The 223376-nt window shown below is 72.2% G+C and carries 213 protein-coding genes and 6 pseudogenes (2 of these 219 cut by a window edge); 122 read left to right on the top strand and 97 right to left on the bottom strand.

Translation table 11 applies throughout. From position 1 onward, the window contains the following. Positions 1-364 carry the 5' portion of a hypothetical protein gene (locus F8R89_RS35605; RefSeq protein WP_192806317.1) on the bottom strand. It extends 149 nt beyond the left edge of the window, so 364 of the gene's 513 nt are visible here — the first part of the coding sequence; its start codon is at positions 362-364; its stop codon lies off the left edge, out of view. Positions 365-495: 131 nt separating this feature from the next. Between F8R89_RS35605 and F8R89_RS35600 the strand changes: the two genes are divergently transcribed. From F8R89_RS35600 to F8R89_RS35580, 4 genes and pseudogenes are all read left to right on the top strand, one after another. After that, positions 496-1107, top strand: a complete 612-nt coding sequence (locus F8R89_RS35600; protein WP_151787884.1) for a hypothetical protein — start codon at positions 496-498, stop codon at positions 1105-1107. A 26-nt stretch (positions 1108-1133) separates the two neighbouring features. Beyond that, positions 1134-1944: pseudogene (locus F8R89_RS35595) on the top strand (IS5 family transposase). Between the two features lie 73 nt (positions 1945-2017). Beyond that, positions 2018-2617, top strand: coding sequence for an SMI1/KNR4 family protein (locus F8R89_RS35590; RefSeq protein WP_151787883.1), 600 nt, complete (start codon positions 2018-2020; stop codon positions 2615-2617). Positions 2618-2933: 316 nt separating this feature from the next. Continuing rightward, the gene (locus F8R89_RS35580) at positions 2934-3740 is read left to right on the top strand and encodes an IS5 family transposase (RefSeq protein WP_151786115.1); all 807 of its coding nucleotides are present in this window, start codon (positions 2934-2936) and stop codon (positions 3738-3740) included. On the opposite strand, the gene F8R89_RS35575 is transcribed toward F8R89_RS35580, so the two are convergent. The 4 genes from F8R89_RS35575 to F8R89_RS35560 form a co-directional block, all read right to left on the bottom strand. Further along, the gene (locus F8R89_RS35575) at positions 3682-4188 is read right to left on the bottom strand and encodes a hypothetical protein (RefSeq protein ID WP_151788280.1); all 507 of its coding nucleotides are present in this window, start codon (positions 4186-4188) and stop codon (positions 3682-3684) included. The two genes, F8R89_RS35580 and F8R89_RS35575, sit on opposite strands and share 59 nt — an antisense overlap. A gap of 170 nt (positions 4189-4358) precedes the next feature. Beyond that, positions 4359-4607 carry a hypothetical protein gene (locus F8R89_RS35570; protein ID WP_318841312.1) on the bottom strand — a complete coding sequence of 83 codons (249 nt, stop codon included), beginning with the start codon at positions 4605-4607 and terminating at the stop codon, positions 4359-4361. A gap of 701 nt (positions 4608-5308) precedes the next feature. Next, on the bottom strand, positions 5309-5626 hold the full coding sequence (locus F8R89_RS35565) for an alpha-amylase (RefSeq protein WP_225994592.1): 318 nt from the start codon (positions 5624-5626) through the stop codon (positions 5309-5311). Positions 5627-6068: 442 nt separating this feature from the next. Next, complete coding sequence (locus F8R89_RS35560; RefSeq protein WP_151787881.1) at positions 6069-6710, bottom strand: MBL fold metallo-hydrolase; 642 nt, start codon at positions 6708-6710, stop codon at positions 6069-6071. 90 nt (positions 6711-6800) lie between these two features. On the opposite strand from F8R89_RS35560, the gene F8R89_RS35555 reads away from it, so the two are divergent. Then, positions 6801-7226, top strand: a complete 426-nt coding sequence (locus tag F8R89_RS35555; protein ID WP_151787880.1) for a MarR family winged helix-turn-helix transcriptional regulator — start codon at positions 6801-6803, stop codon at positions 7224-7226. Positions 7227-7323: 97 nt separating this feature from the next. Then, positions 7324-8121, top strand: a complete 798-nt coding sequence (locus tag F8R89_RS35550) for a class I SAM-dependent methyltransferase (protein WP_151788419.1) — start codon at positions 7324-7326, stop codon at positions 8119-8121. 20 nt (positions 8122-8141) lie between these two features. Here F8R89_RS35550 and F8R89_RS35545 read toward each other — a convergent pair whose 3' ends face one another. After that, positions 8142-8738 (bottom strand): histidine phosphatase family protein, encoded by a 597-nt coding sequence (locus F8R89_RS35545; protein WP_151787879.1) that lies wholly within the window; start codon positions 8736-8738, stop codon positions 8142-8144. 242 nt (positions 8739-8980) lie between these two features. On the opposite strand from F8R89_RS35545, the gene F8R89_RS35540 reads away from it, so the two are divergent. From F8R89_RS35540 to F8R89_RS35530, 3 genes are all read left to right on the top strand, one after another. Next, positions 8981-9199: a CbtB domain-containing protein gene (locus F8R89_RS35540; RefSeq protein WP_055620396.1), complete on the top strand. Its 219-nt coding sequence runs from the start codon at positions 8981-8983 to the stop codon at positions 9197-9199. A 14-nt stretch (positions 9200-9213) separates the two neighbouring features. After that, positions 9214-9966 carry a CbtA family protein gene (locus tag F8R89_RS35535; RefSeq protein WP_151787878.1) on the top strand — a complete coding sequence of 251 codons (753 nt, stop codon included), beginning with the start codon at positions 9214-9216 and terminating at the stop codon, positions 9964-9966. A gap of 262 nt (positions 9967-10228) precedes the next feature. Then, positions 10229-10624 carry a hypothetical protein gene (locus F8R89_RS35530; RefSeq protein ID WP_192806316.1) on the top strand — a complete coding sequence of 132 codons (396 nt, stop codon included), beginning with the start codon at positions 10229-10231 and terminating at the stop codon, positions 10622-10624. Here F8R89_RS35530 and F8R89_RS35525 read toward each other — a convergent pair. From F8R89_RS35525 to F8R89_RS35505, 5 genes are all read right to left on the bottom strand, one after another. Further along, positions 10621-12768: a HEAT repeat domain-containing protein gene (locus tag F8R89_RS35525; RefSeq protein ID WP_151787877.1), complete on the bottom strand. Its 2148-nt coding sequence runs from the start codon at positions 12766-12768 to the stop codon at positions 10621-10623. The genes F8R89_RS35530 and F8R89_RS35525 overlap by 4 nt on opposite strands. A gap of 20 nt (positions 12769-12788) precedes the next feature. Further along, a complete protein-coding gene (locus tag F8R89_RS35520) occupies positions 12789-13397 on the bottom strand; it encodes an NUDIX hydrolase (protein WP_151787876.1) in 609 nt (202 codons plus the stop codon). Between the two features lie 69 nt (positions 13398-13466). Further along, the gene (locus F8R89_RS35515; RefSeq protein WP_151787875.1) at positions 13467-14285 is read right to left on the bottom strand and encodes a hypothetical protein; all 819 of its coding nucleotides are present in this window, start codon (positions 14283-14285) and stop codon (positions 13467-13469) included. Positions 14286-14394: 109 nt separating this feature from the next. Then, complete coding sequence (locus tag F8R89_RS36410; RefSeq protein WP_192806421.1) at positions 14395-14544, bottom strand: hypothetical protein; 150 nt, start codon at positions 14542-14544, stop codon at positions 14395-14397. A 25-nt stretch (positions 14545-14569) separates the two neighbouring features. Next, the gene (locus tag F8R89_RS35505) at positions 14570-15538 is read right to left on the bottom strand and encodes a LysR family transcriptional regulator (RefSeq protein WP_151787873.1); all 969 of its coding nucleotides are present in this window, start codon (positions 15536-15538) and stop codon (positions 14570-14572) included. A 70-nt stretch (positions 15539-15608) separates the two neighbouring features. On the opposite strand from F8R89_RS35505, the gene F8R89_RS35500 reads away from it, so the two are divergent. The 4 genes from F8R89_RS35500 (at position 15609) to F8R89_RS35485 (ending at position 18427) form a co-directional block, all read left to right on the top strand. Beyond that, positions 15609-16517, top strand: a complete 909-nt coding sequence (locus tag F8R89_RS35500; RefSeq protein ID WP_151787872.1) for an NAD-dependent epimerase/dehydratase family protein — start codon at positions 15609-15611, stop codon at positions 16515-16517. 56 nt (positions 16518-16573) lie between these two features. Further along, a complete protein-coding gene (locus tag F8R89_RS35495) occupies positions 16574-17449 on the top strand; it encodes an aldo/keto reductase (protein ID WP_151787871.1) in 876 nt (291 codons plus the stop codon). 7 nt (positions 17450-17456) lie between these two features. Next, the gene (locus tag F8R89_RS35490; RefSeq protein ID WP_225994591.1) at positions 17457-17834 is read left to right on the top strand and encodes a LysR substrate-binding domain-containing protein; all 378 of its coding nucleotides are present in this window, start codon (positions 17457-17459) and stop codon (positions 17832-17834) included. A gap of 266 nt (positions 17835-18100) precedes the next feature. Beyond that, on the top strand, positions 18101-18427 hold the full coding sequence (locus F8R89_RS35485; protein ID WP_151787870.1) for an ArsR/SmtB family transcription factor: 327 nt from the start codon (positions 18101-18103) through the stop codon (positions 18425-18427). A 10-nt stretch (positions 18428-18437) separates the two neighbouring features. Here F8R89_RS35485 and F8R89_RS35480 read toward each other — a convergent pair whose 3' ends face one another. Next, positions 18438-19043, bottom strand: a complete 606-nt coding sequence (locus F8R89_RS35480; RefSeq protein ID WP_151787869.1) for a dihydrofolate reductase family protein — start codon at positions 19041-19043, stop codon at positions 18438-18440. A gap of 177 nt (positions 19044-19220) precedes the next feature. On the opposite strand from F8R89_RS35480, the pseudogene F8R89_RS35475 reads away from it, so the two are divergent. Then, positions 19221-19508 (top strand): annotated as a pseudogene (locus tag F8R89_RS35475) (VOC family protein); the annotation flags it as partial. A gap of 38 nt (positions 19509-19546) precedes the next feature. Here F8R89_RS35475 and F8R89_RS35470 read toward each other — a convergent pair. Continuing rightward, positions 19547-20458, bottom strand: coding sequence for an RNA polymerase sigma-70 factor (locus F8R89_RS35470; protein WP_413251284.1), 912 nt, complete (start codon positions 20456-20458; stop codon positions 19547-19549). Positions 20459-20463: 5 nt separating this feature from the next. After that, a complete protein-coding gene (locus tag F8R89_RS35465) occupies positions 20464-21669 on the bottom strand; it encodes an NAD(P)/FAD-dependent oxidoreductase (RefSeq protein WP_151787866.1) in 1206 nt (401 codons plus the stop codon). Positions 21670-22118: 449 nt separating this feature from the next. Between F8R89_RS35465 and F8R89_RS35460 the strand changes: the two genes are divergently transcribed. From F8R89_RS35460 to F8R89_RS35445, 4 genes and pseudogenes are all read left to right on the top strand, one after another. After that, positions 22119-22994, top strand: a complete 876-nt coding sequence (locus tag F8R89_RS35460) for an NAD(P)-dependent oxidoreductase (RefSeq protein WP_151787865.1) — start codon at positions 22119-22121, stop codon at positions 22992-22994. Positions 22995-23105: 111 nt separating this feature from the next. Next, positions 23106-23708: a LysE family translocator gene (locus F8R89_RS35455; protein ID WP_264158902.1), complete on the top strand. Its 603-nt coding sequence runs from the start codon at positions 23106-23108 to the stop codon at positions 23706-23708. Positions 23709-24126: 418 nt separating this feature from the next. After that, the gene (locus F8R89_RS35450) at positions 24127-24927 is read left to right on the top strand and encodes a non-ribosomal peptide synthetase (RefSeq protein WP_318841311.1); all 801 of its coding nucleotides are present in this window, start codon (positions 24127-24129) and stop codon (positions 24925-24927) included. A gap of 59 nt (positions 24928-24986) precedes the next feature. Then, positions 24987-26416 (top strand): annotated as a pseudogene (locus tag F8R89_RS35445) (serine hydrolase domain-containing protein). Between the two features lie 15 nt (positions 26417-26431). Here the strand turns inward: F8R89_RS35445 and F8R89_RS35440 are convergent. From F8R89_RS35440 to F8R89_RS35425, 4 genes are all read right to left on the bottom strand, one after another. After that, on the bottom strand, positions 26432-27355 hold the full coding sequence (locus tag F8R89_RS35440; RefSeq protein WP_151787862.1) for an RNA polymerase sigma-70 factor: 924 nt from the start codon (positions 27353-27355) through the stop codon (positions 26432-26434). A 103-nt stretch (positions 27356-27458) separates the two neighbouring features. Next, complete coding sequence (locus F8R89_RS35435; protein ID WP_151787861.1) at positions 27459-27932, bottom strand: carboxymuconolactone decarboxylase family protein; 474 nt, start codon at positions 27930-27932, stop codon at positions 27459-27461. Positions 27933-28050: 118 nt separating this feature from the next. Continuing rightward, complete coding sequence (locus F8R89_RS35430) at positions 28051-29037, bottom strand: NADPH:quinone reductase (protein WP_151787860.1); 987 nt, start codon at positions 29035-29037, stop codon at positions 28051-28053. A 72-nt stretch (positions 29038-29109) separates the two neighbouring features. Beyond that, positions 29110-29946 carry an enoyl-CoA hydratase/isomerase family protein gene (locus F8R89_RS35425; protein ID WP_151787859.1) on the bottom strand — a complete coding sequence of 279 codons (837 nt, stop codon included), beginning with the start codon at positions 29944-29946 and terminating at the stop codon, positions 29110-29112. 107 nt (positions 29947-30053) lie between these two features. On the opposite strand from F8R89_RS35425, the gene F8R89_RS35420 reads away from it, so the two are divergent. The 5 genes from F8R89_RS35420 (at position 30054) to F8R89_RS35395 (ending at position 35796) form a co-directional block, all read left to right on the top strand. Continuing rightward, a complete protein-coding gene (locus tag F8R89_RS35420) occupies positions 30054-30446 on the top strand; it encodes a winged helix-turn-helix transcriptional regulator (RefSeq protein ID WP_225994589.1) in 393 nt (130 codons plus the stop codon). Positions 30447-30695: 249 nt separating this feature from the next. Continuing rightward, entirely contained in the window at positions 30696-31898 is a 1203-nt protein-coding gene (locus F8R89_RS35410) for an AAA family ATPase (protein WP_151787857.1), read from the top strand. Between the two features lie 56 nt (positions 31899-31954). Further along, entirely contained in the window at positions 31955-33541 is a 1587-nt protein-coding gene (locus F8R89_RS35405; protein WP_225994588.1) for a VWA domain-containing protein, read from the top strand. Positions 33542-33645: 104 nt separating this feature from the next. Further along, complete coding sequence (locus F8R89_RS35400; protein ID WP_151787856.1) at positions 33646-34806, top strand: pentapeptide repeat-containing protein; 1161 nt, start codon at positions 33646-33648, stop codon at positions 34804-34806. Between the two features lie 144 nt (positions 34807-34950). Next, positions 34951-35796, top strand: a complete 846-nt coding sequence (locus F8R89_RS35395) for a hypothetical protein (RefSeq protein WP_151787855.1) — start codon at positions 34951-34953, stop codon at positions 35794-35796. Between the two features lie 12 nt (positions 35797-35808). Here the strand turns inward: F8R89_RS35395 and F8R89_RS35390 are convergent, their stop codons facing one another. After that, entirely contained in the window at positions 35809-36126 is a 318-nt protein-coding gene (locus tag F8R89_RS35390) for a hypothetical protein (protein ID WP_151787854.1), read from the bottom strand. Further along, positions 36047-36448 (bottom strand): annotated as a pseudogene (locus F8R89_RS37400) (nitronate monooxygenase); the annotation flags it as partial. The gene F8R89_RS35390 and the pseudogene F8R89_RS37400, both read right to left, overlap by 80 nt. Before the next feature lie 205 nt (positions 36449-36653). Here F8R89_RS37400 and F8R89_RS35380 point away from each other — a divergent pair. Next, positions 36654-36824 (top strand): annotated as a pseudogene (locus F8R89_RS35380) (oligopeptide/dipeptide ABC transporter ATP-binding protein); the annotation flags it as partial. Positions 36825-36935: 111 nt separating this feature from the next. Further along, complete coding sequence (locus tag F8R89_RS35375) at positions 36936-37937, top strand: DUF389 domain-containing protein (protein ID WP_151787853.1); 1002 nt, start codon at positions 36936-36938, stop codon at positions 37935-37937. Between the two features lie 105 nt (positions 37938-38042). Here F8R89_RS35375 and F8R89_RS35370 read toward each other — a convergent pair whose 3' ends face one another. Continuing rightward, positions 38043-38786 (bottom strand): metallophosphoesterase, encoded by a 744-nt coding sequence (locus F8R89_RS35370; RefSeq protein WP_151787852.1) that lies wholly within the window; start codon positions 38784-38786, stop codon positions 38043-38045. Positions 38787-38914: 128 nt separating this feature from the next. On the opposite strand from F8R89_RS35370, the gene F8R89_RS35365 reads away from it, so the two are divergent. Beyond that, positions 38915-39529: a CGNR zinc finger domain-containing protein gene (locus tag F8R89_RS35365; protein ID WP_151787851.1), complete on the top strand. Its 615-nt coding sequence runs from the start codon at positions 38915-38917 to the stop codon at positions 39527-39529. A gap of 95 nt (positions 39530-39624) precedes the next feature. Beyond that, positions 39625-39996: a hypothetical protein gene (locus F8R89_RS35360; protein ID WP_151787850.1), complete on the top strand. Its 372-nt coding sequence runs from the start codon at positions 39625-39627 to the stop codon at positions 39994-39996. 94 nt (positions 39997-40090) lie between these two features. Here the strand turns inward: F8R89_RS35360 and F8R89_RS35355 are convergent, their stop codons facing one another. After that, positions 40091-41008 (bottom strand): DUF6891 domain-containing protein, encoded by a 918-nt coding sequence (locus F8R89_RS35355; RefSeq protein ID WP_151787849.1) that lies wholly within the window; start codon positions 41006-41008, stop codon positions 40091-40093. Positions 41009-41165: 157 nt separating this feature from the next. Here F8R89_RS35355 and F8R89_RS35350 point away from each other — a divergent pair, with 157 nt between their 5' ends. From F8R89_RS35350 to F8R89_RS35335, 4 genes are all read left to right on the top strand, one after another. Continuing rightward, positions 41166-41636, top strand: coding sequence for a hypothetical protein (locus F8R89_RS35350; RefSeq protein WP_151787848.1), 471 nt, complete (start codon positions 41166-41168; stop codon positions 41634-41636). Between the two features lie 37 nt (positions 41637-41673). Beyond that, complete coding sequence (locus F8R89_RS35345; RefSeq protein ID WP_151787847.1) at positions 41674-42804, top strand: hypothetical protein; 1131 nt, start codon at positions 41674-41676, stop codon at positions 42802-42804. Continuing rightward, the gene (locus F8R89_RS35340) at positions 42801-43088 is read left to right on the top strand and encodes a hypothetical protein (RefSeq protein ID WP_151787846.1); all 288 of its coding nucleotides are present in this window, start codon (positions 42801-42803) and stop codon (positions 43086-43088) included. The genes F8R89_RS35345 and F8R89_RS35340 overlap by 4 nt, the downstream gene beginning before the upstream one ends. 71 nt (positions 43089-43159) lie before the next feature. Continuing rightward, the gene (locus F8R89_RS35335; protein WP_151787845.1) at positions 43160-43873 is read left to right on the top strand and encodes an SDR family NAD(P)-dependent oxidoreductase; all 714 of its coding nucleotides are present in this window, start codon (positions 43160-43162) and stop codon (positions 43871-43873) included. 26 nt (positions 43874-43899) lie between these two features. On the opposite strand, the gene F8R89_RS35330 is transcribed toward F8R89_RS35335, so the two are convergent. Together F8R89_RS35330 and F8R89_RS35325 are read right to left on the bottom strand one after the other, a co-directional pair. Then, on the bottom strand, positions 43900-44565 hold the full coding sequence (locus F8R89_RS35330; protein WP_151787844.1) for an HAD family hydrolase: 666 nt from the start codon (positions 44563-44565) through the stop codon (positions 43900-43902). A gap of 134 nt (positions 44566-44699) precedes the next feature. Next, positions 44700-44882: a hypothetical protein gene (locus tag F8R89_RS35325; protein ID WP_151787843.1), complete on the bottom strand. Its 183-nt coding sequence runs from the start codon at positions 44880-44882 to the stop codon at positions 44700-44702. 87 nt (positions 44883-44969) lie between these two features. Here F8R89_RS35325 and F8R89_RS35320 point away from each other — a divergent pair, with 87 nt between their 5' ends. Further along, positions 44970-45782 (top strand): alpha/beta fold hydrolase, encoded by an 813-nt coding sequence (locus F8R89_RS35320; RefSeq protein ID WP_192806314.1) that lies wholly within the window; start codon positions 44970-44972, stop codon positions 45780-45782. Positions 45783-45808: 26 nt separating this feature from the next. Here the strand turns inward: F8R89_RS35320 and F8R89_RS35315 are convergent, their stop codons facing one another. Beyond that, on the bottom strand, positions 45809-46699 hold the full coding sequence (locus tag F8R89_RS35315) for a winged helix-turn-helix domain-containing protein (protein ID WP_225994587.1): 891 nt from the start codon (positions 46697-46699) through the stop codon (positions 45809-45811). A gap of 347 nt (positions 46700-47046) precedes the next feature. Between F8R89_RS35315 and F8R89_RS35310 the strand changes: the two genes are divergently transcribed. From F8R89_RS35310 to F8R89_RS35300, 3 genes are all read left to right on the top strand, one after another. Next, the gene (locus F8R89_RS35310; RefSeq protein WP_151787841.1) at positions 47047-47421 is read left to right on the top strand and encodes a peptidase inhibitor family I36 protein; all 375 of its coding nucleotides are present in this window, start codon (positions 47047-47049) and stop codon (positions 47419-47421) included. 17 nt (positions 47422-47438) lie between these two features. Beyond that, entirely contained in the window at positions 47439-47825 is a 387-nt protein-coding gene (locus F8R89_RS35305) for a hypothetical protein (RefSeq protein ID WP_225994586.1), read from the top strand. A gap of 95 nt (positions 47826-47920) precedes the next feature. Continuing rightward, complete coding sequence (locus tag F8R89_RS35300) at positions 47921-48433, top strand: hypothetical protein (RefSeq protein WP_151787840.1); 513 nt, start codon at positions 47921-47923, stop codon at positions 48431-48433. 33 nt (positions 48434-48466) lie between these two features. Here F8R89_RS35300 and F8R89_RS35295 read toward each other — a convergent pair whose 3' ends face one another. Next, positions 48467-50245, bottom strand: a complete 1779-nt coding sequence (locus F8R89_RS35295; RefSeq protein WP_151787839.1) for a helix-turn-helix domain-containing protein — start codon at positions 50243-50245, stop codon at positions 48467-48469. A gap of 311 nt (positions 50246-50556) precedes the next feature. Here F8R89_RS35295 and dnaK point away from each other — a divergent pair, with 311 nt between their 5' ends. The 9 genes from dnaK to F8R89_RS35250 are packed head-to-tail and all read left to right on the top strand — an operon-like array spanning position 50557 to position 60142. Further along, positions 50557-52467 carry a molecular chaperone DnaK gene (gene dnaK / locus F8R89_RS35290; RefSeq protein WP_151787838.1) on the top strand — a complete coding sequence of 637 codons (1911 nt, stop codon included), beginning with the start codon at positions 50557-50559 and terminating at the stop codon, positions 52465-52467. A gap of 9 nt (positions 52468-52476) precedes the next feature. Continuing rightward, on the top strand, positions 52477-53094 hold the full coding sequence (locus F8R89_RS35285; protein WP_151787837.1) for a nucleotide exchange factor GrpE: 618 nt from the start codon (positions 52477-52479) through the stop codon (positions 53092-53094). Positions 53095-53101: 7 nt separating this feature from the next. Then, positions 53102-54055 (top strand): DnaJ C-terminal domain-containing protein, encoded by a 954-nt coding sequence (locus F8R89_RS35280; RefSeq protein ID WP_151787836.1) that lies wholly within the window; start codon positions 53102-53104, stop codon positions 54053-54055. Then, positions 54055-54462 carry a chaperone modulator CbpM gene (locus F8R89_RS35275; protein WP_151787835.1) on the top strand — a complete coding sequence of 136 codons (408 nt, stop codon included), beginning with the start codon at positions 54055-54057 and terminating at the stop codon, positions 54460-54462. Before F8R89_RS35280 ends, F8R89_RS35275 begins: the two co-directional genes overlap by 1 nt. After that, a complete protein-coding gene (gene clpB, locus F8R89_RS35270) occupies positions 54453-57092 on the top strand; it encodes an ATP-dependent chaperone ClpB (RefSeq protein WP_151787834.1) in 2640 nt (879 codons plus the stop codon). Before F8R89_RS35275 ends, clpB begins: the two co-directional genes overlap by 10 nt. Continuing rightward, the gene (gene trxA / locus F8R89_RS35265) at positions 57089-57547 is read left to right on the top strand and encodes a thioredoxin (protein ID WP_151787833.1); all 459 of its coding nucleotides are present in this window, start codon (positions 57089-57091) and stop codon (positions 57545-57547) included. The genes clpB and trxA overlap by 4 nt, the downstream gene beginning before the upstream one ends. Positions 57548-57553: 6 nt before the next feature. Then, positions 57554-57814: a UBP-type zinc finger domain-containing protein gene (locus F8R89_RS35260; RefSeq protein WP_151787832.1), complete on the top strand. Its 261-nt coding sequence runs from the start codon at positions 57554-57556 to the stop codon at positions 57812-57814. Beyond that, positions 57814-59595, top strand: coding sequence for an FAD-dependent oxidoreductase (locus F8R89_RS35255; protein WP_151787831.1), 1782 nt, complete (start codon positions 57814-57816; stop codon positions 59593-59595). The genes F8R89_RS35260 and F8R89_RS35255 overlap by 1 nt, the downstream gene beginning before the upstream one ends. A 46-nt stretch (positions 59596-59641) precedes the next feature. After that, positions 59642-60142: an Hsp20/alpha crystallin family protein gene (locus F8R89_RS35250; protein WP_192806414.1), complete on the top strand. Its 501-nt coding sequence runs from the start codon at positions 59642-59644 to the stop codon at positions 60140-60142. Between the two features lie 355 nt (positions 60143-60497). Here the strand turns inward: F8R89_RS35250 and F8R89_RS35240 are convergent, their stop codons facing one another. Further along, a complete protein-coding gene (locus F8R89_RS35240; protein WP_151787606.1) occupies positions 60498-61382 on the bottom strand; it encodes an IS982 family transposase in 885 nt (294 codons plus the stop codon). A gap of 139 nt (positions 61383-61521) precedes the next feature. Between F8R89_RS35240 and F8R89_RS35235 the strand changes: the two genes are divergently transcribed. Together F8R89_RS35235 and F8R89_RS35230 are read left to right on the top strand one after the other, a co-directional pair. After that, a complete protein-coding gene (locus F8R89_RS35235) occupies positions 61522-63450 on the top strand; it encodes an MFS transporter (protein ID WP_151787828.1) in 1929 nt (642 codons plus the stop codon). A 20-nt stretch (positions 63451-63470) separates the two neighbouring features. After that, positions 63471-63863 (top strand): DUF2267 domain-containing protein, encoded by a 393-nt coding sequence (locus F8R89_RS35230; RefSeq protein ID WP_151787827.1) that lies wholly within the window; start codon positions 63471-63473, stop codon positions 63861-63863. 52 nt (positions 63864-63915) lie between these two features. Here F8R89_RS35230 and F8R89_RS35225 read toward each other — a convergent pair whose 3' ends face one another. After that, positions 63916-65109, bottom strand: a complete 1194-nt coding sequence (locus F8R89_RS35225) for a PP2C family protein-serine/threonine phosphatase (RefSeq protein WP_151787826.1) — start codon at positions 65107-65109, stop codon at positions 63916-63918. A gap of 101 nt (positions 65110-65210) precedes the next feature. Next, positions 65211-65660 carry a DUF1931 family protein gene (locus F8R89_RS35220; protein WP_151787825.1) on the bottom strand — a complete coding sequence of 150 codons (450 nt, stop codon included), beginning with the start codon at positions 65658-65660 and terminating at the stop codon, positions 65211-65213. A gap of 265 nt (positions 65661-65925) precedes the next feature. Between F8R89_RS35220 and F8R89_RS35215 the strand changes: the two genes are divergently transcribed. After that, positions 65926-67050 (top strand): hypothetical protein, encoded by a 1125-nt coding sequence (locus F8R89_RS35215; RefSeq protein ID WP_192806313.1) that lies wholly within the window; start codon positions 65926-65928, stop codon positions 67048-67050. 10 nt (positions 67051-67060) lie between these two features. Here the strand turns inward: F8R89_RS35215 and F8R89_RS35210 are convergent, their stop codons facing one another. Further along, on the bottom strand, positions 67061-67798 hold the full coding sequence (locus F8R89_RS35210) for a GNAT family N-acetyltransferase (protein WP_151787824.1): 738 nt from the start codon (positions 67796-67798) through the stop codon (positions 67061-67063). A 393-nt stretch (positions 67799-68191) separates the two neighbouring features. Here F8R89_RS35210 and F8R89_RS35205 point away from each other — a divergent pair, with 393 nt between their 5' ends. Continuing rightward, a complete protein-coding gene (locus F8R89_RS35205) occupies positions 68192-68485 on the top strand; it encodes a hypothetical protein (RefSeq protein WP_151787823.1) in 294 nt (97 codons plus the stop codon). Positions 68486-68548: 63 nt separating this feature from the next. Next, positions 68549-69142, top strand: coding sequence for a YdeI/OmpD-associated family protein (locus tag F8R89_RS35200; RefSeq protein WP_151787822.1), 594 nt, complete (start codon positions 68549-68551; stop codon positions 69140-69142). Positions 69143-69169: 27 nt separating this feature from the next. Here the strand turns inward: F8R89_RS35200 and F8R89_RS35195 are convergent, their stop codons facing one another. Beyond that, positions 69170-69946: a maleylpyruvate isomerase family mycothiol-dependent enzyme gene (locus tag F8R89_RS35195; protein ID WP_151788412.1), complete on the bottom strand. Its 777-nt coding sequence runs from the start codon at positions 69944-69946 to the stop codon at positions 69170-69172. Positions 69947-70072: 126 nt separating this feature from the next. Here F8R89_RS35195 and F8R89_RS35190 point away from each other — a divergent pair, with 126 nt between their 5' ends. Then, entirely contained in the window at positions 70073-70600 is a 528-nt protein-coding gene (locus F8R89_RS35190; RefSeq protein ID WP_151787821.1) for a DUF488 family protein, read from the top strand. A 107-nt stretch (positions 70601-70707) separates the two neighbouring features. Then, positions 70708-72225 carry an MFS transporter gene (locus F8R89_RS35185; protein ID WP_151787820.1) on the top strand — a complete coding sequence of 506 codons (1518 nt, stop codon included), beginning with the start codon at positions 70708-70710 and terminating at the stop codon, positions 72223-72225. A gap of 161 nt (positions 72226-72386) precedes the next feature. Here the strand turns inward: F8R89_RS35185 and F8R89_RS35180 are convergent, their stop codons facing one another. Further along, positions 72387-72965 carry a TetR/AcrR family transcriptional regulator gene (locus tag F8R89_RS35180; protein ID WP_151787819.1) on the bottom strand — a complete coding sequence of 193 codons (579 nt, stop codon included), beginning with the start codon at positions 72963-72965 and terminating at the stop codon, positions 72387-72389. A gap of 92 nt (positions 72966-73057) precedes the next feature. Here F8R89_RS35180 and F8R89_RS35175 point away from each other — a divergent pair, with 92 nt between their 5' ends. From F8R89_RS35175 to F8R89_RS35135, 9 genes are all read left to right on the top strand, one after another. Next, a complete protein-coding gene (locus F8R89_RS35175; RefSeq protein WP_151787818.1) occupies positions 73058-73504 on the top strand; it encodes a DUF1772 domain-containing protein in 447 nt (148 codons plus the stop codon). Between the two features lie 147 nt (positions 73505-73651). Then, positions 73652-74713, top strand: coding sequence for a fatty acid desaturase family protein (locus tag F8R89_RS35170; protein WP_151787817.1), 1062 nt, complete (start codon positions 73652-73654; stop codon positions 74711-74713). Between the two features lie 207 nt (positions 74714-74920). Beyond that, the gene (locus F8R89_RS35165; RefSeq protein ID WP_151787816.1) at positions 74921-76051 is read left to right on the top strand and encodes an FAD-dependent oxidoreductase; all 1131 of its coding nucleotides are present in this window, start codon (positions 74921-74923) and stop codon (positions 76049-76051) included. Between the two features lie 82 nt (positions 76052-76133). After that, positions 76134-76994 carry a PhzF family phenazine biosynthesis protein gene (locus F8R89_RS35160; RefSeq protein WP_151787815.1) on the top strand — a complete coding sequence of 287 codons (861 nt, stop codon included), beginning with the start codon at positions 76134-76136 and terminating at the stop codon, positions 76992-76994. Beyond that, on the top strand, positions 76994-77995 hold the full coding sequence (locus F8R89_RS35155) for an ornithine cyclodeaminase family protein (protein ID WP_151787814.1): 1002 nt from the start codon (positions 76994-76996) through the stop codon (positions 77993-77995). Before F8R89_RS35160 ends, F8R89_RS35155 begins: the two co-directional genes overlap by 1 nt. 5 nt (positions 77996-78000) lie before the next feature. Next, positions 78001-78471 carry an ATP-binding protein gene (locus tag F8R89_RS35150; RefSeq protein ID WP_151787813.1) on the top strand — a complete coding sequence of 157 codons (471 nt, stop codon included), beginning with the start codon at positions 78001-78003 and terminating at the stop codon, positions 78469-78471. A gap of 257 nt (positions 78472-78728) precedes the next feature. Continuing rightward, the gene (locus F8R89_RS35145; RefSeq protein WP_151787812.1) at positions 78729-80282 is read left to right on the top strand and encodes an MFS transporter; all 1554 of its coding nucleotides are present in this window, start codon (positions 78729-78731) and stop codon (positions 80280-80282) included. Positions 80283-80426: 144 nt separating this feature from the next. Next, positions 80427-81860 carry a S28 family serine protease gene (locus F8R89_RS35140; protein WP_151787811.1) on the top strand — a complete coding sequence of 478 codons (1434 nt, stop codon included), beginning with the start codon at positions 80427-80429 and terminating at the stop codon, positions 81858-81860. A 182-nt stretch (positions 81861-82042) separates the two neighbouring features. Next, positions 82043-82801, top strand: coding sequence for an NADPH-dependent F420 reductase (locus F8R89_RS35135; protein WP_151787810.1), 759 nt, complete (start codon positions 82043-82045; stop codon positions 82799-82801). Between the two features lie 4 nt (positions 82802-82805). On the opposite strand, the pseudogene F8R89_RS37395 reads toward F8R89_RS35135, so the two are convergent. Further along, positions 82806-82907: pseudogene (locus tag F8R89_RS37395) on the bottom strand (cold shock domain-containing protein); the annotation flags it as partial. Between the two features lie 188 nt (positions 82908-83095). Between F8R89_RS37395 and F8R89_RS35125 the strand changes: the two are divergent. Then, positions 83096-83797, top strand: a complete 702-nt coding sequence (locus tag F8R89_RS35125; protein ID WP_151787808.1) for a CBS domain-containing protein — start codon at positions 83096-83098, stop codon at positions 83795-83797. A gap of 35 nt (positions 83798-83832) precedes the next feature. Then, positions 83833-84519: a CBS domain-containing protein gene (locus F8R89_RS35120; RefSeq protein ID WP_151787807.1), complete on the top strand. Its 687-nt coding sequence runs from the start codon at positions 83833-83835 to the stop codon at positions 84517-84519. Positions 84520-84523: 4 nt separating this feature from the next. Here F8R89_RS35120 and ssuE read toward each other — a convergent pair whose 3' ends face one another. The 11 genes from ssuE to F8R89_RS35065 form a co-directional block, all read right to left on the bottom strand. After that, the gene (gene ssuE / locus F8R89_RS35115; RefSeq protein WP_151787806.1) at positions 84524-85081 is read right to left on the bottom strand and encodes an NADPH-dependent FMN reductase; all 558 of its coding nucleotides are present in this window, start codon (positions 85079-85081) and stop codon (positions 84524-84526) included. A 55-nt stretch (positions 85082-85136) separates the two neighbouring features. Continuing rightward, the gene (locus F8R89_RS35110) at positions 85137-85898 is read right to left on the bottom strand and encodes an alpha/beta hydrolase (protein ID WP_151787805.1); all 762 of its coding nucleotides are present in this window, start codon (positions 85896-85898) and stop codon (positions 85137-85139) included. A 456-nt stretch (positions 85899-86354) separates the two neighbouring features. Continuing rightward, positions 86355-86924 carry an LLM class flavin-dependent oxidoreductase gene (locus tag F8R89_RS37010; RefSeq protein WP_225994584.1) on the bottom strand — a complete coding sequence of 190 codons (570 nt, stop codon included), beginning with the start codon at positions 86922-86924 and terminating at the stop codon, positions 86355-86357. A gap of 41 nt (positions 86925-86965) precedes the next feature. Then, positions 86966-88285, bottom strand: a complete 1320-nt coding sequence (locus F8R89_RS35100) for an LLM class flavin-dependent oxidoreductase (RefSeq protein WP_151787804.1) — start codon at positions 88283-88285, stop codon at positions 86966-86968. Between the two features lie 38 nt (positions 88286-88323). Next, positions 88324-89178, bottom strand: coding sequence for an ABC transporter ATP-binding protein (locus F8R89_RS35095; RefSeq protein WP_151787803.1), 855 nt, complete (start codon positions 89176-89178; stop codon positions 88324-88326). Then, positions 89175-90056: an ABC transporter ATP-binding protein gene (locus tag F8R89_RS35090; RefSeq protein WP_151787802.1), complete on the bottom strand. Its 882-nt coding sequence runs from the start codon at positions 90054-90056 to the stop codon at positions 89175-89177. Before F8R89_RS35090 ends, F8R89_RS35095 begins: the two co-directional genes overlap by 4 nt. Continuing rightward, positions 90053-90943: an ABC transporter permease gene (locus F8R89_RS35085; RefSeq protein ID WP_151787801.1), complete on the bottom strand. Its 891-nt coding sequence runs from the start codon at positions 90941-90943 to the stop codon at positions 90053-90055. The genes F8R89_RS35090 and F8R89_RS35085 overlap by 4 nt, the downstream gene beginning before the upstream one ends. A gap of 3 nt (positions 90944-90946) precedes the next feature. Then, positions 90947-91978: an ABC transporter permease gene (locus F8R89_RS35080; RefSeq protein ID WP_151787800.1), complete on the bottom strand. Its 1032-nt coding sequence runs from the start codon at positions 91976-91978 to the stop codon at positions 90947-90949. Positions 91979-92014: 36 nt separating this feature from the next. Beyond that, entirely contained in the window at positions 92015-93574 is a 1560-nt protein-coding gene (locus tag F8R89_RS35075; protein ID WP_151787799.1) for an ABC transporter substrate-binding protein, read from the bottom strand. A 489-nt stretch (positions 93575-94063) separates the two neighbouring features. After that, the gene (locus F8R89_RS35070; protein ID WP_151787798.1) at positions 94064-94981 is read right to left on the bottom strand and encodes a DsbA family protein; all 918 of its coding nucleotides are present in this window, start codon (positions 94979-94981) and stop codon (positions 94064-94066) included. Continuing rightward, positions 94978-95412, bottom strand: coding sequence for an RrF2 family transcriptional regulator (locus F8R89_RS35065; RefSeq protein WP_151787797.1), 435 nt, complete (start codon positions 95410-95412; stop codon positions 94978-94980). Before F8R89_RS35065 ends, F8R89_RS35070 begins: the two co-directional genes overlap by 4 nt. 138 nt (positions 95413-95550) lie before the next feature. Between F8R89_RS35065 and F8R89_RS35060 the strand changes: the two genes are divergently transcribed. Continuing rightward, positions 95551-96057 carry a cupin domain-containing protein gene (locus F8R89_RS35060; RefSeq protein WP_151787796.1) on the top strand — a complete coding sequence of 169 codons (507 nt, stop codon included), beginning with the start codon at positions 95551-95553 and terminating at the stop codon, positions 96055-96057. A 34-nt stretch (positions 96058-96091) separates the two neighbouring features. On the opposite strand, the gene F8R89_RS35055 is transcribed toward F8R89_RS35060, so the two are convergent. Continuing rightward, positions 96092-96871: an NAD(P)H-dependent oxidoreductase gene (locus F8R89_RS35055; protein WP_151787795.1), complete on the bottom strand. Its 780-nt coding sequence runs from the start codon at positions 96869-96871 to the stop codon at positions 96092-96094. A 151-nt stretch (positions 96872-97022) separates the two neighbouring features. Here F8R89_RS35055 and F8R89_RS35050 point away from each other — a divergent pair, with 151 nt between their 5' ends. Further along, positions 97023-97916 carry a helix-turn-helix transcriptional regulator gene (locus F8R89_RS35050; protein ID WP_151787794.1) on the top strand — a complete coding sequence of 298 codons (894 nt, stop codon included), beginning with the start codon at positions 97023-97025 and terminating at the stop codon, positions 97914-97916. Here F8R89_RS35050 and F8R89_RS35045 read toward each other — a convergent pair. Beyond that, on the bottom strand, positions 97861-98547 hold the full coding sequence (locus F8R89_RS35045; protein ID WP_151787793.1) for an alpha/beta fold hydrolase: 687 nt from the start codon (positions 98545-98547) through the stop codon (positions 97861-97863). The two genes, F8R89_RS35050 and F8R89_RS35045, sit on opposite strands and share 56 nt — an antisense overlap. Before the next feature lie 120 nt (positions 98548-98667). Between F8R89_RS35045 and F8R89_RS35040 the strand changes: the two genes are divergently transcribed. Further along, positions 98668-99642 (top strand): helix-turn-helix transcriptional regulator, encoded by a 975-nt coding sequence (locus tag F8R89_RS35040; RefSeq protein WP_151787792.1) that lies wholly within the window; start codon positions 98668-98670, stop codon positions 99640-99642. Positions 99643-99675: 33 nt separating this feature from the next. Further along, entirely contained in the window at positions 99676-100053 is a 378-nt protein-coding gene (locus tag F8R89_RS35035; protein ID WP_151787791.1) for a nuclear transport factor 2 family protein, read from the top strand. Between the two features lie 34 nt (positions 100054-100087). Here the strand turns inward: F8R89_RS35035 and F8R89_RS35030 are convergent, their stop codons facing one another. Beyond that, on the bottom strand, positions 100088-101341 hold the full coding sequence (locus F8R89_RS35030) for an acyl-CoA thioesterase/bile acid-CoA:amino acid N-acyltransferase family protein (RefSeq protein WP_151787790.1): 1254 nt from the start codon (positions 101339-101341) through the stop codon (positions 100088-100090). Between the two features lie 176 nt (positions 101342-101517). Here F8R89_RS35030 and F8R89_RS35025 point away from each other — a divergent pair, with 176 nt between their 5' ends. Then, complete coding sequence (locus F8R89_RS35025; RefSeq protein WP_151787789.1) at positions 101518-101979, top strand: hypothetical protein; 462 nt, start codon at positions 101518-101520, stop codon at positions 101977-101979. Between the two features lie 83 nt (positions 101980-102062). Here the strand turns inward: F8R89_RS35025 and F8R89_RS35020 are convergent, their stop codons facing one another. Together F8R89_RS35020 and F8R89_RS35015 are read right to left on the bottom strand one after the other, a co-directional pair. Then, the gene (locus F8R89_RS35020; protein WP_151787788.1) at positions 102063-103787 is read right to left on the bottom strand and encodes an acyl-CoA dehydrogenase family protein; all 1725 of its coding nucleotides are present in this window, start codon (positions 103785-103787) and stop codon (positions 102063-102065) included. A gap of 72 nt (positions 103788-103859) precedes the next feature. Next, positions 103860-104417 carry a PadR family transcriptional regulator gene (locus F8R89_RS35015; RefSeq protein ID WP_151787787.1) on the bottom strand — a complete coding sequence of 186 codons (558 nt, stop codon included), beginning with the start codon at positions 104415-104417 and terminating at the stop codon, positions 103860-103862. 162 nt (positions 104418-104579) lie between these two features. On the opposite strand from F8R89_RS35015, the gene F8R89_RS35010 reads away from it, so the two are divergent. After that, positions 104580-105956, top strand: coding sequence for a pyridoxal phosphate-dependent decarboxylase family protein (locus F8R89_RS35010; RefSeq protein WP_151787786.1), 1377 nt, complete (start codon positions 104580-104582; stop codon positions 105954-105956). A 7-nt stretch (positions 105957-105963) separates the two neighbouring features. Here F8R89_RS35010 and poxB read toward each other — a convergent pair whose 3' ends face one another. The 3 genes from poxB to F8R89_RS34995 all read right to left on the bottom strand — a co-directional run bounded on the left by poxB (position 105964) and on the right by F8R89_RS34995 (position 109922). Continuing rightward, the gene (gene poxB, locus F8R89_RS35005) at positions 105964-107706 is read right to left on the bottom strand and encodes a ubiquinone-dependent pyruvate dehydrogenase (RefSeq protein ID WP_151787785.1); all 1743 of its coding nucleotides are present in this window, start codon (positions 107704-107706) and stop codon (positions 105964-105966) included. A 76-nt stretch (positions 107707-107782) separates the two neighbouring features. Continuing rightward, positions 107783-108571, bottom strand: coding sequence for an acetoacetate decarboxylase family protein (locus F8R89_RS35000; RefSeq protein WP_151787784.1), 789 nt, complete (start codon positions 108569-108571; stop codon positions 107783-107785). 262 nt (positions 108572-108833) lie between these two features. Beyond that, positions 108834-109922, bottom strand: coding sequence for an alcohol dehydrogenase catalytic domain-containing protein (locus F8R89_RS34995; RefSeq protein WP_151787783.1), 1089 nt, complete (start codon positions 109920-109922; stop codon positions 108834-108836). 117 nt (positions 109923-110039) lie between these two features. On the opposite strand from F8R89_RS34995, the gene F8R89_RS34990 reads away from it, so the two are divergent. Beyond that, positions 110040-110933, top strand: coding sequence for a LysR family transcriptional regulator (locus F8R89_RS34990; RefSeq protein WP_151787782.1), 894 nt, complete (start codon positions 110040-110042; stop codon positions 110931-110933). A 3-nt stretch (positions 110934-110936) separates the two neighbouring features. Here F8R89_RS34990 and F8R89_RS34985 read toward each other — a convergent pair whose 3' ends face one another. Then, positions 110937-111500 carry a GNAT family N-acetyltransferase gene (locus tag F8R89_RS34985; protein ID WP_151787781.1) on the bottom strand — a complete coding sequence of 188 codons (564 nt, stop codon included), beginning with the start codon at positions 111498-111500 and terminating at the stop codon, positions 110937-110939. Positions 111501-111596: 96 nt separating this feature from the next. On the opposite strand from F8R89_RS34985, the gene F8R89_RS34980 reads away from it, so the two are divergent. The 3 genes from F8R89_RS34980 to F8R89_RS34970 all read left to right on the top strand — a co-directional run bounded on the left by F8R89_RS34980 (position 111597) and on the right by F8R89_RS34970 (position 113046). Next, a complete protein-coding gene (locus F8R89_RS34980) occupies positions 111597-112034 on the top strand; it encodes an orotidine 5'-phosphate decarboxylase / HUMPS family protein (protein WP_151787780.1) in 438 nt (145 codons plus the stop codon). Positions 112035-112141: 107 nt separating this feature from the next. Then, positions 112142-112543, top strand: a complete 402-nt coding sequence (locus F8R89_RS34975) for a VOC family protein (protein WP_192806312.1) — start codon at positions 112142-112144, stop codon at positions 112541-112543. Next, a complete protein-coding gene (locus F8R89_RS34970) occupies positions 112540-113046 on the top strand; it encodes a DUF664 domain-containing protein (RefSeq protein ID WP_192806311.1) in 507 nt (168 codons plus the stop codon). The genes F8R89_RS34975 and F8R89_RS34970 overlap by 4 nt, the downstream gene beginning before the upstream one ends. A gap of 27 nt (positions 113047-113073) precedes the next feature. Here F8R89_RS34970 and F8R89_RS34965 read toward each other — a convergent pair whose 3' ends face one another. The 3 genes from F8R89_RS34965 to F8R89_RS34955 form a co-directional block, all read right to left on the bottom strand. Next, positions 113074-113481 carry a DUF3224 domain-containing protein gene (locus F8R89_RS34965; protein WP_151787779.1) on the bottom strand — a complete coding sequence of 136 codons (408 nt, stop codon included), beginning with the start codon at positions 113479-113481 and terminating at the stop codon, positions 113074-113076. A gap of 187 nt (positions 113482-113668) precedes the next feature. Further along, a complete protein-coding gene (locus F8R89_RS34960; RefSeq protein ID WP_151787778.1) occupies positions 113669-114046 on the bottom strand; it encodes a fic family toxin-antitoxin system, toxin component in 378 nt (125 codons plus the stop codon). After that, positions 114046-114291, bottom strand: coding sequence for a hypothetical protein (locus F8R89_RS34955; protein ID WP_151787777.1), 246 nt, complete (start codon positions 114289-114291; stop codon positions 114046-114048). Before F8R89_RS34955 ends, F8R89_RS34960 begins: the two co-directional genes overlap by 1 nt. A 350-nt stretch (positions 114292-114641) precedes the next feature. Here F8R89_RS34955 and F8R89_RS34950 point away from each other — a divergent pair, with 350 nt between their 5' ends. The 4 genes from F8R89_RS34950 (at position 114642) to infA (ending at position 120462) form a co-directional block, all read left to right on the top strand. After that, positions 114642-117425 (top strand): glycosyl hydrolase, encoded by a 2784-nt coding sequence (locus tag F8R89_RS34950; RefSeq protein WP_151787776.1) that lies wholly within the window; start codon positions 114642-114644, stop codon positions 117423-117425. Positions 117426-117668: 243 nt separating this feature from the next. Then, on the top strand, positions 117669-119063 hold the full coding sequence (locus F8R89_RS34945) for a M1 family metallopeptidase (RefSeq protein ID WP_413251302.1): 1395 nt from the start codon (positions 117669-117671) through the stop codon (positions 119061-119063). Between the two features lie 386 nt (positions 119064-119449). Continuing rightward, positions 119450-120241, top strand: coding sequence for a GNAT family N-acetyltransferase (locus tag F8R89_RS34940; RefSeq protein ID WP_151787774.1), 792 nt, complete (start codon positions 119450-119452; stop codon positions 120239-120241). After that, on the top strand, positions 120238-120462 hold the full coding sequence (infA, locus tag F8R89_RS34935) for a translation initiation factor IF-1 (RefSeq protein WP_151787773.1): 225 nt from the start codon (positions 120238-120240) through the stop codon (positions 120460-120462). The genes F8R89_RS34940 and infA overlap by 4 nt, the downstream gene beginning before the upstream one ends. A gap of 56 nt (positions 120463-120518) precedes the next feature. On the opposite strand, the gene F8R89_RS34930 is transcribed toward infA, so the two are convergent. From F8R89_RS34930 to F8R89_RS34915, 4 genes are all read right to left on the bottom strand, one after another. Beyond that, positions 120519-121820, bottom strand: a complete 1302-nt coding sequence (locus tag F8R89_RS34930) for a phosphatase PAP2 family protein (RefSeq protein WP_151787772.1) — start codon at positions 121818-121820, stop codon at positions 120519-120521. 307 nt (positions 121821-122127) lie between these two features. Continuing rightward, entirely contained in the window at positions 122128-124395 is a 2268-nt protein-coding gene (locus F8R89_RS34925) for a M4 family metallopeptidase (protein WP_151787771.1), read from the bottom strand. Positions 124396-125016: 621 nt separating this feature from the next. Then, positions 125017-125547, bottom strand: coding sequence for an ester cyclase (locus tag F8R89_RS34920; RefSeq protein ID WP_192806310.1), 531 nt, complete (start codon positions 125545-125547; stop codon positions 125017-125019). 252 nt (positions 125548-125799) lie between these two features. Further along, entirely contained in the window at positions 125800-126348 is a 549-nt protein-coding gene (locus F8R89_RS34915) for a DinB family protein (RefSeq protein ID WP_151787769.1), read from the bottom strand. 161 nt (positions 126349-126509) lie between these two features. On the opposite strand from F8R89_RS34915, the gene F8R89_RS34910 reads away from it, so the two are divergent. Both F8R89_RS34910 and F8R89_RS37265 read left to right on the top strand, forming a co-directional pair. Next, a complete protein-coding gene (locus F8R89_RS34910; RefSeq protein WP_225994583.1) occupies positions 126510-127832 on the top strand; it encodes an SGNH/GDSL hydrolase family protein in 1323 nt (440 codons plus the stop codon). A gap of 96 nt (positions 127833-127928) precedes the next feature. After that, complete coding sequence (locus F8R89_RS37265; protein WP_151787768.1) at positions 127929-128291, top strand: response regulator transcription factor; 363 nt, start codon at positions 127929-127931, stop codon at positions 128289-128291. 20 nt (positions 128292-128311) lie between these two features. Here F8R89_RS37265 and F8R89_RS34900 read toward each other — a convergent pair whose 3' ends face one another. Next, entirely contained in the window at positions 128312-128857 is a 546-nt protein-coding gene (locus F8R89_RS34900; protein ID WP_151787767.1) for a GNAT family N-acetyltransferase, read from the bottom strand. Positions 128858-129038: 181 nt separating this feature from the next. Between F8R89_RS34900 and F8R89_RS34895 the strand changes: the two genes are divergently transcribed. From F8R89_RS34895 to F8R89_RS34885, 3 genes are all read left to right on the top strand, one after another. Continuing rightward, positions 129039-129827, top strand: a complete 789-nt coding sequence (locus tag F8R89_RS34895) for an SAM-dependent methyltransferase (protein ID WP_151787766.1) — start codon at positions 129039-129041, stop codon at positions 129825-129827. A gap of 282 nt (positions 129828-130109) precedes the next feature. Continuing rightward, positions 130110-132962 carry a PQQ-dependent sugar dehydrogenase gene (locus tag F8R89_RS34890; protein ID WP_151787765.1) on the top strand — a complete coding sequence of 951 codons (2853 nt, stop codon included), beginning with the start codon at positions 130110-130112 and terminating at the stop codon, positions 132960-132962. A 17-nt stretch (positions 132963-132979) separates the two neighbouring features. Then, complete coding sequence (locus tag F8R89_RS34885; RefSeq protein ID WP_151787764.1) at positions 132980-134722, top strand: ThuA domain-containing protein; 1743 nt, start codon at positions 132980-132982, stop codon at positions 134720-134722. A 71-nt stretch (positions 134723-134793) separates the two neighbouring features. Here the strand turns inward: F8R89_RS34885 and F8R89_RS34880 are convergent, their stop codons facing one another. The 5 genes from F8R89_RS34880 to F8R89_RS34860 form a co-directional block, all read right to left on the bottom strand. Then, on the bottom strand, positions 134794-137328 hold the full coding sequence (locus F8R89_RS34880; RefSeq protein WP_151787763.1) for an FtsX-like permease family protein: 2535 nt from the start codon (positions 137326-137328) through the stop codon (positions 134794-134796). 3 nt (positions 137329-137331) lie between these two features. Continuing rightward, positions 137332-138099 (bottom strand): ABC transporter ATP-binding protein, encoded by a 768-nt coding sequence (locus tag F8R89_RS34875; RefSeq protein ID WP_151787762.1) that lies wholly within the window; start codon positions 138097-138099, stop codon positions 137332-137334. Positions 138100-138143: 44 nt separating this feature from the next. Further along, on the bottom strand, positions 138144-139076 hold the full coding sequence (locus tag F8R89_RS34870; RefSeq protein ID WP_225994582.1) for a CPBP family intramembrane glutamic endopeptidase: 933 nt from the start codon (positions 139074-139076) through the stop codon (positions 138144-138146). Positions 139077-139197: 121 nt separating this feature from the next. Then, positions 139198-139854: a response regulator transcription factor gene (locus F8R89_RS34865; RefSeq protein WP_151787761.1), complete on the bottom strand. Its 657-nt coding sequence runs from the start codon at positions 139852-139854 to the stop codon at positions 139198-139200. Further along, on the bottom strand, positions 139842-141056 hold the full coding sequence (locus tag F8R89_RS34860) for a sensor histidine kinase (RefSeq protein WP_225994678.1): 1215 nt from the start codon (positions 141054-141056) through the stop codon (positions 139842-139844). The genes F8R89_RS34865 and F8R89_RS34860 overlap by 13 nt, the downstream gene beginning before the upstream one ends. 267 nt (positions 141057-141323) lie before the next feature. Here F8R89_RS34860 and F8R89_RS34855 point away from each other — a divergent pair, with 267 nt between their 5' ends. Then, the gene (locus F8R89_RS34855; protein ID WP_151787759.1) at positions 141324-141518 is read left to right on the top strand and encodes a hypothetical protein; all 195 of its coding nucleotides are present in this window, start codon (positions 141324-141326) and stop codon (positions 141516-141518) included. 30 nt (positions 141519-141548) lie between these two features. On the opposite strand, the gene F8R89_RS34850 is transcribed toward F8R89_RS34855, so the two are convergent. Then, a complete protein-coding gene (locus tag F8R89_RS34850) occupies positions 141549-142049 on the bottom strand; it encodes a hypothetical protein (protein ID WP_225994581.1) in 501 nt (166 codons plus the stop codon). Beyond that, the gene (locus F8R89_RS34845) at positions 142046-143335 is read right to left on the bottom strand and encodes a molybdopterin-dependent oxidoreductase (protein ID WP_151787758.1); all 1290 of its coding nucleotides are present in this window, start codon (positions 143333-143335) and stop codon (positions 142046-142048) included. The genes F8R89_RS34850 and F8R89_RS34845 overlap by 4 nt, the downstream gene beginning before the upstream one ends. Positions 143336-143556: 221 nt before the next feature. Here F8R89_RS34845 and F8R89_RS34840 point away from each other — a divergent pair, with 221 nt between their 5' ends. The 3 genes from F8R89_RS34840 to F8R89_RS34830 are packed head-to-tail and all read left to right on the top strand — an operon-like array spanning position 143557 to position 145189. Next, entirely contained in the window at positions 143557-144162 is a 606-nt protein-coding gene (locus F8R89_RS34840; RefSeq protein WP_151787757.1) for a molybdopterin-dependent oxidoreductase, read from the top strand. Between the two features lie 2 nt (positions 144163-144164). After that, positions 144165-144875 (top strand): ferredoxin reductase, encoded by a 711-nt coding sequence (locus F8R89_RS34835; RefSeq protein WP_151787756.1) that lies wholly within the window; start codon positions 144165-144167, stop codon positions 144873-144875. Between the two features lie 38 nt (positions 144876-144913). Continuing rightward, on the top strand, positions 144914-145189 hold the full coding sequence (locus F8R89_RS34830; protein ID WP_151787755.1) for a DUF6510 family protein: 276 nt from the start codon (positions 144914-144916) through the stop codon (positions 145187-145189). A gap of 140 nt (positions 145190-145329) precedes the next feature. On the opposite strand, the gene F8R89_RS34825 is transcribed toward F8R89_RS34830, so the two are convergent. Further along, positions 145330-146193, bottom strand: coding sequence for an SDR family NAD(P)-dependent oxidoreductase (locus F8R89_RS34825; protein ID WP_151787754.1), 864 nt, complete (start codon positions 146191-146193; stop codon positions 145330-145332). A 181-nt stretch (positions 146194-146374) separates the two neighbouring features. Here F8R89_RS34825 and F8R89_RS34820 point away from each other — a divergent pair, with 181 nt between their 5' ends. The 3 genes from F8R89_RS34820 (at position 146375) to F8R89_RS34810 (ending at position 148714) form a co-directional block, all read left to right on the top strand. After that, the gene (locus tag F8R89_RS34820; protein WP_151787753.1) at positions 146375-147271 is read left to right on the top strand and encodes a helix-turn-helix transcriptional regulator; all 897 of its coding nucleotides are present in this window, start codon (positions 146375-146377) and stop codon (positions 147269-147271) included. 61 nt (positions 147272-147332) lie between these two features. Then, positions 147333-147803, top strand: a complete 471-nt coding sequence (locus tag F8R89_RS34815; RefSeq protein ID WP_151787752.1) for a hypothetical protein — start codon at positions 147333-147335, stop codon at positions 147801-147803. Between the two features lie 26 nt (positions 147804-147829). Next, complete coding sequence (locus tag F8R89_RS34810; RefSeq protein WP_151787751.1) at positions 147830-148714, top strand: NAD-dependent protein deacetylase; 885 nt, start codon at positions 147830-147832, stop codon at positions 148712-148714. Positions 148715-148730: 16 nt separating this feature from the next. Here F8R89_RS34810 and F8R89_RS34805 read toward each other — a convergent pair whose 3' ends face one another. Further along, positions 148731-148988 carry a hypothetical protein gene (locus F8R89_RS34805; RefSeq protein ID WP_151787750.1) on the bottom strand — a complete coding sequence of 86 codons (258 nt, stop codon included), beginning with the start codon at positions 148986-148988 and terminating at the stop codon, positions 148731-148733. 174 nt (positions 148989-149162) lie between these two features. Between F8R89_RS34805 and F8R89_RS34800 the strand changes: the two genes are divergently transcribed. After that, positions 149163-149732, top strand: a complete 570-nt coding sequence (locus tag F8R89_RS34800; protein ID WP_151787749.1) for a DUF6328 family protein — start codon at positions 149163-149165, stop codon at positions 149730-149732. A gap of 8 nt (positions 149733-149740) precedes the next feature. On the opposite strand, the gene F8R89_RS34795 is transcribed toward F8R89_RS34800, so the two are convergent. Beyond that, the gene (locus F8R89_RS34795) at positions 149741-150070 is read right to left on the bottom strand and encodes a hypothetical protein (RefSeq protein ID WP_151782048.1); all 330 of its coding nucleotides are present in this window, start codon (positions 150068-150070) and stop codon (positions 149741-149743) included. 71 nt (positions 150071-150141) lie between these two features. Then, positions 150142-151011, bottom strand: a complete 870-nt coding sequence (locus tag F8R89_RS34790) for an IS5 family transposase (protein ID WP_151782049.1) — start codon at positions 151009-151011, stop codon at positions 150142-150144. A 125-nt stretch (positions 151012-151136) separates the two neighbouring features. On the opposite strand from F8R89_RS34790, the gene F8R89_RS34785 reads away from it, so the two are divergent. After that, on the top strand, positions 151137-151844 hold the full coding sequence (locus tag F8R89_RS34785; protein ID WP_151787748.1) for a hypothetical protein: 708 nt from the start codon (positions 151137-151139) through the stop codon (positions 151842-151844). A gap of 74 nt (positions 151845-151918) precedes the next feature. On the opposite strand, the gene F8R89_RS34780 is transcribed toward F8R89_RS34785, so the two are convergent. Further along, entirely contained in the window at positions 151919-152974 is a 1056-nt protein-coding gene (locus tag F8R89_RS34780) for a LacI family DNA-binding transcriptional regulator (protein WP_151787747.1), read from the bottom strand. A gap of 301 nt (positions 152975-153275) precedes the next feature. Between F8R89_RS34780 and F8R89_RS34775 the strand changes: the two genes are divergently transcribed. The 4 genes from F8R89_RS34775 to F8R89_RS34760 all read left to right on the top strand — a co-directional run bounded on the left by F8R89_RS34775 (position 153276) and on the right by F8R89_RS34760 (position 158140). Next, the gene (locus F8R89_RS34775) at positions 153276-154586 is read left to right on the top strand and encodes an ABC transporter substrate-binding protein (protein ID WP_151787746.1); all 1311 of its coding nucleotides are present in this window, start codon (positions 153276-153278) and stop codon (positions 154584-154586) included. Between the two features lie 86 nt (positions 154587-154672). Beyond that, positions 154673-155668 carry a carbohydrate ABC transporter permease gene (locus F8R89_RS34770; protein WP_151787745.1) on the top strand — a complete coding sequence of 332 codons (996 nt, stop codon included), beginning with the start codon at positions 154673-154675 and terminating at the stop codon, positions 155666-155668. Positions 155669-155680: 12 nt separating this feature from the next. Beyond that, positions 155681-156604, top strand: a complete 924-nt coding sequence (locus tag F8R89_RS34765) for a carbohydrate ABC transporter permease (RefSeq protein ID WP_151787744.1) — start codon at positions 155681-155683, stop codon at positions 156602-156604. Positions 156605-156700: 96 nt separating this feature from the next. Continuing rightward, the gene (locus F8R89_RS34760; protein WP_151787743.1) at positions 156701-158140 is read left to right on the top strand and encodes a GH1 family beta-glucosidase; all 1440 of its coding nucleotides are present in this window, start codon (positions 156701-156703) and stop codon (positions 158138-158140) included. Between the two features lie 293 nt (positions 158141-158433). Here F8R89_RS34760 and F8R89_RS34755 read toward each other — a convergent pair whose 3' ends face one another. Next, the gene (locus F8R89_RS34755; RefSeq protein ID WP_151787742.1) at positions 158434-159456 is read right to left on the bottom strand and encodes a LacI family DNA-binding transcriptional regulator; all 1023 of its coding nucleotides are present in this window, start codon (positions 159454-159456) and stop codon (positions 158434-158436) included. A gap of 138 nt (positions 159457-159594) precedes the next feature. On the opposite strand from F8R89_RS34755, the gene F8R89_RS34750 reads away from it, so the two are divergent. From F8R89_RS34750 to F8R89_RS34735, 4 genes are read left to right on the top strand one after another with little or no spacing between them, the layout of a single operon-like run. Further along, positions 159595-160896, top strand: coding sequence for an ABC transporter substrate-binding protein (locus F8R89_RS34750; RefSeq protein ID WP_151787741.1), 1302 nt, complete (start codon positions 159595-159597; stop codon positions 160894-160896). Between the two features lie 10 nt (positions 160897-160906). Next, positions 160907-161863, top strand: coding sequence for a carbohydrate ABC transporter permease (locus F8R89_RS34745; RefSeq protein WP_151787740.1), 957 nt, complete (start codon positions 160907-160909; stop codon positions 161861-161863). After that, on the top strand, positions 161860-162678 hold the full coding sequence (locus tag F8R89_RS34740; RefSeq protein ID WP_151787739.1) for a carbohydrate ABC transporter permease: 819 nt from the start codon (positions 161860-161862) through the stop codon (positions 162676-162678). Before F8R89_RS34745 ends, F8R89_RS34740 begins: the two co-directional genes overlap by 4 nt. After that, on the top strand, positions 162675-165047 hold the full coding sequence (locus F8R89_RS34735) for a beta-glucosidase family protein (RefSeq protein WP_151787738.1): 2373 nt from the start codon (positions 162675-162677) through the stop codon (positions 165045-165047). The genes F8R89_RS34740 and F8R89_RS34735 overlap by 4 nt, the downstream gene beginning before the upstream one ends. 100 nt (positions 165048-165147) lie before the next feature. Here F8R89_RS34735 and F8R89_RS34730 read toward each other — a convergent pair whose 3' ends face one another. Then, complete coding sequence (locus F8R89_RS34730) at positions 165148-165318, bottom strand: hydrophobic protein (RefSeq protein WP_151787737.1); 171 nt, start codon at positions 165316-165318, stop codon at positions 165148-165150. 557 nt (positions 165319-165875) lie between these two features. On the opposite strand from F8R89_RS34730, the gene F8R89_RS34725 reads away from it, so the two are divergent. Then, positions 165876-167060, top strand: coding sequence for a type III polyketide synthase (locus tag F8R89_RS34725; RefSeq protein WP_151787736.1), 1185 nt, complete (start codon positions 165876-165878; stop codon positions 167058-167060). A gap of 27 nt (positions 167061-167087) precedes the next feature. On the opposite strand, the gene F8R89_RS34720 is transcribed toward F8R89_RS34725, so the two are convergent. After that, the gene (locus tag F8R89_RS34720; RefSeq protein ID WP_151787735.1) at positions 167088-169250 is read right to left on the bottom strand and encodes a SpoIIE family protein phosphatase; all 2163 of its coding nucleotides are present in this window, start codon (positions 169248-169250) and stop codon (positions 167088-167090) included. 218 nt (positions 169251-169468) lie between these two features. Here F8R89_RS34720 and F8R89_RS34715 point away from each other — a divergent pair, with 218 nt between their 5' ends. Beyond that, positions 169469-170425, top strand: a complete 957-nt coding sequence (locus tag F8R89_RS34715; RefSeq protein ID WP_151787734.1) for a GlxA family transcriptional regulator — start codon at positions 169469-169471, stop codon at positions 170423-170425. A gap of 109 nt (positions 170426-170534) precedes the next feature. After that, the gene (gene gap, locus F8R89_RS34710) at positions 170535-171533 is read left to right on the top strand and encodes a type I glyceraldehyde-3-phosphate dehydrogenase (protein ID WP_151787733.1); all 999 of its coding nucleotides are present in this window, start codon (positions 170535-170537) and stop codon (positions 171531-171533) included. Positions 171534-171579: 46 nt separating this feature from the next. Here gap and F8R89_RS34705 read toward each other — a convergent pair whose 3' ends face one another. Both F8R89_RS34705 and F8R89_RS34700 read right to left on the bottom strand, forming a co-directional pair. Then, positions 171580-171816 (bottom strand): hypothetical protein, encoded by a 237-nt coding sequence (locus F8R89_RS34705; RefSeq protein WP_151787732.1) that lies wholly within the window; start codon positions 171814-171816, stop codon positions 171580-171582. A gap of 83 nt (positions 171817-171899) precedes the next feature. Continuing rightward, complete coding sequence (locus F8R89_RS34700; RefSeq protein ID WP_225994580.1) at positions 171900-174023, bottom strand: SpoIIE family protein phosphatase; 2124 nt, start codon at positions 174021-174023, stop codon at positions 171900-171902. 437 nt (positions 174024-174460) lie between these two features. Between F8R89_RS34700 and F8R89_RS34695 the strand changes: the two genes are divergently transcribed. After that, positions 174461-175123 carry an NADPH-dependent F420 reductase gene (locus F8R89_RS34695; protein WP_151787731.1) on the top strand — a complete coding sequence of 221 codons (663 nt, stop codon included), beginning with the start codon at positions 174461-174463 and terminating at the stop codon, positions 175121-175123. 60 nt (positions 175124-175183) lie between these two features. Here F8R89_RS34695 and F8R89_RS34690 read toward each other — a convergent pair whose 3' ends face one another. After that, positions 175184-175606 carry an SRPBCC family protein gene (locus F8R89_RS34690; protein ID WP_151787730.1) on the bottom strand — a complete coding sequence of 141 codons (423 nt, stop codon included), beginning with the start codon at positions 175604-175606 and terminating at the stop codon, positions 175184-175186. A gap of 28 nt (positions 175607-175634) precedes the next feature. Then, a complete protein-coding gene (locus tag F8R89_RS34685; protein ID WP_151787729.1) occupies positions 175635-176645 on the bottom strand; it encodes an aldo/keto reductase in 1011 nt (336 codons plus the stop codon). A gap of 165 nt (positions 176646-176810) precedes the next feature. On the opposite strand from F8R89_RS34685, the gene F8R89_RS34680 reads away from it, so the two are divergent. After that, positions 176811-177722 (top strand): LysR family transcriptional regulator, encoded by a 912-nt coding sequence (locus F8R89_RS34680; protein ID WP_151788405.1) that lies wholly within the window; start codon positions 176811-176813, stop codon positions 177720-177722. Between the two features lie 11 nt (positions 177723-177733). On the opposite strand, the gene F8R89_RS34675 is transcribed toward F8R89_RS34680, so the two are convergent. Continuing rightward, positions 177734-178606 carry an aldo/keto reductase family oxidoreductase gene (locus F8R89_RS34675; protein ID WP_151787728.1) on the bottom strand — a complete coding sequence of 291 codons (873 nt, stop codon included), beginning with the start codon at positions 178604-178606 and terminating at the stop codon, positions 177734-177736. Between the two features lie 130 nt (positions 178607-178736). On the opposite strand from F8R89_RS34675, the gene F8R89_RS34670 reads away from it, so the two are divergent. Continuing rightward, entirely contained in the window at positions 178737-179177 is a 441-nt protein-coding gene (locus tag F8R89_RS34670; RefSeq protein WP_151787727.1) for a winged helix-turn-helix transcriptional regulator, read from the top strand. Between the two features lie 3 nt (positions 179178-179180). Here the strand turns inward: F8R89_RS34670 and F8R89_RS34665 are convergent, their stop codons facing one another. The 6 genes from F8R89_RS34665 to F8R89_RS34640 form a co-directional block, all read right to left on the bottom strand. Further along, complete coding sequence (locus F8R89_RS34665; protein WP_151787726.1) at positions 179181-179696, bottom strand: flavodoxin domain-containing protein; 516 nt, start codon at positions 179694-179696, stop codon at positions 179181-179183. A gap of 24 nt (positions 179697-179720) precedes the next feature. Continuing rightward, entirely contained in the window at positions 179721-180425 is a 705-nt protein-coding gene (locus F8R89_RS34660) for a CBS domain-containing protein (protein ID WP_151787725.1), read from the bottom strand. Positions 180426-180435: 10 nt separating this feature from the next. Then, on the bottom strand, positions 180436-183126 hold the full coding sequence (locus tag F8R89_RS34655; protein WP_151787724.1) for a bifunctional GNAT family N-acetyltransferase/acetate--CoA ligase family protein: 2691 nt from the start codon (positions 183124-183126) through the stop codon (positions 180436-180438). A 114-nt stretch (positions 183127-183240) separates the two neighbouring features. Further along, positions 183241-184146, bottom strand: a complete 906-nt coding sequence (locus F8R89_RS34650) for a universal stress protein (RefSeq protein WP_151787723.1) — start codon at positions 184144-184146, stop codon at positions 183241-183243. A gap of 128 nt (positions 184147-184274) precedes the next feature. Continuing rightward, positions 184275-184883 carry a DoxX family membrane protein gene (locus tag F8R89_RS34645; RefSeq protein WP_151787722.1) on the bottom strand — a complete coding sequence of 203 codons (609 nt, stop codon included), beginning with the start codon at positions 184881-184883 and terminating at the stop codon, positions 184275-184277. 176 nt (positions 184884-185059) lie between these two features. After that, positions 185060-185977: a DUF1918 domain-containing protein gene (locus tag F8R89_RS34640; protein ID WP_151787721.1), complete on the bottom strand. Its 918-nt coding sequence runs from the start codon at positions 185975-185977 to the stop codon at positions 185060-185062. Positions 185978-186249: 272 nt separating this feature from the next. On the opposite strand from F8R89_RS34640, the gene F8R89_RS34635 reads away from it, so the two are divergent. The 7 genes from F8R89_RS34635 to F8R89_RS34605 all read left to right on the top strand — a co-directional run bounded on the left by F8R89_RS34635 (position 186250) and on the right by F8R89_RS34605 (position 196350). Continuing rightward, positions 186250-187191 (top strand): C45 family autoproteolytic acyltransferase/hydolase, encoded by a 942-nt coding sequence (locus tag F8R89_RS34635; RefSeq protein ID WP_151787720.1) that lies wholly within the window; start codon positions 186250-186252, stop codon positions 187189-187191. Positions 187192-187225: 34 nt separating this feature from the next. Continuing rightward, positions 187226-188041, top strand: coding sequence for a VanZ family protein (locus tag F8R89_RS34630; protein WP_151787719.1), 816 nt, complete (start codon positions 187226-187228; stop codon positions 188039-188041). 78 nt (positions 188042-188119) lie between these two features. Continuing rightward, positions 188120-189667, top strand: coding sequence for a PH domain-containing protein (locus F8R89_RS34625; RefSeq protein WP_151787718.1), 1548 nt, complete (start codon positions 188120-188122; stop codon positions 189665-189667). Positions 189668-189990: 323 nt separating this feature from the next. Further along, complete coding sequence (locus F8R89_RS34620) at positions 189991-191376, top strand: chitinase (RefSeq protein ID WP_151787717.1); 1386 nt, start codon at positions 189991-189993, stop codon at positions 191374-191376. A 68-nt stretch (positions 191377-191444) separates the two neighbouring features. Further along, positions 191445-192770 carry a ThuA domain-containing protein gene (locus tag F8R89_RS34615; RefSeq protein ID WP_151787716.1) on the top strand — a complete coding sequence of 442 codons (1326 nt, stop codon included), beginning with the start codon at positions 191445-191447 and terminating at the stop codon, positions 192768-192770. A gap of 136 nt (positions 192771-192906) precedes the next feature. Beyond that, positions 192907-194772: a Na+/H+ antiporter NhaA gene (locus tag F8R89_RS34610; protein ID WP_151788404.1), complete on the top strand. Its 1866-nt coding sequence runs from the start codon at positions 192907-192909 to the stop codon at positions 194770-194772. An 87-nt stretch (positions 194773-194859) separates the two neighbouring features. Then, positions 194860-196350 carry an FG-GAP repeat protein gene (locus F8R89_RS34605; RefSeq protein ID WP_151787715.1) on the top strand — a complete coding sequence of 497 codons (1491 nt, stop codon included), beginning with the start codon at positions 194860-194862 and terminating at the stop codon, positions 196348-196350. A 12-nt stretch (positions 196351-196362) separates the two neighbouring features. Here the strand turns inward: F8R89_RS34605 and F8R89_RS34600 are convergent, their stop codons facing one another. Continuing rightward, positions 196363-198444 (bottom strand): SpoIIE family protein phosphatase, encoded by a 2082-nt coding sequence (locus F8R89_RS34600; RefSeq protein ID WP_151787714.1) that lies wholly within the window; start codon positions 198442-198444, stop codon positions 196363-196365. A 311-nt stretch (positions 198445-198755) separates the two neighbouring features. Here F8R89_RS34600 and F8R89_RS34595 point away from each other — a divergent pair, with 311 nt between their 5' ends. Then, complete coding sequence (locus F8R89_RS34595; RefSeq protein WP_192806309.1) at positions 198756-199688, top strand: Rieske 2Fe-2S domain-containing protein; 933 nt, start codon at positions 198756-198758, stop codon at positions 199686-199688. 82 nt (positions 199689-199770) lie between these two features. Here F8R89_RS34595 and F8R89_RS34590 read toward each other — a convergent pair whose 3' ends face one another. From F8R89_RS34590 to F8R89_RS34580, 3 genes are all read right to left on the bottom strand, one after another. Next, on the bottom strand, positions 199771-201633 hold the full coding sequence (locus tag F8R89_RS34590; protein ID WP_151787713.1) for a glycoside hydrolase family 76 protein: 1863 nt from the start codon (positions 201631-201633) through the stop codon (positions 199771-199773). Between the two features lie 84 nt (positions 201634-201717). Beyond that, positions 201718-202104 (bottom strand): ArsR/SmtB family transcription factor, encoded by a 387-nt coding sequence (locus F8R89_RS34585; protein WP_151787712.1) that lies wholly within the window; start codon positions 202102-202104, stop codon positions 201718-201720. Positions 202105-202297: 193 nt separating this feature from the next. After that, positions 202298-202672 carry a hypothetical protein gene (locus F8R89_RS34580; protein ID WP_151787711.1) on the bottom strand — a complete coding sequence of 125 codons (375 nt, stop codon included), beginning with the start codon at positions 202670-202672 and terminating at the stop codon, positions 202298-202300. Between the two features lie 390 nt (positions 202673-203062). Between F8R89_RS34580 and F8R89_RS34575 the strand changes: the two genes are divergently transcribed. Then, positions 203063-205339, top strand: coding sequence for a catalase (locus F8R89_RS34575; protein ID WP_151787710.1), 2277 nt, complete (start codon positions 203063-203065; stop codon positions 205337-205339). 256 nt (positions 205340-205595) lie between these two features. Next, positions 205596-208193 carry a rifamycin-inactivating phosphotransferase Rph gene (gene rph / locus F8R89_RS34570; protein WP_151787709.1) on the top strand — a complete coding sequence of 866 codons (2598 nt, stop codon included), beginning with the start codon at positions 205596-205598 and terminating at the stop codon, positions 208191-208193. On the opposite strand, the gene F8R89_RS34565 is transcribed toward rph, so the two are convergent. The 3 genes from F8R89_RS34565 to F8R89_RS34555 all read right to left on the bottom strand — a co-directional run bounded on the left by F8R89_RS34565 (position 208172) and on the right by F8R89_RS34555 (position 211611). Further along, positions 208172-208678, bottom strand: coding sequence for an ATP-binding protein (locus F8R89_RS34565; RefSeq protein WP_151787708.1), 507 nt, complete (start codon positions 208676-208678; stop codon positions 208172-208174). The genes rph and F8R89_RS34565 overlap by 22 nt on opposite strands. A gap of 216 nt (positions 208679-208894) precedes the next feature. Then, positions 208895-210505 (bottom strand): MFS transporter, encoded by a 1611-nt coding sequence (locus F8R89_RS34560; protein ID WP_151787707.1) that lies wholly within the window; start codon positions 210503-210505, stop codon positions 208895-208897. Positions 210506-210648: 143 nt separating this feature from the next. Further along, positions 210649-211611: an SMP-30/gluconolactonase/LRE family protein gene (locus F8R89_RS34555; RefSeq protein ID WP_151787706.1), complete on the bottom strand. Its 963-nt coding sequence runs from the start codon at positions 211609-211611 to the stop codon at positions 210649-210651. A 130-nt stretch (positions 211612-211741) separates the two neighbouring features. Here F8R89_RS34555 and F8R89_RS34550 point away from each other — a divergent pair, with 130 nt between their 5' ends. From F8R89_RS34550 to F8R89_RS34535, 4 genes are all read left to right on the top strand, one after another. Further along, on the top strand, positions 211742-212698 hold the full coding sequence (locus tag F8R89_RS34550) for an ArsR/SmtB family transcription factor (protein ID WP_151787705.1): 957 nt from the start codon (positions 211742-211744) through the stop codon (positions 212696-212698). A gap of 38 nt (positions 212699-212736) precedes the next feature. Then, a complete protein-coding gene (locus F8R89_RS34545; RefSeq protein ID WP_151787704.1) occupies positions 212737-212943 on the top strand; it encodes a hypothetical protein in 207 nt (68 codons plus the stop codon). A 66-nt stretch (positions 212944-213009) separates the two neighbouring features. Further along, positions 213010-213957 (top strand): PLP-dependent cysteine synthase family protein, encoded by a 948-nt coding sequence (locus F8R89_RS34540; RefSeq protein WP_151787703.1) that lies wholly within the window; start codon positions 213010-213012, stop codon positions 213955-213957. Positions 213958-214171: 214 nt separating this feature from the next. Beyond that, positions 214172-216571, top strand: a complete 2400-nt coding sequence (locus F8R89_RS34535; RefSeq protein WP_151787702.1) for a beta-L-arabinofuranosidase domain-containing protein — start codon at positions 214172-214174, stop codon at positions 216569-216571. A 25-nt stretch (positions 216572-216596) separates the two neighbouring features. Here the strand turns inward: F8R89_RS34535 and F8R89_RS34530 are convergent, their stop codons facing one another. Next, positions 216597-217424, bottom strand: coding sequence for a phosphotransferase enzyme family protein (locus F8R89_RS34530; protein ID WP_151787701.1), 828 nt, complete (start codon positions 217422-217424; stop codon positions 216597-216599). A 167-nt stretch (positions 217425-217591) separates the two neighbouring features. Between F8R89_RS34530 and F8R89_RS34525 the strand changes: the two genes are divergently transcribed. Next, on the top strand, positions 217592-218410 hold the full coding sequence (locus F8R89_RS34525) for an SAM-dependent methyltransferase (protein ID WP_151787700.1): 819 nt from the start codon (positions 217592-217594) through the stop codon (positions 218408-218410). A gap of 200 nt (positions 218411-218610) precedes the next feature. Here the strand turns inward: F8R89_RS34525 and F8R89_RS34520 are convergent, their stop codons facing one another. After that, entirely contained in the window at positions 218611-219834 is a 1224-nt protein-coding gene (locus tag F8R89_RS34520) for an MFS transporter (RefSeq protein ID WP_151787699.1), read from the bottom strand. 441 nt (positions 219835-220275) lie between these two features. Here F8R89_RS34520 and F8R89_RS34515 point away from each other — a divergent pair, with 441 nt between their 5' ends. Further along, positions 220276-220497, top strand: coding sequence for a hypothetical protein (locus F8R89_RS34515; protein ID WP_151787698.1), 222 nt, complete (start codon positions 220276-220278; stop codon positions 220495-220497). 99 nt (positions 220498-220596) lie between these two features. On the opposite strand, the gene F8R89_RS34510 is transcribed toward F8R89_RS34515, so the two are convergent. Continuing rightward, a complete protein-coding gene (locus tag F8R89_RS34510; protein WP_151787697.1) occupies positions 220597-220896 on the bottom strand; it encodes a hypothetical protein in 300 nt (99 codons plus the stop codon). Between the two features lie 119 nt (positions 220897-221015). On the opposite strand from F8R89_RS34510, the gene F8R89_RS34505 reads away from it, so the two are divergent. After that, positions 221016-223082 carry a DUF4139 domain-containing protein gene (locus tag F8R89_RS34505; protein WP_151787696.1) on the top strand — a complete coding sequence of 689 codons (2067 nt, stop codon included), beginning with the start codon at positions 221016-221018 and terminating at the stop codon, positions 223080-223082. 4 nt (positions 223083-223086) lie between these two features. Continuing rightward, positions 223087-223376 carry the 5' end (the start) of a mucoidy inhibitor MuiA family protein gene (locus F8R89_RS34500; protein ID WP_151787695.1) on the top strand. The gene runs 1270 nt beyond the window's last position, so the window shows 290 of its 1560 coding nt (coding positions 1-290); its start codon is at positions 223087-223089; its stop codon lies beyond the right edge, outside the window.

Genomic DNA, 223376 nt, shown 5'->3' with positions numbered 1-223376 from the left:
TGTCCCTGAGGAAGCCGCAGAGCACGTCCAGTCGGTCCTGGCCCTGCAACTCCCGCAGGCCGACGTCGAAGTCGACTTCGTCCTCGGCGTGGAAGCGGAAGATCGCCAACACATCGGCGGTCGGCCAGACCCGCAGCTCCGGGCACTCGGCATCGGCCGGACGGGACAACACGGCCTCGGCCCGAGGCACGGGCAGCACCACCCCTCCCTCGGAGTACCGGCGCCTCGAGCCCTTGTGCACGACAAGATCGAGAACCGCTTGCCAGTCCTCCATCGAGGCATGCGGGACGGGCACGTCCGGCAACGACCCCATCAGGTCCAGGTCGAACACGCGCCTCACGTCACCCCACAGCAGATCAGCCACCCCGCCATGGTGGCTGGCCGTCCAACGCGACGCGCTGCCGTTTCCCGTCGCCAAGGCATGGGGCCTCCGGGCCGCTGTGGCTGGTCGGCTCTGCGACGAGGCAGCCCGACGGCGTACTCGACAATGACCTCATGGACGTCACCGAGCTACTTGAATCGGCCTCCCTCCTCGTTCCGCAAGAGGTCACGACCGAGAACGACATCTCGGTGCAGGACGTCTGGGACTATCTCGTCCACGACGAATGGCAGATCGCGCTGAATCTGCTCGAGGAACTCGCGGACGGGCCACCGCTGCCCTTGGCCTTCTGGGAGCAGCTTGCCGAAGCTGCTGCGCAGCTTGGCCTTGACCGGAGCAGGGCCTGGTGTCACTGGCGGTGTTCCGAGATCAGGAACGGTGTGATCCGGGCAGACCTGACGTTGCGTCCCGCCACCGTGGCCCGACGGACAACGCCCATCCCGGGTCACGGTGTTCTGCGGCCCATGTGGGACATCGGCGATCTCTCACCCACCGGGAGCACCGCCGTCAGCATCGCCGGGCTCTGGGTCGAGGACATACCCTTCCTGCAGCCAGGCGGCCGAGCCAGCGTGCGCCTCGTTCCCCTCACCCCCGCCCACTGGACCCACGTCGTGACCGGCCAGCACATCACCATGCACGAGGATCGCACCGTGGCCGGCACGGCAGTCGTGCGCGAGGTTCACCTCCCGAGCCCCACCGCACATAACAGATCGTCCCAACTGGCTTGATCACTAAGCTGGCGGCCGTGATGGCGATGGTGGGACGTCTGGTGCCGGACGGGCTGTGGGAGCTGTTCCAGCGGGTGGTCCCGGCTGCACCGGTTCGTCCGCAGGGCGGCGGCCGTCGGCGCTACGGCGATCGCGAAGTGCTGGCGGCGATCCTGTTCGTAGCCACAACCGCTGTACCTGGCGACAGCTACCACCAGGCTTCGGCCCGTCCGGGCCGACCGCGCACCGCCCCTTCACCGAGTGGAGCCGGGCCCGGGTATGGGGCAAGCTTCACCGCCTGCTCCTGGACGAACTCGGCGCACGCGGGGAGTTGGACACGTCCAGGTGCGCGATCGACTCAGTGAACATGCGCGCAACGAAAGGGGGGATCTGACGGATCCGAATCCCGTAGATCGCGGCAAGAAGGGGTCAAAGATCCACTTGATCACCGAGCGATCCGGTCTGTCCCTCTCGATTGGGATCTCCGCCGCGAACACCCACGACAGTCAGGGTCTCGAACCCCTCGTACGCGGCATCCCGCCCGTCCGCTCACACCGTGGACCGCGTCGGCGACGCCCTGCCAAGCTCCACGGCGACAAGGGGTACGACTACGATCACCTGCGCCGGTGGCTGCGCTCACGGAGCATCACCCCGCGCATCGCGCGCAAGGGCATCGAGTCCTCCCAGCGCCTGGGCCGTCACCGCTGGACCGTGGAGCGGACGGTCGCCTGGCTTGCCGGGTGCCGCCGCCTGCACCGTCGGTACGAACGCAAAGCAGGACACTTTCTCGCCTTCGCCGGCATCGCTGCCGCTCTGATCTGCTACCGCAGACTTGCGAAGGTCATCACCTCGACGTGATCCGTAGAGTACGGCTCTAGAGGGTGCGGCCCAACGCGGTGGACCGCACCGCGGACACACCGTCGAGGAACTCATGACTGACTACCTGGCTGCCGTGTTGGAGATGCTCGGCCCGGCCCAGAACCGCTACGCGGACCCAGCTGCCTGGGACCGTCTCCACGCAGAGCTCGGCATAGAACTTCCGCCCGACTACAGGGCCCTCGTGGACGCGTTCGCCCCCATCCAGATCAACGGGCACCTGTACCTCTCCCACCCCGCGACCGAACGGTGGAACCTGGGCCAAAACATCCGCAGCACGGTCAAGGCATGGTCCGAGGTGCCGTGGGACGACCTCCATCTCGACCCGGACGAGGACCCCCGCCAGCTCTTCGGACTCGACGAGCTGAGCTTTGGCACCCGCAACGGGCTGTGGCCGATCGCGAGCACCGACCGAGGCGAGATCATCTTCCTGATCGCTGCCCCTGCGGCTCCGAGGCTCCTGGTGAGCTATGACGAAACCTGGGCGGAGCACCGCATGAGCTTCGCGGAATGGCTCTACCGCTATCTCATCGGCGAGGACATGAGCGGGCCCAACAGTGCAGCCTTTTACCCTGGCCCCGTGAAGTTGGAGCGCCTTCCGATGTCCGCTGACGAACGCACCGAACCTTGGTACGGCCCAGACCGCGGCATGTGAGAGGCCGCCGCTCCAGTCACAGCAGCCACCTAATGAGATCACTTCTAACTGGCTGTTCTCTATCCGTTCGCGTGCTCGGTCGGCCTCGAACAGGGGCCTGGATCGGGTGAGATTGCTGGTGGCGAGGCATGAGAGAAGGGCCTCTTGGTAGCTCGCGGATGTCGAGTCCAGCGAGGAGCAAGAGGCCCTGTTGTCGAAGTGTCGCGTGGTCACGGTCGCCGGGTCCAGTCCGGTCACTCCTGGGTGTGACTGTCTCGCCCACAGGTTCGGGAACGCGGCCGACAGGCCGGAGCGCCTGCCCCGGTACGGCTCGGACATGAGCGATGCCGAGTGGGCTCTGGTACGGGATCTGCTCCCGGTTCCTGGATGGCTGGCCGGTCGGGGCGGGCGGCCGGAGGGCTACTGCCACCGGCAGATGATCGACGCGGTGCGCTACCTCGTCGACAACGGCATCAAATGGCGAGCAATGCCCTCGGACTTCCCGCCCTGGCCGCGGGTGTATGCCTTCTTCGCCCGCTGGCGGGATGCGGGATTGATCGCCGAGCTGCACGACCGACTGCGCGGGTGTGTCCGCAGGGCTGAGGGCCGTGACCTGGAGCCGAGTGCGGCGGTCATCGACTCGCAGTCGGTGAAGGCGGACGCCACCGTCGCCCTCACCTCGCGGGGCTTCGACGCCGGGAAGAAGATCAATGGACGCAAGCGGCACCTGCTCACCGACACCCTTGGACTGTTGCTGTCCGTGCAGGTCACGCCGGCGTCCACGACCGACCGGGACGCCGCCCGGACCCTGCTGTCGGCGGCGACGGGCTGCTTCCGGCAGCTGTCACGGGTCTGGGCCGACGGCGGTTACACCGGCCACCTCGTCGACTGGGCTACCGCGCACCTCGCCCTCGTCCTGGACGTCGTCCGCCGCAGCGACGACGTCCAGGGCTTCCAGGTGCTGCCCCGCCGCTGGGTGGTGGAGCGATCTTTCGCCTGGTTCCTGCGCAGCCGACGCCTGGTCCGTGACTACGAACGGCGCACCGACACCAGCGAAGCCGTCATCCTGTGGTCGATGACCACCCTCATGAGCCGCCGCCTGGCCGCCCGGCAGCACAGCCCTGCTCCGCTGCGGGCAGCGTGAACCTGCCCGGTTTGACTTCGACCAGCCAGCCCCGTTCCACCAGCCTCTTCAGCCGTGCCCTCGCACCCTCGACGCGGGAGGCGGACGCACTGTCCCAGCCCAGCACCACCGCCGCCCGCCGGGCGCCGAGCCCGTCGCCTCCCGCCTCCACCGCGGCGGCCATCAACGCCTGGTAGTCCACCGACAACACCTCGCTTCCAGGGGCGTTGTCCCGGTGGGGCACCGCCCGGCGCGGCCCCACCGGCTTCTTCTGCGGTGCTCTGCCGCCCACCACGGCGGGCGCCTCCTCCTCGGCCAGCGCCTCCAGATACTGCTCCAGGCCGATCACCCGGCGCCTGAGCACCTCTTCGGCCTCCGCCAGAGCCGTCCGCACCCGCTCCAACTCGGCTTCGAGATCTTCCACCCGCACCGCCGCGGCCTTCTGCCGCGATTCCAGCACCGCCCGCATCGACGGCATCCGCCACCCCCACAACGTCTCGACCAGCAACGGACCGAGACTCCCTCGCCAGCCGCCATGCCATGCCGGACCAGCGGAAACCGCACACGAGGTTCGGAAAGAGAACGACCTCTAAGAGATAGGGGCACTCCCGCTGTCCTGGCCGTCTTCCCGCTAGGACGTCACGCGGGCCGCCGCCCGGCCGCGAGCAGCCACCGCCAGTGTCGTCGCTCCGTGAGGAGAGTGACTGCGGCGAGCGCGGACACCAGGACCGCAGCCCACGCCGGCCAGATGAGCCAAGCCGAGATCACGGCTGCGACGAGCTGGAGAAGCACCAACAGGATGGTGCCCCAGCCCGGCACGGGGATGATCACGTGCGCTTTGTCTCCCGGGGTGGAGAAGAGCGTCGGGAGGCCGATCAGGACCACCACGGACAGGACAGCGAGCAGCCACGAGTGCCGGGAGAGCGGGTGGCGACCCAGGCGACCAGTTCGGTCGCGAAGCGCAAGGCCGATGCCGTGCGGTCGTCCGGTCGTTCCACGACTGCCCCCCCCTCGGAAGTCATGAGTCCCGGGTGGATGATGCCACAGCCCGCACCGGCACCCGCAGTTGAGCACTCCGGGTCCCCGGCGGCGGTGAGCTCAGGCCGATGCTCGGACCGCGTCGCAGATCGCGTCGATGACCATGCGGGGCTGCACACGTGGATGTCATGGCCTGTGGCGACACCGAGTCCCCGCTGCGCTCCATGCCGGTGATCCGCGACCGCTGGTCGTCGCCCGGGGCGTCGTGCGCGGGGTCGTCCGGATCGAGGATCGACTGCATCGAGGAACGGATGCCAGTCATCGGCTGCTCTGGCGGCGTCCCCATTGCCTGCTGCCTGCTGCCTGCTGCCATGCGACGGGAAGGCCGGGGCCGCTTCGACCTCCCCAGGCTTGACAGCCCCCGCCCTCCCGCCGGACAGCTTGGCGATTACCCCGATGATCCCCACCTATTCTCAGCGTCTTTCCCGGCCTGCACGGAAGCCGGACCGCCGCGCAAGCATGGGCGTTGTGAAGTGCCTGCTGATCAGCTCAGCAGCGGGGCGCAGGGCGCGGCGAGTCATCGTGGTGATCTTCGTCTCGTGTGACTCGGATCAGGCTTCAGGGTCGCACGTCCGGAGCCCGGTGACGTAGTTGCCGTCCGTCCCGTAACCGGCGAACGTGGCCCGTCCTCCCGGCTCGATCACACGGCACGGGGCCCACTGGTTGTTCGTGTACTCGACAGTGACGGATACGGCGTCGACGCAGCCGTTCTGCACGTCGGTGTAGCGCCAGCTCTGGAAGTACTCGACGCACTGCGGGGCCGGCTCTCCGACGGTCGCCGCAGCCGACGGGGTGTCGGTCAGGCATATCAGGAGGCCCGCGGCGGCGAGGGCGGGGAGAGCGATGAAGGTGGGTCTGTGTCGCGTCATGTGGTTGGCCATGCGGCGCATCCTCAAGGCACCACGGACACTCTTGCAAGTTTCAGCAAGGAATTTCAGACAGACTTCGTTAGTGCATACAAAGAAGCAGGCCATCACATACATGAGGGCCTGTAATCGTTGCATTGCGGCCCCAACCCCGGGGCATCCACCGCCCCGACGTCCGCAACTCTTTACATCGCTGTCCTTGTGAGCCGACCTACGACGTGGCATGCATGCGGCGTGCAGACTCGCCCCCATCGCCCCCATCGCCCCCATCGCTCCCTCCCGCGGTCGGCCCGTCGACCCGGGCGAACGACGGCATGACGAAGGCGCCGACGATGAGGGCGAGCCCGGACAGATGCATGCGGCGTTGGCCGAATCTCGTGATGAGCCGGTCCCAAAGACCGGGCACGGTCGAGCAGCGGCCCGACCGCGCCGCCGGTCCCGGGTGTCAGTCGATCGTGACGCTCGCGCCTGCCGTGAGGTGCCGGTACCGGGCCGGGATTCCGGGGCCCCGCTCGCCCAGGAGACCGGAGACCACCGCGGTGCCCACGTTGTTGAGGGCGCCGTCGTGCACGGCGTAGGCGTCGCGGGGAGCGACCTCGCGCACGTAGTCGATCAGGTCCCCGATGGTGGACCAGGGAGCGTGCACCGGCAGCAGCAGCGTGTCGACCGGCGTGCTGGGGACCGTCAGCGCGTCTCCGGGGTGGAAGAGGGCGTCGTCCACCATGAAACCGATGTTGGGGATGCGCGGGATGTCCGGGTGGAGGACCGCGTGCCAGGTCCCGTGGACGCGGATGTCGAAACCGGCGGCGCTGAAGGCGTCACCCTCCCCCGTGGTGACGACCTGCGTGCCGATGCCGTCCAGTTGCTCGGCGACGGAGGAGTTGGTCCAGATCCGCAGCCCGGGGCGCTCCGCGGCGGCCCGGCGCAGCACCTCCTCCGAGAAGTGGTCGAAGTGCTCGTGCGTGACGAGTACGGCGTCGGCGCCCTCAAGGGCCTCCGGGTCGGTCAGGCCGCCCGGGTCGATGACCAGACGGCGCCCGTCCTTCTCCAGCCGCACGCACGCGTGGCCGAACTTCGTGAGTTCCATGATCGCCCGCACCTCTCAGTCTTTCGTGGAGCTTATTTGTACAACTAAACTGTACAACATGGTTTTGGGGTTGCGGCTACGATGAACGGCATGCACGAAGACGCCCTGGCCGAGGAACTGCGGCGGACGCTCGGGGAACTGGTCCGGGCGGCCCGGACCGTGGACACCATGCCGCCCGGCGAGGCCGCCATCCTCGGGTTCCTCGACCGGAATGGCCCTCTGACGACGGCCGACCTCGCCCGCCTGCGCGGGGTCACCCATCAGTCGGCCGCGAAGTCGGTCAAGGACCTCTCCGCCGAGGGCCTGGTCCGTGGCGAACCGCACCCCGATGACGGCCGCAAGCTCCTGCTGCACCTCACCGAGGCCGGACGGTCCCGTCTCGAGCGGGAACGCACGCTGCGCGCGGGCGCGCTGGGTGCCGCCATCCGCGAGACCTTCGACGCCGATGAGATTCAGCGGCTCGGTGAGGCGGTCGCTCTGCTGTCCCGCCTGACCGACCGCCTCACCGGGCGCTGATACCGCGATCCGTGCGCTCGAGGAGCCGGTTCCTTCATGCGGCGCTACCGTCGTGAAGGTGACTGGAGTCCATGCCGACCGGCACTGGTCCGCATCCATGCCGGCCGCGTACGAGCAGTACCTCGTCCCGGTCGTCTTCCGCCCCTTCGCCAAGGACCTGGCCGACCGGGCGGCGGCGCTGCGCCCTCGGCGCGTTCTCGAACTCGCCGCCGGTACCGGCGCGTTGACGGCCGGACTGCTGGCTTCCCTGCCGTCGGCCCACGTCACGGCCACCGACCTCAACGAAGCCATGGTCGCCTTCGGGTCGGCACGCGCCCCGGGCGCGATGTGGCGGCGGGCCGACGCGCAGCGGCTGCCGTTCCCGGACGGAGGCTTCGACCTGGTGGTCTGCCAGTTCGGCGTGATGTTCTTCCCCGACCGCGTCGCGGCCTTCGGCGAGGTCGGCCGGGTACTGGCCGCGGGCGGCCGGTTCCTGTTCAACACCTGGGGTCCGCTGGAGAAGCATGGCTTCGAGGTCGCGCTGCAGGCCGGGTTGGAGCGGGCGTTCACCGTCGATCCGCCCGAGTTCTTTCGGACGGTTCCGCACGGATACGCCGATCCTTCCCTCGTCACCGCCGACTTGGCCGCCGCCGGGTTCGCCGTCGAGGACGAGCGGGAGCTCACGCTCACGGGCCGGGCCGACTCGACCACCGACCTCGCCACCGGCTATCTCACCGGGACGCCCGTGCGCGCGGCCGTCGAGGCGCACGGCGACGGACCGGCCGTCCGGGCCGCGGTGATCGAGGAGATGACAGCCCGGCTGGGCCCGGGGCCGGTCGCCGCGGCCATGACCGCCTACGTCTTCCGTGCCGCCCCGCGAGCAGGCCTCTCAGGCTTCCGAGTGAGTCGTCCCTGACATCGGCGAGTTGTGGCTGCTTACTGCTCCTCCGGCTGGGGCTGCTGACCGCTCCCGACGGTGGGGATCCGCAGGTTCCAGCGGCCGGATCTGCCGGTGAGCTGGACGGCGGCGAGCGGCGGCACGTCGATGCGCCAGAACGACTGCTGCGGCGCACCTGTCGCATGCAGCAACGCCGCCCGGGCCACGGCCTGTTCGACGACGGCCAGGACTCGGCCGCCCGAGTCGTCGGGCAGCCCCTCCAGCCAGGCGGAGACCCGGCGGCACAGCCGCGCCACCGACTCGCCGCCGTGCGGTGCCGCTTCGGGATCGGACATCCACCGGGCGAGCCCGGTCCCATCGGCGGCCGCGACCTCGTCCGGGCTCCGGCCCTGCCAGTCGCCCATGTCCATGTCCCGCAGGACCGGTTCGACGGCGACGGCGTCCCCCGCAAGGGCCCACGCCGTCTGCCGGCACCGCTGGGAAGGCGCCGTGAGCCAGGTGCCGGGCGACGGCAACGATCCGGCCATTCCTCGGACTTGCTCCAGGGCCCTCTCGTCCAACGGCGTGTCCCCGCCGAACCGCACGTCGCGTTCCGTCGGGGCCGCGGCGCGCAGCAGCGTGAGCCGGATGGTCATGGGGGGCCTTTCCGCGAGGTCGGTTCATCGTAGGTGGCGTACGCCATGTTGGCCGAACTGCGCATTGCCCCTACCATCTGGGGCGACAAGGACGACAGCGCTACGGAAGTCCGGTGCAAGCCCGGCACGGTCGCGCCACTGTGTGCCACCCCGCCAGCCAGGTGGGGCGGTGAGTCAGACCCAACGCTGTCGTCGAGTGCTCCACACGACGCGGGACGCGTAGTTCCCGAGGAGGTCTCGCCATGGCGCAGTCCACTGCCGCCCCCACCCCCACCACCCAGACCCTCGCGCCGCTGCCGCTGCGGGCGGTCGCCCCCTGGGCCGTCTTCGTCGGCGTCCTGATGCTGGTCCTGCTGTACTTCGTCGGTGCCGAGCAGGGTGCCACCGCCCTGGTCTCCGGTGAGGGCGTGCACGAGTGGGTGCACGACGCCCGGCACCTCCTCGGCTTCCCCTGCCACTGACGGAGCCGTCCTCGATGAACTCCGTCACCGTACGCACCTTGCTGGTGCGCGGCATGCTCGCCGGCCTGGGCGCCGGCGTGCTCGCCTTCGTCTTCGCCTTCCTGGTCGGGGAAGGCCCCGTGGACGCGGCCATCGCGTTCGAGGAGGCCGGTTCCCATGAACACGGCCACGGCGGCGAGGCACTCGTCAGCCGCGGCGTGCAGTCGACCGCCGGTCTCGCCACGGGCGTGCTCGTCTTCGGTGTCGCCATCGGCGGCATCGCGGCGCTCGCGTTCTGCTTCGCGCTGGGCCGTATCGGCCGGTTCGGGGCGCGGTCCACGGCGGCGCTCACCGCGCTGGCCGGGTTCCTGCTCCTGTACCTGCTGCCGATTCTGAAGTACCCGGCGAACCCGCCCGCCGTCGGCAATCCCGACACCATCGGCAAGCGGACCATCCTGTTCGTGGGGATGATCGCCCTGAGTGTCCTGCTGGGCATCGCGGCGATCCTGCTGGGGCGCAAGCTCGCCCCGGCGTGGGGCAATTGGAACGCCTCCATCGCCGCCGGCGTCGCCTTCGTCGCGGTCGTGGCGGTCGTGATGGCCGTGCTGCCGCCGGGGGACAACACCCCCAAGGGCTTCCCGGCGACCGACCTGTGGGAGTTCCGGGTGGCCTCGATCGGCATCCAGGCCGTCCTGTGGGCCGCCTTCGGGTTGTTCTTCGGCTTCCTGGCCGAACGCGTCCTGGAGCCGAGGCAGGCCCGCGAGAAGGTCGCCCCGCTGGCCGTCTGAACGGGACCACGGGCGGTGGGGTCACTGGGGGCGCGCCCAGTGACCCCGCCGCTGCGGTGCGGCGCGGCTCGGTGCGGCTCGGGCGGTGCGGTGCGGTTCCGGCGGGCGTGGTTATGTTGGCCTTTCGGGGCCGCTGCCTCCAGCTCGTCTGGACGCCGTTCATAATGAACCGCAACCCTTCGCGATCGCGGCCTGTTCCGTCCAACCGCCGCCGGGAATCGCTCGCGCCCGCCTCTCGAAGGCACCCGACCAGGAGGAACCAGTGTCACGGCCGGTACCGCTCACTCCCGAGGGGAGACTCACGGAAGTTAAGGAGCAGTTGGGACTTCCGCCCGTCGTCGTCATCTGCGGTTCCACCCGGTTCATGTCCGAGATGGGCCAGGCCGATGTGCGGGAGACCGAAGCCGGGAGGATCGTCGTCAAGCCGGGGTGCGACCTGAAGTCGCCGAACCCGCTCTGGTCGGACCCTGATCAGGCCGAGGCTCTCAAGCTGCGGCTGGACGAGCTGCACCGGGCGAAGATCCGGCTCGCCGACGAGGTCCTCGTGGTCGGCGACTACATCGGGGACAGCACCCGGGCCGAGATCGCCTACGCCCGGTCACTCGGCAAGCCCGTGCGGTTCACGCATCCCGAGGTCGACCCCGACGCCGCTCACTAGCCGTGCCCCGCGAGGGCGTGCGGATCGAGGCGGCTGATGAGACGACGGCTGACGCGCTGGAGTTCCTCGTCGTGGGCGATGTCCTGGAATCTGCCGCCGCGCCGGGGTTCGGCCAGTTGCTCGCGGAGCAGGGGCAGGGCGGGTGCGGCCAGGGCGCCCATGCGGTCCAGGCAGGTCACGACGTGGTTGGCCGTCGCCGGATTCTGCGCCATGGCCTGTATCAGGACGTCGAGGACGGCCGGTGCCTCGGCTTCCCCTCCGACCGCCCAGAGCGCGGCCGCGGCGTGCACCCGGACCCATTCGTAGTCGTGGGTGAGGAGCTTGCGCAGTCGTGGCAGGGCGGCGGCCGCGGAGGGCCCCATCTCTCCGAGCAGGTCTGCCACGTCGTCGCTGATGGGGAAGCTGATGCGGTCGTCGAGGATGTCGAGCAGGTGGGGCATGACCTCGTCGGTCAGGTCTGTCAGGTCCCGTCCGACGGCCCAGAGCGCGGCGACGGCGGCGGGACGTACGTGCGCGTCGGTGGAGGTGGTCAGCGCACGGATCATGTCCGTCGCGCCGGCAGCCGTCGACCCGAACGTCCGCAGCGCCCCCAGCGCCGACCGCGTGACTCCGTGCTGCTCATGGCGTACGGCGGCGTCGAGCGTCTCCGTCAGCACGCTGACCGCAGCGGTGCCGCCGAGCGTGGTGAGGGCGGTCATGATCGCGTTGGCGCCCATGGCCGTCCACTGCTGGGACAGGTCGAGGCGGCGCAGGTGATCGCAGAGCCTGGGCACCAACTGGTCCGCCGCCCGCGGCAGATGACCTGCCACCTGGATGGCACGCCAGGCGTCGGCGTCGGCGTCGGCGTCGGCGTCCAACGCGACCAGCAGACTCGGGACGGCACGCGTGTCACCCTGGCGCGCCAAAGCCCGTACGGCCTCCTGGTGGCTTCGGCGCACCAGCGCGTCGGACGTCATCCACACGTCCGGGCCGTGGAGGGCGAGGTGGGCCTCGACGTGGGCGGCGAGTGCCTCCCGGGCCGGGGCGGCGATCAGGTGGCAGCACTCCAGGACGGTGGCGGCCTCGGCCGCGATTTCCTGGTCCGGCGTGGTGAGCTGATCGGCGACCAGCAGGAGGAGCTGGGTGTGGTCCCCACGCCAGCCCCGTATCAGCTCCCCGCTCATACGGACGGCGTCCAGGCGGGCACCGGGGGCGGGGCTGTTCACCTGCTCGGCCAGCACGGCGGTCCGCTCAGGCACGCGGTCGCCCAGGACCTCGTGGAACGAACGCAGCAAGGCCGTAGTCGGCGCGTGGACGCGTGCGTGCCGGTCGAGGTCGGCGAAGGCTGCGACGATCTGGGGCGGGACCCCGTCCGCCGGGGCCGCCAGGGCCTCCGGGCGGCTGTGGGCCGGTGCGATGTGCCGTGCGGGCAGATCGTGGACGGTTGCGCGCAACAGGTCGACGGCGTCCGCCACAAGGTCCTCGCCGATGTCGTCCGGAGTACAGCGGAACCGCTGGATAAGGGCCGCGAGCCGGATCGCCGGGTCCTGGGCCGTGTCCGCGGCGAGCCCGGTGAGCCAGTCCGTGATCGGTGGCGCGGCCTCCGGGAGGCGTAGCGCCAGGGCGGCCGCAGTGTCCACGATCCGCAGCCGTGCGGAGATGCCCTCCTCGACGGCGAGTCGCTCGTGCAGCACCTCGGCGGCCCGGTCGGCGTCGTCCAGGAAGAGCCCGACCGCGCCGATGGCGGCCAGGCGTACGTCCGGATCGGGATCACGGGCGAGTTCGGCGAACCGTTCGCCCCGCTCGCGGAGGAAGGCGACGGACTGCCCGCAGCCCATCGGCGGGTAGTAGCCGACCTCGGTGCCGTCCTCTTCGAAGCCCCGGTCCAGGGACTCCCGGCCGATGCTCACCAGCAGGGCGACGGCAGAGGCCCGGTCGGGCGTGGCGCTGTCGACGGCCAGCTCGAACAGGAAGGGCAGACTGGCCGCCGTCGCCGGGTACACGCTGCCCTGGTGGTGGACGGCGCTGTAGAAGCGGTCGAGGGCCGTACGGCGTTCCTCGGCGTCCGGGGAACGCAGCGCCCTCAGCAGCGCCGGCACCTCCTCGGCCGAACCGTATGCGTGCGTCAGGGATGCCCAGTCGATGTCGTGGATTCCGTCGAGCATGATCCGAACCATGCCAGGCGTCACTGACAACGCCGGGCGTGCCGCAACTTGTGGGTGAAGCGGTGCATGTGGGGGTCGAGCACCTCCACCGGCTCCTCGAGCACCTCTTCGGCGGTCAGCCATCGGATCGCGTCGAACTCCTCCTCGTCGTAGGAGGTGACGCTGTCGGCGTCGGTGGAGAGGAGGTACCAGAGCGAGACGTCGGTGTGGACGCCCGGCCCGCGTGTCTCCGTGACGGTGAGGAAGAAGGGGCGCTCACCGGTGATCGGCGATGCGGTGGCCGGGATGCCCAGTTCCTCACGGCATTCGCGGACCACCGCGGACCACGGGTCCTCGCCCGGTTCGACATGACCGCCGGTCGGCAGCCACAGGCCCGCCTTGCGGTGCGCCACGAGCAGCAGTCGGCCGCTCGTGGCGTCGAGGACGACGAAGTAGCTCACCAGGTGCATCGCGGGAACGTCGGGCTTGCGGACCCGGTGGAGCGGGGCTCCGCTTGTGATCCACCGCGCGGTGGTGGTCAGGTGGGTGTGCTCGATGCTGTCCCACGGTTCGATGGTGCCGACCAGTTCCAGCAGGCGGGCTCGCAGCGCTTCGTCATGTCCGGGGAGCGGGAGGGCCGTTGAGGTCATCCGCGCATCCTGTCAGAGGCGTCTGACAGGGGGCCTCCCGGCCGTTCAGCCCTTCAGCCGTTCAGCCGTTCAGCCGTTCAGGATGCCGGTGGTCTCGCTGATCGGGGTCGTGTCCGCGGAGCGGGGGACCGTCACCCGGACCGGCTCGCCGATGTCCTTCAGGACCGTCGTCACCGTCACCCGCGCGCCGGACATGTTGGAGCTCATGCGGGTCTGCACCAGGTTCCCCTTGCCGTCGACCCAGGCGTCCGCGAAGACAGGGAGGTCTCCGCCCAGCATGTCCCGGGCCTGGTCCATCTTGCCGCGGACGTCCGCGTCCATCCGCAGGGTGACGGTGCGGTGGTCGAGGATGCCGCGGTAGCGCACCGCACGCACGCCCTCGACGTCCTCCTCGCCCTCGCGGGAGACCTTGCGCATAGCGGCGGTCTGCTGCAGGGCGTGCTCGGGGTCGTTCAGCGGCGCGCGCAGCAGGTAGTGGGCCTGGGCTCTGTCCCGGTCGATGACGCCCCAGGTGTCCTCACCGGCCCCCACGATGTCTTTGACGTAGATCTTGCCCTCGGCGAAGACCTGTTCACTGTGGTCGATCGCGCCGCCGGGGAGGTCGACCGCCAGGTGGCCCCGGTCCGCGGCGAAGTCGAACCCGCCGGCGATGGTGAGGCGGTACACCTGACCGTCACCCTGCAGCTCGATCTTCTGATGGAACCCTGCGCTGTCCTCGCGGAGAGCCGCGACCGCGTCCTGAACGGCGGACCGCGCGTCCGACGCCGCCTGGGAGGACGGCGCCCCGCTCCCAGCCCCGTCATCGCTTCGCGTGTCTGTCGCGGAGCAGCCGGCGCACAGCAGCACGGCGGCTGCGGCGGTGAGCGCGAGAGGCGGCACAAGAGGCATGGACGAACGGCGCATGAAACTCCCCGGGATTCGTGGCGAGCGCTGCCCTCGCGGCACGCCCGCGCCGTGATCTTACGAAGCCGCGTACATCAGTGCGAGATTAATTAGTTCAGCGGTCAGGCGCTGCGGATCGGTCGAGATCGTCGGTCTTCGGGGGCGCGTCGATGGCGACCAGCTCGACCTCGAAGCCGTCGGCGTTCTCCAGGTAGGCCGCGTAGTGCTGCTGGCCGCCGGCATAGGGGTGGAGTTCCGGGAACATCAGGCTCCAGCGTGGGTGGGACGGCTCACGCGGTCGGCGCCTTTCCCGCTTCGTCGGCCGGCCGGGGGGTCGTCGCCACCCCATCGCTCGCCCTCGCGCCCGCTTCCGCGTACTGGCGCAGCGCCTCGATCAGGGTCGAGACCTCCGGGCGGCCGGGGCGGTGCAGGACGGCGACGCCGATGTGCCGGGACGGTGTCGGGGCTTCGAGGGGTACGGCCCGTACGCCCGGCAGTGGAGGCGTCAGCGCGACGGTCGGGATCAGGGAGAGGCCCACGCCCGCCGCCACGAGGGAGCGTGCGAAGAAGTGGTCCGTCGTGCTGCCCCGGACGTCCGGGCTGAAGCCGGCGTGCTCGGCGTAACGGCGCAGGTACGCCTCGGTCTTGAGGCAGCCGAGCACCCAGGGCTCGTCGGCGAGTTCGGCGAGGTTGAGGACCGGGCGGGCGGCCAGTGGGTGGGGCTCGGGGAGGACGACATGCAGCGGGTCCTCCATGAGGGGGATCCATTCCACGGCGGGGCCAGGGCCCCGCAGCCGGGGCAGCGGCCCGTCGAAGTGGTAGGCGAGCGCGACATCCACCGTGCCCTGGCGGAGTAGGGGCAGGCTGTCCTCGGGCTCGGCCTCTCTGACGTGGACCAGGGTGCCGGGATGCGCGGCCGTTACGTGGGTGAGGGCGCCCGGCAGGAGGTGCTGGCCGCCGCTGGTGAACGTGGCGATCGTGAGCCGGCCGCGAGCGGTCCCCAGCCGGTCGATCTCGCGTGCGGCGTGGGCGAGTTCGGCGGCGACCGACTCCGCCGCTCCCACCATGATCCGGCCTGCCTGGGTGAGCGTGACGCCGCGCGTGCTGCGGTCCACGACCGGGGCGCCGAGGCTGCGTTCCAGCGCGGCGATGTGCTGGGAGACGGCGGAGGGGGTCAGGTGCAGGGCGGTCGCCGCCCGGTTGAAGCTGCCGTGTTCCGCCACGCTTCGCAGCACACGGAGCCGCTGCACATCGATCAACAGTTTTCCTTCATAGGTGACCAGCAAGTGGGCACTTCTGCTGGCGACTTTAGGTCCGCAGCATGAGGACATGCAACGAGTCTGTGTGATCGGCGGTAGCCGGTATTTCGGAAAGCTCCTGGTGCGGCGGCTGAGGGCGGAAGGGCATCGGGTGACGGTGGTCAACCGTGGCTCGTCGTCCCCGCCCGACGGGGTCGAGCACCTGGTCGTGGACCGCGACGACGAGCAGGCCCTCACCGCCGCCCTCGCCTCCCGCTCCTTCGACGTCGTCGTCGACCAGGTCTGCTACACCCCGGTGCAGGCGGCGATCGCGGTGCGCGTCTTCCGTGGCCGTACGCAGCGGTACGTGATGACGTCGACCATCGAGGCGTACGACCCCAACACGGCGGCACTCGGCGCCCGTTCGCCCGGTGAGCTCGTGCCGGAGGACGCCGTGGACCCGGCTTCCTGGCCGGTGGACATGGACGCGCCCTGGCATGACGCGGCCTACCTGGAGGCGCACTACGCCGAGGGCAAGCGCCAGGCGGAGGCTGTCCTCACCCGGCACGGGACCTTCGCCTTCGCCTCCGTCCGCAGTGCCCACGTACTGGGCGGAGGCGCGCGGGACTTCACGGGCCGGCTGGCCCACTACGTCGAGCGAATCGCCGAGGGGAAGCCGGTGGCGGTGCATCCCACGGTGCTGCCCTCGGTGCTTGTCCATGCCGAGGAGCTGGCCGACCTGCTCCGGTGGGCGGCCACGGCCTCCGACTTCACCGGCCCGCTCAACGCCTGCTCGGAGGATCCGATCGACGTACGGGAACTGTGCGCCGTGATAGCCGCCCAGGTCGGCCGGGAGCCCGTCTATCGGGTGGCACGAGACGGCGAGGAGGCCTCTCCGTTCTCCTTCGACCGGCATTACGCCATGAGCAACTCCCGCGCGCGGCGGCTGGGGTTCACCTTCTCCCGTACCGCCGACTGGTTGCCCGGCGTCGTGGCGTAAGCACGTGCCACGACCCCCGCCCCCTGACAGCAGACACAGTGACGAAACGGAACACCATGAAGTACCGCCGTATCGGCGAACTCACCGTCAGTGCGATCGGCTTGGGCGCCATGCCCCTGTCCATCGAGCACCGCCCGGACGAGGACCGGGCCATCGCGACCGTCCATGCCGCCCTCGATGCCGGGATCACCCTCATCGACACGGCCGACAGCTATCACTGGCACGCCGCTGAGCGCGGCCACAACGAACTCCTGGTCGCCCGTGCGCTGACCCGCTACGGCGGCGACACCTCCGACGTCCTGGTGGCCACCAAGGGCGGCCGGGGCCGGCCCGGCGACGGCAGTTGGACCGTGGACGCCAGGCCGGCTCATCTCAAGCAGGCGGCCGAAGCCTCCCGGAAGCGTCTGGGGGTGGAGGCCATCGGGCTGTACCAGCTGCACAAGCCCGACCCGGCCGTGCCGTGGGCGGAGTCGGTCGGCGCGCTGCGCGAACTCCTGGACGCCGGGACCGTCCGGGCCGTAGGCATCTCGAACGTGACCTCGGAGCAGATCCGCGGGGCCCACGCCATCCTCGGGGACGCGCTGGTCTCCGTGCAGAACCGGTACTCCCCCGCCGTACGCGACGCCGAGGCGACGTTGGAGCTGGCCACCCGGCTCGGTCTCGCCTTCCTGCCCTGGAGTCCGCTGGGCGGCATCTCCCGCAGTTCCCTGGACGGCCCGTCGGGCCCGGCCTCGTCGGGCACCGCCTTCCACCGCGTCGCGGCCGACCGTGGTGTCAGTCCGCAACGGATCGTCCTGGCTTGGCTGTTGCACCGCTCCCCCGCTGTCATTCCCATCCCCGGCGCGAGCCGTCCCTCCTCGGTCGTCGACTCTGCCGGGGCCACCGACATCGAACTCGAAGCGGGGGAACTGAGGCAGCTCCAAGGCCCTTGAACGGGCGGTGAAGTCCGACGCCGGGGTTGGTGGTTGCAGACCGGGCGGTCAGACCGCCGCCGACCTCGAGGACGAACGGCTTCTGGTCAACGTCCCCGAGTGTCCCTTCTGGCTGGCCGGGCAGCACCTTTTCGGCCCCGGGCCCCGGCGGGTGCGCGCCGGCGGTGCGCCCGTGATGCGCGCGTGGGCCGAACACGCGCTGGGCGTCACCCTGTTGCCGCGCTTCGCCGTCGCCAGCAGCCTCGGCGCCGGCAGCCTCGGCGCCGGCACCCTCGTCGAACTCGCCCTCCCCGTGCCCGACCTCAGCCTGCGCCTGGTGTGGCGCGAGGACCGCGAGACGCTGCCCGGGTTGCGCGACATCCTCTACGCGGCCGCCCACCCGTGAACGGCGCTGAGGTCCTCCCCTTGCGGGACGGACCCGCCGCGACACCGACTCTCACAGGGAGATGAACGGCGAGTGCTCGGCCAGCAGGAGCCGCCGCAGCCAGCGGTGCAGACGGGACAGCTCTCGGCGGCGCGGAAGGGTGGATGCGGACATGACTCCTCCACGAGTAAGGTACGAGAGATGACGTACCTCCATGAAGGTACGACGATAGGCGTACCTTGTCGAGGGGTGGCGAGAGTTGACGAAATCCAGCGAGAGGTAAGGCGATGACCACGAACGAGCTGCTACCGCATCCGGACGTGAGCGAGCTGACGATCGGGCCGATCCTCAAGGCCCTCGCCGACGACAACCGCCGCCGCGTGATCGCCGAACTCGCCGCCGGCCCCCAGGAGGAGCGCCTCTGCGCCTCTTTCGACCTGCCCGTCAGCAAGTCCAGCCGCACCCACCACTGGCGCGTGCTCCGCGAGGCCGGCCTCGTGCACCAGCGCGACACCGGGAACGGCCTGTACATGCGCCTGCGCAAGGCGGACCTGGACCAGCGGTTTCCCGGACTGATCGACTCCATCGTGACCGCGGAGCCGTACTCCGGATGACGCGGCGGCCTCAGTAACTGTCGTAGACGGGCTGCCCGTTCGTGCGGTAGACGCCGACCACGGTGCCTCCCTTGGTCGTCGTCACGCTGACCGGCTCCAGCGCGGTGGGGATGGCCCCGTCGGCGAACAGGCGTTTGCCCGAGCCGATGATCACCGGGTGGATGGTCAGTCGGTACTCGTCCACGAGGCCGTGCCGCATGAGGGTCTGGGCGAGGTCGCCGCTGCCGACGACGCTGATGGCGCCGCCGTCGGACGCCTTCAGCTCACGCACGGCGTCGACGACGTCACCCTGCAGCAGGTGGGAGTTCTGCCAGTCGACGGACGTCAGGGTCCGGGATGCCACGTACTTGTCCATGTTGTTCATCCGGGCGGTGAACGGATTGCCGGGATCGGCGTTCGGCCAGTACGCCGCGAAGATCTCGTAGGTCTTGCGGCCCAGCAGCATCGCGTCGAAGTCGTCGTACCAGCCGCCGATGGCCGCGCCGACCTCGTCGTCGTCCACGGGCTTCTGCCAGCCGCCGTGCTCGAAGCCGCTCTCCTTGTCCTCGTCCGGACCGCCCGGCGCCTGCATGACGCCGTCCAGCGTCAGGAACGTGCAAACGATGATCTTGCGCATGGTGCGCTCCCTTCGTCGGGAAGGTAGACGACGCGGCGGCCGCAAACTCATCGGCGGCGGCCTCGTCGGCAGCAGCGCGGGTTTCGCGCCGTGGTCACACAGGGTGACCGGGTGCAGAACCTCAGGTACGAGGTGCGGCGCTGAAGATCGTGGGTGCGATGAGTTCGCCGACCGCCCAGGTTCCCCGACGAGCCCGCCGCCTCCCTCGAACTGGTCCACCGCCCCGGCGACGGGCCGGTCGACGTGGGCAGCGGTTTCGACCACCTCGCCGTCCAAGTGGAGGAACTGGCCGTCACTCTGAGGCGGCTCGTGGAGGCCGGGCTGAGGCCCGGGCCACTTGAGCACTCGGGTGGCCCCGACGGACCGAAGACCTCGTGGCTCACGGACCCGGACGGCTACCGGATCGAGCTGGTGGAGTGGCCCGCGGGACACGCGGACGGCATCACACCTGCGGACTTCGCCTGAGGTCCGCGTGGCACAGCCCCTACGCAGCGCGGCGGTACTCATCGCGACGACAGGTCGTACGCGGTGCCGTCGGCGACGGCACGGAGCTTGTCCGGGTTGGCCACGTTGTGGATGGCGGTGATACGGCCGTCCGCGTCGAAGTCGAAGGTGACCGTCGCGATCACATCCGCCGGCCCGCTGAACACGATCCCAGGCCCACCGTTGATCTCGACGAGGTCCGCCTTCATGTCGGCCGGCTCGACGCCCTGGTAGGTGACGGTGCCGATGGCCGCGAACCAGGACGCCACCGTGCCCGCCCCCACGACGGGGCGCAGGGCCTGGCGGACCTTGCCGCCGCCGTCGGTCCACAACGTGACGTCAGGGGCCAGCAGTTCCATCAGGGCGTTGACGTCACCGCCCGTCGCGGCGGCGAAGAACCGCTCGGTGGCCTCGCGCCGCCGCGCCCGGTCGGCGGCGAAGCGCGGGCGCCGGGCGCGCACGTGCTCCCGGGCCCGGTGCGCCGCCTGCCGCACCGCGGACTCGGAACGCTCCAGCGCCTCGCCGATCTCCGCGTGGCTGAAGCCGAACACCTCCTTCAGCACGAACACCGCGCGCTCCAACGGGCTGAGCGTCTCCAGCACCACCAGCATGGCCATCGACACCGACTCGGCGTCCAGGACGGCCTCCGAGGCATCCCCCGCGGTGAGGACGGGTTCCGGGAGCCACGGGCCCACGTAGGTCTCCCGCTTGTGCCGGGCCGAGCGCAACCGTTCCAGCGCCAGGTTCGAGACGATCCTCGTCAAGTACGCCTTCGGGTCGGCCACTTGTGAGCGGTCCGCACCGGACCATTTGAACCAGGCGTCCTGGACCGTGTCCTCGGCGTCGGCCGCGCTGCCGAGGACACGGTAGGCCACGGAGAACAGCAGCCGTCGGTACTGGAGGAAGGTGCGCTGGTCAGGAGTGTCGGTCACGTCGGTCACCTGGTCCCCCCAAGACGGGTGAAGCGGCCCCCGCGGGGCCAGTACGCGCCTGAGGCGGGCATCTTCTTCATACGGCCGTACGTCGGCCAGGGCGAGGCGGTCACCGTCTCCTTGTACCGGACGGCCGTACGCCCGGTCAGGCAGAACCGGCGCGGGCTGTCGTCGGGCCGCGTGAACTGCACCACGGCGTCATGCCGTCCCAGGCTCACCGGCGTGTGGTAGTAGCCGAACCGGAACGGCCTGGGTTCCCGGCCCCGGAGCACCCGGTCGATCGACAGCGCCGCGTGCACCCCGGTCGGCATGCCGCCCTGGCAGGTGCCGTGCATGACGCCGTAGCCCTGCCGGATCGCGGCCGCGTCGCCGATCGCGTACACGTCGGGGTGGGACACCGAGCGCAGTGCGGCGTCGGTGACGATGCGCCCGTGCTCGTCCACGGTCATTCCGGCGGTGGCCGCCGGCGGCGACGTCCGTGGGCCGCTCGTCCACAGCACCGCGTCGGCCGCGATGCATTGCCCGTCCGCCAACTCGACCGCGTCGGGAAGCACCTTCACCACGTCGACGCCTGCGCGTACCTCGACGCCCAACCGGGAGAGCGCGTCGCGCACATACGTCCTGGCCTTCCGGTTCAAGGTCTCTCCGGGCTCCTGCCTGCCCAGCAGGACGACGTTCAGTTCCGGGTGCTGCTCGGCGATCTCGGCAGCCGATTCGACGCCGGTCAGGCCGCTGCCCGCGACGACCACGGTGCCGCTGTCCAGCCGCGCCAGGCGGTCCGCGAGCAATTCGGCGTCCTGGGCGCCGCTCAGGGTGTAGGTGTGCTCGTCAGCCCCCGGTGTCGCCGAGGTGTCGGCGACACCGCCGAGGCCGTAAACCAGCGTGTCGTAGGTCAGGAGGCGGTCGTCGTCGATGCGGACGCTCTTCGCATCGGGGTCCACCGCCGTCACCCAGCCGCGCACGAAGCGCGCGCCGGTGCCCTCCAGCAGTTCCGGGATGCTCAGTTCGGCGAGCTGCTGCCCGGTCGCCGTCATGTGGAGCCGCATGCGCTCGGTGAACCGCTCCTGCGCGTTCACCAGGGTCACCTGCACGTCGTCGCGCCGCCTGGTCCGCGCCGCGAGCTGAACGGCCGCCGCCATGCCGGCGTATCCGGCCCCCAGGATCACCACGTGGTGCGTCCCCGCCGTGCCCGTCTCCTGACGTGTGCTCATCGTTCCGTCCTCCTCGGTCCGCGTGCTGACGACCACCAGATGGGAGCAGGGGGCCCGAACGTGACATGACCTGTCTGTGATGCGGGACACAGCGGGAAACGGCGTCACGAAGTCCGAGTCCGCGTGGTGCAGTGTGGGCCTCTGACAACGTCGGTAGGTGGCGCGGCGATCGACCGGAACGTGAACTTGGGGTGGGGGCACGGTGGTACGACTGCGACCGGACCGGCGTCATGCCGAGCCCCTTCGCGTCCTTGTCGTCGACCCTGCCCTCGGGGAGCTGGCGCTTCCTGAGCTCGTCGCCCTCGATGATCTCGGCCTGATGCCGACGGTCAACGTCCGGCGCGTGAAGGACGCCTCGCTTCGCGCCCGGATCGCGGCACGCTGGCAGACCGTGGAGTTCGACGGCTTCTGCGAGGGGGAACTGGCTCGTCAACTCGAGGACGGGGGCCGTGGTTTCCACGTTCTCAAGTGCCGGGCGGGCATTCCGCTCACCCGGAGCGTGCTCGAGCGGGCGACCTTCGGAGGGCCTGCGACGCCGTCTCGTGCTCGTGGGGAGGGCCGCTGCCGGCACCGACACCTTCGATCTCGCGGCGGCGCGGCGTCTCGGGGTCTCGGTTCGCACGGCACCGGGCGCCAACGCGGGGGCCGTCGCCGAACTGACCGTCTCTCTCATGCTCGACGCGCTGCGGGAGACCGCGCGACGCGACCGCGATCTGCGTGCGGGTGCCTGGGGTACCGCTGTCGAGGGCCTGCCGGCCGGCAGCCTCGGCGGCGCGCGGGTGGGGTTGGTGGGTTCCGGGGCCATCGCCCGGCGCACCGCCGAACTCGTACGCGCCTTCGGCGCCGAGGTATGGGTCCTGGGGTCGCCGCGGTTCACGCCTGCACGGGCGGCGGGCTGGCCGGGACGGCGGGTGGACACCCTGCCGGAACTGCTCACCGGCTGCGACGTGGTGTCGGTCCACGTGCCGGCGACGCCCGAGACCGAAGGACTGATCGGGGCCGCGGAGTTGCGCCTGATGCGGCCGGGATCGGTACTGATCAACACGGCGCGGGCGAGCGTCGTCCGGGAGGAAGCTCTCGACCGGGCGCTCCGGGATCCCTGCGGCGGGCCTGCTCGTGCCGCTGTCGACGTCTTCGAGAATGAGGGGGCCGGATTCTCCTCACCCCTCGCCGACAATCCGTACTGCACCCTGTCTCCGCACGTCGCGGGCATGACGCACAGTGCCATGCGGGCGGCATCTGACCGCCTTCTCGAGGAGTTCGAACGTTTCCTCGTGGCGGGCGACGGCCTCGCCGGAAGCGATCCCTCCGTGGGCGGTCGGTAGGAAAGGACCCGTGGGAGCCGGGGCTCGGGGTACTCGACCGGTCCGTCGAATGCAGGGGGGCTCAGGTCGGTCGATCTGCTCGGTTTCCTCGGCGTGGTGCTGGTGGCCTACGTGGTCCCAGGACCCGACTTCCTCGTGGTCGTCCGTTCAGCCACCGAGCACCCCGGCAAGGGGCGGGCGGCCGCGCTCGGTGCGCAGAGTGGGCTGTGTGCGCACATGCTGGCCGCAGGCATCGGGTTGTCCCTGATCGCCGCCCGTACACCGGTGGTCTATGCCGCGATCAAGCTCGCGGGGGCCGCGTATCTCGTCCATCTGGGAGTCCGCGCGGTGCTCGCCGCGCGACGACTGCGAGCCGGACGCGAGACAGCCCGTGCGATCCGCTCACCGACGGCCCGTGACGACGCGTCCCGCGGCCGGTGGCGGTCCGGGTTCGCGCAGGGCTTCCTCACCAACGTGCTCAACCCCAAGGCGGCTTTGTTCTTCCTCAGCGTCCTGCCCCAGTTCGTCGACGGCGGTGGCTCCACGACGCGGCAGATCTTCCTGCTCGGCACCCTGGACGTCCTCGTCGGCGTCGCGTACTGGTTCGCCCTGGTCGCCGTCGCCGCCCGGCTGCGGGCGCTCCTGGACCGCCCGAAGATCCGCCGTCGCTGGGAGCTGACCACCGGGTGGCTGTTCATCGCCATCGGTTTCGGCGTCGCCGCGGGGGCGGCCTGAGCCGGCCGCGCGCCCCGTGCCGCAGCCCCTCTCGTCACGTCGCCCCGGCCCGTTGTCAGTGGCAGTTGGCACGATCGGAGTCATGAGGAACCCTGCGACCCCTCCGACCACTCCGCCCACTCCGACCACTCCGCCGCGCCCCTTCGACGTCACCGAGGTCTTCCCTCGACTCGCGCCGCTGGCCCGCACGGCGACTCGGTTGCATCCGCGTCCTGGATCGCCCACGCCGCAGGACAGCTCCGTCGGTGGGCCCCTGTTGTGGCCCGCCGATGAGCCGTGGCCGTACTGCGAGGAGCCGCATGTCGTGGACGGTCTCAACCCCGCCCCCTCCCCGGCCTACGTACGGCTGAGGCGGCACCTCCAAGCCGTCGAGCGCGTGAGAGACCTGACCGAGGAGGAGCGGCAAACCCTTCTCCGCATGGCCCCCCGTCGCAGGGAGCCGGGGCAGCCGCCCGTCGGCCCGCCCGAGGAGCCGATAGCGATGCTGCCGGTGGCGCAGCTCCATGCGCGGGACGTGCCCGATCTGAACCCACCGCGGGGGACGGACCTGCTCCAGGTCCTGTGGTGTCCCTTCGATCACCCCATCATGCCCAGGACCGCGTTGTACTGGCGTGATGCGGCGGCCGTCACCGACATCCTCACGACGCCGCCCGAGCCGCCCCTGATGCAGTTCCACGACTACCTGCCCGAGCCCTGCCTGCTCCACCCCGAACAGGTCACCGACTACCCGGACCACCTCGAGCTGGGCGAGAAGCTCCGGGACCGGCTCACCGACTGGGCCGTGTGGCGGACCTCGGATGCGGTCGGCTCAGCCATGCCCCACCTGCGGGCATCCTTCGAGCGCAACTTCGACAGGGAGCTCTCGGAGGCCGACGCGAGCGACTTGGACTCGTTCCTGCCGCAGTATTACGACAACGAGCTTGCCGGTGCCCCCGGGTGGAAGGTCGGCGGCTGGCCCCGCTGGGGTGCCACCGACCCCTGCCCACGCACGTGTCCCGACTGCGGCCACCCCATGGACGCCCTGATGACCGTCGCGACGTTCGAGGACGACGACGACAGTAGCTGGCAGCCGTACGAGCCCTCCGGCGAGCGGTCCATCGGGCCCGACGCCTACGACCCGGATCAGCCCACCAAAGTCCAGATCGGCAGCGGATACGACCAGCAGCTCTACATCTGCCCGGCGTCACCGCTTCACCGCCATCTCGAGCTGATGCACTGACGACGGAGAGGCGGGATATTCGGTTGGGTGGCGCGACGACGTCTGGCTATGGTGCCCGAATGGCCTCTCAGCGTGCCCTGTTGCCGCGTTCGACACCGGCCGCGTCCGGGGTGTCGTCCCGTTCGATCGCCGCCCTCCTCGACCGGCTGGACGAAGCGCCGATCGAGTGCCACTCCCTCATGGTGGTGCGCCACGGGCACGTCGTCGCCGAGGGCTGGTGGGCGCCGTACTCCGCCGAACGGCCGCACCTGCTGTACTCGTTGACGAAGTCGTTCACGTCGGTGGCTGTGGGCCTGGCCATCGCCGACGGGCTGCTCTCCCTGGACGACCGGGTGGTGGACGTGCTGCCCGGCCATTCCCGGAAGGCATCACCGGGCAGGCGCGCCGGATCACCGTCCACCATCTGCTGTCCATGACGGCCGGCCATCCCACGGACAGCCTGGCCGACGCATGGGAGCGGGAACCGGACGACCTGGTGAAGGGCTTCCTGAGGCTGCCGTTCGCCGTTCCCGAGGGGACGCGGCACACCTACGACAACTCCACCACCTTCCTCCTGGCCCGGATCGTGGAGGCGGTCACAGGCCGCGGCCTCGACGGCTTCCTCGACGACCGCCTCTTCAAGCCGATGGGCGTCGATCACGCCGAATGGGACCGGGTGAGGAGCGGTGCGGTCTTCGGGTTCCACGGACTGCACCTCACGACGGAGGCCGTCGCCGCGTTCGGTGAGCTGCTTCTGCGCGGAGGCGCGTGGCGTGGTCAGCAGCTCGTCCCTCGCGCGTGGGTGGAGCTCGCGACGAGACGGCACATCGACTGCGAGCCGTTCGAGGACGGAACCGACCAGGCCGACTTCTCCTGCGGCTACGGCTACCAGTTCTGGATGTCACGGCACGGGTATCACGGGCACGGCGCTTTCGGACAGCAGTGTGTGGTGGTGCCGTCGCACGATCTCGTGGTCGCCGTGACCGCCGAAGGGGAGGCGCAGGCGCTGTTCGATGCCCTCTGGAACTGCCTGCTGCCCGGCCTGGATCAGCCGACGGACGACCAGGACGACGACGACATGCTCGCCGAGCGGCTGCGGCGGCTGTCCTTGTCCCCGGTGCCGGGTTCGGCCGGTGCTCTGGGTTCCGTCAGCGCCGTGCTCGACGCGTCCGCCGAGGCCTCGGCTCTGCCGGACGGGACGACGGTGACCGTCGACAGCACGGACGGCGGATGGCTCGTACGGTTCGAGTCGCTGTTCGACGTCGAGGTCGGCCACGGCGACTGGCGGGAGAGCTCCCCGCTCGGTCGCCCCGTGGTGGCGGCCGGCGCCTGGCAGGGCGGCACGTTCGTCGCCGACCTCTACGTCATCACCACTCCCCACCGTGTCTGGGTGGCCGTCGACGGGGAGTCGGGCAGGGCCTCCGCCACGTGGAGCACGGTGCCCCTGACCGGCCCCCGCCTGGAGCTGCATCTGCGGTCGCCGCTGATGACACGGCCCGATGTCGCGTAGGCGTGGAGCGACGGTTCATCGCGCCTGCCTGCGGGCCTCCCTCACTTCCCGGTCGACGGCCCAGGCGTCGGCGACCGGGCCGAGGTGGCCCAGCTTGTCGGGGTTGATGACCGAGCGGACCGTCCTGATCTCCCCGTCGAGGATGTCCAGGGCGAGGATGTGGAGGACCTTGCCGTCGCGGTCGCGGAACAGCGCGCCCGGCTGGCCGTTGACCTCGCGCGTCTCGAAGGTGATGTCGACCTCGGCCATGAACGGGTGGACGGCGGCGAGGAGCCGTGCCACGTTGTCGGCGCCGGCGACGGCCCTGGCCAGCTGCGGCGCCTTGCCGCCGCCGTCCCCGACGAGCTGGACGTCGGCGGACAGCAGCTCCCGCAGTCCGTCCACGTCACCGCGCTCCAGTGCCGCGAAGAATCGCCTGGCCAGCTCCTGCCGCTCCCGCCGGTCCGCTTCGAACCGGGGCCGTCCCTCGTTCATGTGCCGACGGGCCCGTACGAGCAGCTGCCGGCACGCCGCCTCCGAGCGCCCCACGGCCGCGGCGACGTCGTCGAACCCGAAGGCGAAGACCTCGCGCAGTACGAACACCGACCGCTCCAGCGGACTGAGCCGTTCCAGGAGCAGCAGGGCCGCCATCGACACCGAGTCTGCCAGCTCGGCCGCGCGGGCCGGGTCCTCGTAGGGATCGTCCAGCAGCGGCTCGGGCAGCCACGGTCCGACGTACTCCTCCCGGCGCACGCGGGCGGAGCGCAGCACGTCGATCGCGATCCGGGTCACCGTGGCCGACAGGAACGCCTTGGGCGACACGGGGCGGGTGGTGGAGGCGTCGTAGCGGAGCCAGGTCTCCTGCACGGCGTCCTCCGCCTCGCCCACGCTGCCCAGGATGCGGTAGGCGATCGAGAACAGCAGCGGCCGCAGCTCCTCGAACTCCTCGACCCTGCTCACGCCGTCTTCCCCCTGTGGTCCGTGCGCCTGGCCCGCCGGGCGAGGCCGGCCAGGCGTCCTTCGCGGATCATCCTCCGTGTCGGCGGTGTCGCCGGCGCCTTGCTCAGTGGAACTGGCCGACCTGGTAGTCGCCGGCCGGCTGCCGGGTGATGATGTTCAGCCGGTTCGCCGTGTTCATGAAGGAGACCAGCAGGACGAGGGCCGCGAGCTGGTCCTCGTCGTAGTGCCGGGCGGCGCGCTCCCAGACCTCGTCACTCACCCCGGTGGCCGCGTCGGCGAGGCGGGTCCCCTCCTCCGCGAGGGCGAGGGCGGCCCGCTCGGCCTCGGTGAACACCGTCGCCTCCCGCCAGGCCGCGACGAGGTGCAGACGTACCGGGCTCTCCCCGGCCGCGGCGGCCTCCTTGGTGTGCATGTCGATGCAGGCGGCGCACCCGTTGATCTGGCTGACGCGCAGTGCCACCAGTTCCTGTGTCGCGGCCGGCAGCGGCGATTCCTTCAGCCCTTGGCCGACCGCCATGAAGTGCTTGAGCGCCTTGCCGGCGGTCGGTCCGGCGAAGAGGTTCAGTCGCGCGTCCATCGTGTGTTCCTCCGGGTTGGTCGGTGTGCTTCACCTCCCGAGACGAGACAGCCCTCCCGCCTGTGACACGACAGGGTGCGCACGACGTCCGCAGGGCCCGCGGTCCCGCACGGCACCTTCAGCGCAGGTCGAGTACGGCCTTCCCGATGAGGCCGTTCTCGACGGCCTCGTGGGCGACCGCCACGTCGTCGAGGCTGAAGGAGTGCACCGGCAGGGGGGTGAGGGCGCCGTCCTCCAGGGCCGCGGTGATCTCGGTGGCGGCGCGCAGCAGCGCGTCCCTCGGTTCGGTGAGGAACAGCGCGAACCGCAGCACCAGGTTGGCCCACATGAGCCGGAAGACCGGCAGGGCCGGGTCGTCGGGCTGCGCCGCGTAGGTCACGATGACGGCTCCCGGACTCGCCACGGCCAGGTCGAGTTCCAGGTTGTCGTTGAGCGAGACCTCGATGATCCGGTCGACCGGTCCGGCCCCTTCGAGGATCTGCCGGGCGGCGTCCGCGTCACGGTAGTTCACGACGAGGTCCGCGCCCGCCGCCTTGACCATCGCGGCCTTCTCCGGGCCGCTGACCGTGGTCACGATCCGTGCTCCCGCGAGCCGGCCGAGTTCGATCGCGTAGTGTCCGACGGCGCCCGCGCCCGCCGCGACGAGTACGGTGCGGTCGCGCGGTGAGCCGTCTGCGTGCAGGCACCAGTGTGCGGTCATCGCCGGGATGCCGAGGCAGGCGCCGAGTTCGTCGGAGACGCCGTCCGGGAGCGCGACGGCCTGCTCGGACGGCAGCACGGTCCATTCCGCGGCGGTGCCCCACGGATGGCCGGCGCCGGCCATCCAGATCCACACGCGTTCACCGATCCGGCCGGGGTCGACGCCCGGGCCGACCGCGTCGATGGTCCCGGTGCCGTCCTGGTGCGGGATACGGCCGGTGTGTTCGCCGACGGGACGGAAGTCCTGCGGGGTCGCGTTCCGGCGCAGGAACATGTCGCCGGGGTTGATCGCGCTGAGTGCGACACGGACGCGGACCTGGCCGGGGCCGGGTTCGGGACGCTCGACGTCGAGCACTCTCAGTACGTCCCTGGCGGGTCCGGAACGGTCGTGGAAGGCCGCCTTCATCGGTTCTTCTCCTCAGGTGGTGTGTGGGGGTGGGGTGCTGTGGCGTAGTGGCGTACGGGCCGCGCGGCGCGCCTACAGGTCGGCGGCGACGCGCCTCATCAGCGATTCCAGGTCGCGCTCGCCCGCGGGGGTCTGCGCCCCGTGCTCCAGGGCTCCCGCCATGAGCCGGGCGGGCAGGTCGCCGCTGACCAGGTCGGCCCATGCGTCGTCCTCCGCTCTCAGGCCGTCGCTCAGGTCGGCGGGAGGGACCAACCGCTTGGCGGCGGCGATGACGTGCGGCGACAGCGCGGCGATCCTCTCCGCGACCTGGTCGACGAACGCGTCCAGCTCCGCTGCCGGAACCGCCCGGTTGATCCACCCGTAGGCGGCCGCGGTGTCCGCGTCCACCAGGTCGCCGGTGAGCAGCAGCTCCAGCGCCCGGTTGCGACCGACCCGCTCGCGCAGGTACTGCGTTCCCCCGCCGCCCGGCACGATGCCCATCAGCACCTCGCTCTGGCCGATGCCGGCCGTCTCCCGCGCGGCGAAGGTCAGGTCGGCGGCCGTGACGAACTCGGCGCCACCCGCCCGTGCCGTCCCCGCGAGCTTGACGATGGTCACCTGTGGCTGGTGGCGGAGCAGCTCGCCGACCCCCTGGAAGAGGTTGGCGTCCGGGTTGCGGTCCGCGATCGCCTGGAGGCCGTCCATCTCGTCGAGGATGTGGATGTCGACGTGGGCGAGGAAGAACTCGGGGTCGGCGCTGGAGAACACGACGACCCGGACCGAGTCGTCGTTCCTCAACGTCCCCAGCACGTCGTGCAGTTCGCGGATCATCGTTCCGCTGAGCACGTTGACCGGAGGGTTGTCCAAGGTGATCCGCGCGACTCCGGCGTCGACGGCGACACGCAGCGTCGTGTACAGGTCCAGGTTCATGAGAGTTCCAAGGTTTGCGATGAGCCAGTAGGTTTGCGATGGATACCTACCCTCGGCTCTGCGTCGAGGACGGTCAATAACGCACTTTTCGACAACCAAGGATCGTGATGGATACCGACGCCACGTCCCTGACGCCCCGCCCCATGCCGCGCTTCAGCGCCGAGTGCCCGAGCCGGCCCATCCTCGACCAGATCGCCGACAAGTGGTCGATGATGGTGCTGGCGGTCCTGGAGCAGCCGACGCGGTTCAACGACATCAAGCGGCAGCTGGAGGGCGTCACGCAGCGGGTGCTGACGCAGACGCTGCGCAGACTCGAGCGCAACGGCCTGATCCGGCGCCGCGTGCTGGAGACCTCGCCCGTCGGCGTGGAGTACTCCCTCACCCCGCTCGGCGAGTCCTTCCGGGAACCCTTCACGCGCCTGTACGACTGGACGGTCGAGCACAGCGACGAGGTCCTGTCCGCCCAGCAGGAGTACGACGGCAGGCCGTCGGGGCGGTAGTCCTCCGGCCGCGGTCCTCTCCGGCACCCGGCACCTGGCACCCGGCACCCGACACCCGGCACCGAACGCGCCCGCTGTCCGGAACCGGCCCGCGCTCATCGTCCCGCCGGATATGTTCGAGAACCGTGCGATCAGTCCCCACGACACCCACAGCACCCACGACCCCCACAGCGCCCAGAGCGCCCAGAGCGCCCAGAGCGCCCAGAGCGCCCAGAGCCACCCTCGACCATGGAGCCGTGAAGAACACACATGAGTGAAGCCGACGCGCAGGCCACCGCAGGGAAGCTGCGGACGATCATCGGCGAGCTGTCGGAGCGCTTCTACGAACGGGACGACGTGGTGCGCACCCTCGTGGTGACGTTGCTCGCCGGCCGGCACTCCCTGTTGCTCGGCCCGCCCGGCACGGCGAAGTCCGAGCTCGCCCGGGAACTCACCGGCCGGGTCGAGGGCGCCTCCTACTGGGAGATCCTGCTGTCCAAGTTCACGGCTCCCACCAGGATGTTCGGCCCCATCGACGTCGGCGCCCTGGCCCGGGGCGAGTACCGCCAGGTCTACGAGGGCCGCGCCACGACCGCCCATGTCGCGTTCATCGACGAGATATTCAAGTGCTCGACGGCGGCACTGAACGAGACGCTGGGCTACCTCAACGAGCGGATCTACCACCCGGAGAACGGCGGCGAGCCGATCCGGTGCCCTCTGATCGGAGCCATCACCGCGAGCAACGAGCTGCCGGACGAGGAGGACGCGGCCGCCATCTACGACCGCCTGCTGGTGCGGATCGAGGTCGGTTACCTGACCGACCCCTCGAACTTCGCCGCCCTGGTCCGCTCCGCCGTCCGCGCACCGGCGCCGGTCTCCGCCCCGACGACGATCCAGCTCGCCGAGTTGCAGGACGCCGTCACGAAGGCGGTCCCGGCGATCGAGGTCCCCGACGCCATGGTCGACGCCGTCTGCACCCTGCGGGCCGCGTTGCGGCGCAAGGAACTCATCGCCTCCGACCGACGCTGGCGGCAGGCGGTCGGTCTGCTCCAGGCATCGGCGTATGTAGACGGCCGCCCGGAGGTCACCGAGACCGACCTGCCGGTGCTGACCCACGTGTTGTGGAACTCCCCCGCCGAACGCCCCGTCGTCGAGCGGGAAGTGCTGCACCTGGTGAACCCGGACGCGAAGGAGGCGCTCGACCTGGCCGACACCCTCGACGAGTTGGAGACGCAACTCGACGCCATGGCCGGTCAGTCCCGTGAGGCGCTGAGCGACTGGGTCATCAAGAACGCCCACAACAAGCTCGCCACAGCCGGGAAGCGTCTGGAGCAGCTGCGTACGGAGGCAGCGGGCGCCGGTCGTTCCACGACCACGATCGACCGCGTGACACTCCGCCAGCGGGCGGTGCGGGCCCGCGTGCTCACGGAGGCCCTCGGTCTGGACACCAGCATGGTGGACGCCCAGCCCTGACACTCCCCCACCTCCGGCCCTTGACCTTCTTCCCCCCGGCTCCAGGACTGCGCACCGTGACCGACACACCGCCCGGCTCCGACCCGCCGACGACCCCGCCCGCCTCTCCCGTGCAGCGGCACACGCTGACCGTGGTCGCGGACCGCTTCGACATCGCCACATGGCAGGACACCCGCGCCCAGTCGACGGCCCTGCGCGATCTGGCCGCGGAGCTGCGCGCCCGCCACGAAGGCGCGGCCGACCTGCTGACCGACGTGTTCCTGGCCGCCTATCGAGCCCGGCCACGGCTGCGCGACCCCGCGACGCTGGCCCCCACCCGGCTGGTCAACCACTGCGTCCTCACCTCGCTGATGGAGCCGCCGGAGTTCGCCGAACTGCAGCGGACGACAGCCGGCGATCCGTACGCCGCCGCCGTGTCCGTACTCGCCCTGGCGCCCGCGCTGCGCCGCATCCTGGAAGGCGCCGACGAGGCCCAGAGCCGGGCCGAGGAGGCCGGGCGGGCCCAGCTGGCTGCCGAGAGGGCGGCAGCGGATGCGGCGGAGGCGCTGCGGCAGGCGGACCAGGGGCAGGTGGACCCGGGCCAGGTGGAGCCGGACAGCCACACCCTTCGGCAAGCCGCCGAGGCGGCCCGCGCGGCAGCTCAACAGGCCATGAACACCGCCACGCAGGCCCTGGCCGCTGCCGCCCCCGGCCTCCGCGCCGTCTCCCATGCGGCAGCGGCGCGGGCCGCCACGGCCGCACGCAAGGAAGCCGACCTGATGCGGGCGTGGGGTGTGGGCCCCGGCCAGACGGAGCGGATGCCCTTCGCCGAACGCCTGCGGCTCGCCGAGCGGCTGTCCTCCAGCCACCTCGCCCAGTGGGCCGACCTGATCGGCCGCTTCCGGCAGATGGCCCGCGGCGAACGCGCCCGCAAGGTGGAGCACACCAGCGGCGAACTGATCGGCGTCACCCTCGGCAACGACCTCTCCCGCATCGTCCCCTCCGAACTGGCCCACCTCGGCCTGCCGGAACTGCGTGCCGTCTTCGCCGCGCGCTACGCCGCCGGGGAACTCATGCTGTACGACAGCCGGGGCGACCAGACGTCGGGGCGCGGCGCGATCATCGCGTGCGTCGACACCTCGCACTCCATGTACGAGGCGGGCCCCGGCGGCGTCACCAGGGAGGCGTGGGCCAAGGGGTGTGCCCTGGCGCTCCTCGACCAGGCCCGCCACGCCCGGCGGGACTTCGTCGGCATCCTGTTCTCCGCCGCCGACAAGCTCCAGGTGTTCCGCTTCCCGGCCGACGGGCCGGCTCCTGTCGAGCGCGTCCTGGAGTTCGCGGAGACCTTCCTCGGCGGTGGCACGGACTATCAGAGACCGCTGAGTGCGGCGGCCGACCTGTTGCAGCAGGAGTTCGACGACGCGTCCCGGTCCCGCGGCGACATCGTGATGATCACCGACGACGACTGCGACGTCACCGAGACGTGGATGCGCCAGTGGAGGGAGACCAAGCGCCGGCTGGGCTTCCGGGTCTTCGGGGCCGCCGTCGGAGTGCCGCCCGCGGCCGCCGCGGTCTCGGTCCTGGACGCCTTGTGCGACAACCTGCGCTCCATCGAGGACCTCACGGACGTCCACGCGGCCGCCGATCTGTTCCGCGTCATCTGACCCGGCCGGAAGCAACTCGGCGAGCCCGCGCGGAGGTTCGCACGCGTCGGGCCGGCGCTCAGCGCCCTTGATCGTCTTCCGGGCGACGCCTAGGCTGCCTGCCCATGGACTGGGGGGAACCGGACGGCGGGCGGCGGCGGTGGCACGACGGGCCGGTCAGGCGCCGTGTGGCCGCGGGTCTGCTGGCCGGGGCGGGACTGGTCGCGCTGGGCACGCTGTTCGTCGTACTGCCGGGCGCGGTGGTGGACCACGATCTCGGTGGGGCGAGCGTCGCCGCGGAGGATCGTCTGACGGCGGTCAACGACGTCCGTACGACGCTGCTGCAGGTGGTCGGCGGTCTGGTCGTGCTCTTCGGCGCGTACGCCACCTGGCGGCAACTGCGGGTGAGTCAGGACGGCTTGCGCGCCGCCCAGGAGGGCTACGTCACCGATCGGTTCAGCCGGGCCGTCGACCAGCTCGGCAGCGACAAGCGGGACGTGCGCATCGGCGGGCTGCACGCGCTGTGGCGGATCGCGGAACAGTCCGCCCGCGACCGGGAGGCCATCATCTCCCTCCAGGCCGCGTACCTGCGGACCCACCTGCCGTGGCCACCCGCCGGGCCGGAGGCGCCGGTGGCGGACACGCCCATCAACGACATCGCGCCCCTGGAGACCCGCTCCGCCGACGCCCAGGTCGCCCTGACCGGGCTCGGCGTGCTGTGCCAGCGACGGGAGCAGTCCTGGGTCAACCTCAGCATCACCGACCTGCGCCGGGCCGACTGCGACGGACTGTGGTTCCCCGAGGTCAACTTCGACCGCTCCTGCATGGAGGCGGCGGGGTTCTACCGCGCCAATCTGACCCAGGCGTCCCTGGTCTCCGTCAACCTTCGGCACGCCGACCTCACGACCGCGGTTCTCCGCCGCGCTCGGTGCGTCCTGTCCGACCTGCGGGGCGCCAAGCTGGTGGAAACCGACCTGCGTGACGCGGACTTCACCGAGACCGACCTGCGCGAGGCCAACCTGCGGAAGGCCGACGCCCACAGCGCGGTCTTCCACCGCGCCGACCTCCGTATGGCCGACCTGCGCGGCACCGACCTGAGCACCGCGGACCTCGGCGGAGCACGCCTGACCGGCGCCCTGGCCAGTGCGCACACCCGCTGGCCCGACGGCTTCGACCACACCACCGCCGGAGTCGTCGACACCGAAGACCCCGGGCCCGAGCCCCCGCCCCTGCTCCAGCCGCCCACACTGACATGGCAGGCGCCGCCTTTGAGGTCCACTTCCTGACCGGTCGTCGCCCGCTCTCCTGGTCGGAGGGACGGTGGAGCCGGACGGCGGGCGTCATACGGATGGACGCCGGGCAATCCCTGTTCCGCGGCCCGTGTTCTGGCAGAGTCGACGCGTGTTCCGTGACGCCGCCACCCCACTCGCATGACACCCGTCGAGCAGCGCGCCGAGGGCGCGGGGCCGTTCACGACGCGGCTCACCTGGCAGCCGCCCGGGGGCGGTACCGCCGTCTGGGAGTCGCGGCCGGCCCGGCGCCGGGGTGTCCTCACGGCCGGTCCGTCCGGAGCACCGGCCGGGCGAAGCGTCAGCGGTGACGATCGTGCGTTGGGCCGTCTGCGCAGGCTCAACGCGATCGCGGCGATCGCCTTCGTCCTCGGCGGCGCGCTGTTCGCGGCCGGTGCCGGGGTCGCCCAGGTCGGCTCCGGGGACGCCACCACGTGCGCCTCGATCTACTTCGCCGGCGGCCTGTTCTTCAACACCGGCGGCTATGCCTCCCTGCTCCAGGTCGTCAACGCCCCGCGTCACGAACCCGGCGGTGAGGGCCGGCTGTTCACCCGTGCCTGGCGCTGGTGGAGCTACGAGCCCGGGCGGGTGGACTGGCTCAGTACGTTCATCCTCTTCGCCGGGACGCTGGTGTTCGCCGTCGACCTGCTCGACTCGTTCCTGCAGGGCCTGAGCGTGCAGCAGGTCAACCGGCTCATCTGGGCCCCGGACGTGGTCGGCTGCCTGCTGTTCCTGATCTCCGGCCACCTGGGCTTCGTCGAGATCTGCCACCGCGCCTGGCCCTGTCTGCGGCGCCGCGACCTCGGCTGGTGGATCGTCGCCGTGAACCAACTGGGCTCGGTCCTCTTCATGGTCTCGGCGCTGGCCGCCTACACCCGTCCCGCCACGGGCAGCCTGGTCAACGCCGACATCGCCAACTGGGGCACCTTCCTCGGCGCGGCATGCTTCTCCCTGGCCGGTGTCCTCCAGCTGTACGAACGCCCGTGACGGCGGACGGCGTCAGACCCGCGCCAGCACCAGCACGCTCAGCCCGAACATCAGGACCCCGAGGGGCAGATGGACCGACGGGACGTGCGCGATGCCCAGGACCACCTGGACCGAGGCGAGGGCGAGGAAGCCTGACGCGTGCAGGATGGGCCGGGGCGAGCCGCCGCCCGGCTTCCACGCCAATACGGCGGCGAGCACGTACAGCATCGCCGCCCCGTACATCACGCGGGCTCCGACGCTGTGCAGCGTCTCACCGTAGGACGCGGTCAGCAGCAGTCCGGCGGAGATCGCCTGGAGTGATGGCCGTTCCCACCACGACGCTGTGCGCACCGGCCGCCAGCGCCGCCGCGGCCTGCTCGGGCGTCGCGATGCGGCCCTCGGCGATCACCGGGACCGGGATCGTGACGGCCAGGTCGGTGATGAGGGCGGGGTCCGGGGCCGTCTGGATCGGGGAGCCGGGGACGTAGCCGGAGAGGGGCATGCCCATGAAGTCGGCGCCCTGTTCGGCCGCTTCGCGGCCCTCGTCGAGGGTGGAGACGTCGGCCATGACGAAGGCGCCGGCGGCGTGCACGGCGTCGACGAGGCAGGCGAACCTGATGCCGTCGGGGCGCGGGCGGGCGGTGGCGTCGGCGGCGACGACCGTGGCGCCCGCGTGACGAGGGCGAGGGCGTGGCGGACCGTGGGGGTGGTGAAGACGCCGTCGTCGCCGTCCTCCCACGGGCCGATCACGGGCAGGTCGACCGCGCCGACCGTCGCCGCCACGACCTCGGGGTCGTTGACGCGGACGGCCGCCGCTCCGCCGGCCTTGGCGGCCAGCGCCATCCGGACCAGGGTGTTGTGCTGTACCTGGGCCGGGTGGTGCGGTGCCGTCGGCCACCAACCCGCCCTCGGGGTGCCCCTTCCGCACCCGCTGCTGGAAGGCGGACGACGCCTGCGCCACCGCGTTCCCCGCCGCCTCGGACGGCCCCGACGGGCACCGGTGGCACTGTGTGCGTCCGCAGGGGGAGGGAGACGGGAGCGCCGGGTGACCTGACGGCGGGGTCGGGGGCCTCCCGGCGAGGCTCGGCGGGAGGTGCCGGTCGGTGGCGTCGCCGTGTCCTGCCCTGGTCACCCGGCCCCGTCATGGTTGGTTTGGGCTCATGCTCAGCAGCGTTCGTGCCCGTGTCCTGCCGGCCGCCCAGCGCCGGACGTTGGACGAACTGACCGAGGATCTGGTCCTCGGCTCCGGCGACACCACGTCCAAGCGGTCGGCCTTCTGGACGATGCTGACGCTGGCGGCGGTCATCGCGGGCGCCGGCGTGTTGACGGACTCGACGGCCACCGTGATCGGCGCCATGATCATCGCGCCGCTGTCGACGCCGATCATGGGCATCGCCCTCGGCTCGGTACTGCGCCGCCGTACCGGCTCGGTCATGGTCGTCCTCCTCGGGGGTCTGCTCGCCGTCGCCCTGGGGATGGTCATGTCGCTGGCGCTGCCCGACCACTACGACCTGCTGTCCAACAGCCAGATCGCGTCGCGGACCTCGCCGGACCTGATGGACCTGGTCGCCGCCCTCGCCACCGGTCTGGCGGGCGCGATCGCCCTGGCCCGCCGGGACGTCGCCTCCGTGCTCCCCGGTGTCGCCATCGCCATCTCGCTCGTCCCGCCGCTGGTGGTGACGGGGGTGTGCCTGGGGAAGCTGTCGGGATGGCTTGCGCTGGGATCACTGGCGCTGTTCGTGTCGAACCTCTTCGCCCTGGTCTTCGCCGGCATGGTGGTGTTCGCCTCGCTCGGGTACGCGGCGGAGGCGGACAGGGCGGCCGGACGCCCCGCCGGCCGGACGTCGGCCGCCATGGCGCTGCTGTTCGCCGTCGTCTTCGTCCCGCTGGCGGCCAACACCGCCGCCACACTGCTGCTCAACGTGTGGACCGGCCGCACCAAGGACGTGGCGAGGGAGTGGCTGGCCTCCCAGCCGGGTGCGTCCGTCACGAGTGTGGACGCGAACTCCCGCACCCTGTATGTGCACGTCCGTACGCCCGGGGAACTCCCCCCGGTGAAGTCCCTCATGGACCGCCTGAACGGGCGGATCCCCCAGGGCATCCCGATCGTGGTGGACGCGACGCGGGGGCAGCGCATCGATGCCGGGAAGGTGGGTGGGTGACGGTCCGTCCGCCTGCCGGGGCCCACGAGCCCCACCAGTACACGCCTTGTTCCCGCCTTCGGGGCTGAGCGGACCGGACCGGCGAGTCCGCTGAGGACGGCACGGTCAGAGCACCACGCGGTAGTGGGTGGTCAGGCGCCGGTCGTCGTCCAGGACGTGGAAGGCCAGCGCGGGCGGCTGGTCACGGTCGGCCGGGTGGTCGCCCTCCCAGGGCAGGCGCAGGGTCCAGGTGATGGCGGGGCCGACGATCAGGGGGCGGCTCGCGAAGGTGGAGGCGGCGGCCGTGTGGGCGTGGCCGGTCAGGACGGCGGCCACCCGCGGGTGTGCCTCGAGCAGCGCGGCCAGTTGCTCGGGCTGTTCGAGTCTGCCGGAGTCGGGCAGGGGGTGGTGGAGTTCGACGGGCGGTTGGTGGAAGGCGACGAGCGCTGGGGTGCCGGCGGGCAGTGCGGTGAGCTGGTCGTCGATCCAGCCCAGCGTCTCGGCGTCGAGTCGCCCCTCGTCCCGGCCGGGAATGGTCGAGTCGCACATCAGGATGGCGGTCCCGGCGATGTGGTGGACGCGGTTGATCGGGCCGTCGTCGGGGGCCTCTCCGAGCAGGGCCTTGCGGTAGGCCGGGCGGACGTCGTGGTTGCCGGGGCAGGTGAGCACCGGGAAGGGAGCCGTCAGAAGGCGGGCGGCTTCCTCGTACTCGGCCTCCGCACCGTGATCGGCGATGTCCCCGGTGACGAGGAGCGCGTCCACCGGGTGCGGCAGATTCCGCAAGTGGTCCATGACGCGGGCGGCCCGTTCGGTGGCCCTGTCCGTGCCGTCCAGGTGCAGGTCGCTGATCTGGGCAAGCAACACCGTCATTCCCCGTCCTGTCCGAGGTGGTCGCCCACCTCACTGCCTAACGGAAGCTCTCGCTTTTTCCGTTAGAGACCCTAGAGTGTGCCAGGGAGTGTGATCAAGTGGTCGGCGATCGAAGGAAGGAGACGCTCGTGGAGCGCTGGCTGGCGCTGGAACTGGCGAGCACGATCCGCCATGACGGGGACGGCGGTGTGGCCGACGACCTCGCCACGGTTCACGGTGTGGACCGGTGGCTTCAGGCGCAGGCCGACCTGTTGGGCGGTCATGTCGCGGTTGGCGATGCGGCGGCCGACGACGGCCTCAGGCAGGAGATCGTCGAGCTACGGCAGGCGGTCAGGGCGCTTTTCGCCCGTGCGGTCAGTCCGGGTCCGCCCAGTTCGGCGGACGTCGGCCGGTTGATGCCGGCCGACCGGGCACTGACGTACATCAACAGCGTCGCGGCTCGCGACGCGGTCGTCCCGCGGATGGAGTGGCCGCCAGAGGGTGATCCGGTGGTGCGCCTGGTGTCCGCCGAGGGTGATCCGGCGGTGTGGCTGCCGGCGGCACTGGCGCGCGCCGCCATCGACTTCCTGAGCGGGCCGCAGCGCACCCGTCTGCGAGCCTGTTCCGCACCCCGCTGCGTGCGCTACTTCGTCCAGGGCCACGGGCGGCAGGGGTGGTGCAAGCCGTCCTGTGGGAACCGCGCCCGCGCGGCACGCCACTACCAACGCCGACGCCTCGCCACCGACGGCGATCCCGCCTCATGATCCACTGCGCGTACCCCTCTCCGGCAAGGTCCACCGTCACACCAAACGGCCGCCGCGTCGGAACCGCGCACCACGCCGCCGCGTCCATCACGGGCATGGTCGAGAACACCGCCGAACGGTCCCCGGGTACGAGTCAGAAGATCGAGGGCGGCGCCGGATGCCTGCTCGCCGGCCTCGGTGCGGCAGCCGCTCCGCTCGTCTGGGCACCGCGCGCCGCGATCAGTGTCCGCGGAGGTTTCGAGAATCATGCCCGCGATCTGAGCGTGCTCTTCATCGACCTGCCGCTCATCGTGCTGGGCGGCGCACTGGTTCCGCTCCTCACCTGGGTGTTGGTCACCAGATCGGTGCACCGCCCCTGGGTCGCGGCACTCGTAGCCTTGGCCACGCTCGCGCTCGCGCTGTGGGGGCTCACCGAGTGGTGGACCCCCCGTCGGACCCCGAACCCCGGTTACGGAGACGGGGTCTGAACACGGCGCCCGCACATCGCAGCGCGGCCAGCAGCCCCAGGGTAGCGACGTCCCGGCGCCGTCCGCCGAAAGGCGATGGTTGCCTGACGCTGCCCTAGCCGACGAGACGGCGACGCCAGTCCAGCGGCGTGACGGTGATGGCGCGCCCGGGGTCGCCGTCCCACTCCGTGGGGAGGCCCACCGCTTCGAGGGCGGCCACGACCTCGGCGCCTATCGCCGCCGTCGTCTCGGACGAGCCGTCGAAGCCGCCGTAGTACAACGGCAGTCCATGACCTGACGCGGCAGAATCCGTGGACTGGGAGTGGAAGAACACGTAGCCGCGGGCGTCGGGGCCGCCCTCGGCTCCGATCTCGGACTCGCCGCAGTTGCGGCAGCAGGAGAAGTCCTCGCGGGCGGTGACGCCGGTCGCTTGCAGGGCCGTGAAGGCGCGGGTGAGCCGTTCGGGGTCGGTCTCGCCCTCCCACGTGGCCTGTTCCGCGACGCGCTCCAGCCACAGGCGGTTGGCCAGCGCAACCGCCTGCTCGTGCGAGACGGGCCGGCGGTCGGCGGTGACCAGGTAGTCCTCGGCGAGCTCGGCCAGTTCGGCCCGCGTGGCATAGCCGCCGGCCAGCACCTCGCGGACACGCTGCTCCAACTCCCCACGCTCGTCGTCGTCCAGATCGAGCGGCGGGACCTCCTTGACGGGTCCCATGTCGAGGCGCGACCACGTCAGGTCCTCGTCCCAGCGGGCCTTCCGGCGCGCCCAGCCGGTCAGTGCCGCGCTGACCGCCTCGGCCGTGTCCGCCGGCGCCTGGAAGTGCCGGTCGGCGGAGCCGTCGCGATGCTCGACCGTGTAGGCGCCGCCGACCTGATGCCAGACCTGGGCGAAGTCGTCGGGCAGATCGGGTATCCGCTGGACGATCAGGAACCGGTCACCCTCACCACCGATGCGCCGGACCAGCCCCTCCAGCTCATCCGCCGACACGCGCACGTGCCGCTCCCAGTTCTCCGTCTCCACCGTGATCTCGAGCATGCCCAGACTCTGACACACGCCACTGACAACACACGCCACAGACAACGGACTTCACCGCCGGGGCGACCCCAGGCACAGATAGTTGTCCTGTACATTTCTATTTGAGTCGTCGCAGTGCTCCACGGGGGAAGCACCCGCCGACGGCCGGGGAGGAATCATGAGCGAGCACGTCGACCCGAGGCTGGCGTACGCGGTGACGGCGGAACCCTCGCCCGGGGCCACTCCTGGCCCCTCCCCCAGTCCTTCGCCGTCCTCCCCCGGCGACGGCGGCGGGCCCAGCCCGGAGCCGTCGCCCTCGCCGAACCCCAGCCCGACACCACCCGCGCCCTGGGGCACCGAGCCGGACGTCGGGGTCACCTCCTCCTTCCTGCGCCGGCGGGCCTCCGACTGCGAGACGGCCTCCGAGATCATCCGGAAGACGAAGGGGGTGGCCGAGGACGCGAACGCCGACCTCGCCCGCGCCGCGGACGGCTGGCAGTTCACGTCGAGTCTCGACGAACTCCAGGGCCGCTGGGAGGCGTTGAACAACGTCGTCGTGCAGCGACTCGACCAGGCGGCGACGAACTTCCGTCTCAGCGCGGACGCCTACGACGACAACGAGACGCGCACCGCCTCGCAGTTCACCTGAGGACCACCGACCGCACCGGCACACACGGGGACAGGACATGCCCGGCTTCTACGCACTGCTGCAACTCGACGTCGCCGGACTGGAGACGTTCGCCGATGAATGGGTGACGGTCCACCGCAAGCTGACGGAGGCGCGGGCCGGCTTCCACGACGACGTGGTGAAACCGCTGCACGAGGACCACTGGCGCGGCGAGGGCGGCCGGGCCGCGCAGGAGTACTGCGACCGGATCCAGATGGACATCGACGCGCTGGACAAGGAAGTCAAGGCGCTGAGGAACTTCCTGGACAAGGAGGCCGACGGGGCCACCGGCCGCGGCGGCGTGAAGGGCCTCGCCGGTCTGAAGCTGCGCGCCGAGAACCTCCAGCGCGAGGCGCGGACCGAGGGCATGGACATCTCGGACTCCGGCTCGGTCGAGTGGCAGGTCATCTACGACCGGAACGACCCGGACGCCCCGAAGATGCTCGAGGAGCGCAGGCGGACGGCGGACTCCATCGAGAAGCGGGTGCGCAAACTCCTGGACGAGGCCACCGAGGACGACGAGTGGCTGGCGAAGAGCCTCAAGGTGATCTTCGGTACGGTCGGCAACTTCGAGTCCGAGAACCGGCGGTTCGGCATCGTGGAGCCCACCGCCAAGGACCGTCAGGTCTACAACCAGCTGAACAACGTCGCCGCCTATTTCGCCGTGATGAAGGGCTGGCCGACGGCTGCCGGCCTGGTGCAGCACTACCTCGACGGCAGCGGCAAGCCGGTCGAGGTGGAGCCGCAGCAGATGATGGACGAGATCCCCGCCTTCCGGAAGGACGTCGACGGCACGCTCGCCAACGACGTACGCAAGCGCGGCGACGGGCAGTTCACCACCGACTGGTCCTCCACGGCCCCGAACCCGGCGGACGGCGACCGCAGCATGGAGTGGTACTACGCGCTCAACCACTTCCAGTACCGTCTCGTCGGTGAGAAGCAGGGAGACGAGATCACGTACCACGTCGAGGTGCGCAAGCGGTACGACTGGGGCATCCCCAGCGAGCACCGCGCCACGGTGTCGGGTGGCGGGCCCGGCCCGGCGGGCATGGACCTGGAGCAGGCCGACATCGCGCACCTGCACACCTCCGGCATGGCCCGGGACTTCGACGTTTCCGGCTCGTCCGACGAGATGACGGCGCGCTCATGAGCGGCCGCCACTCCCCCGCCGGGGCGCCCCGGCCCGAGCGGGACGCCACTGACGCCACCGACGCCACGAAGTCCACGGACGGCACCGACCGGACCGACGGCACCGACCAGAGCGACGCGAGGGCCGGTCGTCTGAAGAAGACGGCGCTGTGGATCTTCCTCGCCCTGTGTGTCGTCTTCATCGCCTGGGTGGCCTGGGGCTTCGTCCAGTTCGACCAGGACATCGACCATCCCCGCGAGGGCGGTTTCTCCGGCTGGCAGTGCGACGCCGGTAAGGACTGCTGACGCCGGCCCGCGTCCACGCCCGGACGGCCGTCGGGAGCGCGCGCTCCGCGGACCGGCGTCACTATGGAAACGTGAATGGTCCTGACAGCAAGGTCGCCGTGATCACCGGTGCGTCGCAGGGCATCGGGGCGGGCCTGGTCGACGCCTATCGCGCGCTCGGTCGCCGGGTCGTCGCGACCTCCCGCTCCATCGGTCCCTCCGACGACCCGGACGTACTCGCCGTGCGGGGCGACATCGCGGACCCGGCCACGGCCGAGCGGGTGTGCGCCGCGGCGATCGATCGGTTCGGCCGCGTCGACACCCTGGTGAACAACGCGGGCCTGTTCATCGGCAAGCCGTTCACGGAGTACTCCCAGGAGGACTACGAGGCGATCATCGGCGTCAACCTGACCGGCTTCTTCCGGATCACCCAGCTCGCCGTCGAGCAGATGCTCCGGCAGGGCGGTGGGCACGTCGTCCAGATCACCACCAGCCTGGCCGACCACCCCAGCTCCACCGACCCCTCGGTCCTCGCCTCCCTGACCAAGGGCGGCCTCCAAGCCGCCACCAGGTCGCTCGCCGTCGAGTTCGCGGCGCACGGCATCCGCAGCAACGCGGTGGCCCTGGGCATCATCAGCACCCCCATGCACGCGGGCGACGACGACGCGGACCTCGCGCGGAAGCATCCGCTCGGCCGCACGGGCGAGGTGAGGGACGTCGTCGAGGCGGTCCTGTACCTCGAGCAGGCGTCCTTCGTGACCGGTGTGACGCTGCCCGTCGACGGCGGCCGGAGCGCCGGCCACTGACGGGCGCCGACGCCTTCGGGCGAGGTTCAGGCGAGGGGGGTGTCGTCCAGTGCCTTCGCGAGGTCGCCGGGGGTGTCGTACAGGGCGATGGCGCCCGCGTTGCGCAGTTCGTCGTCGCCGAAGCCGCCGGAGCGCACGACGATCGCCGGCATCCCGGCCCGCTTCGCGGCCTCTACGTCCCACACCGAGTCGCCGATCATCACACTCGCCGCGTCGGACGGCGCACCCAGCTTCCCGAGCGCCACGTGCAGCAGGTCCGGCGCGGGTTTGGAGGCCTCGGCGTCGGCGCTGCTGGTCCAGTCGTCGGCGATCTCGCGGGCGTCCAGCTTGTCGAGGAAGGCGTCCACGTGCCGCTCCTTGCCGGAGCTGGCGAGCACCAGCCGGTGCCCGCGTTCCTTGATGGCCAGGAGCAGGTCACGGGCGCCGGGCAACGGCGCCATCTCGTCGAGCAGTGCGTCGACCTCGCGCCCCTGCTGCTCCCGGACCCGGTCGCCCACCCGGCGCTCCAGGTCCTCGCCTCCGAGGGCGGTGACCAGCTGGTCCCCGCCCATGCCGATCAGGCGGTGCAGCTTCCACACCGGCCAGATCTCGCCCACCGAGCGCAGGGCGCGATACCACGCGAGGGCATGGTGGTAGTTGGAGTCGATCAGCGTGCCGTCGACATCGAGGACGGCGATGGGGGATTTCGTCACCCGCACCGGCTACCCATCGACGCCCTGCTCACACGGCCCCTCACGCCCGCCCCGACCCGCCCCGCCCGCGGGACGACGGGTGCCCGCTCTACGGGCGCGTCCCGTCGGTCTCCACAGGCGCGTCTCGTCGGCATCTACGGGCGCGTCTCGTCGGCGAGGTCCCGTCGGACCCCGGCACCCTGGTCCTCGACCAGTCCCGCCTTGTCGGGCAGGTCCAGGACGGCACCGCAGTGCGCGCACAGCTCACCCTCGCCGGCGGGCGTGCCGCACGCCTTGCAGAAGCGGTTCGGCTTGTCGTTCTCCGTCGTGCCTGTCATGACTCTCCGGTGTCGGTGGACAGTGGTGGTTGCGGGAGTACCCAGGGGTCCGACAGGGAATCCCGCGGGTCAGCGGATCGTCCGGGGATGGGGGCCGAGGTGGCGTGGTCGGAGCGGGTGGTGGAGCGGGACGGCGTCCGGCTCGTGTGCCGGGACTGGGGCGGGTCCGGACAGCCGGTGGTGCTGCTGCACGGCTTGGCGGGCCATGCGGGGGAATGGGACACGCTGGCGCAGCGGCTCAGTCCGCGGTATCGGGTCGTCGCCCTCGACCAGCGCGGGCACGGCGGCAGTGAGCGGCGCCCGAAGGACGTGTCCCGTGCCGCCTACGTCGCCGATGTCCTCGCCGTCGTCGAGCGGCTGGCGCTGGAGCGGCCCGTCCTGGTCGGCCAGTCGCTGGGCGGGCACACGGCCATGCTCACCGCCGCCGCGCACCCCGGGCGGGTGCGTGGGCTCGTGCTCGTGGAGGCCGGTGCCGGCGGTCCGAGCCCGGACACTCCCGCGGCCGTCGGCGCGTGGCTCGACTCCTGGCCGACGCCGTTCCCGTCGCGTGAGGCGGCTGCCGCGTTCCTCGGACGCGGGGCGGTCGGCGCGGGCTGGGCGGCCGGGCTCGAGGAACGCGAGGACGGCTGGTGGCCCCGCTTCGACCGGGACGTCATGGTCGGCTCACTGGCGGAGAACGCCCGGCGGTCCTTCTGGCCGGAGTGGGAGCGGGTCACGTGCCCGGCTCTGCTCGTGCTGGCGCGGTCCAGTTTCCTCCAGGAGCCGGAGGCCGACGAGATGCTGCGGAGGCGGCCCGCCACCCGGGCCCTGTGCGTCCCCGGCACCCATCACGACCTGCACCTCGAACAGCCCGGTGTCCTGCACTCCGTCCTGCTCGACTTCCTCGGCGGCCTCGGCTGACGTCCCCGGCCCGCACGGCACGGCGCTCACCGCCGGCCGCAGCCGTTCGCCGTCAGGAGGCTGGCGCCGAGCGGGGTGAGGACGTGCAGCACGGTGTTGCGGTCACGGACGGAGGCGGCCAGTCCGGCTTCCCGCAGGATCCCGACGTGTTCGCTGGCCGTCGCGGGCGTCACGCCCACCCGCCGGGCCACCTCGCTCGTCGTACATCCGTCCTCCAGTGCCCTCAGGACGACGGCCCTGCCGTGGCCGAGGAGCCTGGCGAGCGTGCGGGGCTCCGTGCCCGGCTGCTGAGGCGGCCACCAGCGGTACGAGCGGGCCACCGGATACACCAGTACGGGCGGCAGGGCCGGGTCGGTCAACGTGATCGGCGCCTGCCAGCAGAACACGGACGGCACCAGGAGCAGTCCCCTGCCGTCGAGGCGCAGGTCGCGGTCGAACGGGTAGGCCGTCTCCAGCACCGGTGGACGCCAGCGCATCGACGGCCCCAGACCGGACAGCAGTGCGTCGGCGCCGCCGCGCAGCAGGTCCCGTGCGCGCACCGCCCGGTCGGCCTCGACCTGTGCCCGGACGGCGGGCCAGTACGGGGCAAGGGCCGCGTGGAAGTAGCCGTGGAGTGCCTTCCCGAGGAAGTCCAGTGCCGCGGGCTCGCCGTCGGCCAGCGGGCGCAGCCACCTCGGTGGCCTGGTGAGCACGGACATCTCCTCGCCCAGCCGCCGGCGTGGCGTCGACAGCACGGCCTCGACGCCTTCCGCCAGCCCGTGCGAGGCCTCCGGGGGGTTGAGGAAGTCGGGGAAGCTGCCGCGGGGCGGAGCGAGTGCCCGGACGAGGTGGAGTTGGTGGCGGGGCAGCCCGCGCAGCGCGGTGCGGGCGTCCGTACGCCATGGGTCGAATACGGCCCGTCCCTGACGCGTTGCCAAAAGGTTTACGCTGAGTACGAGTTCCCATAAAGGATCGGGTGCGTCGGCGACTCGGGTTCGGAGCAGGTCTTCTCGCGTGAAATGGACTCGGAGCACGGAATTCCATCGCAGTCAGTCACGTGTTCAACTGAAGAAATCAGCGCGGGACGGAATCAATGGTCCCGTGGCACCGGTGACCGCGATATCACCTTTCACGCCAACCGGCCCGATGCGCACCCCTGTCCGGGCATACCAGCAGCCTTTTTCGGCGGGCGCCGAATCACCTGGCCGTGGCCGGCGCCGAACGGCAGCCTGAATGACGTACGCGACCAAGCTTGTCGCACTGTCGTTCAAGGGGGAAGAACCACATGCGCACACGTGCTGCCATCGGGGCGGCGGCTACGGCCGCTCTCGCCATCGTGCTGGTCGACGCGTCCGGCGCGGCGGCCGAGGCCGATCCACCGGGCTGCGGGAAGGAATACTTCTGCGCCTACAGCGGGGAGAACCAGACCGGTCAACTCGTGCTGAAAACCAAGGGAAACTGGAGCGGGAGCGTAGCCTTCCGCTCCGCGTTCAACAACGGGGTGCGTTTCCCGGGAGCGGACCATGTCAGCGTGACGTACACGGTCGACGGCGGAACCGAGACCGCGTGCCTGCACTACAACCCCGGTCCGGGCGCCTACAAGGCGAACGCGGTGCCGGGCACCCGTGTCGTCAAGGTCGTCTGGCGCGGCGAGTGCTGACGGAAAGGGGACGCGTCGTGCTGACCGGAAAGCGACTCACCGTACTGGGCGCCGGAGCCGTGGCGGCCGCCTTCGCCGGAGTTCTGGCCGTGGCTCCGCCGGCGTCGGCCGAGCCCGATCGCGCCGGGTGCGGGAAGGGCTACTTCTGCGCCTACAGCGGCGCCGGCCAGTCCGGCCGGCTCGTCCTCAGGGTCGCCGGCAACTGGTCCGGGAACCTGGCCGTCGGCTCCGTCTTCAACAACGGGGTCGCCTACCCGGGCGCCGACCACGTCGACGTGACGTCGTATGTCGGCGGTCAGCCGTCGACGGACTGCTTCCACTACAACCCGGGCCCGGGCAGGTACAAGGCGAACGCCGAGGCGGGGCTCACCATCACGCGGGTCGTGTGGAGGGGTGAGTGCTGAGACCCCCGGGGCCCCACTGACCCACGCCGCCGGCCGGTGCGAGGTCCCACCGGCCGGCGGCGTGCCGCGGGATGTTCCGCAGGTAGGGTGACGCCATGTACATGAAGGGGCGAGGGCCCGGATCCCTCGCGGTGTCGGCGACGATCCTCGTGAGCCTGTCGGTTCTGTCGGCGGGATGCGCCACGGGAAGCCCGACGGCACGCACCTCCACCAGCGTCACTCCGGCCACGGAGCCGAGCGCCGCCGGCAGCGCCGGCGCACCCGCCTCACAGCCGACCGCCTCCCCTTCCACCGAGGCTGCCGAACCCACCGGACCCACCGAGCCCGCCGAGCCGTTGAAGGACGGATCGGCGGTGCTCGTGAGCTGTCCGAGCCCGTCGGACCCGCGCGCCACCGTGAAAGTCACGAATCCCAATGGGCGCGACGGCACCTTCGCCTTGAAGATCAGCTTCCTGTACGCCCAGGGCTCCAGGATGACCAAGATCAGAAACCCGGTGTGGGTTCCCGCGAAGGAAACGACCACCTACCGGGTACGCGTCACGACCGCGGGTCTTGTGGACACCCTCGAGCGCTGCACGGTGGAACCGCGGGCCGCCGCCACTGGGTGACCGCCGGGCGCCCGCGCCGCCGGAAGGGGCTCCTCACCCGGATCCGCCCAGCATGATCTTCCAGACCCGGGTCGCGACCTGCAGGTTCAGGCGGTCCTCCACGTTCGTGAGGTCGTAGCCGCTGATCTCCCGGATGCGCTGGAGCCGGTAGCGGAGCGTGCTGCGGTGGATCGTGAGGGACTCCGCCGTCTCGACGTAGTTGCCGCCGTGGTCGAAGTACCGGGACAGGGTCTCCACGAGCGCCGCGCTGTGCCGGCCGTCGTAGTCGATGAGCTGTCCGAGCCACTCCCGGACGAACCCCTGCAGTTCCTGGTAGTCGTTGCCCGGCCCCAGGATGCGGTAGAGGCCGAGGTCGTCGAAGAACGTCGTGCCGTAGCGGCTTCGGGACCGTCGGCGTACCTCCAGGGCGCGCAGTGCCTCCTGGTAGCGGCCGGGGATGCCTTGCGGGGTGTCGCAGCGGGCGCTGATCCCGATCGTCCCGTGACGTGATCCGGTCTCGCGGGCGAGCGCCTCGTACAGGGCGTGGTCGTCGGGCCTGCCCTCGGCGACCAGGACCACGTGGTCGGACCGCCGGCTCACCAGGGAGCGCATGCCCACGGCGGAGGCCGCCCGGCCCACGGTCCGTGCGAAGGCGTCGTCGGAGAAGCGGCTCCTCCACTGCACGACGACCACGTACTGGGTGCGGTGCAGATCGTGTCCGAACGCCTCGGACCGTCCGTAGGCGCTCGCCTCGTCCGTGCCCGCGAGCAGATCGTCGACCAGTTCGCGGCGCAGTCGCAGCTCGACCTCCGCGAGTTGGCGCAGGTGCGACAGCTCCAGGGCGAGCGAGGTGGCGGCGTGCTCGAAGGCGAACACGGTGAAGTCGTCGGCCTCGTTCCTGGGATCGATCAGGGCCAGCACGCCGAGGACCTCGCCCCGGGGGCGGATCACGGCGAGGAGCCGATCCTTGATCCGCACGGGTCCGCCCAGGCGGGCGGCGTGCTGGATCATCTCCTCGTGCCGTACGGGGTCCGGTTCCGGAAGGGGGTCGGGCCGGTCCGGGCCGGTCCAGGAGCGCTGCCGGCCGAAGCGGTCCTCCACCAGTACCGGGAACCCGGTCAGCTCGTGCAGGGCGCCGACGATGGCTTCCTCGCCGCCGCCCGAGGCCGCGACGTCGGCGAACGCCTGGTGCACGGCCCGCTGCTGTCCCGTCTCGACCACGAGGGAGATCAGCCGCTGCTGGAGGGTCGCCCGTTCGTCTCGCAGCCGGTGCAGCTCGGCGGCGTCCTCCTGCTGGCGGCGGTGCGCGGCGGCGACCGACAGGGCCACGGCGGTGATGCGGACCAGCACGGAGAGCAGGAAGTGCTGGGCACGGGTGGGCCGCGAGTGCGAGGTCACCACGAGACAGCCGTGCAGCCCACCGGGTCCGTGCAGGGCCAGGGCCCGGCCCCGGGACCGGCCCGGTACCGCGACGGGGCCGTCCTGCCCCGCCAGCTCGCGTACCGTCCGGTCGACGGCCGGAGCGTGGCCCGGTCCGCCCGGCGGGCTGGGGACCAGTTCGCCGTGCACGCTCAGGTATCCGGCCTCCGCCCTGTACGGGCCGACGGCAGGCACCTGGTCCATGGCCAGGCGGAGGATCTCGCCTTCGTCCCGGGTGTCGAACAGGGCGCGGGAGACCGCCAGCAGCTCGGGGAAGGAGTCGGCCGGGCCGGGGAGGTGCGCGCGGGACCCGCTGTGCGGGGCCGTCGAGTGCCGCACGGACGGGCCCCGTGAAGGGCGGCCTCCCCGGACGGGACGGTCTCCGCGCATGTGCCGGGCCCAGCTACCGGCCATGGGATCACTCCCTTTCCCCAGCTCGCCCGCACAAGGGTGGGCGGACACTGCGTACCCCTTTTCGACCGGCTCACCCGAAGCTGCGGGATTTCGCCTCATGCTCGGGGGGCCACCGGTTTCCCGTTCTTTGACCTGCCGGGCGCAGGCGCCGGGCCGCCCGGTTCGCGAGTCTGGGTGGATGCCGGGGCGGCCGATGGGGCCGTACGGCCGCTGGGCGGGCTGCCGCCCACCGGAGCCGACGGACGGCCGGCCCCACATGAACGATCGGATCCGTAGGTGCGGCGCAGGCCGGCGCACCGGGAGGAGTCCTCATGGCCAAGGCAGTGGGCATCGACCTGGGCACCACGAACTCGGTGATCGCCGTGTGGGAGGGCGGCGAGCCCTCCGTCGTGCCCAACAGCGAGGGCAACCGCACGACACCGTCCGTGGTGGGGTTCACCGACACCGGGGAACGGCTGGTCGGCGAGCTGGCCCGGCGCCAGGCGATCCTCAATCCCAAGGGCACGATCTACTCGGCGAAGCGGTTCATCGGGCGGCACTACGACGAGATCTCGGACGAGGCCAAGGCGGTGGCGTACGACGTCGTCGAGGGGCCGGGCGGTGTCGCCCGGTTCAAGGTGCGCGACAAGCTCTACGCGCCGGAGGAGATCAGCGCCCAGGTGCTGCGCAAACTGGCCGACGACGCCTCCAAGCAGCTCGGGGAACGGGTCACGGAGGCGGTCATCACGGTGCCCGCCTACTTCAACGACGCCCAGCGCACCGCCACGAAGGACGCCGGGCGGATCGCGGGACTCGAGGTGCTGCGGATCATCAACGAGCCGACCGCGGCCGCCCTCGCGTACGGCATGGACAAGAAGCAGCACGAGACGGTGCTGGTCTTCGACCTCGGCGGCGGCACGTTCGACGTGAGCATCCTCGACGTGGGTGACGGTGTGGTGGAGGTGCGTTCCACGGCGGGCGACAGTCACCTGGGCGGTGACGACTTCGACCGGCGTCTGGTGGACCACCTCGCGGACGACTTCCAGAAGGAGAACGGGATCGATCTGCGGAAGGACCCGCAGGCCCTGCAGCGCCTGTTCGAGGCGGCGGAGAAGGCCAAGACCGAGCTGAGTTCGGTGACGCAGACGCAGGTCAGCCTGCCGTTCATCACGGCCGACGCGTCGGGCCCGAAGCATCTGACCGACTCGGTCATGCGGTCCACGTTCGAGCAGATCACGGGTGATCTGGTGGAGCGGTGCCTGGGTCCGGTGCAGCAGGCCATGGCCGACGCCAAGGTCGGCGAGAGCGACATCGACGAGGTGATCCTCGTCGGCGGTTCCACCCGCATCCCGGCCGTCCAGGCGCTGGTGCGCCGGCTGACCGGCGGCAAGGAACCCAACATGAGCGTCAACCCCGACGAGGTCGTGGCCCTGGGCGCCGCGATCCAGGCCGGGGTGCTCAAGGGCGAGGTCAAGGACGTCCTGCTGCTCGACGTCACACCCCTGTCGCTGGGTGTCGAGACGCGGGGCGGCGTGATGACGAAGATCATCGAGCGGAACACCACCATCCCCGTGCGCCGCACCGAGACCTTCTCCACCGCCGAGGACAACCAGCCCGCCGTCGACATCGTCGTCCTCCAGGGCGAACGGGAACGGGCCGCCGACAACCGGGTGCTCGGCCGCTTCCAGCTCACCGACATCCGCCCGGCGCCGCGCGGCGAGCCCCAGATCGAGGTGACGTTCGACGTCGACGCCAACGGCATCCTCAACGTCAAGGCCCGCGACCGGGACACCGGCAAGGAGCAGGGCATCACCATCACCGAGAGCTCCAATCTGGACCGCGGCGACGTGGAGCGCATGGTCCAGGAGGCCGAGCGCAACCGGAGCGAGGACCAGGCCCTGCGCGAGGCCGTCGACGCCCGCAACGAGCTCGACGCCGTCGCGTACCAGGTCGACAAGCGCCTCGCCGAGCTGGGCGACGCCGCGCCCGCGCACGAGAAGGCACGCGCCGAGATGCTCGTGTCGGACGCCCGGGCGGCCGTCAAGGAGGAGGCGGGCGTGGAGCGGGTGCGGCCCCTGACCTCCGAGCTCCAGCAGGTGCTGTCGGGCCTGGTGGCCCATCAGGCCGGCCCGGGCACCGGCACGGGCGGTGGCGACCAGGCCGCCACCGGCGGCGGTGCGGCCGACGGCGGCCCGGCCGGCGGTGACGACGACGTCATCGACGCCGAGTTCGACAAGGACTGAGGAACCGCCATGCCGATCCACCCCAGGGAATCCGACCCGGCCGTGCCGGATCCGGCGGACCCGCCTCCGGAGGGCGCCGTCCTCCCTCCGCGAGGGGATCTGCCCGGTTCCGGCTCGCCGGCCGGGGCGGGGCCCGGCACGGAGGAGGCGCCGGGGCCCGACGCGGCCGGCGGCCCCACCCCTCCCGAGGACGAGTACACGGCCGAGTTGAAGGAGCTCGAGGACCGCTGGCGGCGCGCGCTCGCCGACCTCGACAACCTCCGCAAGCGCCACGCCAGGGAACTGGAGCGGGAGCGGGCGTCCGAGCGGTCCCGCACGGCCGCCGCCTTCCTCCCCGTCGTGGACAACCTCGAACTCGCCCTGAGCCACGCCGGCTCCGACCCCGACGCGATCGTGGAGGGCGTCCGGGCGGTCCGCGACCAGGCGGTGAACGTCCTCGAACTGCTCGGCTACCGACGGCACGCGGAGACCGGCGTCGCCTTCGACCCGGCCCGGCACGAGGTGGTCGGCGTCGTCCAGGACTCCGACGCCTCACCGGGCACGGTCGTCGCCGTGCTCCGCCCGGGCTACGGGGACGGCGAACGCCAGCTCAGGCCCGCCGCCGTGACGGTCGCGAAGCGGGAGTGAGGCCGTCATGGCACAGGACTTCTACCAGGTGCTGGGCGTGCCGCGGACGGCGAGCCAGGACGAGATCCAGCAGGCGTACCGCAAGCTCGCCCGCAAGTACCACCCCGACGTCAACAAGGACCCGGGAGCGGAGGAACGCTTCAAGGACCTCAACGAGGCGTACAGCGTCCTGTCCGACCCGAAGACGCGGGCCCGGTACGACCGCTTCGGCGAGGACTTCCGGAAGGTCCCCGAGGACTGGGAGGAGCGGGTCGGTGCCGGAGCCGGAGCAGGTGGCGGCTTCCGCACCCGGCGGACCGCGGGTGGCGGCGGCCCCCGTGTCCGGTACACCGGGTTCGGCGACGACTTCGCGACGGAGGGCGTCGACATCGAGGACCTGCTCGGCTCGCTGTTCGGAGCGGGCACCGCCCGCGGCGGTGTGCCGGGAGCCGACCAGGAGGCCGAGCTGCCGCTCACCCTGGAGGAGGCGTACCGGGGCGGCCGGCGCACCGTCACGCTCGCCGGCCCCTCCGGGCAGCCACGCCGGTACGAGGTCGACGTGCCGCCCGGTGTCGTCGACGGGCAGCGCATCCGCCTGGCGGGCGAGGGCGGCCGGGGCACGGGTGACGCCGCTCCCGGGGACCTGTATCTGCGGGTGCGCATCCAGCCGCACCCCCGGTTCCGGCTGGACGGCCGGGACGTGTACACGCAGCTTCCGGTCACCCCCTGGGAGGCCGCGCTGGGCGCGACGGTCCCGGTGCCCACCCCGAGCGGCGGCACGGCCAAGGTCACGGTGCCCGCGGGCTCGTCCAGTGGCCGCAGACTCCGGCTGCGCGGCGAGGGCATGCCGAACCCGCGCGGCGCCGACGGCAACCTCTACGCCGAACTGCGCGTGATGGTGCCGCCCAAGCTCAGCGACCGGGAGCGCGAGCTGTTCGAGGAGCTCGCGGCCACCTCTTCGTACGACCCCAGGAGGACGTGATGAGCGACCGACCCTCATGGGGCGCGACCGGTGACCGGACCGCCCGGGCCGAACCGGCCACGCGTGACCGGCGGACGAGCGCCGCCTTCACGGCCGTACGGTATCCGCTGGTCCCCGTGCCCCGGCTCGCCCTGGACACCGTGGCCCGCCGCGCCGGTGTCCATCCCGACCTGATCCGGCGGTTCGTCGCCCTGGGCCTGGTCGACGCCGAGCGCGACGCCGCGGGGCGCCTGGTGTTCGACTCGGCGGCCCCGGCGACCATCGCCCGTGTGCAGCGGCTGCGCTCCGGTCTGTGCCTCAACTACGCATCCATCGGTCTGGTGCTCGATCTGCTGGACCGCATCAGCCTGCTCGAAGCCGCCCTGCGCCGCACCGGTACGAGGAGTGACATACCGCCATGGACATGAACCGACTCACCCAGAAGTCGCAGGAAGCCCTCCAGGAGGCGCAGACGGCGGCCGTCCGCATGGGACACACCGAGGTCGACGGCGAGCATCTGCTGCTCGCGCTCCTCGACCAGGAGGAGGGCCTGATCCCGCGGCTGCTGCGACAGGCGGGCGGGCAGCCCGAGGAGCTGCGCGCGGCCGTGGGCGAGGAGCTGTCCCGCCGGCCCAAGGTGACCGGCCCGGGAGCGGCGCCGGGCCAGGTGTTCGTCACCCAGCGCCTGTCCCGGCTGCTGGACGCGGCGGAGCGGGAGGCCAAACGCCTGAAGGACGAGTACGTGTCCGTGGAGCACATCCTGCTGGCCCTGGCCGAGGAGGGCTCGTCCACCGCCGCCGGACGGCTGCTCAAGCAGCACGGGATCACCCGTGACTCGTTCCTAAGCGCGCTCACCCAGATCCGCGGCAACCAGCGGGTCACGTCGGCCAACCCGGAGGTGGCGTACGAGGCTCTGGAGAAGTACGGCCGCGACCTGGTCGCCGAGGCCAGGGACGGCAAGCTCGACCCGGTGATCGGCCGGGACGCCGAGATCCGCCGTGTCACGCAGATCCTGAGCCGCAAGTCCAAGAACAACCCGGTCCTCATCGGCGACCCCGGCGTCGGCAAGACCGCCATCGTCGAGGGGCTGGCGCAGCGCATCGTCCGCGGTGACGTGCCCGAAGGGCTGCGCGACAAGACGGTGTTCGCCCTCGACATGGGCTCCCTGGTCGCCGGCGCCAAGTACCGGGGCGAGTTCGAGGAGCGCCTGAAGGCGGTGCTCGCGGAGGTGAAGGCGGCCCAGGGAGGCATCCTGCTCTTCGTCGACGAACTCCACACCGTCGTGGGCGCGGGCGCCGCCGAAGGGGCCATGGACGCGGGCAACATGCTCAAGCCGATGCTCGCCCGCGGTGAGCTCCACATGATCGGCGCGACCACCCTGGACGAGTACCGCAAGTACATCGAGAAGGACGCGGCCCTCGAACGCCGCTTCCAGCAGGTCCTGGTGGACGAGCCGAGCGTGGAGGACACCATCTCCATCCTGCGCGGGCTGCGCGAACGCCTGGAGATCTTCCACGGTGTGAAGATCCAGGACAACGCGCTGGTGTCCGCGGCCACCCTCAGCCACCGCTACATCACCGACCGGTTCCTGCCGGACAAGGCCATCGACCTCGTCGACGAGGCGTGCGCCCGGCTGCGGACCGAGATCGACTCGATGCCCGCCGAACTCGACGAGATCACCCGGCGCGTCACCCGGCTGGAGATCGAGGAGGCGGCCCTCTCCAAGGAGACCGACCCCGCGAGCAAGGCACGCCTGGAGGAACTGCGCAAGGAACTCGCCGACCTGCGCGGCGAGGCCGACGCCAAGCACGCCCAGTGGGAGGCGGAACGGCAGGCGATCCGCCGGGTGCAGGAGCTGCGGCAGGAACTGGAGCAGGTCCGGCACGAGGCGGAGGAGGCCGAACGCGCCTACGACCTCAACCGCGCCGCCGAACTGCGCTACGGCCGTCTCCAGGACCTGGAGCGCCGGCTGAAGGCCGAGGAGGAGCAACTGGCCGCCAAGCAGGGGCAGAAGCGGCTGCTGCGCGAGGTCGTCACCGAGGAGGAGATCTCCGAGATCGTCGCCGCCTGGACCGGCATCCCCGTCGCCCGTCTGAAGGAGGGCGAACGCGAGAAGCTGCTGCGCCTCGACGAGATCCTGCGCGAGCGGGTCATCGGTCAGGACGAGGCCGTCAAGCTCGTCGCCGACGCCATCATCCGCGCCCGCTCCGGCATCCGCGACCCCCGCCGTCCGATCGGCTCGTTCATCTTCCTCGGCCCCACGGGCGTCGGGAAGACGGAGCTGGCCAAGACCCTCGCCCGGGCCCTGTTCGACTCCGAGGAGAACATGGTGCGGCTCGACATGAGCGAGTACCAGGAGCGGCACACCGTCAGCCGGCTCATGGGCGCCCCGCCCGGATACGTCGGCTACGAGGAGGGCGGCCAGCTCACCGAGGCGGTGCGCCGCAAGCCGTACTCGGTGGTGCTGTTCGACGAGGTCGAGAAGGCGCACACCGACGTCTTCAACACCCTGCTGCAGATCCTCGACGACGGCCGCATCACCGACGCCCAGGGCCGCACCGTCGACTTCCGCAACACCGTGATCATCATGACGTCCAACATCGGCTCCGAGCATCTCCTCGACGGCGCCACCGCCGAGGGTGAGATCAAGCCGGACGCCCGCGCCCGGGTGATGGGCGAACTGCGCGGGCACTTCCGCCCGGAGTTCCTCAACCGCGTCGACGACATCGTGCTGTTCAGGCCGCTCGGCGAGCGGCAGATCGAGCGGATCGTGGAGTTGCAGTTCAACGAGCTGCGAAGCCGCCTCGCCGAACGCCGCATCACCGTCGAACTCACCGACGCGGCACGTGAGCTGATCGCCCATCAGGGCTATGACCCCGTGTACGGGGCCCGGCCGCTGCGGCGTTACATCTCGCACGAGGTCGAGACCCTCGTCGGGCGGGCGCTGCTGCGCGGCGACGTCCAGGACGGCGCGACGGTCCGCGTGGACGCGCAGCACGGCGAGCTGGTGGTCGGCTACGAGCAGCCCGACGACATGGAGGGGGCGAGTGCGGCGTGAGCACCGTGCGGACCAGCAACATCACCTGCCCGCACTGCGGGCGCACGAACCGGGTACCGGCGGCCGCCGAGGGCCGCCCCCGGTGCGGCAACTGCAAGCAGCCGCTGCCGTGGATGGCGGACGCGGGCGACGACGACTTCACCGAGGTCGTCGAGCAGGCCACCGTTCCGGTCGTCGTCGACCTGTGGGCCACCTGGTGCGGCCCCTGCCGCATGGTGAGCCCCGCGCTGGAGCAGGTCGCCACCGAACTCGCGGGACAGATCAAGCTGGTGAAGGTCGACATCGACCAGAACCCCCGTCTGGCGCGGCGGTTCGAGGTCCAGGCGGTACCGACGCTGCTGGTCCTCGACAAGGGAGAGACCATCGCCCGGCAGGCGGGTGCCGCACCGGCCCCGGCCCTGCGGCGATGGGTGGAGCAGTCGATCGCCGGCCGCGCACCGGCCGGGAAAGGATGATCGGCCATGACCGTACGGACCGATCCGCACCTCGCCCTCGTACGCCCTGTCACCCCCCGCGCCCCTGGGTGCGAGGAGTGCCTGGCCACCCACTCCCCCTGGGTGCACCTGAGGCTCTGTCTGACCTGCGGGCACGTCGGCTGCTGCGATTCCTCGCCGAACCGGCACGCCCGCCGTCACGCCGCCGCCGAGGGCCATCCGATCGTGTCGTCGCTGGAGCCCGGCGAGAACTGGCGGTGGTGCTTCGTCCACGAGGCGTTCGTGTGATGTCCGGCGACGAGACACGCCCGGGCCCGGCGCCCGAGTCCGGCGATCCGGAGGAGAACGTCCCCTTCGAGACGCCCGACATCTACGGCGCCTATCCGCGCCTGTCGGACGACCAGGTGGCCCGCCTGGCACTGCGCGGCCACAGGCGCGCGGTGGACGCCGGTGAGGTGCTGATCCGGGAAGGGGACCGATGCGAGTCGTTCTATGTCGTCCTCAGCGGGTCGCTCGCCATCGTCGAGGGCTACGGCACGCCCGCCGAACGGCTGCTGCGGGTCCACGGCCCCGGCCGCTTCATCGGCGAACTCGGCCTGCTCTACGGGCAGGTGGCCTTCTACACCGCCGTGGTCCGGGAACCCGGCGAGATCCTGGTCCTGTCCATGGACCAGCTGCGCGACCTGGTGAGCCGGGACTCCGCACTGGGCGATCTGGTGCTGCGCGCCTGTCTGGGCCGGCGTGCCCTGCTGGTCGGGGAGGGAGCCGGTTTCCGCATCATCGGCTCCCGCTACTCGCCCGACACCCGGCGCATGCGGGAGTTCGCCGCCCGCAACCGGCTGCCGCACCGCTGGATCGACCTGGAGACGGACCAGGAGGCCGAGGCGCTGCTGCGCCGCTTCGGGGTCGGCCCGGAGGAGACGCCGCTGGTGATCTGGCGGGACACGACCCTGCTGCGCAATCCGAGCAACGCCGAACTGGCCGCCCTGATCGGGCTGCCGACCCTGCCCTCGGGCAACGGCCACGGCGATCTCCTCATCGTCGGTTCCGGTCCGGCCGGTCTCGCCGCCGCGGTGAACGCGGCCTCGGAAGGTCTGGCGACGACGGTCGTCGAGGCGCTGGCCACCGGCGGCCAGGCGGGGACGTCCTCCCGCATCGAGAACCTGCTCGGCTTCCCGTCCGGCATCTCCGGCGCCGAGCTCACCGAGCGGGCCGTGCTCCAGGCCGACAAGTTCGGCGCCCGCATCAGCATTCCGGCGGAGGCGGCCCGGCTGGAGCGGCGGGACGACCACTACGCCGTGGGCTTCACGGACGGCAGCGAGATCACCGCCCGTACCGTCGTCCTGGCCACCGGCGCCCGGTACCGCCGCCTCGACGTGCCCGGCATCGAACCGCTGGAGTGCGCGAGCGTGCACTACTCGGCGACCCTCTACGAGGCCCAGCAGTGCCGTACCGACCCGGTGGCGGTGGTGGGCGGCGGCAACTCCGCGGGCCAGGCCGTGCTCTTCCTCGCCCAGTACGCCCCGCAGGTGTACCTGCTCGTGCGGGGACCGAGCCTCGAGAAGCACATGTCCCGGTACCTGATCGACCAGGTCGAGCGCCATCCGAGGGTACGCGTGCTGCTGCGGACCGAGATCACCGAGGCGATCGGCGACAAGGTCCTGGAGGCGGTCACCGTGGCCGACCACCGTACGGGCGCGCACCACCGCCTCCCGGTGCGGGCTCTGTTCGTCTTCACCGGGGCCGATCCCCACACCGAGTGGCTGTCCGGCGCGCTCGCCCTCGACGCGCGCGGCTTCGTGCTGACCGGCGCGGAGGCGCAGGCCTGCTCCGTGCCCGAACTGTGGCAGAGCCAGGGCCGTGACTGCCTGACGCTGGAGACCAGCCTGCCGGGCGTGTTCGCCGCCGGCGACGTCCGCAGCGGCTCGGTGAAACGCGTGGCCTCCGCGGTCGGCGAGGGCGCGATGAGCATCCACTTCGTGCACCGCTACCTGGGCCACACGGCCGAGCCCGGCCACACCGACAACTCCCCGCAGACCCGTCCGAAGGAGTCCGCTTGGCTGGCATGACACCAAGAGGGCGCCGAGATCACGAGAAGGAGAAGAGGCGATGACTATGGCCACGCCCGTCCGGCACCGCCGGGGTACCGCCCCGCAGGGCATGCCGCTCGGCTGGGCACGCAATCCGCTGACGGAGTTCGACCAGCTGCTCAGTGAGATGAGCGGGCTGATCGAGTCCACGATGGGAGGCACGGCGACCGCGGTCGCGTGGACACCCCTGGCGGATGTCACGGAGTCCGACGACGCCTTCCACGTCGAGATCGAACTCCCCGGCGTCAAGAGCAAGGACGTCGACGTCGAGGCGAGCGGCCAGGAGCTGGTGGTCACCGGCGAGATGAAGGAGAAGGAGCGCAAGGGCGTCCTGCGCCGCAGCACCCGCCGCACCGGGGCCTTCGAGTACCGGCTGCGGCTGCCCGGAGAGGTCGACACGGACAAGATCAACGCGAAGATGTCGGACGGGGTGCTCACCATCACCGTCCCCAAGGCCGAGGTGGCGAAGCCCCGGCACGTCGAGATCAGCGAGGCGAGTGAGAGCTCCGGGAGTGAAGGCGCCTAAAGCGGCGGCTGACGCGAAGGCCGCGGTTGCGGACACCTGTCCGCATCGCGACGGAGCCGGCGCGCGCCGCCATCGGGGCCTCTTATCGGCCCCTCTGACGCCAGGCGCGCAGCAGCCGCAGCGGGAGCAGACCGAGCGGTGCGCGCCTGCCCACGTCCGACAGATCCTCACGGTCGAATGCCTGTGCGTACCGCTGCGCGTCCTCGGGCGTCGGGTACCGCTTGCTCCCCTCCGCTCCGCACGCGCGCACGCAGTGCCAGCGCATCGTGTCACCCTCGTGGAGAAAGCGATATCGGTGTCCGAGGAGGCGGCAGCGCAGCACAGAAGCCACCCTAGATGAATGAGTCCGATGTTTTCAGTGGTCGTAGGGGATCAGTGATCGCTTGAGGGGGGCGCCGGTGGTCCAGTTGTGCCAGATGCCGGCGGCGAGGGCGAGGAGTCGTTGTCCGGTGCGGGCAAAGACTCCGGCCGGGGTTCTGCCGCCGTGCTGTTCGAGGCTGAGCTGGCCCTTGAGGGTGTCGATGACGGCTTCGATCCACTGCCGGAGCCGGGCGATCTTGCCGTGCCGGGCCGGCTCGTCCTTCCGGTCGGGCCGCACGAGGTGGGCTCCGAGGCGCTCGCTGACGAAGGTTTCGAACTCCTTCCCGGCGAAGCCCTTGTCGGCGAGGATCACCTGGCCCTGGCGGACGAGGTGGTGGTCGCGTTCCAGCAGCGCCGCCATCACCTCGCGTTCGCCGATCTTCGGGTTGGCCAGGCACCAGGTGACGGGCATGCCCTCGGCGGTGGTGACCAGGTAGAGGCGCAGGCCCCAGAAGAAACGGGAGTGGCTGCGGCAGTATCCGTAGCCGCAGTGCCCGGCCAGGGCGGAGCGTTTGACGGTCTCGCGGGAGGCCGCGCAGGGCAGCGGGGTGGAGTCGATCAGCCGCAGGTCGTCGTGCCAGGTCGGGACCTGCCGGGCCAGTGCCTCGATCACCTGACTGATCAGCGGACCTGCTGCGTTCAGGCGCTTGTTGTAGGCGGACTGCTGGGGCAGATAGCGGAACAGGTGCCCCAGCCGGGCGTGAGCGAAGCGGATCCAGTGCCGGGCCGAGGGGAAACCGAGCAGGACCTGGGCGACGGCCAGGCACAGCAGTTCGGCGTCCGTCAGTTTCGGAGGTCGCCCGATCCGGCGACAAGGCGCCACATGGTCGTCGATGAACACGTACAGTGCCGCCAGAAGGGCGTCCAGGTTTGTCTTCACACACTGACCAACGGGCGCCCTTCGCCATGGTCGCGACCAGCATGGACATCGGACTCATTCATCTAGGCGGACCCGCCCGTTCCGGCCCGTCTTGTCCCTCTCCTGGCAGCAGCCCGTGAGCTGAACGAGGAGGCATGGCATGACCAGCACCGCCGAGCTTGGTGTCGTCACCACCAAGGTCCCGGCCCGGCTCGACCGGCTGCCGTGGTCCCGATTCCACTGGCGGATCGTCATCGGTCTCGGAACCGTCTGGATCCTCGACGGACTCGAGGTGACGATCGTGGGGGCCGTCGCCGCCCGGATGACCGAACCGGGCAGCGGCATCAATCTGACCAGCGCCGACATCGGAACGGCCGCCGCCATCTACGTGGCAGGAGCCTGTGTGGGCGCTCTGCTGTTCGGGAGGCTCACCGACCGCTACGGGCGCAAGAAGCTGTTCATGCTCACGCTGGGCATCTACATCCTCGCCACGGTCGCGACCGCGTTCGCGCACGACGCCTGGTTCCTCTACCTCGCCCGTTTCGTCACCGGCATGGGCATCGGCGGAGAGTACGCGGCGATCAACTCGGCCATCGACGAGCTGATCCCGGCCCGCAACCGCGGGCAGGTGGACCTCGCCATCAACGGCAGCTACTGGGTCGGTGCGGCGCTCGGCAGCCTGGTCGCCGTGCTGCTCCTCAACGAGAGTCTGCTGGCGGGCGACCTCGGCTGGCGGCTCGCCTTCGGCCTGGGCGGCATCCTGGGCCTCGGCATCATGCTGGTACGCCGCCATGTGCCGGAGAGTCCACGCTGGCTGTTCATCCACGGGCGTGAGGAGGAAGCCGAACGCATCGTCGACCGGATCGAGGCCGAGGTGCGCCAGGAGACCGACCGCGAGCTGCCGGAGCCGGGCGAGGCGGTGACCGTACGGCAGCGCGACGTCATCCCGTTCAAGGAGATCGCCGGTGTGGCGGTGCGGCGGTACCCGCGTCGCGCCGTTCTCGGTCTGGCGCTCTTCGTCGGACAGGCGTTCCTCTACAACGCGATCGTCTTCGACCTGGGCACGATCCTGAACGGCTTCTTCGACATCGGTTCCGGCTCGATCCCCTACTTCATGGCCATCTTCGCCATCGCCAACTTCCTGGGCCCCCTCCTTCTCGGCCGGCTGTTCGACACCGTGGGCAGGAAGCCGATGATCGCGAGCACCTACTTCGGCTCGGCGGTCGTGGCGGTCGTCCTCGCCATTCTGCTGGTCAACGGCTCGCTGACGGCGTGGGGGTTCTTCCTGCTGGTCTCGCTGACCTTCTTCGTGGCGTCCGCGGGAGCGAGTTCCGCCTATCTGACGGTGAGCGAGGTCTTCCCGATGGAGACCCGGGCCCTGTCCATCTCGCTGTTCTTCGCGATCGGCACGGCCGTGGGCGGCATCACCGGCCCGCTGCTGTTCGGTCATCTGATCCACAGCGGCGACACCGACCTGGTGGCCATCGGCTTCATCGTCGGAGCGGCGGCCATGGCCCTGGGCGGTCTGGCCGAGGTCGTCAACGGTGTCCGGGCCGAGCAGCAGTCGCTGGAGAACATCGCCCGGCCGCTCACCGCCGAGGAGGCCGACGCGGCCTGGCGCGACGAGTCCGCGTCCCCGGAGGCACGGGAGCGCCGGCCCGAGCCTGCCCGGCAGGCCGTGGACGAGCGGGAGCAGCGGATCGCCGACCGTACCGCCCGCCGCCGGGAGCGGGAGCGCGCGGGAGCCCGCCGCTACCGTCCGGGCACCGGACAGGGCAGCAGGATGTACTCGCCGGGCATGGCCGGCACCGCGGGCACGGCGAGCCGTACGTCCGCCATGGCCGAACGGCGCCTCGACGAAGAGGTCGAACAGATCACCTACGCGCTCCGGGAGTCCGGTCCGACCAGCCGCGACCAGCTCGAACAGGCCGTGGACGGCCGCTCCTGGGGCCCCGGACGCTTCCGCCGCGCCCTGCGTGAGTCCGAGCGGGAGTCCCGGGCCAAGAGCCTCGGAGGCGGCGGCTACGCGCCGGCGGACGGCGCCGGCCGTCCCGACAGCACCCCGGAGGGACCCGAAGACCGGCGGTGACCGGGCAGGAGGAGACAGCGATGAAATACGACGGATTCCTCGCCCATGTGCGTGAGCGGGGCGAGTACAAGGACCAGGGCGAAGCGGCGGACGTCACCAGCGCCGTACTGGAGGTGCTGGCCCAGCGGATCAGCGCGGGCGAGGTCAAGGATCTCGCGTCCCAGATGCCCGGCCCGCTGGGAGAGGTACTGCTCCAGGCGACACCCGAGCAGACACGGAGCTTCGGGATCGAGGAGTTCTACCGCCGGGTCGCCGAACGCACCAACGCCCGTCCCCGCACGGCACAGTGGGACGCCAGCGCGGTCCTGACCACCGTGGCCGACGCCGTCACCGGCGGCGAACTGAACCAGATCATCAGCCAACTCCCGTCCAGCTACGCGGTCCTGTTCGGCAAGGCCGACCTCGCGGACTGACCCGTGGGGCGACATCGGGGGCGTCTACTACGGCGCCGCCCGGCTCCCAGGATCACGGATCAGGGGGCTGCCACTCGAACATCAGGATGGTGGCGTCGTCGCTGAGTCTGTTGTGCCGGTGGTCGAGGATGGAGTGGATCAGCAGGCGCAGCACTTCCGGGGCGTTCTGGCCCGCGGCGGTGGACCGGATGATGTAGTCGGTGAAGCGTTCCAGCCCGAACTGCTCGCCCGCCTCGTTGCGTGACTCCACGACACCGTCGGAGTAGAGCAGGATGCGGTCACCGGGGCGGAGACGGACCTCGTGCACCTGACGGGTGGTCCCGGCGAGTCGCGCGGGCAGGCCCAGAGGCGGTTCGGCCGGCCGCTCCAGTGCCTTGTGGAGCAGGCGGTGGCGGCGGATGAGCAGCGGGGCGGGATGACCGCAGTTGCACCATCTCAGCACCCCCGTCGGCATGTGCAGTTGCGTGAAGACGCCCGTGCAGAACTGCTCCGGGAGCCATTTCGCCAGCGCGTCGTCGACGGTGCCCACGAGTTCGTCGAGCCCCGCTCCCCTGCGCCGGGCGTTGCGGCAGCCCGCCATGGCGACGGAGGTGGCCAGTCCGGACGCCAGATCGTGGCCCATGCCGTCCAGGACGGTGGTGTGGAGAAGGTCCTCGGTGAAGACGTGGTCGAAGGCGTCGCCGCCCAGTTCGTAGGCGGGCTCCAGAGCCGCCGTCGAGACGACCCGCCCGGTGCCGATCGACCGGGGAGGCAGGAAGGCCCTCACCATCTCGGTGGGCAGGTGCATCGGCCTGGTCCGCATGCGCTGCGCGATGGTGTCGCTGTAGGTGCGCTTGGACGTGATGATCAGCGCGAGGAGCAGCGCCATCGTCCGGCAGCGCCGTAACTTGGTGCCGGTGAGGGAGCCCGCGGTCAGATGCAGAACGCCCAGCCGCTCCGCTCCGTCGGCGAGGGGCAGCCATACGTCGAGGTCACCGGAGGGGGCTTCCTCCACCCGGAGGGAATTCGCCCGGTAGGCCCACCCCGCGAGCGACGTCTCGAGGTCCAGGTTCGGCTCACCCTCGACGAACGGCACCAGCAGTCTCTGCTGGATGTCGACCAGATAGATCGCCGCTGTCCCCAGGCCCATGGCCTCGGCGTACCGGCTCAGGACGACGGGCAGTTCCGCGGGTGAGGCCAGCTGGGCCTCCCTGACGAGCTCCTCCAGCAGCATCTCCCCGGAACCGACGGACTCGTTCCTGTCCATGCGTTCGATGATCCCCGCGACGGCGAACCGCCACAATCCGAGCGCGCCGCCCCCGGGTCCGCCACGCGGATCAGCTCACAGACGCTCACGGACGCGGGTCGTCACAGAAGCAGGTCGAAGACGGCTCGGGCCTCGTCCCAGTGCTGTGTCTGGGGGTTCTTCAGGTCGGGGTGGAGGATCTTGAAGCTCTGGGCGAGGGCGAGGCTGAGTCCGCCGATGATCTCCGGATAGGCCGCCTCGGTGTCCTCGTCGGGCGTACGGTCGAGCGCGGGGTGGGTGGCGAGCTGTTCGAGGATCGGCTTGAGTTCCAGTTCCTCGTCGATGGCCCGGAAGCGGTGGATGCTCTCCTGCAGGCCCTTCGTGATCGGCAGGTCACAGGTCCGTATGACGTCGCGCCCGTTGGCCTTGGCCGTGGCCTGGGCGACGGTCAGCAGATCGTAGAGCTTGGCGTCGACGAAGTCGCTGTACCGCTTGAGATCGTTCTTGTCGACGTCCAGCCCCGCGGCCGTACGGAAGAACCTCTCGAACCTGGCGATGGACATCACGGTCATGACGGCACCTCCGGCTGCGGGCGGCCGGGGCGGCTCCCAGCCCCCTGTCGTCCAGCCAGCGTGGCCGACGGGACGTACGGACGCATGCGCCTGCCGGGGCCAACCGACCCCCCTCGGGTTGCCCTGTGAGGTCCATCGGGCCGCCTGCCCAGGGAGCCGTACGGGGCGGGGGTGTCGGCATACGTGTCACATGGCGGCGCCGTGATTCGGCGGGCATCCTGTGGGAACTTGCGGTCGCGGGGCAGCGCTCGAGAGGGGTCCAGCCATGCCGAAGTCGTCGCAGGACGTCACGGTCGTGGCCCTCCTGGCCGATCCGGACGCGCCGACGGAGATCGCTCAGCGTATGGCGCGCAGGCTTCCCGACCGGCTCGCCCGAAAGGCGGGCAGGGGGCGACGGTTCGAGGTCGAGGTGGTCAGTGAGCCGATCGCCGCGGGGACCGAGGACCCGCCCACCGTGATGCGCCGGATCAGGGAACGCGCCGACTCGGAGAACTGGGACATCGTCGTAGCCCTCACCGACCTTCTGCTGCACTCGCACGGACGCAAACTTGTGGTGGATCTGAGCCACGAACACGGCCTGGCGCTGCTGTCCCTTCCCTCCCTCGGGGGCTGGCGGCTGCAGAAGAGGGCACAGAGGGCCGTGGAGGAGGCCGTGCTGAGCCTGACGCAGGCGCGGACCGCCGAAGCAGAGGGGGCTCAGCGGCGGGACGCACCGCGGGAGCGGCTCTTCGACGATCTCGTCGCGCCGATCCGTCCCGACACCGTGGACGAGGACGAGACCGCCGACCTCCGGTACATCACCAGCGGGCCGCGCGGTTACCTGCGGTTGCTCGCCGGCATGGTCCGGGCCAACCGGCCGTGGCGGCTGGTGCCGGGTCTGTCGAAGGCCCTGGCGGCCGCGCTCGCCACGGGCGCGATCGCCACCGTGAACGCCACCGTCTGGAACCTGGCCGCGGCCCTGAGCACGCCGCGTCTCGTGTTCGCCATGGTCGGATCGGTGGCCCTCATGATCGGCTGGCTGATCGTGGACGCGCATCTGTGGCACCGGACGGGGGAGATCTCCGCGGAGGCGCGGAAACGGGCGGCTCTGTACAACGCCTCGACGGTCCTGACCGTGGGGATCGGCGTGCTGGTCTGCTACGTGGGCCTGCTGGTCATCAACCTTCTGTGGGCGCTTTTCATCATCAACGACCGGGTGTTCTCCGCCATGACGCGAAGCCCGCTGCATGCCACCGAGTACTGGACGCTGGCCTGGTTCGTCGCGTCGGTCGCCACGGTGGGCGGCGCGCTGGGGTCGGGCCTGGAGAGCGACGAGGCGATCCGGGCGGCCGCCTACTCCAAGCGGGAACAGGTGCGGCTTCGCCGTCTGCGGGAGGACCAGGACGACTAGCCTGCCGGGGTCACCTGTGCCGCATCCAGACGTTCGGCTCCTGGTAGACGCCCCGGTCGGCCTCACGGTCGATGGCCAGGAGGCTGAGCCCGTCCGGGATCACGTAGTCACCGGACTCGGGGAAGGCCATCCCGGTCCAGTCCTCCCACTCGGCGACCGAGCCCGTCATGGTCTGCGACGCGGGGGCCGCCGCCAGGATCGACGCGCCCAGGCGCTGGTGGGTCCGGATCCAGGGGTCGAGGGCCAGCCCGTCCTCGCGGCTCCACCGCATGAACGTCTCGATCGGCGTCAACGGGTACCGGGCCTTCGTCGTCGGCCGGACCGGGGCGATGACCTGCGGCAACCCGGCGTCCCGCGCGGCCTCGCGCAGCGCTGCGAGGACCTTGCCCGCCAGCCCCCGCCCCTTGAGCGAGGGCGTGACGACGGCTCCGCAGATCACGAGCGTGTTGGGCGCGACCTGTGCCTCACGGCCTTCGACGGCGCGGACGAGCGCCTGCGTGTAGCCCGTGGGGAGGGACGCCGGCAGCCCGTCCCAGTGGATCGGCACGCCCCAGCCGGAGGCCACCGGTACGTCGTGGTCGTCCACCAGCGTGAGGTCCAGGTCGGCGAACCACTCGCCGACCCTGCCTATGTACTCCTTCACCAGCCGGTCGGCGGTGATGAACGCCGGGAACCCTTCGCTGAAGAGCTCCTTCATCTGCTCGTCCGGCCATGTGCGCGCGTCGGTCCGCTCGACCTTCAAGATCATCCCCTGTTCCTAGCACGGCTGGCGTCCTGCCGTCAGATGTGGGCGCGGATCCGCCGCACCGGGTGCCCGCGCCTGACGTGGCAGAGGCAGGGCCGACCGCGCTGCCCTCGGTAGGTCTCCGCGATGACGCCGGGGTCCGAGACCGGCACGTGATGCGCGAGTGGGATCCTGATCAAGCGCCAGGCACAGGCCGTGTAGGCGGGGGGGTGAGCCACCCTTCCCGAACCTTCGACTGGACAGGGAGGATGAGGCATGGTTCCTCGGGTCGGCGACCAAGTGATCGTCTCCTGTGAGCCGGCAGCCGCTCGCGTGGTCGGAGTGGGTCGCTACATCACGCTGGAGTGGCCATGGGGAGCGATCGACACGTCCTCAGCTTTCCGCTGGGACGGGCGAGTGGCCCTCCCGCACGGCGACGCCCATCCGGAGTGGAGCCCCTTCCGTCTCGAACCGGCGGCCTCCACACTCCGCGTCGGCGACATGTGCACCGTGTCCATCCCGCCGACCAGGCTGTACGTAGGACACTTCGAGGAGTACGACCCGCCACGCAACCTCGGCTGGGCTCCCCCGCCCACGGCGGGGCTCTACGTCGTGCCACCCGAGCGGACGGGCATGGACATGGAGTACGCCGGTTACACGCTCTACCTCGGCGGATCTGATCCCATCCGGGTCGAACCGATCGGCGACTGAGGTGCCCCACGACGGCTTCGAGCACGGTCGTCCCCGGATGATGCGAGGACTGCTGTCAGTCCCGTGTGGTTCGCTGCTGGGGTGACTCAGGACTTGGAGATCGTCTCGTTCGAATCCGCTGAGGCGTTTCAGGCGTGGCTCGGGGAAAATCACGCCGTGTCGCCCGGGATCTGGCTCAAGTTGCGCAAGAAGAGTCCCGGAGTCGTCGCCCTGGACTACGCCCAGGCGCTCGACGTGGCGCTTTGCTACGGCTGGATCGACGGGCAGAAGGCCGGGCTCGACGATCAGTGGTGGCTGCAGCGGTTCAGCCCGCGGACGGCGCGCAGCAAGTGGTCCAAGGTCAACCGGGACAAGGTGACCGCGTTGATCGAGCAGGGCCGGATGCGGCCGCCGGGGCAGGCCGAGGTGGACCGGGCCAAGGCGGACGGCCGTTGGGACGCGGCGTACGACAGCTCCAGGACCGCGACCGTGCCGGACGACCTCGCCGCGGCCCTGGCCGCCGAACCCGCCGCCGCGGAGTTCTTCGCGACCCTGGACCGGCAGAACCGGTACGCGATCCTGTACCGCGTCCAGGACGCGAAGAAGCCCGAGACCCGGGCGCGCCGCATCGAGAAGTTCGTGGGCATGCTCGCGAAGGGCGAGAAGCTGCATCCGTAGGCCCCGTACGACCCCGCCGTCGCTCGCCTACTCCTCCGGCTCCCAGGCGCGGAGCAGGTCCAGCAAGCCCGCGTCTCCGTCGAGTCGGAGGGATGCGGCCGGGATGCGGTCGTAGAGGGCGAGGATGTGGTCGCCGGCGGTTCCCGTGACGGACAGGGCGGGGGCGTCCGGGGTCGCGGCGGTGGGCAGGCGGGTGGGTCGCGCACCGTCACCGTCGAGGGTGAGGCGCCAGGAAGGGCCCTCGGTCGCGTGGAAGTCGATCGTGGTCGGCTTGTGCGGCCAGGCGGCCGGTGTCGCGACGCAGGTGGACAGGAACTCGTCGACGCCGTCGAGCGCCACCTCGTCCGGCAGCGGCTTCGGGGCACCCAGGGTGACCTGGGCGTCGTAGGTGTGCACGGCGGTCTCCTGGACCCGGTGCCGGGCGACCCCGCCCGCGGTCCGCGGCGACTGCGACGCGGGCCACCACGTCCAGCACCCGCGCTCCGGTCCCGCCTGCCCCAGCGCGCTCAGCAGCATCCGCGTCGACTCGGCCAGCCAGGCCAGCAGCGCCTCGCGCTCCCGCGGAGCGGCCACGGCGGCACGCAGGGCGACGGCCTCGGCCGGTGGCGCGTCGGCGGGGCCCGCTCCGACGATGGCGGCCCAGAAGCGGTCGCCGCCGCCGAGGTGCTGCACCAGATCGAACAGCGTCCACTCCGGGCAGGTCGGCACCCGCGCGTCGAGGTCGGACGCGGAGGCGATCGCGGCCCGGAAGGCGGTGGACCGTTCGTCGATCAGGCGCCGCAGGTCGGAGAAGTCCAGTGTCATGGTCACCTCGGGTGTCTATCACCGGGTCAGGGACGACGGACACCGGATTTCCTCGCGGTTGGACGCCGTGGCCCGGGGCACCCGGCGCGGCGTGATGCGGAACGGCTCGGCTGGCGAGGCGGTGCGATGACGGACCGTGTGTACACGATCGGGCACTCGACCCGCGACGTCGACGACGTCGTCTGCATGCTGCGCGCCAACGGCGTCACGTGTCTGGTCGACGTCCGGTCGTTCCCCTCGTCCCGGAAGCATCCGCAGTGGAACCAGGCCGCCGTCGTCGAGGCCCTGCCGCCCGACATCGGCTACCGGTGGATCCGGGAGCTGGGCGGGCGCCGGCACACTCCGGTGGGGGTGCCGAGTCCGAACGGCGCGTGGCGGGTCAAGGCCTTCCGTGACTACGCCGACCACATGAGCACGCCCGCGTTCGCCGAAGGGCTCGGTGAGCTGCTGGAGCTGGCGGCGCACGAGCGGCCGGCGATCATGTGCAGCGAGGCGGTGCCGTGGCGGTGTCATCGGCGGCTGATCACGGACGCGCTGATCGTCGCCGGTGTGGACGTCGTGCACATCATGTCGGCCACGTCGTCCGCTCCGGCGACGCTGAGTCCGCACGCCCAGGTCGTCGACGGCTCGCTGATCTATCCCCCGCCCCGCTGAGTGCGCGGGTCTCCCCCGCGTGCCCCATTTGCGGGCGGCCGGGTGTGCACGCCGCACGTCCGGGGAACCGGGGACCTGTTCGGCCGGGCGGTGCGAGAGGACTCCATGTGACAGCGTCGGCGTCAGGGGCGGGCGACCGGGACTCCGGTGGCGGGACGGACGGGCAGCAACCGGACCCGCGCCGGTGGCGGGCGCTGTGGGTCACCCTGGTGGCCGGCTTCATGAGCCTGCTGGACGTCACCATCGTGGCGGTGGCCCTCCCCACCGTGCAGCGCGACCTGCACGCCTCCCCCGCGCAGGTGCAGTGGGTGGTGTCGGGATACACCCTCACGTTCGCCCTCGCCCTGGTCACCGCCGGACGGCTCGGCGACGCCCTGGACCGGCGCCGTATCTTCCTGACGGCGTTGTGCGGCTTCGTCCTCTTCAGCGCGGCCTGCGGCGCCGCACCCGACATCACGCTCCTGGTCGTGGCCCGCCTCGCCCAAGGGCTGGCGGCCGGGTTCATGGCGCCGCAGAACTCCGCGCTCATCCAGCAGATGTTCCGCGGCGCCGAACGCGGCCGTGCGTTCGGCTACTTCGGGGCGACCGTCGGTATCTCGTCCGCGTCCGGCCCCCTCATCGGCGGCATGATCCTCGCGCTGGCGGACGGCCCGCAGGGCTGGCGGTGGATCTTCTACGTCAACGTCCCCATCGGCGTTCTCGCCGTCCTCCTCGGACGGCGTCTGCTGCCCCGGACCCGGCGTTCCGGGCGGGGGCACGTGGATCTGCCCGGGGTGCTGCTCCTGGGGCTCGGTGTCCTGGCCCTCATGTATCCGCTGGTCCAGGCGGAGGCCGACGGGCTGGGCCGCCTGTGGTGGCTGTTCCTCGTCGGTGCCGCGATCCTCGTCCTCTTCGTGCGCCGGCAGTACCGTCTCGTCGCCCGGGGGACGAGGCCGCTGCTCGATCCGCGGCTGTTCACGACGGTGCGGGGCTATGCCGTGGGCGCCGGTGTCGGCACGCTGTACTTCATCGGGTTCAGCGGCGTCTGGATCGTCTTCGCGCTGTTCTACCAGGACGGGCGGCACTTCTCGCCCCTGGAGTCCGGGCTCGCGGTGACCCCGTTCGCGCTCGGTTCGGCCGGGGCCGCGGTGATCGCCGGGCGGTTGGTGGACCGGTTCGGCCGGCTGCTGACCGTGTGCGGGCTCGCCGGGGTGATCTGCGGACTCGGCGGGGCCGCGCTGCTGCTGCGGTTCGCGCCTCTCGACATCGCGCCCTGGATCGCCGCACCCGTGCTGTTCCTCGGTGGCATCGCGGGAGGGTTCGTGGTGTCGCCGAACATCACCATGACCCTGCGGGACGTGCCCGTGCACATGGCCGGCGCGGCCGGAGGGGCGCTGCAGACGGGCCAGCGGCTCGGCGCCGCGGTCGGCACCGCCGCCCTGCCCGGCCTGTTCTACATGGTGCTCGGCGACGGCGACGACTTCCGGACCGCCCTCGTCGTCGCCCTGGGCACCGGCATCGTCGGCATGCTGGCCTCGCTGGCCCTGGCCACGTACGACTGGGTCCGCGACCGGCGCGCGCGGGCCCCGCACCGGAAGTGCCCGGAGGAGGTCGCGAACAGTCCCGTGCACTCCCGGCAGAACTGAGCCATGACAGCGCCCGGTCGGCCGGTCGCTGAGCTGACGCCCGGTCGGTCGGCCGGTCGCTGAGCTGACTCGCCTGTCCGGTCGGTGGGTCTGCTGAGCTGACGCCCGCCCGGTAGGCCGGGCTGTTGCGCTGATGTCTGCCCGGTCGGCCGGGCTGACGCTCAGATCACCGCGAGGCGGTCCACCAGCAGCTCGATTCTGCGTTCCGTGTCCTCCGGGGGGAGGCGTCGCGCCCGGGTCAGGGTGGCGAGTCCGTGCAGGGACGCCCAGAACGTCTCGGTGAACAGCGCCGGGTGGACCCCGTCACCGGCGACCTCGCCCAGGGTCTCCAGCAGGGCCGCGAACGCATCCTTGAGCTCACCCGGGGTGTCCTCCTGGGCGAACGCGAGGGCGCCGTCGAGGTCGAACAGGGCGTCGTAGACCGCCGGGTTGTGTTCGGCGAAGTCCAGGTAGGCGCGGGCGAGCGCGGCGACCCGCTCCCGCGGGCCGTCCGCGGTGGACACGGCGGCCCGCACCGCCACGGCCATCTCGGCGGCCCCCTCCCGGGCGACCGCGCCGATGATCTCGCGTTTGCCCCGGAAGTGGCTGTACAGGACGGGCTGGCTGTACTCGATGCGCTCGGCGAGCCGCCGGGTGGTGACCGCGTCCCAGCCCTGCTCCTCGGCGAGTTCCCGGGCCGTGGCGACGATGAGGCGCTCGCGCTGCGCCCGCTCTCGTTCCTTGCGTTCCTTGACCGACATGATTGAGATCCTAGCATCGCTAGACAATCGAGCGTGAGCAGAGTTAGCGTTGACCCGTCAGCTAGCAACGCTAGCCACAAGGAGGGGTCGTCATGCTCAACGTCCTGGAAGTCGTCACCACCGTGATCGTCGGACTGATGGTCGGGGTGGAGTTCGCGGTCGCCTTCGTCATGAACCGGATCTTCAGCGCCCTGCCCGAGGACAGCGGCCAACTCGCCCGCTCCCACGGTGGCCGGATGCTCGGAGCGCTCATGCCGTTCTGGTACATCGGCTCCCTGCTACTCACGGCGCTGTGGGCCGCGCTCGCGTGGAACGAGGACGGCAGCGCCCTCCTCGTCGTCGCCGGCGCGCTGCTCGTCGTCAGTGTCGCCATGTCGATCCTGCTGCTCGTCCCGATCAACAACCGCGGCAAGACGTGGACGCCCGAGAACCGTCCGGAGGACTGGAAGGAGCAGATGAACCGCTGGGACCGTTACCACTACGTCCGTGTCGCCGTCATCATCGGCGCCTTCACCCTTCTGGTGACCGCCCTCGCCTGAAGCCTGAAGCCTGGAGCCATGAGCGAGGAATGAGGAGCGAGGAAGCAACCCCGGGGTTTCCACACCCTCGTGCTGGTGCTAGCCCCTCCCCCACCCGGGGGGCGACCGTCATTCCGGGATCGGTGCACGGTCCAGATACTTGCGGTCATGACGTATCCCACGGTTATTCCGGCAGGCCCACCCGCGCGACGAGGGCAAGGCGAACGGCGCGATGGAAGCGACTTCTCCGAATTGTCCCGCCGGATCACCGCGGCCGGTCTTCTCCGACGTCGTCCGCTGTATTACACGGTGCGTTTCGGCGCGGTGGGGCTCGCTCTCGCCGGGTCGATCGTAGCCCTTTTCACCCTGGGAGACAGCTGGGCGCAGTTGCTCGTCGCAGTCGCCCTGGCCGTGGTCTTCGGTCAGCTCGGGCTGGCCGCCCACGACCTCGCGCACCGGCAGGTGTTCTCCCGCCGGCGGCCCAGCGAGGCGGGCGGCCTCCTGGTCGCCGACCTGCTGCTCGGCATGAGCTACGGCTGGTGGATGAACAAGCACACCCGGCACCACGCGAACCCCAATCACGAGGGCAAGGACCCCGACGTGTCGCCCGACATCCTCGTCTGGTCCCGCCGCCAGGCGAGCGAGGCGAAAGGGCTCCCGCGTTTCGTCGGCAAGCATCAGGCGGCGCTGTTCTTTCCGCTGCTGACCCTGGAAGGGCTGAATCTCAGCTTCAACAGTTTCCGGGCCCTGGGAAGCCGTTCGGTGAAACGTCCCGTGCTCGAGGGAACGCTGCTCGTGCTGCATTTCGGGCTGTATTTCGGTGCCCTGCTCTCCGTCCTTTCGCCGGGCAAGGCGCTGGTGTTCATCGCCGTCCATCAGGGGCTGTTCGGCATCTATCTCGGGTCGGTGTTCGCGCCGAACCACAAGGGGATGCCGATGATCGAGGAGGGCACCCGGCTGGACTTCCTGCGCCGCCAGGTCCTCACCTCACGCAACGTGCGCGGCGGCGCCCTGGTCGACGCCTTCATGGGCGGGCTGAACTACCAGATCGAGCACCACCTGTTCCCGAGCATGCCCACCCCGGCCCTCGGCCGCGCCCAGACCATCACCGAGCGGTACTGCGCCGAGCTGGGCATCCCGTACCACCAGACCGGATTGATCGACTCGCACCGGGAGGCACTGCGCCATCTGAGGAGCGTCGGGGAGCCGCTTCGCGCGGCGCGCGACTGACGCGGGGAGCACCTTCTTACGCCGGCCCGGCGCCTCACCGGGCCGGCGTTCGCGTTCGCCGGGCCGGGGCGTCTCCCCGCCGCCAAGCCAACACCCGTAGGCCAACACCTGTTGACTTCGCCGCCACGGAGGCGCACCATGACAACAGGTGATGGCCAACAAACGTTGGCATTGCGTTGGCACCCCTCGACGGAGCAGGAGACTCTCATGAACCAGCCCGCACTCCCGTCCCGCACCCGCGTCGCGATCATCGGCGCCGGACCCACCGGGCTGGCGCTGGCGATCACCCTCGCCCAGGCCGGCGTCGACTTCGTCCTGGTGGACCGACAGGCGGAAGGGGCGAACACCTCCCGCGCCGCCGTGGTGCACGCCCGCACCCTCGAGGTCCTCGACGAGCTCGGCGCCTCCGCCGAACTGCTGCGCCGCGGGATCAAGCTCACCCGCTTCGCCGTCCGCGACGGCGCCCGCGCCCTGATGACGATCCCGTTCGACGGCCTGCCCACGCCGCACCCGTACACGCTGATGATCCCGCAGAACGAGACCGAGGACGTCCTGCTCACCCGCCTGCGGGCGCTGGGCGCCGACACCTACCGGCCCTACGAGGCGGCGTCCGTCGTCCAGGACGACTCCGGGGTGACCGTCACGATGAAGAGCGGGGAGACCCTACGGGCCGACTACGTCGTCGGCGCGGACGGCATGCACAGCACGGTGCGCGAAGCGGCCGGCATCGGCTTCACCGGAAACGCCTACGCGGAGTCCTTCGTCCTCGCCGACGTGGACATGGACTGGGCGCCGGGCCCGCGCGAGGTGTCCCTGAACTTCCACGGCGCGGGCCTGATCGTCGTCGCCCCGCTGCCGGGTGACCGCTACCGCATCGTCGCCACCGTCGACGACGCGCCCCACACCGCCGACCTGGCCTTCCTGCAGCGGATGCTGGACGAGCGCGTCCCCGGTCAGGCCACCGCCCACGAGGTGCACTGGTCCTCCCGGTTCCGGGTGCACCACCGGGTCGCCGACTCCTACCGGGCCGGCCGGCTCTTCCTGGCCGGCGACGCGGCGCACGTGCACAGCCCGGCCGGAGGGCAGGGCATGAACACGGGCATCCAGGACGGCTACGCCCTCGGCCGGGCCCTGGCCTCGGGGACCCTCGACGCGTACGAGGCCACGCGCCGGCCCGTCGCCGAACAGGTGGTCGCGCTCGCCGACCGTATGACCCGCCTGGCCACCGCGCACCACCCCGCCGCCCGCGGTGTCCGCAACGTCGCCCTGCGGGTGCTCGGCCACACCCCGTTCCGCACCAGGCTCGCCACGGAACTCGCCGAGCTGAACTACCGCTGAAGCAGTGTGTACGGCGCCGAGGATGGCCCTGCGGCGCACCCGCCCCCTCCCTCTCGACATCCCCCCGAAGGTCCGGCCGATCATGCGATTCCTCCACGTCAACGTCTTCAGCGAAGTCCCGTACGGCGGCAACAGCCTCGCCGTCTTCCCCGACGCCACCGGCCTCGACCCGGGCCAGATGCTCCGCATCACGCAGGAGCTGCGCCACTTCGAGTCGGTCTTCCTGTTCCCGTGGAGCGCCGACGCCGGTCCCCGTTTCCAGGCGCGCGTCTTCGATCTGTACGAGGAACTGGACTTCGCGGGCCACCCGGTGATCGGCGCGGCCGCCGTACTGCACCACCTCGCCGGCATGGGCCGCCCGGTCGACTGGACGCTGGAGCTGAAGGCCCGCACGGTGCGGGTGAAGGTGCGCCAGGACGGCAGGGCGTACGAGGGCGTCCTGGACCAGGGAGAGGCGTCGTTCCTGGGGCAGCCGGAGATCGAGGGGCTGGCCTCGTGGTTCGACCTGGAACCACGGGACCTGCACCCCGGCCTGCCGCCGCAGGTGGTGTCGACAGGGCTCCGCTACCTCATCGTCCCCGTGCGACCGGGGGCGCTGGACAGGGCCCGTGTCCGCTTCGATCTGACGGAGCCCCTGCAGCGGGTGGGCGCGCAGTTCGCCTATCTGCTCGACGCCGACGAGCTCGAAGGCCGGCACTGGAACAACGACGGCATCCTGGAGGACGTCGCCACGGGCAGCGCGGCCGGCTGCGTCGCCGCTTATCTCCGCCGGCACGAACGCCTCGCCGCCGAGCGGGCGGTGACACTGCGTCAGGGCCGCCACATGGGCCGGCCCAGCTCGATGGCCATCGGCGCCTACGACATCGGCCCGGGGCGCCACGGGGTCACCGTGGGAGGCCATGTGAGCCTCGTCGCCGAGGGCCACCTGACGGAGCTGCCGTGATGAACACCGACACGGTCACCTGCTTCGGCCCGGACCGCATACGGGCCGCCGTCGGCACCCGGGACGTCCTGGAACCGGTCCGGCAGGCGCTCGTCGACCACAGCCGGGGGCTGGGCGAGGCTCCCGCCGTGGTCTTCGCCCCCGCGGGACGGGAAGGCGACGTCCACGTGAAGTCGGCCTGGCTGCCGGGGCGTTCGGTCTTCACGGTGAAGGTCGCGAGCTGGTTCCCCGCCCGCAAGGAGCTCGGGCTGCCGCCGGGTTCCGGCATCGTGGCCGCGTTCGACGCCGCCACCGGTGATCTCAGGGCGCTGCTGGAGGACGACCACCACCTCAGCGACATCAGGACGGCCGCGGCGGGAGCCCTGGGCGCCCGTGCCCTGGCCACGCCGCACGCGTCGGTTCTGGGCGTCGTGGGCACCGGCGTGCAGGGCTATCTGCAGGCGCTGGCGGTCGCCGACAGCCTGCCCGTCCGGACGGTCCACGTCTGGGGACGCGACCCGGCCGCCGTGCGACGCGTCGTCGACGCCCTCGCTGCGCGCCGCCCCGATCTGGACGTGCGGCCCGCTCCCGATCTCGCGCGGATGTGCGGTGCCGTGGACGCGCTCGTCACCGCGACATCGAGCACCGAACCGCTGATCCGGCACGACTGGCTGCGGCCCGGCGTGCACGTCAACGCCGTCGGTGCCGACGACCCGTTCAAGGCCGAGCTCACCGAGGAGTGCTTCCGGCGCGCGCACCGGGTGGTGGTCGACAGCCGCGCCCTCAACCGTCTGCACGGGGAGCTGTCGCGCGTCCAGGACGGCGAGATCGAGGTCGTCGAACTGGGCGCCGTGCTCAGCGGTGACGCGCCCGGGCGGAGCGGCGACGAGGACATCACCGTCTGCAAACTGATCGGGCTCGGTGTCCAGGACCTCGCCGCGGCCGAGACCGCCCTGAAGCGCCTCGACGCTGGGACCCACATGAGCGATCCCCCCAGCGCACTGGACCTGCTGCCGGAGTGATCGTCATGTCGGACACCCGCACCAAGACTTCCCATGTCCGGAGGCCGGGCGGTTCCTGGGCGGTTCCGCGTGCTCCGCACGCCGCCGCCACGGCCCGGCGCGCCGTACGGACGTGGCTGCGCCGCCACCAGGTCGACGAGGACGCCTCGCAGACGGCGATGCTCATCGCGTCCGAGCTGGTCACCAACTCCGTGGAACACGCGCGGGGCCCCGTCGTGCTCAGCCTCAGTGGAGAGGGGCGGTGCGGTCGCCTGAGGATCTCGGTGACCGACGGAGGCCCCGCGGAGGACGCCGGGGGCTGGCTGAGCGACCGCGCCGAGGACGAGCAGGGCCGCGGGCTGATGCTCGTGGAGGCGATGGCCGAACGGCACGGCACCCGCCGCCGGCCCGGCGGATCCCGTACGACCCACTGGGCGGAGCTGGCGGTCGACCCGGCCGACCGGCCCGCGTGCGCGGAGCCGCTCGCCGCCCGGTAGCGGTTGCGCCGCAGGCCACGCCACCACTCGCAGCACCCCTCGAAGCGCCATCGGCCCTGCCTGGCACCCCACTGACGCCCTCACCCACAGCAATGCCAACACTTGTTTGCCATCGGGTGTTGACTTCGCGGCTCGCCGCGCGCATGCTGGTCAACAGGTGATGGCCAACGCTCGTAGGCAAACGATCGACCATCGGGCCGCTCACCGGAATCGCCGGCCACGACAGCGCACCGGCTCCGCAGGAAAGGAAGCCCCTCATGGACCGACGCCCCACACCCCACAGCCCCACGGCAGTGCGTCACGGCGCGGTACTGGCCGTCACCTGCCTGGCCCTGGCCACGGTCGTGTCGGCGATGGCCTCGCTGAACGTGGCCCTGCCGGGCATCGCCCGGGAGACGCACGCGACCCAGACGCAGCTGTCGTGGATCATCGACGCGTACAGCCTCGTGTTCGCCGCGCTCCTGCTGCTGGCCGCGACCCTCGGTGACCGTTTCGGGAGGCGCAAGGCCCTCCTGGGCGGCCTCACCGTCTTCGCCGGCGCTTCGGCGGCCGCGACCTTCTCCTCGGAGCCGCAGGTCCTGATCATGCTCCGGGCCGTGCTCGGCATAGCCGCCGCCTTCGTCATGCCGGCCACGCTGTCCACCATCACGACCACCTTCCCCCGCGAGCAGAGGGCGCGCGCCGTCAGCGTGTGGGCCGCCGTCGCGGGAGCCAGCGCCGTGCTCGGCCTGCTGGCCTCGGGCGCCGTGCTCGAGGTGTGGTCGTGGCGCTCTGTGTTCTGGCTCAACGTCGTCCTGGCGGTCGTCGCCTTCGTCGGCACGTACGTCTTCGTGCCGGAGTCCGCCGAGCCCGGGAAGCGGCGCGTGGACGTCGTGGGCGCGCTGCTGACCGTCATAGGACTCGGCATCCTGGTCTACTCCGTCATCCAGGCCCCCGAGCACGGCTGGGCGAGCACCCGCACGCTGGCCGGCATCGGCGCCGCGCTCCTGGTCCTGGCCGGCTTCGTGGCCTGGGAGCTGCGCCACCCCGACCCGCTGCTGAACCCGCGCCTCTTCCGCCACAAGGCGTTCGCCGCGGGCACGGTGTCCATCACGATGCAGTTCTTCGCCTTCTTCGGCTTCATCTTCGTCGTCATGCAGTACCTGCAGCTGGTCCGTGGTGACAGCGCCCTGACGGCCGCCCTGAGCGTGCTGCCGATGTCGGCCGCGATGATCCCCAGCTCACGGCTCGCGCCGAAGATCGCGGCCCGTGTCGGGGCGCGGCGTCCCTGGATCGTGGGACTGGTCGCGGTGGCCGTCGGCCTGATCGTGCTCGCGGAACTCGACACGGACAGCTCGTACTGGCTGGTCCTCACGGGCCTGGTCCCGCTGGGCGCCGGCATGGGTCTGGCCATGACGCCCGCCACCGCCGCCATCACGGACGCGCTGCCCGCCCGGCTGCAGAACGTGGGTTCCGCGGTGAACGACCTCTCGCGCGAGCTCGGCGGTGCCCTCGGCATCGCGGTCCTGGGCAGCGTCCTGAACGCCGGCTACCGCGACAACCTCGACGTCGCGGGCATGCCGTCGCCCCTCTCCGAGGCCGCCCGTTCCTCCCTGGCCGCCGCGCACGTCATCGGGCAGCGGACCGGTGACACGCAGCTGATCGACCACGCCCGTGACGCGTTCGCCTCGGGTCTGCACCTGGCGCTCCTCACCGGGTCCGCGGCGGCGGTCCTCGGCGCGATCGCGGTGGGCGTCCTGCTGCGGCGCCCGGGCCGGAACTCCGTGGCGCCGGCCGCCCCCGAGGCGGAGGCCGTCGCCGCCCGGCGCTGATCCCCGCGCGCCCACCGGCGCCGACGCGACGCGCTCCGACCCTCGAACCTCCCCCGTCACACAGGGTTTTCCCTATGTCCCCTGGCGTGGCGGGGAGTTGGTCGAGTAGCTTCCGGCGCACATCTGTCTCACAGGGGAGTGCGCATGCGCAAGGCGCTCAGATGGCTGCTGGCGCTCACGGTGCTCATAGGCACACTGAGTTCGGCCGGGGCGGCCACCGCCGCCGGGCCGGAGGCCACCGGCACCACTGACATCAAGGAGAGACTGCTCTCGATCCCGGGCATGAGCCTGATCGAGGAGAAGCCGTACACCGGGTACCGCTTCTTCGTCCTCAACTACACCCAGCCCGTCGACCACCGCAGGCCCTCCAAGGGGACGTTCCAGCAGCGGATCACCGTGCTGCACAAGGACACCGCGCGGCCCACCGTGTTCTACACCGGCGGGTACAGCGTCTCGACGACGCCGCGGCGTGCCGAGCCGACGCAGATCGTGGACGGCAACCAGATCTCCATGGAGTACCGCTTCTTCACGCCGTCCCGGCCCGAGCCGGCCGACTGGTCGAAGCTGGACATCTGGCAGGCGGCCAGCGACCAGCACCGCATCTTCACCGCGCTGAAGAAGATCTACAGCAAGAACTGGATCTCCACGGGCGGTTCGAAGGGCGGCATGACCGCCACCTACTACGAGCGCTTCTACCCCCGGGACATGGACGGTGTCGTCGCCTACGTCGCCCCCAACGACGTGGTGAACAAGGAGGATTCGGCCTACGACCGCTTCTTCCGCACCGTCGGCACCAAGGAGTGCCGCGACCGGCTGAACGGCGTGCAGCGCGAGGCGCTGGTGCGCCGGACGCCGCTGGAGAAGAAGTACGCCGCGTACGCCGCCGAGAACGGCTACACGTTCGACACGATCGGCAGCCTGGACCGGGCCTTCGAGGCGGTCGTCCTGGACTACGTGTGGGGCTTCTGGCAGTACAGCACCCTCGCCGACTGCGCGGACATCCCGGCCGACGCCAAGAACGCCACGGACGACGCGATCTGGACCTCCGTCGACACGATCTCCGGCTTCTCGGCCTACACGGACCAGGGCCTGACCCCGTACACGCCGTACTACTACCAGGCGGGTACGCAGTTGGGAGCGCCGACGATCCACTTCCCGCACATCGAGAAGAAGTACGTCCGCTACGGCTACCAGCCGCCGCGCAACTTCGTGCCGCGTTCCATCGCCATGAAGTTCGACCCGTCGGTCATGCGGGACGTGGACACGTGGGTCCGGAACAACGCCCGGCAGATGCTGTTCGTGTACGGCGAGAACGACCCGTGGGGTGCCGAGCCGTTCCGTGTCGGCAAGAAGGCGCGTGACGCGTACGTGTTCACCGCGCCCGGCATGAACCACGGCGCGAACGTCGCCGGCCTGGTCGAGAAGGAGAAGGCGCTGGCCACGGCCCGCATCCTCGACTGGGCGGACGTCGCGCCGACCGCGGTGCGGGAGAACCCGGCGGCGGCGAAGCCGCTCGCGAAGTTCGACGCCAAGCTGGACAAGCGGGACGTCGAGCGGCAGCGCACGCTGCGTCCGTAGGCGGGCACGGCAGCGGTTCCAGACGAGGGCCGTGGCCCGGGGCGCGAGAGCCCCGGGCCACGGCCCTCGGCATGTCCGGGCAGAGGGCGGCCCCGGAAACGGATGCAGCCTCCGCTTATTCGTGATAGGAAACGGAGGACGCCTCCGCATATGCCGGTGGGCCATCCGAAAGGGAGAACGCAATGACCCGGACACGCACGCTCGGACTCATCGGCAGCGGACTGATCGGCACGTCCCTGGCCCGGCTCGCGGTCGCGGCCGGGATGGAGGTCGTCCTCAGCAACTCGCGGGGGCCCGACTCGCTCGCCGAGCTGGTGGAGACCGTGGGCGGACGGGCCCGGGCCGCCACTCCGGAGGAGGCCGCCCGCGCCGGCGACCTCGTCGTGGTCACCATCCCGCTCCGGGCCCACCGGCACCTGCCCGTCGAGGCGCTGCGCGGCAAGACCGTGCTGGACACGATGAACTACTACCCGGAGCGCGACGGCCGCATGGAGGAACTGGACTCCAACGCGCTCACCACGAGCGGCCTGGTCCAACGGCACCTCGTGGGCGCGCGTCTGGTGAAGGCGTTCAACAACATCGGTTCGCACCAGCTGCTCACGCTCGCCCGGCCCGCCGGAGCGGCCGACCGCAGCGCCCTGCCCCTCGCGGGCGACGACGAGGCCGCGAAGCGGGAGGCCGCGGACCTGCTCGACGCGCTCGGCTACGACGCCGTCGACGAGGGGACGCTCGCGGAGAGCTGGCGCAGCGAGCCCGGGACCCCGGTCTACACCAAGCCGTACCTCGGCGAGCCGCCCGCCGGGCTCGGCGCGGAGGAGTACTTCCCCTGGTACCTCAGCACCCCCGGCCAGTGCGTCCCGGCGGCGCGGGTCCGGGAGTTGACCGCGCAGGCCGTGCGCGGCCGGGCGGGAGGCGTGCTGCCGGCCGGCGCCGCGCGCTGAGGGCTCAGCGGCCGGCGCGCGGCCGGGGGACGATGCTCACCGCCCGGTAGGCGTAGCCGTCCTGGGCGAAGCCGGGTGCCTCCCAGACCAGGTCGCGGTCACGACCCGCGCCGTCCTGTGGCCCCCCTTGCGGCGACTCACCCGCCACCCCTCTCCCCCGGTTCGATCGGAGGGACAGCGTACGGGCCGGCCGGCGCCGGGCGGCCCCGCGGTCGGGGCCGTTCGGCCCATGCGGCACCGTCGGGCGCGGCGGAGAGTGGAAAGGGGAGGAAGCGACCCGAGGAGGCGGGAGCCATGTGGCACCGGACCGTGAGCGACCTGATGACCACGTCGGTCGTCAAGGTGCACCGGGACACCGGGTTCAAGGACATCGCCAAGCTGCTGGCCGAGTACGACGTCACCGCCGTACCGGTCGTGGACGACGCGGACCAGGTCCTCGGCCTGGTGTCCGAGGCCGACCTGCTGCGCAAGGAGGCCGCGCAACTGGACCCCGCGGGCCTGCTGCCCGTGCTGCGGCCCGCGCCCGCCGACCGCGCGAAGGCCGAGGCGACCACGGCGGAAGGGCTGATGAGCCGTCCGGCCGTGACCGCGCGGCCCCAGTGGACGGCCGTGGAGGCCGCCCAGGTCATGGAACGCCACCACGTCAAACGGCTGCCGGTCGTCGACGAGACCGGGCGGCTGCTCGGCCTGATCAGCAGGGCCGATCTGCTCCGGGTCTTCCTGCGGGGCGACGCCGCCATCCGTGAGGAGATCACCGGACAGGTGCTGCTGCGCACGCTGGGCATCGCGCCGGACGCGATCGCCGTGCGGGTCGTCGACGGGCGGGTGTCCCTGAAGGGCACCGTGGAACGCGCCTCGCTCGTGCCGCTCGTCGTCCGTCTGTGCCGGGGCGTGGACGGGGTGGTCGACGTCTCCGCCGAGCTGCGTCACCGGGTGGACGACACCGACGCCGTACCGCGGCCGGAGGAGTCGCGGCGGGCCGGCCTGGCGCTGTGAGCCGACGTGACGCACGCGAGACGAGGTGATCGGAGATGACCGGGACCGGGACCACGTACACCGTGAGCGATGTGATGACGCAGACGGTCGTGGCCGTCGGGCGGGACGCGCCGTTCAAGGAGATCGTGCGGACCATGGAGCAGTGGAAGGTCAGCGCCATGCCGGTGCTGGAGGGGGAGGGCCGGGTCATCGGCGTCGTCTCCGAGGCCGACCTGCTGCCCAAGGAGGAGTTCCGGGCGGAGGAGTGGAGCCTCGCCGAGTCCCGCCGGCGCCTGGACGACCTCGCGAAGGCCGGCGCGACCACGGCCGGCGACCTCATGAGCACACCGGCCGTCACCGTCCACCCGGACGCCACGCTCGCCCAGGCCGCCCGGATCATGGCGGTCCGGCGCGTCAAACGACTGCCCGTGGTCGACCGCCTCGGCATGCTGCAGGGCATCGTAAGCCGGGCCGACCTGCTGAAGGTCTTCCTGCGGCCCGACGACCAGATCGAGGACGAGGTCCGCCGTACGGTGCTCTCCCATCTGCGCCCGGTCGCCGGCCACTCCCTCGACGTCAGCGTGCGCGAAGGGGTCGTCACACTGCGCGGGCCGGTCCGCGACACCGCCATGGTCCCCATCGCCGTACGCCTGGCGCGGGCCGTCGAGGGTGTCGTGGACGTCGAACCGCGGCTCACCGGTGGTGCCGTGGGCGCTCAGGAGGCCGCCCCGCCGTCTGCCTGACGGTTCATCCGGCGGGCGCCAGCGCCGCCACCCGGGCGCCCAGGGACGCGGCGAACTGGTCGGTCGCGTGGGCGAGGGCCTTCGCCGTGTCGGGGGCGACGGCCACCGTGCCGTCCTCCCCCACGGTGATGTCCTTGTCGAGCGTGAACCAGCCCGGGACGATGTGCGCCGCGCCCATCGAGTTGAGCACCGGGCGCAGCGCGTAGTCGATGGCCAGCACATGCGCCGTGCTGCCGCCCGTGGCGAGCGGCAGCACGGTCTTCCCGGTCAGCGCGTACTGGGGCAGCAGGTCGAGCAGGGACTTCAGCAGGCCCGAGTACGCCGCCTTGTAGACGGGCGTGCCGATCACGACGCCGTCCGCCCGCTCGAACAGCGCGGTGGCCTCGACGATCGCCGGGTGGTGGAAGTCGGCGGTCAGGAGAGGTTCAGCGGGCAGGGTGCGGACGTCCAGGGGGACGACCTCGTGGCCGTGGCCGCGGAGCCGTTCGTCGAGGTGCCGCAGCAGCCGCGCGGTGCGGGAGGTGGCGGAGGGGCTTCCGGAGACGGAGAGGATGGTGGCCATGGCGGACCTTCCGGGTCGGGGTGCGGGGAGAGACGGTGGGGTGGTGCGGGGCGCCTCACCAGGCGCTGGTCTCCACGGTGACGAGGGGCACCAGGTCCTCCCGGAGCGTCTCCAGGAAGGTGACGACCTCGGCGGCGACCGAGCGGTGCTGGAGGTCGTTGAGGACGTCGTGGTGGGCTCCGCGCACGACCGAGAGGCGGGCGCGGTCCAGGGACTTGGCGGTGCGGTGCAGTTCGTCGCGGTCGGCGAGCGGGTCGGCGTCGCCGGTGAGGATCAGGGCGGGGACGGTGAGGTCGCCGTCGAGGGCGGCGGCGAGCAGGGCCTCGGGCACGGTGTCGTTGAGGGCGCCCCGGCGGACCTCGGTGTCGTCGGTGAGGGTGCGCCGGTGGGCGGGGCAGGCGGTGCGGACGTCGAGTTCGCCGTCCCAGGAGTGCACGGCGGTGGCGGTGCGCGCGGGCAGGCCGGCCAGGACGACCGCGTCCGGGGCCGGCGTGGCGTCCACCCGTCCGGTGTGGGCGGCGACGAGCGCCGCGCCCGTGTCGCTGCCGACGAGCACGACGGGCCGTACGGTGCCGTCCTCGGCGGCGGTGCCGTCGATCGCCTCGGTGAGGTGGGCCGCGAAGTGGTCGAGGGTGCCGGTCGGGTCGCCGGCGTCGATGGCGGGGGTGTCGATGACGCGGACGCGGTAGGCGTCGGCGGCGAGGCGGCGGGCGAAGCGCTGGTAGGTGGCCCGGGTCTCGCCGCGGCCCGGCACGACAATGACGGTGCCGCGGGTGCGCAGGCCCTCGGGGGCGACATGGTCGGTGTACTCGGGCATGTCATGCTCCAGCGGTTGCGGGGCGCGGCGCGGGGCGCCAGCCCAGGGCGGGTGCCACTTCGGTCGCGATGAGTTCCAGGGCGCGCACGGCGGCGTCGTGGTCGGGGACGGCGGGGTTGAACTGGGTGATGAGGTCGGTCGCGACGGGCAGGACCTGTTCCTTGCCGAGGGCCGCGACGATCTCGTCGGGGTGGCCGTAGAAGGCGTGGAAGCGCCGCAGTGCCTCGTCGGCGTCCAGTCCGGCCGGGAAGGCGCCGTTGCCCGCCATGCGCAGGGCCGCCCGGTGCACGTCGTCGCTGATGTGGGCGAGCGCGGTGCGCCGGTCCTTGGCCGGGAACACGAACCGGGACAGCCCGATGCGCGGGCGGCGCGGCCGGTCCCAGGCGTCCAGGTAGGCGTCCGCCCAGGGGCGCTGGACCTCGTCGGTGGGCGCGTCGTAGCCGTAGGCGGCGCGGTTCAGCAGCAGGTGGGAGCCGCCGGCCGCGGCGTGGGCCGCTCCTTCGGCGCTGAAGACGCCCTGCCAGAGGCGGTCGGTGAAGTCCGCGGGGGCCGGCTGGACGCGGAAGCCCGGGGTGCGCACCTCCTCCCCGGCGAGGGCCGTGCGCACAGGCTCTCGGTGGTGAGTTCGCGTTTGCGGGCGACGTCGCGGCCGAACGCGGCGTACTCCGTGGGGCTGGCGCCGCTGCCGACGCCGACCTCGACGCGTCCGCCGCTGAGGGTGTCGACGGTGGCGACGTCCTCGGCGAGGCGGACGGGGTCCTCCAGGGGCAGGACGGTGATGGCGGTGCCGAGCCGGATGCGGGTGGTCCGGGCGGCGGCGTGGGCGAGGAACGTCCACGGGGACGAGAGGCCGCCGCCGGCGAGGGGCACGTGGTGCTGGGCCACCCAGCCGATGTCGAAGCCGAGTTCGTCGGCGACGACGAAGAGGTCCTGGGCGTTGCGGTAGGTGCGGGCGAGGTCGTCGCCGCGGCTCTGGACGTGGGTGAGGAAGCCGAGTCTGAAGCGTGGCGTCGTCGTGCCGGTCATGGGTGGTCGCCTCTCTCCGAGGGGATGCTCACGCGGGGCCGTCACCGGGTGTGGCGGTTGGCGGGGACCGGCAGGCCGAGGTTGCCGCGCAGGGTGTCGGCCTCGTACGCGGTGCGGAACAGGTCGCGCTTCTGCAGGAGCGGGACGACGCCGTCGACGAACAGTTCCAGGTCATCGTTGGTGCGGAAGGCGAGGTTGATGCCGTCGAAGGTGCCGGCCTCGAACCACTGCTCGATGGTGTCGGCGACCGTCTGGGGCGAGCCGACGAACGGCGAGCGGCGGAACTCGTTGACGGAGTCCGCCACCTGACGCAGCGTCAGGTTCTGTTCCTTGGCGCGTGCGATGATCTGCGTCGCGTTGGTCCGGCCGCCCTTCGCGGCGAGGTGCGCCACGTCGGGGAAGGGCGCGTCCAGGTCGTGGACGCTGAAGTCGTAGGCACCGAAGGACCGGCCGAGCAGGGCGAGGTTGCGGTCGAAGTCGTTGTCCTCCTCGAAGATCTCCCGCTCGCGGCGCCGGGCGTCCTCGTCGGTGGCGGCGACCACCGGCCCGCCGTGGATGAAGATCTTGATGTGCTCGGGGTCGCGGCCGTAGGAGGCGGTGCGCCGCTTGATGTCGGCGTAGTAGTCCTGGGCCTGCTCGAGGGAGCCGCCCGGCGCGTAGATGCCCTCGGCGACCCGCGCGGCCAGGTCGCGGCCCTCCTCGGACACACCGGCCTGGAAGATGACCGGCTGGCCCTGCGGGGAGCGCGAGAGGTTGAGGGGCCCGGCGACCTTGAAGTGCTCCCCCTCGTGGTCGAGCGCGTGCAGCTTGGACGGGTCGAGGAACACGTTCCGTTCGACGTCGGCCGGGAACGCGTCGTCCTCGTAGGAGTCCCACAGGCCCCGCGCGACCTGGACGAACTCCAGGGCGCGGCCGTAGCGGGTCGCGTAGTCCAGGTGCTCGTCGAGGCCGAAGTTCTTCGAGGTGCCGGTGTCGAAGCTGGTGACGACGTTCCAGCCGGCGCGGCCGCCGCTGATGTGGTCCAGCGAGGCGAACCGGCGGGCCAGGTTGAACGGCGAGTTGTACGTCGAACTCGCGGTGCCGACCAGGCCGATGTGCCGGGTGTGGGTGGCCACCGCCGACAGCAGGGTCAGCGGTTCCAGGCGGTTGAGGTAGTGCGCGGGGTAGGTGGCGTTGATGAACTGGCTGTCGACGATGAACAGGGCGTCGAACAGGGCGTGTTCGGCGGCCTGCGCCTGCTGGATGTAGTAGTCGATGTCGATGCTCGCGTTCTTGGCGACACGCGGGTCCTTCCACAGGCCGTGCTGGCCGGGGCCGCCGACGCCGTAGGGGTGCAGGGCGAGGTGGATCTTGCGGGACATGGCTGGTCCTGTCTGTGGGTGCGGAGGGTGGGACGGGCTCAGGCGTGCAGCAGGGCGCGCAGGGCTTCGCGTTCGGCCCGGCTCGCCGCCGCTGTGTGCAGGGTGGGCGCGGAGCCGACGAGCAGCCGGGTGTAGAGGTGCTGCGGCGTGTTGATGACGTCGGCGGCGGGTCCGACCTCGACGGCACGGCCCTGGTAGAGCACGGCGATCCGGTCGGCGACCCCGGCGACGGAGCCGAGGTCGTGGGAGATGAGGACGAGGGCGACGCCGTCGGCGCGCAGTTCCTTGAGGATGTCGAGGATCTGGACGCGGTGGGCGGAGTCGAGGGCGCTGGCCGGTTCGTCGAGGAGGAGCAGGCGCGGCTCGGTGATGAGGGCGCGGGCGACGGCGACCCGCTGGCGCTGGCCTCCGGAGAGTTCGCCGGGCAGCCGGCCGAGCAGGTCCTCGGGCAGCCGGACGCGTTCCAGCAGGGCGCGGCCCCGCCGGGCGGCCTCGGGGCGGGCGACGCCCCGCACGAGGAGCGGTTCGGTCAGGGAGTCCTCGACCGTGAGGTCGGGGTCGAGGCTGCGCAGCGGGTCCTGGAAGACGTACTGGACGACTCCGCGGCGGCGCAGGGCCCGCCACTGGCGTCGGCTGTGGCCGCTGACGTCCTCGCCGTCGATGACGACGGAGCCGGCCGAGGCGCGTACGAGTCCGAGGACGGTGCGGGCGAACGTGGACTTCCCGGAGCCGGTCTCGCCGATGACGCCGAGGGTCTCGCCGGGTGCGACGGTCAGGGTGAGTCCGTGCAGGGCCTGGCGGCGGGCGCGGCGCTTGCCGTAGTGGACGTCCAGGCCGGTGACGGACAGGACGGGTGTGGCGGTGGGGGCCGCGTGCGGCTGGTCGGCGCTCATGCCGCCTCCTCCTTCGGTGCCAGGAACCTGTCGAGGCCGTAGCTCTCGTGCTCGTCGATGAGGAGCCGGGTGTAGGGGTGCCGGGGGCTGTCGAGGACGGTGCGGGTGGGGCCCTGTTCGACGACCTCGCCCTGCCGCATCACGAGTACCTCGTCGCAGAGCTGGGCGACGACGGCCAGGTCGTGGGAGACGACGACGAGGGCGAGGCCCGTCGACTCGCGCAGGTCGGCGAGGAGGTCGAGGATCTCGGCCTGCACGGTGACGTCGAGCGCGGTGGTCGCCTCGTCGGCGATGAGGACGCGCGGTCCCGCGGCGATGGCGGCGGCGATCAGGACACGCTGGAGCATGCCGCCGGAGAGCTCGAACGGGTACTGGCCGTAGACGAGTTCGGGGTCGCGCAGATGCACGGCCTGGAGGAGTTCGAGGGCGCGCGGGCGGGCCTCGCGCCGCGTCAGTCCGGTCTTGACCCGCAGGACCTCGGCGATCTGCGCGCCGACGCGCAGGGACGGGTTGAGGTAGGAGGCCGGGTCCTGGAAGACGGCGCTGATGGTGGAGCCGCGCAGCCCGGTCCACTGCCGTGGGGTCAGCGTGGCGATGTCGGTGCCGTCGATCTCGACGGTGCCTGCGGAGACCTCGAAGTGGGGCGGCAGGATGCCGAGGGCGGCCCGGCAGGTGAGGGTCTTGCCGCTGCCGGACTCCCCCACGATGCCGACGGTCCGGCCGGGGGTGAGGTCGAACGAGACGCCGTGGACGATCTCCCGGTCGCCGGCCCGGTCGTGGATGCGGACGTCCCGGACGGAGAGGACCGGCGGGGTGGCGGGGCCGGTGTCGGCGTGCCGGGTCTCGGGTCGTGCGGCGTCCTGGGACAGGGTGGTCATCGCGCACCTCCGGTGGGAGCGGTGTCGGGCGTGCCGAGGCGGTTGGCGCGGGCCCTGCGCCCGTTCAGCAGGGCGCGTCCGGCTTCCCCGGACACGTCGCGGATGGCGTCCGCGAGGAGGTTGCACGCCCAGACCGTGGCCATGATCAGGACGGCGGGGGCGAGCGGCCCCCACGGCCGGTAGTCGAGGTAGCCGAGGTCGGAGGCGAGCAGGCCGCCCCAGGTGGGTTCCGGGGGCTGCACGCCGATGCCCAGGAAGGTGAGGCTGGAGACGATCACGAAGCCGACGCCGATGGTCTGGGCGAGGGCGACCGCGATCGGCGGCAGGACCTTCGCCCAGACGTGCCGGCGGACGATCCAGCCGAGGGAGGCACCGGAGATCAGTGCCGCCTCCACGTACGGGGACCGGGCGACCGTGAGGGTGGCGGCGCGGGCGACGCGGTAGAAGAGCGGCGAGACCAGCGTGCCGGTGACGAGCATCGCCTGGGTGATGCCGTTGCCGAGCAGGGCGATGACGGCGACCGCGAACAGCAGGAACGGCAGGGCGACGAGGGTGTCGGTCAGGCGCAGGGTGAACCATTCGAAGACCCGGCCGAGGTAGACGGACAGGATGCCGGGGACCGCGCCCACGGCGAGGGCCACTCCGGCCACTTCGAGGGAGCCGAGCACGCTGATCCGTGAGCCGTCGAGGAGCCGGCTGAGGACGTCACGGCCGAGGTGGTCGGTGCCCAGCCAGTGGGAACCGGAGGCGGCGGCCAGGGTGTTGTCGCTGGTGGCGAGCGGGTCCTGGGGGGCCAGCCAGGGGCCGAGGACCGCGAGGAGCGCGATCACGGCGAGGACGGCGACGGCGATCCGGCCCGAGGTGAGGGAGAGCACGCGGCGCACCATGGTTCACACCCCCCGCTGGGATGCCGGCGTCACACGGGCCAGCACCAGGTTGACGATCAGGTTGAAGACGACGACCAGGACGATCGACACGACGAGGACGCCCTGCACCGCGGGCACGTCGCCGGCCTGTGCGGAGTCGTTGGCGAACCGGCCGAAGCCCTGGAGGCCGAAGATCCACTCGGTGACGACGGAGGCGCCGACGAGCGCGGGGAACTTCAGGCCGAGCGTGGCGAGTGCCGGTCCGAGCCCGTTGCGCAGCACGTGCCCGAAGAAGATCCGCCGGGGGCTGAGGCCGCGTACGACCGCCCCGGTCACGTAGTTCTCGCGGTAGGCGGCGACGAGGCTGCCCCGCAGTTGCCGGGCCACGTCGGCGATGACGTCGAAGCTCAACGCGACGGCCGGGAGGGTGATGTGGGCGAGCCAGGGGCCGATGCCGGCCTCCGCGGGGACGTATCCGGCGGCGGGGAAGAGGCCGAGCCCCACGGCGAAGACGGCCACCAGCACGATCCCGACGACGAACGCGGGCATCACGGAGATGAGCGTGACGAAGCCGGTGATGGTCCGGTCGATCCAGGTGGTGCGCCGCAGTGCGGCGACCGTGCCCAGCAGGAAGCCGACGAGGACGCCGATGACGAGGGCGAGCGTGGCGACGGAGAGGCTGACTCCGAGGCCGAGACCGATCAGGGTGGAGATGTCGGCGCCGTTGGTCCAGCTCGTGCCGAGTCGCCCGTGCAGCACGCCGCCGAACCAGTCGGCGTACTGCACGAGGAAGGGCCGGTCCAGGCCCCATTCGGCCTCGACCCGTGCGATGGCCTCGGGAGTCGCCTCCTCGCCCAGCTGGATCCGCGCCGGGCTGAGCCCGCTCAGTGAGCGCAGCGCGAACGTCACGAACGTCGCGACCACGAACACCGGTACGAAGATCATGACCGACCGGGCGAGGGTGGCCAGGACACGGACCAGCGTGTGCCGGGTCCTGGCCACGGCGACCCCTCGACGGCGGGCAGGCGGGACCGCCTGCGGCGTGAGTGTCGTCATGGGGTTGCCCCCTCTCTGTGGATGGTGGACGGGCCGTCAGTTGCCGGAGATGGTGACGCCGGTCCAGGTGAGGTGCGCGGGAATTTTCGGCAGGCTGGAGATCGACTTGCTCTTGGCGATGAGGTTGGGCTGGGAGTAGGTGAAGACGAGCGCCTTGCTCTTCAGTCCGGCGCGGGTCGCCGCGCGCAGGGTCTCGGTGTAGTCCGGGGAGTCCAGCGGGGTCTGGCGCACCTTGGCGATGGCGGCCTCGAAGCCGTCCGGCTCGTAGGGGGTGCTGAGGTTGAGCGGGCCGTTGGGGCCGAAGTGGGCGGTGAGTGTCTGCGCGGCGGAGTCGCGTCCGGTGGTGCCGTACAGGGAGAAGGTGAGTTCCTTGGCGAAGAACGGGGTGGCCCAGTTCTTGTCGATCTTGATGGTGACGTCGATGCCGACCTTGGCGAGCTGCGACTGGACGATTTCGGCCTGCGGGTCCTCGGCCGGGATGACCAGCTTCAGCTTGAGGTCGTGCGCCTTGTAGCCGGCCTCCGCCAGGAGCTTCTTCGACTTCTCCGGGTCGTAGGGGTAGGCGTTCTCCGACGTGGGGTCGTAGGCCACGTAGCCCTTGGGGAAGGGCTGGTCGGTCGCCTCGCCGTAACCGAAGGTGAGCTTGTCGACGAACTCCTCGCGGTTCACGGCGTGACGGACGGCGTCGACGACCTTGTCGTCGTCGAACGGCGCCTTGTTGACGTTCAGGCTGAGGTTGGCGGCGTTGAAGCCGGGCTGCACGAAGACGTCGAGTCCGGCCTTCTTCGCGGCGGCCGCCTGGCTGGGTTCGATGTCGGCGAAGTTGTAGACGCCGGTGCGGAGTCCGGAGACGACGGTGGAGGCGTCGGGTGCCGAGGTGAGTTCCACGGTGTCGATGTGGATGTTCTTCGCGTCCCAGTAGTCGGGGTTCTTCTTCAGTACGGCCTTGGTGCCGGGTATCAGTTGGGTGACGGTGAACGGCCCCGCGCCGACGGGGTTCTGGTCGAGCTTGGCGGGTGACGCGGCCGCCTTGGGGCTGGCGATCTGCAGGACGCGCGAGCCGAGGAGCTGCGGGATCTGGTAGTCGACCTGGGTGAGGTGGACGACGGCGTCGAGGCCCTTGGCGTCGACGGACCTGATCGAGGTCAGGTCGCCGAACAAGGCGGAGTTCTTCTGCTTCTTGGCGCGCTCGATGGCGGCCTTGACGGCCTTCGCGTCCACGGGGGTGCCGTCGCTGAACTTCAGGCCGGGCCGCACATGGAAGGTGACCTGGTCGCCCTTGTCGTTGTACTCCCAGCTCTCGGCGAGATCGGGCACCGCCTTGCCGTTCTCGTCCGTGCGCGTCAACGAGGCGTAGACGAGGGCGAGTTCACGGAACTGGGCGCCGCTGCCGCCGACGACCGGGTCCCAGTGTGCCGGGAAGTAGGAGGACGTCCACTTGAGCGCCGCGCCGCCCGCGGCGGTGGACGAGCCGTCGCCGCACGCGCTGAGGGAGGGGACGAGCAGGGCGGCGAGGGCGGCGCCGAGGGCCGTGGCGCGCAGCCGGCGGGCGGGGGCGCCCCTTCGGGAGCGGCGGGACGTGAGGTATCCGGACATGGCGTTCTTTCTCTGAGGACCCCGGGTCCGTGACGGCACGGCGGGAACGGGGGACGGAGGAGGTCGGCCCCTTCCGCGCACGCCGAAGTCCGCGCTCGTCGGCGGGCGGGCATGCCGGCGAGGGCTCAGGTGCGGGAGGCGGGCGCGGCAGGCCGGGGGCAGGAGGTGCCCACCGGCCGCTGGGGCCGGACCGTGCTGCGGGACAGGAAGGCGCTGGGCCTGGAAGAGGGTGCCGGGTACCGGCCGCGGCTCAGCCGGAAGGCGAGCAGCAGACGCCCGACGAGGAGCGGCGCGAAGGGACCGGGGACGGCGAGCGGGTCAGCGACAGAGAGCGCTGCAGGTGCGCCGCAGGTCCACGTAGCGGCACACCACGCCGGGGTGCGTCGTGAGCATGGGCACCATCCTGACCGTACGGATGAGCGACTGTCAATGGACACCAAATGGTGTCTCATTCGGTGGACGGGGGACTGACTGCTGGTCAGAGGCTTGTCAGTGCACCAGGGGTGGTCCGGGCGGGGTCACGGGGCGGGCCTCGGCCTCCTGCGGGTGCCGCCACAGCGGGCCGTTGCCGGTCTCGACGCGGACCGCTCCGACCGGCGGCCAGGGGCCGTGCGTGAGCAGGGCGCGCTCCGGGTCGGTGAGGCTGCGGTGGTGCTCCAGCGCCCGCTGCGCGGAGAGGGTCACGGGCGTCCCCGGGAGCCCTGGGCACAGTGCGCCGACGGCCGCCGCGTAGGCGTCGTAGGAGCGCCAGCCGGGCACGGCGCGGTACGCGTCGGGGGTCCGCAGGAGCAGGGTCGGCAGGGCGTAACGGCGGCCGCCGTCGGCGGTCTCCTTGGCAGCGCCCGGATGCGGGGAGCCACCCGGCACGGAGAGCACCTCGGGCACCGGCCGCCGCGCCTCGGCCCGGTCGGCGCGCACCTGTTCCGGTACGTCGGCGGAGGCGGCGTCGGCGGCCAGGCGGTCCGCGTCGAGGCCGGGCACGCCCCGCGCGGCGGCCAGCGCCAGCTCGAGTGTGTCCGCCGGCTCGCCGTGAACGAACATCGTCTCGCGCAGCCTTCGCAGCACCCGGTCGGCCACCGCCGCGCCCTGCCGTTCGGCCGCCTTGGCCACCAGGGAGCACGGCCACGAGGACGCGGCGACCCGGCTCAGGCGCGCGGCGCGCGGGGCCCCGGTGTGGGCGGTGACGTCCTCGACGTAGCGCGCGTACCAGGCGGTCTCCGCGGCCGGGTCGGGGGCGGGGTCGTCGTCCTCGTCGAACAGGACACAGAACACGCGCCGCCAGCGGGCCCGGCCGGCCAGGGTGGTGCGCAGCAGGCGCAGGACCGGTTCGGCGCCCCAGGACCACGGGCACAACGGGTCGGTGTACTCGACGACTTCGAGCACGGGGGGCTGCTGCGCGGAGGTCACGCGGCGCCCTGGTGGGCCGGCCGCTCCCGTACGTCGTCGGGGAGCAGCGCCGCGACCGTCGTCCCGCCCAGAATCGCCGCCACGTCGGATTCGACGCGCCGCCAGACGCCGGGCAGACCCGCGGCGGCGCCCGGGTAGTCGAGGTCGGCGGGCAGGGCGCCGCGCAGGGTGATCAACTCCCCGTCCACGGCGCGGGACACGTCGAGCAGGGTGATCTCGTCGGCGGGCCGGCCCAGCCAGTAGCCGCCCTCGCAGCCGCGCTGGCTGCGCACGAGTCCGGCCCTGCGCAGATCGCCGACCACCGACTTCAGGAAGCGGAACGGAACGCCCTGGGAGGAGGCGATGGCCTCGCAGGTGAGCGGGCGGGAGGGTTCACGGGCGAGCTCGAGAAGGGCCCGTGCGGCGTAGTCCGCCTTCGCGGAGATATGCATGCGCCCATCATGCCTGACCCGGCCCGCGCATGACGGCCCCGCGCGACCTCTGCGGCAACATTGCGGGAACATTGCCGCAGGTGAACGGGAATGGACACCTGTTGACATCCTTTTCGCGGCGGCTCTAGCGTCGCCGCCATGAGTGAGCCGCTGACGACCCCCGGCGAGGGTTTCCACCCGCACCTGCACGACACACCGACCCCCGCGACGACACCCCTGCGCGCCCGTCTGCACCACATCCGTGCCGACGCCCTCGACGGCGACACCGCGCAGACCGGCGGCATGCGCAGGTTCGCCGCCGTCAGCGGGAGGACGGTGGGGTCCGAGAAGCTGTGGATGGGCCAGACCCACGTCGCCCCCGCCACGTCCTCCTCCGACCATCACCACGGCGAGTCGGAGACCGCCATCCACGTGGTGAGCGGACACCCCGAGTTCGTCTTCATCGACGGCACGGGCGACCAGGCGGAGGAGGTACGGCTGCGCACCTCCCCCGGCGACTACATCTTCGTCCCGCCGTTCGTGCCGCACCGCGAGGAGAACCCGGACCCCTCCGAGGAGGCGGTCGTCGTCATCGCCCGCAGCACGCAGGAGGCCATCGTGGTCAACCTGCCGAAGCTGTACGCGCTTCCGGCCGACGCGGACTGACGGCGCCCGCTCATCCCGGGCCCTCGCGGAGGGTTCACCCCCGTCGGTGCAGCCCGAACCCGGAACGGCCGGCGGACTCCAGCCCCTGCCTCAGGTGCAGTGACGGCATCTCGTAGTCGCCGGAGTTCTGCGGCCGGAACGGGATCGGCTCGGTCGACTCCAGGGTGAGCAGGCGCTGCCGCCACGCCTTGGCGACGTCCGGGTAGTCGCCGTCGGTCAGCCGGTCGGCGCCGTACACCACGAACGGGGGCAGCACCTCGACGCCCGGGTAGTACAGGATGCCGTGCTGGATCGGGAACAGCAGGTCGTCGATGGGGCCGTTGATCCCGCGCGCCGCGTAGTGCGACTCATGGCCGCCCACCGTCACCGACAGCAGCGCCCTGCGCCCCGCGAGGGTGCCCTCGCCGAACCGCTCCCCGTACCGGGTGTCGCTGTGCTCGCCCACGCCGTAGGCGAAGTTCCGGGTGAACACCCGGTCCACCCAGCCCTTGAGGATCGCGGGCATCGAGTACCACCACAGCGGGAACTGGAGGACGATCGTGTCCGCCCACAGCAGTTTCTCCTGTTCGGCCTTCACGTCCGCGGTGAGCGTCCCGGTGTCGAAGGCCCGCCCCGAGTCCCGGACGACGTCCAGCCGGCCCGAGCCCTCGGCTCCGTAGTCCGCGGCGTCCACGGCCGCCTTCCAGTTCATCGCGTACAGGTCGCTCACCCGCACCTCGTGTCCGGCGCCCTCCAGCGTGGACACCGCGAGGTCCTTCAGCGAGCCGTTGAGCGACGTCGGCTCCGGATGGGCGTGCACGATCAGCGTCTTCATGACAACTCCTCGTCGGATCGGTCGCCTTCGATCCTGGGCGCCACGACGCCCGTTGTTCAGGGCCGCCGTGACCGCCGGACACGACTTCCTGGTAACGGCAGGACCACCCTCACGGCCACCGGGCCGGCCGGCGCCGGGCCATACTGAGGACATGGAGGATCTTGCGAGCTTCCTGCGCATCCGGCGTTCCCGCGTCGACCCGGCGACCGTCGGCATCCCCGTCGACAACCGCCGCCGGGTCGCGGGGCTGCGCCGCGAAGAGGTCGCGCATCTGTCCGGGGTGAGCGTCGACTACTACGTCCGGCTGGAGCAGGGCCGCGCCACCCAGCCGTCCGAGCAGGTACGGGACGCGCTCGCCCGTGTCCTCGGACTCGACGAGACCGAACGGGGACACCTCGACCGGCTCGCCTGCCAGCGCCGCCGGAACACGAAGGCGCCGGGCGTACGGCTGCGGCCGGAACTGCTGCGCGTCCTCGGCCTGGTCGCGGACGCCCCCGCCATGATCATGAACCACCGTATGGACGTCCTCGCCGGCAACCATCTCGCCGAACTCCTGCACGGCCGCCCGATGCGGGGCTTCAACACCGCCCGGCACATCTTCCTCGAAGAGGCCGGCCAGGGCCTCTACGCGGACTGGGAGAAGTGCACGGTCGACGTGGTCGGGCATCTGCGGCTGGCCGCCGGCGTGTATCCCGGCGACCCCCGGCTCGCCACGCTCATCGGCGAACTGGCCATGAACAGCGAACGGTTCCGCCGCCTGTGGGCCCGCGCGGACGTACGGGCGCGCACGCACGGGCGCAAGGCGTACCGGCATCCGCTGGTCGGGCTGCTGGAACTGCACCAGGAGAACTTCGCGCTGCCGTCCGAGGCGGGCGCGGAACTGGTGGTGCTGTCGGCGGCCCCCGGCAGCGCCGCCGAGGACGGGCTGCGGCTGCTGGCGGGGCTGACCACCGGTGACGACACCGCGCAGGACGCCGGCTGTGCGGTGCTCAGGCCGCGTCGGCCGCCGCGGCCAGGATCCGGGCCAGTTCGGCCGGTTCGGTGAGCATGGGCCAGTGACCGGAGTCGATGTCGGCGTACTCGACCTCCTTGGCCCGGGCCAGCTCCGGCACGTCCCCCGCCTCGATCCACGCGCGGGCCTGCGCGGGCGTGAACTCCGGGCACACGAGCAGGGCGGGGACGTCCCAGCGCCGTTCGTCCGTCAGCCGCACCACGCCCCTGGCGACCCCTTCGGGCACCGGGATCGCGGAGGCCGTGAAGGCGCTTCTGGCCTCGTCGTCGAGATCGGCCGCGTCCGCCCCCTCGAAGGGCTCCCAGCCGGGGAACGGCATGACGCCGTCCGTGATCTCGAAGAAGTCGGCGTACGGGCTGCCGTCCTCGGTCGGGCAGCCTCCGATCAGGACGGTCCTGGCCAGCCTGTCAGGGCGCCGGTCGGCGGCCAGCCAGGCCAGCGAGCAGGCCGCCGAGTGCCCGACCACCATCACCTTGCCGGGTGCCGCGTCCACGGCCGCGAGCACGGCCTCCACCTGGTCGTCGAGCGTGGCGGACGGGGACCCGTCCCCCTGCCCCGGCAGCGTGAGCGGCACCGGGCGGTGGCCGTGGCCCTCCAGCGCGGAGGCGACGCCGCCCCAGACGGAACCGTCCAGCCACAGGCCGCCGATGAGCAGGATGTCCATGATGTTCTCCCCTTCTGCCGGTTGACGGTGGCCACGGTAGGAGGAGATCCGGACGATCGGCTGCCGGATTCCCGGACGGTGGTTCGGTGGCCGTCCGGTCGGACGGACTAGCCTGCCCGGGTGCCGAACGACCTCAGCCCCACCGCCCGGGCCCTGCGCGCCCTGGAGATCCTCCAGGTCCGCCCCGGTACGACGGCGACCGAACTCGCCGAGCGGCTGGGCGTGACGGAGCGGGCCGCCCGCCGTTACGTGGAGATCCTCCGCGAGGCCGGCATCCCGGTGACGTCCACCCGGGGGCCGCACGGCGGTTACCGGCTGGGGCGCGGGACGCGACTGCCTCCCGTGCACTTCACGCAGGCCGAGGCGCTCGGCCTGGTGATGGCCGTCCTCAGCGGCCAGCCGAGCGCCGCCGACCCCGAGGACCTGGTCAGCGCCGCCCTCGGCAAGGTCGTCAAGGCCCTGCCGGAGAGTGTCGGCCGTCAGGCGGCCCTGCTGCACGCGTACGCTTCGGCGGCGCCCGACCCGTACGCGACCCGCCCGGACCCGGCGGTCACCGGCGAGCTCGTCGGTGCCGTCGCGGCCCACCGCCGTGTGCGGATCACCTACCGCGGCGAGGCCGGTGCCGCGTGGGAGGCGGACGTCGATCCCTGGTCCCTCGTCGTCCGGTACGGCCGCTGGTACCTGCTGTGCCACAGCCATCGCGCGGACGCGGTCCGCACCTACCGGGTCGATCGGGTCCGCGCGGTCGAGGTGACGTCGGAACGGTTCGAACCGCCCGCGGGGCTCGACCCGGTGGCGGTGCTGGAGGAGAACCTGGGCGTCGGCTGGGCGTACCCCACGCGCGTGGTGTTCGACCTGCCGCCGGCCGAGGTGGCCCGCTGGATCCGGCCGCCGATGGGACGCCTGGAACCCTTGGGGGACGGCTGCGTCCTGGTGGGCAGCACCCGCAACCCGGCCATGTACGCGCAGGAGTGGCTGGCGGTGCTGCCCGTCCCCTTCCGCGTCGAAGGAGGGGAGGAACTGCGCGCGGCCGTCGCCGCCGTCGCCGCGCGCTTCACGGCCGCCGTGGCCGACCCGCCCGGCCGGACGCCGTGAGGCATTGTCAGTGGTGCCCGGCAGGATGGCGGCATGGAACCTTCGGAGACCGTCCGGCTGCTGTGGGACCGTATGCGGGCACGCGACTGGGCGGGCGTCGGCGCCCTGCTCGCGGACGACGTGATCGTGGACTGGCCGGTCAGCGGCGAACGCATACGGGGCCGGGAGAACTACGTCCGCGTCAACGCGGAGTACCCGGAGGGGTGGTCGATCGAGGTGCTGCGCGTCGTGGCGTCCGGGCACGACGTGGTGTCCGAGGTCGAGGTGCCGCACGACACGATGGGCACCCACCGCGTCGCGTCCTTCTGGACGGTCCGGGACGGCCTGATCACCGAGGGCCGCGAGTACTGGACCGAGCTCGGAGCGGACCCCTCCCCCGCCTGGCGTGCCGCGTACGTCGAACGCGTCTGAGGGGGCGGCGTCGCGCGGCTTCCGGACCGGGCCGTCACCGGTCCAGGAGCCGCAGGATCCGGGGCCAGCTGTCCGCCTTCGCCCGGGCGTCGGCGGCCGCCGTGCCGCCCAGATCCATCCACCGGTCCGCCGCCGGGTCGTGGGTGTACCGGCCGCTCGCCTGGTACGGCACACCGGCGACCCCATGGCCGGCGCCCTCGTGGACGAGCGCCCGGTGCCGGGTGCCGGAGGCGTTGGTCCGTGCGGCGATGCTCTCGGCGGCGTCGGCCGAGCGCCACAACCGGTCCTGGTCGCCCGCCACGGCCAGGACGGTGCCGCGCACCCGGTCCAGCGGGATCGTCTCGAACCGCACGGGCCGGCCCGCACGTGTCCAGCTCACGCCGTCGGTCCCCGGGAAGACGGTGCGGGTGCCCGGCGCGAGCACCACCGCGTCCCGGACCAGGTCCGGGTGGTACTGGGCGAGCAGTTGGGCCGCCTCGCTGCCGCGCGAGCCACTCATGACCGCCAGCCCGTCCCGCTCGGCGCCGGACCGGCCGCGCAGCAGGCGCGCGGCGCGGACGAAGTACTCCAGCTCGATGTCGCGCAGTTCCTTCGGCCGGCCCGCGCAGGCGAAGTAGCAGAGGGACAGCGCCGGATGGCCGCGCGAGGCGAGAAGCGCGGCCTCCTGGTCGAAGGCGCGTCCCCCCTCCGAACCGCCGAACAGCAGAACCGGGGCCTTGCGGGCGGTGCCGGACGGCGGCAGGAAGAGCAGGGCGTCCAGCTGGTCGTCCTCGACGGTGAGCCGCTCGTGCCGGACCCCGTCGGCCAGCCACCGCCGGGTCACCGTGCGGTGCGCGATCTCCCGGTCGCCGCCGCGCACCGCGAACCGCACCTCGTACGACGGCCGGCGGGTGGCCGGGCCCGAGGCGAACCAGGTCTCGTCCGCCTCCCCCTTGGTCGGACGCATCGACCAGAACAGGCCCATGCCGTCGGTCTCCTGGAACGTCCCGCTCTCCGGGCGGCGTCGTGACAGGTCCACGACGCCGTCGCCGTCGGCCGTGTACCGGGCGCGGCCCGTCCACTCCAGCCCGTCGCCGTCGACGGCCCGGGAGGTGACGGTGACCGGTTCCCCTGCGTGCAGCCCGGTCACACGGAGGCGGACCGGCTCGTCGGCGAAGGCCACGGGTCTGTCGACCTCGATCCGGGCACTGCCGCTCGCCTTCGGCGGACCCTCCGCCGTACAGGCCGCACTCGCCAGCAACGACACCAGCACGGCACCGAGCACCGTGCGAACCCCCGTACGCATCATGCGCACAGTCTTTCGCGGACCGGTGAAGTCGATCAACACCCGTCTGCGGCCCCTGACATCTGTCAGGGACCGTGCGCCCGTTCCCTCGCCTAGGGTCGGCCGTGGACGCCTCGCGCAGGTCGGCGTCCGCGCTTCTCAGACCATGGCCTCGACAGGGGGAACCGATGAGCCGCTCCATGGATCGAAGGACGTTACTGAGATCGGCCGGGTCCGCGGCGGTGGCGGGGTCGCTCGGCGCCCTGGGCGTCTCGGCGCTCGCCACACCCGCTCACGCGGCACCGCCCGGGACGATCAACACCGACCAGGTGTTCGTGACGACCAACCGCCTGACCCACGCCCCGAACCAAAGGGGCAGCATCGTCATCGAGATCCGCTCGGGCTACTACGGCGGCTACCAGTACGGCTGGGGAAGCATCCAGGGGTCCGGCTGGGACCCGCGCGGCTGGGTCTGGCTGGACATCAGCACGGACGGCGGCCGGAGCTGGTCCTTCGCCGACGCCACCTACCTCTCGGACGGCACCGGCTACACGCACACGTCCGGGTGGCTCACCCAGTCCGACCCGAACTACGTGTTCAGGGCCAGCTACGACAGCAACCTCAGGGCGGTCAACCCGTACGTCCGCAGCGGGATCTGGTGATCCGGCCCGAAGGACCGTGAGCACACCCTGGCCCGGGGGCTTCCGCACCCGGGCCAGGGTCACGTCGGTGAGTCGCCGCGGCCTCAGGGCATCATCTCGTACTCCCCCGACAGCGCCTCGACGCGCTGCCAGACCCGCTCCGAGCGGTCGCCGTCGACGACCGGGCGCCGGACCGCGCCGAGGGCCCAGCGCTGCTGGTCCTCGGTCGCGGAGTCCTTGCCGTGCAGTTCGACGGCGTGCGCGGAGAAGTCCCGTACCAGGACGGCGAACAGCTCGTCGAGGACGTCCTCGTCGAGGTCCGAGAGGGCTGCCTGCTCCAGGACCAGCTGCCCGTGGACGACGAGCGCGAAGAGCTGGCCGACCGCGAGGAGCAGGTCGAGGTCCCGGCTCTGCTCCTCGTCCGGAGCGGCCGTGCGCACGAACTCGCAGAGCGCGTCGGCCTGTTCGCGGAAGCGGGCGACGTTGGGCAGGTGGCTGCAGGCGTCGAAGGCCGGCCGCCAGTCGTGGAAGCGGACCGAGCCGAGGCCGCGCGCCGGGCCCTGACGGAAGAGGAAGTCGTCGTCGGCGGCGTCGAGGCGGGTCGGGACGGGCTCGTAGGCGACCGGGTCGAGGAGGTGGTTGCGCATGAACTTCAGGATGAGGGCCAGGTTGACGTGGACGGTGCCCTCCAGCTTGGGCAGGCCGCGGATCTCGACGGCCGCCTGGGCGAAATAGTTGTCCTTCTCGAAGCCCTTGGCCGCGACGACGTCCCACATCAGGTCGATGACCTTCTCGCCCTCCGTGGTCACCTTCATCTTCGTCATCGGGTTGAAGAGGAGGTAGCGCCGGTCCTCGGGGCCGGCGGTGCGGAAGTAGTCGACGGCCCGGTCGCTGAACAGCTTCATGCCGACCAACCGGACGTACGCGTCGGTCAGTTCGCGGCGCACGTGCGGGAAGGCGGTGACGGGACGGCCGTACAGGATGCGGTTCTGGGCGTGCGTGACGGCCTCGTACATCGCGTGCTCGCAGATGCCGATCGAGGCGGTGCACAGGTTGAACTTGCCGACGTTGACGGTGTTCAGCGCGGCGTCGAAGGCGGCCCGTCCGGTGTGCAGGACGTCCTCGGCCGCGACCGGGTACTCCTCCAGGCGGAACTCGCTGACGTACTTGGAGGAGTCGACGACGTTCTTCACCAGCTGGTAGGCCGGGTGGCGGCTGTCGGCGGCGAAGAAGACGTACCCGTCGGGGCCCTCGACGTCGGTGCGGCGGCCGAAGACGGAGACCAGTCCGGCGGCGTTGCCGTTGCCTATGTAGTACTTGGAGCCACTGGCCCGGAAGCCGCCCTCGCCGTCGGGCTCGAGGAGCATGTCGGTGGAGTAGATGTCGGCGCCGTGGGTCTTCTCGGACAGGCCGAAGGCGAACACCTCGCCCTGGGAGAGGAGTTCGGCGGCGCGGGCGCGCGCGGCGGCGTTGCCGCTCTGCCAGACGGGGCCGAGGCCGAGGATGGTGACCTGCCAGGCGTACCAGTAGTCGAGGCCGTAGAAGCCGAGGATCTCGTTGAGCGCGGCGATGCGGGCGGTGTCCCAGCGCTTGTCGCCCTCACCCTCACCGGCCGCCGACGCGGGGGTGAGGAAGGTCGCGAAGAGGCCCTCCTTGGCGGCGAACGCGAGGAAGTCGCCGAGCCAGGCGCGGGTGCGGTAGTCCTCGATGATCCGGCGCTTGCCGCGCTCCTCGAACCAGTCGACGGTGGCGCGCAGCAGCCTGCGGGTCTCCGGATCGAAGTGCGCGGGGTCGTAGGTCCGCGGGTTGAAGAGCAGCGCGTCGGCCATGGAAGCCGCCTTTCGGCTGGGAGGGGTGAGGGTGGGTCCGGGCCGTGGCCCGGGGGGTGTCCGCTGCACCGGTCAGTCGCCGGTGCGGAACCGGGCGAGCGTGGCGAGGACGTCGTCGAGCCAGGCGATCATCATCTGCTCGTAGGCGATGCCGCCGCGCAGCACGACGTGCTGGAGTTCCCGTTCGGCGTCGAGTCCGCCGTCCGCCGGGGGTGTGCCGAAGTCGCGGCTCTCCCCCGCGCGGTAGTGGGCCAGGCGGGCGGTGTGGGCCTCTCGGTGCCGTTCGACCTCGTCGATGAGGGCCGCCGGGTCGGAGAAGGCGGCGCCGCGCACCTTGACGGCGAGGTCGTGGCGGACGCTCTCGGGTTCGGTCGGTTCGCCGAGCCACGCGGAGAGGGCCTGACGGCCCGCGGCGGCGACCGAGTACTCCTTCTTGTCCGGACGCCCGTACTGCGCGACGTCCCGGACGTCGACCCAGCCGTCGCTCTCCATGCGCTTGAGCACGCGGTAGATCTGCTGGTGGGTGGCGGTCCAGAAGTACCCGATGGACCGTTCGAACCGCCGGGCCAGTTCATAGCCGGAGCCCGGCTTCTCCAGCAGGGAGACGAGGATCGCGTGCTCGAGGGCCATGCCCCCGATCCTGCTATGCACCTCGTTGCATAGCAACGTGGACGCGGTGAGACACCGGTCACGCGGTGCCCGTCGCCGCATCGCTCGCCGTGACGTCCGGGGGGCCGGATCGTCTCCGATCGGCCGCTTCCGGGCCTCCCGGCGGGTGGTTACGGTGTGGCCATGGACGAGCTGACGCAGATCCTCCGCCACGCCGCCGAGCAGGCCGCCGGCTACCGCCGCTCACTGTCCGAGCGGCCGGTGGCCCGGCCCGTGGACCACGCGGCCCTGCGGGCCGCCTTCGCCGCGCCCCTCGACCGCCCGGGCACCGACCCGCGCACGGTGATCGACGACATGGTGGCCGCCGCCGATCCGGGACTCGTCGCCTCCGCCGGGCCGCGCTTCTTCGGGTTCGTCGTCGGCGGTGCCCTGCCCGCCGCCACGGCCGCGGACATCCTCACCGCGGGCTGGGACCAGAACGCCTTCAACGCCGTGCTCTCCCCCGCCGCGATCGCCGCCGAGGAGGCGGCGGGAGGGCGGCTGAAGGAACTGCTCGGACTGCCCGCGACGGCGTCCGTCGGGTTCGTCACGGGCGGCCAGGCCGCCAACACCGCCGGTCTCGCGGCCGCCCGGCAGCACCTGTTCGCCGAGGCCGGCTGGGACGTCGGACGCCGCGGCCTGGCCGGTGCCCCGCGCCTGCGGGTGGTCGCGGGCGCCGAGCGGCACGCCACCGTCGACCGCTCCCTGCGCCTGCTCGGCCTGGGCACCGACTGCCTGCAGCCGGTACGCGCCGACGACCGCGGGGCGCTCGACCCCGACGACCTGCGCCGCGTCCTGTCAGCCGACCCGGACGCGCTCACGATCGTGTGCGCGCAGGCCGGCAACGTGAACACCGGCGCCTGCGACGACCTGCGGGCGGCCTGCGACCTCACGCACGCGGTCGGCGGCTGGGTGCACGTGGACGGCGCCTTCGGCCTGTGGGCGGCCGCGAGCCCGGCGACCCGGCACCTCGTCGACGGGGTCGAACGGGCCGACAGCTGGGCGTGCGACGGGCACAAGTGGCTCAACGTCCCCTACGACTGCGGGTACGCCTTCTGCTCCCGGCCGGCCGTCCACGCCGACGCCCTGTCGTACTCCGCGTCCTATCTCACGCGGGCCGACGCGACGCCGGCCGGTGGCGCCGACTACACCGCCGAGTCGTCCCGCCGCGCACGGGGCTTCGCCACCTGGGCGGCACTCCGTGAACTCGGCCGTGACGGCGTCACGGAACTCGTGGACCGCTGCTGCGCGCTCGCCCGGCGTTTCGCCGAGGGCCTGTCGGCGGCGGGCTTCGACGTCGTCAACGAGGTGACGCTCAATCAGGTCCTCGTCGGCTTCGGGTCGGACGCCCGCACGGACGCCGTCGTCCAGGCGGTGCAGGAGGACGGCACCTGCTGGGTGGGGGCCACGACCTGGCGCGGGCGGCGGCTGATGCGCATCTCGGTCTCCGGCCACGCCACGACCGAGGCGGACGTCGACCGCTCGGTCGCGGCGATGGTGTGGGCGGCACAACGGCTTTGACGAGGCGTCACATCAGGGGCAGCTGGCGCAGGTTCGTCTTGGCCAGTTCGACGATCTCGTCCCCCCGCCCGGTGAGGATCGTGCGCGTGGCGAACAGCGTGAAGCCCTTCATCTGCTCGAACGTGATGTTCGGCGGCAGGGAGAGCTCCTGGCGGGCCGTGCGCGCGTCCACGATCGCCGGTCCCTCGTGCGCGAACGCCTTCTGCAGCGTCTCCTCGAGCTGGTCGGCCCGGTCGACGCGCGCCCCGAAGAGGCCGATCGCGCGGGCGACCGCGCCGAAGTCCACGTCCTCCAGGTCGGTGCCGTAGTTGACGATGCCGCCGGCCTTCATCTCCAGCTCCACGAACGACAGGGCCCGGTTGTTGAAGACGATGACCTTCACGGGCAGGTCGAGGTGGCGCAGGGTGATCAGCTCGCCCAGCAGCATGCTGAGCCCGCCGTCCCCGCACAGGGCCACGGCCTGCCGCCCATTCCCCGAGGCGCACTGGGCGCCGATGGCCTGCGGCAGGGCGTTCGCCATGCTGCCGTGGTTGAAGGAGCCGATGAGCCGGCGCCGGCCGTTCATCGTGAGGTAGCGGGCCGCCCACACGGTGGGGGTGCCGACGTCCGCGGTGAAGACGGCGTCGGCGGAGGCGTGCCGGTCGACGGCGGCCGCGACCTGCTGCGGGTGCATCACCGACGCGGACGGCTTGCCCTCGGTGAGGTCGTCGAGGCGGGAGCGCACCGTGCGGTAGTGCCCGGTGAGCTTGTCGAGGAACTTCGTGTCGTCCTTGGCCCGGATGAGCGGCAGCAGGGCGGCGGCGGTGTCCTTGACCGTGCCGACCAGCGGCACCTTGACGCCGACCCGGCGTCCGATGTGCTCGCCTCGGATGTCGACCTGGACGACGGGGACGTCGGGGGCGGGATAGAACGGCCGGTAGGGGAAGTCGGTGCCGAGCATGAGCAGGGCGTCGCAGTGCTCCATCGCCCGGTACCCGGAGCTGTAGCCGATCAGCCCGGTCAGCCCCACGTCGTACGGGTTGTCGTACTCCAGGAACTCCTTGCCGCGCAGCGCGTGCACGATCGGGGCCTTCAGCGCACCGGCCAGCTTCATGACCTCGTCGTGGGCGCCCTGACATCCGGCCCCGCCCAGGATGGTCACGCGCTCGGCACGGTTGAGGACGTCCGCGGCCGCCTCCAGGGCGGTGGAGGACGGGGTGACGTGGGAGGCCGTGGCCCGGACGGGATGGGAGAACGCCGCGGTGTCGCCTCGGGCGAGCAGCATGTTGCCCGGGACGACGAGGACGGAGACGCCCCGGCGCTCCAGGGCCGTGCGCATCGCGATCCGCAGCAGCCGCGGCACCTGGTCGCCGGTCGCGGCCAGTTCGGCGTAGACGCTGCACTCGCGGAACAGTTCCTGCGGGTGCGTCTCCTGGAAGTACTCGCCGCCGATCTCCTCGGCCGGGATGTGGGCGGCGATCGCCAGGACCGGCACCCGGCTGCGCTGGGCGTCGTACAGACCGTTGATCAGATGCAGGTTGCCGGGACCGCAACTGCCCGCGACGACCGCGAGTTCACCCGTGAGAGCCGCCTCACCGGTTGCGGCGAAGGCGGCGCTCTCCTCGTGGCGTACGTGCGCCCACCGCACGGTGCCGTTGCGGCGCAGGGAGTCCGTGAATCCGTTGAGGGAGTCGCCGGGGAGACCGTAGACACGGCGTACTCCGGAGGCGGCGAGGGCCTCGACCATGCAGTCGGCAACTGTCGTGCTCATCTGGCGCACCTAACTGTTCTGTGTGCTGGCGGGAGTTCGCTGCCGGAATACCGGAGGGGGCAGCGCCCCTTTCAGGTCAGGTGAGCGGGAACACCTGCTTCACGTTGTAGGACATCGAACCCCGGAATCCCATGCCGGCGCGCACCGGGCGGAGATCGCCGAGTTCCTCGCGAGGGGCCTGGAAGAGCTCGATCTCGCTGCTGCCGATCCACACGTCGGCCAGTTGCTGATCGGCGTATTCCATCCGCACCAGTTCGTGGACCGCCGGCTTGTCGTACTTGCCGACTTCGAGCGTCGGGAAATGCCGCAGATTGATGGTGTCCCGGCTCAGCAGGGGCGTCGGGTCCTCCAGGCGCTTCTCCAGGGTGATCCTGGCCTGCGCGAGTGTCCGTTCGTCGCAGGAGACGCTGGCGCCGAAGCGGGCGCCGGGCGACAGCGTGGGGGACGCCTTCCCCGGTGAGGCGAAGACCCGGGTCTGGTGCACCTGCCCGATCTTCTTCGGAAACCCCTGAACCAGCCCGCGCGCCAGGGCGTGGTGATTGTCGACGTAGATGTACGGGCACCAGGAGACGGGCCGCCCGTCGTAGTGGGCGTCGACGAGCACGAAGAACTCGCGGTACTGGCTGTAGACCGGGTCGAGGTATTCGTCGTTCTCCCCGTTGAACTGCCAGTCGAAGAAATAGGCGACGACCCGGCCGGACGATTCCGGATCCGGGGTCAGCACTTCGGGAAGCGTCGCCTCCGCGGCCGCCGGATCGGTGAAGTATTCGACGCCGATGACGTCTCCGGCGTAATGCCAGGGGGGCGCGGGGGCCTCGTTCGCCTCGCCCTTCGGGGAAAGCGGAACAGTGTATCCCTTGAGCATGGGAACCTCCAGCTGGATACGAAGGGAGACAGGCAGGTCGCGGCATGTGAAAGCGCGCCCTTTCCCCCATGAGAGGCGTACCGATACAAAGTAACTTGGATGCTCAACCGTTGCCTGGGGAGCACCGGGTTGCGGGAATCGCCGCTGTCAGCACCGCCGTCATCGCCGCTGTCACCGCGTGCCGACGGCGACGGTCGTGTCGTCGCTCGATCCAAATGCGCACTCTCGTGCGTCCGTTGCCTTCTGGCCGCCGGCGGAGGCGTCAGCCGGTGCGTGGGGTGAGGGCGGTGCGGTCGAACGGACCGGGGTGCGCGGCGGCGTGCGCGACGGCCTCGTTGACGGCGTCGAGCGGGAACGACCGGACGCGTTCCGGGGCGAGGTCCAGCGCGCCGGAGGCGAGGAGCCGGATGAGGCCGACGTTGGCGGTGCGCGGGGCCATCCACTGGCCGCGCACGGTGATCGAGTTGCGCATGATCCAGGGGTAGGGCAGCGCCAGGTCGTCGCCGCCGAACATGCCGACGCCTCCCATGAGGACGACACGGCCGTATTCGCGGACGGTCATGGCCGCGGCGCGGGTCGCACAGCTGGGTGCGCTCGGCGGGAGCAGATCGATGACCAGGTCGATCGGGCCGTCGGCGGCCTCGGACATCGCGGCACGGTCGGTGGCCTCCTCCCCCGTCAGCGTGACGGGACGGACACGGGGCCCGAACCGGTCGGTGAGGAGGGCGAGCGCGTCCCGGTTGCGGCCGGGGACGACCACACGGCCCGCGCCCATCGCGAGGCCGACCGCGACAGCGCCGCTGCCGAAGTTCCCGGTGGCGCCGCTGACGAGCAGGGTCTCCCCGGGCCTCAGCTCGCCGGCGAGGAGGCCGCCGTAGGGCACCATGTGCACGGCGAGCGCGGCCCAGCGGGCAGGGTCGTCCCCGGCGGCGGAGGGCAGCGGGAAGACGTTCTCCGTCGGGACGCGCATCAGCTCGGCGTAGGAGCCGTCGCGCAGGTGCCGGGCGAGCGCGGCGCCGCCGTCACCGCGCGAGCTCCAGCCCTGGAGCGCGATGTCGGGCGTGAGGGCGTCGTCCCGGGAGCGCACCGTCGGATCGCACCAGACCAGGTCTCCGGCGCGCAGCCGGGTGGCGTCCGGGCCGGTGCGCACGACGCGTCCCACGCCGCCCAGGCCGGGAACGACCGGCGGGACCAGGGGGTAGTTCCGTACGCCGCCGAAGACCTCGGCCGCGTACGGGAGCACGCAGGCGGCCAGCACATCGACCAGCACCTCCCCGCCCACCGGCTCGGGATCGGGTATCTCCCGCACCTTCAGCGGGGCGCCGAACGCCGTCAGAACCGCAGCGCGCATGTCATGACCTCCGTAATCGTCCCTGTCAGCGGAAGACGGGGACCGCGGGATCGACGCTAGGCGCCACAGGGGCATGCGGGAAGCGACGATCACGCATGCGTGGTATGCGTATGCGTCATGGATGTCTCCAGTTCGGGCCTGCGGGTCCTGCAGCAGATCGCGGAGTCCGGTAGTTTCACGGCGGCCGCCGCGCGGCTCGGCTACACGCAGTCGGCGGTCTCGCGCCAGGCCGCCTCGCTCGAGCGCGGCGCGGGCACCACCCTGTTCGAACGGCGCTCCGACGGCGTGCGGCTCACTCCCGCCGGGCTGACGCTGCTGCGGCACGCCCGCACGATCCTGGACACCCTCACGGCGGCCGAGCAGGAACTGACCGGTAACGCCCCGCACACCGAGGTCGTACGGCTCGGGGTGTTCCTCAGCGCCGGATCCGTCGTCCTGCCCGTCATGCTCGGACGGCTGGCGGCGTCCCATCCGCACGTCACGGTCACGACCGTCGAGGGCACGACGCCCGGTCTGACCCGTGCCCTGCGCGCGGGTTCCGTCGATCTCGCCGTCCTGACGTCCCGCCCGCCGCACCGGCCGCCGGACGGCGAGTCGCCCCGGCTGCACACCGAGACCGTGGAGGACACCGAGCTGGTCGTGGCCGCGCCCTCGGGCGGCGCGTTCGCGGGCCGCACGGCCGTGCACGTCGACGAGCTGGCCGACGCGCCCTGGATCGCCGCGCCGTCCGCGCGGTCGGAGCCGCTGCTCGGCGTCTGGCCGGGTCTGCCCGCACGACCGCGTGTCGTGCACTCCACCCGTGACTGGCTGACCAAGCTGCACCTGGTCGCCGGCGGCTTCGGCGTGACGACGGTGCCCGCCCGGCTGGCACCGCTGCTTCCGCCCGGGGTGAGCCTGCTGCGCGTCGAAGGCGCGGCCCCCGAGATCCGCCGGATCCTCGTGGCCCGCCTGCCGGGCCGGGCGACCCCGGCCGTGACGGCGGTCACGGGGGCGATCATGGCCGCGGTGTGACGGTCAGGTCGCGGGCGGTGCTGTGGTGGGACCGTCGCCGGCTTTCTCCATGAGGGTGAACGACTTGGGCGCACCGCCCGGTTGGGGCTTGCCGGCCTTGTGGCCGACGACGCGGTATCCGGCGGCCAGGTAGTACGCGTGCAGACGGGCGTTGCCGGCCAGGCAGTCCAGGCGCACGAACGCCCGGCCCGTCTCGGCCACGCGCCACTCGGCCGCCCGCAGCAGGGTGCGGCCGGTCCCGGGCGGGGCGGTGGCGCGGTCGACCATGAGCCGGTGCACGTAGCCCGCGACCGGCGGTTGCGGTCCCCAGGCGTCCTCGTCGTCCCACCACAGCTCCCAGGCGCCGACGACACGGCCCCCGGCCCCCGCGTCCGCCTCCGCCTCCGCCTCCGCGATCCAGACCTCGCCCCGGTCCATGACCCGGCTGAAGTGGTCCTGGTCGAGCTGGCCGGGCTGCCACTGACCGGTGATGCCGTGGGCGAGCATCCAGCGGGCGGCGTCGTCACGAAGCCGGACCAGCGTGCCGAGGTCGGCCGCCTCGGCGAGCCGGAAGCGCAGATCGTTCATGCCGGGATCGTCGCATGAGGGGGTGCGATCGGGTCCGGTGATCGGGTCCGGTGATCGGGTTGGGTGATCGGGTCCGGTGATCGCCGTGCGACGACAATGACGCCATGGATCCCACCCGTCAGGTCATCGTGGCACTGGACTGCGACACCCGAGAAGCCGCTCAGGCCGTCGTCGATCGGCTCGGGGACGACCGACTCCGACCTGGCCGACATCGGCGTCTCCGGCTCGGCCCAGGGGCAGGTGCTGCGGCTGGCGCGGCTGGCGGGGGAGGCCGGTTGCCACGGGGTGATCGCCTCGCCGCGGGAGGTGGCGCCGCTGCGGGCGCTGTTGGGCGCCGACGCGCTGATCGTCACCCCGGGAGTCACCATGCCCGGGGAGTCGGCCGCCGAACACGCCCGCCCGGCGACACCGCGTGCGGCGATCACTGACGGGGCCTCCCATGTGGTGGTGGGACGATCGGTCACGCGCGCACGGGACCCGCTGTCCGCGCTGCGTCGCGTCCACGCGGACATGTCGCTCCGAAGGGCCTTTTGACGCTCCATCAGTGACGCGCCGAGCCCGTCCCGGCCCCGTCGAGGAAGTAGGGGCGATTCAGCCGTCCGCTATACAGCGGACGCCCCGGTGCGAGATCCTCGATCTCCGTGACCCATGCGACGACCGAATCCCCGTGGCCCGGAAAGATCAGCGCCCTCACCCTCTTCGTGGAGGACCTGGAGGCCACGAAACGCTTCTACGCCGACGTGTTTCGTCTGCCGGTGACGTACGAGGACGACGAGTCGGCCGTGTTCGACTTCGGGAACACCCTCATCAACCTGCTGCGGTCCACCGCCGCGCACGAGTTGATCGACCCGGCGCGCGTCGCCGCCCCGGACTCCGGCTCCCGCCTTCAGCTGACGCTTCCCGTGGACGACGTGGACGCCATGTGCAAGGAGCTGACCGCTCGCGGTGTGACGCTGCTGAACGGCCCCATGGACCGCCCCTGGGGCATCCGTACCGCCAGTTTCAAGGATCCGGGCGGCCACATCTGGGAGATCGCGCAGTGACCGCGCCCGCGAGGACCGAGATCCAGGCCCTGCTGTCCTTCCTGGACGCCCAGCGCCGCCATGTCCTCGGCATACTCGACGGGTTGGACCCGGAGGCGCTGCGGCAGCCCGTGCTGCCGTCGGGGTGGAGCTGCCTGGGGCTCGTCCAGCACCTGGCGCTCGACGTCGAGCGGTTCTGGTTCCAGGCCGTGGTCAGCGGCGACCCGGCCGTCATCGAGGCCCTGGACGACATCGAGGACGCCTGGCAGGTGTCCCCCGACGTGCCGCACACCGAAGTGCTCGACCGGTACCGCGCCGAGGCAAGCCTCGCCGATGCCGTCGTGGCCGCCTCGGACGCGGACGCCGGGCCGGCCTGGTGGCCCCACCACCTCTTCGGCCCACCGCACCTGCACACCGTCCGGGACGTCCTGCTGCACGTCATCACCGAGACGGCGTGCCACGCCGGGCATCTCGACGCGGCACGCGAACTCCTCGACGGCCGTAGGTGGTTGGTGCTGACCTGAGCCGTCGGGGCGCACCGGCCGCGGCCCTCAGCCGAGGTCGTAGTCGAACCAGATCCGATGCGTGCCGTCGGCATCGACGGCCATCCCCCCGGCACCGGTGATCCCCGCAAGCTCGCCGGTACCGCTGGACGGCACGATGGTGAAGAACTCGGCCGTGCGGTCACTGCCGGACGTGGTCGCGGAGTGCACGAAGTTGAAGGCGCCCTCGCGTCCGTGCAGCGAGCCTTCGAACGACTCCATCGCCACATAGGTGCCGACGCCGGTCGCCTGGTCGAACGCGGCCGTGAACAAGGTCGCCGAGCGACCGACGACCTCTCCCTCGTAGGTCTTCTCCATCGTCGCGACCCCCACGGGCAGCCCGGTGGGCACATCCGGCTCGGGCTTCAGCTCGGTCGGGACGAACGCCTTGACGGTGAAAGTTGCCGTAGCTCTCATGCTCCGACCGTAGCGAGGGGGTCTGACACAGAGAGTGCGTGATCGTTCAGGACCACCCGACGAGTCACGGCAACCCATCGGCACAGTACGTTCCGGGCACAACACCGGGCGAGCCTGAGGATCCACGGAAGCCGCACCCGCGACCGGGCCACATGCGCCCCGGCACCCGGGACGACTCACCCGCCGGTCAGGTAGCCGTCGGCCAGCCGCGTAGCAGCGTCGCTATCCGTCCTGCCGTGCATGTCGGGTCCAGGAGCAGGTCCTTGAGGGCGACGGCGTGCTCGCGGGCCGGCTTGACCGTGATCCCCGCCGCCTCCAGGTACATGACGCCGGTCGCGGCCGCCACGGCCATGTTCGAGCGCTCCAGCCAGCGGCACCGCCCGAGCGTGTGCACCAGGGCCGCGGCCTTGGCGTAGGGGCTGTCGTAGACGGGCTGCTCGAACAGCTCCGCCCGGTGGCGGGCGACCGCCGAGACGGGGACGCCGTAGTCGTCGGGCGCGGGGTCGTCCGCCCCGGCGATCTCGGTGACCTGCAGGATCCAGGGGACGTCGATGTGCAGATCCATCAGGCGGCGCGCGCTCCCCCGGCTGCCCGCGCCTGCCCGGCGTCCTCGGCCTCGTCGAAGATCGCCTGGTGCTCCGCGAGGAACCGTCCGGCGGCCTCCACGGCGCGGGCGCGCAGCCCGCTTGCGTCGTCCTGCACGAGCCGGGCGAGGTAGTCCCCGACGCTCAGCCCCAGGTCCGCGGCGCGCTTCTTCGCGAGGTCCGCGATGTCCTCGTCCACGCGCGCGCCCAGCTGTGTCTTCGCCATGCGGGCATGGTAACAGCTGTTACCTGCCCTGCGGAAGGCCGAGCTTTTCCGCCATGGCCGGCGGCGGGCGCACCCTCCCCCCCCTCGCTCACCCGCGCACCGCCGCGGGGCCCCGGTCGCGGAGGCGGCCCGACGCTCCCGCGCCCCGAGCCGCACAGCCGCCCCGCCCCAACTCCCCCACGTCACAACCCCCTTCCCATCCGACCGTCAACCTGCGAAGACAAAACGGATTTCAACTACCGGCTGCGTTCAACGCATTGACACGCTCATTACCCAGCATTTACGTTCCGGCCATCTGAGAGCGCTCTCAAACTCTCGGACTCCCCTCCTGTGAAGACTTGAGGTGCCCCATGCGATCCCCACGCACCAGACCGGCGGCCGTCCTGCTGCTGGCCTCAGCTCTCGCCACCTTCGGGCTGGGCCCGGCCGCCAGTCCCGCGGCCGCGGCCACCGTGCCCGTAGGCTCCGGCAGTTACTCCGACACGCGGCCCTCCGGCACGTCGGGCCCCACCACCAACACAGGAACACCCGTCACCCCCAAGGTGACGGCCGCCGCCCGGAACCGGCCCGTCCCCACCAACGACTGGTGGTCCTCCCTGGCCTTCCAGCGGTACGGCGACAACCCGTGGTCGACCCCCATGTACGGCCACCCGCTCACCTACCAGGCCACGTCCGGCGGCCTCGACGTCGGCTACCCGACCTCCCCGGCGATCGTCGGCGACGGACGCCAGTACGAGTTCGCGCACAAGCGTGACCTCACCATCGGACTGACCGGCCTCAACTCCCCCGACACCAAGGCCGACGACTGGTCCGACTGGACGGTCACCCCCCTGTGGTCCGACGGCACCCGCACCCTGCGAACCACCATCGGCCACGGCTCCCCGTTCGTATACGCCAAGGGCACGGGCGGCAACGCCCAGATCACCACCGCCGGCGCGCCGACCGTCTTCGCCGACCAGGGCAACGTCCTCGGCATCACCGTCGCCGGACACCACTACGCGCTGTTCGCGCCGAGCGGCAGCGACTGGAACGTCTCCGGTTCCACCGTCACCGCGGGTCTCGGTGGCAAGGACTACTTCTCCGTCGCCGTACTGCCGTCCACCGGCGCCCTGGCGACCTTCACGAAGTACGCCTTCAGCTTCGTCACCGACTCCAAGGCGACCTGGAGCTACAGCGGCGGCACCGTGCGGGCGACGTACACCCTCACCACGGAGGCCAAGGAGGGCAGCGAGCGCGGCACGCTCCAGGCCCTCTACCGCCACCAGTGGCTGCACACCTCGGACGCGCTGACCTCGTACACCTATGTCTCGCCGCGCGGCACGATGAAGGTCCGCGAGGGGACCTCGTTCAGCACGACCCAGAAGGCGTCGGCGGTGCTGCCCGCGCTGCCCAAGTCGAACGGGGTGGACGCGTCACGGCTGCGCGGCTACCTGAACGACGTCGTCAACGCCTCCGACCCGTTCTCCGGCGCGGCCGACACGTACTGGACGGGCAAGGCGCTCGGCCGGCTCGCCCAACTGGTGCCCGTCGCCGAGCAGATCGGGGAGACCGGCATCCGCGACCGGATGCTGAGCCTGATGAAGGGCAAGCTGCAGGACTGGTTCACGGCGGGCGGCGCCAACGAGTTCAGCTACGACAAGGACTGGAAGACGCTCACCGGCTACCCCGCCTCCTACGGCAGCGACACCGAGCTGAACGACCACCACTTCCACTACGGCTACTACGTCTACGCGGCGGCGATCGTCGCCCAGTACGACCCGTCCTGGGCCGCCGACTCCGCGTGGGGCGGCATGGTCAAGACGCTCGTCCGGGACACCGCGAACCCGAGCCGCACCGACTCCGCGTTCCCCTTCCTGCGCGGCTTCGACATCTACGCCGGGCACAGCTGGGCCTCCGGGCACCAGGGGTTCGCCGCCGGCAACAACCAGGAGTCGTCCTCCGAGTCCACCAACCTCAGCGCGGCCCTCGTCCTGTGGGGCTCGGCCACCGGTGACACCTCCCTGCGCGACCTCGGCACGTTCCTGCTGACCACCGAGTCGGAGGCGATCGCGCAGTACTGGTTCGACGCCGACGAGCAGGTCTTCCCGTCGTCCTTCGGGCACGACACGGCCGGCATGGTGTGGGGCAGCGGCGCCGCCTACGCCACCTGGTGGACGGCCAACCCCGAGGAGATCCACGGTATCAACGTCTTTCCCGTGACCGGTGGTTCGCTCCACCTCGGCGGGGAGAAGGCCGCGATCCGGCGCAACATCGCCGAGATGGAACGGGAGAACGGCGGCCCTGCCGTCGAATGGCGGGACATCCTCTGGGAGTTCCAGTCCTTCGCCGACCCGGCGACGGCCAAGTCCAAGTGGGATGCCGGGAACGGCGGTTACACCCCGGAGGAGGGCGAGTCGAAGGCGCACACGTACCACTGGATCGGCACCCTCGACGCGCTGGGCGCCCCGGACGCCTCCGTCACCGGTGACATCCCGACGTCCGCCGTCTTCACCAAGGGCTCGACCCGCACCTACGTGGCCCACAACCACGGCTCGTCGGCCCGGACCGTGACGTTCTCCGACGGCAAGACGCTGTCGGTGCCCGCGCGTTCGACGGCCAGCGGCACGGGGTCCGGATCGCAGGACCCCGACCCCGACCCCGATCCGGACCCGCCGACGGGGAACGTCTTCCAGCTGCGCGGCGGTGGCGTCCTCACGACGGCGACCGGCGGCACGGCGGGCAGTGACACCATCCCGTCGGCGGGCGGCGCCAACCACGACGGCACGCCGTACCAGCCCCTCGTCTACGAGGCGCGGGGAGTCAACGGCACGCTCACCTCGGGCGCCGGCACCACCTTCCGGCTCCAGGTCGACGCGGGCACCACGGTCGGCCTCGGCCAGCAGGCCCGGATCAGCTACGACCTGACCGGTGACGGCACCTTCGACCGGACGGAGACGTACAACTACTTCGCCACCGACCCGGTCACCGGGTGGGAGGAGTACAGCCAGGCCCGGGGCCTCAGGTCCAGCACGGGCACCCTCGGCAACCTCAAGGGCGGCACCGTGCGCCTGGAGGTGTGGAGCGCCATCGGCAACGGCTCCTCGAAGCTGCAGACCGGCACCGACAAGTCCGTGGTGGTGATCCCCTTCAGCTGACGGATGGCAGCCGCGCGGCGGACGACGGGCCCCCACCCCTTCGTCCGCCGCGCGCACGCGTGGCCACCCGCGCGGGTGAGGGTGACTGCTGGACGGCCCACTCCGGGCGGCGCGCCCGCAGAAATTGACCTGAACATGGGAAAACCGGGCTCGCGCCGCCTCTAGTCTGGCGGCCAGCCGATCTCCAGCCACCCCCCTTCAGGAGTTCCCGTGACGTCACCGAGCACCCGGCCCGCCCGGCGCATACCCGCCCTGCTCCCCCGCAAGGCGCTCCTCGCCGCCGTCCCCGTGACCGTGGGGGCGCTCCTCGCCGGCGCGGGACCCGCGGTGGCCCACGGCACCGGTGCGGCGGGCGTCGGTGACCCCTACTTCCCGCTGGCCGGCAACGGCGGCTACCACGTGGGGCACTACGACCTGACGCTGCGCTACGACACCGGCAGCCGGCGGCTGGAGGGGCGGGCCGTCCTCACCGCCCGCGCCACACAGCGCCTCAGCCGCTTCGACCTCGACCTCAAGGGCCTGAAGGTCACCTCGGTCACCGTCGACCGCGCGCCGGCGGAGTTCCGCCGCTCCGGGCAGGAACTCGTCGTCACCCCGCGCCGGTCGCTGTCCGCCGGCCGGGCGTTCCGCGTCACCGTCGAGTACCACGGCACCCCGAAGCCGGTCACCGACCCGGACGGCTCCCCCGACGGCTGGATCCCCACCGACGACGGCGCGTTCGTGGCGGGCGAGCCGCAGGGCGCGATGACGTGGTTCCCAGTGAACAACCACCCCACCGACAAGTCGGCCTACGACTTCACCGTCACCGTGCCCAAGGGACGTACGGCGGTGGCGAACGGCGTGCTGCGCGGGCAGCGCACCGCGCACGGCCGCACCACGTTCCGCTGGCACGCGGCCGAACCCATGGCCGCCTACCTGGCCACCGTCACCGTCGGCACGTTCAAGGTCGAGCAGTACACCACCCGCGACGGCGTCAAGGTCTACAACGCCGTCGACCCGCGGGAGGCCCGGGCCGCCGCTCCGGTGCTGAAGAAGCTGCCCGAGGTGCTGTCCTGGGAGAGCAAGGTGTTCGGGCCGTACCCGTTCCGCGCGGCCGGGGCGATCGTCGACCACGCCCCGGACGTCGGCTACGCCCTGGAGACCCAGACCCGGCCGCTGTACGACTCCGCGCCCGACCTTCCCACCCTGGTGCACGAGAGCGCCCACCAGTGGTTCGGCGACTCGGTGTCCCTGACCACGTGGAAGGACATCTGGCTCAACGAGGGCTTCGCCACGTACGCCGAATGGCTGTACGACGAGCAGCACGGCGGCGACAGCGCGCAGAAGACCTTCGACGCCCTGTACGCCCGCCCCGCGAGCGACGACCTCTGGGCGTACCCGCCCGCCGATCCGGGCAGCGGCGAGAACATCTTCGGAACGCCCGTGTACGCGCGCGGCGCGATGGCCCTGCACGAACTGCGGCGCGCCGTCGGTGACAAGACGTTCCTGCGCGTCCTGCGGGCCTGGGCGACGGCCCACCGCGACGGGCACGGCACGACGGCCCAGTTCGTGAAGCTCGCCGAAGCCATGTCGGGCAAGCGGCTGGACGGCCTGTTCCAGACCTGGCTGTTCTCCGACGGCAAGCCGCGCCGCGCCTGAGCGGGCCGGCGGGGTCTACCAGGGGCGCATCAGGTCCAGGTCCTCGCCCCAGGAGTCCAGGACCCCGCCGTGCCCGGCCCGCCGCGCGGCCCCTCGACACGGGCGAACAGGTGGCGTCGGACTGTGACGTCACCTGTCGCCGCCGGGAAGATCGACGCACACCGGGACCCTACCCCCGGAGTCCCCGCCCCGGCAGGGCCGTTAATGGGTGGAGCGGCCCACGGCGCCGCTGTTAGGTTCGCGGTGGACCGTCCGATCGCCGTAGGAGGTGAGACCCGTGAACACAGTCACCCATGGGTGCTCCCTCATCCCGTCACGGTCCGACGGCTGACCTTCGGTGTCGCCGGGAGCGCCTGAGATCGAGGCTCTCCTGGAAGGGGACTCCGATGGATTCGAGAACTCACGCGACAGGTCCGGCCGGACACGCGACGCCGGTCACCCGCGTCGCGTACGGGCAGTGGCACGCCCTGGAGGACGACCTGGTGGTCGGCCGGGGGCATCTGCAGCACCGGCCGGACGGACGTCTGTTCATCAGCGTCGACGCCTGGCACGACGCCGCCTTCGCGCGGCTCGCCGAGGCGATGACCGGGGCGCTTCCGGCGCCCTTGCACACCGTGGTCGACGAGGCCGACACCGAGCTGACGGCGGCCTGGCGGCGGGCCGGTTTCACGGTAGCGCGCCGGGAAGTGGAGTACGCCGTACCCACCGATCCGGAGGTCACGGGGCTGGGTGCGGTCGTACCGCCGCAGGGTGTGACCCTCGTGCCCGCCGGGCGGGCGGACGAGGGGATGCTGCGGGAGGTGGACCGCGCCGTCCGTGCCGAGGTCGAGGCGACCGTCGGCTGGCGGTCGATGCCCGCGGAGGTGGTGCCCCGCGCGGAGGGCGACACCATCGTCGACCCGTCGCTGTACGCGGTGGCCGCGACGCCCGAACGCCATCTGGGACTGATCCGCGTGGTCCGGGTGAAGCGGCCGCGGATCGGGCTGCTCGCGGTACGGGCCGGTGAACGCCGTCGCGGCGTGGGGCGGGCGCTGCTCGCCCACGCGCTGGGCGTGCTCCACCGGGCCGGGATCTCCGAGGCGTGGACCGAGGTCGACGCCTCGAACGCGGCGGCGTCGGCGCTGTTCCGTGGCGCCGGGGCGCGGCCGGTGGGCAACGCACTGGAGCTGGTCCGATGACCGGGCCCAAGAACGTCATCGAGGTCGAGGGCAGGGTCGTCGAGTGCCTGCGCAGCGCCATGTTCACCGTGGAGCTGGAGAACGGGCACCAGGTGCTCGCGCACATCAGCGGGAAGATCCGCAAGCACTACATCCGGATCATGCTGGGCGACCGGGTCCTGGTCGAGCTGCCGCCGTACGACCTGGCGCGGGGGCGGATCGTGTTCCGGTACCGGAACTAGGTTCGTGACGGAGGCGGGGCCCGGTCCTCGACCGGGCCCAGCCTCCGTGCCGGATGTCAGGCCGGTTCGGGGTGCGGGCTCGGCTGCCGGGCCGGCGCCGGCTTCGTCTCCGCGTCCCAGAGCCTGGTCGTGCGGAGGTAGACGTAGACCACCGAGGCCGTCACGAGGACCAGCAGCGGTCCCCAGATACGCGGGTGCACGGCCATCTCCACGGGCAGGTAGCGGTAGCTCAGCAGGAGGGCCGCGAACACCGTCGTGCCGTAGGAGACCAGCGCGGTCGCCGGTCTGTCCCAGCCGCGCTCCTGTGCGCGCAGCGCCCCCTCGATCGTCAGCGCGAACACCACGCCGGCGAGCAGGTCCACGCCGTAGTGGTAGCCGAAGCCGAGGGTCGCGGTGAGGGTGGCGACCAGCCAGAAGGTGCCGGCGTGGCGCAGCAGGCGTGGGGCCCTGCGGGTGTGGATGAAGATCGCGATGCTCCAGGCCGTGTGCAGGCTCGGCATGCAGTTGCGGGGGGTGAGTCCGTCGTACGGGATGGGGTGCGGGGTGCCGAGGGGTGGCGGGGTGTGGGGCCACAGGTTGAGCAGTGCCCACTCCACGCCGCCGGTTCCGGACGCGCCGGGGCCGTAGGCGAAGACGGGGCCGACCACCGGGAAGATCATGTAGAAGGCCGGGCCGAGCAGTCCGATGACCAGGAAGGTACGGACCAGGTGGTGGCGTGGGAAGCGGCGTTCGGCGGCCACGCCGCGCAGCTGGTACAGGGCGACGACGACGGCGGCCACGGCGAGCTGGGCGTAGACGAGCTGGACGACGGTGTTGCCGACCGGCCCGGTGGCCTCGAGCATCCGGCCGACCAGCCATGACGGGTCGCCGAGGGCGCGGTCGGCGGTGGCGACGTAGGGATCGAGCACCATCGTGCGGGTCTTGGCCGTGATGATCAGCCAGGTGTCACCGGTCTTGCGGCCCGCTATGAGCAGGAAGGCGAGTCCGACGCCCTTGAGCAGGAGGGTGCGTTCGGCGCCGGTGCGGCGGGTCACGGCGATGACCGCGAACGCCAGGATCACCCAGAGCGCGCCGCTGCCGAGGAAGTACTCGCTGGGGGCCGCGATGCCGAACGCCCCGCGTATCAGGGCGAAGACGACGTCGATGCCGATCGCGACGCCCGCCGCGAGGAGGCGCTCGCGCCAGGTGAGCACCACCATCAGCAGCGCGAGGCCCGCGTAGAGCGGTCCCGGTTTGGGGGCGTACCAGAGGTCCTTGACCTGACTGGTCATCGGTCCCTCGACGCCGATGCGGCGCGCGGCGATCTCCAGCGCGACCAGGAAGCCGAGGACCGCCAGACCGGCCGCGGTCCAGAACATCGCCCGTGGCCGGCGCCACAGCGCGGGGCGTTCGGCCGTGTCCGTTTCGCTCGGAGACGTCCGCGGCGATATGGAACTCACCTTTGGGCCCGATGTGTCATGGGCAACCAAGCCACCTTTCGCGTCGCCCGGCGCGCCCTCCTGGGTGGGACCGCCGTCGGTGCGCACATGGTATCCGGGCGCCGGAGGGGGGTTTTCCGCTGGTCATCGGCGGCCCGCCGGGCACCCGCCCGCACCTCGTGACGGCGCCGCCGCCCGGGCCCCGAGGGGTCCGGACGGCGGCGCGCGGTGACCGCGGTGACCTGGGTCAGGGGGTGAGGGTCCAGCGGGCGATGTAGCCGACGTCGATGGACGCCTTGTCCTGGACGCGCAGCGCCCAGGTGCCGTTGAGCGGCTGGGCCGAGGCGTCGACGGTGAAGGTCTGGTCGACGTTGTCGGCGGAGCCGCCGCTGCGGTTGAGCAGCGGGTAGACGGTGCCGTTGGGGCCGACGAGGTCGACGACCAGGTCGCCGCGGTAGGTGTGGACGATGTTGACGTACACCGAGGTGGTCGCGGAGGCGTTGCCCTCGCGGCCGGTGATGGTCACCGGGGACTGGACGGCCGGCCCGTTGTCCGGGATGTCCACGCGTGTGCTGTTCGCGTAGACGTAGGCGATCTGCCAGGTGAAGGTGTCCGAGGCGGTCGCGCCGGTGCTGTCGGTGACCGTGACGGTGACGTCGCTGGTGCCGAGCGCGGCCGGGGTGCCGCTGATCAGTCCGGTCGGGCTGATGCTCAGGCCCTCGGGCAGCCCCTCGGCCTCGTAGGTGAGGCTCGCCCCGGAGTTGGTGGTATAGGCGTCCAGCTGGAGGCTGACCTCCTGGTTGACGCCGCTGATCTGGTCGGCGACCGGGGCCAGGTTCACGCCGAGCGCGATGCGGTTGCCGACGTTGATGCCGGCCCAGGCGTCGGCGACGGCGAGGTAGGTCGGGCTGTAGGCGCCGAAGAGGTCCGCGGCGGCGGACAGGGTGGCGGTGCGGGCGCCGGCGTAGTTGGTCGTCGACGTCATGTACGTCGTCAGTGCCCGGTACCAGATGGCGGCGGCGTTCTCGATGCCGATGCCGGTGACGGGTTGCCCGTCGTAGGTGGGGCTGTCGTAGTCGACGCCGTTGACGGTCTTCGCGCCGCTGCCCTCGGACAGCAGGTAGAAGAAGTGGTTCGCGGGACCGGAGGAGTAGTGGACGTCGATGCCGCCCAGCGTGGAGCTCCAGTTGTCCTTCGAGGCGCCGTCCTTGGACGGCTTGTCCATGTAGCGCAGCGGGGTGCCGTCGCCGTTGATGTCGATCTTCTCGCCGACGAAGTAGTCCCCGGGGTCGGCGGGCAGGTTCTCGTGGAACTCGACGGCCGCGGCGAAGATGTCCGAGGTGGCCTCGTTGAGGCCGCCGGACTCGCCGGAGTACACCAGGCCGGCGGTGGCGGCCGTGACACCGTGGCTCATCTCGTGGGCGGCCACGTCGAGTGCGGTCAGCGGGTTGTTGTTGCCCGAGCCGTCGCCGTACGTCATGCAGAAGCAGGAGTCCTGCCAGAAGGCGTTGACGTAGTTGTTGCCGTAGTGGGCGCGGCTGTAGGCGGCGACTCCGTCGTTGCGGATGCCGTTGCGGCCGTAGGTGTCCTTGTAGTAGTCCCAGGTCGCCGCGGCGCCGAAGGCCACGTCCACGCCCGCTGTCTGGCGGTTGGAGGGTTGCCCGTTGCCCCAGACATCGTTGTCGTCCGTGAAGAGGGTGCCGGTGCCCGAGGTGCCCTGGTTCAGGTCGTACGTCTTCTGGTTGGCCCGGTCCGGGTCGATGAGCTGGTACGTCGAGCCGGACAGGGTGGTGCCGATCTCGACCTCGCCGACGAACTGGCCCGTGCCGGAGCCGGTGTGCACCTTCTCGGCAGCCAGGAGCTGCTTGCCGGTGGCGGCGTCGGTGACGACCTGGAGTTCGCTGGGCGTGCCGTCCTTCTGGACGCCCTCGACGACGGTCTCCCAGGCGAGCGCGGGCCTGCCGTCGCCGGCCCAGACGACCAGGCGGGGTGCCCGCTCGGTCTCGGGGCTCTTGACGTCGGCCTTCTTCGAGGCGCCGAGGGCCTTGGCGGCCGCGCCGGACGCCGTGATCCTCGGGCTGAGCGAGGACAGGGCGAGCGTCGCCTTGGCGGCCCTGGTGACGGTCGTACGGCCGCTCTTGTCGTGGACGACGAGGTCGCCGCCGAGGACGGGGAGCCCGGCGTAGGTGCGTTCGTAGCGGGTGTGCGTGGTGCCGTCGGCGTCCTTGACGACGTCCTTGACGAGGAGTTTCTCCTTGCCGCCGAGGCCGATCCGCTGTGCGGTGCCGGCCGCTTCCGACTGGGCGCTCTTGATGAGGGCGGTGCGGCGGGCGGGGGTCAGGGAGGCCGGGGCGGCGCCCGCCCGGGGTATGGCGGTGATCTTCGCGGGGCCCGGGTCGGCCGGCGCGGCGGCGGCGAGGCCGGGGGCGGCCAGGGCCAGGAGGGCCCCGACTGCCGTGAGGGCCATGCCGGTTGCGCGTCTGCGCCGGACGAGGGCGCGGTGTCGCAGGGACAAGGTGACTCCTTCAGGACGACGGTCGGCCCGGGTGGGGACCGTGGACGAGAGGACCGGCGGGGTGGGCCGGTCCTTTGCGCTGCACGGCATGCGGGTGGAAGGAGGTGGGGGGTGGGAAGCGCCCGCCGCGTGAGGACCACGTGGACGGACGGTGAACTCGAGCAGAAGGGTGACACCGGATCCTTGCGTTTGTCATGGGACTGCCAAGGCGACGGCTTGAATTGCCCCTGCAAGTCGGGCATTTGGGCGCGGCGTGCGCGGGATTTCGGCCTCGGGGGTGGCGCGGCGCGGCGCGGTCTCGACACGCCGCGAGGTCCTGCCGGCCTTCAGCCGCACGGTGGTTGACCGGGAGGGCCTGGGTCATCAGGCGCTTGCGCCGCCGTCGACGGCGTTAGTTGGCGCCGGCGATGCAGGAGGCCCGGTCGGAAGCGAGAAGCGCGGCGAGAACACGGGCGCCGGAGGCGGCGGCGTCGTCGGCGTCGCGTCGGGTGGATGGCTTTGCGCGTCCACTCCCCGGCGTGGACGCCCCGGGTGCAGTGCGCACTGCACCTGGGGCGTCTGCCACTGGGCTCGGGTCAGACCCTCAGAGCCCTGCGCCGAGGTCAGGTGGCTGGTGCGGTGTTACTTGGTGGTGGGGTGGACGGTGCCGGGGGGTGTCTCACCGCGGAGCTCGTCCAGGAACACGCCGAAGTTCCCCTCCGACCAGTGCTCCACGGACTGACCGTGTATGACGCGGTCGATGGAGATGCCGCTGAGCTGCACGTCTCGGCCGGACGCCGGGATGCCGAAGACCGTTCCGGTGTGACGGCCGGCGAAGCTCCAGCGGGTGACGACCTTGTCGCCCTCCACGATCTGGTCCAGGACGGTCATCTTGAATCCGGTCAACCCGGCCTTGATGTCGAGGTCACCCTTGAGCCAGTCCTCGCGGTCCTCCGGCCCGTTGAAGCCGTGGAGGACGAGGTCCTTGGATATGTAGCGGTCGAAGCCCGCCGCCAGGTCGCCGTTGTAGCTGGCGTAGAACGCCGAGGTCACCTGCAGCGGCGACTGGTAGTGGTGATGGGACCCACCGGTCGAGCCGTGGTGCGTTCCCTGGCCCTGCGCCGAGGCCGGGACGGCCAGCGCGGTCACGGCCACCGCGGCGACGCCGATCATGACGCCGACCTTCTTCCGGCGTCGCCGCGGCGCCGAAGGACCGGCAGGGGTGGATGCGGCCTCACGGGTCTTGCTGAAGAACACTGAGCACTCCTGAAAGACGTGGCAGTCGGTGCCCACAGACACCGATTTACTTGACGCGTCAAGCATGCGCCCGTGGTTTGACAGCCGTCAAGTGTTCCGGGTGTGGGTCACGCGCGGCGAGAGTGCGTGCCGGGCGGCAGGCGGCAGGCGGGACTTCGCGGACACGGCCTACGTTCCGGTGACCCCGGTGACCCCGTCGAGCCGTTCGCGGATCAGGTCGGCGTGGCCGTTGTGACGGGCGCACTCCTCGATCAGGTGCACCAGGATCCAGCGCAGGGAGACACCCGCGTCACCGACGATCCCGGCATCGCGCTCGGACAGGCGCCCGACGTCGTCGAGCGAGGCTCCGGCGGTCAGTTCGCGACCCCGGGCGATCTGGGCCCGCCAGGCGGCCGTCGCCTCCTCGATCCCACGGTCCGGATCGAGCGCGAAGCCGTGCCCGTCGCCGTCGCCGTCGCCGAAGACGGGCGGGACGTCCAGGGACGCGAAGATCCGCTGGAACCAGTTGCGTTCGACTTCGGCCATGTGCTGCACGAGCCCGAGCAGCGTCATCGAGGAGGGGGGAACCGCCGCCTGCCGCAGCCGGGCGTCGTCCAGGCCCGCGCACTTCAGGGCGAGGGTGGCGCGGTGGAAGTCCAGCCACGCCTCCAGCATGGCGCGTTCGCCGGCGTGCGGGGGCGGTACGGGCCGTCCGTCCGGTGTCGTGGTCGTCGTCATCGTCCCACCGTGGCAGCAACGGGCGTACGGCGCATGCGACTTCGCCGCCGACGAACACCCGGCGTGTGCCTGCACCCTTCGTCGATCGGGGTTGCCGTTACGGGGGCGGGGAAAGGCTCTTCACGCTCGTGACACCCGTCCCACGGGAAGGACAGGAACCAATGAGCTCTCTTCTCCCCCACACCCCTCACCGCCTCGGCCGCCTCCGGCGTCTGCGTGCGGGCCGCCTCGCCGCCGCCCTGGCGTTCGCCCTCACGACGTCGGTGGTCGCCGCCTCCGCCCCCACCGCCGCCGGGGCGCAGCGACCGTCGGCCTCGAAGGGCTGGTTCACCTCATGGGCGAGCTCCCAACAGGGGCTCGCCACCGAGCAGTTGAACGACCAGTCCGTGCGCATGATCAGTCATCTGAGCCAGGGCGGTGACGCGCTGCGGGTCCGTCTGCAGAACACCTTCGGGCAGACGCCGCTGACGGTGACGGCGGCGACCGTGGCACACACCGACGGTGCCGGCGCGGCGACGGACGGCGCCCCGGTTTCCGTCACCTTCGCCGGGAGCCGCACGGTCGTCGTGCCGGCCGGGGGTGAGGTGTGGAGCGATCCGGCCCGGCTCGGCACGGCCGCCCAGGACGACGTCGCGGTGTCCGTCTCCGTGTCCGGCACCGTGGCCGCGGGCGTCCACAACAGCGCGTTCCGCACCAACTACCTGACCCCGCCCGGCTCCGGCGACCACACCGCCGACGCCTCGGGCACCGCGTACACGCGGACGACCGGCGCCACCTACCTGGTCAGCGCCGTCGACGTGCACAACCCGCGGCTGCGCGGCACGCTCGTCGCGTACGGCAGTTCGGTGGTCGACGGCACCGGGTCCACCGACTGCGGGCCGGGCTGCCAGCGTCCGGGCGAGAACCTGCGGTGGACGGACGGCGTCGCGCGGCGCATCACCGAAGAGCTGCCCGCCGACCGGCAGTTCACCGTCGCCAACGCCGGCATCGGCGGCACCACCAGCGCCGCCACCTGTCCCCGCATGGACCCGTCGCTGCGCGGTCTGGACGCGGTGTCCCGCCTGGATCGCGACGTCCTCGCCCTGCACGGGGTCACCGGCGTCCTCTTCTACTACGGCACCAACGACCTCGCCGCCGGATGCGAGGCCGGGCCGATCCTGGACAGCTACCGGGACGTCTTCCGGCGGCTGCGGGCCGCGGGCGTCAAGGTCTACGTCACGCCCATCACCCCGCGCCCCGGCTACTCGGACCAGAACAACCGGGACCGGCACACCGTCGGCACGTTCGTCTCGACGTGGAACACCTGCGCCGGGACCTGTGACGGCGTGCTGCCCTTCGACCAGGTGCTGCGGGACCCCGTGAAGCCGAACAGCATCAACCCGCCGTACGACACCGGGGACGGCGTGCACGCCAACATCGCCGGTCAGCAGGCGCTCGCGGACATCGTGTCGCTCCCCATGCTGGCGGCGTCGGCGTCCCGCTGAACGCGCAGGACCGGGCGATCACTTCGGTGCCGCGGTGGCGACATGTCCCAGCTCTGCCGGGGCGAAAACGAGTGACACCGTGATCGCCGCCGCCGGATTCTGCCGGGCTGGTGGACCGGAACCTGTGCGACGTCGGCGTGCTGCTCGCGGGACAGCAATCCGCTCGCCGCCCCAGTCGCGCTGTTCGAGCGGTACCGGGAGGACGCGGTCCCGCTGGACGTCGATGACCCGGGGCCGGTCGCCGGGACGGACGGCGTCGGCGGCCCCGGCCCGCTGTCCGCGACGGACCGGCGGCTGCTCGCCCTGCTGGTGGCCGGCGTCGCCGACAAGGCGGTGGCCACCCAGCTGGGGCTGAGCCGGCGCACGGTGCGGCGGCACATCCAGCGCATGAGGGAACTCGCCGGCGCGGCGACCCGGATGCGGCTGGCGTGGCAGGCCGCGCGGCGGGGCCGGCTGTAGGGCGCCGTACAGAGGCGGGGTCACCCGGCGGGCGCCACCGGAGCCCGTCGGCCGAGCCACTGCTCGGCGCCCCAGGCCCGGAACACCTCCACCTCGGTGAACCCGAGCTTCGCCGCGAGGCGCAGCGAGCGGGTGTTGGCGGTCTGCGTGGCGAGCACCACCGGCTCACCGGGCAGGCGGGCGTCGATCCAGTCGAGCGCCGCCGCGCACGCCTCGGCGGCGTACCCGTGCCCCCACACCCGCGGCAGGAACAGATAGCCGAGGTCGAGCTTGCCCACGGCCTCCTCCGCGCGGTGCTCGGTGACCCTCCGGACCAGGACCTGCCCGATCATCCGCCCGTCGAACTCGACGACGAAACTTCCGGGCCACGACTCGGGCACCGCGGGCACCCCCCGCTCGAGTTCGTCACGCTCCCGGGGACCTCCGAGGTAGGTGTGCACCTCCGGCGACGCCAGCAGCTCGATGAAGGTCGCCCGGTCCCGGGCCTCGGCGGCGCGCAGCACGAGCCGTCCGGTCCTGATCGGTGCGGGCGGCCAGGTGACGGGTCCGAGGTCGGGGTCGGTCATACACGGCAGGGTAGGGGAAGCCGGTTCCGTCTGTACGCCGACCCGGCGTCACATGCCGGCCGTGTGGTGTCCGACCGGTTCTCGTCCCCAACTCCTCGCCCATACACGGGAGATGGTTGAGCGACGTAAGATCGTCTGGCGTACGCGGCCTGTTCTCCCCCACCGGCGCGATGGAGCTGACATGACGACCGATTCCCAGCCGTCCGTGCAGATCGACACCAGCAGGGCCCATCCGGCCCGTGTGTACGACTGGCTGCTCGGCGGCAAGGACAACTACCCCGTGGACGAGGCGGTGGGTGAGCGGCTGCCTCCGGAGGCGCGTGACGGCGCCCGGCAGAACCGGCAGTTCATGCACCGGGCCGCCGCCTGGCTCGCCTCCCAGGGCACCGACCAGTTCCTGGACATAGGCACCGGCATCCCCACCGAGCCGAACCTCCACCAGGTCGTGCAGAACGTCGTCCCGGCCGCCAAGGTCGTGTACGCCGACAACGACCCGATCGTCCTGCGGCACGCCGAGGCGCTGCTGATCAGCACGCGCGAGGGGGCGACCGACTACATCCAGGCGGACGTGCGCGACCCGGAGTCGATCGTCAAGCACGCCCGGCGCGTCCTGGACTTCGACCGGCCCGTCGCGCTGTCCCTGATCGCCCTGATGCACTTCATCAGTGACGAGCAGGACGCCCACGGCATCGTCCGCGCGCTGGTCGACACCCTGCCGTCGGGCAGCCACCTGATCCTGTCGCACGCCTCGTCCGACCTGTTCCCGGAGCTCTCGGACCAGGTGGTCGCCGAGTACGCGAAGGGTGGCATCCAGCTCGCGTTCCGGCCTCGCCCGGAGGTGGAGCGGTTCTTCGACGGGCTGGACCTCGTGGCGCCGGGTCTGGTGACGGCGACCGAGTGGGCGCCGTCGTCCCCGGCGGCCGGGGCGGAGCCGAGCGGCATCTACGCGGGCGTGGCGCGCGTGCGCTGAGCCGCGTCCGCGACGAAGGAGGAGCCGGGCACCCCGAGGAGGGCGGGGTCCGGCTCCACCACTTTGTCTCCGCCATGAGAAAAGTGACGAGATCTTGTGCGGAAGGGGTTACGAGCGCGGACGAAGCCCGCTAACTTCCGGGAATCGAACCGTTCATGAGGCCCGACGGAACCCGCGGGCCTGTGCTCGATGGCGCGACGGCGCGCGCCCGCAACCCCCCACCGGCGGCCGTCCGGCGTTATTCCGGCGACCGCCGCCACCCCGTCTCCCATGGAGTACTCCATGCGCACGAGATCGCCCTCGCTCAGACGTGTCCGTACGGCGCTGCCGGCCGTGGTGTGCGCCCTCGCCCTGGCCCTGCCGCTGGGCCCCGCCACCGCGGCCCCGAGCGGCGAACCCGCCTCCCGCGCGGCGGCGGCCGAGGACTTCCAGCAGGTCACCCTGGCCAAGGGGGTCGCCGAGACCGGCGAACCCATGACGATGACGGTGCTGCCGGACCGCTCGGTCCTGCACACCGCGCGGGACGGCACGCTCCGCCGCACCGACGCCGCCGGCACCACCACCGTGGCGGGCAGGCTCGACGTCTACAGCCACGACGAGGAGGGCCTGCAGGGCGTCGCCGCCGACCCCGGCTTCGCGTCGAACCGGTTCGTCTACCTGTACTACGCCCCGAAGCTCAACACACCGGCCGGGGACGCCCCTTCGGACGGAAGCGCCTCGGACTTCACGCCGTTCGACGGGGTGAACCGGCTGTCGCGGTTCGTCCTGAAGGGCGACAACACGCTCGATCTCGCCAGCGAGAAGAAGATCCTGGACGTTCCCGCCTCCCGCGGCCTGTGCTGTCACGTCGGCGGCGACATCGACTTCGACGCGGCCGGCAACCTGTACCTGTCGACCGGCGACGACTCCAATCCGTTCGCCTCCGACGGCTTCACGCCGATCGACGAGCGCGCCTCCCGCAACCCGGCGTACGACGCCCAGCGTTCGGCCGGCAACACCAACGACCTGCGCGGCAAGATCCTGCGGATCAAGGTCGCGGCCGACGGCTCGTACACGATCCCGTCCGGAAACCTGTTCGCGCCCGGCACCGCGAAGACCCGGCCCGAGATCTACGCGATGGGCTTCCGCAACCCGTTCCGGATGAGCGTCGACCGGGCCACCGGCGTCGTCTACGTCGGTGACTACGGCCCCGACTCCGGCACCGCCAGCCCCTCCCGGGGCCCCGCCGGACAGGTCGAGTTCAACCGCGTCACCAAGGCCGGCAACTTCGGCTGGCCGTACTGCACCGGCAAGAACGACGCCTATGTGGACTTCGACTTCGCGACCGGCACGTCCGGGTCCCGGTTCGACTGCGCGGCACCCAGGAACACCTCGCCGCGCAACACCGGCCTGACCGAACTGCCGCCCGCCCAGCCCGCCTGGATCCCCTACGACGGCAACTCGGTGCCGGAGTTCGGCAACGGCTCGGAGTCCCCCATGGGCGGCCCGGTCTACCGGTACGACGCCGCCTCCTCCTCGGACGTGAAGTTCCCGCAGGATTACGACGGCGACTTCTTCGCCGGCGAGTTCGGCCGCCGCTGGATCAAGCGGATCGAGGCCGGCGGCGACGGCACCGTGCAGTCCATCAACGCGTTCCCGTGGGCCGGCACCCAGGTGATGGACATGGCCTTCGGCCCGGACGGCGCGCTGTACGTCCTGGACTACGGCACCGGGTACTTCAACGGGGACGAGAACTCCGCGCTGTACCGCATCGAGCATGTGACCGGTGGACGCGCCCCGTTGGCGCAGGCCAAGGCGAGCGTCACCTCCGGGAAGGCCCCGCTGTCCGTGTCGTTCTCGTCGGCCGGCAGCAGCGACCCCGACGGGGACACGCTCAGTTACGCGTGGACGTTCGGCGACGGCGCCACCTCCACCGCCGCGAACCCGTCGCACACCTACACCGCCGAGGGCCAGTACACGGCCACGCTGAAGGTCACCGACTCCACCGGCAAGTCCGCCACGGCCTCCGTGCAGATCACCGTCGGCAACACCGCCCCGACCGTGCGGATCGACACGCCCGCCGACGGGCAGATCCACGACTTCGGCGCCGCCATCCCGTTCAAGGTGACCGTCACCGACCCGGAGGACGGGACGATCGACTGCTCCCGGGTGAAGGTCACCTTCATCATCGGGCACGACAGCCACGGACATCCGCAGACCTCCGCCACCGGCTGCACGGGCACCCTGCAGACCCTGGCCGACGGCGAACACGACCCGAACGCCAACATCTTCGGGGTCGTCGACGCCGAGTACACCGACAAGGGCGCGGCGGGCCAGCCCGCGCTGACGACGCACGACCAGCGGGTCACCCAGCCCAGCCACCGGCAGGCCGAGCACTACGGCGGCTCCTCGGGCGTGCAGATCATCCAGAAGACACCGGCCCACGGCGGCCGTACGGTCGGGGAGATCCACAACGGCGACTGGATCTCCTTCACGCCGTACAACCTGGCCGACGCCCGGACGTTCACGGCACGTGTCTCCTCGGCGGGCGCCGGCGGGACCATCGAGGTGCGGACCGGCTCCGCGACCGGCACCCTGCTCGGCACGGTCACCGTGCCCGTCACCGGCGGCTGGGAGACCTTCCAGGACGTCACGACGTCCCTGAGCGACCAGCCGGCCGCGTCGGCTCCTCTCTTCCTCGTCTTCAAGGGTGGCAGCGGTGCCCTGTTCGACGTGGACGACTTCTCCTTCACCACCGCCTCGGGCGGGAGCAGTCGTTCGGGCGAGGTGCGGGGTGTGAACGGCAAGTGCCTGGACGTGGACAACGCGGGCACCGCCGACGGGACGAAGGTGCAGATCTGGACGTGCAACACCACCGCCGCCCAGCGCTGGACCGTCGGCACCGACAGCACCTTCCGCGCCCTCGGCAAGTGCCTCGACATCGACAACGCCGGCACCGCGGACGGCACGAGGATCCAGCTGTGGACCTGCAACGGAACCGCAGCCCAAGTGTGGACTCCCCAGACCGACGGCACCGTCCGCAACCCACGCTCCGGCAAATGCCTCGACGCCTCGGGCGACACCTGGAACGACGGCACCCCCGTCCACCTGTGGACCTGCCACACCGGCCCCAACCAGAAATGGACCCTGCCGTAGAAGGGAGGCACCTCGTGATGCGCACTCTGCTCAAAGCGGCCACCGCGATGTTCGCCGGCGCCGCGCTCTGCATGTCTCCCCAGGCCGCCGCACTGCCGGGCGACGCACCGCACGCGCCGGTCGCGGCGCCCGCGGCCGACCCCGCCTACCGCGTCCTGGTCTTCTCCAAGACGGCGGGCTTCCGTCACTCCTCGATCGACGAGGGCGTAGCAGCACTGCGTGACCTGGGTGCGGCGAACAACTTCACCGTCACCGCCACCGAGGACGCGGGGGCCTTCACCGCGGCCAACCTGAGTCAGTTCCGCGCGGTCGTCTTCCTGTCGACCACGGGTGACGTGCTGGACGGCGCCCAGCAGACGGCGTTCGAGCAGTACCTCGGCGCGGGCGGCGGGTACGTCGGCGTCCACGCCGCCGCCGACACCGAGTACGACTGGCCCTTCTACGAGGGCCTGGCCGGCGCGCTCTTCCAGTCCCACCCGGCGATCCAGCCGGCCACCGTCAAGGTCGAGGACCGGGCGCACGACGCCACCGCCCACCTGGGCCGCACCTGGCAGCGCACCGACGAGTGGTACAACTACCGCACCAATCCGCGTAGTTCGGCCCATGTGCTGGCCTCGCTCGACGAGTCCAGCTACTCCGGCGGCACCATGTCGGGCGACCATCCGATCGCCTGGTGCAAGGACTACGCCGGTGGCCGCGCCTTCTACACCGGGGGCGGTCACACCGAGGAGTCGTATGCGGACCCGGCCTTCCGGCGGCATCTGCTCGGAGGGGTCCGCTGGGCCGCCGGGCTCGTCCAGGCCGACTGCCGCCCGGAGACCGGCTACACGTCCCTGTTCGACGGCGGCGGCACGTCCGGCTGGAGGCAGGCGGGCCCCGGTGGCTTCACATTGTCCGACGGGACCCTCACCTCGCACGGCGGCCTCGGCCTGTTCTGGTACGACGCCCAGGAGTTCACCGGCGACTACTCGCTCAAGCTGGACTGGCGGATGACCGGCGACGCCAACTCCGGTGTCTTCGTGGGCTTCCCGGCCTCCGACGACCCGTGGTCGGCGGTGGACAACGGCTACGAGATCCAGATCGACGCCACCGACAGCGCCGACCGGACCACGGGGGCCGTGTACGGGTTCAAGTCGGCCGACCTCGCCGCCCGCGACGCGGCGCTGAACCCGCCGGGCAGCTGGAACACGTACGAGATCCGGGTCACCGGGGAGCGGCTGGAGGTGTTCCTGAACGGGCGCAGGATCAACGACTTCACGAACACCGATCCGGCGCGCAGTCTGAGGCAGGGGCACATCGGGCTGCAGAACCACGGCGACGGCGACGAGGTGGCGTTCCGCAACGTCCGGATCAAGCAGGCCGGGAGCCCGTCCGGTCCGCGCACGGGCGAGGTGCGGGGTGTGAACGGCAAGTGCCTGGACGTGGACAACGCGGGCACCGCCGACGGGACGAAGGTGCAGATCTGGACGTGCAACACCACCGCCGCCCAGCGCTGGACCGTCGACACCGACAGCACCTTCCGCGCCCTCGGCAAGTGCCTCGACATCGACAACGCCGGCACCGCGGACGGCACGAAGATCCAGCTGTGGACCTGCAACGGAACCGGCGCCCAGCAGTGGGTGCCGCAGACCGACGGCACCGTCCGCAACCCCCGCTCCGGCAAATGCCTCGACGCCTCGGGCGGCACCTGGAACGACGGCACCCCCGTCCACCTGTGGACCTGCCACACCGGCCCCAACCAGAAATGGACCCTGCCATGACATAGGGCTCCGACAGCCGCCGGCCCCCGCTCGCCCGGTGCGAGCGGGGGCCGGCGGCCTGCCCGGCGCCGTTACTCGCGGAGCCCGATCCCCCGTACCGGGCTGACGCGCAGCACCCGGCCGATCGGCAGGAGCACGGCGACCAGGGCCAGGGTGACCGTGCCGGCGACGATGGTGATCCAGCCGAGCGCGGGGACGTAGGGGACGCGTTCGCCGGTGACGGCGTTGACGACCGAGGACAGGGTGACGGCGGCGATGGTCCCGCCGATGGCGAGGGCGACGCCCAGCAGTCCGGCCTGCTCGGCGTGGACCATCCGCTTGATCTGTCCGCGGGTCACCCCGACGAGCCGCAGCAGGGACAGCTCCCTGGTGCGGGCCAGCGCGGCCATGATCAGGGTGTTGGCGGCGGCGAGGACGGCGTAGCCGACGAGGACGAGGATGAGCATCCGGTTGAGCCAGGCGCTGACGGCGAGGTCCGCGCCGAGTTCGGCGGTCAGCCGGTCCGTGCCGGTGACGCCGGCCCCCGGGTACTGGCGGGCGAGGCCGGCGAGGGCGGCGCTCACCTCGGCCGGGGAGGCGTCGGCGGCGGGGCGGACGAGGACGTGGTCGTCGAGGTTCGTGCGGGTGTGCCCGGCGAGGGTGGCCTTGCCGAGGGTGACGTCGCCGAAGCCGAAGCCGCGGTCGTAGACGGCGACGACCCGCAGGGTGGCGGGGCTGCCGTCGCCGAGCCACAGGCGTGCCCGGTCGCCCACCTTCCAGCCGGCCGCCCCGGCCAGGGACGCGGACACGGCGACGGTGTTCTTCCCGTCGAGGTCTTCGAGGTCCCCGGACCGCACGCCGAGGTCCATGGTCCGGTCGGCGCCCTTCGGGTCGATGCCCTGGGCGAGCACGGTTGCCGGTTCCAGACCGCCGCGCACGATGACTCCGGTGCGCCGTACTCCGGTGGCCGCCTCGACACCCGGGATGCGGCGGGCCCGGTCGGCGGCGGACGCGGGCAGGCCGGTCGTGCCGACGAGGGCGTGCTGGGCGCGGGTGCCGTCGTGGGACTGGGCCTCGGTCTGGCGCTGGAGGTTGTCCTGGAGGAACCAGACGGTGCCGCCCAGCCCGATGGACAGGACGAGCGCGGTGAGGACGGCCACCATGCCTCGGGCGCCCGCCCGCAGGTTGGCGGCGGCGAGGTAGCCGCTGTTCCCCCACACCGTGCGCAGGACGGGGGTGAGGAGGCGGGCGGCGCCCTGGTTGATCCAGGGGGCGAGCAGGGCGATGGCGAGGACGAACGTGTAGAGCATGCCGATGGCGGCGCCGAGGGCCGTGTCACCGCCGGTGGCGCCGGTGAGCCCGATCAGGGACACCCCGGCGGCGAGGAACACCAGCCCGGACACCAGGCGGGTCCGGCCGCCGAGGCCCTTGTCGACGGCGGCCTCGCCGAGCGCCTCGGTCGGCCTGATCCGCGTGGTGCGCAGCGCGGCGATCCACGCGGCGGCGAGGGCGACCAGGGCGACGGCGGCGGTGACCGCGAGGCCGGACAGCAGGCCGCCCTGGACGGTGAACGTGCCGGGGACGAAGTGCCGTTCGACGAGTTCGTCACGGAGCCGGCCGGTGGCGGCCAGGCCGACCGGGACACCGACGAGCGCGGCCAGGACGCTGAGCAGGCCCACTTCGGCGAGGATCATCGTCCGGACCTGGCCGGGGGTCGCCGCGACGGCCCGCAGCAGGGCCAGCTCGCGGCGGCGGTGACGTACGGACAGGCCGACGGTGGAGGCGGCGGTGAACACGATGATGGCGGCGGCGTACCCGCCGAAGGCGCCGCCGGCCTGGACGGTGAGGTCCCGGGCGGCGGCCGCCTCCGGTTCCTCGGCCAGTCCGCGGTCGGCGCCGACGTAGGTGGTGGCTCCGGCGTGATCGGCGGCGCGGCGGACCGCGGCGACGACGGCCGCCCTGTCGGCGCCGGGTTCGGCGAGCACGCCGATGGCGTCGAAGCGGCCGGGACGCGGGTCGAGGCGGGCCGCACGGGCATCCGTGAAGAACAGCGTGCTGCCGCTGCCGGCGCCTGCGGCCTCGACGACACCGCTGACCTTCAGGGTGAGGGTGCGGCCGCCCGTGACGATCTCGGTGCGGTCGCCGGGGCGCAGGCCCGCGGCGTCCGCCAGCCGGGAGTCGACGGCGATGTCGCCGTCGCCGCGCGGCGGCGATCCGGCGAGCAGCTTGTACGGGGCGAGCGCGGCGCTCGCCCAGCCGCGCCCGGTCACGGGGGTGTCCGGCGCGGCCGGTGACACGGCGGGGATCCACCGCTCGCCCACCGCCTTCGACACGCCCGGCACGTCGGCGATCCGGGTCACGAGGGAGCCGGGGACGCTGCCGCGCTCCGGCAGGGTGAGTGTGGTGGACTCCTCCTCGCCCAGCACCTTCTGAGTGATCGTCAGGTCCCGGTCGGCGACGACGGCGACGGTCCGGGCGTAGCGCTGGGGCGTGCCGTGGTACCGCAGTCCCGACTCCACGAGCAGGGCGCAGGTCATCAGGACGGCGACACCGGCGGCGAGGGCGAGGAAGGTGGCGGCGAAACCGCCCTTGCGGAAGCGCAGCATCTGCGCGGCGAGTGACAGCACGGCTCAGCCCTCCCCGTGCACGGCGTACTGCCGGCGGCCGAGCCGGGCGAGCTGCTCGGCGATACGGGCGGCTCCGGGCTGGGGCATGTCCCGTACGACGCGTCCGTCGGCGAGGACGACGACGCGGTCGGCGTAGGAGGCGGCGACCGGGTCGTGGGTCACCATGATCACGGTCTGGCCGGCGTCGTCGACGACGGCCCGCAGCAGGGCCAGGACGTCGGCGGCGGTCTGGGTGTCCAGGGCGCCCGTCGGCTCGTCGCAGAAGATGACCTCGGGGCGGGAGACCAGCGCGCGGGCGATCGCGACGCGCTGCTGCTGTCCGCCGGACAGTTCGGAGGGCCGGTGTGTCAACCGGGCGCCCAGCCCTACGCGTTCGACGATCTCGGCGAGCCAGCGCGGGTCGGGGGCGCTGCGGGCCAGCCGGGACGGCAGCAGGATGTTCTGCTCGACGGTCAGGGCGGGCACCAGGTTGAACGCCTGGAACACGAACCCGACGCGGCCGCGCCGCAGTGCGGTGAGGTGCTTCTCCGACAGCGTCGACAGGTCGGTGCCGCCGATCCGTACGCGGCCGGAGGTGGGGCGGTCCAGTCCCGCCGCGCAGTGCAGCAGGGTGCTCTTGCCGGAGCCGGACGGCCCCATCACTGCGGTGAAGGTGCCGCCGCGGAAGTCGAGGTCGACGCCGGCGAGGGCCGCGACGGGCTGCTCGCCGTCGTACGTCCTGGTGACGCTCTCCAGGGTGACGGCGGGTGCGGCCGGGGACGACGGGTGCATGGGAAACGCCTTCCGGAACAGAGGAGTTGAGGTGGAGAGCCGGTTCAGTGGGCCGCTGTCTCGACGGGGGCCGGCTGCGGCTTCGGCAGGCCCAGGCGGCCGCGGGTGGCGGCGAGCGCGATGACCGCGCCGGCGAGGGAGGCGAGGAGGAAGGCGTGGGTCACGTCGGCGCGGGACATCCCGGGGAACAGGTCGTCGCCGGCCACGGAGAAGTAGTTGTTGATCCCGCAGTGCAGCAGCATCACCAGCGGCATGCTCTCGCCGGACCGGTTGAACACCCAGGTCATGACGAAGCTGAACAGGGTGGCCGTCACGACGAACTCCACCGGCTCGGTCCAGGCCACGTCCGGGCCGCCGCCCCAGTCGGTGAGGAACAGCGGCAGGTGCCAGCAGCCCCACAGGACACCGACGACGAGGGTGGCGGCCAGGGGCCCGTTGCGGCGCTGCATGCGCGGCATCGCGAACTCGCGCCAGCCCGGCTCCTCCGCGAGCCCGGTGGTGATCATCTGGGCGGCCAGGCCGGGCAGGAACGCGAGCAGCACGGTGGCGGAGGGCCGCGCGGGGCCGTCGCCGGACAGCGCGGCCGAGGCCAGGACGAGCGCGAGCGGCACCGACACGAGGACGGCGAGGTACCAGCGCCAGCTGACCTTGAACCGGGTCATGCGGCCCCGCCAGGTGCGCAGTCCGGCGCGTCCCTCGGTGAGGGAGATGATGAGGAGCGCCGAGCCGATGGGGCCGAGGTAGGCGCCGGGCAGGACGCCGGTGATCTGGGAGGCGCCGGCGCCTCCGGGGAAGGTGAAGTGCCAGACGCCGAGCCCGTTCTCGGAGAGGACGTACGGCAGCCAGGCCACCCAGCTCAGTCCATAGGCCAGGGTGAAGAACCAGGTCAGCGGGTGACGGCGGACGCTGCCGCGCAGCGCGCTCTCCGTGCGGCCGGCCGGTGGTGTACTGGTCGGTGCGGGGGTCTGGGTACTCACTGCGGGGTCCTCTCGGCGGTCGCTGATGACGTGTCCTCAGCACACCACCGGGAGCCCGGCGGATCATTGCCGCGCACACCCCGAGTGGGGGTACAGCAGGCTGTACCCCGGGGTGGTTCCGTCAGCGCCGGCGGGCGTCCTCCAGGTAGTGCAGGACGGCCGCGACCCGCCGGTCCAGCTGGTCCGTGGGGGCCAGGTCGAGCTTGGCGAAGATGCTGCGGATGTGTTTGTGCACGGCCCCGTCGGTGACGACGAGCCGTTCGGCGATGGCGCTGTTGCCGAGGCCCTCCGCCATCAGGCCGAGCACGTCCTTCTCGCGGGGGCTGAGGCGTTCCAGGCGGGTGTCGCGGCGGGAGCGGGTGAAGAGCTGGGCGACGACCTCGGGGTCGATGGCGGTGCCTCCGCCGGCGACGCGGCGCAGCGCGTCGAGGAACTCCTCGACCCGGCCCACGCGTTCCTTCAGCAGATAGCCGAGCCCGCCGACGCCGCCGGTGAGGAGTTCGGTCGCGAAGCTCTGCTCGACGTAGGCGGACAGGACGAGCACGGCGAGCGCGGGGTGGCGCCGGCGTGCCTCGACGGCGGCGCGGATGCCTTCGTCGGTGTGGGTGGGCGGCATCCGTACGTCGAGGATGGCCACGTCGGGCTTGTGCCGGTCGACGGCGTCCAGGGCGTCCTCGGCGGTGCCGGCCGTGGCGACCACGTCCAGTGACTCGGCGCGCAGCAGCAGGGCCAGCCCTTCGCGCAGGAGGGCGTCGTCCTCGGCGATCACGATCCGCATGGCAGGTCCACTTCCAGGGTTGTCGGGCCGCCCGGCGGGCTCGTCAGGCGGAACGTACCGTCGTGGGCGGCGACGCGCCGCCGGATGCCGGCGAGCCCGGAGCCGCTGCCGGGCCCGTCGTCGCCGGACGCCTCGGCGGGGGCCGTGGCGCCGCCGTGCCCGTCGTCGTCGACGGTGAGCAGGAGCCGTTCGCCGGCCAGCCGGGCGGTGACGGTGGCGCGGGTCGCGCCGCTGTGCTTGGCGATGTTGGTGAGGGCCTCGGCGACGACGAAGTAGGCGGTCGCCTCCGTCGAGGCGGCGCAGCGCCGGGGCACGTCGACGTCGACGTGGCACGGTACGGCGCACTCGGCGGCGAGGCCGGTGAGCGCCCCGGCCAGGCCGCGGTCGGACAGGACGGGCGGCAGGATGCTGCGGGAGACGGCCCGCAGGTCGGCGAGGGCCTGCTCGGCCGCCAACTGGGCGCGTTCCAGCAGTTCCTGCGCGCCGTCCGGGTCGCGGGCCACCATTCGGCGGGCGGCGCCGAGCAGCACGGTCACGGACACGATCCGGTTCTGCGTGCCGTCGTGCAGGGCGCGTTCGATACGGCGCAGTTCGGCGGCGTGGGCGTCCAGCGCGGCGGCGCGGGTGGCGGTCAGCTCCGCGATCCGCAGGGAGAGGTCGGTCTCCGGTCCGGCCGCCAGCAGCCGCCGCCCGGGGTTCGCCTGGGCGCGGGCCATGGCGGGGCCGAGGCCCAGGATGATGGCGATCCAGCCGACGCCGAGGAGGGCGACGGCGACGGCGTCCGCCCACGAGGTGGACGAGCCGATGCCGATGGACGTGGCCGTCGCGTCGGCGGGGACGAGCCGCCAGTACAGCGGGAACAGCAGGTCCCGTACGGCGAGGACCGGCAGCCAGAAGCCGAGCAGTCCCAGCGGCAGGCCCGCCACGACATGCCGGGTCAGCCAGCGCAGTTCACGCCGGGTGGTGGGGTCGCGGAGGGCGGCGCTCGGGGCGGTCGGGGGCGGTTCGGGCGCCACGACCTCGGGTCCGAACCGGGCCAGCCGGACGCGTTCGCTCCCGGCCAGCCCGTGCAGGGCGCGCAGGGCGGCCGGCGCCGCGAGCAGTCCCACGCCGAGCGGGGTGGTCAGTGCGCACAGGGCGAGCAGGACGAGGACGAGCAGCGCGAGGAAGGCCGTACGGAGGCCGGAGACCAGTTGTCGCATCGCGCCCAGCGTGTCCCTCACGACACCCGCGAGGTACTCCCGGCGGCCCGTGCCCTGGTGTTCGTCGCCGTTCGGCATGCTCACTCCTTCCGTCGAGCACAGCGATCGACCCTATAAGAGGCCGCGGGTCGTCATGGCCGGGCCCGGCGGGAGGTGGTGCCTGCTGTACCCCGGGCCGGGTGCCTGCGGGATCGGCGGGCCGGGCGGCGTCGCCTAGCGTCGGTGGTGCCGCACCCCACCGTCACCGTCGGTCCCGCCGGAGGAGCCATGACCCGTCCCGAACCACCCGCCACCGACGGTCTCGCCCGTGTCCTGCTGTGGCCGGCGCTGGTCCTCAGTGTCCTGGGCAACGCCGTGGCGTCCGTCGCCGGCGCCGACACCGCCGTCAACCTGGGCTTCGGGGCGTTCACCGCGGTGACGGCGGCGACGCTGGCCGTCCGGCGGTGGCGCGAGCACGGCTGAGCGACCGTGGCGGCCGGCGTACAAGATCGCTCAACGCGGCTCCGCAGCACCGGCGTTCAGGTCCTCGGCGTGGCGGCGGCGCCGTACGGCTCGTAGCGCCGCCGCGGCCAGGGAGACGGCGAACAGTGCCGCCGTCACGAGGAGCCACCGGACGAGGAAGACGCCGGCCGGCAGCAGGGTGGCGCGCTCGTAGCGGTCCACGCCTCCGCTGATCAGCGGGAACCAGACGAGGAGCAGCAGGGCGGAGACGGTGGCGGGCCAGCGCACGTGGTTGATTAGGTGCGGGGCGAGCACGGCGCGCAGACCCCGGTCGATCGCCGCGTACAGCGGGACCAGGAGCAGGTCGTGCGCGAGGGCCGCGCCGACCACCCAGTACACGACCGTGATCCACTCGCCGGCGTCCAGCAGGCGCAGGCCCGCGTAGCAGACGAGCACGAGTGAGGCGGCGGTCAGCAGCAGGTGGCCGGGGCCCGCCCCGTACCAGCGGCGCCACCACAGGCTCACGCGCCGGGTCTCCGGTGCCTTCGTCACAGGACCCTCCCGAAGGTCAGCCGGGCGACCCACTTCGTGTTGAGGACGCCGGGGGCCGCCGGCACGATGACGCGGGCCGGATAGCCGTGGTCGGGCGACAGGTCGGCGCCGTTGACCTGGAGGGCGAGCAGGGAGCGGGGGTCGCGCACCTGGTTGTGGCGCAGAGCCGCCCGCCGGAAGGAGCCGTGCAGTTGCAGGGACTCCACCAGGACGTCCGGTGCGTCTTCGGGCTCGTACCCCACCAGCGCGGCCAGGTCGCGCAGCCGCACCCCGCGCCAGTGCTGGTCCTCCGTGGACCAGCCCTCGACGCAGGCGATGGGCAGGGCGGCGGTGTGCTGGGGCATCGCCAGCAAGTCCTGGCGGGACAGGCGTACTTGACCGCCGGGGCCGGTCACCACGAGCTGCCAGGCCTCTCCGGTCCGCGCGGCGGTGACGCCGGCGAGGGCGGCCGGTTTGTTGATCTGGAAGCCGTTGGGTCCGCCTCCGGGGTCGCCGCCGCCGTGCGGCGCGAACAGCGCGGTGCGGCGCAGCGGCCCGCCGACGCTCTGGCCGGCGGTGGTGAGGAGCAGCAGCAGCGAGGAGCCTCCGACGAGCGCGGCCAGTCCGCGCCGCGACAGCGTGGGCGGTGCCGGGTCGGGTGCGGCCAGATCGTCGTGCGGGGCGGGAGCCACTGAGGACGTGGCCCGGATGTAGGTGAGTGGGCCGCCGTGCTCCCGGAACGCGCGCACGGTCCGGGGGATCTTCAGCGCGGCGTGGGCCGCGAACGCGCCGAAGAAGACCCAGGCGCCGTAGAAGTGCAGACGGTAGAAGGAGCCGGGGAAGACGTAGTCGAGCTGGACGTTGAGGACCCCGGTGAGGAAGGTGAACAGGCCGCCGCCCACCAGGAACAGCAGGGACAGGCGGTCCAGTGCCTGAGCAGCCGACCGCACGGGCGGCAGCGCGAAGAACCGGGGGATCACCGACCACAGCTTGGCGAGCAGCACCGGGATCAGGGTCACGCCCAGCGTGACGTGGACGCCCTGGGTGACCCGGTACAGCCAGTGCGGATCGGTCGGCCAGGAGAAGAGGTAGAAGCCGAGCAGGCCCTTGTCCGGCGTCTTGTCGTTCAGCGGCGACAGACCGGGGTTGTAGGCGGCGTACGACAGCAGGCCCGTCACGAACAGCAGCGGCACCCCGGCCAGCAGGACGACTCCGAGCACGGACGTCAGCCATGTCCCGCGCAGGGGGCTGCGCCAGAAGCGCGGGGACACGGGCAACCGGTCCAGCAGGGCACGTCGGTCGGTCATGGGAGCGGGCCTCGGCTCTCGGGAGGGCGGCGGTGCTGACTGTCCCGGACAGTAGGGCGCGGTCGGCCAAGGGAGGGTTTTGCCGAGGTGACGGAAGTCTGACGCCGTCCGTCCCGGACGGGGGCCGTCCGGCGAGTGGCCGACGGCGGCCGTCTGCCCAATAGTGTGAGGAACGGGTCCTTCACGCGGGCTGACGTGTCACCGTTCCAGGGAGACCAGTCGTGAGTTCTCTTTCCCCCGGATTCCACGGACGCAGGCGTTCCACGTCCCTCACCGACCGCCTGCCGCCCGGGCAGTACCCGACGGAGTCGTTCCCCGTCCTCTCGGCGGGTCCGACTCCGCGCGTGCCCACCGAGACGTGGACGTTCACGGTCACCACGGAGACCGGTGAGGAACGTTCCTGGACGTGGGACGAGATGCTGGCCCTCCCGCAGGAGGAGTCCGTGCACGACATCCACTGCGTGACCCGCTGGTCGAAGTTCGACACCCGATGGCGCGGGGTCAGCCTCGACACGCTGCTCGACGACGTGGAGACCACCGCCGAGTACGCCGCCGTCCACAGCTACGGCGGCTACACCACCAACATGCCACTCGAGGACCTCCTCGACGGCAAGGCGTGGCTCGTGCACACCTACGACGGCTACCCGCTCTCCCCCGAGCACGGCGGCCCGGCCCGTCTGCTGGTGCCGCACCTGTACCTCTGGAAGTCGGCGAAGTGGGTGCGCGGACTGCGGCTGACGCCCGACGACGAACCGGGGTTCTGGGAGACCGCCGGCTACCACAACTACGGCGACCCCTGGCGGGAGCAGCGCCACTGGGGGGACTGACGATGCCCCTCCCCTGGCGCACGGCCCGGCTCGTCGGGCGCGCGGACGAGACGGCCACCGCCCGCACCCTCGTCCTGGACGCGCCGGGCTGGCCCGGGCACCTGGCCGGTCAGCACGTCGACATACGGCTCACCGCCGACGACGGCTATCAGGCGGCCCGCAGCTACTCGCTGGGCGCGCCCGCCGACGGCACCCGCCTCGAGCTGGGCGTGGAGCCCGTGACCGGCGGCGAGGTCTCCCCCTATCTGGCGGACGACCTGCCGGTCGGGGCGTCCGTGGAGGTGCGCGGCCCCCTCGGGAACTGGTTCGTGTGGCGGCCCGAGCAGGAGGAGCCCGTCCTCCTGGTGGCCGGCGGCTCCGGGGTCGTCCCGCTGATGGCCATGGTCCGCGCCCACCGGCAGGCGGCCTCCACCAGCGCGTTCCAGCTGATCCACTCCGTGCGCGGCGAGGCCGACCTCTGGTACCGCGAGGAGCTCGGGCGCCCCGATCCCGCCCTGGACGTCCGGTTCCTGTACACCCGGAAGGCTCCGCCCGGCAGCACCCGCCCCGCCGGGCGGCTCACGGCGGCCGACCTGGAGCCCGCGCTCAAGCGGCTCACGCCCGCCGGGACCGTCTACGTCTGCGGGCCCACCGGTTTCGTCGAGACCGCCGCCGACCTGCTGACGTCCGCGGGGCAGGACCCCGCCACGATCCGTACCGAACGGTTCGGGTGAGCCCCGCTCCCCCGGCCGCCCGCGCCTGGAGGTAACCGATGACCGAGGTCTCCCCGCACGTCGACGGCAACAGCCTGGCCGGGCCGCTGTCGGACATCTTCGCCGTCGACATGACCCGGGCCTGGTGGCGATGCCCGGACTGCGGCTCGACCGGCCCGCTGGCCGAGCTGCACGTGTACGGGCCGGACCCCGGCCTGACCGCGCGGTGCGCCGGCTGCGACCGGGTGGCGCTGCGCCTGGTCCGGCACGAGCAGGACACCTGGCTCACGCTCGGCGGCGCGGAGGGCGCCTTCCGCTTCCGCACCGCACCGTAGGCACCGGGCACGTCAGGGGGTCGCGGCGCGCCTCCGTGCGGCGGCGCGCACAGCACCAGCAGCACGATCCGTGCCTCTTGGGCGCACCGTGGACGGGCCCGGCCGGGGCGCTCGCGGCGGCCGACGGTTCCGGCGTCGCGCTACGCGGCGGCGGGGAAGTCCGTCGCGGGCGCGGTGGCCGCGTTGGCGTCCAGGTCGGCCTGGAGCGCCCGCACCTTGGCGGTGGCGTAGCCGTGCGCGTCCGAGCCCAGCAGCAGGCGCAGCGGTCCCTGACCGGCGACCACACGGTCGATGACGGCGGCCGCCCCCTTGACCGGGTCGCCGAGCTGGGAGCCCTGGAGCGCGAGGTGGGATTCGACCATCTCCCGCAGGGCCGGGTAGTGCTCGGTCGTGGCGGCGGGCAGCGCGAGGGAGTCCCGGGTGAGGAAGTCCGTGCGGAAGTACCCCGGTTCGACGATCGTCACGTCGATCCCGAAGTCCGCGGCCTCGGCGGCCAGCGCCTCGCTCAGGCCCTCCAGGGCGAACTTTCCGGCGCAGTACAGCGCCCAGCCGGGCACGGCGGTCAGCCCCAGGACCGAGGACACGTTCACGATGTGGCCCGCGCGCTGTTCCCGCAGGACGGGCAGCGTGGCGCGGAGCACGTTCCAGACGCCGGCGACCTGGACGTCGAGCATGTCCCGGACGTCCTGGCCGGTGGTCTCCTCGACCGCGCCCAGGTAGCCGTACCCGGCGTTGTTGACGACCACGTCCAGGCCGCCGAAGCGCTCGGTGGTCCGGCGCACGGCCCGCGCGACCTGCTCCTCGTCCCGCAGGTCGACGGTCAGCGGGAGCAGACGCGCGGTGTCGACGTCGTCGCCGAGCGCGGCCGGCAGCCGCTCGGACGACCGGGTGGTCGCCGCTACACCGTCGCCGCGCCGCAGGAGCTGCCGGACCAGCTCCAGTCCCAGGCCGCGGGAGGTGCCGGTCACGAACCAGGTCGCGGGTCGGTCGGTCGGAAAAGTCATGATCGTCCTCCTGGGGGGCGGGCCGCCCCGGGGCCTTTCCCCGGGGAGTTCGGCATGTCTCCAGACTGGGGCGGCGGACCCGGCCGTGGGGGCGCATATCCCGCCCTGCGCGACCGGGGACGCGGCCACCTAGGACGCGCAGACCCAGTCCCGCACCGCCGGTTTCGGCGACACTGGTGCCGTGGCCAAGACGAACAAGGAACTCGCCGACTTCCTGCGGCGGGCCCGGAGTCAGGGCGACCCCGCCCGCGCCGGGCTTCCCGCGGACGGACGGGTACGCCGTGTGCCGGGTCTGCGCCGCGAGGAGGTCGCCTTCCTCGCCGGGGTGTCGACCGACTACTACACGCGTCTTGAACAGGGCCGGCCCATCACCCCCTCCCCCTCGGTGGTCGAGGCGCTGGGCCGGGCCCTCGGCCTCGACGAGACGGGCCGCGCCCATCTGCACGACCTCATCGGCGGCGGTGCGGCGCCCTCCCGGCACCCGCGTCCCGTGCAGCGGGTGCGTCCGGGCGTGTACCAGCTGCTGGACGCCCTCGACGGCGAGCCCGCGCTGGTCCTGGGCCGCCGGACCGACATCCTCGCCGCCAACCGCATGGCCAAGGCGCTGTTCGGCGACTTCGACCGACGGCCGCCCCGGGAGCGCAACTACGCGCGCTGGATGTTCCTGGACGACGACGCCCGCTCCCTGTTCATGGACTGGGAGGACCAGGCGCGGGCGGCGGTGGAGAGCCTCCGCTTCGAGGTCGGACGGGCACCCGACGACCCGGCGACGCTCGCGCTCGTCGAGGACCTGCGCGCCCGCAGCCGCGCCTTCGACGCGTGGTGGGAGCAGCACCGCGTCCACCAGCGCACGTACGGCTCCAAACGGCTCCGCCATCCTCTCGTCGGCGACCTCACCGTCGACTACGAGACGCTGACGCTGCCCGGCGACCCGGACACGACCCTGTTCGTCTACACGGCGGAGGCCGGGTCGGCGTCGAAGCGGGCACTGGACCTGCTGGCCAGCTGGACGCTGGCCGAGGCGCCGGACGCCCGGCCGGAGCGTCCGCACCACGCGCCGGACACGCCGGAGTCCTGACCCGCCGGGACCGGTGAAAACCGGTTGGCGGCGGCCCGGCCTCGGCCTACCGTTCGCGGTGATGGAGATGTCGTTCCGGAAGCTGCCGGAGAACCAGCACGAGATCGTCGTCCGCGACCGCAGGGGACCGGACGTCCGGCTGCCCGCCCAGCCGGTGGGCCCGAGCATGCCGCACGACCTGGTGCACGCCGTCGTGGAGACCGCCCTCGGGATCGAGGACGGCTTCTGGGGTGCCACGGCCCGCGGCGCGACCTTCCAGGGGTTCCTGCTCGTCTCCCCCGGCCGGCACCGGCGCTCGGGGCTGAAGGTGCTGCGCCGCGACGGCGACGCCGTCATGGCCGCCGAGCTGCGCGTGAACTGGGCCTACCGGGTCTGGCGCGGACTGCCGACGGACGGCCGCGGGGTCGGCCCCGCCCCGCTCGGCACGGACCAGCTGGCCAGGACCGGGCCGCGGCTGGACGCCGCCGCCGCGCGCTGGGCGGCCGTCCCGGAGGGCGGGGAGCTCGTGTGGCGCTGGGGCACGGACCGGTAATCGGCGCCGCTGCGTACCCTTGCGGCATGCGGATGCGCCCCACTCTCGTCTGGACGCCGGCCGAGGACTGGCCGGCCGGTACCACGGACCTCGGTCCGGTCGTCGACGCCCTGGACACGGGCGGGGTGCTGGTGCTCAGCGGCGCGGGCATCTCCACCGAGTCGGGCATCCCCGACTACCGGGGCGAGGGCGGCAGCCTCAGCCGGCACACCCCGATGACGTACCAGGAGTTCACGTCCAGCGCCCCGGCGCGGCGACGGTACTGGGCCCGCAGCCACCTCGGCTGGCGCACCTTCGGGCGGGCCCAGCCCAACGCCGGTCACCGGGCGGTGGCCGCGTTCGGGCGGCACGGCCTGCTGAGGGGCGTGATCACCCAGAACGTCGACGGTCTGCACCAGGCCGCGGGCAGCCCGGACGTCGTGGAGCTGCACGGCGGCCTCCAGCGGGTGGTCTGCCTGTCCTGCGGGACGTACAGCCCGCGCGCCGAACTCGCCCGCCGGCTCGAGGAGGCCAACGCGGGCTTCGACCCGGTGGCCGCCACGATCAACCCGGACGGTGACGCCGACCTCACCGACGAGCAGGTCCAGGACTTCCAGGTCCTGCCCTGCATTCGCTGCGGCGGCATCCTCAAGCCGGACGTCGTGTTCTTCGGCGAGAACGTGCCGCCGGCGCGGGTCGAGCGCTGCCGCACCCTGGTCGACGAGGCGGCGTCGCTTCTGGTCCTGGGCTCCTCGCTGACGGTGATGTCCGGGCTGCGGTTCGTACGGCAGGCAGCCGAGGCGGGCAAGCCGGTCCTGATCATCAACCGGGACCCGACCCGGGGCGACCGTCACGCGGTCGCGCGCGTGGCCCTGTCCCTGGGACCGACGCTGACGTCCGTGGCCGAGCAGCTGGACGTCCAGGTGGTCTGAGGCAGGCTTCCTGCGTCTAGGCGTGGTTCCGCTTGGCGAGTTCCTCGACGTAGTTGTACGCCGCCGCGCTGCCCTGCCGGCCGGGCGAGAGCTTCACGATCGCCTTGTCGGTCTCCGGGTTCCCGCTGAGATACGCCTCGGTGAGGACGTACGGCAGTCCGTCGACGCTGAATCGGATGCTGCCGTCGGGATAGGCGCTGACCCGGATCCGCCGGCCGTCGGGAAGTTTGATCGGGTCGGCCACGAAGTGCGCTCTGAGGGGCTGTTCGGCCATGCGGGCCTCCTGGTCGTACCGGCTCGGTGAGAGCCGAGGCTAGCGGGCCGGGGGGCACCTCACGTCGGGTTCCGGGGAGCCCGCGGTCGGCGTCGGCCATGACGACAACCCTGTGCCGGAGCATGAGGGGGCGCGAACGGGGCAAACGGTCTCTCCGACCCGGGGAGGAAGCGCATGACGTTGACAGAGCAGTCCGCCGAGCACGACGCCACCGACGCCTCCTGCGGCTGCCGGCACGACAGTTCACGCGCGACGCCGGACGCCGAGGTGGCGGAGACGGCGCGTGAGCGGGTCAACCGGCGCTGGAACGAGGTCCTTCAGGAGACGCGCGTCGCCCAGACCGGGGTGCAGATCCTCTTCGGCTTCCTGCTCAGCGTGGCGTTCACCCCGCTGTTCCGGGAGCTGGGGACGCTGGACCGGGGCATCTACGTCACCACGGTGGTGCTCGGCGCGTCGGCCACCGGGTCGCTCATAGCGCCCGTGTCGATCCACCGCTTCCTGTCCGGTCAGCGCATGAAGGACGAGGTGGTGGAGGCGGCGGGGCGGCTGATGATGTGCGGCATCGTCCTGCTGGCGCTCACCATCGGCTGCACGCTCCTGCTGATCCTCCGCTTCGTCGTACCGGGCGTCCTGGCGGAGATCCTCGCGACCGGCGTCATGCTGTGGTTCGCCCTCTGCTGGTACATCCTCCCCCTGACCCTCCGCCGCCGCGCCGAGCGGCGTTCGCGGACGCGGGGCGCCTAGGGCGTGTTTTAGAACTCGCTGACCTGCTTGGTGGGCCGTCCGGGGAAGTCGCGGGCGGCCATCCAGATGGTGAGGTCGCGGGCGATGCCGTTGACACTCGTGGCCGTGGTGACCTCGTGCTCGTTGCGGGAGGTGTCACGGCGGACGATCTCGTAACCGCCTTCACCGACGACGGCCACGGAGGCGAACCAGACAGGATCGTCCTCGTCCGGCTGGACGACCACGAACGTGTTGTCGGAGTCGTTGAGGTCGCTGATCATCATGAACAGCGCGTCTTCAGAGGGGTCGTCGATGCGGTCACCGTTCTCGCTGTCGGCGCCGTAGTACTGAGCCCCCATCGTTGCCTCTCCCTCACCCTGAGCACCTGGTCGCGGTCAGCATGGCACGTGGCACCGACAGTTCAGGCCGGTCATAACCATTCGCCGATGGCGGCGATCAGAACGGTGGCTTCGAAGCGGACGGCGAGTTTGTCGAACCTGGTGGCGACCGCGCGGTTGCGCTTGAGCCGGTTGATTCCGCACTCGACCGCGTGCCGGGCCTTGTAGTCCTCGCGGTCGAACGCTGGAGGCCGCCCGCCGGCTTTGCCGCGCCGTCTGCGGTTGGCGGCCTGGTCGGCGGGCTCCGGGATCGTGCAGCGGATTCCGCGCTTTCGAAGGTAGGCCCGGTTGGCGCGGGAGGAGTACGCCTTGTCGCCCCGTACCCGCAGCGGCCGGACACGAGGACGGCCCGGTCCGGTGCGGGGCACCCGGATGCCTTCCAGGACGGCGGCGAACTGAGGACTGTCACCACGCTGACCTGCGGTGACCAGCAACGACAGCGGCCGTTGGCCTTGCTCGCAGGCCAGATGGATCTTGGTGGTGAAGCCTCCCCGTGACCGGCCCAGGCCGTGGTCGTCGGGCTCGGTGCGGATTCCGCCCGGCGGTTCCTTCTGGGCCTGTCCGTCACGGCGGGCGCCTGCGGCGTGTTGATGGGCTCGGCAGATCGTGGAGTCCACGTTGACCTCCCACGTGATCAGCCCGTCCGCATCCGCCCGGGCCTGCAGCCGGGTCAGCAGTTCGGGCCAGGTGCCGTCACGTTGCCAGCGGCGAAAGAGCCCGTAGACGGTCTGCCACGGCCCGTACCTCGACGGCAGATCCCGCCACGGAGCACCGGTCCGCACCCGCCAACGGATCCCGTCGATCAGCCTCCGCCGACCCAACGATGGCCGCCCCAGCACCGCGACCGGCAACAGCGGCTCCAGCACGGCCCACTGCCCGTCAGAAAGATCCCCTCGCCCCACACCGCGATCATCACGGCACAGGGCAAGGGGCGAAGCCCACTTCTAAAACACGGCCTAGGTGCTGTCGTCACACGTGGGGGATCAGGCGCCCGTGGGCCGAGACGGTGCTGGAGGAGAATGCCGTCATGGCTCCCGCTTCTTCTGCGTCGCGGCTGGTGGCTGAGGCCGCCAGGACCCGACTACGCCCCCTCGGCCTCCGTCAGCGCGGCCGGTCCCGCCTTTGGCTGGACGATCACGGTTGGTGGCTGGGGCTTGTCGAGTTCCCTTCGCCCAGGTGGAGCCAGGGCAGCGGCTTGCAGGTCGGAGCCATGTGGTTGTGGCAGGACTTCGATCACTTCGCGTTCAACGTCGGCGAGCGCCTCAGCGGAAGCGAGGACTATCGCAGTGAGGAGCAGTTCTCGCCGGTGGCGGAAGCGCTCGCGCTCCGTGCGCACGCCTACGTCCGGACGCTCCGAGCACAGTTCCCCGACCTCGCGTCGGTGGCGAGCCACTTGGCTGCTCGGCCGGTCAGACGCGGGTGGTTCTGGGAACCATGGAACGCCGGGGTCGCGGCGGCGCTCGTCGGCGATGTCTCACTCGCGCGGCAGCGGTTCGCCGCAGTTCTCGACGAGGAGCCCATCGCCCCTTGGATGGAGGACGCACAGCGGACCGCGCGAGACCTGGTGGCCATGGGGCGAGACAGGGACGCCGTCAGGGCATGGGCACTGAGCCGCATCGCCTCGTGCCGGCAAAAGCTGCGCCTGGCCCCGGAATCGCTCGAGTGGCCCGGCGGCACTGGCGCGCGATCGCTACCGGGTACGACAAGACCGACGACTCCAGTCGGGCAGCCCTGAGCCCGCCATCCCTCCTGACGCCGGCCTGACACTGTGCGGACACGCCCCAGGCCGCGGGAGCCGGCGCCAAGCCGTCACCGCCCCTCGTCGCCGTCCGGTTCCTCTTCCGACGACCCCCCGGAGGACTCCCGCACGACCAGTTCCGTCGGAAGCATCAACTGCTGCCGCGCGGCGCCCGGTTCGGTGATCTCGGAGAGGATGCGGACCATCGCGCTGCCCAGTTCCTCGACGGGCTGGCGGACCGTGGTCAGCGGCGGGTTGGTCCAGCGGGCGTGCGGGGAGTCCTCGAAGCCGACGACCGCCACGTCGTCCGGCACCCTCCGCTTCTGGCGGCGCAGTTCCTCCAGGGCGCCGATCGCCATGAGGTCGGAGGCGGCGAAGACGGCGTCCAGATCGGGGGCCCGTTCAAGAAGCGAACGCATCGCCCGGGAACCGCTCTCCCAGCTGAAGTCGCCCACCTCGACCAGGTCCTGACGTGCGGGCACCCCGGCCTCCTCGTGTGCCGTCCGCCAGCCCTCCAGGCGGCTGCGGCCGACGTCCATGTCCAGTGGACCGGCGATCGTGGCCACCCGTTTCCGGCCACTGCCGAGGAGGTGGCGGACCGCCTGGATCGCGCCCCCGGTGTTGTCGGCGTGCACATAGCTCAGGGCCTCGTCGGCGTCGCGGCGGCCGGCGAGGACCGTGGGCAGGCCCATCTCCTCGAGCATGGCGGGCAGCGGGTCGTCGGAGTGCACGGACACCAGCAGGACGCCGTCGACGCGGCGGGTCGCCACCGACTCGGTCAGCTGCTCCCGTTCCGCCTGGTCTCGGACGAGCATCAGCTGTAGCTGGGTGCGGCTGTCGGCGAGGGCCTGGCTGACGCCCCTGATCAGGGCGGCGAAGAAGGGCTCGGAGCCGAGCCGGCTCGCGGACTCGGGGATGACGAGCGCCACCGCGTCGGTCCGGCTGGTCACCAGACCCCGGGCGACGGAGTTCGGCACGTAGTTGAGTTCCTTGATCGCCGCGAGGACCCGGGAGCGCGCCTCCGCGCTGACCAGTTCCGAGCCGTTCACGACGCGGGACACCGTCGTCCGGCCCACACCGGCGCGGGCGGCGACCGTCTTGATCGTCGGACGGCGGTTCCCAGCCATGCGCTCCCCTCCCTGCATCCGCGGCACCCTCCTGTCGCGTAGGTGACCAGCGCCAATTCTGGCAGACCGCCCGGTCGGCGAGGTGGCCGGTCCCGCACGAAATATGAACGCAAATCTCGCGCAAACCTCGTTCGTTGCGTTCAAGTCATTGACAGATTCGCTCGCTGCGGCGAGTCTGCCATCCATCGCTGGGAACGTGCCCACCCGAGATTGGGCACGTTCCCACCACTCGCCGGAGCCGCTGCGGTCATCGTTTTCGTGTCCGTCCGACACGTCTGCGCAGGCCGTTGGGAGGAGAACCATGAGCAGTCTCGGATCGTTGCGCGGAAAGAGGCTGGCGGCAGCAGCTGCGGCCGTCAGCGCGCTGGCCCTCGTCGCTGGATGCAGCAGTGGCGACGACTCGGTCACGGGCGGCGGCAAGAAGGACGGCAAGGTCACCATCACCATGGGCCTGTTCGGCGTCATGGGCCTGAAGGAGACCGGCCTGCTCGAGCAGTACGAGAAGGAGAACCCGAACGTCACGATCAAGGCCGAGATCGCCGGTGACGAGCAGACCTACTACACCGCGCTGCAGACCAGGCTCGCCGGTGGCAAGGGCCTGAAGGACATCCAGGGCATCGAGATCGGCCGGGCCAAGGAGATCACCGAGACCCAGGCCGACAAGTTCGCGGACTTCTCCGACGTCTCGGGCACCGACCACTTCCTGCCGTGGAAGGAGTCCCAGATCAGCACCAAGGACGGCAAGGTGCTGGGTCTGGGCACCGACATCGGCCCGATGGCCGTCTGTTACCGCAAGGACTACTTCGAGAAGGCCGGCCTGCCCACCGACCGCGAGGCGGTCGGCAAGCTCTGGGAGGGCGACTGGAGCAAGTACGTCGAGGTCGGGCGCACCTTCAAGAAGGACTTCAAGGGCGGCAAGGTCGCCTACATGGACTCCTCCAGCGGTCTGTTCAACGCGATGGTCTACGGCCACCCGGAGCAGTACTACAACGAGAAGGGCGACCTGATCTACGAGACGAACCCGGTCGTCAAGGACGCCTGGAAGCTGTCCGCCGACGCCGCCGAGGGCGGGCTGACGGCCAAGCTCCGCCAGTTCCAGCCCGGTTGGGACCCCGGTCTGGCCAACGGCACGTTCGCGACGGCCGTGTGCCCCGCGTGGATGCTCAGCCACATCAGCGAGAAGGCCGGTGACGCCAACAAGGGCAAGTGGGACGTCGCCCGGGCCCCGAAGGGCGCCAACTGGGGCGGTTCCTTCCTCGGTGTGATCGAGCAGAGCCCGGTGAAGGAGGAGGCCAAGAAGCTGGTGGCGTGGCTGACCGCGCCCGAGCAGCAGGCCCACATCTTCAAGGAGATAGGCAACATCCCGTCCTCCAAGACGGCCCTGGAGAACCCCGACGTGAAGAACGCCAAGTCGGAGTACTTCAACAACGCGCCGATCGGTGAGATCTTCGGCGCCGCCGCGCAGGAGATCCCGGACAAGCAGGTCCTCGGCCGCAAGGACGGCACGATCAAGGACACCTTCTCGCAGGGCCTGGCCCTGATCGAGCAGGGCACCAAGCGTGACGAGGCGTGGGACACCACCACGGAGCGCATCGAGAAGGCCGTCGGCTGACCCGATGCCCCCGCAGCCTCCCGGGTCCGCGCGTTCGCCGCGGGCCCGGGCCCGGCTGACCCACCCCCTCTCAGGAAGGAAGTCCGGTGGCCACCTCCACCACCAAGGCCCTGGCCGGCGAGGAGCCGCCGGCCCCGCCCGGCACCGCGGGCGACGGCACCTCCGGCAAGCGGCGCGCCTCGCTGCTGCACCGGCTGGACGTCAAGGGCGCGCCGTACGCGTTCGTCGCACCGTTCTTCGTGGTCTTCGCCGCGTTCAGCTTCTACCCGCTCATCTACACCTCGTGGATCTCCCTGCACCATGTGGAGCTGGCCACGCTCGACGTGCGGGAGTGGGTGGGCCTCGACAACTACACCGCGCTGTGGCAGGACGAGCGGTTCTGGAACGCGCTGATGAACACCATCACGATCGGTGTCATCTCGACCGTGCCGCAGCTGCTGATGGCGCTCGGTCTGGCGCACCTGCTCAACTACCGGATGCGCGCCTCGCTGTTCTTCCGGGTCGCGTCCCTCGTTCCGTACGCCACGTCGGTCGCCGCGGCCGCGCTCGTCTTCACGATGATCTACGAGCGTGACTTCGGCATGATCAACTGGGCGCTCGGCTCGATCGGGATCGACCCGCTGGACTGGGAGGCCGAGAAGTGGCCGTCGCAGTTCGCGATCTCCACCATCGTCATCTGGCGCTGGACCGGGTACAACGCACTGCTCTACCTGGCCGCGATGCAGGCCATCCCCGCCGAGCGCTACGAGGCCGCCTCGATCGACGGTGCCTCCCGCTGGAAGCAGTTCACGAACGTCACCGTGCCCGGCATCCGCTCCACCATCGTGTTCACCATCGTGCTGTCGACGATCGGCGCCACCCAGCTCTTCGGTGAGCCGCTGATCTTCGGCCAGGGCCCCAACGGTGTCACCGGCGGCGCGGACAACCAGTACCAGACGCTGGGTCTGCTGCTGTACGAGGAGGGCTGGAAGAACTACCAGATGGGCCGCTCGGCGACCGTCGCCTGGGCGATGTTCCTGCTGCTCGTCCTCGCCTTCGCCGTGCAGCGCCTGATCAAGCGCCTGCGGGCCCGATCGTCCTGACCTGGAGCCGACATGACCACTCAAAGCCTCCCGGTCCGGACGGACGCCCCGGACCGGACCCCCGAACCGACGACCGGCCGCGGCGGCCGCCGGCGCCTGCTGCGCATCCGCGCAGGCCGCCAGCACCACGCGGGACCGCTCGCCTACGTCCTGCTCGCCGTCATGGCGATCCTGTCCATCTTCCCGCTGTACTGGACGATGGTGGCGGCGTCGACGGACAACACGCGGGTCAGCCAGACCCCGCCGCCGTTCCTGCCCGGCCCCAACCTGTTCAGCAACCTCGCCCGCGCGTGGGACGAGGCGGCCATGGGCAAGGCCATGATCAACAGCCTGATCGTGGCCGGGGTGATCGCCCTGTCCACGGTGATGTTCGCGACGCTGGCCGGATTCGCCTTCGCCAAGCTGCGGTTCAAGGGCCGCAACGTCCTGCTGATGCTGGTGATCGGCACGATGATGGTGCCGCCGCAGCTCGGTGTCGTCCCGCTGTTCATGCTGATGTCCGAGCTGGGCTGGTCCCAGCAGCTGCCCGCCGTCATCTTCCCGACGCTGGTCAGCGCGGTCGGCGTGTTCTTCATGCGCCAGTATCTGTCGGAGGCGCTGCCGGACGAGCTGGTCGAGGCCGGACGCGTCGACGGGGCGCACTCGTTGCGCATCTTCTGGAGCATCGTGCTCCCGGTGGCGCGGCCCGCCATGGCCGTCCTGTTCATGATCACGTTCGTGCACGCGTGGAACGACTTCTTCTGGCCGTTCGTGGTGCTCGACATGACCAACCCGACGGTCCCGGTCGCGCTCACCCAGCTCAGCGCCGGCTACGTCCGCGACCAGTCGCTGATCATGGCGGGCGCGCTGCTCGGCACGCTCCCGCTGCTGGCGATGTTCATCGTCTTCGGACGGCAGATCGTCAGCGGCATCATGGCCGGCGCCGTCAAGGGCTGACCCCCGCACACCGGCCCGGCCGCACACCGCCGGGCCCCGCTCATCCGTGACGGCCCTTCGCCCCTCGCGAACGGCCCCACTTCTGAAAGGACTTCCGTGGTCACCGCCGCACAGCAGAGCGGGTCCGCCATCGACGGCACCCGCACCTTCCCCAAGAACTTCCTCTGGGGCTCCGCGACCGCCTCGTACCAGATCGAGGGGGCGGCCGCCGAGGACGGGCGCACGCCGTCGATCTGGGACACCTACGCCAGGACGCCGGGACGGGTCCGCAACGGCGACACCGGTGACATCGCCACCGACCACTACCACCGCTGGCGCGAGGACGTCGCGCTCATGGCCGAACTCGGCCTGGGCGCCTACCGGTTCTCGCTGGCCTGGCCCCGTATCCAGCCCACCGGGCGCGGCCCCGCCGTGCAGAAGGGCCTGGACTTCTACCGGCGTCTGGTGGACGAGCTGCTGGAGAAGGGCATCCAGCCCGTCGCCACGCTCTACCACTGGGATCTGCCGCAGGAGCTGGAGGACGCGGGCGGCTGGCCGGAGCGGGCCACCGCGGAGCGGTTCGCCGAGTACGCGGCGATCGCCGCCGACGCCCTCGGTGACCGGGTGAAGACCTGGACCACCCTCAACGAGCCGTGGTGCAGCGCCTTCCTGGGGTACGGCTCCGGGGTGCACGCTCCTGGCCGCACCGACCCGGTGGCCGCGCTGCGCGCCGCGCACCACCTCAACCTGGCCCACGGCCTCGCCGTCCAGGCGGTGCGCGACCGGACGCCGGCCGGTACGCAGTGCTCGGTCACGCTCAACATCCACCACGTCCGTCCGCTGACCACGCGGGAGGCCGACGTCGACGCGGCCCGCCGGATCGACGCCCTGGCCAACCGGGTCTTCACCGGCCCGATGCTGCAGGGCACCTATCCGGAGGACCTGTTCAAGGACACGGCGAGCCTGACGGACTGGTCGTTCGTGGCCGACGGGGACCTGGAGCGGATCCACCAGCCGCTGGACTTCCTCGGCGTCAACTACTACACGCCCACGCTGGTCTCGGAGACCGACGGCAGCGGCACCCACAACTCGGACGGGCACGGCAACAGCCCGCACAGCCCGTGGCCGGCCGCCGACAAGGTCTCCTTCCACCAGCCGCCCGGCCCCACCACCGCCATGGGCTGGGCCGTGGACGCCACCGGGCTGTACGACCTGCTGCGCCGGCTGTCGGACGACTTCCCGCGTCTGCCGCTGGTCATCACCGAGAACGGCGCGGCGTTCGACGACTACGCCGACCCGGAGGGCCGGGTCAACGACCCGGCGCGGATCGCGTACGTCCGCGAGCACCTGGCCGCCGTCCACCGGGCCATCGCCGACGGCTCCGACGTCCGGGGCTACTTCCTGTGGTCCCTGCTGGACAACTTCGAGTGGGCGCACGGCTACAGCAAGCGTTTCGGCGCGGTGTACGTGGACTACCCGACCGGCAAGCGGATCCCGAAGGCCAGCGCGCGCTGGTACGCCGAGGTGGCCCGGACAGGCGTACTGCCCGGCGCCTGACGGGAATCCGGGGCGGTGCCTCCCCGCACCGCCCGGTGGGTCCGCCCCCGCGCCGGGGGTGTCTCGTCGGTCAGGCCGGATCAGCGAGCGGCGTCTGGTGCCGTGCATCGCAAGGCGGAGGAGGGAGTCGATGCGGCGCATCGGCGACCGACGACAACGCCGCGAGGCGCGGTGCCGGACGCCGTGAGCCCGGCCTGACCGGCGAGACACCCCCTAGGAGGGGACGGGGGGTGGGCCTGTTCCGGGTGGGTCGTGCCTTTGTACGGCCCGCCCGGCCTTTCGTGCGCCCTGCGTCAGCCCTCCCGTGGGGGCGCCGTGCTCTGACGCACCACCAGGTTCGTGGCCAGTTCGATGCGCTGTGCCGCGGCACCGGGGGCGTCCGGGCGGAGCAGCATGCGGGCGGCCTCCTCGGCCATGGCCCGCAGCGGCTGGTGGACCGTGGTGAGCGGTGGGCTCGACCACTGGGCGAGCGGGACGTCGTCGTAGCCGACCACCGACAGGTCCTCGGGGACGCGCAGTCCCTTGACCCGGGCCGCCTCCAGGACGCCGAGCGCCTGGAGGTCGCTGCCCGCGAAGATGGCCGTGGGGCGGTCGGGTCCGTCCAGCAGGTCCATGGCGTGCTCGTAGCCGCCCTGTACATGGAAGTCGCCGAAGCGCGTGAGCCGCGGGTCGCAGCGCAGGCCGGCCATGGACATCGCCGAGCGGTAGCCGTCCAGCCGGGCCAGTGAGCACAGCATGTCCTCGGGCCCGGTGATGATCGCGATGCGCTCGTGCCCGAGGTCCGTGAGGTGCCGGGTGGCGGCGAGGCCGCCCGACCAGTTCGCGGAGCCGACGGAGGGCACGTCCGGGTCCGGGTCGCCCGCGGGATCCACGATGACGATGGGGATGGCCGCCGCCCTGAGCCGCCGTTTGACGTCCTCGCTCAGGGTCGAGAAGACCAAAACCACGCCCATGGGCCTGCGCTGCAGCACGCCGGGCAGCCAGTCGGGGCCGGGGGTGTGCCGGGTGCCGCTCTCGGTGAGCGCCACGGTCGCCCGGTTGTCCCGTGCGACGTTCTCCACCCCCCTGATCAGCTCCATCGCCCAGACGCTCTCCAGTTCGTGGAAGACGAGCTCGATGAGCGGGGAGCGAGAGCCCGCCTGGGCCCGCCGGCGGTAGCCGTGGACCTCCAGAAGGTGCTCCACCTTGGCGCGGGTCGTGCGGGAGACGTCCGTGCGCCCGTTGAGCACCTTCGAAACTGTCGGCATGGAGACACCGGCTTCTTTCGCTACCGCCGCCAACGTGACCCGGCCGCCCACCTCTTCGTCTTCGTGCATGAACGCAGGATAGGCCACAGCCGATCGGTAACGGTTCGGTCGAGTCGTGATCGGACCGTTGACCCGATGGGGGCTCTGACCTACTGTCCCAGCGCATGGACTTTCGGCGATGAGGCCGAAACTTTCGAAAGGCGAACGATGAAGACACGTGCGCGCTTGCCCAGACTGGTCGCCTGCGGTGCGACGCTCACCCTCGCGCTGACGCTCTCGGCCTGTGGGGACGGCGACGGGGGCTCGGGGTCCGACGGCAAGATCCATGTCCTGGTCTACGGGGACGCCACCAACAAGGTCGAGAAGCAGCTCGTCGAGAAGTTCAACAAGACTTCCGACGTCAAGGTCGTCCTGGACACCATCCCGGGTGCGGACTACCAGAAGAAGCTGCAGACGATCATCAACACCCCGCAGGCACCGGACGTCTTCTTCAACTGGGGCGGCGGCAGCATCAAGCCGTTCGTCAAGGCGGGCCTCCTGCTGCCGCTCGACGACATGATCAAGAAGAACCCGGATCTGGAGAACAAGTTCCTGCCGTCCGTGTTCAACAACGCGGTCGTGGACGGCAAGCCGTACGGCATCCCGATGCGCGGCACCCAGCCCGTCCTGCTCTTCCACAACAAGAAGGTCCTCGACGAGGCGGGCGTGAAGCCGCCGAAGACCTGGGACGAGCTCCTCGAGGCCGTCAGCGCGCTGAAGGCGAAGGGCGTCACCCCGATCGCGCTCGGCGGCGGCGACATCTGGCCGACCCAGATGTGGTTCCAGTACCTCTACGACCGCGTGGCCGGCCCGGAGCTGTTCGCGAAGGCCATCGGCGGCGACAAGAGCGCCTGGGAGAGCCCGGACAGCAAGAAGGCGCTGAACATGATCAGGGAACTGGTCGACGCCGGGGCCTTCGGCAAGAACTACGACTCGGTCAAGTACACCAACGCCGGCTCCGTCCAGCTCGTCGCCTCCGGCAAGGCCGGCTTCGAGCTGATGGGCTCCTGGTACTACTCCCAGCAGCTCACCGACCACCCGGACTTCGCGCAGAAGAGCCTCGGCTACACCGCCTTCCCGACCCTCTCCGGCGGCAAGGGCGACGCGAAGAACGTGGCCGGCAACACCAACAACTACTACTCGGTCATGAAGAAGACCAAGCACCCCGAGGCCGTCGCCGAGTTCCTGAAGCTCATGTACTCCGACGACTTCGTCAAGGCGCAGCTGGACATCGGCAACCTGCCGACGACCACGAACACCAAGGACTTCCTCGACCAGGCCGCCGACCCGAAGTACTCCCGCTTCCAGTACGACCTGGTCGCCGACGCCCCGTCGTTCCAGCTGTCGTGGGACCAGGCGTACCCGCAGAAGGCCAGCTCGGACATGCACAAGGCCATCCAGCAGTTCTTCAACGGACAGCTCGACACGGACGGCTTCATCAAGGCCATGCAGGCCCTCCCGACCGACTGACGAACGGCTCATGACCACACAGATCACGAGCGCCCGGCCCGCCGCCGGCCCCCGCAAGGGGGCCCGGCGGCGGCCGCCCGCCTCGAACGCCACGAAGGTGGGCCGCCCGAGCTTCGCCTGGGCGCTGCCCGCCGCAGTGTTCTTCGCCCTCTTCGCGATCGCCCCGCTCGTCATGGTGGCGGTCCTGTCCTTCATGACCTGGGACGGCATCAGCTCCCCCGAGTTCGTCGGCATGGACAACTGGTCGCGGCTGATGGACGACCCGGTGATGCTCGACAGCATCTGGCTGACCCTGCTCCTGACCGTGCTCGGCGTCGTCATCCAGACCCCGCTGAGCGTCGTCCTCGGAGTCTGGGCGGCCGGCAACCAGCGCAACCGCGCGGTGCTGTCGGTCATCTACTTCATCCCGCTGCTGCTGTCCGCCACCGCCGTCTCGGTGCTCTGGCGGGCGCTGCTCGACCCGAACTTCGGCATCCCGGCCGAGGCCACCTGGCTGTTCGGCGACGGCAACCTGTTCGGCAAGCAGGCCACCGCCATCGGGGTCCTGGCGTTCGTCGCCACCTGGCAGTTCACCCCGTTCCACACCCTGATCTACCAGGGCGCCGCCCGGGCCGTCCCCGAGGTGCTGTACCAGGCCGCGGAGATCGACGGGGCCGGCCGCTACCGGCAGTTCTTCCACATCACGCTGCCGCAGCTGCGCAACTCGATGATCACCTCGATGATCCTGATGGTCGTCGGCGGACTGACCACGTTCGAGACGGTCCTGATCCTCACCCAGGGCGGCCCCGGCACCGACACCACCATCAGCGCCTACTACATGTACGACAAGGCGTTCCAGAGCTTCGACTTCGGCATCGGCGCCGCCATCGCCCTGGCCTTGGTGGTCGCGGCCACGATCATCTCGCTGATCGTCGTCCGGGTGTCCGGCTACGACAAGATGCGCAGCACCATGGAGGGTGTGTCATGAGGCGCCGCCCCAACTACCTGGCCGGCGCCGGCTCGCTCGTCTGGCTGTTCGTCGTCGGTCTGCCCCTGTACGTGATGCTCGCCGCGACGCTGCGCACCCGGCAGGACTACGCCGAGAACGGCCCGGTCTCGATACCCGACAGCTTCACGCTGGACAACTACACGGGAGCCTTCGACTCGGGCTTCGGCCAGTACTTCTTCAACACGCTCGTCGTCACCGCCTGTGTGATCGGCATCGTGCTGCTGCTGGTGCCGCCGCTCGCGTACGCGATCGTCCGCAGCCGGGGCCGGACCACGTCGGCGATCTTCCGGCTGTTCCTGCTCGGGCTCGCCATCCCGGCGCAGGCCGTCATCGTGCCGATGTTCTACCTCATCAGCGAGGCCGGGCTGTACGACAACCTGCTGGGCGTCATCCTGCCCACGGCGGCGTTCTGCCTGCCCATGTCGGCGCTGATCCTCAGCGGCGCGATGCGGGACATCTCCCCGGAGCTGTACGAGGCGATGGCCATGGACGGCGCGAGCCCGACGCGCATGTTCTTCCAGCTGGTGATGCCGCTGTCCCGGGGCGGGCTGTCGACCATCGTCGTGTTCTCGGCGCTCCAGGCGTGGAACGGCTTCCTGTTCCCGCTCGTCCTGACCCAGTCCGACTCCACCAAGGTCGTCACGCTGGGCCTCTACAACTTCCAGACCGAACACGGCATCGACATCCCGGGTCTGCTGGGAGCCGTGGTGCTGTCCATGGTGCCCATCCTGCTCGTCTACCTGTTCGCCCGTCGCGCCCTCGTCCGGGGCCTGATGGGTGTCGGAGGAAAGTGAAGACCGACGTGGCCGTAGAGACCACCCCCGAGACCCCCCTCTGGAACGACCCCGCCCAGCCCGTCGCCGCCCGCGTCGACGCGCTGATCGGCGCCATGACCCTGCAGGAGAAGATCGCCCAGCTGTACGGCGTCTGGGTCGGCGCCTCCGACCAGGGCGGCGAAGTGGCCCCGCACCAGCACGACATGGAGGAGGCAGTCGATCTGGACGCCCTGCTCCCCGCCGGACTGGGCCAGCTCACCCGCCCGTTCGGCACGGTGCCGGTCGACCCCGCCCTCGGCGCTCTGTCGCTGATGCGCACCCAGGCCCGGATCGTCTCCGCGAACCGTTTCGGCATCCCCGCGCTCGCCCACGAGGAGTGCCTCGCCGGCTTCGCGGCCTGGGGCGCCACCGCCTACCCCGTCCCGCTGTCCTGGGGCGCCACCTTCGACCCGGCGCTGATCCGCTCGATGGCCGAGGCCATCGGCCGGGACATGCGCTCGGTCGGCGTCCACCAGGGTCTCGCGCCCGTCCTGGACGTGGTGCGCGACGCCCGCTGGGGCCGCGTCGAGGAGACCATCGGCGAGGACCCGTACCTCGTCGGCACGATCGGCACCGCCTATGTGAGCGGTCTGGAGTCGGCCGGCATCGTCGCCACCCTCAAGCACTTCGTCGGCTACTCGGCCTCCCGCGCCGGACGCAACCTCGCGCCCGCCTCCGTGGGCCCGCGTGAGCGCGCCGACGTGCTGCTGCCGCCGTTCGAGATGGCGATCCGCGAGGGCGGCGCCCGATCGGTGATGCACGCCTACACCGACACCGACGGCGTGCCCTCCGCGGCGGACGAGGCGCTGCTCACCGGACTGCTGCGGGACACCTGGGACTTCGGCGGCACCGTCGTCGCGGACTACTTCGGCATCGCCTTCCTGAAGACGCTGCACGGGATCGCCGGGGACTTCGGCGACGCCGCCGGCACCGCGCTGACCGCCGGTGTCGACATCGAGCTGCCCACGGTCAAGACGTTCGGGGCGCCCCTCGTCGAGGCCGTCACCGAGGGCCGCGTACCGGAGGAGGTCGTCGACCGCGCCCTGCGGCGCGTCCTCACCCAGAAGGCCCAGCTCGGTCTGCTCGACCCCGACTGGAGCCCGGTACCGCCCGCGCTCGACGGCGCCGACCTGAGCGACGCCGAGGCGCTGCGCGGCCGGATCGACCTGGACCGCGCCGCCAACCGGGAACTGGCCCGGCGGATCGCCGAGCAGGCGGTGGTGCTGCTCAGCAACGACGGCACCCTGCCGCTCACGCGTCCTCGCCGTATCGCCGTCGTCGGCCCCAACGCGGCCGAGGCCACCGCGGTCCTCGGCTGCTACTCGTTCCCGCTGCACGTCGGCGTGCAGCACCCCGAGTTCCCCGTCGGGCTGGAACTGCCCACGCTGGGCGAGACGTTGACGGCCGAGTTCCCCGACGCGGAGATCGTCGCGGTCCGCGGCACCGGCGTCGACGACGGGGACCTCTCCGGCATCGGCGCGGCGGCCGACGCGGCCCGTGACGCCGACGTGGTCGTCGCCGTCCTCGGCGACCGGGCCGGTCTGTTCGGGCGGGGCACGAGCGGCGAGGGCTGCGACGCCGAGTCGCTGGCGCTGCCCGGCGCCCAGCAGCAGCTGCTCGACGCGCTCCTGGACTCCGGTACGCCGGTCGTCACCGTCCTGCTCGCCGGACGGCCCTACGCCCTCGGCCGTGCCGTCACCGAGAGCGCGGCGATCGTGCAGTCGTTCTTCCCCGGCGAGGAGGGCACCCGTGCGATCGCGGGGGTCATCAGCGGCCGTACGAACCCGTCCGGGCGGCTGCCGGTGAGCGTGCCGCGCGGTGCGGGGGCGCAGCCGTCCAGCTACCTCGGCGCGCGGCTCGCCCAGGCCAGCGAGGTCTCGAACATCGACCCGACCCCGGCGTTCGGCTTCGGCCACGGCCTGTCGTACACGACGTTCGCCTGGGACGATCTCGCGGTCGGCACCGGACAGGCGTCCACGGACGGCGAGTTCACACTCGACCTGACGGTCCGCAACACCGGTGACCGGGCCGGGACCGAGGTGGTCCAGGTCTATCTGCACGACCCGGTGGCGTCCGTCGTCCAGCCCGTCCAGCGCCTCGTCGGCTACACCCGGGTGCCGCTGGAGCCGGGCGAGGCGCGCCGCGTCCACGTCACCGTGCCGGCCGACGTCGCCTCCTTCACGGGGCGCGACGGGCACCGCGTGGTGGAGCCCGGCGAGCTGGAGCTCCGGCTGGCCGCGTCCAGCGCGGACACCCGGCTCACGGCGACGGTCGCCCTGACCGGACCGGCCCGCCGGGTGGACCACACCCGTCGCTTCCACGCGGTCCTCACGCACGAGCAGGTCTGAGGCGGACGGACGCACGCACGCACACGCAGCGAAGGGCCCGGCCGAAGCCGGGCCCTTCGCTGCGTGGTGACGCGCCAGGTGCGCTAAAGGGTGCGCCGACTCACCATCGGTACCAGCGTCCGCGACCACCACCTGATGTGGTGGAGCGCATCACGAAGCCGAGCAGCCACACGACCAGCACGACGATCGCGATCCACCACAGGGCCTTGAGGGCGAAGCCCGCACCGAACAGGATGAGGGCCAGAAGCAGAACAAGAAGCAGGGGAACCATAGTTATCAACCTCCTGACCACCGATTGCCCTGCGATCCTCAATCCACACACCCAGGTTTCCTTGTTTATGCAGGGAAACCTGGGGCACACGGTGACGTTGCGCAACGGCGGGCGACGAGTACCGCCCCGGGCGACGGTCTACGGAAGCAGTACCGCGACCGCGTCCAGGTGACGCCGTTCCCGATGATCACCGGCAGGACCGGTCCTGCCCCGCCTTCCAGGGCGCGGCCGACTTCGATCGCACCCCGACGTGCCCCGGCCCCCAAGGGTTCGGGGCACGTCCATGTCCGGGGCCGGGAGCCGCCTGCCTGACGCTCTCTCAGTTCGCCGTTCCTGTGCGCGGCGTCACAGACATCCCCCACCTTCCAAGTTGCCCACATCACAGCGGAAATGCCCGAATAGGCCCAAGCTCGACCAGGACACGGAGGCCCTAACTGGGCCTTATCGGCGTCGATTTGGATACGCCTACCTAAGTGACGCACGCCACAGCGCCGGTGACGCACGCCCCGCGCCCGCCGTAGCGACGTACGCCCCCGCTTCCCACGAGAGGTCCCACCATGCCCGCGTTCCTGTGCCCCCCGGCCGTGATCCACGGCGAGCACACCGTGAAGACCAGCGAGATCGTGGCCGAGGTCCACGACCGGCACCCCGACGCGACGTGGGCCCCGCGCGCCGAGAGCATCGCCGCCAGTACGGGGATCGAGGCCCGCGGCTGGATGCTGCCGCTCCGGTCCGCCGTCGCCCCCGGCCACGGGAACGGTCTCCCGGCCGCCGGCGCCGGCGCGGCCCGTGCCGCACTGGCCCGCGACGGGTTCACCGAGCAGGACGTGGACCGGGTGATCGCCGCCCTCGAGGCCATACCCGCGCCGCAGACCGTCCAGGAGCGGACCGCGCCCGCCTGGGAGGCCGTGCAGGCGTACGGCGAGCGCGCGGCGCGCGGCGCCCTGCAGAGCGCCGGGCTCGACGTCTCGGACGTCGACTGCGTGATCACCAGCAACTCCACCACCCCGGCTCTGCCCGGTCTCGACGTCTCCCTCGCCAACCGGCTCCCGCTGCGCCAGGACGTGCTGCTCCTGCCCGCCACCCAGTGGGCCTGCATCGCCGGGACGCGCTCGCTCGCGCTGGCCGCCGACCTCGTGGCCGCCGACCCCGACCGGGTGGTCCTCGTCGTGATCTCGGAGGCGCTGAGCACCACCTACCAGCCCGCCGACGACACCCTGGAGTCGCTGATCGTCCGGCTGCTGTTCGCGGACACCGCCGTCGCCGCCGTCGTCACCGGCCGCCCGCGCCCCGAGTCGGTCCTGCGGCTGGACTCCTCCTGGAACCACACCCTGCCCGGCACCCAGGACCTGCACCGTCTGGACACCCGGGCCGACGGCACCCACTTCGTGATGGACCGGCGCGGCCCGCGTGCCGTGCAGGAGACGGTCACCGCCATGTGGCAGTGGCTCCAGGAGCGGTACGGCGAGCACCCCGAGGCCTGGCACCCCGACGTGCTGCTCGCGCACCCCGGCGGGACCCGGGTGCTGGAGTACATGGAGCAGACGATGCCCGAGGCGTGGCCGTCGGGGCTGCTGGAGTACAGCCGGGACAGCTACCGGAGCGGCAACCGCGGCGGCGCCGCCGTGTTCGACATCCTGCGCCGGGCGCACGACGCCGGGCAGCCGGCGGGCGGCCGAGCCGTCCTGTACGCGGCGGCACCCGGTCTCACGGCGACCGCCCTGGAAGGCGAGTGGCTGTAGGGTCCGCTGGTCATCGCGGTCCCCCGGTCATCGCCCGACTGAAGCCCAGACCACCTTGCCGTCGTCGGTCCAGCGCACGCCCCACCGGGTGGTGAGCCCGTGCACGACGTGCAGTCCGCGGCCCGAGTCCGCGAGGAGGTCCTTGCGGGTCAGCCGGGGCCTGCCGTTGCCGGTGTCCCCCACCTCGCACAGCAGCTGCCCGTGGCCCGTCCTGATCAGCCGTACGGTAAGGGGGCCGCGGCCGAAGCGGACCGCGTTGGCGACCAGCTCGCCGACCACCAGCAGCACGCTGTCCCTCGTGTCCTCCCGGGTCCCCCACCGCTCCAGCAGCCCGGTGACCAGCGCCCGTGCCCGGGCCGGCGCGTCGCCCCGCGCGGGCATCCGCCAGGTCGCCGTGTCCTCCTTGCGGTAGCCGATCATGCGGGCGAGCAGCAGGGTGACGTCGTCGCGCCGGTGCGCGGGCGCCAGTGAGGCGACGACCCGCCGCGCCGCCTGCTCCAGCCCGTCCCAGGGGTGCACGGCGGACACCGCGTCGGACAGCCGGCCGATGCCCTCGTCGATCGACATGGCGGGGTCCTCGACCAGGCCGTCGGTGTACAGCGCGAGCATCGAACCGGGGGGCGCGGCGAACGTGTACACCTCGAACGGCTCGCGCAGCGCGAACTCGGCGCCCAGCCCGGGGTGCGGGCGCACCGCGACCGGTCCCGCGGTCCCGTCCGGGGGCACCAGGACCGGGGGCAGATGACCGGCGGAGGCCAGCTCCACCCGGTGGCTGACCGGGTCGTACACGGCGATGCAGCAGGTCGAGCCGAGGGCGCTGTAGCCGGCGGCGAGCCCGGACTCCGCGTCGTCGAGGAGGGACACCGTGTCGTCCAGGTGCTCCAGCACCTCGCCGGGCGCGAGTCCCGCGGACAGCAGCGCGCGGGCCTCCATGCTGAGCTGGCCCATGGTGGCCGCCGCTCCCAGGCCGTGCCCGACGACGTCCCCGACGACCATCGCGGTGCGGCCGTCGGGCAGCGGGAAGCTGTTGACCCAGTCGCCGCCGACGCCGGCGCTGTCCGGGGTGGCGGGCTGGTAGACGCTGGCGGTCTCGATGGTGTCGCCCGCGGACCGGGGCAGCAGGCGGCGTTGCAGGGCGAGGACCTGGGTGTGCTCGCGCTGGTGCTGGCGGGCCAGGTCGACGTGGTGGGCGGTGCGGGCCACCAGTTCCTGCAGGTCGAACAGCTCGCTGTCCTCGAAGGGCCGGTCCGCGCGCCGCCAGACCTCCGCCACGCCCAGGACGACGGGTGGCTCGCCGTCGAGCACCAGGGGCACGCACGCCACACAGGCCGCCTGGTCGCCGGGGACGAGGGTGCGGGCGAGCCGCGGGCTGCCGAGCACCCGCTCGATGGTGGCCCGGTCGGGCAGGACGACGGCCTGCGCGGGGTCGTCGCGCCGGATCGCGTGGGACAGCAGGCGGCTCGCGTCGCCGGGAAGGTCGTCGCCGGGGGTGACATAGCCGTCGGGCCACGCCCGGTCCGGTACGAGGGCGGCGCGGCGCAGCCGGATGCGTCCCTGCGGGCGGCCGGTGACCACCTCGCCGGTCCATACGGCGAAGTCGAGGTCGATGGCGGCCACGTCACCCCAGGCCAGCAGGGACTCGGCCAGTGACTGGGCGGTCTCGCCGATGTCCAGCGAGGTGCCGATCGCGGTCTCGGCGGCGTACAGGTGCAGCCGCCTCGCCATGGCGATCAGGGAGACGGTCAGGCCTTCCTGGGGCGGGGCGGCGGCCAGGATGCTCATGGAGACGACCAGTTCCGAGCCGTCACGGCGGCGCAGCCGCTGCACCCGGGCGACATGCGGCTCACCGGTGTCGAGGACCTGCCGCAGTCTGCGGGTCACCGTGGGGACGTCCCAGGGCGGCAGGAAGTCGACGAAGGGGGTGCCGGGGACGGGGTCGATCCCCTCGAAGACGGGGGCCTCCAGGTTGGAGTCGGTGATCCTGAGGTCCCGGTCCAGGTTGACCGCGCCGAGTATCTGCTCCGGGCGGCCCGCGCCGCGCCGGGGCCGGTCGCGCAGCCGGGCCGTGTCCTCCTCGCGCGGCGCGCCGGAGCCCTGCTCCTCGTCGTCCCCGTGCGGGATGTACTCCCCCAGCGCGCCGCTGACCATGTCGTACGGCGAAGCAGACGACGGGGGAGGCGTGGAGTCCATGCGGTTCTCTCAGCTCGCTCGCCGGCCACGGCACCGCGCCGGGGCCGTACCGGAACCAGGGTGACGGGATCCCGAGATCTCTGGCCGCACACCTCATTGAATACCACCCGGCTCGGCTTCGCCCACAGCAGCGGGCCGGAGAGCGGTCACGCACGGTGACGGCCGTCCGGGCCCCTCGGAACCCTCCCTGGTCCGGGGCCTTCCGTATCCTCGTCCCCGTGTCACTCCCCCGTCTGCACCGTGTCGCCGTCCTCGTCAGCGAGGGCGCCAAACCGCTCGACGTCGGCATCCCCGCGCAGGTGTTCACGACCCGGGCGAGCATGCCGTACGAGGTGCGGGTGTGCGGGGCGACGCCCGGCCCGGTGACCGGCGGGGACGGCCTGTCGTACGCGGTCGCCCACGGCCTCGACGCGCTGGCCTGGGCGGACATCGTCTTCGTGCCGGGCTACCGGCATCCGGACCGCGACGACCCGCCGCGGCCGGTCGTCGACGCGCTGATCGAGGCGCACGCCCGGGGCGCGCGGCTCGCCGCCATCTCGACCGGCGCCTTCACGCTCGCCGCCACCGGCCTGCTCGACGGCCGGCGCGCCACCACGCACTGGCACTACACCCGCGCCCTCGCCGCCCGGCATCCGCAGATCCAGGTCGACGAGAACGTCCTGTTCGTCGACGAGGGCAGCGTGCTGACCTCGGCCGGTGCCGCCTCCGGCATCGACCTGTGCCTGCACATCCTGCGCGGCGACCTCGGGGTGGCCGCCTCCAACCACGCGGCCCGCCGGCTGGTGGCGGCCCCGTACCGCAGTGGCGGTCAGGCCCAGTACGTCCCGCGCAGTGTGCCGGAGCCGCTGGGCGAGCGCTTCGGCGCGACCCGGGAGTGGGCGCTGCACCGGCTCGGTGAGCCGTTGACCCTCGACGTCCTGGCACGGCAGGCGGGGGTGTCGGCGCGCACGTTCTCCCGGCGTTTCGTGGAGGAGACCGGCTACACGCCGATGCAGTGGGTGATGCGGGCCCGGATCGACCTGGCCCGTGAGCTGCTGGAACGGTCGCAGCGCAGCGTCGAGCAGATCGCGGCCGACGTCGGCCTGGGCACCGGCGCGAATCTGCGCCTGCACTTCCAGCGCATCCTCGGCACGACACCGAGCGACTACCGGCGCACCTTCACCCGGGGCGAGTGACCGGCCCCGCCGCGCTGGCGGGATCCTTGCGAACCGTGGCGGTCGCGCCACTGTGCGGCGGGCGCGGCGCGCGCGAGCCTGGAGGTGGCAACAGGAAGGGACACCACTCATGACTCGCATCGCCATCAACGGTTTCGGCCGCATCGGACGCAACGTGCTGCGCGCCCTGCTGGAGCGCGACAGCGCCCTCGAGATCGTCGCCGTCAACGACCTGACGGAGCCCGCGACGCTCGCCCGGCTGCTGGCGTTCGACAGCACGGCCGGCCGGCTCGGGCGTCCGGTGACGGTCGACGGGGACACCCTCGTGGTCGACGGGCGGCGCATCAAGGTCCTGGCCGAGCGTGAGCCGGCGCAGCTGCCCTGGGCCGAGCTGGGCGTGGACATCGTGCTGGAGGCCACCGGCCGGTTCACCTCGGCGAAGGCCGCCCGCGCGCACCTGGACGCCGGGGCCCGCAAGGTGCTGGTGAGCGCGCCGTCGGACGGCGCGGACGTCACCCTCGCCTACGGCGTCAACTCCGACTCCTACGACCCGGACCTGCACACGATCGTCTCGAACGCCTCGTGCACCACGAACGCGCTCGCGCCGCTGGCCAAGGTGCTGCACGAGCTCGCCGGGATCGAGCACGGCTTCATGACGACCGTGCACGCCTACACCCAGGAGCAGAACCTCCAGGACGGTCCGCACCGCGACGCCCGGCGCGCCCGTGCCGCCGGCGTCAACATCGTCCCGACGACGACCGGCGCCGCCAAGGCGATCGGCCTGGTCCTGCCCGACCTCGACGGCAAGCTGTCCGGCGACTCGATCCGGGTGCCGGTGCCGGTGGGCTCGATCGTCGAGCTGAACACGACGGTCGCCCGGGACGTGACCCGCGAGGACGTGCTGGCCGCCTACCGCACCGCGGCCGAGGGCCCGCTCGCCGGCGTCCTGGAGTACTCCGAGGACCCGCTGGTGTCCTCCGACATCACCGGCAACCCGGCCTCGTCGATCTTCGACTCGGCTCTGACCCGCGTCGACGGCCGCCACGTCAAGGTGGTCGCCTGGTACGACAACGAGTGGGGCTTCTCCCACCGCGTGATCGACACCCTGGAGCTGCTCGCCGCTCGCTGAGCGGTGACGCACGTGAAGCGCCGGGCGGAGGTGACCGCCCGGCGCTTCACGTATGCGCGCCCACGGTTTCCTCCGTGTCCGCGTCCTCGCCGAGCCCCAGCCGGTACCGCAGCAGGAGGAGGGCGGTGGTGTCGGCGACCGGGGCGAGGCGTTCCAGGAGGGCGCGGATGGCGGCGTCGTCGCCGGCCCGTACGGCCGTGACGATGCCGCTGATCAGGGTGCGCACGGGCTCGGGGACGGGGTGGCTGTCGTCGAGAGGGGTGAGCGCTGGTCTGCAGGCCATGCCTCCGTGTACCCGCCACACACCAGCCTAGAGTCACTCGTTCGGGGGAGACTCACGGGCGCCGCACGGGCTGTGAGTGGGCGTCAGCGGTGCGGGCGCACCAGGAGGAGCGCGATGTCGTCCGGGTTCGACGCCGCCTGTCCGGCGTGTTCGAGCAGGGCGTCGGCCAGGGCGTCGAGGTCGTCGGGCGGGGAGGCGGCCAGCCGGTCGGTGACGGCGGCGATGGCGTCGTCGATGTCGACACCGGGCCGCTCGACCAGTCCGTCGGTGTAGAGGGCGAGGAGCGCGCCCGGCGGGAGGGGGACGTCCACCGTGGCGTAGTCGGCGTCCGGGCTGATGCCCAGCAGCAGTCCGGCGGGGGCGGGGACGGGCTCGGTCCGGCCGTCCGGGTGGCGCAGCAGGGCCGGCGGATGTCCGGCGGTGGCCAGTCGCGCGCTGTGGCGGGCCAGGTCGAGGTGGACGATGAGGCAGCTGACGAACAGGCCCGGGTTCAGGTCGGCCAGGAGCCGGTTGGTGCGGGCGAGGATGTCGCCGGGCGAGGCCCCGGACGTGGCGTGCGCGTGGACGGCGGTGCGGACCTGGCCCATGAGCGCGGCGGCCGTCGTGTTGTGCCCCTGGACGTCGCCGATCGCGGCGATGGCGCTCGTCGGGGTGCGCCGGATCAGGTCGTAGAAGTCGCCGCCGATGTCCATGCCGTGGCTCGCGGGCCGGTAGCGGGCGGCGGCGTCGAGCCCGGGGACGTTTCCGAGGCTGCGGGGCAGCAGGGCGTTCTGGAGGGTGTGGGCGAGGCTGTGCTTGGCGTCGTAGAGCCGGGCGCGGTCCAGGGCCTGGGCGATCAGCCCCGCCAGTGAGGTGAGCAGGGCCCGCTCGGCGGGCGGGAAGGCGCGGGGCGCGTCGTAGGCGAGGACGAGGGAGCCGACGGGACGGCCCGAGACGATGAGCGGCAGGAAGGCCCAGGAGGCCATGCCGTCCTGGTGCCGCGCCGGCGGGTAGGCGCGCCGGAGGTCGGCGAAGCTCGGGAAGAAGGCGGCGGTGCCGGTGCTGACGGCGCGCACGGCCGGGGTGTCGGAGGTGAGGGACTCCGCGGCGAACCGGGACATCAGCTCAGGGTCGTACCCCCGGTGTCCGGCGAGGCGCAGCCGTCCCTCCTGCAAGGTCAGCAGGGCCAGCGCCCGGGGGCCGAAGGCGGGCACGATCTGGTCGGCGGCCAGCTCGACCACGTCCTTCGCGCCGGCGGCCTCGGCGAGGGCGGCGGCGACATGCGTGAGGTGGTAGAGCGCCGCGGCGCCGACGGGCTCGGCCTGATGCGGGGTCGCCGCCGTGGCGTGCGGGCCGGTGGCCCCCTCGTCGGCGGGGGCGATGTGGACGCTGATACCGGTCTCGTCCGGGTAGAGCCGGAACACCAGCCGGGTGTCGGGCGGGCGTGTCGCCGTGAACGTGAGGGGCCGGCGGGTGACCACGGCCGCCCGGTAGCGGTCCTCGAAGAGCGGGTCGTGCAGCCAGAGCAGCACCTCCCAGGGGCGCTTGCCCAGGAGCGCGGCGGCCCCGGCCCCGACCAGTTCGGTGCCGGCCGCGTTGATGTAGGTGAGCCGCCCGTCGAGGTCGAGCGCGCAGCAGCCCAGCGGCAGGCGGTCGGCGAACGCGAGGGCCGCCATGGCGTGCCGGGGATCGGTGTCGTGGTCGTGGGGCGCGGCCACCACCCGGGGTACGTCGGGGATGTCGGGGAAGTGGCCGCTGTCCGCGGCGCGGTCCAGGAACTCGGCCGCGCGGGCGCATCCGGTGGTGATCGCGTCCCGCTCGGCCGCGCTGAGCTGCGGCGGGTGCCACACGGGCCACAGCAGCACCACGCCACCCCGGACGGGGCCGCCGTCGGTGATCGGGGCGGCGGCGAGCATGAAGTCGTAGGGCAGGACGACGCCGAGCCGTGGGTAGCGGCGCGCGGTCTCCTCCTGGCTCGCCAGCCAGATCAGCCGGCGGTCGCGGATGGCGTCGACCACCGGGATCGCCGTGTCCATCGGGATCCGGGCCCACGGTGCCGCGATCCGGTGGGACACACCGGAGACCAGCGCCAGCCGCAGCAGCGGGTCCCCCGGTGCCAGGACGTACGCCATGCCCACCGACGCCCCGGTGTTCCGGACCAGGCCGGCCAGCAGGGAGTCGGGCACGTCCACCTCGGGACCGGGGCCGCCGTCCGTCACGTCCCGCACGGCCTCACCCGATCCGCGCACGGCGCCGCGCACGCCGGGCGCACGTCGTCCCCCGGCGGCCGCCGGTTGCGGCCCTCATGGGGGACACCCGGTGCGGAGGGCCGCCCACCGCACCGACCGCGGTCCAGCACGTCACCCATATGCGGACAGTACGCCCACGGGACGGTGACGGCACCCGGACCGCCGCCGGGCCGTCGTCCCCCGCTGTCACGCGGGAGTCCGGACGGGTGAGGCGGCCGGCTCGGGCGGCGTTTCGGGGTGCGGCCTCCCCCGCGGCGGCGCACCGTCGGACGGGTGGCGCCCCGGTGGCCGGAACCCGCCGCCCGCGGGCGCTCGGAGGTGAGCGACGGCTCCCGGCCCCCGGATCCCCGGAATAGCCCTGCGGGAAGGGGAGTTGGTGCCGTGCGCAGGGACAAGATCGCTAGGGAAGGCATGTCATGAAGATCGGCATCATCGGCGCCGGCAACATCGGCGGCAACCTCACCCGTCGTCTCACCGCGCTCGGGCACGACGTCTCGGTCGCCAACTCCCGTGGCCCCGAGACCCTGAGGGAGCTCGCGGAGGAGACCGGGGCCACCGCGGTGCCCGCGACGGAGGCGGCCGAGGACGCGGAGATCGTCATCGTCACCGTCCCCGTCAAGGCGGTCCCGGACCTGCCGTCCGGCCTGCTGGACGGGGCGGCCGAGGGCGCCGTGGTCATCGACACCGGCAACTACTACCCGAAGCAGCGTGACGGGCGGATCGCCGGGATCGAGGACGAGGGCCTGACCGAGAGCCGCTGGACCGAGCGTCACCTCGGGCACCCCGTGATCAAGGCGTTCAACGGCACCTACGCCCAGGACCTCCTCGACCGCGCGCGGCCCGAGGGCGCTCCCGACCGGATGGCGCTGCCCGTGGCGGGCGACGACGAGGCGGCGAAGCGCAAGGTCATGGCGCTGATCGAGGAGCTGGGCTTCGACGCCGTCGACGCGGGCGGGCTGGACGACTCCTGGCGTCAGCAGCCCGGCACCCCCGTCTACGGCCTGCGGGGCGGTGTGAAGGAGGTCCAGGACGCCCTGGCGGCGGCCTCGCCGGAGCGGCAGCCGGAGTTCAGCGGCTGAGGCTCCGGCGTCGTCCTTCTCCGGCGCGGAGCGTCCGCGTCACGCGCGGAGCGTCCGCCCTCACGCGCCGAGCGTCTGCTTCAGGGCGGCGAGGCCGTCGCGGTAGATGCCCTGGAACAGGGCGACCGCCTCCTCCTCGCTCACCCCGGCCGGGGTGAAGGTACCCGACCACTCGACGCGTGAGCCGGTGCCGTCCGTGTCGTGCACGGTGAGCGTGGAGCGGTATCCGGTGACGGGGAAGGGCGCGTCCACGATCGAGTAGGTGTAGGTGCGCGCGTCGTCGTCGAACCGCTGAAGCCGTTCGACGATGACGCCGCCCTCCTCGTTCGTCAGGACGCGGACACGGCCGCCCTCCTCGAGCTCGCTCACGGGGATGTACGGCAGCCAGTCCGGCAGGGCGCCGAAGCCGCCGATCAGCTGCCAGACGGTGTCGCCCGGCACGGGGAGGTCGAGGGTCGCGGTCGTGCTCGTGGGTGTGGTCATGGTCGTACTCCGATCATGGAAGGGGATGTCAGGCGCCCGGCACGGGGGCGTCCGCCGCGATCAGGCCCTCCGCGCGCAGCGCGGTCCAGAACTCCGCCGGGACCTTCGCGTCGAGGGCGCTGACGTCCTCGGCTATACGGCTGGGCCGGGTGGCTCCGGGGACGGCGGCTACCGTGGCGGGGTGGGCGAGGGAGAACTGGAGCGCGGCGGCCTTGATGGGCACGTCGTGCCGTGCGGCGAGCGCCTTGATGCGGTCGACCTTGGCGAGGACCGCGGCGGGTGCCTTCTGGTACTCGAAGTGCTGTCCGCCGGCGAGGACGCCGGAGCTGTAGGGTCCGCCGACGACGATGCCGACGTCCTGGGCCGCGGCGGCGGGCAGCAGGCGCTGCAGGGCCCGGTCGTGGTCGAGGAGGGTGTAGCGGCCGGCGAGGAGGAAGGCGTCCGGCCGGGGCTCGTCGAGGTCGAGGGTCAGCTCCAGCGGCTCGACGCGGTTGACGCCCAGGCCCCACGCCTTGATGACGCCCTCCTCGCGCAGGCGCTGCAGGACGCGGAAGGCGCCGGTGCGGGCGGACTCGTAGGCGGCGAGCCAGTCGTCGCCGTAGAAGTCCTGGGCGACGTCGTGGACCCAGACGATGTCGAGGCGGTCGGTCCGAAGGCGCCGGAGGCTGTCCTCGATGGACCGCAGGGTCGCGTCGGCCGAGTAGTCGTTGATCATCTTGTTGGGCCGGCCGTGCTCGAAGAGGCCGCCCTTCTCGCCCAGGTCGCGGGCGGAGGGGTCCTCGGTCTCGTCGAGGATGACGCGCCCGACCTTGGTGCTGAGCACGTAGGCGTCGCGGGGGCGTCCCGCCAGGGCGTCGCCCAGGCGGATCTCGGACAGTCCGGCGCCGTAGAACGGGGCGGTGTCGAAGTAGCGGATGCCCTGGTCCCAGGCGGCGTCGACGGTGGCGGCGGCCTCGTCGTCGGGGATGGCCCGGAACATGTTGCCCAGCGGGGCGGTGCCGAAGCCCAGGCGGCCGGGCAGGAGGGACGTGATCGACATGGGTGGTACCTCGTGATGGTGCGGAAAGGGAACGCGCAGGCCGGCGTCGGCGGGTGGTCCAGGTCACCGGACCGGCCTTCGACGGCCTGACCTCTCCGACCGTAGGATCGGGACTTGAGACTGTCCAAGACTTGCTTGGACACACTTGAGTCCCTGGAGGTCTCGATGCTGGACCTGCGCCAGATCCGGTACTTCGTGGCGGTCGCCGAGACCGAGCATGTCGGTCAGGCCGCCGAGCGCCTGCACATCTCGCAGTCCCCGCTCAGCCGGCAGATCGCCCAGCTGGAGAAGAGCCTGGGCCTGACCCTGTTCGAGCGGGGGCAGCAGCGGATCCGGCTCACCCGTGACGGCCAGGTCTTCCTGTCGGAGGCCCGGGCGCTGCTGCGGCACGCCGACCGGCTGGAGAACCTGGGGCGCCGGCTGGGACGCGGCGAGGAGGGCGGCCTGTGCGTCGGCTACATCGCCGACGCCATGCACACGGGCGTGCTGCCCGCCGCGCTGCGCTCCCTGCACGACGAGCGTCCCGGCATCCATGTCGCCCTGTACAGCCTCTCCGCCGCCGAGCAGTTCGAGGGTCTGCGGCAGCGCAGCCTCGACATCGCGCTCGTCCACGAGCCGCCGCCCGCCGAGGACCCCGAGCTGACGGCCGCTCCCCTGCTGGAGGACCCGCTGCTGCTCGCGGTGCCCGCCGGGCATCCGCTCGCCGAGCGGCCCGAGGTGCGGCCCGAGGACCTGGACGGGCAGCCGTGGATCGCCGTGGAGAATCCCCAGGACCCGTCCTGGCGGGACACCTTCGTCGCGTCCTGCGCGGCGTCCGGGTTCACCCCGGACATCCGCATGGACGCCGCCGAGCCGCTGACCGCGCTCGGCCTGGTCGCGTCCGGGCTGGGGCTCGCCCTGGTGCAGCGGAGCATGGTGCGCGGCATGTCGGAGGCGGTCGCCGTGCGTGAACTCCCCTGGCACGACCGCTCCGTTCAGCTGTGGGCGGCCTGGCACCGGGTGGACCTGCGGCCCGTGGTCGCCGCGTTCCGCGAACTGACGCTCGCGTCGGGGCCGGTGAGCGCGGCCCGCGTGTGAGCTGCGGGGCGTCAGCGCCCGATCTTGTCGAGCTCGGCGACGTCGTCCTCGGAGAGCGTGAGGCCCGCTCCCGCGATGTTCTCCCGCAGATGCGTCACCGACGAGGTGCCGGGGATCAGCAGGATGTTCGGCGACCTCCGCAGCAGCCAGGCGAGGGCGACGGACATCGGTGTCGCGTCCAGCCGGGTGGCGACGGCCGTGAGCGCGGAGGACTGCAGCGGGGTGAAGCCGCCGAGGGGGAAGAACGGCACGTACGCGATGCCCGCCTCGGCGAGTTCGTCGATCAGCTCGTCGTCCTGACGGTGGGCCAGGTTGTACAGGTTCTGCACGCACACGATCGGGGCGATCGCACGGGCCTCGGCGACCTGCTCCGCCGTCGCGTTGCTCACCCCGAGATGCCGGACCAGGCCCTGCCGCTGAAGCCCGACGAGCGTCTCGAACGGCTCCGCGAGCGACCCCGGCACGGGGCCCCGGGCGTCGCCGAGCCGCAGATTGACCAGATCCAGCGTGTCGAGGCCCAGGCGCTCCAGGTTGTCCTCGACGGCGCGGCGCACGTCCTCGGGCCGGCGGGCCGGGGGCCAGCCGCCGTCGGCGTCCCGGGTCGCCCCCACCTTGGTCGCGATGCGCAGGTGCCCGGGGTACGGGTGCAGCGCCTCGCGGATCAGCTCGTTGGTGAGGTGCGGGCCGTACGCGTCGGCCGTGTCGATGTGCGTGACGCCGAGGGCGACGGCCTCGCGCAGGACGGCGAGAGCGCCCTCGCGGTCGGCGGGCGGGCCCATGACGCCGGGGCCGGCCAGCTGCATCGCGCCATAGCCGAAGCGGGTGACGGTCAGGTCGCCCAGGGTGTAGGTGCCGCCGGGGAGCGGGACGGAGGGGGTGCTCATGGTGTGCCTTTCGGTCGGATCAGCCGCTGGTGCCTGACGGCGCCTTGCACCACTATTGGTGGGCAGCTTCCCCGAGGGAAGTAGGCACTTCGAAGTGCGTAGGGCACCCGACGGTGGGAGGAGACGGCCGATGGCGACGACGACGGCGGAGCAGGAGCGGGTCCGGGCGAAGGTGGCGTACGACGCCTTCCTGGCGGTGTGTCCCAGCCGCCAGTTGCTCGACCGGATCTCCGGCAAGTGGGTCACGCTGGTCCTGGCCGCGCTCGGCGGCGGCGGCGCGAGCGGGCCTGACGCCTGCGGGGGCGAGCCGCGCGCGATGCGCTACTCGGAGCTGCAGCGTCTGCTGGCCGGTGTCAGCCAGAAGATGCTCACGCAGACGCTGCGCTCCCTGGAGCGTGACGGGCTGGTGTCGCGGACCGTGGTGCCGACGGTGCCCGTGACGGTGTCGTACGAGCTGACGGACCTCGGGCTGTCGCTGTGCGCGATGATGCGCGGCCTCAAGGCGTGGGCCGAGGCGCACATGGACGACGTGCTGGGCCACCGCGAGACGTACGACGCGCAGTCCGCCTGACGCTCAGAGCCGTCCGGCCCGGACGTCGGCCGTCAGGTCCGCGGCGATCTTGCGGGCCCACTCCTCGATGCGGGCGAAGTCGCGGAAGTCGCCTCCCTTCCCGCTGCGCAGGATCATCCGGGCGACGCTGCCCCGGGCGCCCTCCTGGAGGCAGCCCCCGAAGGTGACGTGCCCCTGGGCGTGCAGCCGGGTCATGGCCCGTTCCACGCCGGGCACCGGCGGGATGTCGCGTGCGGAGGCCGACGGGTCCAGCGGGCCGCTGCTGAACAGCCACACCGGGCGGGCGGCCAGGTGCTCGCGGTGCCGCCGGACGAACCGGCGGGCGTCCCTGTGCCAGCGTCCGTTGTACAGCGCGCCGCCGATCACGACGGCGTCGTAGCTCCACACGCTCGTGACGGTGCGGGCGGGCAGCGCCTCGGCGGTGAGGCCCTCCTTGTCCAGCACCTCGGCGACGGTCTCGGCGATCCGCGCCGTCGACCCGTTCGTCGTCCCGTAGGCGACGAGCACCTTGGCGGTCATGGCGCCCTCCTTCGTCCTCTCAGGTCACGGCCTGCGCGGCCATGACAGTTCCGCGGTGCGGGCGTGCGCGTCGTCCAGCCGGTAGGTCAGCTTGTTCACGACCCCCACCACGCCGTCGATCTGACGGGTCATCGACACGGCGATCTCCGTCTCGCTCCTGCGTTCCATCCGGCCGGCCAGCGTGACCACGCCCTCCACGACGGTGACCGTGACGCTGCCCGGCGGCAGCCACAGGGCGCGCACCAGCACCTCGTCGACGACCTCGGCGCGGATGCGGGCGTCGGGCCGCAGGAAGACCTGGAGCAGGTCCCTGCGGGTGACGATGCCGACGAGGCGGTCCTCCTCGTCCAGGACCGGCAGCCGTTCCACCCGGTGCCGGGCCATGGTCCTGGCCGCCTCGACGATGGTGTCCTCGGCGTGCACGGTGACCGGGGGTTCGGTCATCAGCTGCCCGGCGGTGCGGGCCTGGGCCTTCGCGGCGCGCCGCCGTCCGGCGCGGGTCAGCCGGCCGAGGGAGAACCGGCTCCGGGGCGGGTCCGGCGGGGCGGCCTGGCGGGCCAGCAGATCGGTCTCGGAGATCACGCCGAGGACCATCTCGTCGTCGTCCACGACCGGGAGCCCGCTGATGCGGTGTCCGCCGAGCAGCCGGGCCACCTCTTTGAACGGGGTGCCGTACTCGGCTCGGACGACGTCCGTCGTCATGACCGAGCCGACCTTGTCGTGCCTCATGGGGGCCTCCTCAGCGGAGCCGGCGCAGATACGGGTCGTGGGGTGCCCGGGGCACCAGGCGGACCCGTGCGTCGAGCACGGTGACGCCGCCCGGTGTCGCGAGCACGGGGTTGAGGTCGGCCTCGGCCAGTTGCGGCAGGTCGGCCGCCAGCCGGGAGAGGCGCAGCAGCAGTTGTTCGAGTCCGGCGAGGTCGACGGGCCGGGCGCCGTCCGCACCGAGGAGGAGGGGCGCGCACCGGGGCGAGGTGATCAGGTCGTGCACGTCGTGGTCGGTGAGCGGGGCGAGACGGGCCGCGTGGTCGGCGAGGACGTCGGTGGCGGCGCCGCCGAGCCCGAACAGGACGAGCGGGCCGAAGACCTCGTCCTGCACGACACCGGCGAACAGTTCGGTGCCGCGGTCGGCGAGCGGCTGGACGAGGACGCCCTCCAGCAGCCCGGCGAAGCGGGTCTCCAGGTCGCGGAAGGCGGCCCGGACCTGAGAGTCGCCGCGCAGGTCGAGGTGGACGGCGTGGGCGGCGCTCTTGTGCACGAGACCGGGCCAGTACCCCTTCATCACGACGCGCCCGTCGAAGCCGCGCAGCCGCTCGGCGGCGAGCACGGCGTCGTCCTCGGTCTCGGCCCAGGCCCAGGGTGCCTGCGGGATGCCGTAGCAGCCGAGGAGTTCGGCGCACGCGCGCGGGTGCAGCCACCCGCCGTCAGGGTGGCGGTCGAGGAAGGTGTCGGCGACGGTACGGGCCCGGCCGGTCTCGACGCCGTCGAGGTCGGGGACGGTGCCGACGGGGCGGGCGAGCCAGGCGGCGCGGCGGGCGGCGTGCGCCAGGGCGCGGGCGGCCGCCTGGGGTTCGGCGTAGGACGGGACGGCGGTGCCGTCGGCGGCGGGCAGCAGTTCGACGGGCAGGGCCTGGTCGAGCCGGACGGCGACGACCGGCTTGGGGAGCCGTCCGGACCGGGTCAGGGCGCGGACGAGGTCGTCGCCGGTGGCGGCGGTGAGCGCCGTGGGGACGAGGGCGACGACGACCGCGTCCACGGCGCGGTGGCGCACCAGCCGGTCCACGCAGGCGGTCAGGCGGTCCTCGGTGACGGCGGCTCCGGTGTCGACGGGGTTGCCGGCGACGGCGTCGTCGGGCAGGGCGGTGAGCAGGGCGGCCGCCAGGTCGGGGGTGGGTTCGGGGAGCTGGAGTCCGGCTTCCGCGCAGGCGTCGGCGGTGAGGACGCCGGCGCCGCCCGCGTTGGTGACGATCGCGACGCGGGGGCCGGCGGGCAGGGGCTGGGAGTGCAGCAGGGCGGCGGTCTCGAGGAGTTCGCCGCAGGAGCGGGTCGCCGTGACACCGGCCTGTGTGAACAGGGCGGCGCGTGTCATGGTGCGGGTCGCTGCGGCCGCGGTGTGGGAGGCGGCGGCGCGCCGGCCGGCCTCGGTGCGGCCCGCGTCGACGGTCAGGACCGGCATCCGCCGGGTCACGCGCCGGGCGGTACGGGAGAAGGCGCGCGGGCTGCCGAAGGACTCCAGGTGCAGCACGGCGAGGTCGGTGCGGCCGTCGCTCTCCCACCACTGGAGCATGTCGTTGCCGCTGACGTCGTACTTGTCGCCGAGGGAGACGAAGGAGGAGACGCCGATGCCGAGCCGGGACAGCCCGTCGAGCAGGGCGATGCCCACGCCGCCGGACTGCACGGCGACCCCGGCCGTGCCGGCGTTCGGGGGGCGCGCCGCGAACGTGGCGTACAGGTGCTGTCCGGTGTTCGCGAGGCCGAGGCAGTTGGGGCCGGCCAGCCGCATCCCGTGCGACCGGCAGGTGTCCAGCAGGTCGCGGCCCTGACCGGCGTCCAGCCCGCCCGTGACGACGACGAGGGCCCGTACGCCCGCCTTGCCGCACTCCTCGGCGGCCCCGGGGACCGCGGCGGCGGGGACGGCGAGCACCGCGAGGTCGGGTGTCGCGGGCAGTGCGTCCACGGCAGGGTGGCAGGGGACGCCGAGGATCGAGCGGGCCGCGGGGTTCACGGCGAACAGGCGGCCCGGGTAGCCGCCGGAGCGCAGTTGGCGCAGGATCGCCCGGCCGGCCGAGCCCGGCCGGCGTCCGGCGCCGACCACGGCCACGGTCCGGGGACGCAGCAGGGGGTCGAGGCTGAGGAGGTCGGCGGTGCGGCCTCGTTCCTCCACGGCGGTCAGATAGCCGTCGCCCGCGTCGAGGGCGATGGTGCAGCGCACCTCGGGGCCGTCGAAGTGGCGGGCGGTGCGCAGGCCGAGGCCGGCGAAGAGCCGCAGCACCTCGTGGTTCTCGCTGAGCGCCTCGGCGGTGAAGGTGGTGACGCCGGCGGCGCGGGCCGCGGAGACCAGGTGCTCGACGAGGAGGGTGCCGATGCCCCGGTGGTGCAGGTGGTCGGCGACCGCGAGGGAGACCTCGGCGGTGCCGGCGTCCGGGCCGCCCGCCGTGTCGTACTCGGCGAGGCCGACGACCTGTCCCCCGGTCTCGGCCAGCAGGGCCAGGTGTCCGGGGCGGGGCGGGCCGCAGGCCCGGTCGGCGGCGGCCCCGGCGGAGCTGCGGGCGGCGGTGAAGAAGCGCAGGCGCAGGTTCTCCGGGGACATGGCGTCGTACAGGGCGCGGATCCGGTCGTGGTCGGCCGGCGCCACCGGGCGGACGCACACGGTGGTGCCGTCCGCCAGGAGGGCGTGGGCGGTGGGCCGGCCGGGCATGTCGTCCTTCATCGCTCCCCCAGCTGTTCGGTGCCGCGTCCCGGGTCCGGGAGCGGCCGGCGGGCCGAGGCCCGTGTCCGTCCTTCCGTGTTCTTCCGTCCGCGCGTCCGTGCGTCCGTGCGTCCGTCAGTGGTGCGGGACGACGGCGACGGGTGCCACGGCGTGGTGGAGGACGGCGTGGGTCACGGGGCCGATGTGCGCGCCGAACGGGCGGCGGCGGATACGGCGGCCGACGACCATGAGCGACGCCTCGCGGGAGACGTCCACGAGCCGGGCTCCGGGGCTGCCGGCGGGGACTTCCTCGACCACCTCGACGTCGGGGAACTTCTGGCGCCAGGGCTTGAGGACGTCGGCGAGCAGGACGGCCTGCTGCCGGACGATCTCGTCGTGCAGTTCGATGTCGACGGACAGGCCGTAGACGTAGTACGGCGGGAGGTTCCAGCCGTGGAGCACGCGCAGCCTGGTCCCGCGGCGCGCGGCCTCCTCGAACGCGAACCGGATCAGCGTCTCGTCGGGGCTCGTCGCGTCGAGCCCGAGGACGACGGGCCGGTAGGCGGTCTCGGTGGACGGCAGCCCCTCGGCGTCCGGTTCGTGCTCGTCGGCGGCCTGTTCACCGGCCCGGACGAGGACGACGGGCCGTTCGGCGCGGGCGGCCACGGCGAGTCCGACGGACCCGACCATGAACCCGCCGAGCCCGCCGAGCCCGCGCGAGCCGAGCACCAGCAGGTCGGCGTCCTCCGCCGCGTCCAGCAGGGTGCCGGCGGCGTCGCCCGTGCGTTGCTCGACGGTCAGCTCCATGTCGGGGTGGCGCAGCCGGATCGCCTCGGCGGCCTCGCGCGGGACGCGCTCGGTCCAGTGCTGCTGCGTCTCGGCGCCGAGGAGCGGGGCCTGGGCCATGGGCTCGGGGACGGGCTCCCAGACATGGACGATCTTCAACGGCAGTCCGCGCAGCCGCGCTTCGCGGGCCGCCCATTCGGTCGCGGCACGGCTCTCGGGCGAGCCGTCCAGACCTGCGACAACAGTGCGGAGCATGATGCTGCCTCCTGATCGGATTCTCTGATTCCAGCGTCGGTCGTACGGGGCGTAGGGGGCAGGGGCCGCTGGTCCCCGGCCGGGGCCGACCGGCCCAACGGCCCCCGCGGCCGGGGCAGGCCCCGCGGTCAGCGCAGCCAGGGGTGACGGGCGACGAACGGCAGGCGGGCCCAGGCCTCGCCGAGCCCCCAGACGGCGCCGGAGCCGGCGGCGGCGAGCGCGATCAGGACGACGGCGTACACCAGGTGGTAGTCGGCGAAGGGGTTGGTCGACATGCTCGGCGAGCCGTCGGACAGATGCCGGGCGGGCGGCCACTCGGCCATCCACATCAGGGCCATCATCACGGTGCCGGCGACGGCGGCGAGCCGCAGTCCGACACCCAGGAGGAGGGCCGCGCCGATGCCGAGGAGCCCGAGCATGAAGAGCCAGTCCGCCCAGGCGTCACCGGCCCAGGAGTGGAAGACCGACTCCAGCGGGCCGACGGCCACCGAGCCGAGGAAGCCCCGCGTCGGCGAGCCCCCGTCGATCCAGCCCCTGCCGGAGGGTGTCGCGTAGCCGAGGCCGAAGGTCTTGTCGAGGAAGGCCCACAGGAAGACGAAGCCGGTCAGCAGCCGCAGTCCGGCGAGGACGTACGCGCTCGCGGCCGTGGTGGTGGCGGCCTCCTCGGCGCCGGCGGCCCCGCGTGCGGCCGGGAAGCGGAGACCGATGCGCCGGTGTGATGGATCGTGCACTGCCATGATCTTCATCCCCCTCGGGACGGAAGCGCCGTTGACGTCCTCCACTGTCGTGGCGGAGACATGACGTGGCGCGGTGCCGAAGGGGACATCCGAGGGGCTGAACGGCCCTATCAGGGCGGCCCGTCAGGACCGCCGACCGGAGAACGCGCCGCCGACAGACGCGACATGACGGGCCGTCAGCGCTCGGCGGGGGTGATACGGCGGCCCGTGAGCCGTTCCGGCCGGAGCGTGACCCACATGTCCCGCTCGCCGCCCGCCCAGGGCGTGGAGTGCGCGCGTTCGGTGAGCCGCCGGGCGGCGTCCGGGTCCGTGACCGCGTTCGCGGGGCCCACCGCCAGCACGCTCCAGCCCCGGCTCATGATCTCGTCCACGTGGTCCACCTCGAAGGCGGCCTCCGTCCCGACGGCGGACGCCGCTACGGAACCGGGTTCCGTCCGGAAGGCGATCATGTCGTCGACGATCTCGTAGTTGACCGGGACGACCGCCGGGCGGCCGTCGGACTGCGTCACCCCGACGCGCCCCACTCCGTGCGTCGAGAGCAGGGTGCGGCACTCGTCCGGGCCCAGCTCGCGCACCTCGGGGTGGAGGAGGGCGTGGCCCTGTCCGGGTGGCAGGTCCATGCCCCCGCCCTTCAGCGCGGTCGCCGTGGTGCCGAGGGCGTCGGCGAGGCGGGTCAGGGTGGCCGCGGTCGGATCGGCCGGGTGTTCCTCCAGGTAGGCCAGGTAGTCCGGGGACATCCGGGCCCGTGCGGCCGTCTCCTCACGGCTGAGCCCGTGCCGGAGGCGCTCGGCGACCAGGCGCCGGCCCATGTCGCCGGGGTTGGGGGTCCGGTCCCGTGGCGCGGCGGCGGGCTCCCTCGCGGAGGACTCCTGGCCGGAGGGGGTGCCGGGCGTCGCGGACGCCTCCGGCTCGAGGTGGTGGACGTGCGCGTCGGGGCCGGGGAAGACGAGGGTCACCTCGTCCGTGTCCGACCAGCGCACGTCGTACGGGGGCGTGCCGTCCTCATGGTGCAGCCCGACGATCTCGCCGTCGCGCCGGGCGGCGCCGGTGGACGGGCTCTCGATGACGAGTTGATCTCCGACGTGCGCTCGCATGGCGGTCGCCCTTCCTGTGCGCGGTGTCCTGTGCGCGGTGTGCTGTATCCAACGTCGCACGCACGGCCGGGGCTCGCATGGGCCGCCCGGCCCTCAGGGGTGCCGAAGGGGGCGGGCGGTCACGGTCCGGGTCCGGCCACCCCGCCGTCCGAAATGATCGGCACTGGTCAAGACCCGCCGAAATTAACTAAGTTGCCCACGACTCGACGCGACTCGACGCGACTCGACTCAACTCGATGAGACCTCCGGCCCCGGACAGAGGAGCGGCAGCCATGAGCCCACGCCGGAAGACCTTCCGCGCGCTCGAGATCGGCGACGGGAGCGACGGGCGCTGGGCCGCCCACGCACAGCCCCTGTGGCCGCTCGCGGAGCGGTGGCTGGCCGAGGAGGGCCGTACGGCGGAGGGCGCGGACCGAGCGCGGCGGCTGTTCGAGGAGCACATGCCGGAACTGGTCCCGGTGCTGGAACGGCTCGCCGCGCAGCTCGACCGGCCGGAGGCGACGACCTTCCTCACCCTCGCGGCCATACGGCCGTTCTTCTCGGGCTGCACGCAGATCGGGGCCGGCGGCACACTGCTGCGCAACTACGACTTCGACCCCGACGACTGCGAGGGGACGATCGTGTCCTCGCATTTCCTGCGGCCGGTGATCGGCATGCAGGACGCCGCCTGGGGGCTGCTGGACGGCATGAACGACGCGGGGCTCGCGGTCTCGCTCACCTTCGGCGGACGCTTCGTCCACGGCCCGGGCTTCGCGATCCCGATCGTCCTGCGCCATCTGCTGGAGACGTGCACGACGGTCGACGAGGCGATCGGCAGACTGCGCTCGATTCCGATCGCCATCCCGCAGAACGTCACCCTGGTCGACGCCGAGCAGGCACGGACGGTGTACGTGGGACCGGACATCCCCCTGACCGAGGCGCCCGACGCCTGCGCCGCCAACCACCAGCACCTGCCGGTCCCCGACGACCAGGAGAGGTTCTCCAGGACCCAGGAGCGCCTGGCCGCCGTCCGCGCGACGGGCCCGGACGTGGCGGCGATGCTGAAGTCCCCGCTCTACCAACTCGCCTACGAGGAGGGCCTCGGCACGGTCTACACCGCCCACTACCGCCCCACCGAGGGCCAGGTGACCTACCACTGGCCGGACGCGTCCTGGACCCAGTCCTACGACACCTTCACCCCGGGCACCCGCAGCATGACGCTGGGCCTCGCGTGAGGTACGCGGACCGGCTTCCGAAAGGGTCGCTCACTTGATCGAGGCGTCCATCGAGGCCGTCCCCGGCCTGCTTCTCTCCTTCGGCGTGCTCGCACTGATGCTGGCACTGCCGGTGGGCCTGCTCGCCCGCATCCGGCACAAGCCCGTCACCGTCCGCGTACTGTGCGCCGTCGGCGTCGCCGGCGTCTGCGCCGCGACGCTCCTGCCGGCCGACGGCGGGCCCGTCGCCCAGGGAGCCGTCTGTGACGTGAGCTCGCCCTTCCCCCAGCTGTTCCTCTCCTCGAGCGCGCTGCTGAACGTGGCTCTGTTCGCGCCCCCGTCCTTCTTCGCCGTGCTCGTCCTCCGGCGCCCGGTGACGGTCGCCGCGGTGGCTGTCCTGTCCAGCGGCTTGATCGAGTTGATCCAGGCCGAAGGGGCGATGGGGCGGGCCTGCAGTGCCACCGACCTCGTCGCCAACGCGACGGGAGCGCTGATCGGGGTGGCAGGCGGAGTCGTCCGGTCGCACTCGCGCGGGCGGGAAGCGGGGCGGTGGAAGTCCGACGTCCTCTGGGGTGGCGGGCTCGCCGTCCTCGGAGCTTTCGTGGTGACCGGTGTGTTCCGGACCTCCGTGGAGCCGTACGTTCCCCTGTCGGAACGCGACGGCGTCCAGGCGCACGCACACGCGCTGGAGGGGTCGGACGCCTGGATCGCCGAAACGGTCGCGGAGGTGTGCGGGGCGGAGGTCCGCGTCCGGGAGGTCGTGAGCGTGGAGCGGGACGGGCGCTATCTCGTGACGGCGTCCACCGAGCTCGGTGACGTCGTCGGCTGGTGGCCCGAGAAGAGGCTGGCCCAGGCGCCGAAGGTGTGCTGATCCGGCAACATCGCACACCCGAAGGCTGCCGTGGACCGGACAAGCCGGCCCCGGTGGGGCGATGGCACGCTTCGGGGTATGAGCAGTGTGCCTGAAGTGACGTGCCGTCCTCGGTCGAGGCGGGTTCCCTGGTTCCTCGTCGGTCTCGGTGCGGCCGGGCTGGTCCTGGCCGTGGCCCGTGTGGCGGGTGCGGGCGGGGTCCCCGATGCGTGGGTCCTCGCCGGGTGCGTGCTCGCGGCGCTGGGTGTCGCGGGGGCGTACGGTCTGGTCGTCCGGGTGCACGCCGACGCGAGCGGGCTGGCGTACCGGACGCTGCTGCACCGGCGCAGTGCGCGCTGGGAGGACGTCGCCGATGTGCGGGTGCGGGTGCGATACGCACGGCACGGCGACATCCACCGCGTTCATGTCGTCACGCGCGGCGGGCGGACCTGGCGTCTTCCCCTGCCGGTCAGCTCGTCCGCCGACGACCGGCCCGACTTCGACGCGACCGTGGAGGCGCTGCGGGCGCTGCACCGGCGGCACGGCTCACCGGAGTCGGACCATCTCGCCGTGCTCTCCAAGGGCACGGCCGGGCGCGGCGTCCGGCTGCCCGCCTTCCTGTGCGCCCTGTTCCTCGCGGGTGCCGCGCTGGCCGCGTGGTTCGTCCCGGTGGTGGCGGCGGAGAAGCTGGCGTGGACGTCGGCCGTCCCGTGCTCCGGGCGTGAGGCGGGGCGTGACGAGGACTGCCTGACGACCCTGTCGGCCGTGGTCGCGCGGACCGAGGTGGCCCAGGGGAAGGGACAGAGCTGGGTGTACTTCACGGACGGGCGGCCGGTGGACCGGGTCTCGGTGTCGAAGGAGGGGGCCGCCGGCTTCCGGGCCGGTGACCGTGTCGAACTCACCGTGTGGCGTGGGGGCGTCCGGGAGGTCGTCGGTGAACACCACGTGTGGCGCGAGCACTTCCCCGCCGCCGGAGAGGTCGCCGTGACCGCGGCGGTGTGCGTGCTCGTCGCCGGGTACCCGGCGGCGCTGATCGCGCAGCGCCGGCGTGCGCGCCGCCGGCCCGCCGACGAACTCCTGCCGTCACCGCTCCCGTTCGCCGCCGCCCTCGTCGGTACGGCCGTGTGGGCGCTGCCGTACTGCTACACGCATCCGACCCTGGTGCCGGACTCGACCGGGGGCGTCGTGTGGGCGGGCATCGGCGCGGTGGCCTCGGTCGCCCTGTTCGGCTGGGCGTGGCGTGCGACCCGCCTCCACACACCCGGGACGGACAGGCCGGCGCCGACGGACGCCGGTGGCGAGGACGTCTTCCTGGCCGCCCGGTTCCTGGAGTCCACCGAGTACAACCCGCACGGCTTCGGCACCCACATCGTGCTCGGCGAGGACGGGCCCGCGGTGCTCCCCCACTCCGGTCCGGGCCGGTACGCGGCGCGGCCGATCCCGGTGCGGCGGCTCACCGTCACCACCGTGCGGCGGCCACGCGGCGGCGACGGCGACGGCGTGCCGAGCGGCTGGGACATCGCCGAACTGGACGACGACGGCAGGCCGGTGAGGCTCGCTGCCGCTCCGGACGACCTGGCCCGTATCCTGCGCGCGTTCACCGCCGACGACGACTCGCCCGCAGTCACCGCCGGCTCGGACGGGTGAGCGCTGACACCCCCTTCCGGCCGTCTCCGGTCGGCCCGCCCCGAACGCCCCGGAGCACCCCTGTCACATTGGACTGGACCAAAGCCTGTCCGATGTCTTGACAGGGGTTTTCCGCTGCTCCTTAAATTTACGATGTGAAGTAACTGGAGCAACCCTGTTTTCCCCCACCCTTGTTCAGCGGTCGACGACTTCACAGCCCCCACTTCTCGCCTGTCATGAGCATGCCTGCTTGCTGGTAGCGCCAGCGCACCCGCCTGCCCGCCCGGCGCGGTCGTGGACGAGCCATGAGGCACCGCGACCCCGACGACAGGACAGGACCCCGCATGACCTCTCCCTCTCTCCCCGGGCCCGCGCTGCGCGGCGCGGTCGGCACGGCTCTCGCCGCCCTCCTCCTCGCCCCGCTCACCTCCCTCCCCGCACACGCCGCCGCCCAGGCCACCGGGCAGATCACCGGCCTCGGCGGCAAGTGTCTCGACGTGGCCGGCGCGGCCACCGCCAACGGCACCGCCGTCCAGCTCTACGACTGCAACGGCACCAACGCCCAGCAGTGGAACGTCGGCTCGGACGGCACGATCCGCGCGCTCGGCAAGTGCCTGGACGTCGCGTCCGCCGGCACCGCCGACGGCACCCGCGTCCAGCTCTGGGACTGCAACGGCAGCGGCGCCCAGCGCTGGACCGTGACCGCCGCACGCGACATCGTCAATCCGCAGGCCGACAAGTGCCTCGACGTGAAGGGCGCGAGCTCCGCCAACGCGACCCCGGTGCAGATCTGGAGCTGCACCGGCGCCGCCCAGCAGAAGTGGACGGCCCCCGGAGCCGACACCCCGGCACCGGGCCCGGGCGCGATGGCCGTCGCCCCGTACCTCTACAACGGCTGGGGCGACCCGCCGAGTCCGACGACCGTGATGAACGCGACCGGCGTCAAGTGGTTCACCCTCGCGTTCGTCCTCAGCAACGGCTACTGCAACCCGCAGTGGGACGGCGGCCGTCCGCTGACCGGCGGCGTCGACCAGCAGACGGTCAACGCGGTGCGCGGTGCCGGCGGCGACGTCATCCCGTCGTTCGGCGGCTGGAGCGGCAACAAGCTGGAGAGCTCCTGCGGCAGCGCGGGCGAACTCGCCGCCGCCTACCAGAAGGTGATCGACGCCTACCGGCTGAAGGCCATCGACATCGACATCGAGGCGGCCGCCTACGACAGCCCGACCGTGCAGCAGCGCACGGTGGACGCCCTGAAGACCGTCAAGGCGAACAACCCCGGGATCAAGGTGTACGTCACCTTCGGCACCGGCCAGAACGGACCCGACGGCAGCCTGATCGGCAAGGCCGCCGCGTCCGGGCTGACCGTGGACAGCTGGACCATCATGCCGTTCAACTTCGGCGGCGCGGGCCAGAACATGGGCCAGCTCACCGTCCGCGCGGCCGAGGGCCTGAAGACCGCCGTGAAGAACGCGTACGGCTACAGCGACGACCAGGCGTACCGGCACACCGGCATCTCCTCCATGAACGGTGTCACGGACAACTCCGAGACGGTGACCGTCGCCGACTTCCGCACGATCCTCGCCTACGCGCAGCAACGGCACCTGGCGCGGCTGACGTTCTGGTCCGTCAACCGGGACCGGCCCTGCACCGGCGGCGGCGCGGACAGCTGCTCCGGAGTGGCCCAGCAGCCGTGGGAGTTCACCCGCGTCTTCTCCCAGTACACCGGCTGACCGTGCCGGCCGCCCCGCCTCTCCCCCACTCCCCGACGCGCGCCGCCCCGGCGGCAGGAGGAACAGACATGCCCCGACCCACCCGGCCGACCCGGCCCGGACGCCCCCGCACGGTCCCCTGGCGGCACCTCGCGGTCCGTCTGCTGGCCCTGCTCGCGGTCGTCTGCGGGCTCACCGCCCCGGCGGGCGCCGCCTCGGCCGCCCCGCAGGCGGCCCCCTTCAAGGTCATCGCCTTCTACAACGGCACCTGGGACGCCGCCCACATCGACTTCGTCAAGGAGGCCAACCAGTGGTTCCCGCGGGCGGGGGCCGAGAACGGCTTCACCTACCGGGCGACCACCGACTGGAACCTGCTGGCGAACGGCGGGGTGGACGAGTACCAGGTCGTCCTGTTCCTCGACGACGCGCCGCAGACGGCGGCCCAGCGCTCCGGGTTCGAACGGTACGTGCGCGCCGGCGGGGGCTGGATGGGCTTCCACGTCTCGGCGTTCACCACGAACGCCGCCTCCTGGCCCTGGTTCTACAACTCCTTCCTCGGCAGCGGGAACTTCAGGTCGAACACCTGGGGCCCCACCACGGCGGTCCTGCGCACCGAGGACCGCACCCACCCGGCGACCACCGCCCTGCCCGCCACGTTCACCTCGGCCGTCAGTGAGTGGTACAGCTGGTCCAACGACCTGCGGGCCAACCCGGACATCAGGATCCTGGCCTCCGTCGACCCCAGCAGCTTCCCGCTGGGCACCGACCCGAACCAGTCCTGGTACAGCGGCTACTACCCGATCCTGTGGACCAACGCCCGGTACCGGATGCTGTACGCGAACTTCGGGCACAACGCGATGAACTACGACACCAACACGCGTCTGTCGTCGACGTTCGCGAGCGCCACCCAGAACCGCTTCCTCCTCGACGGCCTGAAGTGGCTGGGCCGGGCGGACGGGGACCCCGCGCCCACCGATCCCATCTCGCCGACGGCCTGGTACGCGCTGAGCGACAAGGCCTCCGGGACCTGCGTCGACGCCCGGGCTGCGGCCACGGCCAACGGCACGCCCGTCCAGCAGTACACCTGCAACGGGACCGTCGCCCAGCAGTTCCAGTTCAAGCCCACCGACGGCGGCTACACGCGTGTCGCGATCCGCGGCAACCCGGACCAGGTCGTCGACGTCACCGACGTCTCCACCGCCGACGGCGCGCCCCTGCAGCTGTGGGCGTACGGCGGGGGCGGCAACCAGCAGTGGCTGCCGGTGCGCGAAGGGGACGGCGCCTACCACTTCACCGCCCGGCACAGCGGCAAGTGCCTGAGCACGACCGGCGGTGCCGCGAACGGTGCCCAGTTGGTGCAGCGGGCGTGCGACGGCTCCGCCGCCCAGAGCTTCCGGCTCACCGCCCAGCCCTGACCCCCGGCCGCGACGGCCGTCCGGGTGAGCGTCGCCGGGCCGCACGAGGCCGGGGCAAGCCGTCCCGGCGCGCGGGCGGCCCGGTGGCGATAATCGGGCGGTGAGCGGCTACGAGTCCAGCGATGCCAGCGAGTCGATGTCCAGCCAGACCCGGGCCCGCTGGCGGACGTTCGTGCAGACCGAGACGGGCAGCGCGGCCCTGCTGCTCGCGGCCGTCGTGGTGGCCCTGCTGTGGGTCAACATGGACGCGCACTCCTACGAGGCGGTGTGGGGCGCGACCTTCACCATCGGTTTCGACTCCCATCACCTCGCCCTCGATCTGCACGAGTGGATCAACGCCGGGCTGATGAGCCTGTTCTTCTTCGTGGTCGGCCTGGAGGCGCGCCGCGAGTTCGACATGGGCGACCTGCGGGACCGGCGCTGGGTGGTGCTCTGCGCGGCGGCCGGCCTCGGCAGCATGGTCGTCCCCGCGGTCATCTATGCCGCGATCAACGCCGGCCACGACTCGGTGCACGGGTGGGGCACGGCGATGTCGACGGACACGGCCTTCGCGCTGGGCATCCTCGCGGTGTTCGGCCGGAGGCTGCCGGCCGCCCTGCGCGCGTTCATGCTGTCGATCTCCGTGGTGGACGACCTGGTCGCCCTGGTGGTGATCGCCGTGTTCTACAGCGACGGCATCCACTGGCCCGCGCTGCTGGTGGCGTTCGGCGGTCTGCTGGGCATCGTGGTGCTGCGCCTGGCGCGCGTCCGCAAGGGCCTGTACTGCGCCCTGATGTCGCTGCTGGTCTGGGTCGCCCTGCACGAGGCGGGCGTCGATCCCGTGGTCACCGGACTGGCCGTGGGGGCGCTGGTGGTCGCCTACCCGGCGCCGCGCAGCGACCTGGAGGAGGCGAGCCGGCTGTTCCGTTCGTTCCGGGAGCAGCCCACGCCCGAGCTGCAGCGGGACGCGGTGAAGGGGCTCGCGGCGGCGATCTCCCCCAACGAGCGCCTCGAACAGAAGTTCCTACCGTGGGTGAGCTACGGCATCGTGCCGCTGTTCGCGCTGGCCAACGCGGGCATCGAGCTCAGTGGCGCGAAGCTGGCGGACGCGTTCTCCTCGCCGGTCACCCTGGGCATCGTGGTGGGCTGCGCGGCGGGCAAGCTGATCGGGATCGTCGGCTCGATGGCGGGCGCGCGGCTGCTGACGGGCGGGCGGCTGCGGCCCAACGTGGGCTGGGGCTCGGTCACCGCGGGCGGGGCCGTCGCCGGGGCTGCCTTCACCGTCTCCCTGCTGATCGCGGCCATCGCGTTCGAGGGCGAGGAGCTGGAGCAGGCGCGGATCGGCATCCTCGCCTCCCTGGTGGTGGCATTCGTGCTGACCTGGCTGGTGTCCGGGGTGATCGGCCTGCTGCCGGAGGCCCTCCGGGCGCGTGTCCTTTTGGGCACGTCCGAGGCGCCGACGGATCTGGCGGTGACCGTCGACCCGCGGCACGACCGGGTGCGCGGTCCTGCGGACGCGGCGGTGACCGTGGTCGAGTACGGCGACTTCGAGTGCCCCTACTGCGGTCAGGCCGAGGAGGTGGTGCGCGAGCTGCTGGGCGCCGACTCGGACGTCCGGTACGTGTGGCGGCATCTGCCGCTGCCGGACGTACATCCCAACGCCCAGCTGGCGGCGGAGGCGGCGGAGGCCGCCGCACGGCAGGGCAGGTTCTGGGAGATGCACGATCTGCTGCTGTCGCGTCAGGACGCGCTCAGCGGCCGGGACCTGCTGGGCTACGCGCGGGAGCTGGGTCTGGACCTGGTGCGCTTCCGCGACGACGTCGAACGGCGGCGGGGGGCGCACCGGATCGCGGAGGACGTGGACTCGGCGGACCTCAGCGGGGTGTCGGGCACCCCGACCTTCTTCATCAACGGCCTGCGCCACCAGGGCGCCTACGACATCGACGCGCTGACCCGGGCGGTCGAACAGGCACGGCAGCGCGTGCTGGCCGCGCGGACCGCGCCCCGCGAACCGCGCGGCTGAATCTCACGCGCGCCGGCTACAACTCTCGGGGCCTCCCGCGGGTCCAACCCGCACAGCCACACAGGTGCGAGCCCGAGGGAAGACACCATGACACACAGGAAACCGGCGGCCGTCGCCGCCGCCTCCTTCCTGCTCCTGACGGGTGCGGTGATCACCGCCGCCCCCGGCGCCCACGCGGGCGCGCCCGGCGGGACGCACGCCGTCGACCGCGACAGCGACTTCGACGGCGACGGATACGACGACGTCCTCATCGGGGCGCCGACGGGGACCGACGGCAGCCGCAAGAACTCCGGTTACGTCACCGTCCAGTACGGCGGGCCGCGCGGCATCGGCACCGCGTCCGGGACACGCAAGGCCCGCACGGCGGTCTTCGGGCAGAACACGCCCGGTGTGCCCGGCAGCGCCGAGTCCGGTGACGGTTTCGGCGCCGCCGTCGCGAGCGGCGACCTGAACGGTGACGGCTACGACGACGCGATCGTGGCCGTGCCCGGAGAGGACGTCGGCGGGGTGAGGGACGCGGGCCGGGTGACCGTCCTGTTCGGCTCGAAGACCGGGCTCAAGGCGTCGGGCAGCGTCACCTTCGGGGCGGCCACGCCCGCGGCGGACGCCGGGTTCGGGCTCGCGGTGGCCGCCGCCCGGCTGAGCGGGGCCGCACCCGGTGACGTGCTCGCCGTGGCCGACCGGCGGGGCGTGCACCTGTTCACCCACGCGGGCGGGGCGCTCCGCCCCGCGGGCCGCCTCGACACGGTCGGCGCGCCGGGCGACGAGTCGATCCAGCCGGCGTCGCTGACGACCGGTGACTACGACGCCGACGGCTACGCCGACCTGGTCGTCGCGGGCCGCAGCCTGGAGGAGGACGGCCAGGGACGCTCGGCCGTCTACCGGGGCGGGGCCGGCGGCCTCGCCTATGTCCGCGATCTGCCGGGCGGCCCGGCGACGGCCTCCGGGGACATCGACCACGACGGGTACGACGACCTGGTCGCGGGCCGGCCGGACCGGCTGGAGGACGAGTACGAGCCGCTGACCGGCGGCGCCGTCCTGGTGTTCCACGGTGGGCGGGACCTCTTCACCGGCCTGGACGAGTTCGGCCGCCCCGACCAGGTGTGGCTCCAGCGCGATCCCGGGGTGCCGGGCACTCCCGAGCTGGGTGACGGTTTCGGCTACGACGTGTCGCTGGGCGACGCCGACGGGGACGGGTTCGCGGACCTCGCCATCGGTGTGCCCGGCGAGGACATCGGCACCGTGCGGGACGCGGGGATGGTCGTCGTGCTGCGCGGCTCGGCCCGGGGACTGACCACGGCCGGGGTGGTCTCCTTCACCCAGAACACGGCGAACGTGCCGGGCACGGTCGAGAAGGGCGACCGTTTCGGCGCGCAGCTCCGGTTCGCGGACACCGACCGCGACGGCCGCGCCGAGCTGCTGGCGACGGCGCCCGGCGAGAACAGCTCCGAGGGGTCGGTCTGGCACGTCCCCGGGTCGGCCGCCGGGATCGTCACCCGCGGGTCGTGGTCGTACGGTCCGCGTTCCCTGGCGGCGCCGCCCGCCGGCGCGCGGCTCGGGACGGCCGTCGACGAGTGAGCGGGGCGCCCGTCACTCCGGCTTCACCGGGTGGGCCTGGGCGATGAGGAGGGCCACGTCGTCGTGGTCGGAGGGCTTGCGGAGGCTGAGCAGGAGCCGGTCGCAGCGGTCCTCCGGGGCGCTCGGCGGGCCCTCCAGCAGGCTCAGCAGATGGTCCAGCCGCTCGTCGATGGGGTCGTCGCGGGTCTCGACCAGCCCGTCGGTGTAGAGCACGAGCTGGTCGCCGGGGTCGAGGGCGACGGTGGTCGTCTCGAAGGAGCCCCCGCCCACCCCCAGCGGGGTGCCCGACGGCAGGTCGAGGAGTCTCGGCGGGCCCCCGTCGGGCACCAGCGCGGGCGGCAGGTGCCCGGCGGACGCGATCTGCAGCACGTGCTGGTACGGGTCGTACACGGCGTACACGCAGGTGGCGAAGAAGGGGTCCAGGTCCTGTGTGATCTTGTCGAGGTGGGTGAGGATGCGGGCCGGGTCGAGGTCGAGGTCCGCCAGCGTGGACGTGGCGGTGCGCAGCCGGCCCATGGCGGTGGCGGCCGGGATGCCGCTGCCCATGACGTCGCCGACGGCGAGGGCCGTACGGTCGCCGTCGAGGGGGATGATGTCGTACCAGTCGCCGCCGACCTCGCTGAACGCCTGCGCGGGCCGGTAGCGGGCGGCGATCTCCAGGCCGGGGTGGCGGGGCGAGAGCTGCGGGAGCAGGCTGCGCTGGAGGGTCTCGGCGGCGCTGCGGATGTGTTGGTGCAGGATCGCGTTGTCGATGCTGAGCGCGGCGGCCGAGGCCAGTTCGCAGGCGAGGGTGAGGTCGTCCTCGTCGAAGGGGCGCGGGTTGCGGGCCCGGGCGAGGCCCATGACGCCGATGACCTCGCCGCGGGCGATCAGCGGCACCGCCATGTCGGTGTGCACCCCGGCCCGGGCGAGCAGCCGCGCGCCCTCGTCGTCGCCCGCGACCCGCCGGAGGTCGGCCCGCTCCAGGTGGGTGATCAGCTGGGGCTCACGGGTGCGGAAGCAGTGGGCGGCCGGATGGTCGGCGTGGTAGGTCGTGAGGTGGCCGGGCTGGATGATCGCCTCGGAGGCGTCGGTCGGATAGGCGGTCTTGACCGCGAGGGCGCGGAACAGCGGGAGTCCGTCGCCGGAGTCGGGGCGCCCCGCCTGGAGCAGGGAGTCGAGGATGTCGACGGCGATCATGTCGGCCAGGTCGGGGACGAGGACGTCGGCGAGTTCCTGCGCGGTCCGCTCGACCTCCAGGGTGGTGCCGATCCGGGCCGAGCCGTCGGCCATCATGCGCAGCCGCTGCTGCGCCCGCTCGGCCCGCTGCGCCGACTCGTAGCGGTCGGTGACGTCGACGATGACGTTGGCGATGCCCAGGATCTGCCCGGTGTGGTCCTCCAGGCGGTACAGGGAGACGGCCCAGGCGTGGTCGCTGTCCGGGTCGGCCCGGGTGCGTCCGACCACCTGCCGGTCGACCAGGGGCAGGCCGGTCTCCAGGACCTCGCGCATCTGCGCCTCGGCGACCGCGAACGGCGCGCCGGGCAGGATCTCGCGGAAGCCGCGCCCCATGTGACCGGCCTCGGAGACGCCGTGCATCGCCGCGAGAGCGGGGTTGACGGCCACGTAGCGCAGTTCGGTGTCGAGGACGGCGAGCCCGATGGGTGCCTGGGTGACGAGCTGGCTGGACAGGGCGACCTTGCGCTCCACCTGGCGCAGCGTCGCCCGGTCCGTGGCGAGGCCCAGCGCGTAGTGGTCGCCGATGTTGTCCGTCAGCCGCATGTTGCGGAACTCCACCGTGCGGATGCCGCCGTCCTTGTGCCGGACGGGGAAGACGCCCGCCCAGTCCTCGCCGCTCTCCATGACCGAGGCGAACAGCCGGATGGCCTCGGCGCGGTGTTCCGGGTCGACGAGGAGCCGGGCCGCGTACTGTCCGAGGGCCTCCTCGCCGGAGTACCCGAACAGCGCCTCGGCCTGGGGGCTCCACATGTCGATCCGGCCGTCGGCCTCGACCAGCACCGCGGCGACGCCGAGCAGGTCCATGAGCCCGCTGGCGCCGGAGGTGGCCCCCTGCGGGAACTCCGGCCGCGCCGGACGCTGATTCGCTCGGCCCATCACACTCGCCCCTCTTCCCGTCCCACCGGCGTACCGCTGTCCGCACCCCGCCGATGACGGCGTTCTTCCCACAGGTCGGCGACCTGTTCACGATGCGGCACGGGGCGTACGACGGCCAGGGGACTCGCCGGGACCGCCGAGCGCCCTCCGTCCTCCCGGCGGTCCGGCACCCGGCACACGACCCACACCATGATCAACCCGTCGCCTCGGTCAGCACATCACTCCTGCCTTCCATGGTCCGCCAGACGGGCTCCGCGGGGGCGGTCGACGGGCTCGTTTGCCACGTCCCGGGGGTGGGGACCCGGGCCGGCATGAGCGAATCGCCACGCCGTCCACTGGGACGGAACCGCGTCCTGTCGCTGCTGGACCGCCTGGAGCGCGAGCCCGCGGCCGACAGAGTCATCGATGCGCTGCGCTCGGGGGTGCGGGCCCTGCCCCTGGGGCGCGGCCGCGACGCGCTGCACGGCCGGTGGCTGGGGCATCCGCTGCATCCGCTGATGGTGCAGGTGCCCATCGGCAGCTGGATGTCGGCGGCCGTCCTGGATCTGCGCCCCGGCCGCTCCCGCGAGTCCCGGCTGCTCGTCGCGCTGGGGCTGGCGACCGCGGGGCCCGCCGCCGTCGCCGGCTGGGTCGACTGGGCCGAGCTGCACCGGCAGCAGCAGCGCGTCGGTCTCGTGCACGCCCTGTCCAACATCGCCGCCGTCGGCCTGTACGCCACCTCGCTGAGCTGCCGCCTGCGGGGCCGCGAGGCGGCGGGCCGGGCGTACGGCTTCCTCGGTCTGACGGCGGTCGGGGTCGGCGGCATGCTGGGCGGCCATCTCGCCTACCGGCAGGCGTCCGGCGCCAATCACGCGGAGGAGGTGCCGCACGTCGTGACGGAGGGCTGGCACCGGGTCGGGGCCGTCGCCGACTTCCCGGCCGGGGAGCCGGTCCGGCGCAGCGTCGACGACGTACCGGTGCTGGTCGTGCGGGAGCCCGGCGGGCAGGTGCACGCGCTGGCCGAGCGGTGCAGTCATCTCGCCGGGCCGCTTTCGGAGGGCACGGTCGCCGACGGCTGTGTGCGCTGCCCCTGGCACGGCAGTGTCTTCCGGCTGTCGGACGGCTGGAACGTCAGCGGTCCCGCCACCGCCCCGCAGCCCTCGTTCGAGACCCGGATCACCGACGGGCACGTGGAGGTGCGGCTGCGCCACCAGAACGGCGGACGACCCACCCGCGAGCGGGTCGCCCACTCCGCGCGCCGGTGACACGGGGGCTCCGTCGGGCGGCCCGGTCGGCGGAGAAGCCGTCCTCCGGGCGTCGCGGCATGCCCACCGGCCGACTCCGGCGTCACCGGCGCCCTGGGACCTCCACCGCGGTGAGCGCTTCCAGGGCGCTGGCCTGTGTCCGCCAGTCCGCCGGGTCGGGGGTGGTGCCGGCCCAGCGCTGGCCCAGGCGGTTGAGCGGGTCCCGGTCGTGGTCCCAGACGGAGTCGGCCTGGCGGGTGAGGTAGGCGCGGTAGGTCGCCGACCCGGTGGCGTCGGCGAGGTCGGCGAGATGGCGGACGAAGATGCCTTTGAACTGCTTCTGGTTGTCGTCGCAGGACGCGGTGCCGATGTCGCAGGACTCGGTCAGGACGCCGTCGCGGGTCAGCCGGGGTGAGGTGATGGCCGCGTCGGCGAGGCGGCGGGCCGTGTCCAGGTACCGGGTCTCGCCGGTGGTGCGCCACAGCTGGGTGAATGCGCCGAGGGCGAGGCCCTGGTTGTAGCTCCACACCGTCTGCCCGTTGTTGGCGCAGCTCGCCGTCAGACCGTCGTTCACCAGTCCGGCCGCGTCGATCAGTCCGCTGCCCAGGTACCAGTCCGCGGCCGCCGCAGACCGGCCGCCCCACAGGGTGTCGCCGGGCAGCCGCTGGTGCAGGGCGGTCGTCAGCCACAGGTACAGGCCGTTGGTGACGGCGTTCTTGTAGGTGCGCTCCCGGTCCCACCACACACCGCCGCCGCAGGTGCGCGGGTCCCAGAACCCGTGCACGTACGACGTGATGGTGACGGCCTCGTCGAGGTAGCGCCGCTCACGGGTGAGGTCGTACGCGGTCAGCCAGGCCACCGCCCACCAGGCGGCGTCGTCGATCGCGCGGCTGATGAAGTGCCCCTCGACGGGATCGGAGCTTCGCGCGCCGGCCGGGAAGACGCCCTTGTTCTGCTCGAAGGTGCGGGCGATCGCCCAGTCGTAGTCGTGCCGGCCGGTGCGGTGCGCGAACTCGGCCACCGTGGTCACGGCGACCGCCGAGTTCCACCAGCTGCTCCGCCACCAGCCCTCGTCGGTCCGGTACCACGCCATCAGCGCGTCGGCCGCGGCCCGGGCGCGGGTCGGGGCGGGCCGTGCCCACGCCGTGCAGCCGCCCTCCTGGCGGTCGGCCGCCCGTCCGCAGGCCCGTACCGCCCCGCCGTACAGCAGGCCGCGCGGATCGCGGGTCGCGATCATGACGGTCCGGGTGGCGGACGCGCCCGCCGGTACGGCCGTACGGCCCAGGGAGGAGCCCTCGGGCCAGGTGGCGCCGCCGTCCCAGGAGCGGTCCAGCCAGATCTCGTCGCCGGCGCCGCCCCGCGCGATCGTCGCCCAGGCCATGCCGCGCGCCTGGTCCACGTGCAGGTCGATGGTCCGCCCGAACAGGGTGGCCGCCGGCACCGGCCGGTCGTCGCCGGTCGCCCCGGCGGGGTCGTCACCGTCACAGGACGTGCCGTCGCACACGGTGGGGTACACCCAGTCGGTGCAGGTGACGGCCGCCGCGTCGCCGCAGGCCCGGATCCAGCCGCGCCGGTGGGCGACCGGATCGGTGAGGTTGTACATGAGGGTGCGGGTACCGGTCCAGGTCGCCGGCACGGACGCCTTGCCGAGCAGGGGCTCCCAGGTGGCGCCGCGGTCCCAGGACCGGTCCAGCCATACGGCGTCGCCGGTGACGGCGCGGTCGATGCTCGCCCAGGCCATGGAGTCCGGGTCGGAGACGTGCAGGCGCAGCAGGCGCCCGTTGACGACGCGGTCGGCGACCGGGAAGGCGTCCTGCCGTGCCTTCGACGGGTCGAGGGTGTCGCAGGCGAGGGCGCACACCGGTGCCGGGGCGGCGTGCGCCGGGGCGGGCAGGGCGGCGAGGCAGGCCGCGGCGGTCACCAGGGCCACCAGGGCGCCGGCGAGACGGCGCATACGTGTCGGCATGACGTTCGGCTCCTGTCCCTCGCGCCACCGGAACTCCGTCATGTCCACGACAGCACCGCGGGCCCACCTTGTCCAGAGCCCTCGTCAGCCCGGGCCGTCACCGCCGGGCTGCCGGGCGGCCGCGGCCACCGGCGGCGCGGGGCCGTCGGACTGCTGCAGCTCCGCGAGGAGCTGGTTACGGCCGGCCAGCAGCTCGGTGAGGATGCGCCGGGCGGCCCGGAGCAGTTCGGCCACGTCACCACCGGCGAGCGCGTAGCTGACGGTCGAACCCTCCCGGATGGAGACCACGATGCCCGCGCGCCGCAGCACCGCCAGCTGCTGCGAGAGGCTGGAGGGTTCGATCTCGATGTCGGCGAGCAGGTCCCGGACCTGGACCGGTCCGTGCTGCAGCAGTTCCAGCACCCTGATGCGTGCCGGGTGCCCGAGCATGCGGAAGAACTCCGCCTTGGCTTGATAGAGGGGAACTTGCATCACGCTCTTCCTGCCGGTCCGTAGGTGCCTGTCCCCATGACGCGACGGACCCGGGGGCCGGTCGCGTCATGGGGGTCCCACTCATCTTGCTGGGCCCGGGCGGCCGGCGTTCACGAAGTGCGGCCCTCTCCATGTGATGACTTGAAGAAGTCTTCAACTCGTGGGCGCACGGCGGCCCGGAGCGGTCGCGGGTTCAGACCTCGAGCTGTTCCTCGAGCCGCTTGAGCTGGTGGCGGGCCATGGCGAGGTTGGAGCGGGCCTTGTCCAGGACGAGGTACAGGAACAGCCCGTTGCCGCTGCGCCCGGCGACCAGCCGGATGACGTGGTACTGGTTGTTCAGCGTGATCAGGATGTCCTCCACCGCGCCCTTGAGGCCGAGGTGCTCCATGGTCCGCACCTTGGCGCGGATGACGTCCGTGTTCCCCGCGGCGGCGACGTTCAGGTCCAGGTCCTTCCCCCCGCCGAGGGTGCCGAGGGCCATGCCGCTGGTGTAGTCGACCACCGCCGCGCCCAGCGCCCCCTCGATCCCCGCCATCATCTCCTTCAGCGTCACTTCCACGTTCGCCATCTGCGCCTCCCCTTGTCGGTGCTCTGACGGGCGCCGGATCCGGGCCCGCGAACGAGACCGTAGGACGATCCGAGGGGGCCGGGAGGCGGCCTGCGCGGGAACGACACCGACCGATCGGAAGATACGAAGAACGGATCGCCAGACGATCACCGCTGACCGTCCCTTGCCCGCCTCGCTACGGCGGAGGCATCGAGACGCTCGGTCGGCATGCGGGCGAACGTACGGGGTGTTTCTCTTGAGCGGCCTGGTCCGATGGGACGTATGGGGCGTACGGGACTGCCGGGGCGGGGGATATGTCCGGCACAACCGGGTACCCGGCGCCGGACCTCACGGCAGCCGGCACGGGTCGCCGGCCGGCCGTGGCCGGCAGGAAGCAGAGGAACGATAGCGATGAGCCAGCCCAACCCCCTCAAGCGGGCGGCGGACAAGGTCACCGAAGCGGTTCAGGGCGCCGGCGCGGGTCCGGAGGAGGGAATCCCCGGCAAGCCCGCCCCCCAGTCCCCGGCGCTCGCGGAACCGACCGAGCCGCGCGAGCCCCTGCCGCCCAAGCCCGACCAGAGCGGGCCGGACACGATGTCGCCCACCGGCCAGGCGACGGGGGCGGCGCGCGCCCGCATGGCACAGTCCGGCGCCTATCTGACGGACGCCCAGGGCGTCCGCCGCCACGACACGGACCACTCGCTCAAGGCGGGCCCGCGCGGCCCGGTCCTGCTCCAGGACCACCACCTGCGCGAGAAGGTCATGCACTTCGACCACGAGCGCATCCCGGAGCGCGTCGTGCACGCGCGCGGCGCGGCGGCGCACGGCGTCTTCAAGAGCTACGGCACGGCGTCGTCGGTGACGAAGGCGGCGTTCCTGGCGCCGGGCGTGGAGACGCCGGTGTTCGTGCGCTTCTCCACCGTGCTGGGCTCCCGCGGTTCCGCCGACACGGTACGGGACACGCGCGGCTTCGCGACGAAGTTCTACACCGAGGAGGGCGTCTTCGACCTCGTCGGCAACAACATCCCGGTCTTCTTCATCCAGGACGCCATCAAGTTCCCGGACGTCATCCACGCCGGCAAGCCCCACCCGGACCGGGAGATCCCGCAGGCGCAGAGCGCGCACGACACCTTCTGGGACTTCGTCTCCCTGCACACCGAGGCCACCCACCACACGCTGTGGAACATGTCCGACCGGGGCATCCCGCGCTCGTACCGCATGATGGAGGGCTTCGGCGTCCACACGTTCCGGCTCGTGGCGGAGGACGGCTCCACGACGCTGGTGAAGTTCCACTGGAAGCCGAAGCTCGGTGTGCACTCGCTGGTGTGGGAGGAGGCGCAGATCGCGGGCGGCGTCGACCCCGACTTCCACCGCCGTGACCTCGCCGACGCCATCGAGGCCGGCGCCTACCCGGAGTGGGAGCTGGGCATCCAGACCTTCCCCGACACCCCCGACCAGATGTTCGAGGGCATCGACCTGCTCGACGCGACGAACCTCGTCCCCGAGGAGCTGGCCCCGGTGCAGCCGATCGGGCTGCTCACCCTGAACCGCAACCCGTCGAACTTCTTCGCCGAGACCGAGCAGGTCGCCTTCCACGTCGGCCATCTGGTCCCCGGGATCGACGTCACCGACGACCCGCTGCTCGCCGGGCGCCTGTTCTCGTACCTGGACACCCAGATCACCCGCCTCGGCGGCCCGAACTTCGCGCAGATCCCGATCAACCGGCCGCACGCGCCGGTCAACGACATGCACCGCGACGGCTTCCACCAGGACGCCGTGCACCGCGGCGTCGCCCCGTACCGGCCCAACTCCCTCGACGGGGGCTGCCCGTTCCTGGCCGGCGCGGACAACGGCGCGTACATCGAGACGCCGGTGGTGGTGCCGGAGAGCACGAAGGTCCGCGAGGCGCCCGAGTCGTTCTCCGACCACTACAGCCAGGCGCGCCGGTTCTGGCTCAGCATGAGCGCCATCGAGCAGGAGCACATCGTCGGCGCGTACACGTTCGAGCTCGGCAAGTGCTACGAACAGGCCGTCAAGGAGCGGGCGTTGCTGACGCTCGCCAACATCGACCCCGGCCTGTGCGCACGCGTCGCGGAGGGCCTGGGACTGCCCGCGCCCGAGCCGACCGTGCCGCTCGCCGACGTCGAGCCGAGTCCGGCGCTGTCCCAGGTCGGGCAGGTCTGGCCGACCGACGGGCGGCTCGTCGGCATCGTGACCGCCGAGGGCGGCGACCTGGACGGGGTGCGGTCGGTGCGGGAGGCGGTCCTCGACGCGGACATGGTGCCGCTGGTCGTCGCCCCGGCCGGCGGCACGCTGGGCTCGGGCGACGGCGCGGTGACCGTGCAGCGGACGTTCGTGACCGCGCGGTCCATCGAGTTCGACGCGCTGCTGGTCGCGGGCGCGCCGACCGCCGGGGACGACGCCCACGGCTCCCGTGACGCCAAGGCGCTGCCCTCCGGCCCCCGGGCGGGCACCGACCCGCGCGTGGTGCAGTTGCTGGCGGAGGCGTTCCGGCACGGCAAGGCGATCGGCGTCTGGGCGGGCGGCGAGGCGGCCCTGGAGGCGGCCGGCATCCCGGTCGACGCGCCGGGCGTCGTGGTCGGTGCCGACGGCGCGGCCACGCTGGAGCAGGTGCGGGAGCTGATGGGCGCGCACCGCGTCTGGGAGCGGTTCACCACGACCGTCTGAGGGACGCGGGCGTCCGCGTGGACGCCCCGGCGCGAGGGGCGAGGCGGACGCCTGAACACGAAGGGCGAGGAGATCTTCTCCTCGCCCTTCTCAACGTATAGCCCACCCGGGGGCTTGCGGCAAGGCCCCCACGGGGGCGCAGAATCGTCGGCCGTTGCCACTGCCTGCGGAAATGAGGGCTCGACGTGCTTGTGGTGTTGTCGGCGTACCCACGCTCCCACCGTCCCCGCGGGGCGGCCGTGCCGGAGGGGGCGCGATGAGCGGGCGTCTGGTGGTGGATCTTCGGGACGTCGACGCGACGGGGCTCGCCGAGGCCGGCGGCAAGGGCGCCTGCCTGGGCGAGCTGTCCCGGATCGACGGGGTCCGGGTGCCGGCCGGGTTCTGTGTGACGACGCACGCCTTCCGGCGGATCATGGAGGAGGCCACCGGGGTCGAGGAACTGCTCGACCGGCTGTCCCGCGTGGACGCCGGCGACCGGGAGGCGCTCCGTTCCCTCGCCGCCCGACTGCGCCGGGCCATCGAGGGGACGCCGCTCCCGGACGAGGTGGCGGCGGCGATCACCGGCGCGCTCGCCCGCCACGGTGAGGGCGCGGCGTACGCCGTACGGTCCAGCGCGACGGCCGAGGACCTGCCGACCGCGTCCTTCGCGGGCCAGCAGGACACGTACCTGAACGTCGTCGGCACGCAGGAGATCCTCCGGCACGTCGGCCGGTGCTGGGCCTCCCTGTTCACCGAGCGGGCGGTGACCTACCGCGGGCGTCAGGGCGTCGACCACCGTACGGTCCACATGGCCGTGGTCGTGCAGCGGATGGTCGTGCCGCGGGCGTCCGGCATCCTGTTCACCGCCGACCCGGTCACGGGCGACCGCCGCACGGCGACCGTGGACGCCGGCCTGGGGCTCGGCGAATCACTGGTGTCGGGGCTGGTGGACCCGGACGTCCTCGCGGTGCGGGACGGCGAGGTCGTCGAGCGGACGACCGCCGTGAAGCGGCGCGCCCTGCACGCCCTGCCCGGCGGCGGGACACGGGAGACGCCCGTCGAGGAACAGCGGCAGCGGGAACCGGTATTGACGGACCGTCATGCCGTGGAGCTGGTCGCGCTCGGCCGGCGGATCGAGGCGCACTTCGGCAGCCCCCAGGACATCGAGTGGTGCCTGGACGACAACGGTTTCCACATCGTGCAGAGCCGGCCGATCACCACCCTGTTCCCCGTCCCCGAGCGGGACGACGACGCCTTCCGCGTCTATCTCTCCGTCGGGCACCAGCAGATGATGACCGACGCCATGAAGCCCCTGGGCCTGTCGGTCTGGCAGCTGACGGCCCTGGCACCGATGTACGAGGCCGGCGGGCGGCTGTTCGTCGACGCCACCGCCCGGCTGGAGGCGCCCGGGAGCCGGGCCGCTCTCCTGGACGTCGTCGGCCGCGGCGACCCGCTGACCCGGGACGCGCTGGAAACGGTCCTGGAGAACGGCGAGTTCGGGCCGGCGCCCGCGGAGGCGGGCGGTGGGCAGCCGCCCGCCGGTGACGGCGACGTCCCGGAGGAGACCGATCCCGCCGTCGTCACCGAGCTGATCGAGCGCAGCCGGCGCTCCCAGCACGCGCTGGAGCGGGACATCCGCACGAAGAGCGGTCCCGCGCTGTTCGCGTTCCTGCGGGAGGCGTTCGAGGAGCACAAGCGGGTGGTCGGTGATCCGCTGAACATCCGCGCCATCATGGCGGGCATGGAGGCCACCTGGTGGCTCAACGACCGGCTGGAGGACTGGCTCGGCGAGAAGAACGCCGCCGACACGCTCACCCTGTCCGCCCCCGACAACGTGACCTCGCAGATGGGGCTGGCGCTGCTCGACGTCGCCGACGTGGTCCGCGGGCACCCCGAGGTGGTCGCCTTCCTCCAGGGCGTCGAGGACGACGGCTTCCTGGACGAGCTGCCCAAGGTCCCCGGTGGTGTGGAGGCGCGGGACGCCATCGAGGCGTACCTCGACCGGTACGGCATGCGCTGCGTCGGCGAGATCGACATCACGCGGCCCCGCTGGCGGGAGCGGCCCAGCGCGCTGGTGCCGGTCGTCCTCGACCATGTCCGCGGCTTCGAACCGGGCGCCGCCGCGCGCCGTTTCGAGGAGGGCCGGCGCAGGGCGCTCGCTAAGGAGCGCGAGGTGCTGGAGCGGCTGCGGGAGCTGCCGGACGGGGAGCGCAGGGCCGACGCGACCCGCCGGATGATCGCGCAGGTCCGCGCGTTCGCCGGCTACCGGGAGTACCCGAAGTACGCCATCGTCAGCCGCTCCTTCGTCTACCGGCAGGCGCTGCTGCGGGAGGCCGACGAGCTGGTGCGGGCCGGTGTCCTCGCCGACCGGGACGACGTCCACCACCTGACGTTCGACGAGTTCGAGCAGGCGGTGCGCACGCGCCGGGTGGACGCGGGGCTGGTGCGGCGCCGCAAGGACGCCTTCCGGTCGTACCAGGCGCTCACCCCGCCCCGGGTGCTCACCTCGGACGGGGTGGCCCTGTCGGGCTCGTACCGGCGCGACGACGTGCCGGAGGGGGCGCTGGCCGGTCTGGCGGTGTCCGGGGGGACCGTGGAGGGCCGGGCCCGGGTCGTCCTCGACATGGCGGACGCCGATCTGGAGGCGGGCGACATCCTGGTCACCCCGTTCACGGACCCCAGCTGGTCACCGCTGTTCGTGGGGATCGCGGGCCTGGTGACGGAGGTGGGCGGTCTGATGACGCACGGCGCGGTGATCGCCCGGGAGTACGGCCTGCCGGCCGTGGTCGGGGTGGAGGGGGCGACCCGGCTGATCCAGGACGGGCAGCGGATCCGGGTGCACGGGACGGACGGCTATATCGAGCTTCTGTCCTGACCGGCCGGGCGGGCCTCGGCGCCGGCGGCCGGGGGCTCGTCCGCGAGGCCGATCCGGGCGGTGATGCGCTTGCCGACCTCTTCCCGCTGGGCTGAGAAGCCCTGGGCGACGGCCATCACGATCTCCAGTCCGTGCTGTCCGACCCGGCCCGCGTCGGCGGCCCGGGCGACCGGCAGCACGGGGTCGGAGTCCCACACGGCGACCTCCACCACGTCGCCGTCGATGCTGAGGTCCATCCGGGCCGGGCCCGGCGCGTACTTGCGGGCGTTGGTGACCAGTTCGCTGACGACCAGCTGGGTGAGGTCCATGCCGCGCTGGGACAGCCGCACCCCGTACTCGTTCTGCGCCCGTGTCAGGAAGGCGACGGCCATGTGGCGGGCGTGGGCGATGGCCGTGCCGTCCCCGTCCAGCGCGATGCTCGTGCGCAGCACGGACGTGCCGGCCGCGCCCCCGCTCTGGTCACCCGTGGGCTCTGAATCCCTCATCACTGCCTGCGCTCCCCGTTCGTCCGCCCGCGCCTACCCACACGCTGGCGGTCCACTCCCCTCGCCCGGTCGCCGTCCGGCCCGCTCCCCCCGGCCACGCCGTCCGATGCCGCCGCCCCCGGCGCCCCGGGCACGAAGACCCAGCGTGTCAGTATCGCCCACCGGGCTCGAGCCCGCACCGCCGACCCGGATTCCGGACGGCTCCGCGCCGTCCGGTCAGGCGGAGCGGGGCTGGGTGGCCGGGATGCGCGAGGTGAGGAACAGGGCGAGGGCGCAGGCGAAGGCGAGGATGGCGAGGGCCGCGCGCAGCCCGTCCAGCCGCGCCTCGGCGTTGGCGTCCAGCGCCGCCCGGGCGACCTCCTCGTCCACGCCCGCCTCGTCGAGCGCGGTCCTGAGCTGGGCGTCCGACAGGAACGTCACCCCGCTCTGCAGTTGGACCGCGGCCCGGTCCTTGACCTCGGCCGGCACGGCGGGGTTCTGCTCGAAGCTCGTCAGGAACGACGAGGCGAGCACGCCGATCAGGAGGGACCCGGCGAGGGCGGTGCCGATGGACGAGCCGAGGTTGGTGACGGCGTTCTGGATGCCGCCGACCTCCGCGCTCTGCTCGTCCGGCACCGCGGACACGGTGACCGAGCCGAGCTGGGAGGCGAGCGCGCCCGTGCCCAGCCCGATCAGCAGGAACGGCACGGTGACGATCTCCGCCCCGGCGTCGGCGTCCAGCGCCGCCATCAGGACGACCGCGCCGGCGAGCAGGGCGAGGATGCCGAGGCGGACGACGCGCCGGGGTGAGACGTCGGGGAGGAAGCGGGGGATCAGGGTGGCCGCCGCCAGCAGGGTCAGCGAGAGCGGCAGCAGGCGCGCGCCGGTCTGGAGCGCGGACAGGCCGAGGGCGATCGACAGATAGAGCGGGACGACGAAGAAGACGCCCATGAGCACCAGGTACTGGAAGAAGAACATGGTGAGCCCGCCGGTGAGCTGCCTGACCCGCAGCAGCGCCGGGTCGAGCAGCGGGTCGCGGTGCCGGGCCACCAGGTGCTCCTCCCAGTGCAGGAACACCCGGATCAGCAGCACGCCGGCCAGCATCAGCCAGACGACGAGGGACACGCCGAGCCAGTCGGGGGCGCCGGGCCTGGGGCGGAACCAGCCCCATTCGTCGGAGCGGAGCACGCCGTAGACGAAGGTGCCGAGGCCGAGGGCGGACAGGGCCGCGCCGATGAGGTCGAGGCGGGGCCGTCCGGCGCCCAGCGGGTCGCGGATGTGCCGGGCCACCGACAGGATGACGGCGACCACCAGCACCTCCCCGGCGAACACCCAGCGCCAGGACAGATAGGTGGTGGCGAAGCCGCCGATCAGGGGGCCCAGCGCGATCGCCACCGCGCCGGCCGCGGCGACGAGCCCGTAGGCGGCGGGGCGCCGCTCCGCCGGGAAGTTGCCCGCCACCAGGGCGACGATCGCGGGCAGGATGAGGGCCGCGCCGACGCCCTCCAGGAAGGACCAGCCGAGCAGCAGCACCGGCAGGTTCGGGGCGAGGGAGGTGGTGAGGGAGCCGCATCCGTAGATGACGCAGCCGAGGGTGAAGGCGCGCCGGCGGCCGACGATCGCCCCGATCTTCCCGCCCGGGATCATGAGCATGGCCATCACCAGGGTGTACGCGGTGATGGCGCCCTGGATGCCGGTGACGGTCGTGCCCACGTCGTCGGCGACCGTCGCGATGGAGACGTTCATGACGGAGCTGTCGAGCGCCATGAGGAACTGTCCGGCGGCGAGCGTCCACAGGACGAGCCGCCCCTTCGTCGCATCCCCGGCCGTGCCGGTCCCGGACGTCATGAGCCAGACATTGCCGCGCGTCCGTGCCGTGTCCTGGCCGCGTCGCCGAGTTCAGCCGCTCGGCGCACACGTGTGGCCGTACCGGCGTGCGCGGCCCGTCCGCTCCCCCGTGGAGGGCGGCCCGCCGCACGCCGTACCGCGGCTCAGCCGCCGGCCCCGCACATCGGGTCGTCCAGGGCGGTCACCGTGTAGGGCGGGGTGCCGGGCGGTTCGTTCTGGCTGTTGACGACGTAGAGGCGGCACGCGTGGCGGGCCAGCGTGGTGGGCAGGTCGAAGGGGGCGCCGGTGACGCGGTGGACGACCGTGCCGGTGCGCAGGTCCGCGTCGAGCCGGGCGATGTACACGCCGTGCGGGGCGCCGTAGTTGAGGACGGCGTACAGGGTGCGGCCGTGCAGCACCATGCCGTCCGCGCCGAAGGACTCCTCCCCCAGGTCGAGGCGGCTGACCGCGCGGGTGGCGGTGTCGATGCGCCAGACGGCCTCCGTGCCGTTGGAGGCGACGAGCAGTGTGCGTCCGGCTGGGTCGGCGACGATGCCGTTGAGCAGCCAGTACCGGTCGGGGAAGCCGGGGAACGCGCCACGCACGTCGGCCCACGGCTCCAGCGGTCCGACCCTGCCGTTGCGCAGGGAGGCGCGCAGGACGACCGGGTTGGCCCAGTCGGTGACGTAGACGGCGTCGCGGGTGACCACGAGGTCGTTCAGGTCGGGGGCGCCCAGAGGGCCCTCGGGGGCGTCCACGGTCTGCAGGAGGCGACCGTCCGGCGCGTGCACGGTGAGCCGGTCCCGGCCGACGGAGAGGACGCGGCCCGCGCGGTCGGTGTGGACGCCCCGGGTGCTGCCCCGGGAGGTGGCGCCCTCCGCCGGGAAGGGCCGCATCCGGGGCGAGGTCACCCGGCCCCGGTACAGGGCGCCGGTGCCGTCGGAGGACACGTACAGGGTGCCGTCGGGGCGGACGTCGATGCCCTCGGGCAGAGTGCCCGGGGTGCGGGAGACGACGTACGTGCCGGGCAGCGGGCGGCCGGTGCCCGCGGCGGGCACGGCGGTCGTGCCGATCAGCAGGGCGGCGGCCGCGAGCGCCGGTGCGACGAGCCGGTGCGGTACGGACATCTGGCCTCCAGGGGGTCGTGACACCGGCGGGGGTGCCGGATCCGCACCGCAGGATCGCCGCCCGCCGGTCGTGCGCGCCCGTCCTTTCGGGCAGGGCCGAAACCCGGTCCGCTCCGATAGCCTGCCCGGCGTGTTACGGATACGGTTCGGCCCGGCCGACCTCGCCCGCGTCACCGTCGCCACGGCACCCGACGTCCTCCTGGAGACGGCCCTGAGCGTCCGTCACCTGGCCGCGCCGGCCACGGGACCCGCGGGCCGCCGACCCGAACTCGTCGCCTGGCGGCGGACCGTGGCGCCGGGGCTGCCCGCCCGCGCGGGCATCCTCACCCGGCTGGTCCGGCCCGGCGGCGGGCTGCCGGACTTCCTGTACCAGCCGGCCGCCCGGGACGCCGGCTCCGCGGTCGAGCTGGCGGCGCGGACCCCGACGCCCGACCTGGCCGCCGATATCGCCGAGCTGCCCGGCGAGCCCGCCTCGCCCCTGACGCGGGAACTGGCCCAGGGCGCCCCCGCCGCGCGGCGCCGTCTCGCCGAGGACCTGACGCGGTATCACCGGTCCACGGTCGCCCCGCTGTGGCCCGCCGTGCTGAACGCGGCCGCCGCCGACCGCGCGCTGCGTTCGGAGACGCTGCTGCGCGGCGGTGTCGAGGCGCTGCTCGCCACGCTGCAGCCGGGCTGGCGCTGGGAGCCGCCGGACCTGCTGGTGCCGTTCGCCTCCTCGCACACCGTCGAGCTGTGCGGCCGGGGGCTGCGCCTGGTGCCCTCCTACTTCGCCGCGGGCGCCCTGCTCGTGTACGACCCCGCGGCCCCGACGGTGCTCGTACGGCCGCTGCCCGTCACCGACCTCGCGGTGCCGCCGGACGACGTGCTCGGCGCGCTGCTCGGGCGGACGCGGGCGCGGGTGCTGGCGTCGCTGCCGACGCCGGCGGGCACCACGGCCCTGGCCGAACGGGCGGCGGTCTCACCGGCCACGGCCAGCGAGCACGCCACGGTGCTGCGGGCGGCGGGCCTGATCACGACCGTGCGGGACGGCAGCGGAGTGCTGCACGCGCTCACGCCGCTGGGGGAAGCTCTGCTGGCCGGCGGGTGAGCCACAGGGCGCGGAACCGATCGGTGCCGGACTGCGTCATGACGATCATGGCGCAGGGTGGCAGCACGATGGGCGACGAGCCGACGTGGGGGGAACTGCTGGGGGTCTTCGTCGTGGTGGCGTCCGTCCCGGTGGTCGTCGGCGGGGCGTTGGTCTGCGCGGTGGTGGGACTGACCGTGTGGGTCTCGTCGGCGGTACGACGGCGGCGCGCCGCCACAGGTGTGCGTCCCGGGGACCCGTCCTAGCCTGGAGCCGTGCCGCCCCCGAACGGGCCGGTGCGTACGACCGCTGCGGATGAGCGAGGAGCCGCCATGCCCGCGTCCGGTGTCCATGCCTCGTCCCTGCGCACGATCGGCGGGACGCCCCTGGTGCGGCTCGGCCGTGTCGTCCCCGAGGGGGCGGCGGACGTCCTGGTGAAGGTGGAGGGCGGCAATCCCACCGGCAGTTACAAGGACCGGATGGCCCTGGCGATCGTCGAGGGGGCGGAGCGGCGCGGGGAGCTGCGGCCGGGGCGGCGCGTCGTCGAGTACACCGGTGGCAGCACGGGGTCCTCGCTCGCCTTCGTGTGCGCGGTGAAGGGCTACCCGCTCACGCTCGTGTCGTCCGACGCGTTCGCGCCCGAGAAGCTGCGCACCATGCGGGCGTTCGGCGCGGACGTGATCGTGGTGCCCGCCGAGGGCGGCCGGATCACCCCCGGCCTGTTCGTGCGGATGCGGGAGGAGGTCGAGCGGATCGTCGAGCGGGACGGGGCGTTCTGGACCGATCAGTTCCACAACACGGACGCTCTCACGGGCTACGCGGAACTCGGCCGCGAGATCCTCGGGCAGGCGGGTGCGGCAGGGGTGACAGTGGACGTGTTCTGCGCGGGGGTCGGCACGGGCGGCATGTTCGCCGGGGTCTGCACGGTCCTGCGCGAGGGCGGCCTGGAGCGGGCCGTCGCGCTCGAGCCGGCGTCTTCGCCGACGCTGACCGCCGGTACGGCCGGACCCCACCGCGTCGAGGGCATCGCCACCGGGATCGTCCCGCCGCTGCTCGCCCACGGCCCGTTCGACGAGGCCCGCACGGTCGACGAGGCGGAGGCCCGCCGGCTGGCCCTGCCGCTGGCCCGCCGGGAGGGCGTGTTCACCGGTACGTCCGGCGCCCTCAACGTGGCCGGCGCACTGCGCCTCGCGCGCGAGGCGGGCGCGGGGCACACCGTCGTCACGGTCGCCCCGGACACGGGTCTGAAGTACCTCACGGGCGATCTGTACACCGGCTGAGCCACTTCCTCGCCGCGCCACCTCTGGACAGGCCCGCGCGAGCGTGCTGTCATGCCAACGGCCGCCGTTTTCAACGTTGTAGAAGCCGTGGAGCCCGCGCGCTCCACCTTCCCCTTCCCGTACGTGCGCGACATCGTTGTCCCCCTCGTTGTCCCCCTCGTTGTCCCCCTCGTTCTCCCCCAAGGTCGGCCCTTCCCGGAAGGCAGGTCCCCCCATGTCCCTCAGTCGACGGGCGTTGCTCGGCGCGGGCTCGTTCTCCCTCACCGCCGCGGCTCTCGGCGTCCCCCTCACGGGGGTCGCGGCCGCGGCGCCCGCCCGGTCGGCCGGGGCGCCGGCACCCGACCGGTTCCGGCGGCTGCGTCCGGGCAGTGTCACCGCGCGCGGCTGGCTCGCCGGGCAGCTGCGGCTGCAACTCGACGGCCTGTGCGGGCGGTTCGAGTCCGGCTCCCACTTCCTGGACTTCTCGGCGACCGGCTGGGTGCACCCGGAGCGCGGCGGATGGGAGGAGGTGCCCTACTGGCTGCGGGGCTACATCCCGCTGGCCGTCGCGACCGGCGACGCGGCCGCGCTGAAGCGGTCGCGGGAGTGGGTGGACGCCATCCTGGCCACCCAGGAGGGCGACGGCTTCTTCGGTCCGCGCGCCCTGCGCACCTCCCTCGACGGCGGCCCCGACTTCTGGCCGTTCCTGCCCCTGCTCCAGGCGCTGCGCAGCTACGAGGAGTACACCGGCGACGGACGCGTGGTGCCGTTCCTCGTCCGCTTCCTGCGGTTCATGAACGCGCAGGGGCCGGGCGCGTTCGACCGGAGCTGGGTGTCGTACCGGTGGGGCGACGGGCTGGACATCGCCGTCTGGCTCCACCGCCGTACCGGTGAGGCGTTCCTGCTCGACCTCGCGGCGAAGATGCACACCCACGGCGCCGACTGGACCGGCCCCACCCCGAGCCGGCACAACGTCAACATCGCCCAGGGCTTCCGCGAGCCCGCCCAGTACGCGCAGCTCACCGGCGACGCCGGCCTGACCCGGGCCACCTATCGCGCGTACGACACGGTCATGGACGCGTACGGCCGCTTCCCCGGCGGCGGTCTGGCCGGTGACGAGAACTACCGGCCCGGGTTCACCGACCCCCGGCAGGGCTTCGAGACGTGCGGGATCGTCGAGTTCATGGCCAGCCACGAGCTGCTGACCCGGATCACCGGCGACCCGGTGTGGGCGGACCGCTGCGAGGAGCTGGCCTTCAACATGCTCCCCGCCTCCCTCGACCCCCAGGGCAAGGCGATCCACTACATCACCAGCGCCAACAGCGTCGACCTCGACGACCGGACCAAGACGCAGGGCCAGTTCGAGAACGGCTTCGCCATGCAGGCGTTCCAGGCAGGCGTCGACCAGTACCGCTGCTGCCCCCACAACTACGGCATGGGCTGGCCGTACTTCACCGAGGAGCTGTGGCTGGGCACGCCCGACGGGGGGCTCGCCGCCGCGATGTACGCGCCGAGTTCGGTACGCACCCAGGTCGCGGGCGGCACGACGGTGACCGTCACCGAGGCCACCGACTATCCCTTCGGGGACACCGTCACCTTCACCGTGTCCACGCCCCGCCCCGTACGGTTCCCTCTCGTGCTGCGCGTCCCCGGCTGGTGCGCCGGCCCCGAACTGCGGGTGAACGGAGCCGCGTTCGAGGCGTCCGACGGCCCGTCGTGGGCGCGGGTGGAGCGCACCTGGCGCGACGGCGACACCGTGCGGGTCCGGTTCCCCCAGCAGGCCAGGCTGCGGACGTGGGAGGGGCAGCACGGCGCGGTGAGTGTGGAGAGAGGCCCGCTCACCTACTCCCTGGCCATCGGGGAGCGCTACGAACGCATCGGCGGCACCGACGCGTTCCCCGCCCACGCGGTCCACGCGACCACGCCGTGGAACTACGGGCTGGTGCCCGACACGCCGCTCACCGTCGCCCGCACGGGGTCCGGCGTGCCCGCGCAGCCGTTCACCCCGGAGGCGGCCCCGCTGCGGATCACGGCACGGGCGCGGCGCGTCGCGGAGTGGATCGCGGACGACGAGCATGTCGTCGCGCCGCTCCAGGACGGCCCGGCCCGCAGCACCGCCGCCGTGGAGACCGTCACGCTCGTTCCCTCGGGCGCGGCCCGGCTGCGGATCACCTCCTTCCCCACGGCGGCACCGGACGGCAGGCCGTGGACACCTGAGCCCCCGTTCCGCCGGCTGCAGAACAAGCACAGCGGCAAGGTGCTCGCCGTGGACGGGATGTCCCTGGAGAACAGCGCCCGTGTCGTGCAGTTCGCCAACACCGGGACCGCCGACCACGCCTGGCAGCTCGTGGACCGGGGCGACGGCTGGTTCCTGATCCGCAACGGCCGCAGCGGCAAGGTCCTCGGCGTCGACGGCATGTCGACGCAGAACAGCGCCCGTGTCGTGCAGTTCGAGGACAACGGCACGGACGACCACCTGTGGCGGATGATCGACGCCGGCGACGGCTGGAGCCGGGTGCTGAACAAGCACAGCGGCAAGGTGCTCGGGGTGGACGGCATGTCGACCGCGGACAGCGCGCAGGTCGTCCAGTTCGACGACAACGGCACGGACGACCACCTGTGGCGTTTCCTGTGACGTCCGTGCGGGCGTCTTCCGCGTCTTACGGCGTGTCCGTCCGGATGCGTTCCAGCCACTCGGCGGCCAGCGCCCGTCCGCCGGGGAGCCGGTCGTCCCGGTCCCAGCGCCAGGCGGTGATCATCGCCAGGACGAGGGTCCGGCACCGGTCCAGGAGCGCCCGGTCGGCGCCCGCGTAGTGCGCGGCGACCTCGTCGGGCGCGTGGGCTAGGTCGAACTCGACGGGGCCCCGGCAGCAGGTCTCCAGGTCGATGAACCGCACCCCGTGCTCCGTGGCGAGGACGTTCCCGGGGTGCGGTTCGCCGTGCAGCAGCTGCTCGGCACCGCCGTGCTCGCGGACGGCGGCGCCGAGCGTGCGCAGCGTGTCCGCGAGCAGGGTCCGGTCGGCGTCCGCGAGGTCCGGGGTGCGGGCGTGGTCCGCCACGAGGCGCTGGGCCTGCGCGACCCGGTCGGTGAAGTGCGGCGCGGCGACGTCCAGTGCGCGCATCCCGGTGTGCAGTCGGGTGAGGGCCGCCGCGTACCGCTCGGGCGGGACCTCCGCCGGGGCGGCCGGCGTGTAGTAGGTCCACAGCGTGACGACGAAGCCGTCCCGCTCGTACGGACGTGGCTCGACGCGGGGGTCCAGGTCCGCCACCGGGCAGCCGGCGCCGGCGAGCCGCCGCGCCAGTTCGATCTCGAACCTTGCCACTTGGTCCGTCACGGGCGCAACGCGGGCCAGGGTGTCGCAGGGCAGCAGGCGCAGGGTGAGCTTGTTGGAGTCGTTCAGGACGACCGCGTCACGGGCGGGCAGGCCGAGTGAGGAGACGACCGACAGGGCGGCGGCCGTCGCGTGGGACGCCTGGGTCCCGTCCATCGTCACACCACCTCTCCCCGGGCACGGTCGCGCCCGGCCGGCGCACCCTACCAAGGCCCCCCGCGGATCCCGGCACGGTCCGCTCGCCGATGCGGTCACGTCCCCCGACTCGGCCCGGTAGGTTGCTCCTTGCCGGTTGAACGGGCCATGTCTGGGAGGGACTTCGCGTGACCGAGATTTCCGCTGCGTCGAGGGAGGCGCGCAAGCGCATCAAGACGGACCAGCCGCACACGGCCCGGATCTGGAACTACTGGCTGGGCGGCAAGGACAACTACGAGGTCGACCAGGCGGCCGGTGACCAGATCCGCGGACTGCACCCGGGCATCGGCGACTACGCGCTGGCCGACCGCAAGTTCCTCGGGCGCGCCGTGAAGTACCTCGCCGGCGAGTGCGGCATACGCCAGTTCCTGGACATCGGCACCGGTCTGCCGACGGCCGACAACACGCACGAGGTGGCCCAGCGCATCGCGCCGGAGTCCCGCATCGTGTACGTCGACAACGACCCGATCGTGCTGGCGCACGCGGAGGCGCTGCTGACCAGCACCTCCGAGGGGTACACCGCCTATCTGGACGAGGACCTGCGCAACGTCGACGCGATCCTGGAGCAGGCGGAGCGGACGCTCGACCTCGACCGGCCGGTGGCGCTGATGCTGCTGGGCGTCGTCATCTTCATCGAGGACGACGAGGAGGCGGCCGGTATCGTGCGCCGGCTGATGGACCGGCTGCCCTCCGGCAGTCACCTCGTGCTGTCGCACACGGTCACGCACCCGGACATGCCGGACGTCGACGCCGCCGTGGCCTTCTGGAACGAGCACGGCACCCCGAAGCTGACGCAGCGCACCCCGGAGGGCGTCGCCCGCTTCTTCGACGGTCTGGAGCTGCTGGAGCCGGGGGTCGTCTCGTGCAACCGGTGGCGGCCGGACGAGAGCCTGGCCGGGCTGCCGGAGGACGTGGCGATGTTCGGCGGTGTGGGGCGCAAGGCCTGACGCGTCCGTCCCGGGGCCGGTCGTGCTCCGGGCACACGACGGGGCGGCCAGTCATCGCTGCTGTGCCGCCCCGTAGTGCGTCCCTGCTCCACCCGCCGATCGAGTGCCCCCGCGTATCCCCCTCACACCTGTCGACCGGATCGATTTCGGAGCCGGTTCATCCAGGTCCCCGATTCCGTCAGGACCGTCCCCGAGTTCCGTCAGGACTGGGGGGTGGGCGCGGCCTCGGGGCGGGCGTCGGCCGTGGACGACGTGATCACGTCGGAGCCCGCCGAGCCCCCGTCGCGGCGGTCCATGACGCCGCCCGCGACCGCCAGGCCGAGACCGGCGACGGCCAGGGCGGCGCCCACCAGACTCGGCGAGGCCCAGCCCCAGCCCGCCGAGATGGCGAGGCCGCCCAGCCAGGCGCCACCGGCGTTGGCCAGGTTGAAGGCGGAGTGGTTGGACGCGGCCGCCATGGTCGGGGCGTTCTTGGCCTTCGCCATCAGCAGCATCTGGACGGGCGTCGTGATGAGCGAGCCCATCGCGCCGATGAACGTGATCGTGATCAGCGCGCCGACCGTGCTGTGGACGGCGAAGTAGAACACCACCAGTCCGGCGGCGAGCAGGGCCAGCCCGCCGTACAGGGTGGGCCGCAGGGCGCGGTCGGTGAGCGGGCCCGCGAGCAGGGTGCCGAGCGTCATGCCGACGCCGTACAGGGCGAGGACCAGGGTGGTCGAGGAGTCGGAGAAGCCGGTCAGGTTCGTCAGCATCGGCACGAGGTAGCTGTAGACGGCGAAGAAACCGCCGAAGCCGATCACCGCGGTGGCCAGGCCGATGGCGACCTGCCGGTTGCCCATGGCCCGCAGCTCGTGGCGGATGCCGGACTGCCGGCCGCGCGGCTGGTGCGGGACGAACAGGGCCAGCGCGACCAGCGCCACGACCCCGATGACGGCCACGGCCCCGTAGGCGGCCCGCCACCCGAGCTGCTGGCCGAGCGCGGTGCCGGCGGGGACACCGACGATGTTGGCGACCGTCAGGCCGAGGAACATCTTGGACACGGCCCGCGCGGCCCGGTCCGGGGCGACCAGCCGGGAGGCGACGACCGCGCCGACGCCGAACAGCGCGCCGTGCGGGAGGCCCGCCAGGAAGCGGGCGGCGAAGAGCAGACCGAAGTCCGGGGCGAACGCGGAGGCGACGTTCCCGACCACGAAGAGGCCGGTCAGCCAGAGCAGCAGCCGCTTGTGGGGGACGCGGGCACCGATGCCGGTCAGCAGCGGAGCGCCGACCACGACGCCGAGCGCGTAGGCGGAGACGACGTTGCCCGCCTGGGGCACGGACACCCCGATCCCGTCGGCGATCTGGGGCAGCAGCCCCATGGTGGCGAACTCGGTGGTGCCGATGCCGAAGGCGACGACAGCCAGGGCCAGCAGAGCCAGAGGCATGGTGCGGGGGAACCTTTCGAAGACGGTGGTCCGGGACGGAGGAGGAGCCGAAAGGCCGAGGTCACGGGGATTTCTCGACCGGCCGCGTCGAGCACCATTGCCCAGCGCACCGCCCCACACAGGGCAGGCCCATCAACACGGGAGCAATCATGGACCGGCCCGCATTCCTGGATCGAGCCACATAGTGACGTGATCTATGTCATGTCATGACGTGCGGGCGACGGCCCGGGGCCCGCTCGACCCGCTGTGACGGTTCGGTCACGCGTCCCGCACGGGGCGGCGCGCATACTCGTCACCCGGAAGGACCGCGCCGTCGACGGGCGCTCAAACTCCCTGCGCGGCAACGCGGTTGACGGGCTCGGAGCACCGCCGGACATACTCGCTCACCCGCTCGGATGCTCCCGGCGCGCAGAAGATCGTCTCGCTGTGCATGGTGAGTTCATGAACACCACACCTCGCCTGAAGAAGGCCATCTCCCGCATGCCCCGCACGCTCGCCGTGACCACCGCCGTCGGCATCGCCTGCGCCGCCGGCCTGGCGACCGCCGCCCCCGCCATGGCGGCGCCCGCCACGCACGCCGCCGTACAGGCCGCCCCCGCGGGCGGCGGAGAGGACCAGCAGTGCGGCAACGGCCTGCTCGTCCTGCTCAACTTCTGTAACTGACCCACCGCTCGACCCGACCCCGCACCACAGCCTCCCCGTGGCGGTCAGGCATCAAGGTGAACTCCTTGTGCCTGGCCGCCCCGACGCGCGCGGCCGGGCTCAGACGCGTGCGTGCCGGGCCGGGACGGACGCCCGTACGGCGACGGCGGGCCGCTTCTCGCCGGCCGCCGCCCGCCCGGTGCCGAGGCGGCGCAGCCACCAACTGGACAGCCCCAGCAGGCCGGTGAAGACCACGAGCAGCAGCACGGACGTCCACATGGACCGGCTGCCGGGTGACGACCACGCCGTCACGGTGCTCGACGACGCCCACAGCAGGACGCCTCCGGCATACAGGGTGCGCACGCGGCGCAACTGCCGGGCTATCGACGGGGTGTCACGGGACTCGCTCTGGGCTGCCATGCGCGCCGTGTACCCCCGTCCGCCCCGTACGCACCTGTCATCTCACGGAATCACCGTCGAGCCGCGCACGGCGGGCGCGTAGGCTGCCGTCGGCAGGACCACGACGGGGGCGGGGTGGGATGAAGTCCGAGGTCGCACAGACACAGGGATGGGCGTCGACGCTCGACGCGGTGGTGGTGTACGCGCAGGGCGCGCTGTGCACACGCGTCGCCCGGGGCACCGTCCCGGCGGACGGCCGGGTGCGGGTGACGGGACTGCCGCGGTCGCTGGACCCGGGCTCCCTGCGCGCCAGGGCGGTCGGCGCGGACGGTGTGCGGGTCACCGAGGTGCGGGTCGAGGTGGACGCCGAACCCGCCGCCACCGAGGACAGCGGTTCACTCCGTCGGGAGGTGGAGCGGCTGCGTGACGTGCTCGCGGCGGCCCAGGCGCGGCGTGACCGGCAGGCGAACCTGATCGGGGAGACGGCTGCGCTCCGCCCGGTGCCGCCGGGCCGTGAGCCCGGGGACCCGCCGCGTGCCACGCCCGCCGACGCCTGGCTGCGGCTCGCCGCGTTCGTCGACGAGCGGCTGCGGGCGCAGCAGCTCCGGCTGACCGAGCTGGAGGAGGAGGTGCGCCGGGCCGAGCACGACCTCGCCGTGGCCACGGACCGGTGGGCGCGGGCCTCCACCGACACGCCGTCCGACGACATCGCGACGAGCGTCGTCGCCGTCGTGACGCTCGACGGCGTGGACGCCGGCGCCGGACCGGTGGACGTCGAGCTGGAGTACGGCGTGCCGGGTGCCGTCTGGGTCCCGGCGTACCGGCTCACGCACCGCCGGGGCGAGGACGGCGGCACGCTCGTGCTGCGGGCCTCGGTCGCGCAGCGCACGGGCGAGGACTGGACGGGCGTCCGGCTCGCGCTGGCCACCGCGGATCTGCGCCGCCGCACCGACCTGCCGAAACTCCGCTCCCTGCGGCTGGGGCGGCGGCAGCCGGCTCCCGCGCCGTCCGGCTGGCGGGAACCCCCGGCGGGGCTCGCCGACCTCTTCTCCGGGTACGACGCGGCGGGGCCGCGCCCCGTCCCCGTACGGGCCGCTCCGGACCCCGTGCCTCCGCCGCCGCCGATGCCTCCGGGTGTCGGCGCGGCCCCCGTCGCGCCTCCCGCGCCGGGCGGGCCCGCCGCCCCCGGGGCCGCTCCCTTCCAGGCCGCACCGCCGCCCCCGCCCCCGGCGGCGCCGCAGGCGTACGGCATGCTGCAGGCCGCCTTCGGGGGTGCCCCGGCCGCCTTCGACGCCGCCCCGCGCGGCGCGGCACCGGCCGTGCGGTCGCGGCGCGCCGCCCCGACGCCCCCGCCACCCCCCGCGGTCACCGCACCGCCTCAGCCGCGTGAGGCGGAGCTCGACTACGCCGCGCTCGTGCTGTCCGGTGCCGACGAGCCCGGTGACCGCCGCGGCCGGCTGTTCCCCGGGCCGTCGTACGACCCGAAGGCCGAGGAGTCGCGGCGCCGGGCCGAGGCGGTGGCCTCCCTGCCGCTGCCCGGGCACGCCGTGCGGCCCCGGACGTCGGCGGGCTCCTTCGACCACCGCTACGACGCGGTCGCCCGCGCCGACATCCCCTCCGACGGTGTCTGGCACACCGTCACCGTGGCTGAGATCCCGGTGGGGCTGCGCACGGAGTACGTGTGCGTGCCGTCCGTGGAGCAGACGGTGTACGCCACGGTCGTCCTGTCCAACGCGACCGACCAGGCCCTGCCGGCCGGACCGGTGGAGGTCATGAGCGGCGACGACTTCCTGACCACCGCCGCGCTGCCCACCCTCGCCCCGGGCGGCGTCCGCCGGATGGGGCTGGGGCCGGCCGAGGGCGTCCGGGTCACCCGCCGCACCCAGCTGCACGAGTCGACGGCTGGACTGCGCAACAACACGACGGTGCTCGCCCACCGCGTCCACGTCGAGCTGGCCAACCGGCTCGGCCACCCCGTCACCGTCGAGGTCCACGAGCAGGTCCCGGTCACCTCCGAACCGGACGTGCGCATCGACGAACAGGCCGACTGGACGGCACCCGGGCAGGACGGCCCCGACCGGTACGCGCCCGGCACCCGCGTGTGGCGCGTGGACCTGCCCGCCGGGGGCGGCACCGCCCTCGACGGCGGCTACGACATCCGCGTCCCGGCCGCGAAGGCGCTGGCCGGCGGCAACCGGAGGAGCTGACACCATGACCACGGACACCCGGCCGATCCCGCTGCCCGTCACCGCCGTCACCTGCCTGGAGGACCGCGCCCACATCGAGCGCACCGCCGGCCTCGACGTCGGCGCCGGCGTCCAGCGGCTGCGCCTCGGCCCGGTCAGCGCGCTCGCCGTCGACCGCACCCTCCACGCCGAGGTGACGGGCGAGCACGACGCGGACGTCCTCGACGTACGGATCGTGCGGACCTGGACGCCCCGCGGGCCGCTGCCCTCCCCGGACGACTCGGCGCTGCGCGGCCGCGTCCGCGCCCTGGAGGA

The sequence above is a fragment of the Streptomyces sp. SS1-1 genome (assembly GCF_008973465.1).
Classification (GTDB): Bacteria; Actinomycetota; Actinomycetes; order Streptomycetales; family Streptomycetaceae; genus Streptomyces.
Note: the sequence above shows the minus strand (reverse complement) of the source record. Positions and strands in the feature narration are given on the sequence as shown.

What these genes read in the sequence shown, in the direction of transcription:
- F8R89_RS35600 (WP_151787884.1), top strand. Translation starts at nt 496, where the DNA reads ATGGACGTCACCGAGCTACTTGAATCGGCCTCCCTCCTCGTTCCGCAA.
- F8R89_RS35590 (WP_151787883.1), top strand. Translation starts at nt 2,018, where the DNA reads ATGACTGACTACCTGGCTGCCGTGTTGGAGATGCTCGGCCCGGCCCAG.
- F8R89_RS35580 (WP_151786115.1), top strand. Translation starts at nt 2,934, where the DNA reads ATGAGCGATGCCGAGTGGGCTCTGGTACGGGATCTGCTCCCGGTTCCT.
- F8R89_RS35575 (WP_151788280.1), bottom strand. Translation starts at nt 4,188, where the DNA reads ATGCGGGCGGTGCTGGAATCGCGGCAGAAGGCCGCGGCGGTGCGGGTG.
- F8R89_RS35565 (WP_225994592.1), bottom strand. Translation starts at nt 5,626, where the DNA reads ATGACGCGACACAGACCCACCTTCATCGCTCTCCCCGCCCTCGCCGCC.
- F8R89_RS35560 (WP_151787881.1), bottom strand. Translation starts at nt 6,710, where the DNA reads ATGGAACTCACGAAGTTCGGCCACGCGTGCGTGCGGCTGGAGAAGGAC.
- F8R89_RS35555 (WP_151787880.1), top strand. Translation starts at nt 6,801, where the DNA reads ATGCACGAAGACGCCCTGGCCGAGGAACTGCGGCGGACGCTCGGGGAA.
- F8R89_RS35550 (WP_151788419.1), top strand. Translation starts at nt 7,324, where the DNA reads ATGCCGGCCGCGTACGAGCAGTACCTCGTCCCGGTCGTCTTCCGCCCC.
- F8R89_RS35545 (WP_151787879.1), bottom strand. Translation starts at nt 8,738, where the DNA reads ATGACCATCCGGCTCACGCTGCTGCGCGCCGCGGCCCCGACGGAACGC.
- F8R89_RS35540 (WP_055620396.1), top strand. Translation starts at nt 8,981, where the DNA reads ATGGCGCAGTCCACTGCCGCCCCCACCCCCACCACCCAGACCCTCGCG.
- F8R89_RS35535 (WP_151787878.1), top strand. Translation starts at nt 9,214, where the DNA reads ATGAACTCCGTCACCGTACGCACCTTGCTGGTGCGCGGCATGCTCGCC.
- F8R89_RS35525 (WP_151787877.1), bottom strand. Translation starts at nt 12,768, where the DNA reads ATGCTCGACGGAATCCACGACATCGACTGGGCATCCCTGACGCACGCA.
- F8R89_RS35520 (WP_151787876.1), bottom strand. Translation starts at nt 13,397, where the DNA reads ATGACCTCAACGGCCCTCCCGCTCCCCGGACATGACGAAGCGCTGCGA.
- F8R89_RS35515 (WP_151787875.1), bottom strand. Translation starts at nt 14,285, where the DNA reads ATGCCTCTTGTGCCGCCTCTCGCGCTCACCGCCGCAGCCGCCGTGCTG.
- F8R89_RS36410 (WP_192806421.1), bottom strand. Translation starts at nt 14,544, where the DNA reads ATGTTCCCGGAACTCCACCCCTATGCCGGCGGCCAGCAGCACTACGCG.
- F8R89_RS35500 (WP_151787872.1), top strand. Translation starts at nt 15,609, where the DNA reads ATGCAACGAGTCTGTGTGATCGGCGGTAGCCGGTATTTCGGAAAGCTC.
- F8R89_RS35495 (WP_151787871.1), top strand. Translation starts at nt 16,574, where the DNA reads ATGAAGTACCGCCGTATCGGCGAACTCACCGTCAGTGCGATCGGCTTG.
- F8R89_RS35485 (WP_151787870.1), top strand. Translation starts at nt 18,101, where the DNA reads ATGACCACGAACGAGCTGCTACCGCATCCGGACGTGAGCGAGCTGACG.
- F8R89_RS35480 (WP_151787869.1), bottom strand. Translation starts at nt 19,043, where the DNA reads ATGCGCAAGATCATCGTTTGCACGTTCCTGACGCTGGACGGCGTCATG.
- F8R89_RS35465 (WP_151787866.1), bottom strand. Translation starts at nt 21,669, where the DNA reads ATGAGCACACGTCAGGAGACGGGCACGGCGGGGACGCACCACGTGGTG.
- F8R89_RS35450 (WP_318841311.1), top strand. Translation starts at nt 24,127, where the DNA reads ATGGCCCCCCGTCGCAGGGAGCCGGGGCAGCCGCCCGTCGGCCCGCCC.
- F8R89_RS35435 (WP_151787861.1), bottom strand. Translation starts at nt 27,932, where the DNA reads ATGGACGCGCGACTGAACCTCTTCGCCGGACCGACCGCCGGCAAGGCG.
- F8R89_RS35430 (WP_151787860.1), bottom strand. Translation starts at nt 29,037, where the DNA reads ATGAAGGCGGCCTTCCACGACCGTTCCGGACCCGCCAGGGACGTACTG.
- F8R89_RS35425 (WP_151787859.1), bottom strand. Translation starts at nt 29,946, where the DNA reads ATGAACCTGGACCTGTACACGACGCTGCGTGTCGCCGTCGACGCCGGA.
- F8R89_RS35420 (WP_225994589.1), top strand. Translation starts at nt 30,054, where the DNA reads ATGGATACCGACGCCACGTCCCTGACGCCCCGCCCCATGCCGCGCTTC.
- F8R89_RS35410 (WP_151787857.1), top strand. Translation starts at nt 30,696, where the DNA reads ATGAGTGAAGCCGACGCGCAGGCCACCGCAGGGAAGCTGCGGACGATC.
- F8R89_RS35400 (WP_151787856.1), top strand. Translation starts at nt 33,646, where the DNA reads ATGGACTGGGGGGAACCGGACGGCGGGCGGCGGCGGTGGCACGACGGG.
- F8R89_RS35395 (WP_151787855.1), top strand. Translation starts at nt 34,951, where the DNA reads ATGACACCCGTCGAGCAGCGCGCCGAGGGCGCGGGGCCGTTCACGACG.
- F8R89_RS35375 (WP_151787853.1), top strand. Translation starts at nt 36,936, where the DNA reads ATGCTCAGCAGCGTTCGTGCCCGTGTCCTGCCGGCCGCCCAGCGCCGG.
- F8R89_RS35370 (WP_151787852.1), bottom strand. Translation starts at nt 38,786, where the DNA reads ATGACGGTGTTGCTTGCCCAGATCAGCGACCTGCACCTGGACGGCACG.
- F8R89_RS35360 (WP_151787850.1), top strand. Translation starts at nt 39,625, where the DNA reads ATGGTCGAGAACACCGCCGAACGGTCCCCGGGTACGAGTCAGAAGATC.
- F8R89_RS35355 (WP_151787849.1), bottom strand. Translation starts at nt 41,008, where the DNA reads ATGCTCGAGATCACGGTGGAGACGGAGAACTGGGAGCGGCACGTGCGC.
- F8R89_RS35350 (WP_151787848.1), top strand. Translation starts at nt 41,166, where the DNA reads ATGAGCGAGCACGTCGACCCGAGGCTGGCGTACGCGGTGACGGCGGAA.
- F8R89_RS35345 (WP_151787847.1), top strand. Translation starts at nt 41,674, where the DNA reads ATGCCCGGCTTCTACGCACTGCTGCAACTCGACGTCGCCGGACTGGAG.
- F8R89_RS35340 (WP_151787846.1), top strand. Translation starts at nt 42,801, where the DNA reads ATGAGCGGCCGCCACTCCCCCGCCGGGGCGCCCCGGCCCGAGCGGGAC.
- F8R89_RS35325 (WP_151787843.1), bottom strand. Translation starts at nt 44,882, where the DNA reads ATGACAGGCACGACGGAGAACGACAAGCCGAACCGCTTCTGCAAGGCG.
- F8R89_RS35320 (WP_192806314.1), top strand. Translation starts at nt 44,970, where the DNA reads ATGGGGGCCGAGGTGGCGTGGTCGGAGCGGGTGGTGGAGCGGGACGGC.
- F8R89_RS35310 (WP_151787841.1), top strand. Translation starts at nt 47,047, where the DNA reads ATGCGCACACGTGCTGCCATCGGGGCGGCGGCTACGGCCGCTCTCGCC.
- F8R89_RS35300 (WP_151787840.1), top strand. Translation starts at nt 47,921, where the DNA reads ATGTACATGAAGGGGCGAGGGCCCGGATCCCTCGCGGTGTCGGCGACG.
- F8R89_RS35295 (WP_151787839.1), bottom strand. Translation starts at nt 50,245, where the DNA reads ATGGCCGGTAGCTGGGCCCGGCACATGCGCGGAGACCGTCCCGTCCGG.
- dnaK (WP_151787838.1), top strand. Translation starts at nt 50,557, where the DNA reads ATGGCCAAGGCAGTGGGCATCGACCTGGGCACCACGAACTCGGTGATC.
- F8R89_RS35285 (WP_151787837.1), top strand. Translation starts at nt 52,477, where the DNA reads ATGCCGATCCACCCCAGGGAATCCGACCCGGCCGTGCCGGATCCGGCG.
- F8R89_RS35280 (WP_151787836.1), top strand. Translation starts at nt 53,102, where the DNA reads ATGGCACAGGACTTCTACCAGGTGCTGGGCGTGCCGCGGACGGCGAGC.
- F8R89_RS35275 (WP_151787835.1), top strand. Translation starts at nt 54,055, where the DNA reads ATGAGCGACCGACCCTCATGGGGCGCGACCGGTGACCGGACCGCCCGG.
- clpB (WP_151787834.1), top strand. Translation starts at nt 54,453, where the DNA reads ATGGACATGAACCGACTCACCCAGAAGTCGCAGGAAGCCCTCCAGGAG.
- F8R89_RS35260 (WP_151787832.1), top strand. Translation starts at nt 57,554, where the DNA reads ATGACCGTACGGACCGATCCGCACCTCGCCCTCGTACGCCCTGTCACC.
- F8R89_RS35255 (WP_151787831.1), top strand. Translation starts at nt 57,814, where the DNA reads ATGTCCGGCGACGAGACACGCCCGGGCCCGGCGCCCGAGTCCGGCGAT.
- F8R89_RS35250 (WP_192806414.1), top strand. Translation starts at nt 59,642, where the DNA reads ATGGCCACGCCCGTCCGGCACCGCCGGGGTACCGCCCCGCAGGGCATG.
- F8R89_RS35235 (WP_151787828.1), top strand. Translation starts at nt 61,522, where the DNA reads ATGACCAGCACCGCCGAGCTTGGTGTCGTCACCACCAAGGTCCCGGCC.
- F8R89_RS35230 (WP_151787827.1), top strand. Translation starts at nt 63,471, where the DNA reads ATGAAATACGACGGATTCCTCGCCCATGTGCGTGAGCGGGGCGAGTAC.
- F8R89_RS35225 (WP_151787826.1), bottom strand. Translation starts at nt 65,109, where the DNA reads ATGGACAGGAACGAGTCCGTCGGTTCCGGGGAGATGCTGCTGGAGGAG.
- F8R89_RS35220 (WP_151787825.1), bottom strand. Translation starts at nt 65,660, where the DNA reads ATGACCGTGATGTCCATCGCCAGGTTCGAGAGGTTCTTCCGTACGGCC.
- F8R89_RS35215 (WP_192806313.1), top strand. Translation starts at nt 65,926, where the DNA reads ATGCCGAAGTCGTCGCAGGACGTCACGGTCGTGGCCCTCCTGGCCGAT.
- F8R89_RS35210 (WP_151787824.1), bottom strand. Translation starts at nt 67,798, where the DNA reads ATGATCTTGAAGGTCGAGCGGACCGACGCGCGCACATGGCCGGACGAG.
- F8R89_RS35195 (WP_151788412.1), bottom strand. Translation starts at nt 69,946, where the DNA reads ATGACACTGGACTTCTCCGACCTGCGGCGCCTGATCGACGAACGGTCC.
- F8R89_RS35190 (WP_151787821.1), top strand. Translation starts at nt 70,073, where the DNA reads ATGACGGACCGTGTGTACACGATCGGGCACTCGACCCGCGACGTCGAC.
- F8R89_RS35180 (WP_151787819.1), bottom strand. Translation starts at nt 72,965, where the DNA reads ATGTCGGTCAAGGAACGCAAGGAACGAGAGCGGGCGCAGCGCGAGCGC.
- F8R89_RS35175 (WP_151787818.1), top strand. Translation starts at nt 73,058, where the DNA reads ATGCTCAACGTCCTGGAAGTCGTCACCACCGTGATCGTCGGACTGATG.
- F8R89_RS35170 (WP_151787817.1), top strand. Translation starts at nt 73,652, where the DNA reads ATGACGTATCCCACGGTTATTCCGGCAGGCCCACCCGCGCGACGAGGG.
- F8R89_RS35165 (WP_151787816.1), top strand. Translation starts at nt 74,921, where the DNA reads ATGAACCAGCCCGCACTCCCGTCCCGCACCCGCGTCGCGATCATCGGC.
- F8R89_RS35160 (WP_151787815.1), top strand. Translation starts at nt 76,134, where the DNA reads ATGCGATTCCTCCACGTCAACGTCTTCAGCGAAGTCCCGTACGGCGGC.
- F8R89_RS35155 (WP_151787814.1), top strand. Translation starts at nt 76,994, where the DNA reads ATGAACACCGACACGGTCACCTGCTTCGGCCCGGACCGCATACGGGCC.
- F8R89_RS35150 (WP_151787813.1), top strand. Translation starts at nt 78,001, where the DNA reads ATGTCGGACACCCGCACCAAGACTTCCCATGTCCGGAGGCCGGGCGGT.
- F8R89_RS35145 (WP_151787812.1), top strand. Translation starts at nt 78,729, where the DNA reads ATGGACCGACGCCCCACACCCCACAGCCCCACGGCAGTGCGTCACGGC.
- F8R89_RS35140 (WP_151787811.1), top strand. Translation starts at nt 80,427, where the DNA reads ATGCGCAAGGCGCTCAGATGGCTGCTGGCGCTCACGGTGCTCATAGGC.
- F8R89_RS35135 (WP_151787810.1), top strand. Translation starts at nt 82,043, where the DNA reads ATGACCCGGACACGCACGCTCGGACTCATCGGCAGCGGACTGATCGGC.
- F8R89_RS35125 (WP_151787808.1), top strand. Translation starts at nt 83,096, where the DNA reads ATGTGGCACCGGACCGTGAGCGACCTGATGACCACGTCGGTCGTCAAG.
- F8R89_RS35120 (WP_151787807.1), top strand. Translation starts at nt 83,833, where the DNA reads ATGACCGGGACCGGGACCACGTACACCGTGAGCGATGTGATGACGCAG.
- ssuE (WP_151787806.1), bottom strand. Translation starts at nt 85,081, where the DNA reads ATGGCCACCATCCTCTCCGTCTCCGGAAGCCCCTCCGCCACCTCCCGC.
- F8R89_RS35110 (WP_151787805.1), bottom strand. Translation starts at nt 85,898, where the DNA reads ATGCCCGAGTACACCGACCATGTCGCCCCCGAGGGCCTGCGCACCCGC.
- F8R89_RS37010 (WP_225994584.1), bottom strand. Translation starts at nt 86,924, where the DNA reads ATGACCGGCACGACGACGCCACGCTTCAGACTCGGCTTCCTCACCCAC.
- F8R89_RS35100 (WP_151787804.1), bottom strand. Translation starts at nt 88,285, where the DNA reads ATGTCCCGCAAGATCCACCTCGCCCTGCACCCCTACGGCGTCGGCGGC.
- F8R89_RS35095 (WP_151787803.1), bottom strand. Translation starts at nt 89,178, where the DNA reads ATGAGCGCCGACCAGCCGCACGCGGCCCCCACCGCCACACCCGTCCTG.
- F8R89_RS35090 (WP_151787802.1), bottom strand. Translation starts at nt 90,056, where the DNA reads ATGACCACCCTGTCCCAGGACGCCGCACGACCCGAGACCCGGCACGCC.
- F8R89_RS35085 (WP_151787801.1), bottom strand. Translation starts at nt 90,943, where the DNA reads ATGGTGCGCCGCGTGCTCTCCCTCACCTCGGGCCGGATCGCCGTCGCC.
- F8R89_RS35080 (WP_151787800.1), bottom strand. Translation starts at nt 91,978, where the DNA reads ATGACGACACTCACGCCGCAGGCGGTCCCGCCTGCCCGCCGTCGAGGG.
- F8R89_RS35075 (WP_151787799.1), bottom strand. Translation starts at nt 93,574, where the DNA reads ATGTCCGGATACCTCACGTCCCGCCGCTCCCGAAGGGGCGCCCCCGCC.
- F8R89_RS35065 (WP_151787797.1), bottom strand. Translation starts at nt 95,412, where the DNA reads ATGCATATCTCCGCGAAGGCGGACTACGCCGCACGGGCCCTTCTCGAG.
- F8R89_RS35060 (WP_151787796.1), top strand. Translation starts at nt 95,551, where the DNA reads ATGAGTGAGCCGCTGACGACCCCCGGCGAGGGTTTCCACCCGCACCTG.
- F8R89_RS35055 (WP_151787795.1), bottom strand. Translation starts at nt 96,871, where the DNA reads ATGAAGACGCTGATCGTGCACGCCCATCCGGAGCCGACGTCGCTCAAC.
- F8R89_RS35050 (WP_151787794.1), top strand. Translation starts at nt 97,023, where the DNA reads ATGGAGGATCTTGCGAGCTTCCTGCGCATCCGGCGTTCCCGCGTCGAC.
- F8R89_RS35045 (WP_151787793.1), bottom strand. Translation starts at nt 98,547, where the DNA reads ATGGACATCCTGCTCATCGGCGGCCTGTGGCTGGACGGTTCCGTCTGG.
- F8R89_RS35035 (WP_151787791.1), top strand. Translation starts at nt 99,676, where the DNA reads ATGGAACCTTCGGAGACCGTCCGGCTGCTGTGGGACCGTATGCGGGCA.
- F8R89_RS35030 (WP_151787790.1), bottom strand. Translation starts at nt 101,341, where the DNA reads ATGATGCGTACGGGGGTTCGCACGGTGCTCGGTGCCGTGCTGGTGTCG.
- F8R89_RS35025 (WP_151787789.1), top strand. Translation starts at nt 101,518, where the DNA reads ATGGATCGAAGGACGTTACTGAGATCGGCCGGGTCCGCGGCGGTGGCG.
- F8R89_RS35020 (WP_151787788.1), bottom strand. Translation starts at nt 103,787, where the DNA reads ATGGCCGACGCGCTGCTCTTCAACCCGCGGACCTACGACCCCGCGCAC.
- F8R89_RS35015 (WP_151787787.1), bottom strand. Translation starts at nt 104,417, where the DNA reads ATGGCCCTCGAGCACGCGATCCTCGTCTCCCTGCTGGAGAAGCCGGGC.
- F8R89_RS35010 (WP_151787786.1), top strand. Translation starts at nt 104,580, where the DNA reads ATGGACGAGCTGACGCAGATCCTCCGCCACGCCGCCGAGCAGGCCGCC.
- poxB (WP_151787785.1), bottom strand. Translation starts at nt 107,706, where the DNA reads ATGAGCACGACAGTTGCCGACTGCATGGTCGAGGCCCTCGCCGCCTCC.
- F8R89_RS35000 (WP_151787784.1), bottom strand. Translation starts at nt 108,571, where the DNA reads ATGCTCAAGGGATACACTGTTCCGCTTTCCCCGAAGGGCGAGGCGAAC.
- F8R89_RS34995 (WP_151787783.1), bottom strand. Translation starts at nt 109,922, where the DNA reads ATGCGCGCTGCGGTTCTGACGGCGTTCGGCGCCCCGCTGAAGGTGCGG.
- F8R89_RS34990 (WP_151787782.1), top strand. Translation starts at nt 110,040, where the DNA reads ATGGATGTCTCCAGTTCGGGCCTGCGGGTCCTGCAGCAGATCGCGGAG.
- F8R89_RS34985 (WP_151787781.1), bottom strand. Translation starts at nt 111,500, where the DNA reads ATGAACGATCTGCGCTTCCGGCTCGCCGAGGCGGCCGACCTCGGCACG.
- F8R89_RS34980 (WP_151787780.1), top strand. Translation starts at nt 111,597, where the DNA reads ATGACGCCATGGATCCCACCCGTCAGGTCATCGTGGCACTGGACTGCG.
- F8R89_RS34965 (WP_151787779.1), bottom strand. Translation starts at nt 113,481, where the DNA reads ATGAGAGCTACGGCAACTTTCACCGTCAAGGCGTTCGTCCCGACCGAG.
- F8R89_RS34960 (WP_151787778.1), bottom strand. Translation starts at nt 114,046, where the DNA reads ATGGATCTGCACATCGACGTCCCCTGGATCCTGCAGGTCACCGAGATC.
- F8R89_RS34955 (WP_151787777.1), bottom strand. Translation starts at nt 114,291, where the DNA reads ATGGCGAAGACACAGCTGGGCGCGCGCGTGGACGAGGACATCGCGGAC.
- F8R89_RS34950 (WP_151787776.1), top strand. Translation starts at nt 114,642, where the DNA reads ATGCGATCCCCACGCACCAGACCGGCGGCCGTCCTGCTGCTGGCCTCA.
- F8R89_RS34940 (WP_151787774.1), top strand. Translation starts at nt 119,450, where the DNA reads ATGGATTCGAGAACTCACGCGACAGGTCCGGCCGGACACGCGACGCCG.
- infA (WP_151787773.1), top strand. Translation starts at nt 120,238, where the DNA reads ATGACCGGGCCCAAGAACGTCATCGAGGTCGAGGGCAGGGTCGTCGAG.
- F8R89_RS34930 (WP_151787772.1), bottom strand. Translation starts at nt 121,820, where the DNA reads ATGTTCTGGACCGCGGCCGGTCTGGCGGTCCTCGGCTTCCTGGTCGCG.
- F8R89_RS34920 (WP_192806310.1), bottom strand. Translation starts at nt 125,547, where the DNA reads ATGATCGGCGTCGCCGCGGTGGCCGTGACCGCGCTGGCCGTCCCGGCC.
- F8R89_RS34915 (WP_151787769.1), bottom strand. Translation starts at nt 126,348, where the DNA reads ATGACGACGACCACGACACCGGACGGACGGCCCGTACCGCCCCCGCAC.
- F8R89_RS34910 (WP_225994583.1), top strand. Translation starts at nt 126,510, where the DNA reads ATGAGCTCTCTTCTCCCCCACACCCCTCACCGCCTCGGCCGCCTCCGG.
- F8R89_RS34900 (WP_151787767.1), bottom strand. Translation starts at nt 128,857, where the DNA reads ATGACCGACCCCGACCTCGGACCCGTCACCTGGCCGCCCGCACCGATC.
- F8R89_RS34895 (WP_151787766.1), top strand. Translation starts at nt 129,039, where the DNA reads ATGACGACCGATTCCCAGCCGTCCGTGCAGATCGACACCAGCAGGGCC.
- F8R89_RS34890 (WP_151787765.1), top strand. Translation starts at nt 130,110, where the DNA reads ATGCGCACGAGATCGCCCTCGCTCAGACGTGTCCGTACGGCGCTGCCG.
- F8R89_RS34885 (WP_151787764.1), top strand. Translation starts at nt 132,980, where the DNA reads ATGCGCACTCTGCTCAAAGCGGCCACCGCGATGTTCGCCGGCGCCGCG.
- F8R89_RS34875 (WP_151787762.1), bottom strand. Translation starts at nt 138,099, where the DNA reads ATGCACCCGTCGTCCCCGGCCGCACCCGCCGTCACCCTGGAGAGCGTC.
- F8R89_RS34865 (WP_151787761.1), bottom strand. Translation starts at nt 139,854, where the DNA reads ATGCGGATCGTGATCGCCGAGGACGACGCCCTCCTGCGCGAAGGGCTG.
- F8R89_RS34860 (WP_225994678.1), bottom strand. Translation starts at nt 141,056, where the DNA reads ATGCGACAACTGGTCTCCGGCCTCCGTACGGCCTTCCTCGCGCTGCTC.
- F8R89_RS34855 (WP_151787759.1), top strand. Translation starts at nt 141,324, where the DNA reads ATGACCCGTCCCGAACCACCCGCCACCGACGGTCTCGCCCGTGTCCTG.
- F8R89_RS34845 (WP_151787758.1), bottom strand. Translation starts at nt 143,335, where the DNA reads ATGACCGACCGACGTGCCCTGCTGGACCGGTTGCCCGTGTCCCCGCGC.
- F8R89_RS34835 (WP_151787756.1), top strand. Translation starts at nt 144,165, where the DNA reads ATGCCCCTCCCCTGGCGCACGGCCCGGCTCGTCGGGCGCGCGGACGAG.
- F8R89_RS34830 (WP_151787755.1), top strand. Translation starts at nt 144,914, where the DNA reads ATGACCGAGGTCTCCCCGCACGTCGACGGCAACAGCCTGGCCGGGCCG.
- F8R89_RS34825 (WP_151787754.1), bottom strand. Translation starts at nt 146,193, where the DNA reads ATGACTTTTCCGACCGACCGACCCGCGACCTGGTTCGTGACCGGCACC.
- F8R89_RS34815 (WP_151787752.1), top strand. Translation starts at nt 147,333, where the DNA reads ATGGAGATGTCGTTCCGGAAGCTGCCGGAGAACCAGCACGAGATCGTC.
- F8R89_RS34810 (WP_151787751.1), top strand. Translation starts at nt 147,830, where the DNA reads ATGCGGATGCGCCCCACTCTCGTCTGGACGCCGGCCGAGGACTGGCCG.
- F8R89_RS34805 (WP_151787750.1), bottom strand. Translation starts at nt 148,988, where the DNA reads ATGGCCGAACAGCCCCTCAGAGCGCACTTCGTGGCCGACCCGATCAAA.
- F8R89_RS34800 (WP_151787749.1), top strand. Translation starts at nt 149,163, where the DNA reads ATGACGTTGACAGAGCAGTCCGCCGAGCACGACGCCACCGACGCCTCC.
- F8R89_RS34795 (WP_151782048.1), bottom strand. Translation starts at nt 150,070, where the DNA reads ATGGGGGCTCAGTACTACGGCGCCGACAGCGAGAACGGTGACCGCATC.
- F8R89_RS34785 (WP_151787748.1), top strand. Translation starts at nt 151,137, where the DNA reads ATGGCTCCCGCTTCTTCTGCGTCGCGGCTGGTGGCTGAGGCCGCCAGG.
- F8R89_RS34780 (WP_151787747.1), bottom strand. Translation starts at nt 152,974, where the DNA reads ATGGCTGGGAACCGCCGTCCGACGATCAAGACGGTCGCCGCCCGCGCC.
- F8R89_RS34775 (WP_151787746.1), top strand. Translation starts at nt 153,276, where the DNA reads ATGAGCAGTCTCGGATCGTTGCGCGGAAAGAGGCTGGCGGCAGCAGCT.
- F8R89_RS34765 (WP_151787744.1), top strand. Translation starts at nt 155,681, where the DNA reads ATGACCACTCAAAGCCTCCCGGTCCGGACGGACGCCCCGGACCGGACC.
- F8R89_RS34755 (WP_151787742.1), bottom strand. Translation starts at nt 159,456, where the DNA reads ATGCACGAAGACGAAGAGGTGGGCGGCCGGGTCACGTTGGCGGCGGTA.
- F8R89_RS34750 (WP_151787741.1), top strand. Translation starts at nt 159,595, where the DNA reads ATGAAGACACGTGCGCGCTTGCCCAGACTGGTCGCCTGCGGTGCGACG.
- F8R89_RS34745 (WP_151787740.1), top strand. Translation starts at nt 160,907, where the DNA reads ATGACCACACAGATCACGAGCGCCCGGCCCGCCGCCGGCCCCCGCAAG.
- F8R89_RS34740 (WP_151787739.1), top strand. Translation starts at nt 161,860, where the DNA reads ATGAGGCGCCGCCCCAACTACCTGGCCGGCGCCGGCTCGCTCGTCTGG.
- F8R89_RS34730 (WP_151787737.1), bottom strand. Translation starts at nt 165,318, where the DNA reads ATGGTTCCCCTGCTTCTTGTTCTGCTTCTGGCCCTCATCCTGTTCGGT.
- F8R89_RS34725 (WP_151787736.1), top strand. Translation starts at nt 165,876, where the DNA reads ATGCCCGCGTTCCTGTGCCCCCCGGCCGTGATCCACGGCGAGCACACC.
- F8R89_RS34720 (WP_151787735.1), bottom strand. Translation starts at nt 169,250, where the DNA reads ATGGACTCCACGCCTCCCCCGTCGTCTGCTTCGCCGTACGACATGGTC.
- gap (WP_151787733.1), top strand. Translation starts at nt 170,535, where the DNA reads ATGACTCGCATCGCCATCAACGGTTTCGGCCGCATCGGACGCAACGTG.
- F8R89_RS34705 (WP_151787732.1), bottom strand. Translation starts at nt 171,816, where the DNA reads ATGGCCTGCAGACCAGCGCTCACCCCTCTCGACGACAGCCACCCCGTC.
- F8R89_RS34695 (WP_151787731.1), top strand. Translation starts at nt 174,461, where the DNA reads ATGAAGATCGGCATCATCGGCGCCGGCAACATCGGCGGCAACCTCACC.
- F8R89_RS34690 (WP_151787730.1), bottom strand. Translation starts at nt 175,606, where the DNA reads ATGACCACACCCACGAGCACGACCGCGACCCTCGACCTCCCCGTGCCG.
- F8R89_RS34685 (WP_151787729.1), bottom strand. Translation starts at nt 176,645, where the DNA reads ATGTCGATCACGTCCCTCCTGCCCGGCCGCCTGGGCTTCGGCACCGCC.
- F8R89_RS34680 (WP_151788405.1), top strand. Translation starts at nt 176,811, where the DNA reads ATGCTGGACCTGCGCCAGATCCGGTACTTCGTGGCGGTCGCCGAGACC.
- F8R89_RS34675 (WP_151787728.1), bottom strand. Translation starts at nt 178,606, where the DNA reads ATGAGCACCCCCTCCGTCCCGCTCCCCGGCGGCACCTACACCCTGGGC.
- F8R89_RS34670 (WP_151787727.1), top strand. Translation starts at nt 178,737, where the DNA reads ATGGCGACGACGACGGCGGAGCAGGAGCGGGTCCGGGCGAAGGTGGCG.
- F8R89_RS34665 (WP_151787726.1), bottom strand. Translation starts at nt 179,696, where the DNA reads ATGACCGCCAAGGTGCTCGTCGCCTACGGGACGACGAACGGGTCGACG.
- F8R89_RS34660 (WP_151787725.1), bottom strand. Translation starts at nt 180,425, where the DNA reads ATGAGGCACGACAAGGTCGGCTCGGTCATGACGACGGACGTCGTCCGA.
- F8R89_RS34655 (WP_151787724.1), bottom strand. Translation starts at nt 183,126, where the DNA reads ATGAAGGACGACATGCCCGGCCGGCCCACCGCCCACGCCCTCCTGGCG.
- F8R89_RS34650 (WP_151787723.1), bottom strand. Translation starts at nt 184,146, where the DNA reads ATGCTCCGCACTGTTGTCGCAGGTCTGGACGGCTCGCCCGAGAGCCGT.
- F8R89_RS34645 (WP_151787722.1), bottom strand. Translation starts at nt 184,883, where the DNA reads ATGGCAGTGCACGATCCATCACACCGGCGCATCGGTCTCCGCTTCCCG.
- F8R89_RS34640 (WP_151787721.1), bottom strand. Translation starts at nt 185,977, where the DNA reads ATGCGAGCGCACGTCGGAGATCAACTCGTCATCGAGAGCCCGTCCACC.
- F8R89_RS34635 (WP_151787720.1), top strand. Translation starts at nt 186,250, where the DNA reads ATGAGCCCACGCCGGAAGACCTTCCGCGCGCTCGAGATCGGCGACGGG.
- F8R89_RS34625 (WP_151787718.1), top strand. Translation starts at nt 188,120, where the DNA reads ATGAGCAGTGTGCCTGAAGTGACGTGCCGTCCTCGGTCGAGGCGGGTT.
- F8R89_RS34620 (WP_151787717.1), top strand. Translation starts at nt 189,991, where the DNA reads ATGACCTCTCCCTCTCTCCCCGGGCCCGCGCTGCGCGGCGCGGTCGGC.
- F8R89_RS34615 (WP_151787716.1), top strand. Translation starts at nt 191,445, where the DNA reads ATGCCCCGACCCACCCGGCCGACCCGGCCCGGACGCCCCCGCACGGTC.
- F8R89_RS34610 (WP_151788404.1), top strand. Translation starts at nt 192,907, where the DNA reads ATGTCCAGCCAGACCCGGGCCCGCTGGCGGACGTTCGTGCAGACCGAG.
- F8R89_RS34605 (WP_151787715.1), top strand. Translation starts at nt 194,860, where the DNA reads ATGACACACAGGAAACCGGCGGCCGTCGCCGCCGCCTCCTTCCTGCTC.
- F8R89_RS34600 (WP_151787714.1), bottom strand. Translation starts at nt 198,444, where the DNA reads ATGGGCCGAGCGAATCAGCGTCCGGCGCGGCCGGAGTTCCCGCAGGGG.
- F8R89_RS34595 (WP_192806309.1), top strand. Translation starts at nt 198,756, where the DNA reads ATGAGCGAATCGCCACGCCGTCCACTGGGACGGAACCGCGTCCTGTCG.
- F8R89_RS34590 (WP_151787713.1), bottom strand. Translation starts at nt 201,633, where the DNA reads ATGCCGACACGTATGCGCCGTCTCGCCGGCGCCCTGGTGGCCCTGGTG.
- F8R89_RS34585 (WP_151787712.1), bottom strand. Translation starts at nt 202,104, where the DNA reads ATGCAAGTTCCCCTCTATCAAGCCAAGGCGGAGTTCTTCCGCATGCTC.
- F8R89_RS34580 (WP_151787711.1), bottom strand. Translation starts at nt 202,672, where the DNA reads ATGGCGAACGTGGAAGTGACGCTGAAGGAGATGATGGCGGGGATCGAG.
- F8R89_RS34575 (WP_151787710.1), top strand. Translation starts at nt 203,063, where the DNA reads ATGAGCCAGCCCAACCCCCTCAAGCGGGCGGCGGACAAGGTCACCGAA.
- rph (WP_151787709.1), top strand. Translation starts at nt 205,596, where the DNA reads ATGAGCGGGCGTCTGGTGGTGGATCTTCGGGACGTCGACGCGACGGGG.
- F8R89_RS34565 (WP_151787708.1), bottom strand. Translation starts at nt 208,678, where the DNA reads ATGAGGGATTCAGAGCCCACGGGTGACCAGAGCGGGGGCGCGGCCGGC.
- F8R89_RS34560 (WP_151787707.1), bottom strand. Translation starts at nt 210,505, where the DNA reads ATGACGTCCGGGACCGGCACGGCCGGGGATGCGACGAAGGGGCGGCTC.
- F8R89_RS34555 (WP_151787706.1), bottom strand. Translation starts at nt 211,611, where the DNA reads ATGTCCGTACCGCACCGGCTCGTCGCACCGGCGCTCGCGGCCGCCGCC.
- F8R89_RS34545 (WP_151787704.1), top strand. Translation starts at nt 212,737, where the DNA reads ATGACGATCATGGCGCAGGGTGGCAGCACGATGGGCGACGAGCCGACG.
- F8R89_RS34540 (WP_151787703.1), top strand. Translation starts at nt 213,010, where the DNA reads ATGCCCGCGTCCGGTGTCCATGCCTCGTCCCTGCGCACGATCGGCGGG.
- F8R89_RS34535 (WP_151787702.1), top strand. Translation starts at nt 214,172, where the DNA reads ATGTCCCTCAGTCGACGGGCGTTGCTCGGCGCGGGCTCGTTCTCCCTC.
- F8R89_RS34530 (WP_151787701.1), bottom strand. Translation starts at nt 217,424, where the DNA reads ATGGACGGGACCCAGGCGTCCCACGCGACGGCCGCCGCCCTGTCGGTC.
- F8R89_RS34520 (WP_151787699.1), bottom strand. Translation starts at nt 219,834, where the DNA reads ATGCCTCTGGCTCTGCTGGCCCTGGCTGTCGTCGCCTTCGGCATCGGC.
- F8R89_RS34515 (WP_151787698.1), top strand. Translation starts at nt 220,276, where the DNA reads ATGAACACCACACCTCGCCTGAAGAAGGCCATCTCCCGCATGCCCCGC.
- F8R89_RS34510 (WP_151787697.1), bottom strand. Translation starts at nt 220,896, where the DNA reads ATGGCAGCCCAGAGCGAGTCCCGTGACACCCCGTCGATAGCCCGGCAG.
- F8R89_RS34505 (WP_151787696.1), top strand. Translation starts at nt 221,016, where the DNA reads ATGAAGTCCGAGGTCGCACAGACACAGGGATGGGCGTCGACGCTCGAC.